214 protein-coding genes, 2 tRNA genes and 1 pseudogene (1 of these 217 cut by a window edge) are annotated in these 230,686 nt (G+C 45.4%); 84 read left to right on the forward strand and 133 right to left on the reverse strand.

The genetic code is table 11. The annotated features are described in order from the left end of the window. The 4 genes and pseudogenes from FOT42_RS08895 to FOT42_RS08910 form a co-directional block, all read left to right on the forward strand. Positions 1–700, forward strand: a pseudogene (locus FOT42_RS08895) (gfo/Idh/MocA family oxidoreductase); the annotation flags it as partial. Between the two features lie 23 nt (positions 701–723). Next, complete coding sequence (locus FOT42_RS08900; protein ID WP_151890222.1) at positions 724–1,164, forward strand: YybH family protein; 441 nt, start codon at positions 724–726, stop codon at positions 1,162–1,164. 111 nt (positions 1,165–1,275) lie between these two features. Beyond that, positions 1,276–2,415: an SPFH domain-containing protein gene (locus tag FOT42_RS08905; RefSeq protein ID WP_151890223.1), complete on the forward strand. Its 1,140-nt coding sequence runs from the start codon at positions 1,276–1,278 to the stop codon at positions 2,413–2,415. Between the two features lie 123 nt (positions 2,416–2,538). Beyond that, complete coding sequence (locus FOT42_RS08910; protein WP_151890224.1) at positions 2,539–3,648, forward strand: TFIIB-type zinc ribbon-containing protein; 1,110 nt, start codon at positions 2,539–2,541, stop codon at positions 3,646–3,648. Between the two features lie 112 nt (positions 3,649–3,760). On the opposite strand, the gene FOT42_RS08915 is transcribed toward FOT42_RS08910, so the two are convergent. The 4 genes from FOT42_RS08915 to hemH are packed head-to-tail and all read right to left on the reverse strand — an operon-like array spanning position 3,761 to position 8,201. Beyond that, positions 3,761–4,861 carry a lactonase family protein gene (locus FOT42_RS08915; RefSeq protein ID WP_151890225.1) on the reverse strand — a complete coding sequence of 367 codons (1,101 nt, stop codon included), beginning with the start codon at positions 4,859–4,861 and terminating at the stop codon, positions 3,761–3,763. A 50-nt stretch (positions 4,862–4,911) separates the two neighbouring features. Beyond that, complete coding sequence (locus FOT42_RS08920) at positions 4,912–6,288, reverse strand: MATE family efflux transporter (protein ID WP_151890226.1); 1,377 nt, start codon at positions 6,286–6,288, stop codon at positions 4,912–4,914. Positions 6,289–6,342: 54 nt separating this feature from the next. Then, on the reverse strand, positions 6,343–7,134 hold the full coding sequence (locus tag FOT42_RS08925; protein ID WP_226789835.1) for a DUF3050 domain-containing protein: 792 nt from the start codon (positions 7,132–7,134) through the stop codon (positions 6,343–6,345). A gap of 20 nt (positions 7,135–7,154) precedes the next feature. After that, a complete protein-coding gene (hemH, locus tag FOT42_RS08930; protein ID WP_151890227.1) occupies positions 7,155–8,201 on the reverse strand; it encodes a ferrochelatase in 1,047 nt (348 codons plus the stop codon). Between the two features lie 143 nt (positions 8,202–8,344). Here hemH and FOT42_RS08935 point away from each other — a divergent pair, with 143 nt between their 5' ends. The 3 genes from FOT42_RS08935 (at position 8,345) to FOT42_RS08945 (ending at position 11,690) form a co-directional block, all read left to right on the forward strand. Beyond that, positions 8,345–9,400 carry a mechanosensitive ion channel family protein gene (locus tag FOT42_RS08935; RefSeq protein WP_151890228.1) on the forward strand — a complete coding sequence of 352 codons (1,056 nt, stop codon included), beginning with the start codon at positions 8,345–8,347 and terminating at the stop codon, positions 9,398–9,400. Between the two features lie 285 nt (positions 9,401–9,685). Further along, a complete protein-coding gene (locus FOT42_RS08940; protein ID WP_151890229.1) occupies positions 9,686–10,828 on the forward strand; it encodes a hypothetical protein in 1,143 nt (380 codons plus the stop codon). A 58-nt stretch (positions 10,829–10,886) separates the two neighbouring features. Continuing rightward, a complete protein-coding gene (locus FOT42_RS08945; RefSeq protein WP_192938354.1) occupies positions 10,887–11,690 on the forward strand; it encodes an N-acetylmuramoyl-L-alanine amidase-like domain-containing protein in 804 nt (267 codons plus the stop codon). On the opposite strand, the gene FOT42_RS08950 is transcribed toward FOT42_RS08945, so the two are convergent. Together FOT42_RS08950 and FOT42_RS08955 are read right to left on the reverse strand one after the other, a co-directional pair. Continuing rightward, positions 11,676–12,425: a ThuA domain-containing protein gene (locus FOT42_RS08950; RefSeq protein WP_151890231.1), complete on the reverse strand. Its 750-nt coding sequence runs from the start codon at positions 12,423–12,425 to the stop codon at positions 11,676–11,678. The genes FOT42_RS08945 and FOT42_RS08950 overlap by 15 nt on opposite strands. Positions 12,426–12,434: 9 nt before the next feature. Further along, entirely contained in the window at positions 12,435–13,313 is an 879-nt protein-coding gene (locus FOT42_RS08955) for an AraC family transcriptional regulator (protein WP_151890232.1), read from the reverse strand. A gap of 209 nt (positions 13,314–13,522) precedes the next feature. Here FOT42_RS08955 and hemA point away from each other — a divergent pair, with 209 nt between their 5' ends. From hemA to FOT42_RS09010, 11 genes are read left to right on the forward strand one after another with little or no spacing between them, the layout of a single operon-like run. Beyond that, complete coding sequence (hemA, locus tag FOT42_RS08960) at positions 13,523–14,779, forward strand: glutamyl-tRNA reductase (RefSeq protein WP_151890233.1); 1,257 nt, start codon at positions 13,523–13,525, stop codon at positions 14,777–14,779. Beyond that, the gene (gene hemC / locus FOT42_RS08965; RefSeq protein ID WP_151890234.1) at positions 14,776–15,702 is read left to right on the forward strand and encodes a hydroxymethylbilane synthase; all 927 of its coding nucleotides are present in this window, start codon (positions 14,776–14,778) and stop codon (positions 15,700–15,702) included. Before hemA ends, hemC begins: the two co-directional genes overlap by 4 nt. Further along, positions 15,680–16,339, forward strand: a complete 660-nt coding sequence (locus tag FOT42_RS08970) for a uroporphyrinogen-III synthase (RefSeq protein WP_151890235.1) — start codon at positions 15,680–15,682, stop codon at positions 16,337–16,339. Before hemC ends, FOT42_RS08970 begins: the two co-directional genes overlap by 23 nt. Next, positions 16,336–17,361 (forward strand): uroporphyrinogen decarboxylase, encoded by a 1,026-nt coding sequence (hemE, locus tag FOT42_RS08975; RefSeq protein WP_151890236.1) that lies wholly within the window; start codon positions 16,336–16,338, stop codon positions 17,359–17,361. Before FOT42_RS08970 ends, hemE begins: the two co-directional genes overlap by 4 nt. After that, the gene (locus FOT42_RS08980) at positions 17,358–17,849 is read left to right on the forward strand and encodes a DUF6973 domain-containing protein (protein ID WP_151890237.1); all 492 of its coding nucleotides are present in this window, start codon (positions 17,358–17,360) and stop codon (positions 17,847–17,849) included. The genes hemE and FOT42_RS08980 overlap by 4 nt, the downstream gene beginning before the upstream one ends. Beyond that, complete coding sequence (gene hemF / locus FOT42_RS08985; RefSeq protein WP_151890238.1) at positions 17,846–18,748, forward strand: oxygen-dependent coproporphyrinogen oxidase; 903 nt, start codon at positions 17,846–17,848, stop codon at positions 18,746–18,748. The genes FOT42_RS08980 and hemF overlap by 4 nt, the downstream gene beginning before the upstream one ends. Before the next feature lie 46 nt (positions 18,749–18,794). Beyond that, positions 18,795–19,784: a porphobilinogen synthase gene (gene hemB, locus FOT42_RS08990; RefSeq protein WP_151890239.1), complete on the forward strand. Its 990-nt coding sequence runs from the start codon at positions 18,795–18,797 to the stop codon at positions 19,782–19,784. 3 nt (positions 19,785–19,787) lie between these two features. After that, complete coding sequence (locus tag FOT42_RS08995) at positions 19,788–21,092, forward strand: serine hydrolase domain-containing protein (protein WP_151890240.1); 1,305 nt, start codon at positions 19,788–19,790, stop codon at positions 21,090–21,092. Between the two features lie 39 nt (positions 21,093–21,131). Next, entirely contained in the window at positions 21,132–22,250 is a 1,119-nt protein-coding gene (locus FOT42_RS09000; protein ID WP_151890241.1) for a CNNM domain-containing protein, read from the forward strand. Beyond that, positions 22,250–22,720, forward strand: coding sequence for a methylated-DNA--[protein]-cysteine S-methyltransferase (locus FOT42_RS09005; RefSeq protein ID WP_151890242.1), 471 nt, complete (start codon positions 22,250–22,252; stop codon positions 22,718–22,720). Before FOT42_RS09000 ends, FOT42_RS09005 begins: the two co-directional genes overlap by 1 nt. Positions 22,721–22,729: 9 nt before the next feature. Continuing rightward, positions 22,730–23,443: a 3'-5' exonuclease gene (locus FOT42_RS09010; RefSeq protein ID WP_151890243.1), complete on the forward strand. Its 714-nt coding sequence runs from the start codon at positions 22,730–22,732 to the stop codon at positions 23,441–23,443. A gap of 207 nt (positions 23,444–23,650) precedes the next feature. Here FOT42_RS09010 and FOT42_RS09015 read toward each other — a convergent pair whose 3' ends face one another. Continuing rightward, complete coding sequence (locus tag FOT42_RS09015) at positions 23,651–25,711, reverse strand: S8 family serine peptidase (protein WP_226789836.1); 2,061 nt, start codon at positions 25,709–25,711, stop codon at positions 23,651–23,653. A 282-nt stretch (positions 25,712–25,993) separates the two neighbouring features. Continuing rightward, a complete protein-coding gene (locus tag FOT42_RS09020; protein WP_226789837.1) occupies positions 25,994–26,977 on the reverse strand; it encodes an endonuclease/exonuclease/phosphatase family protein in 984 nt (327 codons plus the stop codon). A gap of 66 nt (positions 26,978–27,043) precedes the next feature. On the opposite strand from FOT42_RS09020, the gene hflX reads away from it, so the two are divergent. Continuing rightward, positions 27,044–28,255: a GTPase HflX gene (hflX, locus tag FOT42_RS09025; protein WP_151890245.1), complete on the forward strand. Its 1,212-nt coding sequence runs from the start codon at positions 27,044–27,046 to the stop codon at positions 28,253–28,255. A 268-nt stretch (positions 28,256–28,523) separates the two neighbouring features. Here hflX and FOT42_RS09030 read toward each other — a convergent pair whose 3' ends face one another. The 9 genes from FOT42_RS09030 to FOT42_RS09070 form a co-directional block, all read right to left on the reverse strand. Next, on the reverse strand, positions 28,524–29,456 hold the full coding sequence (locus FOT42_RS09030; protein WP_151890246.1) for a DUF3078 domain-containing protein: 933 nt from the start codon (positions 29,454–29,456) through the stop codon (positions 28,524–28,526). A 57-nt stretch (positions 29,457–29,513) separates the two neighbouring features. Then, positions 29,514–30,017 carry a DUF2480 family protein gene (locus FOT42_RS09035; RefSeq protein ID WP_151890247.1) on the reverse strand — a complete coding sequence of 168 codons (504 nt, stop codon included), beginning with the start codon at positions 30,015–30,017 and terminating at the stop codon, positions 29,514–29,516. A 69-nt stretch (positions 30,018–30,086) separates the two neighbouring features. Next, the gene (locus FOT42_RS09040) at positions 30,087–30,416 is read right to left on the reverse strand and encodes a DUF59 domain-containing protein (RefSeq protein ID WP_151890248.1); all 330 of its coding nucleotides are present in this window, start codon (positions 30,414–30,416) and stop codon (positions 30,087–30,089) included. A gap of 5 nt (positions 30,417–30,421) precedes the next feature. After that, positions 30,422–30,844, reverse strand: a complete 423-nt coding sequence (locus FOT42_RS09045; protein ID WP_151890249.1) for a SufE family protein — start codon at positions 30,842–30,844, stop codon at positions 30,422–30,424. A gap of 73 nt (positions 30,845–30,917) precedes the next feature. After that, positions 30,918–32,144 (reverse strand): aminotransferase class V-fold PLP-dependent enzyme, encoded by a 1,227-nt coding sequence (locus tag FOT42_RS09050; RefSeq protein ID WP_151890250.1) that lies wholly within the window; start codon positions 32,142–32,144, stop codon positions 30,918–30,920. Between the two features lie 23 nt (positions 32,145–32,167). After that, positions 32,168–33,484, reverse strand: a complete 1,317-nt coding sequence (gene sufD, locus FOT42_RS09055) for a Fe-S cluster assembly protein SufD (protein ID WP_151890251.1) — start codon at positions 33,482–33,484, stop codon at positions 32,168–32,170. 11 nt (positions 33,485–33,495) lie between these two features. Then, positions 33,496–34,248, reverse strand: a complete 753-nt coding sequence (sufC, locus tag FOT42_RS09060) for a Fe-S cluster assembly ATPase SufC (RefSeq protein WP_151890252.1) — start codon at positions 34,246–34,248, stop codon at positions 33,496–33,498. Positions 34,249–34,285: 37 nt separating this feature from the next. Further along, positions 34,286–35,731: a Fe-S cluster assembly protein SufB gene (gene sufB / locus FOT42_RS09065; protein WP_151890253.1), complete on the reverse strand. Its 1,446-nt coding sequence runs from the start codon at positions 35,729–35,731 to the stop codon at positions 34,286–34,288. Between the two features lie 39 nt (positions 35,732–35,770). Then, positions 35,771–36,100, reverse strand: a complete 330-nt coding sequence (locus tag FOT42_RS09070) for a HesB/IscA family protein (protein ID WP_072876713.1) — start codon at positions 36,098–36,100, stop codon at positions 35,771–35,773. 214 nt (positions 36,101–36,314) lie between these two features. On the opposite strand from FOT42_RS09070, the gene thiL reads away from it, so the two are divergent. After that, positions 36,315–37,367, forward strand: coding sequence for a thiamine-phosphate kinase (gene thiL, locus FOT42_RS09075; protein WP_151890254.1), 1,053 nt, complete (start codon positions 36,315–36,317; stop codon positions 37,365–37,367). 120 nt (positions 37,368–37,487) lie between these two features. Here thiL and FOT42_RS09080 read toward each other — a convergent pair whose 3' ends face one another. Next, a complete protein-coding gene (locus FOT42_RS09080; protein ID WP_151890255.1) occupies positions 37,488–37,754 on the reverse strand; it encodes a hypothetical protein in 267 nt (88 codons plus the stop codon). Positions 37,755–38,017: 263 nt separating this feature from the next. Between FOT42_RS09080 and brnQ the strand changes: the two genes are divergently transcribed. Next, positions 38,018–39,295, forward strand: a complete 1,278-nt coding sequence (gene brnQ / locus FOT42_RS09085) for a branched-chain amino acid transport system II carrier protein (protein WP_151890256.1) — start codon at positions 38,018–38,020, stop codon at positions 39,293–39,295. Here brnQ and FOT42_RS09090 read toward each other — a convergent pair. The 4 genes from FOT42_RS09090 to FOT42_RS09100 form a co-directional block, all read right to left on the reverse strand. Further along, positions 39,292–40,560: an alpha/beta fold hydrolase gene (locus FOT42_RS09090; protein ID WP_226789838.1), complete on the reverse strand. Its 1,269-nt coding sequence runs from the start codon at positions 40,558–40,560 to the stop codon at positions 39,292–39,294. The genes brnQ and FOT42_RS09090 overlap by 4 nt on opposite strands. 69 nt (positions 40,561–40,629) lie before the next feature. Next, entirely contained in the window at positions 40,630–41,259 is a 630-nt protein-coding gene (locus FOT42_RS09095; protein ID WP_151890257.1) for a cation efflux transmembrane domain-containing protein, read from the reverse strand. A gap of 178 nt (positions 41,260–41,437) precedes the next feature. Further along, positions 41,438–41,611, reverse strand: a complete 174-nt coding sequence (locus tag FOT42_RS18065; RefSeq protein WP_192938355.1) for a hypothetical protein — start codon at positions 41,609–41,611, stop codon at positions 41,438–41,440. Positions 41,612–41,711: 100 nt separating this feature from the next. Continuing rightward, on the reverse strand, positions 41,712–43,004 hold the full coding sequence (locus FOT42_RS09100) for an aminopeptidase P family protein (protein ID WP_151890258.1): 1,293 nt from the start codon (positions 43,002–43,004) through the stop codon (positions 41,712–41,714). A 79-nt stretch (positions 43,005–43,083) separates the two neighbouring features. On the opposite strand from FOT42_RS09100, the gene FOT42_RS09105 reads away from it, so the two are divergent. The 3 genes from FOT42_RS09105 (at position 43,084) to FOT42_RS18295 (ending at position 44,106) form a co-directional block, all read left to right on the forward strand. Beyond that, a complete protein-coding gene (locus FOT42_RS09105; RefSeq protein ID WP_151890259.1) occupies positions 43,084–43,473 on the forward strand; it encodes a DUF2721 domain-containing protein in 390 nt (129 codons plus the stop codon). 202 nt (positions 43,474–43,675) lie between these two features. Then, positions 43,676–43,918 carry a hypothetical protein gene (locus FOT42_RS18290; protein ID WP_226789839.1) on the forward strand — a complete coding sequence of 81 codons (243 nt, stop codon included), beginning with the start codon at positions 43,676–43,678 and terminating at the stop codon, positions 43,916–43,918. Further along, entirely contained in the window at positions 43,900–44,106 is a 207-nt protein-coding gene (locus FOT42_RS18295) for a hypothetical protein (protein WP_226789840.1), read from the forward strand. The genes FOT42_RS18290 and FOT42_RS18295 overlap by 19 nt, the downstream gene beginning before the upstream one ends. A 41-nt stretch (positions 44,107–44,147) precedes the next feature. Here FOT42_RS18295 and FOT42_RS09115 read toward each other — a convergent pair whose 3' ends face one another. The 3 genes from FOT42_RS09115 to FOT42_RS09125 form a co-directional block, all read right to left on the reverse strand. After that, on the reverse strand, positions 44,148–45,035 hold the full coding sequence (locus FOT42_RS09115; protein ID WP_151890260.1) for a RimK family alpha-L-glutamate ligase: 888 nt from the start codon (positions 45,033–45,035) through the stop codon (positions 44,148–44,150). A gap of 79 nt (positions 45,036–45,114) precedes the next feature. Continuing rightward, the gene (locus FOT42_RS09120) at positions 45,115–46,653 is read right to left on the reverse strand and encodes a sensor histidine kinase (protein WP_151890261.1); all 1,539 of its coding nucleotides are present in this window, start codon (positions 46,651–46,653) and stop codon (positions 45,115–45,117) included. A 9-nt stretch (positions 46,654–46,662) separates the two neighbouring features. Further along, on the reverse strand, positions 46,663–47,400 hold the full coding sequence (locus FOT42_RS09125; protein ID WP_151890262.1) for a LytR/AlgR family response regulator transcription factor: 738 nt from the start codon (positions 47,398–47,400) through the stop codon (positions 46,663–46,665). A gap of 259 nt (positions 47,401–47,659) precedes the next feature. Here FOT42_RS09125 and FOT42_RS18070 point away from each other — a divergent pair, with 259 nt between their 5' ends. The 9 genes from FOT42_RS18070 to FOT42_RS09175 all read left to right on the forward strand — a co-directional run bounded on the left by FOT42_RS18070 (position 47,660) and on the right by FOT42_RS09175 (position 55,213). Then, a complete protein-coding gene (locus FOT42_RS18070; RefSeq protein ID WP_192938356.1) occupies positions 47,660–48,271 on the forward strand; it encodes a collagen-like protein in 612 nt (203 codons plus the stop codon). Positions 48,272–48,323: 52 nt separating this feature from the next. Then, positions 48,324–48,887, forward strand: a complete 564-nt coding sequence (locus tag FOT42_RS18300) for a collagen-like protein (protein ID WP_151890265.1) — start codon at positions 48,324–48,326, stop codon at positions 48,885–48,887. A gap of 48 nt (positions 48,888–48,935) precedes the next feature. After that, positions 48,936–49,553, forward strand: coding sequence for an SIMPL domain-containing protein (locus FOT42_RS09145; protein ID WP_151890266.1), 618 nt, complete (start codon positions 48,936–48,938; stop codon positions 49,551–49,553). A gap of 212 nt (positions 49,554–49,765) precedes the next feature. After that, positions 49,766–50,374, forward strand: a complete 609-nt coding sequence (locus tag FOT42_RS09150; RefSeq protein WP_151890267.1) for a hypothetical protein — start codon at positions 49,766–49,768, stop codon at positions 50,372–50,374. Between the two features lie 7 nt (positions 50,375–50,381). Continuing rightward, positions 50,382–51,071 carry a hypothetical protein gene (locus FOT42_RS09155; RefSeq protein ID WP_151890268.1) on the forward strand — a complete coding sequence of 230 codons (690 nt, stop codon included), beginning with the start codon at positions 50,382–50,384 and terminating at the stop codon, positions 51,069–51,071. Positions 51,072–51,233: 162 nt separating this feature from the next. Beyond that, positions 51,234–51,902: a succinate dehydrogenase cytochrome b subunit gene (locus tag FOT42_RS09160; protein WP_151890269.1), complete on the forward strand. Its 669-nt coding sequence runs from the start codon at positions 51,234–51,236 to the stop codon at positions 51,900–51,902. 2 nt (positions 51,903–51,904) lie between these two features. Continuing rightward, positions 51,905–53,908, forward strand: coding sequence for a fumarate reductase/succinate dehydrogenase flavoprotein subunit (locus tag FOT42_RS09165; protein ID WP_151890270.1), 2,004 nt, complete (start codon positions 51,905–51,907; stop codon positions 53,906–53,908). A 7-nt stretch (positions 53,909–53,915) separates the two neighbouring features. Then, positions 53,916–54,662 (forward strand): succinate dehydrogenase/fumarate reductase iron-sulfur subunit, encoded by a 747-nt coding sequence (locus FOT42_RS09170; protein ID WP_151890271.1) that lies wholly within the window; start codon positions 53,916–53,918, stop codon positions 54,660–54,662. Positions 54,663–54,730: 68 nt separating this feature from the next. Beyond that, positions 54,731–55,213 carry a very short patch repair endonuclease gene (locus FOT42_RS09175; protein ID WP_151890272.1) on the forward strand — a complete coding sequence of 161 codons (483 nt, stop codon included), beginning with the start codon at positions 54,731–54,733 and terminating at the stop codon, positions 55,211–55,213. Here FOT42_RS09175 and FOT42_RS09180 read toward each other — a convergent pair. Further along, on the reverse strand, positions 55,194–55,898 hold the full coding sequence (locus FOT42_RS09180) for an XRE family transcriptional regulator (RefSeq protein ID WP_151890273.1): 705 nt from the start codon (positions 55,896–55,898) through the stop codon (positions 55,194–55,196). The two genes, FOT42_RS09175 and FOT42_RS09180, sit on opposite strands and share 20 nt — an antisense overlap. Before the next feature lie 144 nt (positions 55,899–56,042). Here FOT42_RS09180 and FOT42_RS09185 point away from each other — a divergent pair, with 144 nt between their 5' ends. Beyond that, positions 56,043–56,363 carry a hypothetical protein gene (locus tag FOT42_RS09185; protein ID WP_151890274.1) on the forward strand — a complete coding sequence of 107 codons (321 nt, stop codon included), beginning with the start codon at positions 56,043–56,045 and terminating at the stop codon, positions 56,361–56,363. Here the strand turns inward: FOT42_RS09185 and FOT42_RS09190 are convergent. The 8 genes from FOT42_RS09190 to trhO all read right to left on the reverse strand — a co-directional run bounded on the left by FOT42_RS09190 (position 56,349) and on the right by trhO (position 64,323). Beyond that, complete coding sequence (locus FOT42_RS09190; protein WP_151890275.1) at positions 56,349–56,867, reverse strand: GNAT family N-acetyltransferase; 519 nt, start codon at positions 56,865–56,867, stop codon at positions 56,349–56,351. The genes FOT42_RS09185 and FOT42_RS09190 overlap by 15 nt on opposite strands. 378 nt (positions 56,868–57,245) lie before the next feature. Further along, entirely contained in the window at positions 57,246–57,899 is a 654-nt protein-coding gene (locus FOT42_RS09195) for a 3-oxoacid CoA-transferase subunit B (protein ID WP_151890276.1), read from the reverse strand. Positions 57,900–57,916: 17 nt separating this feature from the next. After that, entirely contained in the window at positions 57,917–58,294 is a 378-nt protein-coding gene (locus tag FOT42_RS09200) for a hypothetical protein (RefSeq protein ID WP_151890277.1), read from the reverse strand. A 2-nt stretch (positions 58,295–58,296) separates the two neighbouring features. After that, a complete protein-coding gene (locus tag FOT42_RS09205) occupies positions 58,297–58,995 on the reverse strand; it encodes a CoA transferase subunit A (RefSeq protein WP_151890278.1) in 699 nt (232 codons plus the stop codon). 101 nt (positions 58,996–59,096) lie between these two features. After that, positions 59,097–61,421 carry a penicillin-binding protein 1A gene (locus tag FOT42_RS09210; RefSeq protein WP_151890279.1) on the reverse strand — a complete coding sequence of 775 codons (2,325 nt, stop codon included), beginning with the start codon at positions 61,419–61,421 and terminating at the stop codon, positions 59,097–59,099. Between the two features lie 2 nt (positions 61,422–61,423). Next, positions 61,424–61,915 (reverse strand): gliding motility lipoprotein GldH, encoded by a 492-nt coding sequence (locus FOT42_RS09215; RefSeq protein WP_151890280.1) that lies wholly within the window; start codon positions 61,913–61,915, stop codon positions 61,424–61,426. Beyond that, on the reverse strand, positions 61,905–63,071 hold the full coding sequence (locus FOT42_RS09220) for a PSP1 domain-containing protein (RefSeq protein WP_151890281.1): 1,167 nt from the start codon (positions 63,069–63,071) through the stop codon (positions 61,905–61,907). The genes FOT42_RS09215 and FOT42_RS09220 overlap by 11 nt, the downstream gene beginning before the upstream one ends. A gap of 220 nt (positions 63,072–63,291) precedes the next feature. Further along, positions 63,292–64,323, reverse strand: coding sequence for an oxygen-dependent tRNA uridine(34) hydroxylase TrhO (gene trhO / locus FOT42_RS09225; RefSeq protein ID WP_151890282.1), 1,032 nt, complete (start codon positions 64,321–64,323; stop codon positions 63,292–63,294). Positions 64,324–64,631: 308 nt separating this feature from the next. Here trhO and recA point away from each other — a divergent pair, with 308 nt between their 5' ends. The 5 genes from recA to FOT42_RS09250 all read left to right on the forward strand — a co-directional run bounded on the left by recA (position 64,632) and on the right by FOT42_RS09250 (position 69,565). Next, complete coding sequence (gene recA, locus FOT42_RS09230; RefSeq protein WP_151890283.1) at positions 64,632–65,639, forward strand: recombinase RecA; 1,008 nt, start codon at positions 64,632–64,634, stop codon at positions 65,637–65,639. 106 nt (positions 65,640–65,745) lie between these two features. Next, the gene (locus tag FOT42_RS09235) at positions 65,746–66,183 is read left to right on the forward strand and encodes a hypothetical protein (protein WP_151890284.1); all 438 of its coding nucleotides are present in this window, start codon (positions 65,746–65,748) and stop codon (positions 66,181–66,183) included. Between the two features lie 28 nt (positions 66,184–66,211). After that, entirely contained in the window at positions 66,212–66,742 is a 531-nt protein-coding gene (locus tag FOT42_RS09240) for an RNA polymerase sigma factor (protein ID WP_151890285.1), read from the forward strand. An 11-nt stretch (positions 66,743–66,753) separates the two neighbouring features. Further along, positions 66,754–68,277: an outer membrane beta-barrel protein gene (locus FOT42_RS09245; RefSeq protein ID WP_151890286.1), complete on the forward strand. Its 1,524-nt coding sequence runs from the start codon at positions 66,754–66,756 to the stop codon at positions 68,275–68,277. A gap of 139 nt (positions 68,278–68,416) precedes the next feature. Then, positions 68,417–69,565, forward strand: a complete 1,149-nt coding sequence (locus FOT42_RS09250; protein WP_226789841.1) for a histidine kinase — start codon at positions 68,417–68,419, stop codon at positions 69,563–69,565. A 9-nt stretch (positions 69,566–69,574) separates the two neighbouring features. Here the strand turns inward: FOT42_RS09250 and FOT42_RS09255 are convergent, their stop codons facing one another. Further along, positions 69,575–70,312, reverse strand: coding sequence for a lysophospholipid acyltransferase family protein (locus tag FOT42_RS09255; protein WP_151890287.1), 738 nt, complete (start codon positions 70,310–70,312; stop codon positions 69,575–69,577). A gap of 153 nt (positions 70,313–70,465) precedes the next feature. Here FOT42_RS09255 and trpS point away from each other — a divergent pair, with 153 nt between their 5' ends. Continuing rightward, the gene (gene trpS / locus FOT42_RS09260) at positions 70,466–71,434 is read left to right on the forward strand and encodes a tryptophan--tRNA ligase (RefSeq protein WP_151890288.1); all 969 of its coding nucleotides are present in this window, start codon (positions 70,466–70,468) and stop codon (positions 71,432–71,434) included. 463 nt (positions 71,435–71,897) lie between these two features. Here trpS and dprA read toward each other — a convergent pair whose 3' ends face one another. Further along, positions 71,898–73,004 (reverse strand): DNA-processing protein DprA, encoded by a 1,107-nt coding sequence (dprA, locus tag FOT42_RS09265; protein WP_151890289.1) that lies wholly within the window; start codon positions 73,002–73,004, stop codon positions 71,898–71,900. Between the two features lie 105 nt (positions 73,005–73,109). On the opposite strand from dprA, the gene FOT42_RS09270 reads away from it, so the two are divergent. Together FOT42_RS09270 and FOT42_RS09275 are read left to right on the forward strand one after the other, a co-directional pair. After that, complete coding sequence (locus FOT42_RS09270; protein ID WP_151890290.1) at positions 73,110–74,054, forward strand: HU domain-containing protein; 945 nt, start codon at positions 73,110–73,112, stop codon at positions 74,052–74,054. Positions 74,055–74,110: 56 nt separating this feature from the next. Further along, entirely contained in the window at positions 74,111–74,623 is a 513-nt protein-coding gene (locus tag FOT42_RS09275; protein WP_151890291.1) for an acyl-CoA thioesterase, read from the forward strand. Here the strand turns inward: FOT42_RS09275 and FOT42_RS09280 are convergent. The 21 genes from FOT42_RS09280 to FOT42_RS09380 form a co-directional block, all read right to left on the reverse strand. Continuing rightward, positions 74,620–75,456 carry an aldo/keto reductase gene (locus FOT42_RS09280; RefSeq protein WP_151890292.1) on the reverse strand — a complete coding sequence of 279 codons (837 nt, stop codon included), beginning with the start codon at positions 75,454–75,456 and terminating at the stop codon, positions 74,620–74,622. The genes FOT42_RS09275 and FOT42_RS09280 overlap by 4 nt on opposite strands. A 3-nt stretch (positions 75,457–75,459) precedes the next feature. Continuing rightward, positions 75,460–76,686 (reverse strand): murein hydrolase activator EnvC family protein, encoded by a 1,227-nt coding sequence (locus tag FOT42_RS09285; protein ID WP_151890293.1) that lies wholly within the window; start codon positions 76,684–76,686, stop codon positions 75,460–75,462. A gap of 1 nt (position 76,687) precedes the next feature. Continuing rightward, entirely contained in the window at positions 76,688–77,467 is a 780-nt protein-coding gene (gene lolB1, locus FOT42_RS09290) for a lipoprotein insertase outer membrane protein LolB1 (RefSeq protein WP_192938357.1), read from the reverse strand. Continuing rightward, on the reverse strand, positions 77,467–78,384 hold the full coding sequence (locus FOT42_RS09295; RefSeq protein WP_151890295.1) for a tetratricopeptide repeat protein: 918 nt from the start codon (positions 78,382–78,384) through the stop codon (positions 77,467–77,469). Before FOT42_RS09295 ends, lolB1 begins: the two co-directional genes overlap by 1 nt. Positions 78,385–78,428: 44 nt before the next feature. After that, positions 78,429–79,445 carry a sugar phosphate nucleotidyltransferase gene (locus FOT42_RS09300; protein ID WP_151890296.1) on the reverse strand — a complete coding sequence of 339 codons (1,017 nt, stop codon included), beginning with the start codon at positions 79,443–79,445 and terminating at the stop codon, positions 78,429–78,431. Between the two features lie 76 nt (positions 79,446–79,521). Then, the gene (locus tag FOT42_RS09305) at positions 79,522–79,809 is read right to left on the reverse strand and encodes a GIY-YIG nuclease family protein (RefSeq protein WP_151890297.1); all 288 of its coding nucleotides are present in this window, start codon (positions 79,807–79,809) and stop codon (positions 79,522–79,524) included. 92 nt (positions 79,810–79,901) lie between these two features. Then, a complete protein-coding gene (gene dut, locus FOT42_RS09310; protein ID WP_151890298.1) occupies positions 79,902–80,336 on the reverse strand; it encodes a dUTP diphosphatase in 435 nt (144 codons plus the stop codon). Beyond that, a complete protein-coding gene (locus FOT42_RS09315; protein ID WP_151890299.1) occupies positions 80,326–81,795 on the reverse strand; it encodes a lipopolysaccharide biosynthesis protein in 1,470 nt (489 codons plus the stop codon). Before FOT42_RS09315 ends, dut begins: the two co-directional genes overlap by 11 nt. A gap of 181 nt (positions 81,796–81,976) precedes the next feature. Next, positions 81,977–82,837: an ATP synthase F1 subunit gamma gene (gene atpG / locus FOT42_RS09320; RefSeq protein WP_151890300.1), complete on the reverse strand. Its 861-nt coding sequence runs from the start codon at positions 82,835–82,837 to the stop codon at positions 81,977–81,979. Between the two features lie 31 nt (positions 82,838–82,868). Next, positions 82,869–83,207 (reverse strand): four helix bundle protein, encoded by a 339-nt coding sequence (locus FOT42_RS09325; RefSeq protein WP_151890301.1) that lies wholly within the window; start codon positions 83,205–83,207, stop codon positions 82,869–82,871. 19 nt (positions 83,208–83,226) lie between these two features. Then, positions 83,227–84,807 (reverse strand): F0F1 ATP synthase subunit alpha, encoded by a 1,581-nt coding sequence (gene atpA / locus FOT42_RS09330; RefSeq protein ID WP_151890302.1) that lies wholly within the window; start codon positions 84,805–84,807, stop codon positions 83,227–83,229. A 2-nt stretch (positions 84,808–84,809) separates the two neighbouring features. Continuing rightward, a complete protein-coding gene (gene atpH / locus FOT42_RS09335) occupies positions 84,810–85,349 on the reverse strand; it encodes an ATP synthase F1 subunit delta (RefSeq protein ID WP_151890303.1) in 540 nt (179 codons plus the stop codon). A gap of 4 nt (positions 85,350–85,353) precedes the next feature. Then, positions 85,354–85,854, reverse strand: coding sequence for a F0F1 ATP synthase subunit B (locus FOT42_RS09340; RefSeq protein WP_151890304.1), 501 nt, complete (start codon positions 85,852–85,854; stop codon positions 85,354–85,356). Positions 85,855–85,927: 73 nt separating this feature from the next. Continuing rightward, on the reverse strand, positions 85,928–86,122 hold the full coding sequence (gene atpE / locus FOT42_RS09345) for an ATP synthase F0 subunit C (protein WP_014032715.1): 195 nt from the start codon (positions 86,120–86,122) through the stop codon (positions 85,928–85,930). A 35-nt stretch (positions 86,123–86,157) separates the two neighbouring features. Then, positions 86,158–87,339, reverse strand: coding sequence for a F0F1 ATP synthase subunit A (atpB, locus tag FOT42_RS09350; protein ID WP_192938358.1), 1,182 nt, complete (start codon positions 87,337–87,339; stop codon positions 86,158–86,160). A gap of 81 nt (positions 87,340–87,420) precedes the next feature. After that, complete coding sequence (locus FOT42_RS09355) at positions 87,421–87,813, reverse strand: DUF6168 family protein (protein WP_151890306.1); 393 nt, start codon at positions 87,811–87,813, stop codon at positions 87,421–87,423. Further along, on the reverse strand, positions 87,810–88,037 hold the full coding sequence (locus tag FOT42_RS09360) for an AtpZ/AtpI family protein (protein WP_151890307.1): 228 nt from the start codon (positions 88,035–88,037) through the stop codon (positions 87,810–87,812). Before FOT42_RS09360 ends, FOT42_RS09355 begins: the two co-directional genes overlap by 4 nt. Further along, entirely contained in the window at positions 88,015–88,443 is a 429-nt protein-coding gene (locus FOT42_RS09365) for a bactofilin family protein (RefSeq protein WP_151890308.1), read from the reverse strand. Before FOT42_RS09365 ends, FOT42_RS09360 begins: the two co-directional genes overlap by 23 nt. Before the next feature lie 20 nt (positions 88,444–88,463). Further along, positions 88,464–91,001: a type IX secretion system periplasmic lipoprotein PorW/SprE gene (porW, locus tag FOT42_RS09370; protein WP_151890309.1), complete on the reverse strand. Its 2,538-nt coding sequence runs from the start codon at positions 90,999–91,001 to the stop codon at positions 88,464–88,466. A 101-nt stretch (positions 91,002–91,102) separates the two neighbouring features. Further along, the gene (locus FOT42_RS09375; protein ID WP_151890310.1) at positions 91,103–91,816 is read right to left on the reverse strand and encodes an ABC transporter ATP-binding protein; all 714 of its coding nucleotides are present in this window, start codon (positions 91,814–91,816) and stop codon (positions 91,103–91,105) included. 22 nt (positions 91,817–91,838) lie between these two features. Then, positions 91,839–93,308 (reverse strand): DUF5687 family protein, encoded by a 1,470-nt coding sequence (locus tag FOT42_RS09380; RefSeq protein WP_151890311.1) that lies wholly within the window; start codon positions 93,306–93,308, stop codon positions 91,839–91,841. A 120-nt stretch (positions 93,309–93,428) separates the two neighbouring features. Here FOT42_RS09380 and FOT42_RS09385 point away from each other — a divergent pair, with 120 nt between their 5' ends. Then, positions 93,429–94,475, forward strand: coding sequence for a ferredoxin--NADP reductase (locus tag FOT42_RS09385; protein ID WP_151890312.1), 1,047 nt, complete (start codon positions 93,429–93,431; stop codon positions 94,473–94,475). Here FOT42_RS09385 and FOT42_RS09390 read toward each other — a convergent pair. Continuing rightward, the gene (locus FOT42_RS09390) at positions 94,460–95,242 is read right to left on the reverse strand and encodes a patatin-like phospholipase family protein (protein ID WP_151890313.1); all 783 of its coding nucleotides are present in this window, start codon (positions 95,240–95,242) and stop codon (positions 94,460–94,462) included. The two genes, FOT42_RS09385 and FOT42_RS09390, sit on opposite strands and share 16 nt — an antisense overlap. Before the next feature lie 160 nt (positions 95,243–95,402). Here FOT42_RS09390 and FOT42_RS09395 point away from each other — a divergent pair, with 160 nt between their 5' ends. The 3 genes from FOT42_RS09395 (at position 95,403) to arsS (ending at position 97,828) form a co-directional block, all read left to right on the forward strand. Then, positions 95,403–95,963, forward strand: coding sequence for a fasciclin domain-containing protein (locus FOT42_RS09395; RefSeq protein ID WP_151890314.1), 561 nt, complete (start codon positions 95,403–95,405; stop codon positions 95,961–95,963). Positions 95,964–96,281: 318 nt separating this feature from the next. Beyond that, positions 96,282–96,617, forward strand: coding sequence for an arsenosugar biosynthesis-associated peroxidase-like protein (locus FOT42_RS09400; protein ID WP_151890315.1), 336 nt, complete (start codon positions 96,282–96,284; stop codon positions 96,615–96,617). A gap of 122 nt (positions 96,618–96,739) precedes the next feature. Continuing rightward, positions 96,740–97,828: an arsenosugar biosynthesis radical SAM (seleno)protein ArsS gene (gene arsS, locus FOT42_RS09405; RefSeq protein ID WP_151890316.1), complete on the forward strand. Its 1,089-nt coding sequence runs from the start codon at positions 96,740–96,742 to the stop codon at positions 97,826–97,828. A 1-nt stretch (position 97,829) separates the two neighbouring features. Here the strand turns inward: arsS and FOT42_RS09410 are convergent, their stop codons facing one another. From FOT42_RS09410 to FOT42_RS09420, 3 genes are all read right to left on the reverse strand, one after another. Then, complete coding sequence (locus tag FOT42_RS09410) at positions 97,830–98,324, reverse strand: SRPBCC family protein (protein ID WP_151890317.1); 495 nt, start codon at positions 98,322–98,324, stop codon at positions 97,830–97,832. Further along, positions 98,321–98,641 carry an ArsR/SmtB family transcription factor gene (locus FOT42_RS09415; RefSeq protein ID WP_151890318.1) on the reverse strand — a complete coding sequence of 107 codons (321 nt, stop codon included), beginning with the start codon at positions 98,639–98,641 and terminating at the stop codon, positions 98,321–98,323. The genes FOT42_RS09410 and FOT42_RS09415 overlap by 4 nt, the downstream gene beginning before the upstream one ends. A 216-nt stretch (positions 98,642–98,857) precedes the next feature. Continuing rightward, a complete protein-coding gene (locus FOT42_RS09420) occupies positions 98,858–99,796 on the reverse strand; it encodes a hypothetical protein (protein ID WP_151890319.1) in 939 nt (312 codons plus the stop codon). A 369-nt stretch (positions 99,797–100,165) separates the two neighbouring features. Between FOT42_RS09420 and FOT42_RS09425 the strand changes: the two genes are divergently transcribed. Next, positions 100,166–100,783, forward strand: a complete 618-nt coding sequence (locus FOT42_RS09425; protein WP_151890320.1) for a TetR/AcrR family transcriptional regulator — start codon at positions 100,166–100,168, stop codon at positions 100,781–100,783. Here FOT42_RS09425 and FOT42_RS09430 read toward each other — a convergent pair. From FOT42_RS09430 to FOT42_RS09440, 3 genes are read right to left on the reverse strand one after another with little or no spacing between them, the layout of a single operon-like run. Then, entirely contained in the window at positions 100,780–101,829 is a 1,050-nt protein-coding gene (locus tag FOT42_RS09430; RefSeq protein WP_226789843.1) for a glycosyltransferase family 9 protein, read from the reverse strand. The two genes, FOT42_RS09425 and FOT42_RS09430, sit on opposite strands and share 4 nt — an antisense overlap. Continuing rightward, entirely contained in the window at positions 101,813–102,418 is a 606-nt protein-coding gene (locus FOT42_RS09435) for a DUF4254 domain-containing protein (RefSeq protein WP_151890321.1), read from the reverse strand. Before FOT42_RS09435 ends, FOT42_RS09430 begins: the two co-directional genes overlap by 17 nt. Positions 102,419–102,454: 36 nt before the next feature. Continuing rightward, complete coding sequence (locus tag FOT42_RS09440) at positions 102,455–103,387, reverse strand: DUF6427 family protein (RefSeq protein WP_151890322.1); 933 nt, start codon at positions 103,385–103,387, stop codon at positions 102,455–102,457. 39 nt (positions 103,388–103,426) lie between these two features. Here FOT42_RS09440 and FOT42_RS09445 point away from each other — a divergent pair, with 39 nt between their 5' ends. After that, positions 103,427–103,648: a DUF6341 family protein gene (locus tag FOT42_RS09445; RefSeq protein WP_151890323.1), complete on the forward strand. Its 222-nt coding sequence runs from the start codon at positions 103,427–103,429 to the stop codon at positions 103,646–103,648. Here the strand turns inward: FOT42_RS09445 and purD are convergent. From purD to FOT42_RS09500, 11 genes are all read right to left on the reverse strand, one after another. Then, positions 103,643–104,914: a phosphoribosylamine--glycine ligase gene (purD, locus tag FOT42_RS09450; protein WP_151890324.1), complete on the reverse strand. Its 1,272-nt coding sequence runs from the start codon at positions 104,912–104,914 to the stop codon at positions 103,643–103,645. The genes FOT42_RS09445 and purD overlap by 6 nt on opposite strands. A gap of 146 nt (positions 104,915–105,060) precedes the next feature. Next, positions 105,061–106,032, reverse strand: a complete 972-nt coding sequence (locus tag FOT42_RS09455; protein ID WP_151890325.1) for a UDP-glucuronic acid decarboxylase family protein — start codon at positions 106,030–106,032, stop codon at positions 105,061–105,063. Further along, positions 106,032–107,402, reverse strand: coding sequence for a sugar transferase (locus tag FOT42_RS09460; RefSeq protein ID WP_151890326.1), 1,371 nt, complete (start codon positions 107,400–107,402; stop codon positions 106,032–106,034). Before FOT42_RS09460 ends, FOT42_RS09455 begins: the two co-directional genes overlap by 1 nt. A 25-nt stretch (positions 107,403–107,427) precedes the next feature. Beyond that, positions 107,428–108,702: a glycosyltransferase family 4 protein gene (locus FOT42_RS09465; RefSeq protein ID WP_151890327.1), complete on the reverse strand. Its 1,275-nt coding sequence runs from the start codon at positions 108,700–108,702 to the stop codon at positions 107,428–107,430. Beyond that, entirely contained in the window at positions 108,675–109,868 is a 1,194-nt protein-coding gene (lhgO, locus tag FOT42_RS09470) for an L-2-hydroxyglutarate oxidase (RefSeq protein WP_151890328.1), read from the reverse strand. The genes FOT42_RS09465 and lhgO overlap by 28 nt, the downstream gene beginning before the upstream one ends. Beyond that, entirely contained in the window at positions 109,868–110,965 is a 1,098-nt protein-coding gene (locus FOT42_RS09475; RefSeq protein ID WP_151890329.1) for a DegT/DnrJ/EryC1/StrS family aminotransferase, read from the reverse strand. The genes lhgO and FOT42_RS09475 overlap by 1 nt, the downstream gene beginning before the upstream one ends. 2 nt (positions 110,966–110,967) lie before the next feature. Continuing rightward, a complete protein-coding gene (locus FOT42_RS09480; protein ID WP_151890330.1) occupies positions 110,968–111,426 on the reverse strand; it encodes an acyltransferase in 459 nt (152 codons plus the stop codon). Next, complete coding sequence (locus FOT42_RS09485) at positions 111,413–112,435, reverse strand: Gfo/Idh/MocA family protein (protein WP_151890331.1); 1,023 nt, start codon at positions 112,433–112,435, stop codon at positions 111,413–111,415. Before FOT42_RS09485 ends, FOT42_RS09480 begins: the two co-directional genes overlap by 14 nt. A 371-nt stretch (positions 112,436–112,806) precedes the next feature. After that, positions 112,807–114,192, reverse strand: coding sequence for a phenylacetate--CoA ligase family protein (locus FOT42_RS09490; protein ID WP_151890332.1), 1,386 nt, complete (start codon positions 114,190–114,192; stop codon positions 112,807–112,809). 108 nt (positions 114,193–114,300) lie between these two features. After that, the gene (locus FOT42_RS09495) at positions 114,301–115,416 is read right to left on the reverse strand and encodes a glycosyltransferase family 4 protein (protein WP_151890333.1); all 1,116 of its coding nucleotides are present in this window, start codon (positions 115,414–115,416) and stop codon (positions 114,301–114,303) included. Continuing rightward, positions 115,416–116,459, reverse strand: a complete 1,044-nt coding sequence (locus FOT42_RS09500) for an O-antigen ligase family protein (RefSeq protein ID WP_192938359.1) — start codon at positions 116,457–116,459, stop codon at positions 115,416–115,418. The genes FOT42_RS09495 and FOT42_RS09500 overlap by 1 nt, the downstream gene beginning before the upstream one ends. Before the next feature lie 494 nt (positions 116,460–116,953). Between FOT42_RS09500 and FOT42_RS09505 the strand changes: the two genes are divergently transcribed. After that, entirely contained in the window at positions 116,954–117,817 is an 864-nt protein-coding gene (locus FOT42_RS09505; protein ID WP_151890335.1) for an O-antigen ligase family protein, read from the forward strand. 26 nt (positions 117,818–117,843) lie between these two features. On the opposite strand, the gene FOT42_RS09510 is transcribed toward FOT42_RS09505, so the two are convergent. From FOT42_RS09510 to FOT42_RS09580, 15 genes are all read right to left on the reverse strand, one after another. Beyond that, positions 117,844–118,959, reverse strand: coding sequence for an N-acetyl sugar amidotransferase (locus FOT42_RS09510; RefSeq protein WP_151890336.1), 1,116 nt, complete (start codon positions 118,957–118,959; stop codon positions 117,844–117,846). Between the two features lie 16 nt (positions 118,960–118,975). Beyond that, a complete protein-coding gene (locus FOT42_RS09515; RefSeq protein ID WP_151890337.1) occupies positions 118,976–119,731 on the reverse strand; it encodes an AglZ/HisF2 family acetamidino modification protein in 756 nt (251 codons plus the stop codon). Next, positions 119,732–120,340 carry an imidazole glycerol phosphate synthase subunit HisH gene (hisH, locus tag FOT42_RS09520; RefSeq protein WP_151890338.1) on the reverse strand — a complete coding sequence of 203 codons (609 nt, stop codon included), beginning with the start codon at positions 120,338–120,340 and terminating at the stop codon, positions 119,732–119,734. A gap of 5 nt (positions 120,341–120,345) precedes the next feature. Then, positions 120,346–121,620: a lipopolysaccharide biosynthesis protein gene (locus FOT42_RS09525; RefSeq protein WP_151890339.1), complete on the reverse strand. Its 1,275-nt coding sequence runs from the start codon at positions 121,618–121,620 to the stop codon at positions 120,346–120,348. A 149-nt stretch (positions 121,621–121,769) separates the two neighbouring features. Next, complete coding sequence (locus FOT42_RS09530) at positions 121,770–122,714, reverse strand: Gfo/Idh/MocA family protein (protein WP_151890340.1); 945 nt, start codon at positions 122,712–122,714, stop codon at positions 121,770–121,772. Next, positions 122,711–123,805 carry a DegT/DnrJ/EryC1/StrS family aminotransferase gene (locus tag FOT42_RS09535; RefSeq protein WP_151890341.1) on the reverse strand — a complete coding sequence of 365 codons (1,095 nt, stop codon included), beginning with the start codon at positions 123,803–123,805 and terminating at the stop codon, positions 122,711–122,713. Before FOT42_RS09535 ends, FOT42_RS09530 begins: the two co-directional genes overlap by 4 nt. After that, entirely contained in the window at positions 123,802–124,383 is a 582-nt protein-coding gene (locus FOT42_RS09540) for an acyltransferase (RefSeq protein ID WP_226789844.1), read from the reverse strand. The genes FOT42_RS09535 and FOT42_RS09540 overlap by 4 nt, the downstream gene beginning before the upstream one ends. Before the next feature lie 65 nt (positions 124,384–124,448). Continuing rightward, positions 124,449–124,982, reverse strand: coding sequence for a dTDP-4-dehydrorhamnose 3,5-epimerase (gene rfbC, locus FOT42_RS09545; RefSeq protein ID WP_151890343.1), 534 nt, complete (start codon positions 124,980–124,982; stop codon positions 124,449–124,451). Then, positions 124,982–125,851: a glucose-1-phosphate thymidylyltransferase RfbA gene (gene rfbA / locus FOT42_RS09550; RefSeq protein WP_151890344.1), complete on the reverse strand. Its 870-nt coding sequence runs from the start codon at positions 125,849–125,851 to the stop codon at positions 124,982–124,984. The genes rfbC and rfbA overlap by 1 nt, the downstream gene beginning before the upstream one ends. 6 nt (positions 125,852–125,857) lie before the next feature. Further along, positions 125,858–126,919 (reverse strand): dTDP-glucose 4,6-dehydratase, encoded by a 1,062-nt coding sequence (rfbB, locus tag FOT42_RS09555; protein WP_151890345.1) that lies wholly within the window; start codon positions 126,917–126,919, stop codon positions 125,858–125,860. Between the two features lie 49 nt (positions 126,920–126,968). Beyond that, on the reverse strand, positions 126,969–127,745 hold the full coding sequence (rfbD, locus tag FOT42_RS09560; RefSeq protein WP_151890346.1) for a dTDP-4-dehydrorhamnose reductase: 777 nt from the start codon (positions 127,743–127,745) through the stop codon (positions 126,969–126,971). 55 nt (positions 127,746–127,800) lie between these two features. Beyond that, complete coding sequence (locus tag FOT42_RS09565) at positions 127,801–128,850, reverse strand: hypothetical protein (RefSeq protein WP_151890347.1); 1,050 nt, start codon at positions 128,848–128,850, stop codon at positions 127,801–127,803. Positions 128,851–128,854: 4 nt separating this feature from the next. After that, the gene (locus FOT42_RS09570; RefSeq protein WP_151890348.1) at positions 128,855–130,543 is read right to left on the reverse strand and encodes a DUF6909 family protein; all 1,689 of its coding nucleotides are present in this window, start codon (positions 130,541–130,543) and stop codon (positions 128,855–128,857) included. 51 nt (positions 130,544–130,594) lie between these two features. After that, positions 130,595–132,094, reverse strand: coding sequence for a GH3 auxin-responsive promoter family protein (locus FOT42_RS09575; RefSeq protein ID WP_151890349.1), 1,500 nt, complete (start codon positions 132,092–132,094; stop codon positions 130,595–130,597). After that, a complete protein-coding gene (locus tag FOT42_RS09580) occupies positions 132,095–132,964 on the reverse strand; it encodes a M23 family metallopeptidase (protein WP_151890350.1) in 870 nt (289 codons plus the stop codon). It lies immediately after the preceding gene. 161 nt (positions 132,965–133,125) lie between these two features. Here FOT42_RS09580 and tatA point away from each other — a divergent pair, with 161 nt between their 5' ends. The 3 genes from tatA to FOT42_RS18080 all read left to right on the forward strand — a co-directional run bounded on the left by tatA (position 133,126) and on the right by FOT42_RS18080 (position 135,889). Further along, positions 133,126–133,323, forward strand: coding sequence for a twin-arginine translocase TatA/TatE family subunit (gene tatA / locus FOT42_RS09585; RefSeq protein WP_151890351.1), 198 nt, complete (start codon positions 133,126–133,128; stop codon positions 133,321–133,323). Between the two features lie 228 nt (positions 133,324–133,551). Further along, a complete protein-coding gene (locus FOT42_RS18445) occupies positions 133,552–135,471 on the forward strand; it encodes an OmpA family protein (RefSeq protein WP_151890352.1) in 1,920 nt (639 codons plus the stop codon). Positions 135,472–135,718: 247 nt separating this feature from the next. Continuing rightward, entirely contained in the window at positions 135,719–135,889 is a 171-nt protein-coding gene (locus tag FOT42_RS18080) for a DUF6747 family protein (RefSeq protein ID WP_177190005.1), read from the forward strand. A 79-nt stretch (positions 135,890–135,968) separates the two neighbouring features. Here the strand turns inward: FOT42_RS18080 and FOT42_RS09595 are convergent, their stop codons facing one another. From FOT42_RS09595 to FOT42_RS09605, 3 genes are all read right to left on the reverse strand, one after another. After that, entirely contained in the window at positions 135,969–136,967 is a 999-nt protein-coding gene (locus FOT42_RS09595; protein WP_151890353.1) for a DUF4837 family protein, read from the reverse strand. Between the two features lie 12 nt (positions 136,968–136,979). Beyond that, positions 136,980–138,572 (reverse strand): lytic transglycosylase domain-containing protein, encoded by a 1,593-nt coding sequence (locus FOT42_RS09600; protein ID WP_151890354.1) that lies wholly within the window; start codon positions 138,570–138,572, stop codon positions 136,980–136,982. A gap of 119 nt (positions 138,573–138,691) precedes the next feature. Next, a complete protein-coding gene (locus tag FOT42_RS09605) occupies positions 138,692–139,882 on the reverse strand; it encodes a phosphoglycerate kinase (protein ID WP_151890355.1) in 1,191 nt (396 codons plus the stop codon). Between the two features lie 201 nt (positions 139,883–140,083). On the opposite strand from FOT42_RS09605, the gene FOT42_RS09610 reads away from it, so the two are divergent. The 5 genes from FOT42_RS09610 to FOT42_RS09630 all read left to right on the forward strand — a co-directional run bounded on the left by FOT42_RS09610 (position 140,084) and on the right by FOT42_RS09630 (position 144,113). Then, complete coding sequence (locus FOT42_RS09610) at positions 140,084–141,235, forward strand: DNA polymerase III subunit (protein ID WP_151890356.1); 1,152 nt, start codon at positions 140,084–140,086, stop codon at positions 141,233–141,235. Positions 141,236–141,247: 12 nt separating this feature from the next. Continuing rightward, positions 141,248–141,646, forward strand: a complete 399-nt coding sequence (locus FOT42_RS09615; protein ID WP_151890357.1) for a DoxX family protein — start codon at positions 141,248–141,250, stop codon at positions 141,644–141,646. Positions 141,647–141,688: 42 nt separating this feature from the next. Further along, positions 141,689–142,684 carry a bile acid:sodium symporter family protein gene (locus FOT42_RS09620; RefSeq protein WP_151890358.1) on the forward strand — a complete coding sequence of 332 codons (996 nt, stop codon included), beginning with the start codon at positions 141,689–141,691 and terminating at the stop codon, positions 142,682–142,684. 111 nt (positions 142,685–142,795) lie between these two features. After that, positions 142,796–143,173: a hypothetical protein gene (locus FOT42_RS09625; RefSeq protein WP_226789845.1), complete on the forward strand. Its 378-nt coding sequence runs from the start codon at positions 142,796–142,798 to the stop codon at positions 143,171–143,173. 82 nt (positions 143,174–143,255) lie between these two features. Continuing rightward, positions 143,256–144,113, forward strand: coding sequence for an HAEPLYID family protein (locus FOT42_RS09630; protein WP_151890360.1), 858 nt, complete (start codon positions 143,256–143,258; stop codon positions 144,111–144,113). Between the two features lie 91 nt (positions 144,114–144,204). Here FOT42_RS09630 and FOT42_RS09635 read toward each other — a convergent pair whose 3' ends face one another. The 7 genes from FOT42_RS09635 to FOT42_RS18315 form a co-directional block, all read right to left on the reverse strand. Then, entirely contained in the window at positions 144,205–144,711 is a 507-nt protein-coding gene (locus FOT42_RS09635; RefSeq protein ID WP_151890361.1) for an OmpH/Skp family outer membrane protein, read from the reverse strand. A gap of 239 nt (positions 144,712–144,950) precedes the next feature. Then, entirely contained in the window at positions 144,951–145,781 is an 831-nt protein-coding gene (locus FOT42_RS09640) for a class I SAM-dependent methyltransferase (protein ID WP_151890362.1), read from the reverse strand. Continuing rightward, positions 145,759–146,304, reverse strand: coding sequence for a hypothetical protein (locus FOT42_RS09645; RefSeq protein ID WP_151890363.1), 546 nt, complete (start codon positions 146,302–146,304; stop codon positions 145,759–145,761). Before FOT42_RS09645 ends, FOT42_RS09640 begins: the two co-directional genes overlap by 23 nt. Positions 146,305–146,402: 98 nt before the next feature. Further along, positions 146,403–148,271 carry a tRNA uridine-5-carboxymethylaminomethyl(34) synthesis enzyme MnmG gene (gene mnmG, locus FOT42_RS09650; protein ID WP_151890364.1) on the reverse strand — a complete coding sequence of 623 codons (1,869 nt, stop codon included), beginning with the start codon at positions 148,269–148,271 and terminating at the stop codon, positions 146,403–146,405. A gap of 2 nt (positions 148,272–148,273) precedes the next feature. Then, the gene (gene ybeY / locus FOT42_RS09655) at positions 148,274–148,693 is read right to left on the reverse strand and encodes an rRNA maturation RNase YbeY (protein ID WP_151890365.1); all 420 of its coding nucleotides are present in this window, start codon (positions 148,691–148,693) and stop codon (positions 148,274–148,276) included. Beyond that, complete coding sequence (locus tag FOT42_RS09660; RefSeq protein ID WP_226789846.1) at positions 148,674–151,964, reverse strand: hypothetical protein; 3,291 nt, start codon at positions 151,962–151,964, stop codon at positions 148,674–148,676. Before FOT42_RS09660 ends, ybeY begins: the two co-directional genes overlap by 20 nt. Next, a complete protein-coding gene (locus tag FOT42_RS18315) occupies positions 151,873–152,154 on the reverse strand; it encodes a hypothetical protein (RefSeq protein WP_226789847.1) in 282 nt (93 codons plus the stop codon). Before FOT42_RS18315 ends, FOT42_RS09660 begins: the two co-directional genes overlap by 92 nt. 95 nt (positions 152,155–152,249) lie before the next feature. Here FOT42_RS18315 and gltX point away from each other — a divergent pair, with 95 nt between their 5' ends. Continuing rightward, positions 152,250–153,764 carry a glutamate--tRNA ligase gene (gltX, locus tag FOT42_RS09665; RefSeq protein ID WP_151890367.1) on the forward strand — a complete coding sequence of 505 codons (1,515 nt, stop codon included), beginning with the start codon at positions 152,250–152,252 and terminating at the stop codon, positions 153,762–153,764. 86 nt (positions 153,765–153,850) lie between these two features. Further along, entirely contained in the window at positions 153,851–154,777 is a 927-nt protein-coding gene (locus FOT42_RS09670; RefSeq protein WP_151890368.1) for an SPFH domain-containing protein, read from the forward strand. A 68-nt stretch (positions 154,778–154,845) separates the two neighbouring features. Here the strand turns inward: FOT42_RS09670 and FOT42_RS09675 are convergent, their stop codons facing one another. The 4 genes from FOT42_RS09675 to FOT42_RS09690 form a co-directional block, all read right to left on the reverse strand. Beyond that, complete coding sequence (locus FOT42_RS09675; protein ID WP_151890442.1) at positions 154,846–155,061, reverse strand: DUF6327 family protein; 216 nt, start codon at positions 155,059–155,061, stop codon at positions 154,846–154,848. 2 nt (positions 155,062–155,063) lie between these two features. Further along, a complete protein-coding gene (locus FOT42_RS09680; RefSeq protein ID WP_151890369.1) occupies positions 155,064–155,408 on the reverse strand; it encodes a hypothetical protein in 345 nt (114 codons plus the stop codon). 3 nt (positions 155,409–155,411) lie between these two features. Next, positions 155,412–155,741: a YtxH domain-containing protein gene (locus tag FOT42_RS09685; protein ID WP_151890370.1), complete on the reverse strand. Its 330-nt coding sequence runs from the start codon at positions 155,739–155,741 to the stop codon at positions 155,412–155,414. Between the two features lie 295 nt (positions 155,742–156,036). Beyond that, the gene (locus FOT42_RS09690) at positions 156,037–157,722 is read right to left on the reverse strand and encodes a glutamine--tRNA ligase/YqeY domain fusion protein (protein ID WP_151890371.1); all 1,686 of its coding nucleotides are present in this window, start codon (positions 157,720–157,722) and stop codon (positions 156,037–156,039) included. A gap of 262 nt (positions 157,723–157,984) precedes the next feature. Between FOT42_RS09690 and FOT42_RS09695 the strand changes: the two genes are divergently transcribed. From FOT42_RS09695 to FOT42_RS09720, 6 genes are all read left to right on the forward strand, one after another. After that, positions 157,985–160,246, forward strand: a complete 2,262-nt coding sequence (locus FOT42_RS09695; RefSeq protein ID WP_151890372.1) for a T9SS type B sorting domain-containing protein — start codon at positions 157,985–157,987, stop codon at positions 160,244–160,246. Between the two features lie 6 nt (positions 160,247–160,252). Next, complete coding sequence (locus tag FOT42_RS09700) at positions 160,253–162,331, forward strand: PorP/SprF family type IX secretion system membrane protein (protein ID WP_151890373.1); 2,079 nt, start codon at positions 160,253–160,255, stop codon at positions 162,329–162,331. A 9-nt stretch (positions 162,332–162,340) separates the two neighbouring features. Next, positions 162,341–175,990 carry a T9SS type B sorting domain-containing protein gene (locus FOT42_RS09705; RefSeq protein ID WP_151890374.1) on the forward strand — a complete coding sequence of 4,550 codons (13,650 nt, stop codon included), beginning with the start codon at positions 162,341–162,343 and terminating at the stop codon, positions 175,988–175,990. Between the two features lie 23 nt (positions 175,991–176,013). Beyond that, positions 176,014–176,964 (forward strand): PorP/SprF family type IX secretion system membrane protein, encoded by a 951-nt coding sequence (locus FOT42_RS09710; protein ID WP_151890375.1) that lies wholly within the window; start codon positions 176,014–176,016, stop codon positions 176,962–176,964. 43 nt (positions 176,965–177,007) lie between these two features. Beyond that, on the forward strand, positions 177,008–177,367 hold the full coding sequence (folB, locus tag FOT42_RS09715) for a dihydroneopterin aldolase (protein ID WP_151890376.1): 360 nt from the start codon (positions 177,008–177,010) through the stop codon (positions 177,365–177,367). A gap of 47 nt (positions 177,368–177,414) precedes the next feature. Next, a tRNA-Cys gene (locus FOT42_RS09720) sits at positions 177,415–177,485 on the forward strand. Positions 177,486–177,526: 41 nt separating this feature from the next. On the opposite strand, the gene FOT42_RS09725 is transcribed toward FOT42_RS09720, so the two are convergent. Genes FOT42_RS09725 through rnr form a run of 3 tightly spaced genes read right to left on the reverse strand, consistent with a single transcriptional unit; the run spans position 177,527 to position 181,107 of the window. Then, positions 177,527–178,183, reverse strand: a complete 657-nt coding sequence (locus FOT42_RS09725; RefSeq protein ID WP_108425105.1) for a LysE family translocator — start codon at positions 178,181–178,183, stop codon at positions 177,527–177,529. Positions 178,184–178,189: 6 nt separating this feature from the next. Next, positions 178,190–178,870 carry a head GIN domain-containing protein gene (locus tag FOT42_RS09730; protein WP_151890377.1) on the reverse strand — a complete coding sequence of 227 codons (681 nt, stop codon included), beginning with the start codon at positions 178,868–178,870 and terminating at the stop codon, positions 178,190–178,192. Positions 178,871–178,923: 53 nt separating this feature from the next. Then, positions 178,924–181,107, reverse strand: a complete 2,184-nt coding sequence (gene rnr, locus FOT42_RS09735; RefSeq protein WP_151890378.1) for a ribonuclease R — start codon at positions 181,105–181,107, stop codon at positions 178,924–178,926. Positions 181,108–181,703: 596 nt separating this feature from the next. Between rnr and rpiB the strand changes: the two genes are divergently transcribed. From rpiB to FOT42_RS09750, 3 genes are read left to right on the forward strand one after another with little or no spacing between them, the layout of a single operon-like run. Next, positions 181,704–182,135: a ribose 5-phosphate isomerase B gene (gene rpiB, locus FOT42_RS09740; protein ID WP_151890379.1), complete on the forward strand. Its 432-nt coding sequence runs from the start codon at positions 181,704–181,706 to the stop codon at positions 182,133–182,135. Position 182,136: 1 nt separating this feature from the next. Then, positions 182,137–183,054 carry a cation diffusion facilitator family transporter gene (locus FOT42_RS09745; protein ID WP_151890380.1) on the forward strand — a complete coding sequence of 306 codons (918 nt, stop codon included), beginning with the start codon at positions 182,137–182,139 and terminating at the stop codon, positions 183,052–183,054. Then, positions 183,054–183,497, forward strand: a complete 444-nt coding sequence (locus FOT42_RS09750) for a GNAT family N-acetyltransferase (RefSeq protein WP_151890381.1) — start codon at positions 183,054–183,056, stop codon at positions 183,495–183,497. The genes FOT42_RS09745 and FOT42_RS09750 overlap by 1 nt, the downstream gene beginning before the upstream one ends. Positions 183,498–183,500: 3 nt before the next feature. Here the strand turns inward: FOT42_RS09750 and FOT42_RS09755 are convergent, their stop codons facing one another. The 5 genes from FOT42_RS09755 to FOT42_RS09775 are packed head-to-tail and all read right to left on the reverse strand — an operon-like array spanning position 183,501 to position 187,836. Then, entirely contained in the window at positions 183,501–184,109 is a 609-nt protein-coding gene (locus tag FOT42_RS09755) for a hypothetical protein (RefSeq protein WP_151890382.1), read from the reverse strand. Further along, entirely contained in the window at positions 184,099–185,334 is a 1,236-nt protein-coding gene (locus FOT42_RS09760; protein WP_151890383.1) for a DNA cytosine methyltransferase, read from the reverse strand. Before FOT42_RS09760 ends, FOT42_RS09755 begins: the two co-directional genes overlap by 11 nt. Positions 185,335–185,349: 15 nt before the next feature. Continuing rightward, entirely contained in the window at positions 185,350–185,838 is a 489-nt protein-coding gene (locus FOT42_RS09765; RefSeq protein WP_151890384.1) for a GDYXXLXY domain-containing protein, read from the reverse strand. Next, positions 185,825–186,889, reverse strand: a complete 1,065-nt coding sequence (locus FOT42_RS09770; protein WP_226789848.1) for a DUF4401 domain-containing protein — start codon at positions 186,887–186,889, stop codon at positions 185,825–185,827. Before FOT42_RS09770 ends, FOT42_RS09765 begins: the two co-directional genes overlap by 14 nt. After that, on the reverse strand, positions 186,886–187,836 hold the full coding sequence (locus tag FOT42_RS09775) for a DUF2157 domain-containing protein (protein WP_151890386.1): 951 nt from the start codon (positions 187,834–187,836) through the stop codon (positions 186,886–186,888). The genes FOT42_RS09770 and FOT42_RS09775 overlap by 4 nt, the downstream gene beginning before the upstream one ends. A 192-nt stretch (positions 187,837–188,028) precedes the next feature. Here FOT42_RS09775 and FOT42_RS09780 point away from each other — a divergent pair, with 192 nt between their 5' ends. Then, positions 188,029–188,622, forward strand: coding sequence for a hypothetical protein (locus FOT42_RS09780; RefSeq protein ID WP_151890387.1), 594 nt, complete (start codon positions 188,029–188,031; stop codon positions 188,620–188,622). Between the two features lie 15 nt (positions 188,623–188,637). On the opposite strand, the gene FOT42_RS09785 is transcribed toward FOT42_RS09780, so the two are convergent. The 7 genes from FOT42_RS09785 to FOT42_RS09810 all read right to left on the reverse strand — a co-directional run bounded on the left by FOT42_RS09785 (position 188,638) and on the right by FOT42_RS09810 (position 196,709). Then, complete coding sequence (locus tag FOT42_RS09785; RefSeq protein ID WP_151890388.1) at positions 188,638–189,516, reverse strand: hypothetical protein; 879 nt, start codon at positions 189,514–189,516, stop codon at positions 188,638–188,640. Positions 189,517–189,718: 202 nt separating this feature from the next. After that, on the reverse strand, positions 189,719–191,350 hold the full coding sequence (locus FOT42_RS09790; protein WP_151890389.1) for a S41 family peptidase: 1,632 nt from the start codon (positions 191,348–191,350) through the stop codon (positions 189,719–189,721). After that, positions 191,334–191,786 (reverse strand): ribonuclease P protein component, encoded by a 453-nt coding sequence (rnpA, locus tag FOT42_RS18085; protein ID WP_226789853.1) that lies wholly within the window; start codon positions 191,784–191,786, stop codon positions 191,334–191,336. The genes FOT42_RS09790 and rnpA overlap by 17 nt, the downstream gene beginning before the upstream one ends. Before the next feature lies 1 nt (position 191,787). After that, positions 191,788–192,129: an endonuclease domain-containing protein gene (locus FOT42_RS18090; RefSeq protein ID WP_192938361.1), complete on the reverse strand. Its 342-nt coding sequence runs from the start codon at positions 192,127–192,129 to the stop codon at positions 191,788–191,790. 185 nt (positions 192,130–192,314) lie between these two features. Further along, the gene (locus tag FOT42_RS09800) at positions 192,315–194,165 is read right to left on the reverse strand and encodes a M1 family metallopeptidase (protein WP_151890390.1); all 1,851 of its coding nucleotides are present in this window, start codon (positions 194,163–194,165) and stop codon (positions 192,315–192,317) included. A 2-nt stretch (positions 194,166–194,167) separates the two neighbouring features. After that, positions 194,168–195,817: a S8 family peptidase gene (locus tag FOT42_RS09805; RefSeq protein ID WP_151890391.1), complete on the reverse strand. Its 1,650-nt coding sequence runs from the start codon at positions 195,815–195,817 to the stop codon at positions 194,168–194,170. Between the two features lie 25 nt (positions 195,818–195,842). After that, a complete protein-coding gene (locus FOT42_RS09810) occupies positions 195,843–196,709 on the reverse strand; it encodes an MBL fold metallo-hydrolase (RefSeq protein WP_151890392.1) in 867 nt (288 codons plus the stop codon). Positions 196,710–196,895: 186 nt separating this feature from the next. Between FOT42_RS09810 and FOT42_RS09815 the strand changes: the two genes are divergently transcribed. Beyond that, a complete protein-coding gene (locus tag FOT42_RS09815) occupies positions 196,896–198,749 on the forward strand; it encodes a cation:proton antiporter (RefSeq protein ID WP_151890393.1) in 1,854 nt (617 codons plus the stop codon). 111 nt (positions 198,750–198,860) lie between these two features. Further along, complete coding sequence (locus tag FOT42_RS09820) at positions 198,861–200,630, forward strand: SLC13 family permease (protein WP_151890394.1); 1,770 nt, start codon at positions 198,861–198,863, stop codon at positions 200,628–200,630. Here the strand turns inward: FOT42_RS09820 and FOT42_RS18400 are convergent. Further along, positions 200,623–200,757 carry a hypothetical protein gene (locus tag FOT42_RS18400; protein WP_262884007.1) on the reverse strand — a complete coding sequence of 45 codons (135 nt, stop codon included), beginning with the start codon at positions 200,755–200,757 and terminating at the stop codon, positions 200,623–200,625. The genes FOT42_RS09820 and FOT42_RS18400 overlap by 8 nt on opposite strands. A gap of 21 nt (positions 200,758–200,778) precedes the next feature. Between FOT42_RS18400 and FOT42_RS09825 the strand changes: the two genes are divergently transcribed. Beyond that, positions 200,779–201,030, forward strand: a complete 252-nt coding sequence (locus FOT42_RS09825) for a hypothetical protein (protein WP_151890395.1) — start codon at positions 200,779–200,781, stop codon at positions 201,028–201,030. 31 nt (positions 201,031–201,061) lie between these two features. On the opposite strand, the gene lepA is transcribed toward FOT42_RS09825, so the two are convergent. After that, entirely contained in the window at positions 201,062–202,858 is a 1,797-nt protein-coding gene (gene lepA, locus FOT42_RS09830) for a translation elongation factor 4 (protein WP_151890396.1), read from the reverse strand. A 149-nt stretch (positions 202,859–203,007) separates the two neighbouring features. On the opposite strand from lepA, the gene FOT42_RS09835 reads away from it, so the two are divergent. Next, positions 203,008–205,428, forward strand: a complete 2,421-nt coding sequence (locus FOT42_RS09835; protein ID WP_151890397.1) for an outer membrane beta-barrel family protein — start codon at positions 203,008–203,010, stop codon at positions 205,426–205,428. Between the two features lie 49 nt (positions 205,429–205,477). Next, positions 205,478–206,470 carry a tRNA dihydrouridine synthase DusB gene (gene dusB, locus FOT42_RS09840; protein ID WP_151890398.1) on the forward strand — a complete coding sequence of 331 codons (993 nt, stop codon included), beginning with the start codon at positions 205,478–205,480 and terminating at the stop codon, positions 206,468–206,470. Here the strand turns inward: dusB and FOT42_RS09845 are convergent. Beyond that, positions 206,467–207,675 carry an ABC transporter permease gene (locus FOT42_RS09845; RefSeq protein WP_151890399.1) on the reverse strand — a complete coding sequence of 403 codons (1,209 nt, stop codon included), beginning with the start codon at positions 207,673–207,675 and terminating at the stop codon, positions 206,467–206,469. The genes dusB and FOT42_RS09845 overlap by 4 nt on opposite strands. 2 nt (positions 207,676–207,677) lie before the next feature. Further along, the gene (rbfA, locus tag FOT42_RS09850; RefSeq protein ID WP_151890400.1) at positions 207,678–208,073 is read right to left on the reverse strand and encodes a 30S ribosome-binding factor RbfA; all 396 of its coding nucleotides are present in this window, start codon (positions 208,071–208,073) and stop codon (positions 207,678–207,680) included. A 105-nt stretch (positions 208,074–208,178) separates the two neighbouring features. Between rbfA and mce the strand changes: the two genes are divergently transcribed. The 5 genes from mce (at position 208,179) to FOT42_RS09875 (ending at position 213,647) form a co-directional block, all read left to right on the forward strand. Then, positions 208,179–208,595, forward strand: coding sequence for a methylmalonyl-CoA epimerase (mce, locus tag FOT42_RS09855; RefSeq protein ID WP_151890401.1), 417 nt, complete (start codon positions 208,179–208,181; stop codon positions 208,593–208,595). 50 nt (positions 208,596–208,645) lie between these two features. Continuing rightward, a tRNA-Ile gene (locus tag FOT42_RS09860) sits at positions 208,646–208,719 on the forward strand. 146 nt (positions 208,720–208,865) lie between these two features. Continuing rightward, complete coding sequence (locus FOT42_RS09865; RefSeq protein WP_151890402.1) at positions 208,866–209,699, forward strand: AbiJ-NTD4 domain-containing protein; 834 nt, start codon at positions 208,866–208,868, stop codon at positions 209,697–209,699. Further along, positions 209,700–212,861, forward strand: a complete 3,162-nt coding sequence (locus tag FOT42_RS09870; protein ID WP_151890403.1) for a type ISP restriction/modification enzyme — start codon at positions 209,700–209,702, stop codon at positions 212,859–212,861. Between the two features lie 78 nt (positions 212,862–212,939). Next, positions 212,940–213,647: a hypothetical protein gene (locus FOT42_RS09875; RefSeq protein WP_192938362.1), complete on the forward strand. Its 708-nt coding sequence runs from the start codon at positions 212,940–212,942 to the stop codon at positions 213,645–213,647. A gap of 44 nt (positions 213,648–213,691) precedes the next feature. On the opposite strand, the gene FOT42_RS09880 is transcribed toward FOT42_RS09875, so the two are convergent. Next, the gene (locus FOT42_RS09880) at positions 213,692–214,537 is read right to left on the reverse strand and encodes a rolling circle replication-associated protein (RefSeq protein WP_151890405.1); all 846 of its coding nucleotides are present in this window, start codon (positions 214,535–214,537) and stop codon (positions 213,692–213,694) included. A 324-nt stretch (positions 214,538–214,861) separates the two neighbouring features. After that, complete coding sequence (locus FOT42_RS18405) at positions 214,862–215,044, reverse strand: helix-turn-helix domain-containing protein (protein WP_262884008.1); 183 nt, start codon at positions 215,042–215,044, stop codon at positions 214,862–214,864. Between the two features lie 414 nt (positions 215,045–215,458). Between FOT42_RS18405 and FOT42_RS09890 the strand changes: the two genes are divergently transcribed. Then, complete coding sequence (locus FOT42_RS09890) at positions 215,459–216,655, forward strand: IS256 family transposase (RefSeq protein ID WP_151890407.1); 1,197 nt, start codon at positions 215,459–215,461, stop codon at positions 216,653–216,655. Between the two features lie 380 nt (positions 216,656–217,035). Here FOT42_RS09890 and FOT42_RS09895 read toward each other — a convergent pair whose 3' ends face one another. The 7 genes from FOT42_RS09895 to FOT42_RS09925 all read right to left on the reverse strand — a co-directional run bounded on the left by FOT42_RS09895 (position 217,036) and on the right by FOT42_RS09925 (position 221,373). After that, entirely contained in the window at positions 217,036–217,416 is a 381-nt protein-coding gene (locus tag FOT42_RS09895; RefSeq protein ID WP_151890408.1) for a RidA family protein, read from the reverse strand. Beyond that, positions 217,413–217,943, reverse strand: coding sequence for a cupin domain-containing protein (locus FOT42_RS09900; protein WP_151890409.1), 531 nt, complete (start codon positions 217,941–217,943; stop codon positions 217,413–217,415). Before FOT42_RS09900 ends, FOT42_RS09895 begins: the two co-directional genes overlap by 4 nt. 114 nt (positions 217,944–218,057) lie before the next feature. Continuing rightward, positions 218,058–218,513, reverse strand: a complete 456-nt coding sequence (locus tag FOT42_RS09905; RefSeq protein WP_151890410.1) for a DoxX family protein — start codon at positions 218,511–218,513, stop codon at positions 218,058–218,060. Between the two features lie 18 nt (positions 218,514–218,531). Next, the gene (locus FOT42_RS09910; RefSeq protein WP_151890411.1) at positions 218,532–219,269 is read right to left on the reverse strand and encodes an SDR family oxidoreductase; all 738 of its coding nucleotides are present in this window, start codon (positions 219,267–219,269) and stop codon (positions 218,532–218,534) included. Between the two features lie 8 nt (positions 219,270–219,277). Beyond that, complete coding sequence (locus FOT42_RS09915) at positions 219,278–219,685, reverse strand: darcynin family protein (protein WP_151890412.1); 408 nt, start codon at positions 219,683–219,685, stop codon at positions 219,278–219,280. Positions 219,686–219,755: 70 nt separating this feature from the next. Beyond that, on the reverse strand, positions 219,756–220,331 hold the full coding sequence (locus FOT42_RS09920; RefSeq protein ID WP_151890413.1) for a Crp/Fnr family transcriptional regulator: 576 nt from the start codon (positions 220,329–220,331) through the stop codon (positions 219,756–219,758). 127 nt (positions 220,332–220,458) lie between these two features. Further along, a complete protein-coding gene (locus FOT42_RS09925) occupies positions 220,459–221,373 on the reverse strand; it encodes a LysR family transcriptional regulator (RefSeq protein WP_151890414.1) in 915 nt (304 codons plus the stop codon). Positions 221,374–221,454: 81 nt separating this feature from the next. Between FOT42_RS09925 and FOT42_RS09930 the strand changes: the two genes are divergently transcribed. After that, positions 221,455–222,075: an NAD(P)H-dependent oxidoreductase gene (locus FOT42_RS09930; RefSeq protein WP_151890415.1), complete on the forward strand. Its 621-nt coding sequence runs from the start codon at positions 221,455–221,457 to the stop codon at positions 222,073–222,075. A gap of 515 nt (positions 222,076–222,590) precedes the next feature. Here FOT42_RS09930 and FOT42_RS09935 read toward each other — a convergent pair. Continuing rightward, positions 222,591–222,962: a hypothetical protein gene (locus tag FOT42_RS09935; protein ID WP_151890416.1), complete on the reverse strand. Its 372-nt coding sequence runs from the start codon at positions 222,960–222,962 to the stop codon at positions 222,591–222,593. 906 nt (positions 222,963–223,868) lie between these two features. Here FOT42_RS09935 and FOT42_RS09940 point away from each other — a divergent pair. From FOT42_RS09940 to FOT42_RS09950, 3 genes are all read left to right on the forward strand, one after another. Further along, complete coding sequence (locus FOT42_RS09940; RefSeq protein WP_226789849.1) at positions 223,869–226,805, forward strand: SusC/RagA family TonB-linked outer membrane protein; 2,937 nt, start codon at positions 223,869–223,871, stop codon at positions 226,803–226,805. Positions 226,806–226,822: 17 nt separating this feature from the next. Then, positions 226,823–228,211 carry a RagB/SusD family nutrient uptake outer membrane protein gene (locus FOT42_RS09945; RefSeq protein ID WP_151890418.1) on the forward strand — a complete coding sequence of 463 codons (1,389 nt, stop codon included), beginning with the start codon at positions 226,823–226,825 and terminating at the stop codon, positions 228,209–228,211. A gap of 97 nt (positions 228,212–228,308) precedes the next feature. Next, positions 228,309–230,686: the 5' portion of an alpha/beta hydrolase family protein gene (locus FOT42_RS09950; protein WP_192938363.1), read on the forward strand. 217 nt of this gene lie beyond the right edge of the window; the window shows 2,378 of its 2,595 coding nt (coding positions 1–2,378); the start codon lies at positions 228,309–228,311; its stop codon lies off the right edge, out of view.

Here is a 230,686-nt window from a genome sequence, read left to right on the forward strand (position 1 = left end):
TATGGGCGTGCATATTTTTGACACCCCTTACAACGCATTGGAACTGGACGTGCCAAGGACCATTATGACACAGTGCCGACCCTCCAACGGGTTTGGCTACCCAGAAAAGAACACCGTCACCTATGAGTTTCCCGGCACCAAATACACCGGAAAATCCCTAAAATGGGTCTGGTATGATGGACCAGGTGCTCCTGAAATGCATGAAGACCTTTTGCTGCCCGGCATGGAAATGAAAAAGGACAAAAAATCGGACGATAAGAGCGTGAAGGATAAAATTTCACTGGATGCAGGCGTAGCTGCCGAAAACGAATTGCCGGAACAGGGTGCCATGTTTGTTGGGGAAAAAGGTCGATTGTTGTTGCCCCATTTTATGCAATTGCCCCGAAAGATCGTGAAGGGCAAATATGTGGACATCTCCAAGGAGATTGCCAAGGTATCGGCGGCCAACAACATGGGCGAGCCCATCCGAAACTATGAGTCCGAAGGCCCGAAACACTACCACCAGTTTGTGGACGCCTGTTTGGGCAAAGGTGAAACCACCGCTCCTTTTGATTATGCGGCCCGGTTGACCGAAACCATTCTTTTAGGAACCATTGCCGGGCGTTTCCCTGGGGAGACCTTGCACTGGGATGCCGAAACCGCACAGTTCAAAGAAGAAAAGGCGAACCAATATTTAGCTGGGGATTACCGCAATTTTTAGTTGGATTCTAAAAAATATCGTACATGAAAAAAGTGTTGTGCCTGCTCTTTGTTCTGCCCTTGTTCTGTGTTGCGCAGACGATGGCCGAGCAAGAGGATAAGGCTGCCATTCAGCAAGTACTTTCCATTCAGCAATCGGCTTGGAACAATTATGACATCGAACAGTTCATGGAAACCTATTGGAAGTCGGATGAACTTACTTTTTATGGAAGTGCTGGCGTTGTAAAGGGTTGGCAAAGCACCATGGACCGATACAAGAAAAGCTATCCGTCCAAAGACCATTTTGGCCATTTGGAATTCGTACTTAATGACATTTCCAAAATCAATGAGGATGCCTATACGGTGATGGGCGAGTACCATTTGACCCGGCCCGTGGGCAATTTACACGGTATTTTTATGTTGGTGCTGAAAAGAATCGATGGGGAATGGAAAATCATTGCGGATACTTCGTGTAAGGTGGAGTAGACACACCCATCTTTTCCTATTGTAACAAATCACTTCCATTTCACACTAACCTAACGGAAACAATCCGCTTTTTTCATAAATTAAGCATTGAAATAAACTAAAAACACGACCATGGATATTTTTGGAAAGATCAAGGAAAAACTCAGCAACGAATTCATTGATATTGTCGAGTGGCTCGACTATACCGATGACACCATTGCGCACCGCTTTGAGCGTTATCAGAACGAAATAAAGAACGGAGCCAAACTGATTGTCAGGGAAGGGCAGACCGCCGTTTTCATCAACGAGGGCCAATTGGCCGATGTGTTCGGACCGGGAACTTACGACCTTACCACACAGAACCTGCCCATTTTATCTACCCTGAAAGGTTGGAAATATGGGTTCAATTCCCCATTTAAAGCGGAGGTTTACTTTGTAAACACCCACTTGTTCACCGATGAAAAATGGGGCACCAAAAGTCCCATCACCTTGAGCGATGACCGTTTTGGTTTGGTGGAGATCAGGGCATTCGGAACCTACGCCTTTAAAATTTCCGATGCTGGAAAGTTCATCAAGGACATTGTGGGCACGGACAGCAACTTCACCAATTTTGAGATCAACGAGCACTTAAAAAGTTTGATCGCCACCCGATTCACAAATACGGTGGGCCAGGCCAATCTGCCCATCGAGCTCTACGCGGCCAATACCACCGAGCTTTCGGACACTTGCCGCGAGGTAATGTCCCCCGAATTTGAAAGTGTGGGTATTTCTTTGGTGAAATTCTATATCGAGAATGTCTCCATGCCCGAAGACCTCAAAAAGGAAATCTTCGAATACAGCCGCATCGACAAACTGGATCTGGACAAATTGACCAAATTCAAAACGGCCAAAGCCATTGAAGCCGCTGCCCAGAACGAGGGCGGAACCGCTGGGGCGGGCATGGGCATGGGGATGGGTTTTGTACTGGCCCAACAAATGGGCGGCATGATGGGCGGAAACACCCAGGCCGCTCCACAGCAAGCTGCGCAACCTTCGGCCGGGGCCGTTCCTCCACCGATGCCAGCACAAACGTTGTACTATTACGCCGTGAACGGTGCACAACAAGGACCTGCAACTTTTGAACAACTGCAGTCCCTTTTTGCCAACCGGACCATCAATCGGGACAGTTTGGTATGGAAGCAGGGCATGTCCGCATGGACGGCATTGAAAGAGGTAGAGGAATTGAAATCGTTCTTGGGTGGCAATACCCCACCGCCATTGCCAGGGCAATAATTTTTGTGCTGTCATTCTGAATCCACCTTTGGTGGGTTCAGAATCTCATGGAGTCAACCCTAATCCTTAAGATTCTTCGCTTAGCTCAGAATGATACCAGCAACCACTCCTTGAAAGGGACTCATGAATGACAAAAGGCCATTGGAAGAAACCGTAAAAAAATCTGAACTCAAAAAAGCCTGCACCAATTGTGGGGCAGAGCTCAAGTACAAACCCGGCACCACCAACATCAGTTGTGAGTACTGTGGTCATGAAGAAACCATATCCATTGCCGAGAGTGGGTTTGAGGAATTGGAGCTGTACCCTTTTTTACAGGAAATGGGTTCACAAAAACACAGTGAGGAGATTTCCATGCTGCATTGCAAAAATTGTGGGGCCGACCAACATGTGGAGGAAAACTATAAATCGCTCCATTGTGTGTATTGTGGCCAACCTTTGGTCATTGCCGATGCCTATAAGGAAAATTGGATCTTGCCCGGTGCGGTACTGCCTTTTCAAATTGATAAAAAACAATCTTTTGCCATTTTTAAGAAGTGGGTAAACAGTTTATGGTTCGCTCCGAACAATCTAAAAAAGGCTTCCTTAGACCCCCAATTCACCAAAGGGTTGTATTTGCCGTATTGGACCTTTGATGCGCAACTTTATGCCTCTTACACGGGCCAACGAGGCGAATATTACTATGAAACCAAGAGGGTCCGCAATGCCAATGGCAAAATGGTGACCCAACAGGTCCGTAAAACCAGATGGTACCCGGCATCGGGGCAAGTTTCGGGCTTTGTTGACGACACTTTGATCAAAGCTTCCCATCAAAAAGCAGGCAGGATCCCGGGAAAGATCGCCTTTTGGGACTTGAAAAAACTCCAACCGTTCAACAGTGGTTTTCTCTCTGGGTTTGTCACGGAAAAATATACCATCCCACTAAAAGATGGCCATCTCCATTCCAAGGAAGTGGCCCGTGATATTGCCACTCGCTGGTGTATGCAGGATATTGGCGGCGATACCCAAAGGGTGACCTCCATGGACATGAAGCTGTCCGAAGAAACTTTTAAGCATATTTTATTGCCCGTTTATGTAAGTGCCTATCGCTACAATGGAAAGGAGTACAACTTTTTCATCAATGGGGAAAATGGAAATATTTCGGGTACCCGGCCTTATAGCTTCTGGAAGATTTTCTTTGCGGTACTCTTGGGCTTGATGGTGATAGGCACCATCATACTGCTCTCCAAAAAGTAGTTTTAGTAGCTTTTTCCCAAGGGAATGGTACCGGCTGGCAGGTCGAGGTCCCTATACATCTCGGTACAAAATCGCCATGCGATTCCACTCGATGTGACAAATTGGGCAATTTTCAATCCTGAAACACCAAACAAACCGGGTTGGGATGTTCGGCTTCGTTCAAAAAGGTCAGTGTTCCCTTGTCCGCATCCCTTTTGAAAACAGAAATATTGCTTGATTTTTGATTGGCCACCAATAAAAATTCTCCCGTGGGATCCAGGGAAAAATTTCTGGGCCAATCCCCATGCACCGATTCCCTGCCCACCAATTCCAATTTTCCAGAAGTGGTATCCACGGAAAAGATCACGATGGTGTTTTCGCCACGGTTGGAACCGTACAAAAATTTCCCGTCTGGGGATAAATGAAGGTCCGCACAGGCATTTTTGCCTTTGTAGGCAGGATCGAGGGTTTCCACGACCTGGATTTCTTGGTAATTCCCTTCGGGATTCTTTTCAAAGACGGAAATGGTGCTGTTCAGTTCATTGATCACATACAATAGCTGGCCCTTCTTACCAAAGGTAAAATGGCGTGGGCCCGCCCCATCCTTAAAGGGCAATGAAGATTGTACGGCTGGTACGAATGCCCCATCTTCTTGCCGGTATCTTTTGATGGCGTCCAAGCCCAAATCGGTCACAAAAAGCCCGTCAGCAGTGAATTGGGTCATGTGTGCATGCGATGTTTTTACGGAATCCAAAGGTTTATGGTCGATCAGCTGTGGATCTTCGGCCAAAGAACCGTCATCATTTAGGGAGAAAACCGAAACATTGCCCCCCGTATAGTTGGCCACAGCCAAATGCCCATCCCCCGAAAGGGAAACATGACAAGGATTGGCCCCCTGGGTACCCAAGCTGTTCTGGATTTCCAATACTCCATCATTTAGGGCAAAAGCAGTTACGCCTCCTCCCAAACTATCAAAATCGGCTGTTTCCTGTACGGCATATAGGTTCGTATGGTTTTTGGAAAGGGCCAAATAGGACGGATTGGTCAGTTTTGCGGCCAGTTTTTGGTTGGACAGTTTTCCTGTGTTTGCGTCAAAAGTGTAGGTGTAGATGCCTTCACTATCACCATCGGTATAGGTGCCAACAAAAAGGGTGTACATGAGTTTTTCTTCTGGTTTTTCTTTACAGGCCGATGCGAAAAGAATCATCAGACTGGCAAAAATTATTTTTTTCATGTTTGTTCAGTTAGGCAACCAAATTACGCATTCTTGTGGCAAGAATTCCGTTATGACAAATCCTTCTTTATTTCCTTGGCCAAATAAATGCCCGTGACCACTGTGGCCAATGCATCCGCAATCGGGAATGAAATCCACACTCCGGTTTCCTCAAAAAACTCTGGGAGTAAAAGAATGAGCGGTATAAAGAAGAACCCCTGCCGGGTCAAAGTCAGCAATAAGGCCGGGATGGCTTTTCCCACCGCTTGAAAATAAGCTGCGCCGATCAATTGGAGGGCAATGATGGGTGTGGCGGCAAACACCAAACGCATGGCGAAGGGAGTATGTTCCAGTACAAATTGGTTGGTCGCCAATTCTTCAGCTGACAGCCCTGGACGATTGCTCAAGAACAAAGAGGCCAATTCGCCCGGGAAAAGCATCAAAACCACAAAAACAAGGGTCGCTACCAATGCGGCATATTTGATGGCCGTGTAAATGGACTCCTTGACCCGATCGAAATAACTCGCCCCATAGTTATAGCCCGCAATGGGCAAAAAACCCTGAGTGACGCCAAAAACAGGAAAAAGGGCAAACATCAGCATCCGCCCGATAATGGCATAGACCGCCACCATGGCCTCCCCTCCCAAACTGAACAATATATTGTTCATGAGCAGGTAGGTGATACTGGTAACCGCTTGCCTTGCCAATGTGACAAAGCCCAAAGAACTGATCTCACGAAGTATGGCCGGGTCCAACCCAAAATGGGGCAGACTGATTTTCAATTCCGAATTTTTGGACAGAAAGAAGTAAAGAATATAGCCAAAACATAATAGGTAACCCACCGTGGTGGCCCATGCGGCACCTTCCATTCCCCAATCAAAAATGTAGATGAAAACGTAATCCATCAACAGGTTGCCCACGGAAGGAATAATCATGGCGATCATGGCAAACTTGGGTTTCCCTTCGGCTCGGATAACGGTATTTCCCATCATGCAAAGGGCCAAAAAGGGCACTCCGTACAATATGATGGTATAGTAGATTTTTGCAGGCTCAAAAATGGAACCTTTTCCTCCAAAAGCAGGTATCAGATTATCCACATAAAATAACCCAAGAGCCACCATGGTCACGGTTACCAAAAGGGTAAGTGTAATCTGGTTCCCGAAGGTTTTTAGGGCCTTTTCGTGGTTGTTGGCCCCCAAGGCACGGGAAATGATACTGGACCCACCAATACCGATGGCCATTCCCAAGGCGGCAATAAAAAAGGAAACGGGCAACACTACGTTGATGGCAGCAATGGCGATGGACCCAATCCAATTGCCCACAAAAATGGAATCGACCAGTACGTTCAGTGACATCACCAATATACCGATGGATGCCGGAACGGCCTGTTTGATCAATAATTTTCCAATGGGTTCCTTCCCGAGTTCGTCTGCGGTTACTTTGGCCATGCCAAGGATGTTCTATTGTGAAAGATTCGTGTGAGCTGAATGGTTCGCTCAAATCTACAACGCATCCACTAAACTATCCTTGTTCTCGATGAGTTTTTTGGCGATGCTGTCCCAAAGTGCGATCCTGTGCTCCAAAGCTTTTTTGCTGTAATGGAAAACCTCTTCCCATTTCTGCTCATCGGAACCACAGAGGGCCTTGATCATTTTAACCGCCAGGGGTCCATGTTCGTCACCGTCAAGCTCAATATGTCTTTTGAGGTAATAGGAAAGTTTGGCGTATTTGTTTGGGCCGTTTTCTCCGGATTGCTCAATGATGCCCAAAAACATATCAGGAATCAAATCCTCCCTTCCAAAGGTAAAGGCTGCGGCTATGATATGGGGTTGTTGGGTGTTGATGGCTTCAAAGGTGAATTGAAGAAAATCCTTTTCCGCTTGGTCCAAGTCAGCGTTTTCAATTTGCTGGGATATGTACCCCAAATCGGTAAACGAAGAAATGACTTGTAACACTTTGGACGTATCGGCCTCCACTTCTTCCATGGCATCGAGGTACATTTCAAAATGGCTTTTGGCCTCCCCTAACTCATTGAAATCGCTTTCCTCTTCCAACACGATCTCATTGATGAACCGGGCCACGGATGCATCCGAAGCTGGTTTCCAAGGAAGGGCGGTACAGGTCAAATGTTGTTGTAACGCCTTCAACAAGGACATAAAATCCCAAACGGCATACACATGGCTTTCCATAAAGGTCTTGATGTCCTCCACCGATTCCAATTGGGCATATAAGGGATGGTTTTTGAGTTGGTCGCGTACCGCTTGCAGGTGATGCTCCAAGTGTTCCATTTTCATAGCACTATTTTATTGTGGTCTTATTGAATGTGATATTCGGGCAAGGCACCGTTTTTTTCCCATGTGTTGATCCATTCGGCCATCAATTCGGCCCAATCGTCACGGTCGTTCAAACAGGAAATGTGGATATAATCCCCTCCACCTGCTTCTTGGAACTGGTGCTTGCCTTCCATGGCGATTTCTTCCAACGTTTCCAGACAATCACTCACAAAAGCTGGGGTGATTACGGCCAATTTCTTGATCCCTTCTTTGGGCAATCGTTCAAATTCCTTATCGGTAAAGGGCTGTAACCATGGATCACTGCCCAATCGGGATTGGAAAGAGGAACTGACCTTTTCCTCGGGAAGTCCCAATTCTTTTTTCACCAGTTCGGTGGTGTCCAAACATTGGTGCTTGTAACAGGTATGATGGGCCACGGAGTTGGTCTGGCAGCATTTGCCGTCCAATTTGCAGTGCGACTTGGTCGGGTCCGACTTCTTGATGTGGCGTTCCGGGATACCGTGATATGAAAAAAGGATATGGTCGTAATCAAAACCCTTCAGCCCCTCGGCGATACTTTTTGATAAAATCTTGATGTAATCGGGGTTGCTGTAAAAAGCGGGCAGGGTGGTCAATTGCATCTCGGGGAAAAATTCGGCCTGGACCTCCATGGCTTTTACCACCACCGTTTCGTAGGATGACATGGCGTAGTGCGGATAGAGGGGCACCAAAAACACCTCGTCCACCCCTTTTTCCTTCAATTCTTGCAAACCTTCCTTGATGGACATGGAACCGTATCGCATTCCCAAGGCAACGGGTAGGTCTACCTTCTGCTTCACCTTGGCCATAAACCGTTTGGAAATCACGATCAAGGGCGAGCCTTCTTCCCACCAAATTTTGGAATACGCTTCCGCGGAACGCTTGGGGCGCGTGTTCAATATGATGCCCCGAACGATGATGTTCCTCAAAACGGGGTTCACATCGATGACCCGCTCATCCATCAAAAATTCATCCAAGTACGGTTTTACATCTTTAGCGGTGGGACTGTCAGGTGAACCCAAGTTGACCAATAAAACTCCTTTTTGCACGGCTTTCCATTTTGAGCAGCAAAAATACAACACGGTTGCGACTTGGACCTTGGCCTTCCAAAATAGTTTTTAATGATGGGATAACGAATCTCGATTTTGTTCAAGCCCATGGTCTGTGGACATTTCTCCTTATTTTTGTGGATATGGAGTATTTTTACGATACGGTTTCCAAAGAGTCCTTGATTTACTTGGGCACTGCCCTGCTCCTTCTGGTGCTTTTATATTGGACAGCTTCCATAGCCCTCAAAAGAATGGGCAAAAGTCCCAAATACCTATTACCTTCGGGCTCTTTCCGTAAACTGGCCATCCCCTTGCTTTTGATTTTTCTGTCCGTACTGCTAAGGATAAAGGCATTGCGCGATGTCCTCAGCTTGGAAGATGCAGGTTTTTGGTTCCGAAAGGCGAGTACACTGTTGTTCATCTTTGCGATGAGTTGGTTGATGATCGCCCTGCTAAAAATCGTTAAACAAATTGTGATCCGTAATTATGATGTTGGGGTTGCGGACAATCTGAAAGCACGAAAGGTCTATACCCAATTCACTATTTTGGAACGGATTTTCATTTTCATCATCATCCTTTTGGCCGTTGGTTTTGCGTTGATGAGTTTTCAGGAGATACGGGAAGTGGGGATCAGCATCTTTGCATCGGCCGGGGTGGCTGGCATCATTATTGGTTTTTCGGCCCAGAAATTCATTGGTACCATCTTGGCGGGCATCCAAATAGCCATTGCACAGCCCATCAAACTGGACGATGTGGTGATCGTGGAGGGCGAATGGGGCCGAATTGAGGAAATCACCCTGACTTATGTGGTCGTTGCCATTTGGGACAAACGGCGATTGATCGTGCCCACACCCTATTTTATCGATACACCTTTCCAGAATTGGACCAAGACTTCCGCCGACATCTTGGGCACCGTGTTCCTGTATGTGGATTATGATGTGCCTTTTGATAAACTTCGCGAAGAACTCACTCGCATATTGGAAAACACCGATCTTTGGGATGGAAAGGTGAACGTTTTGCAGGTGACGGATTCCAAACCTACCTGTGTGGAGGTCCGCGCCTTGATGAGTGCCAAGGACTCGCCCACAGCCTGGGACCTTCGCGTGCACGTGCGTGAGCATTTGATCAATTATGTGCAGAAAAATTATCCGGAAAGCATTGTGCGGACACGGGTGTTGCTGGACAACCAAAATGACTAAGCTCCTTCATTTTTCAACACTTTATATTACCGTTCATCAAAAAAAATGGGGGTAACCTGATTGGTTTTTTATCTTTAGTGGGGCTAAACCTTGCACATGAAATATCTCTCATCCTTTCTTTTGACCACCATCCTTGTTTTTACCTCATGTTCTGGGGACAGTTCACCCGATTCCATCGTTGATGAAGATCCGATCGTCGAAGACCCTAAGGAGGAGGAACCCCAAATGGTCACTTACTTTACTTTTGAAGTTTTAGATAGCACCGCTGATACAGATGATTGGATCATGATCCACGATGAAAATGGTAACCTATTGGATTTTAAGCAATTTGAATTCGATGACACTTTTGATTTCGAAGTTATGGAAGGAGAAATACAACCCAACAATTTCACCATAACTTTATTCAGTTACACAAATTCTATTGAAGGAGAAATGTTGCATACCATAAAATCGTATCCAAACATATCCTCAGGGTCACACTGGAAATATACCTTGGGTCCTGGAGCAAACGATTATGTTCCGAGAAACCCGTCCACAGGCAGTTTCAATGTTACCGTGGCGAATGTAGTATCTCCAAAATACCAATGGATTTCGGATAAACAAGGGATTCTTGTTGCAACCAGTGGTCCTGACCTACCAGGTTTTACCAGTACCGAATCCCATGAAAATATTCAGCTCTATGACAACCCCGACTTCTTCTATACCATATACGATTCAAGCAATGATCTAAAATACTATGTCATTGAAAATCCCACTGATGGTGAGGAAATAACCTTGGATTATTCAGACTTTAAATCTTTTGAAAGTTATTTGGAAGTTGAATTGCCCAGCACAACTTCAACCTATAGTCTATCATCCATTTCAGCTGTTTTTGATGATGACCAACCAATCAGTCTGAGTGGTGGAAAATTTACTTCCTATTTTTTTGGAGATACTAATCCCCCTGCCCCGCTCAAACTTGGATACTTAAATTCTTACTCAAAATATTTGAGCATTATAAGTTATAATACGGATGGGTTTATATACGCCTACACAAAATTTGGTGATAAGCCCAATGAAATTGTTATCCCAGAAAACAAATGGATTAATGTCCTAAACGAATCCATTTACAATCATGAATTTGAAACCAATCTGGATTTTCAATTGAAAGATGTCTTGTGGGAAATTAAGGAGGGTGAACCCTTTGTGGATTTGGTCCAAACAACTTGGAACGTATATTCTTCCCCAGATTTTTCAGGAACAATCGGTCAAATCCCCGAAGAAATACAAGAAGCCTACCCTAACTTGAGGATCGAAGACCTGGATTTGACCTCAACATCACTACATTTGGACTTTATCACCTACCCTGACTTAATACAGGTTGAGTTCATTGATCCAGAATTAAAAACATATTATAAACCCCATGAATATTTCAAGTTTAAACATTAGAGGAGCACATCACATCACTTTATGCCTACTTGTGGTTTGGGTGTTTTCACCAAATGTCATGGCCCAACAAATCACCTGTTCCCCAAAGGACAAAACCCTTTTCGAGTCGAAAATGACTGCGTTGGGGAAGACCCAATCCAGTAGTTTGGGCGATACCATCATGGTCGTGGGAAAATCTTTTTTAGGCACCCCTTACGTTGAAAAAACACTGGAGATTGGCGACGCCGAAACCTTGGTCGTGAATTTCAGCGGGTTGGATTGCACCACTTTTGTTGAAAATGTGATGGCCTTCAGCCTGATGTTGAAGAATCAGGAAACGGATTTCGACGCTTTTGTCAAAAACCTTGAAACCATTCGGTATAGAAACGGGGAACTGAATGGTTATCCTTCACGTTTACACTATTTTACGGAGTGGATTCGAAACAATCAGAAGAAGGGTTTGGTGAAGGATATCACGGCAGAATTGGGCGGTGTGGAGCTTGAAAAGCCCCTTGATTTTATGGGAACGCACCGAAATCTGTACCCGTTTTTGGCCAGTGACGAGAACTTTCAGGCCATGCAACAAGTGGAAAAGGACCTGGCCAAGGAAACATTGTGCTATCTACCCAAAGAAGACATCCAAAGCAAGGAACATCTCATCCAATCCGGGGACATTTTGGCCCTGACCACTTCCATCAAAGGGTTGGATGTGACCCATACCGGAATTGCCATCCACCAGCCCGATGGGCGGTTACATCTACTACATGCCTCCAGTAAAAATGGCGAGGTGGAAATCAGTGAACTGCCTTTGGCAGATTACCTCAAGAACATCAAAAGCAACATTGGAATCATTGTGGCAAGGCCCACCTTACTTTCGCTTTAAACACCATTCGATGGCCCCCAAAAGGTGCTGGCGGAACTCCGGTTCATCATAGGCCGCCTCGGGGTGCCCCAAACCGGTGTAAAAAACCCTGCCCCCATCGTATTCGTGATACCAGGCAATGGGATGGTTATCCCCATTCGTGCCACCTTTGTAACTGGATTCGTCCAATTTTAACAGCACATGCACATCGGGATTCAAGTCCTTGAAGTTGTACCATTCATCAAAATGGATCCAGACGTCTTGCAAATGTGCCGTGGAAGGATGGGATTTATCGACCACTTCAATTTTGGCCTTTTGTTGTTCGGGGTGGCTCACAAAATAGCCCCCCACCAATTTTCCATACCAGGGCCAATCGTATTCGGTATCTGACGCACCATGCACGCCCAGATAACTGCCTCCATTCTTGATGTAGGATTCAAAGGCCTTTTGCTGGGCATCGTTCAGCACATCCATAGTGGTGTTCAAGAAAACGACCAGCTTGTAATTTTTGAGGTTCTGCGGTGTAAAATCGTCACTGCTTTCGGTTTGCAGGGCGATAAAACCATTTTTTCGGCCCAGTTCCCTAAAGGTCTGCACCCCTTTTTCTATGGATTGATGCCGATAGCCCGCCGTTTTGGTGAAAACCAGCACCAATTCCGGCATTTTGGCTTCTTTGGTCTCTTCGGATGGGTCGTCTTGGGCCGACACTTGGGTCATCAGTGCAATGCCCAATAAGGCAAATAGGATTTGTTTCATGATACTTTTTTACACGTTTGAAGTTACATATTTTTTGGGTGTGGTGCCGAACTTCTTTTTGAACGAGGCAATAAAATGGCTTGCCGTGCTGTACCCGACCTTGAGTCCCACATCATTTACATTGTGCTTGCCGGATTCCAACATTTTTCGGGCATATTCCATCTTGTAATCGAACAAAAAGCCATACACGGAATCGCCATAGATCTGTTTGAACCCTTCCTTCAATTTTTTGAGGCCCAACCCTACTTCTTCGGATAGTTCGGCCAAGGTAGGCGGTTCAGCCATTCGCGAAATGATGATTTCCTTGGCCATTTTGATACGGCGTACATTGTCCTCATCCGCCAAATAAGGGCATTGTTCCAGATCGGCATCCTCAGTTTTGTTGAAATAGAGGGAAATCAACTCGAATACCTTGCCCTTCAGATACAATTTTTTGATGGATGGATGCAGGTTGTAGTTCATCAACTGGCTCAATACCACGGCAATGGCCGGAGAGACCATTTCCTGCGAATAGTATTTCTTTTCCTTGTTGTCCTCGCTCAAAAAGGGGATGTAGTCCGCTTCACTGGAAAACAACGAATGGAACTTTCGAATCGTCATCACTACCGATAACAACCAAGAATTGGGCGAAACCACCAGATCCAGCGGAAGGTCTTTTTGGGTGTTGTACAGCAGGAGGGAGTTTTCCTCGTTCACTTCCAAAAAATAGTTCCCCTCATTGAAATTGAAACGGGAGCGGCCCTTCAAACAAAAATGGAACTGGATGTAGGAACTGTCAATATCCCTTGCGATGATTTTTGGTTCTTTGGTGTCGTTCTGGATTTTAAGGATAAAAATCCCATCTTCCACCAAAACTTCATCATAGGAACCTTCAGCGATATTTTTCATACGGATTCTTTGTATTGATTTGCGGAAACATTAATTTAGAATGGCTCTAAATTAAATCACCATTCATCAAATTTATCAATAAAATCAATGCATTCACTGATTTTAAGCAAATTTTAATCTTTGAATATCGACACAATCCCGATAGAGTTCCGCTAGCGTTATTTTATACGAATGAACACTGTTAATTTTGTGCTGCGATTATATCCTTTATGAGGAACTACCATATTTCAAAACATAATTCTTTCTACGCCGTCGGGTTGAGTTACAAGAAGGCAGATGCAGAGGTGAGAGGAAAGTTCAGTCTGGATGTTCCTGCCATTGACCAAATATTGGTGAAGGCGAAAGAATTGGGAGTGGATGGCCTTCTGGCGATATCCACCTGTAATCGGACCGAACTGTACGGTTTTGCCCAACACCCCTACCAACTCATTAAATTGCTTTGCGACGAGACCCAAGGTACCGTGGAAGAATTCCAGGAAGTGGCCTATGTGTACAAGAACCATGATGCCATTTCCCACATGTTCAGGGTAGGAACGGGTCTGGACAGCCAGATTTTGGGTGATTTCGAAATTATCAGCCAAATCAAGCAAGGTTTTTATAGGGCCCGGAAATATGATATGGCCAACCCTTTTTTGGAGCGTTTGTGCAATGCCGTGATCCAAGCAAGCAAGCGCATCAAGAACGAGACCGAGCTCTCTTCCGGTGCCACATCGGTGGCCTTTGCCTCGGTAAAATATATTCTGGACAACGTTCCCAACATTTCCGAAAAGAACATTCTTTTGTTCGGAACAGGAAAAATCGGAAGGAACACTTGTGAAAACCTGATCAAGCATTCCAACAACTCCCACATTACCCTCATCAATAGGACCCGGGAAAAAGCGGAGGACATAGCCGGAAAGTTCCATTTGACCGTTAAGGATTATGGCGACCTACAGACCGAAATCCGAAAAGCGGATATTTTGGTGGTGGCCACGGGGGCCCAATTGCCCACAGTGTCCAAGGCCCTGATCCATCCCAAAAAACCTTTGTTGGTGTTGGACCTTTCGGTTCCCAAGAACGTTTCCGACGATGTACTTGAACTGGACAATGTTTCCTTGGTGCACCTGGACCAACTCTCACAGATCACAGACGATACGCTGGCCAAACGAAAGGCATATGTCCCCAAGGCAGAGGCCATCATCGATCATGTGAAAAAGGATTTTCTCAAATGGTTGGAAACAAGAAAATTTGCCCCGGTCATCAATGCCCTGAAGGAAAAACTTAGGACCATGAAGGCCGAAGAAATCGATTTTCATTCCAAAAAATTGACCGATTTCAACCAAGATCAAGCCGAAATGATCTCCGATCGAATCATCCAAAAGATCACCAAGCAGTTCGCCAACCACTTGAAGAGCGCCGAAGTCGATACCGAGGACAGTCTTGAACTCATTCAAAAGGTGTTCCAGTTAGAACTCGATTCGAAATGAGCAAGATCATACGAATAGGCACCCGCGACAGCGAACTGGCACTGTGGCAAGCTACCACTGTACAGGAAAAACTTGAAAAATTGGGATACGATACCACTTTGGTGCCCACCAAATCCATGGGTGATCAAGTGCTGGACAAACCCTTGTACGAACTTGGCGTGACCGGAATTTTCACCAAGGCTTTGGATGTGGCCATGTTGCAAGGTCAAATCGATATCGCCGTGCATTCCATGAAAGATGTACCCACCCAATTGCCCAAGGGCATTGTACAAGCTGCCGTTTTGGAACGCGCCATTACCTACGATGTTTTGGTGCACAAGGGTTCCTCTTTTTTGGAATCGGATGCTCCGGCGACGATTGCCACAGGAAGTTTAAGAAGGAAGGCCCAATGGCTGAACCGGTTTCCCAACCATCACGTGGTGGATTTAAGGGGAAATGTGAATACACGATTGATCAAACTCATCGAAAACGATTGGCAAGGTGCCATTTTTGCCCAAGCCGGGCTAGAACGTATCAAATTGCTGCCCAAGGACGCCATTTATCTGGATTGGATGATTCCTGCACCGGCTCAGGGCGCTATGTTGGTGGTAGCCATGGAAACCGACAAGTATTCGCATGATGCGCTTGCCAAGTTGAACGACCCCGATTCGGAACTGGCCACCAAAATAGAACGCGACTTTTTACGGACGTTGGAAGGTGGATGCACTGCCCCAATAGGTGCGTTGGCGCAGATTAAAGACCAAAAGGTATTTTTTGAGGGTGTTGTATTTTCTTTGGATGGAAAAAAGAAGGCCGAGATCAAAAAAGAGGTGAAACTGTCCGAAGCCAAAGGCTTTGGAGAAGTATGCGCCAAGGAGGTTTTGGCCAATGGCGGGGACAAATTGATGCAGGAAATCAGAAATGAAAACAGTGCTCTCCACTAAAATACTCACCCCGTCCCAAAAAGAACTGTTCCTGAATTCTGGCCTGGCTCTGGTGGAATATGATGCCCTCAAAATTGAATTTCTTGATGTGAAAATACCTTTGGATCATCAGAACTATGTCTTTACCAGCCAAAATTCGGTTAAGGTATTTCTTGATCAGAGCAAAGGGATTGACCGCTCCGGCTTCCGTATTTTTTGTGTGGGAGAAAAGACCAAATCACTTTTGGAATCCAATGGGTTGGAAGTCGTGAAAATGACAGATTATGCTTCGGACCTGGGAGATTCCATTGTAAAAAACCATCGAACCGAAAAATTTGTGCTCGTTTGTGGGCAGCAACGAAGGGACGATTTGCCGCTGATATTTTCGAAAAATAACATCCGGTATAAAGAAGTTGTCGTTTACCGTTCCATCCTCAATCCTAAAACTTTTCAAAGAGATTTTGACGGGATACTGTTCTTCAGTCCAAGGGGCATCCAAAGCTTTCTTTTGGAAAATACCGTGAAAAACAGCACCTTGTTCTGCATTGGGGAAACCACGGCATCCGAAGCCAAAAAACATTCGGAAAAAATTGTAATAGCCAACAAACCAACCGTGGAAAACGTGTTGGTCCAAGCCATAAAAGAATTGAAAGTATGATCAAAAACGATTTATTCCTTAGGGCATTGAAAGGTGAGAGTGTGGACAGACCTCCCGTTTGGATGATGCGCCAAGCCGGTCGCTATTTGCCAGAGTTCATGGAGCTCCGCAAAAAATATGACTTCTTCACGCGATGCCAGACCCCGGAATTGGCTTCCGAAATCACCGTGCAGCCCATCCGAAGATACGGTATGGATGCCGCCATTTTGTTCAGCGATATTTTGGTGATTCCGCAGGCCATGGACATCGAGGTGCAGATGAAACCCAATTTTGGGCCTTATCTGCCCAATCCCATCCGCACCAAGGAAGACCTCGAAAAGGTCGTTGTTCCCAATATCCAGGACACGTTGGGCTACGTCATGGATGCCATAACCATGACCAAGGAAAAATTGAACGATGAGATTCCGTTGATCGGCTTTGCCGGATCCCCGTGGACCATTTTGTGTTATTGTGTGGAAGGCCAAGGAAGCAAAAGCTTTGACAAGGCCCGTGGATTCTGTTTCACCCAACCCGAACTGGCACACCAACTCCTCCAAAAAATCACCGACACCACCATTGCTTATTTAAAAGCGAAGGTAAAAGCGGGAGTGAACTCCGTTCAGGTGTTCGACTCTTGGGGTGGTATGCTTTCCCCAACCGACTATCAAGAATTTTCATGGCCATACATCCAACAGATTGTGGATGCGCTGAAAGATGAAACGCCAGTCATCGTTTTCGGAAAAGGATGTTGGTTTGCCCTCAAAGAGATGGCCACATCGGGAGCTTCCGCTGTGGGCGTGGATTGGACCTGCTCTGCCAAAAATGCAAGGTATCTGTCAGGTGGCAACATTACCCTGCAAGGAAATTTTGATCCTGCCCGATTGCTGTCCCCTCCAGAGAAAATCAAAACAATGGTCCATCAAATGATCCGTGAGTTTGGAAAGGACAAATATGTAGTGAACCTGGGTCACGGCATATTGCCCAACATACCCTTGGAAAATACGAAGGCGTTCATTGATGCTGTAAAAGAATACAAGGAGTGAACCCATTTGCAATAGTAAAACGGGTCAACTTTAAGCACATACTGAAAGGTATTTTATTGGGCATGGGCAGGCCACTGTTCATTGTGCCAACGATAAAGGCCACCAAAGATTGCATCAAAATATCCACTACGCATTATGGTAAGCTGCACCATAAAAATGGCCCTGCCAATGCTTTCCGACATGCGCTTTGGAATTATTTGATTGCCAAAAGATGTCTGAAATGGAACAAAAAAGAATCCATGGTTTCTGACTGGGCCAAAAAGGTCACCGATTGGCATGAGGAAGCTTTTCCAAACAAGGCACTGGCCAAGGCGATGGATTTGCACAATAATGCAGTGGGGCGGTTCATTTTTGAAACTAATTCCGAAAAATCAGAAGAGGAAGTCATTTCCATCCTTCAAAAAATGACCTTGGAATCTGTTAAACTTGAAGAGAATACCAATTTATCACCATTAAAAGACCAATTGGTACATATTTTAGACACATGAAAGAGAAATTTTACGATTATATCCAAAAACTTCAAGATACCATCACATCCACATTGGAAGAAGTGGACGGAAAGGCCAAGTTCCAGCAAAATCTGTGGGAACGTCCGGAAGGTGGTGGCGGGAGGACTCGTGTCATAGAAAATGGTGCCGTTTTTGAAAAAGGCGGTGTGAACATCTCCAAGGTTTTTGGGGAACTGCCCAAAAGCATGCAAACGTATTTCGGGGTCGAGGATGCCGATTTCTTTGCCTGTGGCCTGAGTTTGGTCCTTCACCCCAAAAATCCTATGGTTCCAACGGTGCATGCCAACTGGCGCTATTTTGAAATGTATGACAAGGACGGAAAAATCGTGGACCAGTGGTTTGGCGGCGGACAGGACCTTACCCCTTATTATTTGTTCGGGGAGGATGCAGCACATTTTCACCAGACCTGCAAAAAGGCCTGTGATGCTCACCATCCCGAATTTTATCCAAAGTACAAAAAGAAATGTGACGACTATTTCTGGAATGCACACCGTAACGAGGCCAGGGGCGTGGGCGGGTTGTTCTTTGACTATTGCAAAGCAACCGAAACCATGGGCATGGAAGACTGGTACAACTTTGTCACCGAAGTAGGTGAAAGTTTTCTGGAAGCCTATATACCAATTGTTACAAAAAGAAAGCAACTTCTTTATTCACAGGAAAATAGGGATTGGCAAGAGATACGTCGAGGGCGCTATGTCGAGTTCAATTTGGTACACGATAAAGGAACCCTTTTTGGCCTGCGCACCAATGGTCGCATCGAGAGCATTTTGATGAGCTTACCACCGCATGTTCAATGGCGCTATGACCATCACCCAGAAAAAGGAAGTGAAGAGGAAAAATTGATCCAAGTGCTGCAAAACCCGAAAGATTGGGTTTAATACGTAGTTTTGTTCAAACGACCATAGTATTCAAAAAAACCGAAATATGTACCCACTCATACGCACCCGAAGACTCCGCGTCTCAGCATCCATCCGAAGATTGGTTCGCGAGACCATTGTGACCCCAGATGATTTTTTGGTCCCCCTTTTTGTGACCGAAGGCAAAGGCATTAGAGAAGAAATCCCCTCCATGCCCAACTATTTTCGGTTGAGCTTGGACAACCTTGAAAAAGAGGTCAAGGAACTCTGGAAAATGGGACTGTGCTCCGTATTGCTTTTTGTAAAGGTCGATGACAAACTGAAAGATAATAAGGGCACTGAGGCCCTCAACCCCAACGGATTGATGCAACGTGCCATAAAAACAGTGAAAAATGCCTGTCCACAAATGTTGGTGATGACGGATGTGGCCCTAGATCCCTTTTCCTCATATGGCCATGACGGTATTGTGGCCGAAGGACAGATTCTCAATGACGAAACCGCCGAGGTTTTGGCCGAGATGAGCGTGTCCCATGCGCAAGCTGGAGCCGATTTTGTCGCCCCCAGCGATATGATGGATGGCAGGATCCTGACCATCCGTGAGGCTTTGGAGGACGAAGGGTTTGTCAACACAGGAATCATGGCCTATTCCGCCAAATATGCCAGCGCCTTTTACGGTCCGTTCCGGGATGCCTTGGATTCCTCACCAGTGGATATGGCCCATGTCCCCAAGGACAAGAAAACATATCAAATGGATTATGCCAATCGGTATGAAGCCATTCGGGAGACCCAATTGGACATCGATGAAGGGGCCGACATCGTCATGGTAAAACCCGGACTGTGCTATCTCGATATCGTCCGTGAAATCCGTAACGAAGTGGATGTTCCTGTTGCCGTTTATCAGGTTTCAGGGGAATATGCCATGGTAAAGGCGGCCGCCGAAAAAGGGTGGTTGGACCACGATGCAGTGGTGTTGGAACAATTGACCGCCATCAAAAGGGCCGGGGCCAACATCATTGCCAGTTATTTTGCCAAAGACTTTGTTCGCACACTAGGATAGCCCATGAAGAAAATCATAGTATCGTTTCTGTTTTTTGTTCTTTGTTTCCATTTGGGAACGGCCCAATATGAACTCATCCACGCCCTTCCTTCAAAATTAGGACTCAACGAGGCCTATATCGACCAAAAAGTGGATTCCATCATGGAAATGGGCATCAAAAACGAAGCCTTTCCTGGGGCTCAGGTCCTAGTGGCCAAAAACGATACGATCATTTTTCATAAGGCTTATGGATTCCACACCTATGACAGCATCCATCCCGTGGCCCTCAACGACCTGTATGACCTGGCCTCGGTGACCAAGATCACCGGCCCGTTGCCCGCCTTGATGAAGTTGGTGGACGAGGGCAAGCTCAACTTGGATGTCCCGTTCAGCACCTATTGGAAACCCTGGAGAAAACAAAAGGACAAAAAAGACCTCACCCTCCGTGAAATATTGGCCCATCAGGCCGGATTGGAACCCTACATTGTCTTCCTTCAGAAAGTAATGCGAAAGGGAAAGCTGAAATCCCGTTTTGTGCAGCAGTCGCCCAGCAAAAAATACACTGGGCAAGTGTATGATACCCTTTACATCAACCATCGCTTCGTGCGGAAAATGGACCGCATTATCAATCGCTCCGAGGTTTCCGATGAAAAAAAATATGTGTACTCCGGACTTACTTTTCTCATCTTTCCCCGATTGATCGAACAAATCACCGGAACAGACTATCAGACCTATCTCCAAGATACTTTTTATGGGCCATTGGCCTGTCACACTTTGGGCTATTTGCCCAGTACCGAGCACTACACGAACGCCATTGTCCCCACCGAGGTCGATACCCTTTTCCGGAAAAGCTTGGTGAGAGGATGGGTCCATGATGAGAATGCGTCTTTGATGGGAGGCGTTTCGGGCAATGCGGGCCTCTTCGGAACAGCCGATGACCTCGCCAAGATCATGCTGTTCTATCAAAACTATGGTGCAGCGAATGGTCAGCAGCTCATTTCCGAAGCCACGGTCAAAGAATTCACTAGGGTCCAATATCCTGAAAATGAAAATTATAGAGGACTGGGATTCGACAAACCATTGTTGAACAATGCCGAACTTCCGTTGGAGGAAGCCTACCCTTCCCCTTTGGCATCGCCGGAGAGTTTTGGCCATTCTGGGTTTACTGGAACCTTTGTTTGGGCAGATCCCGTTAAAAAATTGACCTTTATTTTTCTGTCCAATCGCGTTTATCCCAATAGAGACCACAGAAAATTGTACAGTTTGGACATTAGGCAGGCACTCCAGGGTGTTTTTTATAAAGCGGAGGCGATCCAGTCTAAAAATTGATTCCTATTCGCTATCTTGGTACTCAAGCTATAACAATCCATGGGACTACTGCTTTTTTACGCCCTAATTTCTATCTTTTTTTCCTTTTTGTGCTCCATTTTGGAGGCGGTGCTGCTCAGTATCACCCCAACGTTCATCAATGTGAAAAAGCAGGAAGGTAAAGAGTATGCCGCCACTTTGGAATCCCTTAAAAAGGATGTGGACAAACCCTTGATCGCCATCCTCACCCTGAACACCGTCGCCCATACCGTGGGTGCCATCTTGGTAGGTGTACAGGCCAAGGCTGCCTATGCAGAGCTGTACGGGACCACCGAACGAACCATCTTGGGGTTCCGATTTACTGAAGACCTTATGGTGGGGCTTGTTTCCACCGTCATGACGATTTTGATTTTGGTCACTTCCGAGATCATTCCCAAGACCATTGGGGCCACTTTTTGGAAGCAATTGGCCAACTTTACGGCAAAATCCCTCACTATCATGGTCTTCATCATGAAATGGACCGGCCTTTTGTGGGTACTCCAGTTGTTCACCAAACTTATCGGAAAAGGCCACCATGGCAGTGTGCTGAGTCGGGAAGATTTTACGGCCATGACAGAGATTGCCCATGAAGAAGGTGTCTTTCAGGAATCGGAATCCAAGGTCATCAAAAACCTGCTCCGGTTCGAACAGATCAAGGCCAAGGATGTGATGACCCCGAGGACAGTGCTCAAAATTGCCTCGGAGGACATGACCATCAAGGAATTTTTTGAGGCGAACCGACCTTTGCGCTTCTCTAGGATCCCCCTCTACAAAGACCGTATGGACAACATCACGGGCTTTTTCCTGAAAGATGAACTCTTGGAGGCCATCATCAACAAAAAAGGCAATGAAAGCCTCTCCACCATCCGAAGGGATATTTTGGTGACCATCCGGTCCAAACCCATTCCAGAACTATTCGAGAAGCTCGTGGAGAACAGGGAACACGTTTCCCTTATTGTGGACGAATATGGTTCCGTGAGCGGTCTGGTGACCATGGAAGATGTGATCGAGACCCTGCTCGGATTGGAGATCATGGACGAAAGCGACAATGTGGAAGACCTCCAAGTGCTCGCGAGAAGGAACTGGGAGACCCGAGCGAAGCGTTTGGGAATCATTGAAGGAAAAAATAAAGTGGACTGATGGAAATCGCTTATTTACAAACTCCTGTGGGAATTGCAGAGTTTCAGGGCGATGAAGAAGGGCTTGCTTCCATATCCATTTTGGATGAAAATAAACCGATTGGAATAATTCCTGAGATCTTGGAAGATGCCGTCTACCAGCTCAAGGAATATTTTGAAGGTTCCCGCCAGCAATTCGACCTCAAACTGAACCCTTCGGGCACCGATTTTCAAAAAAAAGTGTGGGAGGCCCTGCTTGAAATTCCTTTTGGAAAAACCATTTCTTATTTGGAACTTTCCAAAAAGTTGGGAGACGTAAAAGCCATTCGTGCAGCAGCCTCGGCCAATGGCAAAAATCCACTTTGGATCGTGGTGCCCTGTCACCGCATCATCGGAACCAACGGAGACCTCATTGGCTATGCAGGTGGATTGCATAGAAAAAAATGGTTGTTGGAACACGAGAGCCCTGCCAAGCAGATTGCTCTTTTTTAAATTTTTACCATGCTTTACAAACTTAACCTGGACCATATCCTCTTTTTGGATATCGAGACCGTACCCCAAAGTCGACTCTTTAGTGATCTTGACGAGACTACACAAATCCTCTGGGAACAAAAAACGCAGTACCAGCGAAAAGAGGAAATCAGTGCCGAGGATTTCTATGAACGCGCTGGCATTTGGGCCGAATTTGGCAAAATCGTGTGTATTTCCGTTGGGTATTTCACCTTCAAAGGCGATTCCCGGAGCTTTAGGGTCACTTCCTTTCATGGGGAAGAGGTACAGATCTTAAAACAGTTCAAACAGCTTTTAAAGGACCATTTCAGCCAGACCAAGCACCTACTGTGCGCCCACAATGGCAAGGAATTCGATTTTCCCTATATCGCCCGCCGGATGGTCATCAACGGAATCCATCTGCCCTACAAACTGGACCTCTTCGGAAAAAAGCCGTGGGAAGTTCCCCATTTGGATACGCTTGAGCTATGGAAATTTGGGGACTACAAACACTATACATCGCTCAAGCTCTTGGCCCATGTGCTGGGCATTCCTTCACCCAAAGAAGACATGGACGGCAGCATGGTGAAGGATGTGTTCTATGAGGAAAATGGGTTAGATCGGATCATCACCTACTGTGAATTGGACGTGGTGACCACCGCCCAGATATTTCTGCGCATGCGAAATGAGGAACTTCTGTCCGACGATGAGATCAAAAAAATATGATGGGATTATCGTCATGCTGGACTCGTTTCAACATCTCACATATTGCATAATGTTAAGGATAAGTATGAGACCCTGAAATAAATTCAGGGTGACGGAAAGGAAACGTCTAAAAAAGAATGACCGGAAGGAAGATCAACTTCACGAGCTTTTCCAACCTTCGGGTTTCCCCATTAAAATGGGGATTGATTTTAAAGGATTCCATAACAATCAGTTTTTGTAGAATTTGGTGCTTTTGATTCCAGAGTAATCCTGTACCACCAGCACATACAGCCCAGTAGATAAGGAAGACACATTGATGGAACCCTGCGTCTTACCCTTTTTTATCGTGTTTCCAGAAGTGGTGACAATGGAGAACTCTGCATCTTGGGAAAGTTCAGCCTCCACGTTCAGATAGTCCACAGCGGGATTGGGGAACACGGAAATGTTCAGCTCTTGGGGGTAGCTCAATATCCCTTGCTCCATCACCTGGGTCTCTTCTCCCTGAAATTCAAAGGTGATGGTCTCGGAAAATTCAGAAACGGCGTTCTCGGCACAGATAGAGCGGACACGGGCCTCATAGACCTTGCCCTGTTCCAAGTTGCCAAGTCCAATCTGGTTCTCCCACACCAACCCGGTCATCCAAGAATCTTGATCTATACTTTTATATTGTACCTCGAAAAGGGTCTCTTCGGCTTCTCCCCAAGAAAGGGTCGCTCCTTCATCAGTGGATGATGCCAAAGCAAAATCTGAGGGTTGCTCAATGGAACATTTGGAAATTTGGGCCCCGGAAACGATAAGTGAAAAATCCTGAAATCCGTTCTTTAGGTTGCCTTTGTGGGTAATGGTGATGGTATATGTTCCTGAAGCATTGGCAATCTCCACCCTTTCGTAAGGATCCACTTTGTTGTCCCCTTGGGTGGCAGCATCGTTTGCTTTGGCGGGATTTAATTTCCAGGGCAAATGCGTTTCATTGCTTTTGGTGATCCTGATATCTAAATCGTTTGTCAAGGCAGCAATCGTACTGTTCAAGTCGCCCTTGTTCACATATTCGCTTTCGGGGTCTGTCCAAGAAATGGAAGCCATCAACGGTTCGTTCCCGTTTGCCGACACGGTGATGGAAAAGCTTTCACCATCGGCCAAGGTCTCTTCGTTCATCAATGTAGTATATTCTTTGTGCTGTAGTACCTCAGCGGCCGTTTTGGCATTGATGACACCCCAACCCATTTTGTAATCCGGTCCCTTGGCATCCACATCATCTGCCGTATGGAGGGCAAGACCTTTGAGCGTGGCCGCTTTCATATAGGTCCCAAAAAGTTCTTCGTGGTATTGCTGCAAGAGCAAAAGGGATCCTGTGACCCCGGGAGCGGCCATGGACGTACCCGAAGATACTTGATAGCTGCTATTGGTGGACGAGCTTGTGGAAAGGATATTGGACCCATCCCCGGCAAGATCAGGCTTCACCCGACCGTCATCCATTGGCCCAAAACTGCTATATCCTGCCACGGTGGCCTTGACCAACTCTCCTTTGCTGCCAATTTCCGTATTGGCCCCAGCAATCGTCAACCCATTTTTGGTGGTCGTAAATCCAAGCAACAGATCAAAACCATCTGCGGTCTTCTCAAAATTTGGGCTTGCATTGTCATTGGAGTTTTGAGCATTACCAGCTGCAGTGACCATAAGGTAATAGGGGGCATTGTACATGATCTTGTCCCAATCTTGGGCCACCTTGATATAGGCACCAAAATACCAATCAGGGACACTTTTGGAAAGTATGCCATAGGAATGGTTGCTCAACAGCAGTCCATTCACCGCTGCTTCGGCCACTTCAATTTTGTCACGGTTCCAATCGTGGGTGATGGCTCTGGCCCCATAGGCAACTCCCTTGGCATTGGGTTCCACGCCGGAGGATATGAGGTTTCCTGTCACCAATGTGGCGTGCAGACTGATCTCGTTGGATCCATCGGCATTGTTTGCCCTGGCATCAAACTCTTGGTGAGAGGTCAGTGCCACACCGGAGTCCCAAACACCTACTTCCATTCCGCCACCGTTCAATCCAAGGTTCAAAAGTCCTTCATTGTAGAGGGTGTGCGCCCGGGAAGTTTGCGAAGCTGGGTCGTTCAGGGTCGTATAAAAAAGAGGTGTGCCATCGGTTCCGATATCCCTTAACTCGATTTGGGAACCATCGTTTGCCTTTTCAGTCGGTCTGTATGCCTTTGAAGCAATGAGTTGACCGATCATCGTTTTCTTTGATTGATGTTCCGCTTCCCATTCAGCTATGATGGAAGCCATATTTTGTTGCTTATATGTGGCTCGAATTTGATCTTTGGCCTTTGGGGATTGACCAAAAGAGGAGATAATGCCCAAAAATGAAACCAAAATGAGTAGGAGTACTCTTATTGTTTTAGTGGGTAATCCGTAGCACATAGTTAAGTTTAGGTAAGGTTTGGACTACGAATATAGTTGACATTTGTCAATATCATCGATAAGATACGGAGTTATTCGATGAAATGCCCTGCTGTTTTCTTAAAGTTGTTGTGAAAATTGGCTTTTATGATGTGTGCTACTTTTCCTTCATTTATCGTGAGTCTGTTCCAAAACCACATAAACCGGAAAATGGTCGCTGTATCCTCCCAAATATGTCTCCCCAGCAAAGGTCCTAAATGGGTTTCCCTTGTATCTGCCCTTCCATTCCTTCAGAAATCTGGGGGAGAAAATCGCTGCTTTGACAAAGCTGTGATTGTTGGGTAGATGATCCAAGAAGGTATGGGAAAGAAGGATCTGATCAAAAAGGCTCCATGTCCTTTTATAGTTGGCACTGCCCGATGCCGGTGAGAGCAGTTTCTTCATGGGGTTGATGAAGCGGCCAGTGTTCATCAATGTCCGAATACTTTCTGAATTGGGATCGTCATTAAAGTCCCCCATGATGATGCAATTGGGGACATCCCCTTCGAGGGATTCAATTTTGGCAAGAATGGTCTCCGCAGCCTTCACCCTTTTATAGCTCGTGATCTCAGCACCTTCCCTACGCGATGGCCAATGGTTCACGAACACATGCACCTCTTCTTGGTTCAGCTTTCCAAGCACATAGAGAATGTCGCGGGTAAAATCCCGAACCCCGTTCACATTGTCCACCAGCAATGGGAGCGTCTCCGCATTCAATACCTTAAAATGTCTCTGCTGATAGATCAAGGCCGTGTCAATGCCACGCTCGTCCGGGGAGTTGAAATGCACAAAATCGTAATCGATTCCTTGGAGTTCCTTCTGCTCCAGAACGGACTTGATAACCACCTTGTTCTCCACTTCAGCAATGCCGATCAGTACGGGAGGCCTACCGCTCTCCTCCCTTCCTATTTCCGATAGGGCCATGGCAATCTTGCGGGCCTTGTTCCGAAACTTGGATTCGTTCCACTTGCGAAAACCTTCTGGCGTAAAATCATCATCAAGACTGTGCGGATCATCCTTGGTATCGAAAAAATTCTCAAGATTGTAAAATGCGATGGTGTATTTATTCTCTAGATTATACAATTTGATGTATTCTTTTTCGGATTGGGTCAATATTAGTCCAAAGTACAAAAATCAGCTTCCAAAACATTGTGTAGATTTGCACTTTAATCCCTTTTGATGCTAGAAAAGAAGTCGATAGATTATGAAAAGGCCGTGCTGGTCGGTGTCATCAACCAAGCACAGGATGAGGTCAAGGTAACGGAATATCTGGACGAACTCGAATTTTTGACCTACACCGCCGGGGGCGAGGTCGAAAAAAGGTTTGTGCAGCGCGTGGAGGTGCCCAACCCCAAGACCTACATTGGAGCTGGAAAAATGGAAGAGGTGGAGCGATATGTCACTGAAAATGAGATAGGTGCTGTCATATTTGATGACGAACTCAGCCCTGCACAGCAGAAGAACATTGAAAAGATACTTCGCTGCAAGATCTTGGACCGTACCGGTCTCATCCTCGATATTTTTGCCCAACGGGCCCAGACCAGCTATGCCCGAACGCAGGTGGAACTGGCCCAATACGAATACCTTTTACCCCGGTTGACAGGGCTTTGGACCCACTTGGAAAGGCAGCGTGGGGGTATCGGGATGCGTGGTCCGGGTGAAACGGAGATCGAAACGGATAGACGGATCGTGCGGGATCGCATTGCCCTGCTCAAAAAGAAACTGGCCAAGATAGACCGCCAGATGGAAACCCAAAGGGGCAACCGTGGGGCCTTGGTGCGTGCGGCCCTGGTGGGCTATACCAATGTGGGCAAATCCACCTTGATGAACGTCATCAGCAAGAGCGATGTGTTCGCGGAGAACAAGCTTTTCGCCACGCTGGACACCACGGTGCGCAAAGTGGTCATTGGCAACCTTCCCTTTTTGTTGAGCGATACCGTAGGTTTTATCCGAAAACTGCCCACCCAGTTGGTGGAAAGTTTCAAAAGTACTTTGGATGAGGTACGGGAAGCCGACCTCTTGTTGCACGTGGTGGATATCTCGCATCCCAATTTTGAGGAACATATTGCCTCTGTGAACCAAATTTTGGGCGAAATAGACAGTATGGACAAGGAGACCATCATGGTCTTCAACAAAATAGACCAGTACACCCCTGAGACCATTGATGAGGACGACTTGGTGACGGAACGGACTTCGGCCCACTTCACCCTGGAGGAATGGAAGAACACCTGGTTCAACAAAATTGGCGACCGGGCGCTTTTTATTTCGGCACTGAACAAGGAAAATCTGGACGAGTTCAGGAAGCGGGTATATGATGAAGTCAGGAAAATCCACGTGACCCGTTTTCCCTATAACAACTTTTTGTACCCCGAACAGTTGGACGAATACTAAAACCGTTCGGGACAAAGTGTCCCCCTTCTACGATTAAATGTTCCCTCAGGTCGTTCCCACCACAGTTTTTGGACAGTTCACAACAAAAATTTAGGGGTTAGCCATGTGCGGACTACTTTCACATTGTTTTTAAGTCATTTAGTGTCGAACCTTGATCTATATGATCTTAACCTACTTAGACCATGGTCTTAAAAACTTGAAAAATCATATTTCACCCCACAAAAAAAGCCCTCTAAAAGAGGGCTTTTTTAGTATCCGGAATTAGGTTTTAGAACTTATAGCTCAAGCCCAAGGTCCAATACGTTTGCAGTTCGTTGTCAATCGTATCAAACGTGGCGGCAGGGTCGGGGGTCGGGGCATTGTTCACAATATAGTTAAGGGTTTCTTGCTTGTTGCTCCTCAATCCAAAATCAAATCCTACCCCAATCATCTTCCAAAGGGAATAACTGAAGGAATTGGTCCACGTCCAGTTGCTCAGATTACTGCTCTTATAGCTTTGGAACAGGGAAAGGTTGCTCTTGAAGCTCACGGCACCCAATTGTTTGGTGTAGTCGGCCACGATCTTGGCACCCATGGACGATTCAAAAATGTTGTCCTCGCTGCTGAACACAAAGTTGTAGTTGAGGGGATGGATCACCACGACAAGGTCGGATATGGGTGTCCAAGTGGCACCGACACCGAGATCCAGATAACCGGGATCGTTAAAATTGCTCAAAATGGTGGTGCGGTACTCTGCCAAAGCGGAAATGGCAAATTTCTCGCTCAGTTTCCTTCCGTAGAGGGAAGAAATGTTGAAGACATCCGTGGCCTGTCTGAAGCTGTCATCATCGGTCGGGTCGTCCTTATCGTCCAATTTTACCCAAGTGAGGTTCACATTGGCCGCATTTCTCCAAAAAAACTTTTCTTCCTGAAGATTGGCAAAGGCATTCACGGTAAAACCAATGTTCCCCGATGAGTTGTTGGGAATGCCTTGGGCAAACCAATTGTTGAACTGGGAAAGGCTGCCACCTATGGTGCCAAAGGCACCTATTTTCCATCCGGGCAGGGCATCCAATTGTTTTTGAAGCGCGTTCACACGGGACTGGATAGCGGCAATGGAATCCTTTTTGGGGGTGATCTGGGCTTTCAGCTCTTCTTCGGTCTGCGCAAAGGTCACTGTCAGCACAAAGAAGGCCATAGCGGTCAAAAGCGATTTTTTCATAGTATGGAGTTTTCTGTTTAGACCGCAAAAGTAAGAAATGTCACCTTAGGGGCATAGTTACTTCCGCTTATAAAGCGGCACAGAAGAACAGGCCTCCCCATACATCACACTTTTGGCCACCTGTTGGATTTTGGTCGTGGCCATGATATAGGCATTCGCAGGGACGGGCTTGTGGGAACATCCTTTTATGATGACGGGTTTATCTATAAAATCCGAAACATCCAGGTTCTCCAAAATGGACTGGTAGAGTGCCGTTTCCAAATCTTCTAGACTACCAACCACCACTTTTTTGGCAAAGGGCGCTAATTTAGAGGAAACCAACATAAAGGCCCATCCGGGAACAATGGCATCGGTGGAGCATTGCAATGCGACATACGCATCTTGATAAATGGTCCAATCGTGGGCATCCACATGATCCCTGAACTCCTTTTCCCGCAATATGATGCCCTCGTACAGCCAGTCTTTGATGTCCAGTACCTTTCTTTCCCCTTTTGGATAATAGTCCTCAAGGTCAAAAGTGACCAACTTGCTCTGGGCTACCCTATTTATGATTTCGTCCATTAGATTTGAGTATTGAGATTTTAGTAGTTAGACCGTCTAGGTTCTCAATTCTAGTTTCTAACATCTGATTTACAGAAGCCCGAGTTCCAATTTGGCCTCCTCGCTCATCAACTCTTGTGTCCATGGGGGATCAAAAGTGATCTCCACTTCCACATCCTTGAGCTCATCAATGGACTTGACCTTTTCTTCTACCTCAACCGGCAAACTTTCGGCCACTGGGCAGTTCGGTGAGGTAAGTGTCATCAAGATCTTGACATCATAATCCTCGTTCACGAACACATCGTAGATCAATCCCAGTTCATAGATGTCCACTGGAATTTCAGGGTCATAAATGGTCTTAAGGACCCTTACTATTTTTTCGCCCAGGTCTTGGGTATCTATATTGGTTTCTTCGCTCATCTTGTCTAATTTAACTGTGTTTGATAGGCCACCGCATACAGTTTCAACTGTTTGATCATACTGACCAGACCGTTGGCCCTTGTGGGGGACAAATGTTCCTTCAACCCGATCTCATCTATAAATGCGGTGTCGGCATCTATGATGTCCTGCGGTTTTTGGTTGCTGAACGCCCGGATCAGTATGGCAATGATGCCCTTGGTGATGATGGCATCACTGTCTGCGGTAAATACCAGTTTGTCACCGTCCAGCTCTGCATGGACCCATACCTTGCTCTGGCATCCTTTGATCAGGTTGTCTTCCGTTTTATATTGTCCATCTATCAAGGGAAGGGATTTGCCCAGCTCTATCATGTATTCGTACCGTTGCATCCAGTCATCGAACATGGAAAACTCATCGACTATCTCTTCCTGTATTTCTTGTATGCTCATGCTGTGGTTTTATTCAAAATTACAACTCGATGGGTTGCCTTTCAAGTATTTATGACTAAAGATAACTTGTTGGTCAAAGGAGCATCTTTTTGGCCCGCTTGACACCTTCCACCAGCTTGTCCACTTCCTCTTGGGTATTGTAAAAGCTGAAACTTGCACGCACTGTTCCCGGAATCTTATAAAAATCCATGATGGGCTGCGCACAATGGTGGCCGGTCCTGACCGCTATTCCCAATTTGTCGAGAATGGTGCCGATATCATACGGATGGATTCCCTCTATATTGAAGGAAATCACCGAAGTCTTGTGTTTTGCCGTTCCGTAGATCCGCAATCCTTCTATGGTAAGCAACTGCTTCGTGGCATACTGTAGCAATTCGTCCTCATATTGGGCAATGGCATCGAACCCAATGTTCTCCATATAGTCCAAAGCAGCCCCAAAGGCAATTCCACCACAAATGTTGGGTGTTCCGGCTTCAAATTTATGGGGCAGGTCGGCATAGGTGGTCTTTTCAAAAGTGACCTCCGCAATCATTTCCCCTCCACCTTGGTAGGGTGGCAATTTTTTGAGCCATTCCTCTTTTCCGTAGAGCATTCCAACCCCCGTGGGTCCACACATTTTATGGGCCGAAACCGTATAGAAATCCACATCAAGGGCCTGCAAATCGGCTTTAATGTGTGCTGCGGCCTGTGCACCGTCTATCAAAACGGCTGCCCCGACTTTGTGTGCGGCATCAATAATTTCTTCAATCGGGTTGATAGTGCCCAGTGCATTGGACACATGATTACAGAATACCAATTTTGTCTTGTCATTCAGTAGCCTATGGTACTCTTCCATAATCAATTCCCCGTCCAAATTCATGGGAATCACCTTCAATGTGGCACCGGTGCGCTCACAGAGCATTTGCCAGGGCACAATGTTGGAATGGTGCTCCATGGCAGACACCATGATTTCGTCCCCTTTCTTTAGAAAGGAAGTAAAACCAGTAGCCACCAAGTTGATGCCATGCGTGGTCCCTGACGTAAAGATCACCTCATGGGTCTTGCCAATATTGAAATGTTTCTGGATCTTTTGGCGGGCCAACTCGTAGGCATCCGTTGCCTCTTGGGAAAGCGAGTGCACACCACGGTGGATGTTGGCATTATAGCGATGATAGTAGTCCACGATCGCATCGATGACCTGTTGAGGGGTCTGCGAGGTAGCGGCATTGTCCAAATACACCAAAGGCTGTCCATTCACCTCTCGGTTGAGGATGGGAAAGTCCTTGCGGATGGTCTGTATGTCCAAAGCGGTCTGCAACATCGTATGCCTTTGTTTTTAGTTGTTTACAGGTCAAATCCGACCCGTACACCCAGTTTATTGGCGATGATCTTGTTCACCCTTGCCTTGAGTTCAGGAATGCGGACACTCTCCAGCACGTTGTTGGCAAAAGCGTACATCAACAAAGCGGTGGCCTCTTTTTTCGGGATGCCCCTAGATCTTAGGTAGAACAGGGCCTCGTCGTCCAATTGACCAATGGTGCATCCATGGGAACACTTCACATCGTCCGCAAAGATCTCCAATTGCGGTTTTGAGTTGATGGTGGCCCTATCGCTCAACAAAATATTGTTGTTCTGCTGGAAGGCATCTGTTTTTTGGGCAATCTTGTCCACAATGATCTTTCCGTTGAAGACGCCTGTGGATTGATCCCCGAAAATCCCTTTGTAATCTTGATGGCTCTCACAATTGGGCTGCCTATGGTGCACCAAGGTATGGTGGTCCACATGCTGTTTGTCTCCCAGAATGGTCACGCCTTTCAAGGTAGAATCGATACGTTCACCGTTTTGGTAGAAGTTCAGGTTGTTGCGGATCAATTTTCCTCCAAAGGAAAAGGTATGCACCCGAACCACGCTGCTATCTTTTTGGGAAATATAGGTGTTGTCCACCAAGGAAGCTGTCGCGGCATCGTTCTGCACTTTATAATAATCCACAATGGCATCCTTGCCCGCAAAGATTTCGGTCACGGAATTGGTGAACACCTCATTGCCCGTCAAACTTTGGTGGCGCTCAATGATCTGGACCTCTGCATTGTCTTCCGCGACAACCAAGTTACGGGGTTGGAGCATCAAAGCGGCCTCGTTGCCCGTGGCCAAATGCAAGATCTGGATCGGTTTCTTGGGCATTTTGTTCTTTGGGATATAGATGTAAGCCCCTTCCTTGCAAAAAGCAGTGTTCAAAGAGGTAAGCGATTCATCTTTGTTTGCCACCTTGTTGAAATAAACCTCGATTACCTGGCGGAACATTGGCTTGCTAAAAGCGGAACTCATCAAGCAGACATCCACTCCATCGTGTGTCGTTTCCGATAGGTAGGAACTATAGACCCCATCCACGAACACAATTTTGTAAGTGTCGATCTCGTGGAGGAAATATTTTTTTACATCCTTGTATTCCAGTGTGGTCTCTTCCTTTGGAAAGATGCTGAAATCCACCTTTTGCAGGCTGTTGAGCGATGTGTATTTCCAAGCTTCCTCCTTTTTGGACGGAAACCCTTTGGCCTCAAAGTTCTTTATGGCCTCTGAGCGGACTTCGTGTACCGGATGATCGAGATCCACACTGTCCTCAAAAGCCAAAAAAGACGAGACTAATTTTTCTTTCAAATCCATGTTTTCCATTCTTAAACGGCGGCTTCTTGTTTCAACCAATCGTATCCTTTTTCTTCCAGTTCCAAGGCGAGTTCCTTGGTACCGGATTTCACGATTTTTCCATCGTACAGCACATGCACAAAATCAGGGACAATGTATTCCAACAATCGCTGGTAGTGCGTGATCACAATGATGGCGTTGTCCTTGCCACGGAGTTTGTTCACTCCATTGGCCACAATACGCAAGGCATCAATGTCCAGTCCGGAATCGGTCTCGTCCAAAATGGCCAGTTTGGGCTCCATCATCGCCATTTGGAAAATCTCGTTCCGCTTCTTCTCACCTCCGGAGAACCCTTCGTTCAGGGAACGGGACAAAAATTTGCGGTCGATTTCCAACAGTTCGGACTTTTCACGGATCTTTTTCAACATCTCATTGGCGGGCATGTCTTCCAATCCCTGTGCTTTTCTGGATTCGTTGATGGCGGTCTTCATAAAGTTGGTCACCGAAACCCCAGGGATTTCAACTGGATACTGAAATGAGAGAAAAACACCTTTGTGGGCCCTTTCTTCCGGTGAAAGTTCTTCCAAATCCTCACCATCCAAAAGGATGGTTCCTTCTCCTACTTCAAATTCTTCCTGACCTGCAATCACTTCGGCCAAGGTACTTTTCCCGGAACCGTTTGGCCCCATAATGGCATGTACCTCCCCGGCGTTCACCTTTAGGTTGATGCCCTTAAGGATTTCCTTATCTTCTACGCTTGCGTGTAAATTCTTGATTTCTAGCATGCTACTTTTCTTCAAATATAATTTATAGTGATGTTTGTTATCCTACGGAGCCTTCCAAACTGATTTCCAATAGTTTTTGGGCCTCTACGGCAAATTCCATGGGCAGTTTGTTCAACACTTCCTTACTAAAACCGTTCACGATGAGGGCAATGGCCTTTTCGGTGTCGATGCCCCGTTGGTTACAGTAGAAAATTTGGTCTTCGCCAATTTTACTTGTGGTGGCTTCATGTTCTATCTGGGCCGATTTGTTCTTCACCTCAATGTAGGGGAAGGTATGTGCCCCACATCTGTTGCCCATCAACAGGGAATCGCATTGGGAAAAGTTCCGTGCATTCTCTGCTCGGCTGCTCACCTGAACCAATCCTCGATAGCTGTTCTGTGACTGGCCAGCGGAAATTCCTTTGGAAATGATGGTGCTCTTGGTGTTCTTGCCCAAGTGGATCATCTTGGTCCCGGTATCGGCTTGCTGAAAATTATTGGTCACAGCGATGGAATAGAACTCCCCGATGGAATTGTCCCCCTTCAAAACGCAGGAAGGATATTTCCAGGTCACTGCGGAACCGGTCTCCACTTGTGTCCAAGATATTTTGGCGTTCTTTTCGCAAAGTCCACGCTTGGTCACAAAGTTGAACACACCTCCTTTTCCTTCCTTGTTTCCTGGGAACCAGTTCTGTACGGTGGAATATTTGATTTCGGCATTGTCCAATGCAATCAATTCCACCACGGCAGCATGTAATTGGTTCTCGTCACGGGAGGGTGCCGTACATCCTTCCAGGTAGCTCACGTAGCTTCCTTCATCGGCAACCACCAAAGTTCTTTCGAACTGACCTGTGCCTGCTTGATTGATACGGAAATAGGTGGAAAGCTCCATCGGACATCTGACCCCTTTTGGGATATAGCAGAAAGAACCGTCCGAGAATACGGCCGAGTTCAAGGCAGCATAAAAATTGTCCTTTTTGGGCACCACCGTTCCGATGTACTTTTTCACCAGTTCCGGGTGTTCTTTTATGGCTTCGGAAATGGAACAGAAAATAATGCCTTTTTCCGCCAATGTCTTTTTAAAGGTGGTGGCCACGGAAACGGAATCCATGACGATGTCCACCGCAACACCTGCCAATTTCTTTTGCTCATCAATGGAAATACCCAACTTTTTGAAGGTGTCCAACAGTTCTGGATCTACCTCGTCCAAACTGTCGTACTTGGGCTTCTTGTTCGGGGCGGAATAATAGGAAATATCCTGAAAGTCAGGTTTTTTATAGGTCACGTTGGCCCATTCCGGTTCCTTCATTTCCTTCCAGGCACGAAAAGCTTCCAAGCGCCATAGGGTCATCCAATCGGGTTCTTCCTTTTTCTTGGAAATGGCGATGACAATGTCCTCGTTCAATCCCTTAGGAAAGGTGTCCGATTCTATATCCGTATAGAAACCATACTCGTATTCCTTGGTCTCCAGTTCTTTTTTTAATTCTTCCTCTGTATAAGCCATATCTTATAAGTTAGCCAATTGAAGGCTTTTAGTCAATGTTTATAGTGAAAAACTTTCCCCGCACCCGCAGGTTCGCTGAGCATTGGGGTTATTGAAGACAAAACCCTTGCCATTCAATCCTCCCGAGTATTCCAATGTGGTGCCCACCAGGTACAAAAAGCTCTTTTTGTCCACGATGATGCGTACGGCATTATCTTCAAAAATCTTATCTGTGTCTTCTACGGACTTATCAAATTTAAGTTCGTAAGACAATCCGCTGCAGCCACCACTCTTCACTCCCACACGGACATAATCGGTAGTTGCATCAAAGCCTTCCTCGGCCATGAGCGACACTACTTTTAGCTTTGCTGTTTCCGATACTTTAATCATCTTACTTGAATTTAATCTAAATAGCCTACAAATATACTGTTTAAGTAGGGTTTTACCATACATACTAACATTATAATAACGAATGATTCCATAGGGGTTTTCTATGTTGGGCATTGTGTTTTTGCCATAATGCCCTTTATGGTGCCCTTGCGGGTTTTTCACCTTTCTCCGTATCGCTTTGCCAAGTTCCACCGATCCTGTTTACTTTTGCAAAATGCTAGAAGACAAGAATCCACAACGTACCTCATTGGGAGAGCTCGGCGAGTTTGGGCTCATTGACCATCTCACCCAGAACTTTGAACTAAAACAGCCTTCGTCCCTTGTCGGTATTGGTGACGATGCCGCTGTGATGGATTTCAAGGACAAAAAAGTGATCGTCTCTACCGATATGTTGGTGGAGGGGGTACATTTTGACCTCAGCTATATGCCCCTCAAGCATTTGGGCTACAAGTCGGTGATGGTGAACCTTTCCGACATCTGTGCCATGAATGCCCTACCGACCCAAGTGACGGTTTCCATTGCTGTTTCCAATAGATTTCCCCTTGAGGCCTTGGAAGAGTTTTATGAAGGGGTGGCCCTGGCCTGCAAACTGTACCATGTAGACTTGGTGGGAGGCGACACCACGTCGTCCAACAAAGGGATGATCATCAGCGTTACGGCCATCGGGGCTGCCAACGCAGATGAGATCGTTTACCGAAAAGGTAGCAAACCGAACGATCTTTTGGTGGTGACCGGGGATTTGGGCGGTGCCTATCTGGGGCTACAGGTGTTGGAACGTGAAAAAGAGGTCTTCAAGGTGAACCCGAACAGCCAGCCAGATCTGGAGGCCTATTCCTATCTTGTGGAACGACAGTTGAAACCGGAGGCCCGCAAGGATATGGTGGAACTTTTGAAAAAATTGGAAGTAAAACCTACCTCTATGATCGATATCAGTGATGGCCTCTCTTCCGAAATACTCCACCTCTGTAAGCATGGGGACGTGGGCTGCAATCTTTTTGAGGACAAGATTCCCTTAGACCCATCGGCCATTGCCACTTGTGAGGAATTCAAAATGGACAGCACCATGGTCGCCCTTGGTGGTGGTGAGGATTATGAGCTCCTGTTCACCATAGACCAGGCCGATTTTCCCAAGATCAAGGGAAATCCCAACTTAACGGTGATAGGACATATGACGGAAAAAAGTGAAGGGGCACACCTTATCACCCGAGCGGAGACCAAAATTCCCATCACAGCACAAGGATGGAACTCATTCAACGAAACAAAATAAAAAACCCCGAAAATCAAGAATTTCCAACTCCATGGTTTTGGGGCACGCAACCAATAGCAGTAGGTACTCGTTTGAGTTTCCGGGATTAAGATTTGGGCTTTTTGTAAAAAAAAGAAAGGGTTAGGCCACTTGGTGCACTACCCTGCTTCTTCTTTTTCGGTACATATCTTCCAATGCACTGTTGATTTCTTGCATCTGCGGTGTCAAGGCGGAAAGCTTTCCGCTGACATCCGTGGTTACCTCTTTGTGGCAATGGGTACATTTATACTCCTTGATGTGTTCCGTTACTTTTTTGGAAACCACATAATGGTGTCCGAACAGGTTGCAGAAAAAAGAGGAAAATTTGTTGCCTTGGTGGTGATGGTGGTGAGAAGTAGAAATTTTCATAGGCCGGTCGTTGTTTAAGTAAGCATGGATACGATTTGGGGAATCGAAAAATGCCGTAATTTGGTTACTAGTAGTTTTTTGTTATATCAATTTTTTTTGATTGAACTTTCTATAGCAACGGATGTTGATAACTTTTTATTTTATGAACGAACGCACAAAGTCTCTTTTTCGATGAAATGCATGCTATTCGACAAAAAGTCAGATAATTCCGCTGAATTACGTTTTCGAAATATACTACATTGAAAATAATTTATCAACACCCCATGAATAAAAAATCGTTAACGATCACCTCTTTTGCTCTTTTTTCCCTCTTTTTTGGCGCCGGGAATCTCATCCTACCCCCTCTTTTGGGTTTCAAGGCCGGAAATCTCTGGTTGTTGGTAGTGTTGGGATTCTGTATTTCGGGTGTCGTAGTGCCTTTGTTGGGTATTTTTGCCCATGCCAAATTGCAGGGTACCATGTTCGATTTTGCCAAAAAGGTATCTCCCCTCTTCAGTTTGGTGTATTGCTATGTGGTCTATTTCATTTGCATTGCCCTTCCGTCACCCAGAACGGCTTCGGTTACGCATGAAATGGCCATACAACCTTTTTGGGATACTCCTTACCTACTCACGAGCTTCGTTTATTTTCTTTTGGTCTTTCTGTTCGTGATCAATCGTTCCAAAGTATTGGACCTTTTGGGCAAGCTGTTAACTCCAGGAATACTTATCATTCTGCTATTGATGATTGCCACGGCCCTGTTTACCATGGATTTCGATTTCACTTCTTCAGAAATCAAACATCCCTTCAGTCATGGGGTTTTGGAAGGATACCAAACTTTTGATGCCATAGCTGCCATTGTTGTCGGTGCCGTGATCATCATTTCCATCAACCTGAAAGAAAAGGAAGCTTCCTTCGAGGAGAAAAGGAAACTGATCCGAAAAGCCGGTTTTTGGGCCGGTGTGGGATTATTTTCAGTCTATGCAGGACTTATTCTTACCGGTGCATTGTTCAGCGATCAATTTGAAGGCGGCATCTCCCGCACATCGCTTTTAAGTGAGTTGAGCATAAAGATTTTGGGAGGCACAGGTAGTATATTGTTGAGCATTTTAGTAAGCTTGGCTTGTTTCACAACAGCGGTGGGGGTCATTACAGGTACCGCGGATTTCATCAAGGGCCGATTCAATAATTCCGACCTTGCCTATAAAATCACCGCATTGGTGTCTTGTGTATTCGGTGTTTTGATGGGCCAGTTCAATGTTGACTACATCATTGCGGTGGCCATACCCTCGCTGATGTTCATTTACCCCATTACCATCATCCTGATCCTATTGAATGTACTTCCGGACAGACTTACCACTCCGACCGTGTTCAAGACCGTGGTCTGGACCACCATTTTGTTCAGCGTCCCTGATTTTTTGGGAAGCATGGGTCTGGGAGAAACCATCACGCCTTACATTTCATGGATTCCTTTTAGCGCACATCAATTGGGATGGGTATTGCCCGCACTTCTGGCCCTGGTCCTATCAAATGTTATCCAGCAAAAAACAAAAATCGCCTAGTAGAAAACGGAATCGAAGAAAGATTTCATTTCTGCGGCATAGGGCACTCCGTATTTGGCAAAAGTGGCACGGGTCTGCGCGTCTGGCTTCCAATCAAAAAAAGCATGCCCGGCACCTTCCACCACCAAATATTCGACCGTTTGTCCGTTTTGCTTCAAAAGGTCGACGTAGGGCTGTACCAGTGCATCGTTGATCAAGCCATCTTCCGAACCCCTCACAATAAAATGGGGGATGGCCCTATCCGCCACATTGGGCACATGTTGAAAAGGGGAAACGGCACCCAGATAGGCTTGGTCCTTCTGTTGGATGAAATTGCTGAAATCCTTGGCGTCAAATGGTCCATAACTGGGTGCGGCCACTTTAATGGCATCCGTGATTTCATTTTTAACGGTCTCGACCGTTTTCCCTTGAGGCATATAGGAGGGCATAAATTCGTAAATGCCATTTGTCCCCTCAAAACCTCTATCGCCTATCATCGGAGAAAGTATTGCCGCCGCTGCGGAAAGGTGCCCTCCTGCACTGTCGCCGGTAACCGCTATCTTGGTTGGGTCACCCCCATAGGCCCTCGCATGTTCCTGAATGTGGGCAATGCCCCCAAAAACATCCTCTATCAAATTATGCATGTAGTTCGGGTTTTCGTCCCCGTCCAAATTGTTCACCCAGCGGTAGTCCAAGCTGAATACCACATATTGGTCTCCTTTGGTAAGTTCTCTTGCCAGGCCTCGCATAATGTCCTCATTATTGGAGGACCACCCCCCACCATGGATAATGACCACGCACGGTAGGTCCTTTGCCCCTTTAGGGGCATACACATCATATTTCAATGGTTTTACGCCCGGTTGGGCATACACCACATCGTGGGTCACGTTCAAGTTTTCCACCAGGTTGTTCTCCACAAAAGTGGCCCCGATGGACATGTCCTTGTCCACAACAATTTTGAGGGTCGGAACAAAAGTCTCCACACTGGTAGTTCCCCACATGCCTCCTTTAAAGGTATAATAGACAGCATCCAAACTATAGCCTTCGGATGGTGTGGCAGTGACGGTCAGTTCAGTGCCCGAAGCCACTTTTCCGTCTGCAGGAATTTCCGGGGAAACCGTGTAGGATCCATTTTCCGGGGAAACCAAGGTCACCAAAAAGGTATCTTGTGCCTGTAATGTTCTTGTTGAAGTTGATGCCATGGCATTGCCAAAAATGAAAAATGAAAACAGGGGCAATATGCTCATGACCACCCTTTTATGCGTTGAGTTGAAAATCGTGTTCATTGCAGTTTGTTTAGATTCAACTACAATATATCCATTAAAATGTTCCCTTGTTGATCTTGGAAGAATTTTTTACGTACAACAACACTGTTTATCGCTATTGGCCTTTTCAAAACATTCCTTGCCCTCCTTAAACGCAAAATAGGCCAACCCCAATGTTCCCAAGCTATCCATATAAGGTATGCTGAAAAGTTGGTACACCCCACTGCTAATCAACAGGATGATGGACATGTACACACAGACCAAGGTACAATTGGCATCGGCCAAAATAGGGGTTGAATTGAGTTGGTTGCCTACTTTCCTTTTCCACCATACCAAGATCCACATGATCAAAATGGAGATCAAAGAGATGACCACGCCCCAAAACGTGGTCAATGGCCGATGCCCTATCCAGATATTATAGAGACTGGTGGCCACAAGCCCTGCCACCAAGAGGTAAAAAGCAGTTCCAGTGATGCGAAGGGCAGTACGTTCAAAATTGTCCCGATTGCTCTCTGGATTTTTCCTGATGCGCAGGATCATGTGTGCAATGCCCAAACCCGAGATTACCTCAATAAAACTATCAGTCCCGAAACCGAACAGGGCCAAACTTTCATCTTCAAACCCGAGATAGGTGGAAACGATACCTTCCACCACATTGTAAAAAATGGTGAACAGGGCCAACCCGAAAGCTGTTCTGTATAATTGTTGTTGTTTTTCCATGGGACAATGAATTTCGGGGGTTTTGGAACAAAAATCAAAATGTCCTTAATCCATTTGGTTGTTATTCAGTAGAAATTTTGCTGTCTCCCGGGTCACCTCGTAGGCGATTTACAGTCACAGTTGCTCAAATGGACTTGAACCTGAAAATGGAGCCACTACTCCTACTTGCCGAAATGTTCTATTCCTTCTCACTTCTTTTTTTGTTGTAGTGATAAATGGCATAGGCGATTCCTGCCAAGACCACGAAGGGCAGGTAGCTCCCGATTACGACCCCGATTCCATAGGAACCGTCGGGAGCTTCCTGCATTTTCTTTTCAATATCGACCTGAAAAAGTAAAAAAAAGAGGTTCATATGATGCATTTACCTTCTAAAAATCAAACTGAATGGAGTTAAACATCCAAAGCAATCAAAATGAGATACTTCGCTTCGCCCTGTATGACAGTACCAACCCTTATTTGTTCATCAACTCCTCGATCTCCCCAATCTCGATGGGGATGTTCCGCATCAAATTGAAGGGTTCGCCCTTTTCTTGGATCACCACATCATCTTCCAAACGAACGCCCATTCCTTCAGCGGGGATGTAAATGCCCGGTTCCACGGTAAAGACCATGTTGGCCTTCATGGGAGTCTTCAATTCGCCGTAATCGTGTGTATTCAGCCCGATATGGTGGCTGGTGCCGTGCATGAAATATTTTTTGTAGGCGGGCCAATCAGGGTTTTCGTTCTGTACATCGGCCTTGTCCAAAAGTCCCAAACCTATCAATTCCGAGGTCATGACCTTGCCCACTTCTTTGTGGAACTCGGCCCATATCACCCCTGGCACCAACATTTTGGTGGCTTCGTTCTTTACGCGCAACACGGCACTGTACACTTGCTTTTGTCTATCGGTAAACCGCCCGTTTGCGGGAATGGTACGGGTCATGTCACTGGAGTAGTTGGCATATTCTGCAGCCAGATCCAACAAGATCATATCGCCATCCTTCACTTGGCGGTTGTTTTCCAGGTAATGGAGCACATTCGCGTTGTTCCCCGCTGCAATGATGGGGCTATAGGCATACCCTTTGGAACGGTTGCGGACAAACTCGTGCAGAAATTCGGCTTCTATCTCATATTCCCAAACACCGGGTTTGACAAATTCCAAAATCCGTCGGAAGCCTTTCTCCGTAATATCGCAGGCGGTCTGCATCAAAGCGATCTCTTCGGGCTCCTTTATGCCACGAATCTGTTGCAAAATGGGGTTGCTCTTTGCCCATTGGTGCGCAGGAAAGTCCTTTTTGCATTTTTCGATAAAACGGTCTTCCCGGGTCTGGGTCTCCACCGCTTGGCGGTAGTGTTCATTGGTGTTGAAATAAATGGTGTCGGCCTCGGTCATGAGGTCAAAAAAGATCTTGTCGAATTCCTTCAGCCAACAGACCGTTTCTATTCCGGATACTTCTGTGGCCTGTTCCTTGGTCAATTTGGCCCCTTCCCATACCGCAATGTGGTCATTGGTCTCCCTTACAAATAGGATTTCCCTTTTCTTTGGATCCATCGCATCGGGAAAGAGCAGCAGGATGGTCTCCTCCTGATCGGCCCCGCTCAGATAGAAAATGTCACGGGACTGCTCAAAGGGCAGGGTGCTGTCCGCCCCAATGGGATAAATATCGTTGGAATTGAACACCGCAATGCTTTTTGGCTTCATCTGTGCCATGAATTTCTTGCGGTTCTTCACAAAAAGATTGCTGTCTATGGGAAAATATTTCATCTGTATAAATTGGTTTGCCCAAATGTAGGTAATTGCAATACCGAAGACAAATTGTTACCTTCCATTTCAAAACCAGAACATGCAGCTCACCCTCAGCATTCCCGCCCTCCTTTTTCCTGCCATCTCCCTGACCATGCTGGCCTATAATGCCCGATATCTGGCCATTGCCGCCTTGATCCGACAACTGCACAAACAGTTTGAGGAAACCTCGGCCCATCCGTTGAAACAACAGATCCATCAACTCAGAAAAAGATTGGGCATCATCAAGAACATGCAGGCCACGGCCATCATCAGTTTTTTGCTGGCTGCAGTGACCATGTTCCTGGTCTATGTGGAACTGAACGTCTGGGCCAACATTGTTTTTGGAGTGAGCCTGGTTTTCCTGATGGTTTCCTTATTGCTTTCCCTTGTTGAGGTGCAGGTATCCACCAAAGCCTTGGGCATCCAGCTGAAAAATATGGAAAATTGATCCCCTTTTCCATTCCCTTCGTAGGAATGTGTGCTGAAATAAAGAGGGAAAATCCTATGGCATTTTTCGCCGATCTGTCAACTATCAATTGAAAACGGGCTTGTACCAAATGAACGGTAACATCCATAAAAACAACACTTTCGAAGCCTTCCTGTTCCCCTATCTTTGTTGTCTATCATCAACAAAATCATCTTGACAGAGCATGAAAAGTGTAAAAGAGCTGGATTTTTTCAAGAACATTCGGGAAATCAGGGAATACGAGTTCGGTATTTTTTATTTCTTCGATGGGTTGATCATTTCCGAAATGAATGAAGGGGAAACCTTTGATTGGTCCATTGCTGAAAAAATCATTGATGCCGCCTATGAAATCTTGGGTGAGGAAAAGCCCATTGCCTATATCTCCAACCGTTCAACAACTATTCCGTGGTGCCTACGGATTGGTTGAAATTTTACAAGAACAGGCACAAACTCGAATTGTATTCCATCGTGGCCTACAACAAAAATGGCCTGGCCAGCATTATCTTGGAAAAAATGTTCTTTAAGGACAGTATCCGACAATTCACGGACCTGGAAAGTGCCATTTCATGGAGCTTGTCCAAAATAAGTGATAAGAACGACAGTCTATCTGCCTAGATGATACAGGGTATTCCCCTCAAATCAAGCTTTCACCTTTTTTATCGTTTTCTCTGCCCGTTCCTTTCCACAAATTGGATGATCTGTTTTGCCACGTTGATCCCTGTTGCCTCTTCAATGCCTCTGAGTCCCGGCGATGCGTTGACCTCGATCAACAATGGCCCTTTCTTGGACCGGATAAGGTCCACTCCGGCAATTCCCAGACCCAAATGCTTGGTCGCGTCCAGGGCCATGGTTTTTTCCTTGGGGGTCAGTTGGACCGCTTCGGTGTCCGCCCCCCGGTGCACATTGGACCGGAAATCATCCAACCCACTGGTCCGTTTCATGCTCGCCACGACCTTGTTCCCCACCACAATCACCCGAAGGTCTTCCCCATTGGCCTCCTCAATGTACTGTTGCAACAGGATGCTGGTATTCATATTATACAAAGTATCGATCATGGATTTTGCCGATTTTTTGCTCTCGGCCAAGATCACTCCTTTTCCTTGTGTGCCCTCTTGGAGTTTGATGATCACAGGCCCCCCTCCCAGCAGGTCTATCTGTGCCTCTACATTGTCGGGGTTGATGGAGAAAACGGTTTCTGGGATGGGGATTCCCTTTTTGGCCATGATCTGCAAGGTCCTCACTTTGTTCCTGGCCCTGATGATTCCCGTTGACCGGGCCGTGCTGAAGACCCCGTTCATTTCAAACTGCTTCACGATGGCAGCGCCATGTCGGGTGACCGTGGTGCCGATCCTGGGGATGATGGCATCAAAACCTTCGGTGATGTTGTCCTCCCCAAAATAGATCTGGGGTATGCCCTGGCCCAATTTCACCGAGCACTTGGTGTGGTCAATCAGCTCCACATAGTGTCCCGCCTTTTGCGCTTCCACAGCTATTCTTCTGGTGGAATACACATTGAGGCTCACGGATAGGATGGCGATATCCATTGTAGTGTTCAGGTTTTGCCTGTTCAAATTCGGATAAATCTTTTGGATTTCGGTGCCGTTTTGAAAATTTCTTTCAGCTTTAGTGGTTTTCCAATAGCAATCGGGGCAGGGTAACGACCACTTTTGTGCCCAATGCCTTTCCCGATGCATCCACAAGATCCTCGACCAAAAAATGGAAATCCCCTGCATATTTTTTGGAGTAGAAGTCCAACCTGTCGTTCACAATGGAGAGCCCCAGCGATTGGCTCTTCAGTGGGTTCTGACTGTTCCTTACCTGGGAGGCCCGTCTCCCTATGCCATTGTCCTCTATGGTGATCTGCAAATCGTTCGAAGGTTGCAACAGTTCCACCTTTAGGCAGAGCTTCTTTTTCCCTTTTCGGGTGGACAATCCATGCCAAATGGCATTTTCAACAAAGGGCTGCAACAAAAGGGAAGGCACAAGAAGTTCCTGGGCCTCTATGGAATCATCCAACTCAAAAGTGTACTCCATGCCGTTCTTGAAGCGATCGCTCTCTATCTCCACATACATTTTGATGATGCCCAATTCCTCTTCGAGCGTGATAAGATCCTTTCGGGAACTCTCCAATATGCCCCGGATCAGTTTGGAGAACCTTCCCAGATAATAAATGGCCTTTTCCTGGTTGTTCTCAATGAAATAGGATTTGATCGAATTCAGGGCATTGAAGATAAAATGGGGGTTCATCTGACTGCGAAGCGCATCCAAACGCAGCTGGGCAAACTTGTTCTCCACTTTGATTGCCAATTTCTCCGTGCGCTCCTTCTGCGCCTCGGAACTCAAGCCCTCTATCTCTGCCTTTGTCTGCACCAGCTCATCCGACAAGGCCCTGTTGATGCTTTCCTTGATGGTATGGTTTTCCTCGAGCTGGTCGATGTACTTTTTCTGGACATGGGCCTTTTCCTTGTAGACCATTTTTTGTTCCAACCCTATGGCGAGGGCAAACAACAGACTTTCGAACAGCACCCCCAAATAAAAGATGTACAGCGTTTCCGTGTTCGCGGTCTTGGTCTTGATGGAGTATAATGAAATGATGAGATAGGAAACAAAAAGCGAGGTCATCCCCAATAGGATGTACCATTTGATGATCCTGTTCTGCTTCAGCACGAGACAAAATCCCCAAACAAAGGCGATGAGGTTCATCGGCAACAGTACAAAAACCTCACAATAATCGATGAGGTACGATCTGGGGTTGATCAGGTACATCGCCCAAAACGTAAAATAAAAAGGGGCCAGACCCAAATAGCCCCAATGCACAAATTTCACAAACCTCGGATGGTCCTTTTTGAAGCCCATAATCTCCGAGATGAACAGGATGAACAGGATGGAGGCCATCCATTGGGAAGGATAGTGGAACCATCTCACAAAGGTCCTCCCTGCGGATGAGTGGGCAAAATCACTAAAAAACACCCCATCCACATATTTTATGAGAGTGAGCCCCGTGACCAGGGCATAAAGGGCATAAAAAAGGTAAAACCGTTTTTTATGCTGGAAAAACTGAATAAGAAAAAAGACGAAGAGGTAAAAAAGAACGGACACCACAAAGAACCCAAACCCATTTTGGTTGCTTTCCTTGAAGAAGTCCATCAAGCCTTTGAGCATAGTTGATCTTTATTGGGCCATTCGGTGTAGAAAAGCCTCTCTCTTGTTTCTGGATACCGGGATCTTTCGGTCGTTGGAAAGTACCAGATACCCATCGGTTCGTATATATTCGTCTACTTTGAGCAGGTGCACGATGAAAGAATTGTGTATCCTGAAAAATATCCGGTTGGGCAAAAGGTCCTCCAACTCTTTGAGCTTCTTGGAGACCAAGACCTGTTCGCCCGACTCCAAGAACACCTTGGAATAATTCCCGTCCGACTCGCAATACACAATATCGGCCACCCTCAAAAACAAGATCTTCCCACTTACAGGAATCTGGACCACTTGGGGGGCACTGGCCCGCGATAGGGCCTCGAAAGTCTGCTCGAACTGATGTTGAAAGCTCTGTTGTCCGTTCAGTTTCTTCAATTTTTCCACTACCCCGGCAATATCGTCCTGGTCCACAGGTTTGAGGAGATAATCCACGGCACTTTCCTTGATGGCTTGGATCGCATACTGGTTGTAGGCCGTGGTGATCACAATGGCGAAGTTCCGATATTCCAGTTTGTCCAATAAGGAGAACCCGCTCATTTCCGGCATCTCGATATCCAGGAAGACACAGTCCGGTTTCAAATAGTTGATCCCCGAGATGGCCTCCTTCGGGGAAGTGAACGTTTCAATGATGGAAATGAAATCGGGGTATTTCCGCAATTCCCATGAAAGGCTGTTTATTGCCGCAACCTCATCGTCAACTATGATTGCCCTCATAACTCTGGTGTTCTTTGTCCCAAATTAAAAATAGAAGCAAGATCCTTTCCCCCATTAGTGATACTTGGTCTAAAAAGGTGTACGTACGACAGTTATACCGTATGGATGGGAAATTTCTTAAAAATAGGAAGAAATGGTGTTCCGTACACAAAAAAGGGTTGCCGACGAATCCAATTGGGCCCACGATAATAATTGAAAGTTTCCGTGCCGCGATAGATCCTAGATTTGGCTTCATGAAACCCAAAAAATTTTGAAAATCATGAAAACAAATGTTTTATCCATCAAAACTATTTTGATTATGGCCCTGTCCATGGCATTGGTCACCTCCTGCTCTTCGGAAGATGGTGAGGATGGTGCAACCGGCCCACAAGGAGCGCAAGGTCCCGCAGGTCCCGCAGGTCCACAAGGTGACCCGGGCGCACAGGGAGAGCAAGGAGATCCCGGCACCGCCAATGTAATGTATTCCGATTGGGTAGATACCGGATTGGGGAACAGTATCGTCGCCTCATCGGCCTCTTTTGACATCGAAGCTCCTGAAATCGGTCCGGACATGTTGAACCTTGGAACCATTCTGGTATATGGTCGAAGAATAGAGCTTCCTGGGGATGGCAATGTTGTTTATCCGCTTCCCATTGTATTTGGTGCTGCCAGACAACAATCTTACTTCTTTGTGGCAACAAGCGACAATATTAGGATTACGGTCCATGCCAACGAAGAAGGCGAAAGTGTAGGGGATGGCTCCTATTTGGAACAATACAGATATGTGCTCATTCCAGGTGGGGTTTCCACTTCTGGAAAATTGGTATCCAACATGGACCTTACCAAGATGAGCTATGAAGAGGTGATTGAATTGTTCAGTATTCCTGAATAACATCCTAGATAGCCCAAGTTCCCCCAACTATCAACACTTAAAATTGAAACACATGAAAAGTCAAATCTTCTTATTGGGCTTGTTGGCAACCATCTTCCTGGCCTGCTCTGGCGATGATGGGGAGGACGGTGCCATTGGCCCCCAGGGCATTCAAGGGGAGCAAGGACCTGAAGGTCCGCAAGGGGAAACGGGGGAAACCGGAACCGCCAACGTGATCTATTCGGATTGGATTCCTTCCGGTTTTGAATCCCCAATTACGGACATCAATGCCGCCTTCAGCATTCCGAATGTGGAAGCTCTGACGGATGAAGTGAAGGCAAATGGCTTCATTGCGGTGTATGGCAGATATACTTCTATCTCTACCACTATCCATCCATTGCCCAAATCGCTTTATGGCCTACGCATGCAACATTATGATTTTTCAATCAGTGACTTGAACCAAAACATTGTCATTAGGATCTCTTCCATTGATGGTTCGGATATTGAGATTCCTCTTTATGATGATTACCGTTACATCATCATTCCCGGTGGGATCCCTGCTGCAGGTAAGATGGCTACTGATTATTCCCAAATGAGCTACGAAGAGATCGTGGCCCATTTCAACATTCCAGAATAAAACCCATTGCCCCGATAATTCCACGAAGGGGTTTTTAACACCACGATCATGAAATCGATAGTATACATCCTATTGGCTTTTTTACCATTGATGGGTATGGCCCAAGAGAAAAGCACCACCATCAAAGTAAGTGCAAAGGCCGTCCATATAGACCCGTCCCCCATTTACAAGGCCACTGTTTCCCTAAGTTCGGCCTTTGCCAGCTACGCCACCGATGGCATAGACCTGGAGCAGTTAAAATCAAACTACAAAAAGGCCTTGGAATCACATGGATTCGCTTGGAACGAGATCAAAGAGACCCCCTACGAATTTGGTTTTGAGACCATGGGATATGACAAGGAAGGTGCCGTGTATGAGTTCACCACGACCTCAGCAGAAAAAATGAGGACCTTTCTGGGGATAAAATCGTTGGGCATACAACGCTTGAACGCCATTGCCATTTTGGAAATCGACCCCGATGAGGCAAGATCTCTCAGTGAAATGGCACTAAAGGATGCCACCGCCAAGGCCACCGCCATTGCATTGGCCCTAGGGAAGCAACTTGGACCTATTGAAGTTGTGGAGGACAACCAGTTTACAGGAAAACAGATAGAGACCTCCATCTACTACGACCGTCCTGTCGGTGAATATGTGTACACCCTTCAGGTGGTCTTTGCGACCAAATAGCACTTCATTCCATATCAAAAAGTCCCATGAAACCTTTTGCAAATACGCTATTTATAACTTCGGCACTACTATTGCTTCTTTCGTGTTCTAAAGATTCCGATGGCGAATCGAATCAAAAAGCATATTTCCCCAAAACCATTTCCTTGGCTTACGGTTCCGGTGAAACTGTTCTATACCAGTTATCATACAATTCAAAAAATCAGCTGGCCCAAATGACCATAGAGCGAAATTCTTTGGATGAAACCACCCAACTTATATCCAATTTCGACTATAATGATACGGGTAAGTTGGTGAATATATCATCGGAAGATGTACAGAGCGGTTCACTGTACAACTTTACTTTTGACCATGGCGTGAACGGGACCGTTACCAATGTGGGTTTTATGATTGACGACGTGGAATACGACTTGTCCACAACTTATAACGAAAGTGATGAAATCCATTATCTAATCGAAGGAGATTTGGCGAACTTGCCAACCGAATGGAATTTGGACCCCGATGGGCAACTCATAAAAATAGCCATTTCAGAAAATAACTATACCCTTCAGTTTTCTGAGGGCGACAAGGGTGTTTTCCATTATCTGAAACCACAGAATGCCCTAGTAATTTGGCATGGATTGATGTTTTATCTGTCCCCTTTTGAGCTGTTCTTTTTTAGTCAGCACGACATCGCTTTGATACACACAGGAGATGCTGGTTATCTCTTTCAAAACAAAATATGGGACGGCAATGGAAATCTGGTCTCGTTCCAAGTAAAGCCCAATGTCCTTTTCGGGCTAACCATCAACTATGTTGTGGAGTATGAAACCAAGAACCTTTAACAACATCATGAAAAAATATTCGATTATAGGCATTTGTATGTTCATCATACTGGCTTGCAGTAATGACGATGATACAAAATCCGTTGATTTCCATTATGCATCAGAAAATTTTGAGGTAGCCTTTCGTTCACAGGGAACCATTCCCCAACCCTCCATAGAGTGGCCACAAGAAAACGGGACTTTTTCGTTAAAAGAGCCTATAGAGGGGTTGACCATTGACGAAAACACTGGTGCCCTATCCATAGAAAGAAGCTTGCAAGTGGGAGAGCACGAGGTGACGGTCATTGCCCAAAGCGGCTCCCAAAACTGGGAAACCCGTTTTTTATTGACCAGCATATTGAAATACACTTTCTGGGTCGGTGGAAGAAACAACGATCCCGATTCAGAAGAAGTGGAATATAATTCCATACTCCAACTTTACGAGGATGGGACCTTGGACATTGAACTGATCGACGAAGTGGGGTCGGAAGGTGTAGGGGTATGGTCCATCGATGGTAATGCCATTCAAATGTGGTTGTGCACCTATTGCAGTGACATGAATCCCCAGGATGTTCCCCAAACCGATGAGCATTCCTATTTTGAAGGTACTTTGGACAACGATATGCCCACTGCAGAAATAAGCGGCACGTGGTTTGTGGTCCGGTTTGATCCCGATTCCACCACCTTACGTGGCAATTTTGTCTTCGAATGGGATTGATCCAATCTTATCTCCCCAAAGCTCCTTAAGGAGTTTTATTGGTGCTAAGCAGTATCAAATATCCGGCTTTTTCTTATAACCTTTCTAAATAAGAGGTTTCGTGCAGTTTATTACTTGTTAAAAACTCGATCGTGCCGTAAATTTGTCTCAAAACCAGCACTAATGAGTGGATTGATAAAATCTTCAATTGCCCGCAAAGTGGTAATGGCACTTTCGGGTCTTTTTTTGGTTGTTTTTCTTACACAACATTTTACCATTAACATCACCTCGGTCATTGACCCTGACACTTTCAATTCTTGGTCGCACTTTATGGGGTACAACCCCTTGGTCCAATTTGTACTACAGCCCATTTTGATTGCTGGGGTGATCGTGCACTTTGCCATGGGCTTTGCCTTGGAGATCAAGAACAAAAAGGCAAGGGGCGGCAGTTATGTGAAGTACAAGGGCAGTGCCAATGCCCCTTGGGTATCCAGGAACATGATCTATTCCGGATTGGTGGTCCTTGCCTTCTTGGTTCTTCACTTCTATGATTTTTGGGTGCACGAGATGGCCTACAAGTACATCGAGGCGTCCCCCGAAGACCCCACACGCTACTACCATGAAACCGTGGAAAAGTTTGCCCCGGCCTGGAGAACGATTCTGTACATTATAGCATTTGTTTTATTGAGCCTTCACCTGTGGCACGGTTTTGCTTCTTCCTTTCAGAGTATGGGGGTGAACAACAAGTACACCCCGGCCATTAAGACATTCACAAAACTATTTTCTGTGGTCATTCCATTGGGCTTTGCTTTCATCGCCCTATATCACCACCTTAACCCAATAACACATTAAGTATGGGCATATTGGATTCAAAAGTTCCGTCTGGGCCACTGGCCGACAAATGGACCAAACATAAAAACGATATCAACCTGGTAAACCCCGCCAACAAAAGGAACATCGATATCATTGTTGTGGGTACAGGATTGGCCGGAGGTGCGGCTGCGGCCACCTTGGCCGAGTTGGGCTACAACGTAAAGACCTTCTGCTACCAGGACTCTCCCCGAAGGGCGCACTCCATTGCCGCACAGGGGGGGATCAATGCAGCAAAAAACTATCAAGGGGATGGTGACAGTAACTATCGCCTTTTCTACGATACCATAAAGGGAGGGGATTACCGTTCCCGTGAGGCCAACGTCTACCGCTTGGCCGAGGTTTCAGGAAACATCATCGACCAATGTGTGGCCCAAGGAGTCCCTTTTGCCCGTGAATATGGAGGGCTTTTGGACAACCGCTCCTTTGGAGGAGTTTTGGTTTCCAGGACTTTTTATGCCAAGGGACAGACAGGCCAGCAATTGTTGTTGGGGGCCTACTCTGCCATGAACCGACAGATCAACCGGGGCAAGATCAAATCCTATACCCGTCATGAGATGATGGATTTGGTTTTGGTGGACGGTAAGGCCAGGGGGATCATTGCCCGTGACTTGGTTAGCGGAGAAATTGAACGGCACAGTGCACACGCCGTGGTCTTGGCCACGGGAGGGTACGGAAACGTGTTCTTCCTTTCCACCAATGCCATGGGAAGCAATGTGATGGCTGCCTGGAGGGCACACCGCAAAGGGGCCTTTTTTGCCAATCCTTGCTACACCCAGATCCACCCCACCTGTATTCCGGTCTCCGGGGAACATCAATCCAAATTGACCTTGATGTCCGAATCGCTCCGTAACGATGGACGAATCTGGGTGCCCAAGAAAATGGAAGATGCCGTGGCCATCCGCGAAGGGAAATTGAAACCCACGCAGATTGCCGAGGAAGACCGTGATTATTATCTCGAAAGAAGATACCCTGCCTTTGGTAACCTAGTGCCCCGCGATGTGGCCTCAAGGGCCGCCAAGGAGCGTTGCGATGCTGGATTTGGCGTGAACAAGACCGGGGAAGCGGTATTTTTGGATTTCGCATCGGCCATCAAAAGGTACGGAAAGGAAAAGGCGTTGACTTCGGGTATCAAAGATCCTGATGAGGCCACCATCATCAAATTGGGTGAGGAAGTCGTCGAGGCCAAATACGGAAACCTCTTCCAGATGTACGAGAAAATCGTGGATGAAGATCCATATAAGACCCCAATGAAAATCTATCCCGCGGTGCACTACACCATGGGCGGACTCTGGGTAGATTACAACCTACAGACCACCATCCCCGGTTGCTATGCTGCCGGAGAGGCCAACTTTAGCGATCACGGGGCCAACCGTTTGGGAGCTTCCGCGCTGATGCAAGGTTTGGCCGACGGATATTTTGTACTGCCCTACACCATTGGGGATTATCTGTCCAAGGACATTAGGACCGGCAAAATACCGACCGACTCCAAGGAATTTGAAGAGGCTGAAAAACAAGTCCGGGACCGTATGGCGAAATTGATGGGAGGTACCGGTATCCACTCTGTGGACTATTACCACAAAAAACTCGGCAAGATCATGTGGAACAAATGTGGTATGGCCCGTAATGCCAAAGGACTGGAAGAAGCCATCAAGGAGATTGCCGAACTGCGCAAGGATTTCTGGCAAAACGTAAAGGTCACCGGAACCATCGAGAGCAAAAACCAAGAATTGGAAAAAGCCGGAAGGGTTGCCGATTTCTTGGAACTGGGCGAGCTTTTTGCCAAGGATGCCCTGCATCGGAATGAATCGTGTGGAGGCCACTTCCGCGAAGAGTACCAGACCGAAGAGGGTGAAGCGCTCCGTGATGACGAGAACTTTAAATATGTGGCTGCTTGGGAATACGTGGGCGAGCCCAAAGATGCCAAATTGCACAAAGAGGATTTGGTGTATGAAAATATTGAATTGAAGACAAGGAGTTATAAATAGCGAAGCAATGAAGCTACATTTAAAAATATGGCGTCAGAAAGACGCATCCTCAGCAGGAAAAATAGTGGATTATACCCTTGACGGTGTTGAAGGGGACATGTCTTTCCTCGAAATGCTGGACATCCTGAACGAAGAACTCGTTTCCAAAGGAGAGGAGCCCGTTGAATTTGACCATGATTGTAGAGAAGGTATCTGCGGAACTTGCTCCCTTCAAATTAATGGAGAGCCACACGGTCCCGATAGATTGGTGACCACGTGCCAGTTGCACATGCGCAAGTTCAACGATGGGGACACCATTGTGATAGAGCCGTTCCGTGCAAAGGCATTTCCAGTGATCAAGGACTTGATCGTGGACCGAAGTGCTTTTGACCGTATCCAACAGGCCGGTGGTTACATATCCGTGAACACTTCGGGGAACACGGTGGATGCAAATGCCATCCCGATCAACAAACATGCTGCGGACGAAGCCATGGATGCTGCTACCTGTATCGGTTGTGGTGCCTGTGTGGCCGCTTGCAAGAATGCCAGTGCCATGCTCTTTACCTCTGCCAAGGTTTCCCAGTTCGCCCTGTTGCCCCAAGGCCAGATAGAAGCCGTGGAACGTGTGCAGAACATGGTGCGCCAAATGGACCTCGAAGGCTTTGGAAACTGTACCAACACCGGTGCTTGCGAAGTGGAATGTCCCAAAGGCATTTCCTTGACCAACATTGCCCGTATGAACCGCGAATACCTATCCGCTTCCTTGAAGGGATAAGCGTTCAACATATCAAATTACAAAGCCCAAATTCCAGATGGAGTTTGGGTTTTTTGTTATCTTACGGTATGCCCAAAAAATATTCACAAGAACGTATCAAAGTGCCTCGGTTCAATGAAGAATCGGGCTTCTACACCACGCCGGAGCGTTCCAAGATCATGGGGAAGATACGCGGCAAGAACACGAAGCCAGAACTCGCTTTTAGAAAAGCGTTGTGGCAAGCCGGTTATCGTTATCGTATCGATTATAAAAAACTTGTTGGGAAGCCCGATATCGCCCTAAAAAAGTACAAGACCGTGATTTTTATCGATGGGGAATTCTGGCACGGCTACAATTGGGAGGAACGCAAGCATAAGATCAAGACCAATCGGGAGTTTTGGATCGCGAAAATAGAGCGTAACATCCAACGGGACGAGGAAGTGAACGATGCTCTGGATGAAAAGGGCTATAAAGTGTTCCGCTTTTGGGAAACCGAAGTGAAGAAGGACCTGGACCGTTGTTTAGAAGAAGTGCTCACCCACTTGGAGCGGGTCAAATCTGCTTTTTCATGACCCGGAACACCTGGAGCACATCATCCATGGAAACCTCAAAATCCTGATATTCGGGGGATGTGTTCAGGTTGTGGCACTGCAATGCATTCGCCTGCCTGTTGAAACCCATAAGTTGCTTGCAAATGATCCTATCCGAACAGACCACAATGTAGGACCGGTTCCATAGGTTTTCATCGTTCTTGGTCAGGGTTTCCCTTTTGATTTCCAGTGCCAGCACAAAGGCCTTATTGGGGATGGCATCTGCAGTGGAGTCGTTCATGGAATCGCCGGACACCTCAAACACCCGATGGGGTTCATCATTTAAAAAATCAACAATGAAGCCTGCCTGGAACGGGTTCTTCACACTGTCCTCCTTGAGGTTTTCGATGTATTTTTTGTGCCATTCCACGAGCACCAAGGGCGCCATGACCAAATATTTTCCGTGGCTCAAAGGGTAGAACACACTCCCATGTTTGGTAAAGGGTTGCTTTTTGGTATAGGCCTCACCCATGTCGTTCACTTCGTGGAGGTAGAGTTCGGCAATGGTAAGATCAAAAAATTCGGCAATCTTGGTGAGGTTTTTTATGGGAATATTGGCATCTTTCCTTTCGTAGAGCTGTATGGTACGCAGGCTTACGCCAATTTCTTCTGCCAATTGGGATTGGCTCATATCTTTTTTTCGCCTTAACTGCTTTATTGTGTACATATAATTATTATATTGTGCAATATTGTGACGCAATATGATATAGCTGCAGCAATTTCACTACTCTCTGTAATTGGGTTACAAGCCAAATATAGAAAATAGGATCTGACCCCGACATATTTATTGACGAACTACAAAACCTTTGGAATGGGTCCAATCAAAAATGCAGGCTTTGTCATCAAGAGTGATGACATCTTTTCACCAGAAGATTATGGAAAACCGATCAGCGAGCGGCTTTCAGAAATCCTTCGCAGGAATGTTTCCAAAAACGACTATGCCAATATCGCCATCCGCAGCAATGTGAGCTTCTCCACCATTCGCGATGTGGTATATCGCACCAACAGTTTGACCAAGACGAACGCCCAGGCCATTGCATTGCTCATCCATGCGGCGTTTGAAAATGCGATTGCCCATAAATTCCTTGCGGAAGGGGACTCCCTGTTTTTGGGCACGCTAATGAAGGTCTAAGCGGAGAAGCCAATCCGTCTGTTTATCGTTCCCAATGTAGTAGGGATGTTCGCCAAACTTCTGGAAATGGTTCCTTTGGTAGAAACGTATCGCCTTGGGATTGTGTTCCCAGACACCCAGCCAAATGTAGCTTTTGTCCAATCTCTTGGCCAGATTGATGATTTCCTGCAACATTAAGGTGCCAATACGCTTGCCTTGATGGCTTTCCAGAACATAGATGCGTTCAATTTCCATGGAATCCATATCGTGCACATCGGTTTGGGCCCGGCCAATGTTCAGTTTGAAGTATCCCAACAAAACTCCCTCCTCTTCCAAAAAATAAAAATAGGTGTCTTCATCGGAAAGTTCGGAAGCCAATTTTTGTGGGTCGAACGCTTTTTGGATATATGCCTTGAAATCATCGGGGTCATTGTCCTTTTCAAAAGCGGCGACAAAGGTTTCCTTGGATATTTTCACCAAGGCGTGCAGATCGTCCTCTGTACAGATCCTAAAAATTATCGCCATGGATTGGTTGTTTAAGGTTTAGGGCTGAAGGCTTTCATCAAAACAGCAGATCTTCCGACTTCCGACTTCTGACCAAAATTATCGCAAAAAAAAAGAGCCGTACAAATGTCGGCTCCAAAATTTTCAGGGGGATACTGAACTACAGCATAAAAAGCTTTTTGATCAAAAGCATGAATCCTGTAAAAAAATCGTTTCTGTAGACTTGGACATTCTCGTCCATTGCTCTGTGGGTAATTTTGAATGCCATGGTTGTTTGGTTTTAATGGTTTAATTTGGGTCAAATAATCGATATAACCAAATATAAATCCGATAAACGGCAATTTAAAACTATTGTTGCGTAATGGTTTTAATATGTTGTAAAAAAACAGAAGATAATTGTTAAATATTCATTTCGGGGATTTCGCCTTCCACAATAAGGTTCCCCTCGGTGGCCGCCACGATTTCTTCAACGGTTATTCCGGGAGCCCTTTCAAGCAGCTTGAAACCTTCCGGAACGACTTCCAAAACGGCCAGGTTGGTCACGATCTTCTTTACGCAGCCTACACCCGTCAGAGGCAGTGTGCACCGTTTTAGGAGTTTGGACTCTCCTTCCCTATTGGTGTGCATCATGGCCACGATGATGTTTTCGGCAGAGGCCACAAGGTCCATGGCACCACCCATGCCCTTGACCATCTTACCGGGAATCTTCCAATTGGCAATGTCCCCGTTCTCGGCCACTTCCATGGCCCCCAGAATGGTGAGATGCACATGCTTGCCACGGATCATGCCAAAGCTAAGGGCGGAATCAAAAAAGGAGGCCCCGGGAAGGGTGGTAATGGTCTGTTTTCCCGCATTGATGATATCGGCATCCTCTTCGCCCTCAAACGGGAACGGACCCATGCCCAATACCCCGTTTTCGCTCTGGAACTCCACACTGATGTCGTCCCTTACAAAATTGGCCACCAAGGTGGGAATGCCTATGCCTAAGTTCACATAATAGCCGTCCTTGACTTCTTTTGCGATTCGCTTTGCTATTCCTTTTTTATCTAGCATTTGTATTGATTAAATAATTAATCTTTCCTGATTGCGTATCTGTTGAAATTGCCAACCGCCTTATTTTCCATATTCCATAGATAAACAGGAATGCCTGAAAGCGTGCCTCCAGCTAAAGCAAAAAATTTCCAATATGCCAATGGCCTATCGAAAATGAAAGTGTAACTCCCAATTAAAATTAAAACACATAACCCGATTATAAACCCGCCAACAACAATTCGATTGTCCACAACAGCACTAATTTTATTTATGTGCTTTTTTTCCAATTTTCCACAGTTCACACAATTTACTTTTACTTCATTTCCAAATTTAATTTGTAAATCTGCCCTTGAACTCGACTTTGGCTTAAAATAATTCTGCGCTTTGCAAACTGAGCATGTATAAACCAATCTCATATTTATCTTGATCTCACCGTTCGTTGTTCAATTCGTTTCTCATAGTTTTTCCCTTGGAAAATGCGCTGTACAAATATGCCAGGGATATGGATTTGATTGGGGTCCAAACTGCCTGCCGGGAGGAGTTCCTCGACTTCGGCTACTGTGATGGTGGCCGCTCCGCACATACAGGGGTTAAAATTGCGCGCCGTGCCCTTAAAGATGAGATTGCCCGCCTCATCCCCCTTCCAAGCCTTTACGAACGAGAAATCGGCCTTAAAAGCGGGCTCCAATACATACATTTTTCCATCGAACTCCCGGGTCTCTTTTCCCTCGGCCACTTCGGTACCAAATCCTGCGGGGGTATAAAAGGCAGGAAATCCGGCTTGGGCGGCACGGCATTTCTCGGCCAGGGTGCCCTGGGGCGTAAGTTCCACCTCCAGTTCTCCGCTCAGCATCTGCCGTTCAAACTCGTCGTTCTCCCCCACATAGGAGGATATCATTTTCTTGATCTGTCGCTTCTGCAAGAGTAGTCCCAGGCCAAAATCGTCCACGCCGGCATTGTTGGAGATGCAGGTAATGTCCTTTATCCCCAAACGGACCAGCTCTGCTATGGCGTTCTCAGGGATGCCACAGAGGCCAAACCCTCCCAACATGAAGGTCATGCCGTCCGCAACCCCGTGCAAGGCTTCTTCCACATGGGCAACTGTTTTCTTGATCATTCCATTCGAATTTTGGATTGCTTGAAATTACGATATTAATAAAAAAGCCCCAAGCAAATTGCAATTTGCTTGGGGCAAAGTTTTTTGAACAGATGTCCTATTTAGAAATCAAGATCGTCCAGATCGTCGTCGGTATCCAAATCGTCCTGATTGTCCTGCGATTCTTTGCTACAATCAATATTGATGGACATTTCCTCGGGCACCTCAAAGGCATCCCTGGAAACACCGATTTCCTCGTTGGCATAGTTCTTTTTCATATAAAGAGCCCAAATGGGCAATGCCATGGAGGCTCCTTGTCCGTACGCTAAACGGCTGAAGTGGATGGAACGTTCCTCACCACCTACCCAAACCCCTGTGACCAAATTGGGCACCATGCCCATGAACCAGCCATCACTTTGGTTCTGGGTAGTTCCCGTTTTTCCTGCTATGGGGTTCGTGAGTTCATAGGGATATCCGGTAATGATTTCCTTATACATGGCCTGGTTTTTGCCATAGGTGTGCCGTAGCCTTCCCCCTGATCCGTATTGGGTGACGCCTTCCATCAAATTGACCATGGCGTAGGCCACATCCTTGCTCAACACGTCTTTGGTCTCCGGGGTATATTCGTAGAGTACTGTCCCGTTTTTGTCCTCGATTCGGGTGACCATCACAGGTTTTACATAGACCCCCTGGTTGGCAAAGGTCCCGTATGCCCCTACCATTTCATATACGTTGAACTCCGGTGTTCCCAAAGCAATGGCAGGCACTTCCAAAATATCACGGTCAAGTCCCATGTTCTTGGCCATGGACACCACCGATCCCGGCCCTACACGATCGATCAATTGGGCGGTAATGGTGTTCACCGAGTTGGCCAATGCACTTTTCAGGGTCATGTTCTCCCCCGAGTATTTGCCATCGGAGTTTTTGGGACACCATGCCTCAAGGTTTCCATGTTTTCCGGGTTCAATGCAATACTGGTTGTCCGGCAGGGTATAGCATGGCGAATAGCGCAACTGGTCTATCGCCGCAGCATATACAAAGGGCTTGAAGGTAGAACCTGCCTGTCTGGCCCCTTGGATCACATTGTCATATTGGAAGTGTTTGTAGTCGATTCCCCCTACCCATGCCTTGACGTGTCCTGTTTGAGGTTCCATGGACATCATGGCCGTCCGTAAGAATGTTTTATAATACCGGATAGAATCCATCGGTGTCATTATGGTGTCTTTTTCAAAGGAATCACTGTTCCAGTCAAAGACAGTCATCTCTGCCTTTTGTTTGAAAGAGGCCCGAATTTCTTTTTCGGATTTTCCTTCACGGCTCATGGCCCGCCATCTTGGGGAGGTCTTCATGGCCCGCTCCATAATATTGTCTATCTCGAAGGTTTCCAGATCCAAGAAAGGTGCGGTTGGGTTCCTATCGGGCGTGTTCTGGTGGAAAAACTCGGCCTGAAGGTTTTTCATATGCTCCTGCACGGCCTCTTCGGCATTGCGCTGCATTCGGGAATCCACCGTGGTATACACCTTCAGACCATCCAGATAAATGTTCCACTTTTCACCATCGGGTTTGGGGTTCTGGTCCACCCAAACGTTCAGGAACTTTTGCATGTACATCCTAAAATAGGTGGCCAACCCTTCGCGGTGCGACTCTGGGTTGAAGTTGATCTTCATCTCCAAGGCCTGAAGGGAGTCCTTCTCCGTTTCGGTGATGTACCCATATTTGGCCATCTGTCCCAAAACAGTATTCCTTCTGTTGAGGACCAGCTCTTCCCTTCTCATCGGATTATACAGTGAAGAATTTTTCAGCATCCCTACCAAAACAGCGGACTCCTCTGTTCGCAGTTCCGCTGGCTCCTTTCCAAAATAAATCCGGGCCGCAGAGCGGATACCGTCAGCATTGTACCCAAAATCATAGATGTTGAGGTACATGGCTATGATCTCTTCCTTGGTATAGTTGCGTTCCAAACGGGTGGCAATGACCCACTCTTTGATCTTTTGGGTGTACTTGGTCCAGTTTTTCGCCCTAATCCCCACGAAAAGTTGTCGGGCCAACTGCTGGGAAATGGTACTTGCCCCTCCCTTGCTCCCTAAAAAAACCAATGCCCTCAAGGTTCCCCTGGCGTCAATTCCAGAGTGGTCATAGTATCTGGCATCTTCGGTGGCCACTAGGGCGTTCACCAAATTTTCAGGAAGATTTTCATAGGCGATCGGGGTACGGTTGTCATCCAAATAGAGTTTGCCCAAGGTCTCCCCATCCGAAGAGATAAACTCGGTGGCCAAATTGGTCTCCGGGTTTTCCAATCGTTCAAAAGTGGGCATTTCCCCGAACGCTCCCCACGACGCCAATAAAAAAACCAATATGACCGCGAGAACGCCGGCCCCAAAGAGGATCCAAAACCATTTTATGTACCTAAAGTAGCCTTGCTGTTTCTTTTGACTTGTCTTTGCCATTATCAATTATTGGGTGCTTTTTCTATTTCCAAACCAATATCCGTGATGCCTTCCAGCACAGAGAGGCCTTCAACGTCGCCGTTTTTACGCATAGCATGCGAAATATTCACCTTATATACGCCAGCCCATGGAAAAACGACGTTTTCACGGTACCAAAGTCTATTTTCCATGACACCACCCATTCCTTTTCCTAGCCATTCCCCGCTCGGTTCTGCCATACGGTACTCCAATGTATCCTTAACGGTGTTTCCGCTCGGATGTTCCAGTTCGGTGATCAAAAAAAGATTGCTGAAAGGATAGGTATTGTCGTTCCTGACATTGATGAACATATTGTAAGTCTGTGTGCTGTCCAACCCGGAAACCTGAAAGTGTACGGTGTCATCCATTTCCCATTTCCCATCCTTTATGGGTGTGTATTCGGAAAAGACGAGTGCATCGTTGCATGAGGCCAGTGCAAGGACCACTGTCAGAAGAAACAAAGTGCTACTTCGCATTGGGCTTTGCTTTGGATTTGTTGTTTCTGCGTTTTTTGTTCCTGCGCTTATTGTTCCTCTTTGGCTTGTCAAAACGGGTAAGGCTGTCCTCTGCCACGACACTTTCGTATGCCGTTTTTTCCACGCTCACTGTGTTCTCTTCTGCATATTCTTCAAGAGTGGGGGCCTTTTCGTTCTTTTTGTTCAGCTCCAAGATTTCCAGCACCTGCTGTTTGGTCAACGGATGCCAGTTGGCTGGTTCGTCCTTGTACGAAAACCAAAGGGTTTCCTTGAAGATGTCCGCCTTTTGGCAGAAGGCCAGACCTTTTTTGGTCATGAGCTTGCTGTCTTGCGGGGGGAAATCCTTGAGGGCTTCCAGGTACACGTCCAACTCGTAATTGAGGCAGCATTTGAGCTTTCCACATTGTCCGGCCAGTTTTTGGGGGTTCAATGCCAGTTGCTGATACCTTGCGGATGCCGTGCTGACCGACCGGAAATCGTGTAGCCATGTGGAACAGCAAAGCTCGCGTCCACAGGAGCCGATGCCCCCCAAGCGTTGGGCCTCTTGCCTATAGCCTATCTGGCGCATCTCGATGCGAATCTGGAAGGCCTTGGCCATATCCTTGATAAGCTGCCGGAAATCGACCCGATCCTCGGCCGTGTAGTAAAAAGTCGCCTTTGAGCCATCTCCCTGAAATTCCACATCGCTGAGTTTCATTTCCAGTTTGAGGGCTATGGCTATTTCGCGCGATCGTTTTTTGATCTCTTCTTCCCGATCGCGGCATTTTTGCCAAATATCGATGTCCCTTTGGGTGGCCTTTCTATAGATCTTGGGAAGGGTCTTGTCATCAGGAGCGGTTTTTTTTCGCTTCATCTGTACCCGCACCAGTTCCCCGGTAAGGGTCACCACGCCCACATCATGACCGGATTTGGCCTGGGTGGCCACCACATCGCCAATGGATAGGGGAAGGTTTTCCTCGTTCCTGAAAAACTCCTTTCTACTGTTCTTGAAACGTACCTCAACGCAATCAAAAGGTTTTTGACCGTTGGGCAACGACATATTGGAAAGCCAGTCAAAGACCGTTAGCTTGTTACAACCATCAGTGCCGCAAGTTCCATTGTTCTTGCAACCACGCGGTTGTCCATCCTTGCCGGTTGAACAACTGCTACACGCCATACTCTGTATCTTGATCAAGGTCCTTAAAAAGATTGTTGTCTGCTCGATCACTGTCGAGAACAACTGGACTTTATGTACATCTACACTGCTCCTTCAACTCGCTCAGGATAACAGCTCAATGTGATATTTAACTGTCCTTATCTTTTTCGAACAACCTCAAAAGGGTTCATAAATAATTCCTATGGTAAAGATAGCATAATTTTGTTGCAGTGGTGAAATGCTACTTCTTGTATTTCAATACAGGGGAGCGTCCTTTTTTAAAAATCTTATTGCTGGCCCCCTTGCCCTTGCGCAGTTTTTTTTGTTCTTCATAGGGCAACCCGTGCACTTCCTGGCATTCCACCGAGCAACAATTGTCCATGGCTACTGCACATTCCTCGCACTGTATAAAGAGCAAATGGCAGGCTTCATTGGCACAGTTGACATGGGTGTCGCAGGGTTTTCCGCATTGGTGGCAATGTGCGATCACGTCTTCGGAAATGCGTTCGCCCCTTCTGTGGTCAAAAACAAAGTTTTTACCGAGAAATTTATTCTCCAGATTTTTTGCCTTCACTTGGCGGGTATATTCGATGATCCCACCCTCCAACTGGAACACATTCTTGAAGCCTTTGTGCTTATAGTAGGCACTTGCCTTTTCGCAGCGGATGCCGCCCGTGCAGTACATCACCAGTTTTTTGTCCTCCTTGTGCTCGGCCAGGTCCCTTTCGATGATGTCCAATGAATCCCGGAACGTATCCACATCGGGGGTGATGGCATTCTTGAAATGGCCTATTTCGCTTTCATAGTGGTTGCGCATGTCCACCAACACGGTGTCCGGGTCCTCGATGAGCTCGTTGAACTGCTCGGCCCCCACATGGATCCCTTTGTTGGTCACGTCAAAAGTGCTATCGTTCAGCCCATCCGCAACGATTTTTTTTCTGACCTTCACCTTCAGTTTCAAAAAAGATTTGTTGTCCTGTTCGATGGCGATGTTCAACCTCACATTTTCCAAAAAGGTGATACTGTCCAAGTGCGCTTTAAAGGTTTCAAAGTTTTCCGCGGGCACCGAAAGTTGTGCATTAATGCCCTCATGGGCCACATAGATCCGGCCCAGTACGTCCATTTCGTTCCAAGCAATGAAAAGATGGTTCCTCAAGATCTGTGGATTGCCAATGTTTGCGTATTTGTAGAAAGAGATAGTGAGCCGATCCTTGCCGGCCTCTTCAATGAGCTGTTCCCTTTCCCTTGCGCTTAACGTATTGTACAGTTGCATGCTATACCAATAATTTAAGCCTGCCTGTCGGCAGACAGGTTAAAGAATGTTTTTTCAATAAAAATGGCCACAAAGATAGGGATTCTTCCTTGTGGCAACGAAAAAGGACCCACAAATGGGCCCTTTTTTAAGCGTATTCCTTTCTTTTTCAAAGCGTAATTTTTCTCCCTCCTTGCCATTTCGGGCCCAAAACGGCCCTATTGATATGAGTTAGTACCCCATAGATTAGATAAGATCAAAAAGGTTGCGTGGCTTTTGTCGTATGAAGAAAGAAATGGTATTTTAGCCTTCCTAATTATTTTAAAACCATGAGCAACGAGAAAGAAGCAAAACTGAAAGCCCTTAAACTGACCTTGGACAAACTGGACAAGACCTATGGCAAAGGTGCCGTGATGAAAATGGGCGATAGTGTGGTGGAAGATGTGGAGGTAATCCCTTCCGGATCGTTGGGATTGGACATTGCCCTTGGGGTGGGCGGTTATCCCCGGGGACGGGTCATCGAAATCTATGGTCCCGAATCATCCGGGAAGACGACCCTGACCCTTCATGCCATTGCCGAAGCACAAAAAGCAGGGGGCATCGCAGCCTTTATTGATGCGGAACACGCCTTTGACCGTTTTTATGCCAAGAAATTGGGTGTCGATATCGACAACCTCATCATATCGCAGCCCGACCACGGGGAACAGGCACTTGAAATCGCCGAAAACCTCATCAGGTCCGGGGCCATCGACATTGTGATCGTGGATTCCGTTGCCGCGCTTACCCCAAAAAGTGAGATCGAGGGCGAAATGGGCGACTCAAAAATGGGTCTTCATGCCCGTTTGATGTCCCAGGCGCTCCGAAAATTGACCTCGACCATCAGCAAGACCAAATGTACCGTGATCTTCATCAACCAGTTGCGGGAAAAAATAGGGGTGATGTTCGGAAACCCCGAGACCACCACGGGTGGAAACGCCCTTAAGTTCTATGCCTCTGTCCGTTTGGACATTCGACGCTCCACACAGATAAAGGACACCGACGGCGAAGTACAGGGGAACAAGACCCGTGTGAAGGTGGTGAAGAACAAGGTGGCCCCTCCTTTCAAGACCGCCGAGTTCGACATCATGTACGGTGAAGGTATTTCCAAGATCGGTGAGATTTTGGATTTGGGCGTGGCCTACGAGATCATCAAGAAAAGTGGTTCCTGGTTCAGCTATGGCGACACCAAGCTCGGGCAGGGACGTGATGCCGTAAAGGCCCTGCTCATCGACAATCCCGAACTTTCCGAAGAACTTGAGAGCAAAATAAAGGAGGCCATAGCCGCCGTTAGCAAATAATCCTGCACACTTTATCCGGTTATCCGGGCAAATTAACTTTTGGTTGTGAAAATCCTACGCAACCCTTGTGTATATAGCACATCTAGGGAATAAAAAAAGGATTTGTATGAAAAAAGTGCTTGTGCCCATTTTATTGTTTGTGGCATGCTCATGGTTCAGTTCGTGTGACCTGGACGATGATTCCCCAAATTTTTACTTTGCTGCCCTTACTGCAGTGGAGGCAGATGTTCCCGAATCTTTTGAACTCGGAAAGACCTACGATATTGAAGTAACCTACGAAAGACCCAACGGTTGCACCTTCTTTGAAGGGTTTGATGTGACCAAGACCGATCAGACGGACCGTGATGTAGTAGTGATCGGCTCCGTGCTCACAGATGAGGAAAATGCCTGCCCCCAAGAAGCGACAGAGGTTGTGGCCACCCTGAAGTTCCACGTGATCTATACCGGCGAATATCATTTCAGGTTCTATGCCGGAGAAGACGAAAACGAAGAGCCCATTTATTTGGAATACACGGTCCCGGTAGATCCGGAACCCACAAACTGAGTAGCAACAATCCAAAATTGACCAACATTTGGATCTTGAAGAGCTGATACATAATTGTAAAAAAGGGAAACGTCAGGCACAGTCCGAACTATACCAGAGATATTCGGGCGTACTTTTCGGCATGTGCCTGAAATACTCAAGGAACAAGACCGAGGCGGAAGACAATCTGCACGATAGTTTCATGACCATTTTCAGCAAGATAGACCAATACGGCTTTCAAGGTTCATTTGAAGGATGGATCAAGCGAATTACGGTGAACACCGTGCTGCAGAAATACAGAAAGGAAAACCATCTCAACCTTGTTTCCGAAGAAATAGGGGACGAGGCCGAGGTGGAAACCGATCAAGCGGACATCAGCCTGTCCACCCTTTTGGGATACATACAGGAATTGCCGCACAAATATAGACTGACGTTCAACCTTTATGTCTTGGACGGATACAGTCATAAGGAAATCAGTGAGATGTTGGGGACATCCACTGGGACCTCAAAGTCCAACTTGGCGAGGGCCAAGACCATTTTGAGGGAGAAAATAGAAAAAGAGAAAATAAACATTGCTTAAAGAACTTAACAATGGGGAAAAAGAATGTAGAGCAATTGTTTAGGGACACCTTCCGGGATTATCAAGAGACCCCGGACGAAAAGGTGTGGAGGTCCATAGAGGCGTCCCTGGACAGGAAGCAAAAGAAACGCATGGTTCCGATATGGTGGCAGCTTGGGGGAGTTGCCGCAGCTTTGGTCGTACTATTCTATGTGATGGACCCTTTCGGCACGGACGTGAAACAAGATGTGGAGCAGACCGTTACCGATACGGAAAATGATACCGATCCAACAGCCGACAAGAAAGCGAATCCAGAAGATTTCAACAAGCCTTCCAGCGTTGCGGCAACAGAAAAATTGGCGGATTCTGATAAAAATGATGTTTCCAAAACCCAAGACGGACAAAATTCAAAAAGTGGAGATTTCCGTTCAATTTCTGAAGACCAAGTGGCCCGAACCGACAAAAAAACAGCTCCCAATGAACGGATAACTACTCCCAACATCCAAAACCCGGACGAAAAAGAGGCCTTGACGGTCGCGGACCATGTCCAAGAAAGAAATAACATCGAACAGGACAAGGTTTCCAAACAAGACGTGCTGTTGGACAAGACATCCAATGACAAGGACGCCATCGCGCTCAACAATGCCAAGAACCAATCCTTGGAAAAACAGACTGGGTCCGATATGCAGGCCAAAAAAGAAGGGCAGGCCATTGCCATGACCGAGGAGCAAGAGCAGCAAAAGGAAGAGTCCGGCAAAAAATCCATCTATGATGCCATCAAGGAGCAAGAGGGTGAAGAAGAGCTCATTGCTGCACGGGACAATTCCGGGAAATGGTCCGTTGGGCCATCCGTTGCCCCGGTCTATTTTGGTGCATCGGGCAATGGGTCACCGATTCATTCCGATTTCTCATCCAACTCCAAATCGGGGAACTTCAACCTGAGCTATGGCCTCACTGTGGCCTACGAAGTGGGGAAAAAGGTGAAAATCCGGTCAGGGGTACACAAAGTGAACTATGGTTATGACACCAATGATGTTGTGTTTTCCTCAACATTGCGGTCTTCCTCGAACGAGATGTTCGCCAACATTGATTACCGCCAGACTTCGGAGAGCCTTGTGGTCCAAAGTGCCAACAAATCCTATAGCAGCCCTATTACTTCGGATGGCAAAGAGGTGCTGAACGCGACGGCGGCCCTAGACGGAAAAATGGTACAGCAACTAGGGTATATCGAAGTCCCAGTGGAAATCAACTATGCCCTGGTGGACAAAAAATTTGGGGTGGACCTCATCGGAGGGGTCAGTTCCCTGTTCCTCGTGGACAATTCCGTATTGTTGGAGTCGCAGGACCTTGTCACCGAAGTGGGCGAGGCGAACAATGCAAATTCAGTGAATTTCAGTGCCAACGTGGGTATGGGCCTCAACTATGAGTTCTCCCCAAAGGTACAATTGAATATAGAACCTGTGTTCAAATACCAATTGAACACCTTTTCCAATACTGCTGGCGTGTTCCAACCCTTTTCCATTGGGGTGTATAGCGGCGTCAGCTTCAAGTTTTAGGAAACAAAAGGTTGGTTAGGACGATTGCACCTTTATGCAATCAACCAAGTGCCCTGCTTTTTTGGCGGGGCACTTTTTTTGTGCTGTAATCGTACACAAATTTTTAGTACTTTGACTACCAAATACTAACCTCCATATTGTGGAACACGATCCATTTGAAGATGTTCTCATTTATTTTTCAAAATCGCTTTTGGGCAAAAAGGGCGAAGAGGATATTCTTTGGGACATGGCCAAGAACTGTATCTCCAAGCTGGGCTTCGAAGACTGTGTCATCTACCTTGTAAACCATAACGATATTTTGGTGCCCAAAGCGGCACATGGTCCCAAGAGCACCCACAACACTGAAGACGGTCCCATCGAAATCCCTTTGGGACAGGGCATTTGCGGGCATGTGGCCAAAACTGCCAAAGCAGAGATCGTAAACGACACCTCAAAAGACCCACGGTACATCACGGATGGCGCAGCAGGGCTTTCGGAAATCTGTGTGCCGATCACTTGTGACGGTGTACTGTATGGCGTCATCGACTGTGAACATCCCGAACTAGATTTTTTTACGGACAGACATCTTAAGATGCTTTCGGCAATCGCCTCCATTTCTGCCATAAAGATCAAAAGTGCCCGTGATTGCAAGGCCCTCATGGAAGAACGGGAACGGCTCATACAGATGAAGGAAGAGATGGTGGAACTGAAATTCAGGACATTGAGCTCACAGCTCAATCCCCATTTCGTCTTCAATGCACTGAATTCCATCCAATATTTTGTCACTTCCGAGAAAAAGAAGCTGGCCATGGAATATTTGTCCATGTTCAGCAAGCTCATCCGGTTCTATTTGGGACAATTGGGACAGGAAAGCGTCAGTTTGAAGGACGAGATCGAGATGTTGCACTCCTATCTGACCCTCCAAAAACTTCGATATGATGGCCTCTTCGATTTTGACATCGCTGTCCAGGAAGACCCAAAAAAAATCGAAGAGGCCATCATTCCCTCCCTTGTAGTGCAGACCCTCTTTGAGAACATTATTGAGAGTGTCATGTCCCACCAACAAAAGGGGCAACATTTTGAGGTATTGCTAAAGGTGGGCTCCACATCAGTGACCTTGGAGGTGGTCCACAACTCACTCAACATGAAATCTGCCAACAATCTATCCGGATATAGGGAAGGTATCCTGCAATGGGAGGAACAGATCAACCTGTTGAATACCGTGAAGGGCTATAACATCACAAACTCCATCAGCACCCTATCGGACCAAAAACGATTGATCACCATAGAGCTTCCCCGACTTTTGTAGCAATCCCCTTCATCCCCCGACAAGTTCTTTCAAAATCAGATCCCTTACTTCCTCCCTCAATGTGGAAGTGTCCTCTATACTCAGGATCCCCGTTTCAAAAAAGTGGTGCACCTTTGCCCGTATCCGTCCAGGGCCACCATGGTTCAAGGTGAAAGGGAACCGTTTTTTATTGTCATGGAATGTCATGGGGACCACAGGGATTTTATGGGCAATCGCCATTTTGAAGGCCCCGTCCTTGAACTCGTCCAGCACAATCTCTTCCTCCGGCACTCCGCCTTCGGGAAATATACAGATGCTGAGCCCTTGGTCCAACCTACGCTGCGCTCGACGATACACCCCGGTACGGCTGCGTATGTCATCCCTGTCCACCATAATGCAGACCCTTTTATAGAAAAAACCGAAAATGGGAATCTTTACCAGTTCCTTCTTGCCCACAAAAACAAAGGGATTTCTGCTCACCACCAACATCAGCATAATGTCCAGCATACTGGCATGGTTGGCCACCAACATATAACTCTTGCCCCGTTCCATCTGCTGCTCCCTTGTTATTTTGGGAACACACCCCATTCCGATGAGGATTGGCCTCGCCCAGAGGTTACGTGCCATCCAGAAGAATTGCGGATAGGTCCGTTCCGATAGGGTCGCCAACAACAAAAGGGGGAAGAAGAGGAAAATGGGCACCGCCACCAGCAGATAAAACCATACCCGGTAAAGGAACTGCCCCATGTGTCTAATTGTGCTAAGCATACGCTAATGTAAAGTTTTTGGGTCTCTTTATTACACATAGATTACCTTCCTTTTCACTTAATAGGGGTTTCTGAAAAAACAATATGGCCGCACCGACCTTGATCGCTTTTTTTATACCTAGGCGATGCGTACTTTTATGGCCAAAATTAGAACATGGCCCGAATCCTCACAGGAATACAGAGCACAGGCACACCCCATTTGGGGAATATTTTGGGGGCGATAGCACCCGCCATAGAAATGGCAAGGGATCCCAAAAACGATTCCTTTCTTTTCATCGCCGATATGCACTCTCTCACCCAGATCAAAGATGGAGCGCTCTTGCGAAGCAACACCTATGCCATTGCCTCTGCTTGGTTGGCCTTTGGCCTGGATATCGAAAAGACGGTTTTTTATAGGCAGAGCGACATTCCGCAAACTGCCGAGTTGGCCTGGTACCTGAGCTGCTTTTTTCCCTATCAGAGGTTGACCTTGGCCCATTCCTTCAAGGACAAGGCCGATCGTTTGGAAGATGTGAACGCCGGACTGTTCACCTATCCCATGCTGATGGCCGCCGATATATTGCTCTACGATGCCGATATCGTTCCCGTGGGCAAGGACCAGCTCCAACACTTGGAAATGACCCGTGATGTCGCTTCGCGCTTCCACGCCCAAATGGGCGAGACCTTTGTGATGCCCGAGGCCAGGGTGCATGAACAGACCATGTATGTTCCCGGAACGGACGGCGAAAAAATGAGCAAGAGCCGTGGCAACCTCATCAACCTGTTCCAGCCGGACAAAAAGCTCCGAAAGGAAATCATGGGAATCGTGACCGACAGCACCCCCATGGAAGACCCAAAGGACCCCACGAAGGACAACGTTTTTGCCCTCTACAAGCTCTTGGCCTCCCCAGAACAAGTGGAAGAGATGAGCGCCAACTACTTGGCAGGAAATTACGGTTACGGCCATGCCAAACAGGCCCTGTACGAACTTATCCTCCAAAAGTTTGAAGAGCCCCGTGAAAAATTTGAGTACTACATGAACCACACCGAGGAAGTGGACGAAGCACTGGCCATTGGAGCCGAAAAGGCCCGAAAAGTGGCGAATAGGGTGTTGGAAAGGGTACGGGAGAAATTGGGGTACTAAAAGCTATACGTTCAGGAGTCAAGTTCAAGTGCAATCCCATCTTATGAATTCGTGGAATTTGTGTCATTCTGATACAATCCTTCCTTGTTTTGATGGTTCTATTGTACCAAATATTGAACCATTTCAAGGCATTTTGAGACATTGGTCGGATCTTTCCCATCATTTCCTTGGACAAAAACACTGGGCAAATGTTGAAAACTCTCTGGGTATTCCCCCAAAACCAAGATGAGCTGTGGTTCTTTCCCGTTCAACTACAGCCTAAAATAGATTGACTGTTCTGTGGTATCCCTCTTCGATGAACGGCAACAGGAAGTCTATATGATTGCGAAATATTCTATGCAAAACAGGGTGAATGTCCTAATTTGAACGACCAAAGGACAAGGTTTTGGCCCCTTTTCTGTACCTCATCCCTCAGTTGAAAATTGAACATATTTCGCCGTCCAAAATTGGAAAATAGCCCCCCTTAGATCGCCTCGAACAGTTTTCCGGGCAATGGTCGGATCACCCCCTTCATTTCCATGCCCAAAAGTGTGGACGAAGTTTTGAAAATGGGCAGATTGCATTCCAAGGCCACGGTATCCAGCAACTGTTTCCCGTTCAACTGCAGGTAGGAGTAGATAGACTGTTCTGTTGCATCCAACTCGATGAACAGCTGTTTTTGCACAGTTTCACCCTCCTTTTTTTCGTCCAAATCCCACCCCAAAAGATAGATCAGGTCGGCCGCAGAGGTGAGCATGTGGGCCTTTTGGCCCTTGATCAGGTCGTTACAGCCCTTGCTCAGCTTGTCCGTGCTTCTTCCGGGAACGGCAAATACCTCCCTGTTGTAACCGTTCGCCAGATCGGCCGTGACCAGACTTCCCCCTTTTTCCGCAGACTCCACGACAATCGTGGCCTCACTCATCCCGGCAATAATGCGGTTCCGTCGTAAAAAATTCTCCCGATCAGGCCTGCTGGTGCTCCAGAACTCGGTCACAAAACCGCCGTTTTCCTCCATCTTCCTTTGGTATTTCTTGTGGGCCTTCGGATAGATCTGGTTCAAGCCGTGGGCGAGACAGGCAATGGTCTGCAATCCCTTTTCCATGGCCGCCCGTTGCACCGCAATGTCCACACCATAGGCAAACCCACTGACGATGACGGGGTCCATCGGGGCAATCTCCTCAATAAAGGTTTCGCAGAAGGAAGCACCATAATTGGTCACGTTCCTAGTGCCCACCACACTGATCAATCGTTGTTTTACCAAATTGATGTTTCCCCGTTGAAAAAGTAGGATAGGGCCGTCCACACAATGTTTCAGGTAAGCGGGGTAATCCTCTTCCATGAAATAGGACACCTTAATCTTTTCTTTGGAAAGAAAGTTGTATTCGGATTCGGCTTCTTTGAGGTGTTCGGGGTCGTGAAGGGCCTTTAGGGTCAGCTTCCCAATACCGTCGATTTTTAGAAGGTGGTGCAGTTTGTCCTCAAAAACTGCGGTTGGACTTCCGCAGTGTGCAATCAGTTTCTTGGCCGTCACATCCCCGATGTTGGGAATGGCCTGCAGGCGTAGGGCCGCAATAATTTCAGGTTCAGTCATTTGATTTGGGTGTCAAAGTTGTTCACAAAATACGGTTTTTCAAATGTTGAAAAAAAGTGGGGCCGCCTGTTTTGTACTCTTTCTTTTTTTACAATATTTGTTCCCATGCGGATTGATGCCTACATAGAAAAATTATTGTTCGAGTACAATTGTGTCGTGGTTCCCGGATTCGGGGCCTTTTTGGCGCATAGCACTTCCGCAAAGATCGATGCTTCCACAAGTACGTTGATCCCTCCTTCCAAAACGCTTTCCTTTAATGCCCAACTTTCCAAAAATGATGGTCTTTTGGTCTCTTACATTGCCAAGGAAAAAAAACTGGGTTATGAGGAAATGTTGGGAGAAGTGGAAGAAGTGGCCAAAAATTGGAACTCAAAACTGGAAAAAGGGGAGAGCATCGAGGTTTTTGGCATTGGAAAACTTTGGCACAACAAGGAACGTAGAATCCAGTTCCAGCCGGAGAACACGACCAATTTCCTGACTTCGTCCTTTGGCCTGTCCACATTTGTGGCAACACCCATACAGCGAGAAGTGCTGAAGGTAGAAGTGGAGGAACTCGAAGAGCGTATCCCGTTCATCATCACTCCGGAAAAACGCGAAGCATCGCCCTTCCGTCCTTGGTTGAAATATGCCGCCATTCTATTATTGGCCGTTTCCCTGGGAGTTACCTCTTATCGCACCTATGGTGATTTCCAACAAAAGGAGGTTGCCGCACAACAGGATGCCCAACAAGAGGTTTCCCGTTTGATCCAAGAGGCCACATTCTTTGAAAGTGCCCCATTGGAACTTCCTGCCATCAACATCGAGGTCACCAAAAGGCAATTGGGCAAGCATCATGTGATTGCAGGTGCCTTCCGCGAGGCCGCAAATGCCGAAAAAAGGGTGGACGAGCTCAAGGAAAAGGGGTACAATGCCTTCTACTTGGGCGAAAACCGATATGGTCTCCATCAAGTGGCCTATGACAGTTTCGAAGACCCCAAAGAAGCTTTGACCTTTTTGAAGCAGGTAAAAGCCACGGAATCAAAGGATGCCTGGTTGCTTTCGGAGAAATAACCTTCCTTTCTTTAAAACCATTCCACACTTCAATATCTTTGCGCAAAATTTAAAGTATGCGCGCTAAAACCCCAAGTGAATCACGCACCGTGATGACCGATTTGGTATTGCCCAGTGAAACCAATCCCCTGAACAATCTTTTTGGCGGGGAACTCTTGGCCCGTATGGACAGGGCGGCCAGTATTGCTGCCCGCCGACATAGTCGTAGGATCACGGTGACCGCTTCTGTGAACCATGTGGCCTTTAACCGGGCTGTGCCATTGGGCAGTGTGGTGACGGTGGAGGCGGCGGTTTCCAGGGCCTTTACCACTTCCATGGAAATCTTTATCGATGTGTGGATCGAGGATCGTTTTACCGGCGAGCGCACCAAGGCCAATGAGGCCATTTATACCTTTGTGGCGGTCGATGATACCGGAAAACCTACCGAAGTTCCTCCTTTGGAGCCGGAGACCGCTCTGGAAAAAGAACGCTTTGCGGCTGCCTTGAGAAGAAAACAGTTGAGTCTGGTGTTAGCAGGTAAATTGAAGCCATCAGATGCCACGGAACTGAAGGCACTGTTCGTTTCCTAGAAGTCGAAATTGTCCGGATCGGGCCCAAACCGCTTGCCCCGGTCCAGTTTGTCCAAGGCTTGGATATCTTCTTCTGTCAATTCAAAGTCAAAAATGTTGGCGTTGGCGACAATGCGTTCCTTTTTGGATGATTTTGGGATGGTGACCACTCCTTTTTGAAGGTCCCACCGCAATACCACTTGGGCAATGGTCTTGTTGTATTTGGCTGCCATCTTCTTCATAATATCCAAATCAAAGATATTTCCCTGCATCAACGGGGACCATGCTTCGTATTGGATACGCTGCGCTTTGCAGAAATCGACCAGATCCTGTTGCACCAAGTAGGGATGGAACTCCATCTGGTTGACCATGGGAACGATTTCCGCCGAGGTCAACAAATCTTCCAAGTGATGCTTCAAGAAATTGCTCACACCAATGGCACGAACGTGTTTTTCTTTATACAAGCGTTCCAAAGCCTTCCAGGTTTCCTTGGACAGCTCCCCTTTGGGCCAATGGATCAAGTACAGGTCCAGATAATCGGTCCCCAAGCGCTCCAAACTGGCATCGAATGCTTTCAGCGTAGAATCGTAGCCTTGGTCAGTGTTCCAGACCTTACTGACCAGGAAAATGTCCCTACGGTCCACATTGCTTTCCTTGATGCCTGTACCAACGCCTTCTTCGTTATGGTAAATAGCGGCCGTATCGATGTGCCTGTAACCGTGGTTCAGAGCCGCTTGTACTGCATTGATGACTTCGCTCCCGTCTTTGGACTGATATACCCCCAATCCAAAATAGGGCATGTGGACCCCATTGTGCAGTTCAAAGGAGCCTTGTAAATCGGTGATTTTTTTCATGGGTTATAGTTGATAGATCCAATCTTCCGGATTGAGGCGACTGGAATCCTTATAAAGATAAAACTTCAATTTGGTAGTGCCATCAAACCGGTCGGTATTAATATCCCCCAAGACATCTTTGGCCACCACTTTGTCCCCTTTTTTCACATACAAAGTGGAGAGGTTATAGTAGGTGCTGATGTAATTCCCGTGTTTGATGGTCACGCCCTTGCTCCCTCCCGGAACGGATATGATGGCAATGACCTCCCCCTCAAAAATGGCCCTGGCCTTGCTGCCTTTGTCCGTGGTTATGGTCACCCCGTTGTTTTGGTGCTTTATGCCCGGGTAGAGCTTGTCCGCATAGACCCCATATCCTTGGCTTTTGATCCCTTTTTCTACAGGCCAGATCAGCCTTCCTTTGTTAGAGGAGAAATTGTCGGCCACCAACTTGGCCTCTGGGGTCAATGCAAAAGTGGTGGTGCTGGTGGATTTGCCCGAACTCTTGTTGGAACTTGCAATGGCACTCTTGATCAATCGTTCTATCTCACGGTCGATCCTGCGGGCCTCTTTTTGCTTTTCGGCAATGGCAGCGGTATATTTTGCCTCATTCTGTTTTACGCTTCTTAAAAGATCCCGCTGTGCTTCCACTTCTTTGGAAAGTTCGTTCTTCGCCTTCGTGTTTTCGGCCAGGAGTTGTTCCTTTTCCTTTCGCTGTACTACCAGGTCTTGATTGAGCTTGGCCAACTCCTCAGTTTTCGTGATGATGTTCTCCCCTTGCTTTTTTCGATGCTTGGCATATTGCTGCATGTATTGGAGTCGTTTGAAGGCCTGATAAAAGTTTTCTGCCGATAAAAGGAACATCAAACGGTTGCTTTGGGATTTGTTCTGATACGTCTTCTGGATGAGTTCCGCATAATCTTCCTTGAGCACATCCAGGTCTTCCCTGAGCTTACTGATACTCCTGATGTTCACATTGATTTGCCTGTTCAGTAGATTGGATTGTTGGTTGGTGACCCTGATGAGCTCTTGACGCACATTGATTTTGTTGTCCAAGGCTTCCATTTGGTCCAAAATAGTACCCTTTTCCTTGCGTTCGGCAAAGAGCAACCTATTGATTTCCTTGATTTCCTGTTGCAATCGTTCCCGTTTGGCCTCCAATGCCTTCTGCTCGCTGGTCTGGGCAAATGAGGGCAGTGATACAAAAAATATAAGTATCAGATAATAAAAACAATACGAAGTTTTAACTTTCATATTACTTTAATGTAATTTTATCAAACCCGCTGGGCACTTTATACGGAAAACTCATGGGTTTGTTCAACTCAAGGTTACGGAAACTCAAATCAATCGTGGTCAATTCCCCTTCATCCTCTGCCAATATCTTGATGTCCTCCGGTAAAGCATTTCCCAAAACATCCTGATAGGTATATTTTGCCTGCAACTGTCTGGATTTTTCGGGTTGGGCTATTTGCTGGGTCGAAATTTTAAAGTTTTTGGGCTCCAATTGGAACAAGATCTTAACTAACTGCTCGACCTTTTTAGGTTTCAGTTGATAGCCCTCTCCATAGATTTCAGAGTCGTATTTGTCCTTTCTCAAATCCAGAACGGCATTGCCCAGCAATAGGTTCTGTACTTTTTCAAAATCCAGGTCCGTGCCCAAAAGTTGGCTCAGGTAGCTGAAATCGCCATCGAAATATTCGTTCTGCAGTTTGTTATAAAAAGACACTTTCTCGGGTGTGATATGGGCCTTGACCACACCAAGTGGCGCACTGATCCAAATCACCTTGTCCTTCTCCATCCTAAGGGTCACGTTCACGCCCTGCGATTCATCTCCATTGGAATAATCAATCTTTATGCGACCGCTCAAGGTCTTGAAATTGGGTTGGTTGGAATAGTGGCTGTTGATGATGTTCCTTGCCGATAAACTTGGATCTACTTCCCCTCCTGTGACGGTCTTGGTGCCCTTACATGCCCCTATTGTGAGCACTAAAAGCATCACTCCCATTATTCTTATGCCAATATTCTTGTGTCGCATTATAATCCTGAATTGATCTTGTTCAAATATTCATTGGCTTTCTGCGTGTTGCCAATTTTTGTGTATGCTTTGGAAAGCTCCCTAAATATGCTGCTTTCCAAGGGTCCATCGTCCAAAAGGTAATCCAAACCACTCTCCAAGACCTCAATGGCCTTGTTGGAATCCCCGGTATTGTTGAGTGCCGTTCCGTAGGCGAAATAAAAATAGGGTTGCAGCGGATAGCTGTCCAGAGCTTCTTTTGAAACGGCGAGCATACCCTCGTAATCTGACCGGGAAAGCAGTTCCTCAATTTGGGTGCGCAATGCGGTCACCGGGTCGTTCCTGTCCGCAATGTGCTTCTCTTCAATCGGCGTGGTTGGCTCTTGGGTGCTTTTTTGAAGCGAATCGTTGATTTTTCGAGTTAGTTCACTGGTCAGCGGGGCATTATCTATTTCCTTCAACACCGCAAGGGCTTCCTCATATTTTTTCATCTTGAAAAAGGAAACCGCCATGTTCTCCCTCAATTTGTTGTTCCCATAAGGTATTTGTTCCTTGATGGAGGTCCATGGACTGCCCTGTTTGTCCAAAATGGTGAGCAGATTGTCCAAATACCAATAATCCGTAGGTTCGGACAACAAGGCCTCAACAGCATACTGTTGCGCTTGGATGTATTTTTTGTCCTGCAAATAGGCTTTGGCCAGTTCATAGTCCACCACGCTATTGTCGGGCTCCAATTGCTTGCATTTGAGGAACAGGTCTATGGCACGATCGTAGTTTTGGATGCCTTTTTGTTTGAGTCCTTCGAAGAAATTTTCCTGAAACTCATCGGTATATTCTTCAAGATAGACCTCGGCACTTTCTTCTTCTTGGGCATAGGTCGAATAGGACATCAGTGCAGATGCTCCCAAAACCATCCCAACAAGAAGTTTCTTTTTCATATTGACATCCTAAGTCCCCATCAAACTAAAAATCTATTTCAAGATCATTCCAAAACGGAATAGTCCCCAATGCTAATGGATTCAAAATTACCATTAAAAACAACATGGTTGCCGATCATGGCATTGTCCAGGTTGGCATTGTATATTTTGCTGTCACTTTGGATCAGGCTATTTTTTATGGTGGAGTTCTCCAAAACCGTATTTGCCCCTATCGACACATAAGGGCCGACCGTAGTGTTTTTGAGCACCACATTCTCCCCGATAAAACAGGGTTCAATGATGTTGGCATTTTCCTGCTTCACCGAACTGGCGATCATTTGTTCGCCCTCCTTTTCCAAAAAGCCCAGCATCCGTTGGTTGGTTTCCACGGTGACATCCTTGTTGCCACAATCCATCCATTCGTCCACTTTACCGGGAACAAATTTCATGCCTTTCTCCATCATTCGTTTGATTCCGTCATTGATCTGGTATTCGCCTCCATTGGTGATGTTGTTTTCCAAGACGTGCTGTAGCTCATTTTTGAGCACGCCTACATCCTTGAAATAATAAATGCCGATCACGGCAAGGTCAGAGATAAACTGTTTGGGCTTTTCCACCAGTTCCACAATATGGTTGTCGGTGTTCAACTTTACCACTCCGTAGGCTTCGGGTCGATCTACTTGTTTTACCCATATCACACTGTCCGCGGACTTATCGAGGTCAAAATCGGCCCGGATCAAGGTGTCCGCATAAGCGATCACGGCGGGTCCGCTCAACGATTCCTTGGCACTCATAATGGCATGCCCGGTACCCAATGGCTGGTCCTGTCGGTAAATGGAGCCTTTGGCACCCAATTCTTCGGCCAGTTGCATGAGACTTTCCACCACATCGTCGCCAAAAAAGGCAGGGTCGCCCAAAATGAAGGCCACTTCCTCAATGGGTTCGCCCAACACTTTGGCAATGTCGCTCACCAATCGGTGTACAATGGGTTTGCCCGCCACCGGAATGAGCGGTTTCGGAACTGTCAAGGTGTGTGGTCTCAAACGGGAACCTCTTCCCGCCATTGGAACGATTATTTTCATACTTTACCACCTGCGAAAGCAGGTGTCTCATTTTTGTTGTTAAACTTTTTCTACTCTCACCTTGATGTAGCAAGGTTTATCGCAACTTATTATAGTTCAATTTCCAGTTAAGACTAATGTCAACCCAGTTAGGATTAAAACTCTCAATTAAATTGACTTTCCAGTCTCTCTTCCACTTTTTCATTTGTCTTTCGCGCTTTACCGCCTCTCCACCAGCTATAAACTCTTCAAAATAGACCAATTTATCACAATTGTATTTGGCGGTAAATGACCTTGGATAGACTTTCAACTTATGTTCTTTCACTCTTTCTTCAAGATTATCCGTAACACCTATGTAAAGCACTTCGTTTGCTTTGTTGGTCATTATATAACATTCCAAAGTTTCATGGCTACGATGGGTGTTTAAACTACTCGCTTCGTATCAGTCCCCTATGAGATTCCTGCCTACGCAGGAATTTATTTGACACCGGTACTCCCAAATCCACCTGCGCCTCTATCGGTATCCGAAAGTGTTTTCACTTCGACCCATTCTGACCTTTCATGCTTGGCAATGACCATTTGGGCCACACGCTCGCCATTTTCCACCGTAAAATCCTCATTGGAAAGATTGACCAGGATCACCCCTACCTCTCCCCGATAATCGGCATCAATGGTACCTGGCGCATTGAGTACGGTGACCCCTTTCTTGGCCGCAAGTCCACTGCGGGGTCTTACCTGTGCCTCATAGCCTACAGGAAGTTCCATAAAAATCCCTGTGGGCACAATTGCTCGCCCCAAAGGTTTCAGGACAATAGGGGCCTCCAAATTGGCCCTAAGGTCCATTCCTGCCGATGCCAAGGTTTCGTAATGGGGCAATGCGTGCCCCGACTTGTTGATGATCTTAATCTCCACGCTTTAAAAAAATGTTTTTTAAATGATCTCCTTCCATCTTATACACTAACCCCAAAAATAGCAAAAACAGTATGCTGCCCCCTATTAAATTTCTATTAAAAACATAGAAGGAAAGGACTGAAAACACAATGGAAACCGAAAGATAGAACACGATTTTCCGCATATTGTAGGGGACTGGGTAATATTTTTTTCCGAAATAATAGGACAACAGCATCATGCTGCCGTAGGCCGCCAAGGTGGCCAGTGCCGAGGCCATGTATCCTATTTTGGGTATAAAGGCAATGTTGATGACCAAGGTGATGAGTGCCCCAATGGATGAAATATAGGCCCCGAACTTGGTCTGATCGGTCACCTTGTACCAAACGGAGAGGTTATGGTAAATGCCCAAACAAAAACTCCCCAACAGGATGATGGGCACCACGTCCAGGGCTTCCCAATATACTGGGTTGTTCAACAACAGTTTGCCCAAGGGGTCGATGAACGCAATGACCCCCAAGAGGATGATACTTCCCAACACCACAAAATAATTGGCGATCTGGGCATAGGTCCGCTGTGGTTTTTCGGTCTTGGCATGGCTGAAGAAAAAAGGTTCGACGCCCATTCGGAACGCGGTCCCGAACAAGGTCATGAACAAGGCCAATTTATAGCATGCCCCATATTTTCCCACTTCGGACTCTGCTATGCCCTGCGGTAATATTTCGGTCAGCAGAATCTTGTCCAACACCTCATTGATGGTGAAGGCGATACCGGCCACCATGACAGGCCCAGCATATTTCATCATCTGTTTCCACAGTGGTAGATCGAAGATATATTTAGTCCTAAAATACTTGGGCAGTAATATCAATAAGGTAAAACCGCTGGCAATCACGTTGGAGATCAAAACATAGTGAATCTCCCAATCCGTTTTATAGATCGATGTGAAGAGCCCTGTTTCGTCCTCCAGGACCAGTTTGGGCAGCCATAGCAAAAAGAACACATTAAATGCTAGGTTTATGGCTACGTTGACGGTCTTCAACACCGCATAGAGCATCGGTTTTTCATTGGCCCTGAGCAAAGCAAAGGGAACTATCACCAAAGCGTCCAACACCAATATATAGGTCGTGAACTCAATATAATCCGCATTGATGTTGGTCATGTCCGCCAGCCATTGTTTTACGGAGAGCGCAAAAATCAAAAACAACAAAGAGGTGGTTAATAGGGATACCAACGAAGTGGAAACGACCTTGCCCTTGTCATCACTTTTGTGATAAAAACGAAAAAAAGCGGTTTCCATGCCATAGGCCAGAAAAACATTGAAAATGGCGATCCACGCATAGATGTTGGTGTACTGCCCATAGCCCGCCGCATTTTCAAAAACAGCAGTGTACAAGGGAAGCAGAAAGAAAGAAATGACCCTCGGCATCACAGTGGCCAAGCCATAGATAAACGTCTGCTTAAAAAGCCTTTTTAGCGGGTTCAATAGGTGCGTGTTCTTTAAAAACCTTGATTAGGTGCCACAAGTTACACAAAAGCCGTTAGTCACCATGTCAAGAAAAACAAAAAGGCCACCCTTTCGGTGGCCTTTCATTATCAGTAATATAATAATCTTAGTTGTTCAATGCCTCGCTGCTGCGAGAAATTTGACCTCGCTTTGACTCGGTCTAATTGTTCAGTGCCTCTGCACCTCCCACAATCTCGAGGATTTCATTGGTGATGGCGGCCTGTCTAGCCTTGTTGTAGGTCAGCTTCAACTGGTTCCTTAGGTCCTTGGCGTTATCGGTCGCTTTGTGCATGGCGGTCATACGGGCACCGTGCTCGCTGGCAAAGGAATCCCTGATGGCCTTGTACAATTGGGTCTTGAGCGATTTTGGGATCAGTTCTTTTACGATTTCCACTTTGGATGGCTCAAAAATGTAGTCTGCCGCCTTGGATGCATCCCCTTCCATGCTTACAATGGGAAGGAACTGTTCCGTCATCACCAACTGGGTAGCGGCGTTCTTGAACTTGTTATAGACCAACTCGATCTTGTCGTAATTGCCCTTGGTGAACTGGTCCATCAAAAACTCAGCAATCTCAGCCACATTATCAAAGGTCAGATTATCATAGATGCTGCTGTGGTTGGCCACTATGGTGTTTTTCTTGCGGAGAATATCGTTTCCTTTCTTGCCGATGGTCACAAAATCGACCTGCTTGCCTGCGTATTTGCCGGAAACCAAGTTATTGCTCTGTTTGATGATGTTGGAATTGAACGCGCCACACAGTCCACGGTTGGAGGTGATTGCCACAACCAATACCTTGTTCACGGGTCTGTTGTCCGCAAATTGACTTCCTCCATCACCGTCCAAGCTGGCACTCAAACTTTGCAAAAGCTCGGTAAGCTTGTCCGAATAAGGGCGCATGGCCGTGATGGCATCCTGGGCCTTTTTCAATTTTGCAGCAGACACCATTTTCATGGCGCTGGTAATCTGCATCGTTGAGCCGATGGATGATATCCTGTTCCGTATTTCCTTTAGATTCGCCATATTATCTCAATTCTGGGTTATGAGTGATGAGTTAAGAGTTCTTGACAATTGCCACAATGATTCGCATCAACTCTTCACACTTATCCATCAAATCTATGGGAACTTCTCTGCCGGTTGCTTCTAAAATCTCAAGCCAGTACTTGGTTTCATCAGCTTCCTTCAAAGCTATCCCAAACTTATTCTTAAAGTCCTTTGTGCTAACCCCTCTCTGTGCTTCCCTGACATTGGCCCCTATGCTGGTGCCGCTCCTCAGAAGCTGAGAGGCTATCTCAAAATCCTTTTTGTTTTTCAATTCATCACAGTAATGGACAATCTTGCAAGCAAACTCGAAACTTTTGATTCTAATTGGGCTGTTTTCCAGTTTGCTCATAACCCATCACTCTGAACTCTTAACCTTTATATTTTTCAGAAAGATCTTTGCAAACAGCAGTCAAGGTATCTGTTACCTCATCGGTCAATTTACCTGCTTTAAGGGCATCCAAAACATCCCTATGCTTCGCATTCAAGAACTCCAAATACTCTTTTTCAAATTCTTTTACCTTGTCCACAGGCACATTACGCAACAAGTTCTTGGAACCTGCAAAGATAATGGCCACCTGATCTTCCACAGTAAATGGATCGTTCTGACCTTGCTTCAAGATTTCCACGTTCCTACGTCCTTTTTCGATCACATTCAAGGTAGCGGCATCCAAATCGGAACCGAACTTGGCAAAAGCTTCCAATTCACGGAACTGGGCTTGGTCCAATTTCAAGGTACCTGCTACTTTTTTCATAGACTTGATCTGTGCCGAACCACCCACACGGGATACGGAGATACCCACGTTGATCGCTGGACGTACACCTTGGTTGAACAAATCCTGCTCCAAGAATATCTGACCATCGGTGATGGAGATCACGTTGGTTGGGATATAGGCAGAAACGTCTCCTGCTTGTGTCTCGATGATGGGAAGTGCGGTCAATGAACCCCCTCCTTTTACGATGGACTTCAAGGACTCGGGAAGGTCGTTCATGTTCTTCGCGATCTCATCATCCGCGATCACTTTTGCAGCACGCTCCAACAATCTGGAGTGCAAGTAGAAAACGTCCCCAGGGTATGCTTCACGTCCTGGTGGTCTTCTCAACAACAGGGATACTTCACGGTAGGCAACCGCTTGCTTTGAAAGGTCATCATAGATGATCAAGGCAGGACGCCCAGTGTCCCTAAAATATTCCCCAATGGCCGCACCGGCGAAAGGAGCATATACCTGCATTGGCGCAGGATCCGAAGCGTTGGCGGCAACGATGGTGGTATAGGCCAAAGCACCTTTGTCCTCCAAGGTCTTGGCAATGGCGGCCACAGTGGATGCTTTCTGACCTACGGCCACATAGATACAGTAAACGGGTTTACCTGCATCGTAAAATTCTTTCTGGTTCAAGATGGTATCGATACAAACCGTGGTCTTTCCGGTCTGTTTGTCACCGATCACCAACTCCCTTTGTCCCCTTCCCACAGGAATCATGGCATCGATGGCCTTGATACCGGTCTGCAAAGGTTCGTTTACAGGTTGTCTAAAAATAACTCCAGGGGCCTTGCGCTCCAAGGGCATTTCGTAAGTTTCGCCAGAGATGGGCCCTTTTCCGTCGATAGGCTTCCCCAAAGTGTCTATAACACGGCCAACGATACCCTCCCCCACATTGATGGATGCAATACGTTCGGTCCTCTTCACGGTAGTGCCTTCCATAATTTCTTTGGATGGGCCCAACAGTACCACACCGACGTTGTCCTCTTCCAGGTTCAAAACGATTCCCTGCATGCCTCCGTCAAACTCCACCAACTCCCCGTACTGGGCATTGGAAAGTCCATACACACGGGCAATACCGTCACCTACCTGTAGTACGGTGCCCACTTCGTTCAAGGAAGCCGTAGCTTCGAAACCTGATAACTGTTTTTTCAAAATTGCTGAAACCTCAGCGGCTTTTACTCCTGCCATTTTTATAGACTATTTGTAAATTCTCTTTTTAAACCGTTCAATTTGTTGGCGATGCTGGCGTCATATTGGGTATCGCCCATCCGAAGGACAAAACCTCCTATGATGCTCTCGTCGATCTTGTTCTGGATGGTGACCTTGTTGCCTGTTGCCTTGGTGACCGCGGCAAGGATCTTTTTTTCCAGTTCCGGGGTTAAAGGAACGGCCGTTGTAACGTATGCCACTTCCTCACCTTTCCTTTTCTCGTTGAGGATGATGTATTTAAACGCCACTTCCTGCAACATTGCTATCCTTTTGTTGTCCAGCAAGGTTTGGATCAACCCTTTGGTGATCTCATTGGAATCCTTGAAGATTTCCAACAAGGCATTTTTCTTGACCTCGGATTTCACTACGGGGCTTTCCAGAACCTGCTGTAGCTCCCCGCTCTCGGATATCACGGCAGCAATGTCACGCATGTCCTTTTCCACGGCATCTGCCGCATTTTTCTCGACTGCGAAATCCAAAGTTGCCTTGGCGTAACGTATGGCTGCCCTGTTCTGGTCCATAGTCCTAGTTCAGTTTGATATCGCCCAACATGTCGTCAACCAACTTAAGTTGCTTGTCTTTGTTGGATAGTTCTTCTTTGATGACTTTTTCGGCGATTTCCAAGGAAAGATTGGCCACTTGTGCCTTGATTTCGGCAACTGCAGCTTTCTTTTCACTTTCGATGGCAGCCTGTGCCTGCTTGATGATCTTGTCACCTTCGGCATTGGCCTGCTCCTTGGCTTCGGAAATAATGCTTTCCTTGATCTCCCTGGCCTCTTTCAAAAGGACATCCCTTTCCGCTCTTGCTTCTTTCAACAGTTTTTCGCTGTCGGCGGTCACATTCTGCATTTCCTTTTTGGCGGCCTCGGCGGCGTCAAGGGCATCTTGTATGCCTTGCTCTCTTTCGTTGAGGGAATTCAAGATGGGCTTCCATGCAAATTTTACCAAGATAAAAATGAGCACAAGAAGAATAAGGGTCTGCATAAAAAACAGCCCTGGCGAAAAATCATTTAGTAATTGTTCCATAACTATAAATTTTTAAATACCGCCGACATATGACCAACCGTCATATATCGGCGGACAATGTTTTGCAATTTGATTATTTTCCTAGGAAAAGTGCACCAAACGCCAAACCTTCCAATAGTGCTGCGATAATGATCATCGCGGTCTGGATCTTTCCAGTAGCTTCTGGCTGACGTGCAATACCTTCCATTGCACTACCACCGATCTTACCTAATCCGATACCGGCACCGATCACAATCAATCCTGCACCTACTAAATTTGGAACTGTCATACAATTAAATTTATATAGTTAAAAATAAACTCAGGTTAAATATAGTTACCCCTTACATCCTCAGCATCCACCTTGTCATGGCCATGTTCGTCATGCTCATGGTGATGGTCATGTTCCGCGACCGCCATACCTATGAACAAAGCGGACAGCATAGTGAAAATATATGCCTGAAGGAAGGCAACCAATACTTCTATCAATGTAATGAACAACGAAAGCACAAAGGAAAGAAGGGACGATCCCACAACCCCCATTTCGGCTTTCATGGTTATAAGAATGGCTATCAAGCTCATTACCACAATGTGTCCTGCGGATATGTTCGCGAACAATCGGACCAAAAGGGAAAAGGGCTTGATCAAAAATGCCCCGGCCAGTTCAATAACGGCAAGAACAGGACGGATCAAAACCGGAACGCCCGGCATCCACAGCATGTGCTGCCAGTAATCCTTATTTCCTTTCACGGTATAGATGATCAACGTGAAAATGGCAAGAGCGGCGGTCACGGCCAACTGTCCTGTCACGTTGAACCCTAGCGGCGTCAATCCCAATAGATTGAGTATCCATATAAAAAAGAACACTGTCAACAAGTAACCTGTGAACTGACGGTATTTTTTATCTCCAATATTGGGTTTCGCTATCTCATCACGGACATAAATGACCAAAGGCTCCAGTACACGACCAAAACCAGTCGGTACTTTTTTGCTCTTGTACTGCTTTGCCAACGAGCCGAACAGCAAAAGCATCAACAATCCCACCAGCACGATTCCCAAAACACTTTTAGTGATTGAAAAATCCAACACTTTGGTGGCGTTGGTGGCATGGTGTTCTTCATCAAAGGTGATGCTTTCCGCTCCTGGCTGGAGTTCATATATCTTACCGTGGAGTTTTGCAAATCGTGTTCCGCTGGCTTCTACGATGTGGTGCCCAGAATCATCGTGGTGGAATTTGGACGACATGAAGGTAACAAGCCCTTCACTTGACCATACGATCACTGGAAGCGGGAACCCGATGTGTTTCCTCTCTCCTTCCGAGTTTGTATAGGAAAACAGGTGGAAGTCATGTGAGTCCTTGATGTGGTGAAGGATGTACTCCTCCACTTCTTCCTTGGTGTTCACGGCACCTTCTTTTTTGTCCTCTTGGGATTTTGCGTTTATCCCATTGGAAAACAACAAAATAAATAATGTAGTCGCTAAAACAAAAGGCGTTTTTAGTACCCGCATTGCCATGTAGAAATTATCCGTTCGTCAAATTCGGCGCAAAGGTAGTACTAAATTGCTAAAAAACGACTTTTTTTCAATTTTTCATTCCATGTGCTTCAAAGTTTTGGCCAAAAAGGTCACTTCGCATGCCAGGCCCAAAAATACGGGCACCAAAAAATTACCATGGGAAACTGTAGTTGTGGTACTCTCGCCAAAAAAATAACTGGAAAACACTACCATGAACAACGCCAGTTTGGCCGCCATCACTGCCAAATAGATAAACCCCAGTTGATCTTTTGCTTTCTTTCTGGCTGACAGCAATTGAAAGGCAATGATCACCACCAGACTGAACACTAAATGGAATGTATAAACAGAAAACAGAATGTCTTTTTTGGGGTGGAATCCATCCGCAATTGTCACTGTATGAATAACGTAGGCCAATATAAAGGCTGCCACAGTAATCATGGCGTGCCACACCACTACTTTTCCTTTCATTTATTGGATTGAATGGCCTGTCTTATCATTAAGTATATGGCCACGATTATGGCAGCAAAGGTAACAAGTTCCTCTGCTGCGGAAAAGTTATATTTTTTTTCGAGCCATGAACCCAAAAGGTTGCCCAGATAGATGGTAGCGCCCATTTGTATGGCAAGTCCGGACAAACGGGCGGCGGTATGTAAAGCTTCTCTTTTCTTGTTAGGAGGCTTTTGCTGGTTCATTGCTCTTTGCGGTCTCCAGTTTGGGCGATGCCGTGGTCACCGGTGCCCCTTTGCCCATTACACAGGACGCATTAAAAGTAGCTCCCGGTTCCACGGACAGTTTGGCCACACTCACCGTGCCCTCTATGATGGCTGATGCTTTCAGGGAAAGCAGGTCCTTTACCAAAAGTTCACCGTTGAACTTCCCTTCGATATCGGCATTCACGCATTCCACTTTTCCGTTGATATAGCCATCCTTTCCGATAACCACTTTTCCTGAGGTCTTTACGTTGCCTTCGAGTTTGCCATCGATTCGGAAATCGGCCTCGGAGGTAATATCGCCCTTGATCTTCGTGTTCTTTTCAATTCGGTTGGGCTGTCCGCCAAATTCAGTCATAGGCCTTGGTTTTTTGTTGTCAGAAAACATTGTGTTCTAGGTTTTGGGGTTTAAAATTGTGCTTTGTATGATTCTAAGTTCTTATGGACCTGTATAATTTTATAGTTGTCCGATAAAACTACGAAATTCTCATCTTTAATGCGGTAGTCCTTATTGTTTTTTATGAGTTCCGCAAAGCCCAGGGCAAAGTCCTTCGACCTAAAACCATGCACCACCACAAACTCACCTTCCAGATTATAGATGTCCTTGGAAACCACGTTCTTGTAGTTGAGTTCCTTGATAGCTTCCTCCAAACGGTTTTTTAGGGCCAGTGCCTTTTCGTTGTCCCTGATCTTGAAAGGGAACACCACTTTCCAGTTTCCTGTTCCCGTTGACCCGGTTTCGGGCGAAAACTCCTTGGTCTCCAGCTTGGGCAACTGCTCTTCCACCATTTGTTCCGCCTTTTTCCCTTCGGGATTGTTGGGATAGGTGAGTGCGACATAGTTCAATGCTTCCTTGAAGGGTTCAAAACCTTGGAGACGTCCAATGGCGTTGGCCTTCAACATTTCGAACTTGGGCACGATGGGGTCTCCCGTGAATTGGCCAATATAGCCCTCAGACTGGGTAATCACTTGAAGAAACTCTTGGTCCTCATACAGTTTGTACAAAGCGGCATAGCGGGCATCTGGGCTGTCGGTATTACCTTCAAGAACGGCTTGTGGGTTCAAAAGAATCTCGGCATAACGGGTGTCAGGATGGTTCGTGATGATGTCCTGCTTCATGTTCTGGGCCAACGGGCTCCCTGATTCCTCATAGATCTTGTAGAGGTTGTATTTTGATGGTAAAATCAACCGCTCTTCGGGATTTGAGGCCAGCACACGCTCCAGCTTGGCCGCTGCGAGCAGATTGTCCCTGAACTTTTCCTTGTAGATCAGCCCCAGTTGATAGTTGGCGAAGTTGCGCTCGGTCTTCAGGCTGTCGATCACGGTGATGTCGGTCGGGATTTGGGACAGGTAGTACTCCACAGAAAACTTTTGGTCCCCATCCATAGTATTGGCCGCACCGTTCTGAACAATCTCTTCCCCAGTGGCCTCGGAAACCAAGGTCCTGGATTTGTTGCTCCATCGCCAGTCGTCTTCCAAGGTACGTTCGCCCCAACGGGTCTTGAAGTCGTTTTTGCCATACCCCAAACTGGTGATGTTGTAGAAATAGAACTTGCCTTGGTTCTCCCTTCCTCCCTTGCTCTTCGCAAACGTGGCAAAGCCGGCCTCGGTACGCTTCAATTCTTTCTCGGCAGCTTCTTCTTCTTTTCGTTTGAGCTCGGCAATATGTTCCTCAAAATAGGTCTTGCGCTTGGCCTCGGGCATTTGATAGAGGGTTATGACACTGTCGGCATGCTGAACGATGTCCTCGTACTTGATCACATCCTCGAGGTTGTCCAATTTCTTTTTGATATTACGGTGCTGTCTGGTGTTTTCGGCCAGGTTGGTCAAGGTACTGTCATAGTATGCTCCGGAAACCTTGTACTCATCTTGGTCAAAATAATAGTCCGCCAAACTTTGATAGTTCATGGCATTCAGTTTGCGCTCGCCCTGTGTGGCCCGCAACGATTTGTTGTAATAGGCCAAGGCCAAGCTGTCGGAGCCGTTCGCCAAGTGATATTGGGCCACTTCCCGGTAGATCTTGTCCAAAAATGGTCGGTTTTCCCGGTTTTCTTCCAAATCGGTCAGGTATTCCAGCAGTGCTTCGCTATTGGTATCGGTAAGCTCCGTGTTCTGTATTTTTTTGAGGTGGGCATTGATCATATAGACCCTTGGCGATTTCCTGTTCAGGGCAATGACCTTGTCATAGGCGTAGTTGGCACTGTCCCGATATCCCAATTGGTCGTAAAGTTGTCCAATGATGAAGAGGTACCTCCCTTTTTCTGGGTTCTTTTTGGTATAGGCCTGTGATATTTTCAATTTTTGGATGGCCGTGTCCGGAGCATTCAGGTTGATGTAGCATTGGGCCAGCACGGCATTGGCATCGGCATATTCCTGATCTTTCAGTTCCTCGTACTTGAACAACCGCTTCAAATTCTTGATGGCCACTTCGGGATTGTCCAGACGCATGTTGGTCTTTTCGCGCCAAATGGTGGCCTCGTTGAGCTTGTCACTCTCCGTGTATTTTCTCAAAATATAGTTGAACGCTTCCAAGGCCGGGATGTACCGCTGGTCAAAGTAGCGGGATTTGCCCAAAAGAAGGAAAGCCTCGTCGGTTTGAGGGTTCCGCTCCTCATCCTTGATGTCCATGCTATGCTTTTGGATGGCCTTGGTGGCCTTTTCCTCCGCAATGATGAAGTTGGGATTGTTGTCCTCGGAATCCAGCTTGATCTCCTCGGTCACTTGCAGGCGTTCCACGGGAAGGATCTCCCAATAATCGTCCCGGTAACTGGCATTGAGTTCCTCCCGCCCTTTTTCAAAGGCGATATTGCCATTGTACAAGGTGTTGTACTTGGTGTTCAGCGCATGCCAATTTCGGTTGACAAACTTGTCCTTTTGGGTGGAACAGGCACTAAAAGTGAGTCCCCCCGCAATTGTGGCAATGATAAGTGTGTGACGAAGATTCAAAATTATCGCTGGTCTTGTGATAACCTTAACTCAAAAAAGCGTGGATTATTATAAGGCTCATCGATAAAATGCCGGAATTCTTCTACGGGTCTTTTAGCGGCTTATTGCGGTTGGTACGATGACCCCGCAAAGAAGGCTTCCAGTTCCTTCAAGGTCTCGGCGGAGGTGTGGATGTCCTTCACCACCTCACCCTTGTTGAGCACCACAATGCGCTCGCACACTTCGGTAACATGGATCAGATCATGACTGGACACCAGCACCGTTACCCCTTCCTTGGCCGCAAGATCCTTGATGATCCCTTTCAATCGAATCTGTGTAGTGGGGTCCAAGTTGGCAAAGGGCTCGTCCAAGATCACCACCTCTGGGTTGCCGATAAAGCTGGCCACAATGCCCACTTTTTTCTGGTTTCCTTTGGAAAGGTCCCGCAAATATTTCTTTTGCCCCAAGATCTCGCCGTGGAAAAAATCCGCATAATTGGCCAGGAGGGCATCCACATCGGCCTTGTTCCGTCCGCGGAGTTCCCCGATAAAGTAAAAATATTCCTCCGGAGTTAGGTAACCGATTAAAAAGGATTCGTCGATAAAAGCGGAAGTGAACGGTTTCCATTCCTCGCTCTGGTCCACCTGCACTTCATTGTTGATGATATGTCCCGAACTGGGCTGGATCAAATCCAACAACAGGCTGAACAGTGTGGTCTTCCCTGCCCCGTTGTTCCCTACCAGACCAAAACTTTGTCCTTTTGGGATTTCCAAATGACCGATGTTCAAAACGGTGTTCGAGTTGTATGCCTTTGTCAAATTATGTACTGTGATCATGAGATTTCTTTATAGTGATTGGTTATTTCTGTTTGTATGCCAACAATGTCTTGTATTTCTCCTTTTTATAGATGCCCTCTATCATTTTGAACGCCCGTTCCTTGAACACAAATCCCATCAGTCCAAAAGCGGCCACAAAGAGATAGCCTGCCAAGGGGCTGATCAAGAAATGGCCGATGGCGTAGATCACCATGGGCAGCAAGAGTTTGGGCAAGGTCAGCAAAAGGGTCTTGGCATTGAAGGCCTGTTTGTCCCCGAATGCCTTTTTATTGGAGGTGAGCTCGATGGGTGTCTTCACATAGGCCCCGCCCCAAAGCACCAAATAGCTGTTGATCCCGATATTATAAATGGCTCCTACCAGAACCGCCGCATAGGCCTCCCATCCAAAATACACATAAAATGTGGCCAAAATGGTGGAAATGACCGTGGCTATGATGATCAGGTACCATTTGGAAGAAAGATATTCCCTGTACTTGATGTTCTGGCTCATCATCAAAGGGTAGTAGCTGCTGTCCCAACTGGGCACATATTGGCCAAAGCTGAACAGAAACCCGCCCGTGACAAAAATGCCGGCGAAGATCTTCCAGAAAGGACCGTCATAGGCCTCAATGGCCCCGGTGAAAAAGAGCAGTCCGTAAAAAATAAAGAAGAAGCCGGTAAGTACGGCCGTCCTGGACCGCTTGTTCCTTTTGATGAGCTTGATGTCGTTCTTCAAAAAAGTGCCCAGATTGCCGAATCGGTTCAGCCAATCCAGGTTTTCGGTACGGACCTCTGTATGTTTTTTGGCAAGGCCCCCATCCAAATACATGTGTTTTTTGAAATAGCCAAAGGCCAAAAAATAGAGGCCCAACAACAAGACCCAAGGAACGATCGCCGTCCACGGCATATCGTAGAAATAATCAAAAATGGGCTGGGCATACAGCGTAATGTCGAACCATTCGTAATATTGGGAAACCCCTGCCAATATGATCACTCCGGCAAAGATGTAGAATACCGTATCCTTGTTGTTCACCATCACATTGATGAAATTGTTGCAGTAGATGATTGCCATCATTGCCAAATGCCACCCCACGACCTGGGCAAATGGATAGTCCTTGGTGAGCAGCACCACGCTGAACGGGATAAAAAAGAACGCATGGGACCAGTTGAAGAACGATACCACTGTTTTTCCCAATGAAAAGTTCACCACCTGGCTTTTCTTGAAGGGCAGATAAAGCAAGGGCTTGATGTTGGTGACCGGCATTTTTTGGAGCATATACCTAAAGACGAGGTCAAAGGTGAGGTAATACACCATAAAACGGTTCACCACCCGAAGCGGATCGCCCCAGCCGGCCTCTTCGATCATAAAATAGGCACCAAAACCCAGTCCCAAAAAGACAACGATAAAATAAAGGGCTCCGAGGGCCATCAAAATCTTGAACCAGATCTCGGTCTTAAAACTTGCCGAGCGGTAAAAGGATTTCCATTGGAGACCCATAAAGTGTTTGAACATGGTCAGTCATTTTTTTAGTAAGTATCTAAATTATTGGATTTGTTACAAAACCCATCCTTTTTCTAAAATTTAAGGTCAAAAAGAGGTTGAATGCTTAATTTTGCACCAAATTTTGTGTAGATGAGCGATTTTCATGCTTTAAAATTGGCCTCGGTGGATAAGTTGACCCCAAATGCCGTGGCCCTTACTTTCGAAATTCCAGAACAACTGAAAAGTGCCTATGCCTTCAAAGCAGGGCAATACATCACCATCAAACATACGGTGGGCGGGCAGGAACTGCGCAGGGCCTATTCCATTTCGTCCTCGCCTTCTTCGGGAAAAATGACCGTGGGTATCAAAAAAATGCCGGGCGGTACATTTTCTGTGTTCGCCAATGAAAAATTGAAGGCCGGTGACACCTTGGAAGTCATGCTGCCAGATGGAAGGTTCCTTTTTGAACCGAACGGCCCCAAAAACATTGCGGCCTTTGCTGCCGGAAGTGGCATAACCCCCATCATGAGCATCGCCCAGACCTTGTTGGGCAGCGATCCGGCAAGCCTCTTTGTGCTCGTCTTTGGCAACCAGTCGCCAGAAGAGACCATGTATTTCAAAGAAATACAGGAACTTAAAAACAAATATACCAATCGATTTTTTGTGCAGTATGTCTACAGTAGATCCCATGAAGACGACGCCCTTTTTGGTCGGATAGAAAAGTCCACGGTCAATTTTGTGCTGAAAAATAAGTTCAAGGAAACCTCATTTGATGGCTTTTACCTTTGCGGACCGGAGGATATGATCCATTTGGTCTCCGATACCCTAAAAGGCAATGGCATTGCTGAGGACAAGATCCATTTTGAACTCTTCACCAGCGACGACAGCGAAGATACCCTTGCCGAAGTCCTCGAGGGCATGACCAAGGTGGAAGTGGTATTGGACGATGAGACCTTCTCCTTTATCATGGATAGGAAACACCGGGTATTGGACGTTGTGCTCAAGGAAGATATAGATGCCCCCTACTCTTGTCAGGGCGGGGTCTGTAGCAGTTGCATCGCCAGGATCAAGGAAGGCAAGGCCGAAATGGCCAAAAACCAGATCTTGACCGATAGTGAAATAGCGGAAGGGCTTATTTTGACCTGCCAGGCGCATCCCCTGACCCCCACCTTAAAGGTGGATTATGACGATGTCTGACTTTTGAGCATTTTTTCAATGGCCCTACTACCGTGCTCATACCCGATGCGGTAGGCATTCTCGATTCCTTTTTTGTCCAATACACCGATTTTTTCCAGTTCCGCTGGCTCAATGAAGAGATTGCACTCGTGCAGTTTTTCCTTGTTCGATGCATGGATCATCAAACTGGTGACCCTGCTCGCCAATTGTAAGGAGTTCTTCAGGTCCTTCTTCTGCAAGGGCACGGTGATAGACACATTGCTCCCAATGATGAACTCCATGCGGTCCTCCAGATATTCCTTTGGAAAATTGTTCATGATGCCTCCATCGGCATAAAGGATGCCCCCAATGTCCACTGGGCTAAAAACAGGTGGCAATGCTGCAGAGGCCAATAGGGGTCTGATCAACTCCCCTTCGTGAAAGACCTTCTCATATCCGCTCAACAGATCTGTGGCCACTACAAACAAGGGTTTTTTCAATCCCTCAAAGGCATCCTGTGGAAAGAACACCTTGAAAATGTTGATATAGCGCTCCGTGTCGATAAAACCCGGTTTGTTGATGGCAAAAAAACTGTACTGGAACAATGGGGTCTCCCGAAAAAAATTGAGCATGCTCTCCGCAGAGTTGCCGTTGGCGTAGAGCGCCCCCACAAGGGCCCCGATACTTGTGCCCGCAACCATTCCGGCCTCTATGCCATGCTCCCGCATGGCCTTGATGAGCCCAATGTGTGCCATGCCCCGGATACCTCCCCCGGACAGGACCAACCCTATGGTTTTGCCTTGAAGCATTTTAGGTTTTCAAAATTAATCATCAAAGTTAAGTCATTGCGCCCTTGCCGAGGTTGTCCCTCAAAGGTATTTCGATTAAATAATCATCAATCTTTCCCAATTACCAAACCCCTCCCGCAAAAACTCCGTAAGTGTTGGTATAAACTAAAAATAGAATCACATGAAATCTTTAAAAACTTTGACACTTGTATCTTCATTGATGGCCTTTATGGTTTCCGCAACGGGAATCTCACAGACCAAAATGGTCGGGGGAGCCGCAATGTACCCCAATAAGGACATTGTTTCCAATGCCGTGAACTCCAAGGACCACACCACTTTGGTCGCAGCTGTAAAAGCTGCTGATTTGGTGGAAACCCTACAGGGCGAGGGGCCTTTTACCGTGTTCGCCCCCACCAACGATGCTTTTGCCAAACTGCCCGAAGGAACAGTGGAAACGCTGTTGAAGCCAGAGAACAAAGCAATGTTGCAAGGTGTGCTCACCTATCACGTAGTGGCCGGGAAATACGGCTCCAAAGATTTGAAACGTTGGATCAAAAAAGGAAAGGGAATGACCAAACTTACCACCGTAAACGGGGACACCCTTACTGCTATGATGGATGGCAACTCCATTAAAATAAAAGATGGTGCCGGAAATGTTGCATCGGTGACCATTGCCGATGTGAACCAATCCAATGGGGTCATCCATGTGATCGATACCGTTGTGCTACCTTCTGCAAAGTAGTTTTTTTGGTTTTTGGTTAGAACGGAAAGGGTGGCAACTGCTGCCCTTTCCTTTTTCTGGGAAACCATTTACCGACCCTCGGGTCTGCTTTTTGGGGTTCCGATTATTTTTTGGGCCTGTTGCCGAAAATTTCTTCATCTCATCTGCCTTTTTCTAACCTTCTCATTTTCAAAACCGACTCGGTGGTCTGAATGTTAAATCTTGGTTTCGGTGCCCAAAACTGTAATCTGGCTTGTCCCATTTCGACCAAAATCGATAGTGATAATTGTTGTATGTTTAGGTTCATCAATAAAATATAACCGTTTAAATAGAAAAATCATGGCCGATTCTTATTACGACCCCGCCGATCTGCGAAAATTTGGGAACATTACGGAATGGAGCGAAGAGCTCGGAACAAAATTCTTTGACTACTACGGAAAGGTGTTTGAGGAAGGGGCCTTGAGTGCCCGTGAAAAATCCTTGATCGCCCTGGCTGTGGCCCACGTGGTGAAATGTCCGTATTGCATTGATGCCTATACCAAGGACGGATTGCAACGGGGCATCACCAAGGAAGAAATGATGGAGGCCGTGCATGCCGGGGCTGCCATAGAAAGTGGGGCCACTTTGGTACATGGGGTGATGATGATGAACAAGTACAATAAGCTTTCCATGTAACTTTAGACCACTTTGCTGTTAGATACTAGACCGCTGCGCTATTAGATATTGGACAGTAGATATATAAAACCATACGTTAGGTGAAAAATCAAAGCTTTCACTGCGATTATAGAGATTAAGGAATGGGACAAAGCATATTGACCGACATAAAGAACGCTGCAAAAAAATCCTTGAAGGCACGCCATAATGAATTGGCGGACACCCAAAGGCAAATGGATATCCTGAACGGGGGGCTCTTTGCCGATGGGGAACTCCCCTATTTCAAGGATAAAATTGCCCAAACAGGCCAGTTTCCGTTAAAGCCAAAGAAATTGGAGGTCCTGCAGATCAATGTCGGGTATATGTGCAACCAGGTCTGTGAGCACTGCCATGTGGATGCCGGTCCAGACCGGAAGGAGATCATGACCCGGGACACCATGGAGCTCTGTTTGGAGGTCATCCGAAATACAGGGGCACACACCTTGGACCTCACCGGTGGCGCACCCGAAATGAACCCCGACTTCAGGTGGTTCGTGGAAGAAGCTTCCAAAGCAGGGATCAAGGATTTCATCGTCCGTTCCAACCTGACCATCATCTTGGCGAACAAAAAATACCACGATTTGCCCGAGTTTTTCAAAAAACACAATGTACACGTGGTTTCCTCCATGCCACATTACACCAAGGGCAAGACCGACAAGCAACGGGGCGATGGGGTCTTTGACAAGTCCATTCAGGCATTGCAAAAGCTGAACGAGGTGGGCTATGGAATGCCGGACAGCGACCTGCGCCTGGATCTGGTCTACAACCCTTCGGGGGCGTTTTTGCCTTCGGACCAGTCGGCCATGGAACGTGATTTCAAAAAAGCGTTGAAAGCCGATTTCGGCATCGAGTTCCACAACCTTTTTGCCATCACCAACCTGCCCATTTCCCGCTTTTTGGACTATCTCATCGCGTCGGACAACTATGAGGACTATATGTATGCCCTGGTGGAGGCCTATAACCCCGCTGCGGTGGAAAAAGTGATGTGCACCAATACCATTTCCGTGAGTTGGGACGGTTGGCTGTACGATTGCGACTTCAACCAGATGCTCGACCTAAAGGTCGCCAGTAAGGTGAAGCACATCAAGGATTACAATGAGGATGTCCTCAACGACCGAAACATTGTGATTTCCCAACACTGCTATGGCTGTACGGCCGGTGCAGGGAGTAGTTGTCAGGGGACGGTGGCCTAGTTTATTTCATTGTGCTCAATAGCTGTTCCAAATTCTTCACGGTAGCCTTATATCCTTCAATGAAGCCCATTTCGATCATTTTCTCCATTCGCTCCAGCGATTCATTATATATGGCGATGCTTACCGTGGTGATCCCTTCTTCTTCACTGAAGGTATAATCCCAATCTGAGCCGGTGGGAGCAGGATTTTCATCCTTGTCCGCAAAGACATTGTACAGTTTGAAATTGGTTTTTGGGGTGATGGACCTGTACTCTTGAAGTATCCAACCCTCATGCCCCTCTGGGCTTACCATGGCATAAAACCTTTTTCCGCCTACTTCAAAATCCATGTATTTGGTCCTTGCCTTGAACGGGGCCGGCGCCACCCATTGGTCCAACAATTCGGCCTTGGTAAAGGCATCCCAGACCAAATCCAGTCCTGCGTCGAATTCCCTTGTGATATAAACCGTTTTTGCTGCTTTGTCCACGGTAAAATCAAATTTCAATTTATTGCTCATTTTTTATCTTTTTTCATGGTTAACAATACTTGGTCTAGCTGATTGAACTTGGTTTCCCAAATCTTTCTAAACTGCTCCAGCCATAGATCCACCTCCCTCATTTTTTCAATTTCAAGCGAGTAATAAATTTCCCGGCCTTGCTGTTCCTGCTTCACCAGTTCACATTCGGACAAGATGCGCAAGTGTTTGGAAACTGCTTGTCTAGTGATATTGAAATTTTCCGCCAGGGCATTGGGCGTCATGGCATGCACCGCGATCAACGTAATTATGGAGCGTCTTGTGGGGTCAGCAATAGCCTGAAAAATGTCTCTCCTCATCCTAATCTTTTAAATACGAAACTAATCGGTTGCTAATTTATGCGCAACCATTCAGTTTCGCAAATTTATTTTGAAAAAAATCAAAGGAAAATAAGTATTTAATTGATTTACAACGAACTAATAAAACGATTCTTCAACGAATCCTACCTTTCATTTGACCAACCCAGAAATCGATTTGTTTTTGGAATTGGACAATAGTTGCCAGGGAACGGTGACTTAGTCCACCTCGGAAGGGAAGACCCCTCTTGTGCCCATGTCCACGACAGTTTCGCCCAATAACGGTTCAAATTTGCCGTTGCCATTGCCATCTTCCCATTCAAAACTGTTGTTGATGGAAATGACCACTTCAATATTGATGTCCTCGGTTGCATTGGCAGGTATCACCAAAGCCGATGGAAATTGTCCCGTGACCACGCACGAACCTTCAGGGACCGGAGAGGTGTCGCTGATCGGGTTGGGCACTGTGGTTTGAGGGGCGTTTCCTTGGGTCAATTGGATAAACGCAAACCCTTGAATGTTTCCTTTGGTCTCCAATCCAAAATACCCTTGGGCCTTGTTCCCGTTCACCGAAACGGTCTGGTCCTCGATAACGTAGCTGCCGATGTAGGTATTGTACCCCAAAAAGGAGGCCACAAAACCGTCCACATCAATATTATCGTCCACCCCTTCCGGCCAATCGGGAATCTCGGTCTCCGCTCCTTCCAAATTATATACAATCTTGTACTTCTGATAGCCAACCGAAGCCCTAAAGTATTCATAGGTGCCTGCGGTAACATGGCTCAAAGGAACGCTTAGGGTATTGATCTCTTCGTTGAAAAACACCTCGCTATCAAAATCAATCGCCAGTGCTCCACCGCTTCCCGTTGTTGCTGTGGAAACAATGGTGACGCCTTCATCATAAGGTGTAAATTGATCGGCATATAAGCCAATGAAGTGCAATCCCAAAACGTTAAAATCGGGGCTTTGGGCAGCATTTCCTTCGGGAACGGAGGCTGGATTGCCCAAATTGTCCAGACGCCCTGCATCGGCGTCCATGATAAACGTGATGTTCAACCTTGGCACTTCAGTCCCTGGGTTTTCGGTTGATGGATCATCGGAACAGGAAAAAAGGGAAATGCCCATCAACACGGAAAATAGCAAGCTTGTTCTTTTCATAGTTTGTTTTTTATGTGATCTGGGTTTGTATCATCCAAAACGGATATGGGAAGTTAAGATATTTGACATAACCCGCAATGTGCAAAGTGTTTAGAATTTTATCATGCCCTCCCCTGTTGGCCTATTACCTTACCATTGTTGGTTGTGAAAATAATTTCTCTTTCGTATAAATGCATTTTGCGCATCTTTTTGACCAAGAAAACATCCCTTGAACCGACCCACAAGTCGGTTTGTTTTTGGGGTTGGGTGGTAATTGGTCGATCTTCCAACATTTTACCGATTTTTCGTGCCGCTACGTCCTTAATTCTTTGGGTTGGTCGTTTTCCTTGGAATCTTTGTTACAGATCCAACCGTCCAAACCCAAGTCTTATGGAAATGACCCTCAAACGAAGAGAAACCATGCACCGCCTCTGTGGAAAAGGCCTTGAAATCTTCCACGCCAAAGGCTATTACAACACCAGTCTGGACGATATTCTGAACGAGCTCTCCCTCTCCAAGGGCGCTTTTTACCATCACTTCAAGTCGAAGGAAGACTATTTCATCAATATTGTACAGAACCTCATCGTGCAAAAGGTATATGCCTTGCTGATAGAGCCCCTCAACACCAACGAAAACCCATTGCCGGTCATCATCGAGAGTTTGGAGAACGCCCTCGACCCTGGAAAGAAGAACGAAATGGCCTATGGGTTCATGCTGAACGATTTTTTGACCGAGTTCAACAAGCGGAACGAAGAGATCAGCAGTCAGCTTAAGGAAATCATCAATGTTTGGGAGGTCAATCTGGTCTCTTTATTGAAAAAAGGGAAATTGGACGGCCATATTGCCCGCCATGTGGACTGTGAAGGGGTCGCCACTTATATCATCGCTTCCTATCTGGGCATGCGTTCGCTGCTGATGGACAGTTCCAACAAGCAGTTGAGGTACCAGTACATCCAACAGTTGAAGCAATACTTTAACTCCATTGCCGCACATCACGTTGCGGCCTAAGCCTCTAAAATCGTCAACAGTTTGTCCACAACTTGTTGTGGCGGAATAGTTTCCATGACCGACTCGTAGCCTTTGGGCATTTTGTTCCCATATACCGAGGTGGGAATCAATGGATATTTCTCCCTGTCGGCCAACAATGCATTTTCCATGGGTTGGGCAAAGGGATAGAAACCTGCAAAAGGGTGTGTGACCCCCCAGAGCGTGACCACAGGGATGCCATAATTGGCCGCCAAATGGGCATTGCCACTGTCCATGGAGAGCATAACATCTAAATTGGATATCAATTCCAATTCCTCCGATAAATTCAGTTTGCCTGCCATGCAGAGCGCATTTTGGTAGGATTTGGAGAGACGCTCCAGCATTTCTACTTCTTTCACGCCGCCTCCAAAAAGCAATATTTTATACTTATTGGTATTGTTGAGTTCCGTGATGACCTTTTCCATCAGTGACAAAGGGTACATTTTGCCCTCATGGGCCGCAAAGGGTGCCACGCCGACCCATTTTTTGGTGTCCTGAGCGACCAACCCCAATACTTTTTCTGAAAGTGGCAATCGCGGTAAGGGTTTGATCTCGGAAAGGTGGATGGGAAAACCCAATTGGGCCAAAACATTGGCATAGCGTTCGTGGGTTGTTTTTAGTTGTTGGAAAATCTTGTTCCGGTTTCGGGTCAAGGCCTTTTTTTCCCTCCTGCCCTTGTCGATCTGCACAAAAGGGATCCCTTCCAAGGCGAAGTACTTTTTCAGTATCCTGCTCCGTAACACATTGTGAAGGTCGGCCACGGCATCGAACTGCAACGGTTTCAATTCTTGGTGCAGCCGCCAGAGTCCTATCAGCCCCTTATGGCGTTTTTTTACATCGGCCTCCAGCACATTGACCCTTTCCAAACCCTCAAAAATGGGCATGAAGGGTTTTTTGGTGAGCAAGGTGATGTGGAGGTGGGGGTATTTTTGGGTCAGACCATTGATGATTGGGGCCGTCATGGCCACGTCGCCCATGGCCGACAAGCGAATCAACAAAATCCGGGTGATGTTACCCTTTTTGTCCACGGAGCACTGGGTTGAGTTCTTCGTCGTTGTACATTTTCATCTGTTTATAGACCTTCATGTACTTGTTTCCCGTTTCGATATCGGCCAATAATTGGTCAATGGCAGCTGAAAGGTCCTTTTTCTGTTCCAACAGTATGGCCAATTTATCCGCACATTTTTGGATGTGTTCAGGTGAGGCATCGGTGCGGTTCACCTCTTCTTGCATGTGATAGATCTTCAGGGCCAAAATGGAAAGCCTATCAATGGCCCAAGCGGGGCTTTCGGTATTGATGGTGGCTGTTTCTTTGGGTTGTACCGATTGGTATTTGTTCAAAAAGTAGCTGTCGATGTATTCTACAAGATCGGTCCGGTCCTGATTGCTGGCGTCTATTTTGCGTTTCAGGTCCAATGCATCCACAGGATCGATTTCCGGGTCACGGATGATGTCCTCATAATGCCACTGTACGGTGTCTATCCAGTTTTTTCGGTACAGCAGGTGTTCTATCTTATCCTTTGGATAAGGGTTCGTGAATTCCTGGTACACGTCGTCCTTGATGTGGTAGGTGTCAATACTTTTCTGGAAGATCCCAAAGGCAAAATCACTGAACATGATGCATCATTTTGGGCAAAGATATTGCTTTATGGATTAATGATTCATCTGGAGCACAAAAAGCAAGAGTGACAAAACCGTGCAGATGATGAGTATGGCCTCTCGGTGTTTGGCCTTCTTGATTGCCTCAAAATAATTGGCCATAAAGACGGAGGCGGGAAAAAAGGTGATCAGCACGGGCGATTCGTCCGCTGGGGTAAGCAGCGTTATGAACACGCCCAAGACAAAGGCCAAAAAAATGACACGCAGTTGCAACAGCTTGCCCCCTCCCACGTTCCGCAACCTCAGGAAGACCACAAAAGCCACCGCCAAAGCAAAAAGGATATAGATCAGGGCCTTGACGTTCAGTACCTCTGAAAAGGAATCCGTTTTGAAAATCCCCAATGAAAACTTATAGTGTTCCCGGAAAAAATCCAAGGAACCGTTCACCTTCAAAATGGTGAAAGTCAGGATAAAGATGGTGGCCACCCCCACCATGGGCACTAGCCAATTCTTGAACGTTTTCCGGTCATATAAATTGATGACCACAAAGACCAAGAGCAAAAAAACAAGGGCCCAATCGTAAAAAAGGCTCGCCACGGCTATCAAAAGTGATGCATCAAAAATCTTGTGCTTTACATTCCTTATGGATTTGATGGACAACAGACGCCAAAGGGCCAACAGCAAGAAAAAATTGGTGAAAATGGCATTTTTCAACTGCAGGTTCTCCGAAAAAGCGGTCACCAAGAGTACAAAAAAGAGGATGGTGTAGGAGTTGAAATCCGTGATCTTTTCGGTCCTCACCATCTGATTGATGATGAAAATGCCCAAAAGCAGCACCACGAAAGTAAGTAGCTCAAAGGGAATTACATCGTTGATCTTTTGCTCGCGCAGCCCCAGAAAAACATTGCTGAAATAAAAAAGAAACAAAAAGATGGCAAGGACAATGTAGTTTATGGGCTTTGTTTTTCCGAAAAAGCTTGAAATCATCCTTTCTTTTGCTACTTTTGTAGCGTAAATATAGCCAAGATGAGCAAGTTTTTTTACGGTATTGAGGACTTATTTGTAAACTACCTTTTTGCCCCTTTGGATTTCTTCCGTTTCATGCATAGTTGGTGGGGCTCCAACACCATCAACTGGATTTTTTTCATCATCGGCTTTGTGGCCATGGTCTATTGGATGAAACAGTTGAAGATTTTTAACGACAACAACGAGGAGGATAAGAGCATCAGCTCACACTCTTATCTATAGGTCGAACCCTAGGTCTTTTCTGAAGTACATCCCATCAAAATGGATTTTTTCCATGTTTTGATAGGATTTCTGCAACGCCTCCTTAAAATCCTTTCCAAAGGAAGTGACCGCAATGACGCGCCCTCCGTTGGTGACCACTTTTCCATCGGATAGCTTGGTGCCCGCATGGAAAACGAGGGAGTCTTCCACGTTTTCAGTTCCCGTAATCTGTTTTCCCTTTTCGTAGGCTTCTGGATATCCGCCCGAAACGGCCATTACCGTTGTCGCGGCCCTTTCATCTATTTGTAGGTCTATCTGGTCCAACGAGCCATTGGCCATGGCCAAAAGTACCTCGACCAAGTCGCTCTTTAACCTTGGAATCACCACTTCGGTCTCAGGATCGCCCATCCGTACGTTGTATTCGATCACTTTGGGTTCGTTGCCCACCTTGATCAAACCGATGAAGATAAACCCGACATAGGGCAAATCATCCTTTTTAAGGCCCTCTACCGTCGGTTTTACGATTCTGGCCTCCACTGTGTCCATGAAAGCGGAATCGGCAAAAGGAACCGGGGAAATGGCCCCCATTCCGCCCGTGTTGAGTCCGGTGTCCCCTTCCCCAATGCGTTTATAGTCTTTCGCGGTGGGCAAGATTTTATAGTTGGAACCGTCCGTCAACACAAAACAGCTCAATTCGATACCGTCCAAGAACTCCTCAATCACCACAGTGGCACTGGCGGACCCGAATTTGGAATCCAACAGCATCGACTTCAATTCGGTCTTTGCTTCGTCCAAATCTTGAAGAATCAGCACGCCCTTACCCGCAGCCAATCCATCTGCTTTTAAAACATACGGTGGATTTAAGGTTTCCAAAAAGGCATATCCTTTCTCCAAAGATCCACTGGTAAAACTTTCATAGGCAGCCGTGGGAATCTGGTGTCGCATCATGAACTCCTTGGCAAATTCCTTACTGCCCTCCAAGGCTGCGGCTGCTTTCTGTGGTCCGATGACAGGAATATTTTTTAGTTCGACATCATTCAGGAAAAAATCGTGCACACCGTTCACCAATGGGTCTTCTGGTCCCACTACCACCAAATCGATGGCTTCTTTCAGCACTATTTGTTTGATGGCCGGAAAATCGTTCACCCCCACCTCAACATTGGTGGCGATTTCGGATGTGCCCGCATTTCCAGGGGCTACAAAAAGTTTTGCTGTTTTGGGACTCTGTGAGATTTTAAGGGCCAAGGCGTGTTCTCTTCCGCCAGATCCCAGGACCAGAATGTTCATGAATCGATGTTTTGGCAAAAATAACCCAATTCAAATTTAATTTGGGAGTAAAGTGACTTTTTAAGCCCTATCAAATCCTTTGCTGAGGCTTCAGACACCAATTGCACGAATTGGCACTAATAAATCATAAAGCTGATGGGCTGCCTTTAGGGCAAAAAATCCCTGTGTGCTTCCCACAGTTGGTCGTGTGGAAGGGATTTGAAGTAATCATATACTTTTTTAAGTCCTTCGGAGCGATGCACCTTGGGTTCCCATCCCAAAATTTCCTTCGCCCGCGTGATGTCGGGCTGTCGTTGCAAGGGGTCATCTTGGGGCAAGGGTTTGAATACTATTTTTTGGTCCGTTCCCGTAAGCTTGATGATTTCCTCAGCAAATTCGAGAATAGTGGTCTCATCCGGGTTGCCAATGTTGATGGGTTCCACATAATCACTCATCAACAAGCGATAAATCCCCTCGACCTGATCATCGATATAAGTAAAGGAACGGGTTTGAGAGCCGTCTCCAAAAACCGTCAGATCTTCGCCTCGCAAGGCCTGACCCATGAAGGCGGGCACCACACGACCATCGTTCAACCGCATCCGGGACCCGTAGGTGTTGAAAATCCGGACAATGCGGGTGTCCAGCCCATGGTGCCTGTGGTAGGCCATGGTGATGGATTCCATAAATCGTTTGGCCTCATCATACACTCCCCTGGGTCCGATCGGACTCACGTTCCCATAATAGTCCTCGTTCTGGGGATGCACCAAGGGATCACCGTACACCTCAGAAGTGGAAGCCACCAAGATACGGGCCTTATGGTCCCGTGCCAACCCCAAAAGGTTCAGGGTGCCCAAGGAACCTACCTTGAGGGTTTCAATGGGAATCTTCAAATAATCGATGGGACTTGCGGGTGAGGCAAAGTGGAGGATATAGTCCATTTTTCCGGGCACGTGCACGAACTTGGACACGTCGTGGTGGTAGAAATCGAACCGATCCATGTGGAACAAATGCTCTATGTTCCTGAGGTCGCCCGTGATGAGGTTGTCCATCCCGATGACGTGGTGGCCTTCGGCAATGAAGCGGTCACAAAGGTGCGATCCCAAAAATCCTGCTGCTCCGGTGATGAGTGTTTTTTTCATTAAATTCCTCTTGAGAAAAGAACAGTTGTCATTGTTTTAAATATAATGCGCAAGTCCAGAGTAATGGATTTGTTTTTTATGTAGTATAAGTCATATTCCAGCTTTCTTATGGAATCCTCCAAATCTTCCCCATACTTGTACTTTACTTGGGCCCAACCTGTTATCCCAGGTTTAAACAAGTGCCTAATACCGTAAAAAGGCAGCATTTTATTGAGTTGGTCCACAAAAACCTTACGTTCAGGTCTAGGTCCGATAAATGTCATTTTTCCTTGAATGACTGATATGATTTGTGGCAATTCATCTATTCTAAACGTTCGTAGTATTTTCCCAAAGGGTGTTATCCTTGTGTCATTCTTAGTGGCCATTTTTGCTCCGCTTTTTTCTGCATCAATCACCATGGACCTGAACTTGTATATCTTGAACTCCTTGCCGTATTGGCCAACTCTTTCTTGCGTATAAAACAGGGGCCCCTTATTAAAAAAGAGATTGAAAAACCACACAAAAGGACAAACCAAAAAGAAAACAATGCCAACAGAGCACGAAAGTGTGAAGTTTACAATAAAACTGAAAAGCACTTGTAAATATCTGATCTTTTTGTTTTTGAGTTGCAATAATTCATAAAAACTATGATGTTGTGATTTTATGGGCATTGCTTCATATGTGTTTTCGTAAAAAGACGTATATGAAATCACTTCTTTTTTCTTCAGTATCGAATCTAACAACAATTCTTCCAAAGGCTTGGTCAAATCATCATAATTTCTGACGTTCAAAATCCAAGTGTCAATTTTTTCAATGGCTTCCAAAAACTTCTTCTTCTGAAGGAATGGGGCCTTATTGTTAATTTCATATGTGAGCTTGACTTTATAGAACGTATTTGTTCCATCCCCATTGATATAGGCTATTTGCTCTTTAAGGTTCTCCTCTACATTCCCATCGTATATGTATAAAACCTTTTTGGTAGTGGGTATGATCTTAAAAACATTGCTGAAAAAAAGCCTCCAGAGACCTATTTCAATTGGGGTCAACAATAAAAATGAAAGAAGTGGAATTCTCCAAAAACTCACATCATATGTAAAGACAGTGAATATGAACACTAAAAAAACATATAGTGATGATATGTACACAGATTGGGATACTACATATCTTCTTCTTGCAATTTTTTCCAAGTTGTAAAAATCCAGGATATAGGATAATGAGAAATATGAAAAAACACCAAAAACAAAGACAAATGTCTTGAGTTCAATTGATATATATTCTTTGTCTATTGCGTGATTTACCAGCAGGTTAAGTGAGGTCAGTATAATCAAAAAATCCCCTAACAAAAGAATAGATTTTCTTTCAATGGAATTTAAGACAGATACCTTTGGCATAACACTACTTTTTTAAACCTTTATGTTAAGGTTGGCCCACTAATTTAACAATAACTTCATAGTATCTTTTATTAATACTTTCATAGGTACATTTTTCAATTAGGTATTTATATCCCTTTGTCCCATACTCATTAAGCTTTGCTTCTTCAAGTCCCATGAAATATTCTATTTTCTTTTCTAATTGTTTTTTGTTATTCGGTTCTATGACATACCCTGCGCCGGAATATGTAACAGGGTTCTCCAAAGAGTCCAATGCTTGTATGATAGGCTTTTTTGCGTTGAAATAATCGAAGGTTTTAAGCTGTGATGTTCCATATTGGTATACTTTTGAGGCCTTACCTCCTTTCCCCATAAAAAGGAGATCCATTTTTTTTAGGAATTGGGAGACATATCCTTTCGGGATTTTATCAATAAAAATGACATTTGGATAGGCTTCCGCCAGTTTCAGAAGTCTTTCTTTTTCGGGCCCTCCACCCAAAATATATAGCTTTAGGCATTGATTGCCATAGTTGCCGACCACGTTGATTATAGTGTCTAATGGATTGGCAACGACCAAAGTCCCTGCATAGCCAATTTTGAAATCTTCTTTCTTAAAGTCGATTTCAATTATGTCCTTGAGATTTAGGTGAGGATTGTCTTCACTCAGAGAGTAACCGTTTGTAATCCATTCATATTTGAAATCGGAATGCCCCAGTACTTCTTGGATGTACAGGTCAGCTCTTGGAATGACGGATATAATTAAATCACAGTTGGAGTACGCCCACTTTTCCAATAAACCAATGAACCTGATAAGGACGTTATCCTTTTTATATCCTCCAAACTCAATTGCCGATAAAGGCCACAAATCCCTAATTTCAAAAACCAATTTGGCCTTAGGGTATATCAATTTAAAAAAAACAAGGTTGATTACAGGTAGTATTGGAAGCGAAGACAAAACAATCACATCTGGCTTAGGAGCCTTTTTTTTGGAGAGAATGGGCAAAACAAAAAGGTTTAGCATAAAAAAAAACCAATTCATGATTCTTCCTGCACCTCCTGACTGTTTATACTTGTTTGTTTTTAATATTATTGTGGGAACACCTTTGTCCACATACTTATATAGCCCTAAAAATTTGTTATGTCTTTTTGGTGCATGTGAAAAGGACCCTGTAATCAATAACGGTCTGAAACTGGTCTCGTCGTTTAGATATTTCCCTATATAATAATGTCTATATCCTTCACCCCCAATTTCGGGAGTAGTTATGTATTGGTTTATGAACCAAACACTCTTCATCAAATCCGGCTGATTAACTTGTTGCATATTGTCTTTCCAATTTGTAATGATGATGTTGCTGCTGGCGATGGCGCATTAACAACATGAACAGCATTAGCTGAGTATTGAATGAGAAAGTCGTCGGCAAGTTTACCATTCTCATAACAGATTTGTGCCCTAATGCCAGAATTCCCAACTTTTAAATCTTCTTCCCTGATCTCTGGGACAAGTTTCTGTAAGGATTTAACAAACGCTTTTTTGGAAAACGACCTATGCATCTCATAGATTCCTACTTTCCAATATCTTAAGGCCATCCTTAAAAACCCTTTGAAAAAAACACTTTCAATCAATTCCTTAAAATTGATTTCAAATTTATGGTACCCTTCACGTCCGAGTGCCAGTACAGCATTGGGTCCTGCATCTATCTCTCCATTGATTCTGCGGGTAAAATGAACGCCAAGAAATGGAAACTTTGGGTCTGGTACTGGATAAACCAAGTTCTTGATTAAATACCTTTTGTTCTCTTTTATAAGAAAGTATTCTCCTTTGAAAGGAATAATCTTTGCTTTTAGTTTAACCCCATTCATTTTTGCTATTTTATCTGAATAAAGCCCCGCACAATTGACCATATACTTGCTTACTATTTTGTTGTTCCCAAAGCTAAGTATGAGCTTTTCCTTTCCTGAAATCTCTTTAAGTGCGTTGCCAAAGAAAAAATGAGCTCCCATTTCTTCAAGGTTCTCCTTTAACTTTTTAGCAACTTGACTATAGTCCACAATGCCTGCTTGAGGCACCAAAATGCCCTTTGTTCCCCTTACATAGGGTTCAATGGCCATAATTTCCTCGGAATTTAGTGTTTTAAGACCCTTAAGGCCATTTTCCACCCCTCTTTCATATATAGTGTCCAAAGCCTTTTCTTCATTGGCATCGGTAGCTACGATCAGTTTTCCGCATATTTCAAAATGTATCTCCTGTTCCTTACAAAACTGAACAAGTAAATCATATCCTTGTTTACAGTTCCTTGCTTTTGCACTTCCAGGTTTGTAGTATATCCCCGAGTGGATTACCCCGCTATTCCTTCCTGTTTGGTGCTTTGCAATGTCTTTTTCCTTTTCAATAAAAGCCAGTTGAAGTCCGGGCCGCTCTTTTTTTAGATGATACCCAACAGAAAGTCCTACAATTCCACAGCCAATGATGGTAACATCATACTCCATTATTTGAAATAAGATTTGATGGTCTCAACCACTTTCTGCGCATCATTCTTGGTTAAGTGCTCTCCCATTGGTAAACTTAAAAGTTCAATATCATTTTTATAAGCAGAGTAAGTTTCGCAGTTTTGTTGCAAGTAATTATAGGCTTCAAGTTTTGGAAGTGCAATGGGGTAATGTATTCCCGTTTGGATTCCTTGGTCTTTTAGGTATTTGGCCAACTGATCCCTCTCCTTGGATCTTATTACAAAAACATGATATACTTGTCTTGCCCATTTTTCTCTCTTGGGCAAAACAATTTGCTGTATTTCAGATAGTTCACGAAGATAGAAATCAGCAATCTCTATTCTTCTATTGGTCCATCTCTCCAAATGCCTCAATTTTACATTGAGCACTGCGGCCTGCAAATTATCAAGTCTACTGTTTCTGCCTTCAAAAAGGTGATTATATTTTTCAATTCTTCCGTGATTGGCTATCATTCTAGCTTTATTGGCTAGTTCCTCGTTGTTTGTAACCACTGCCCCTGCATCTCCATATGCCCCCATGTTCTTGCCTGGGTAAAAGCTAAAAGCCCCTATATTGCCAATTGCGCCAACCTTAACATTTTTGTATTCCGCCCCATGTGCCTGGGCACAATCTTCAATGATAAACAGGCCGTGGTCTTGGGCAATCTTCTTTAATCCGTCCATATCGCATGGGTGGCCGTAAAGGTGCACCGCTATTATCGCCTTTGTTTTTTGGGTCAACACACTCTTCAAACTCATTAAATCTATAGTGTAATTATTGGGGTCGCAATCACAGAAAACCACTTTATGGCCAGACCTTGTTACAGCTTCTGAACTAGCCACAAAACTGTTTGCTGGCACAATGATTTCTGAATTACTTGGAAGATTCAAGGCTTCAATGGCAATCTCAAGAGCATCCGTCCCATTGGCGACTCCAATACAATAACTGGAATCCTGATAGACCGCAAAGTCTTTCTCAAGTTGTTTTATTTGATCTCCTCCGATAAAAGCTGCTTTTTCAACAACATCCTTTATGGCGGCATCCACCTCATCTTTGATTTGGGAATATTGACTTTGAAGATCTAGAAACTTTATCATGGCTATTTAATTTTTACTGCAGGATTTCCGACATAAGTTCCACTTTCTATTATATCCTTTGTCACAACTGATCCCGCTCCAATAACTACATTATTACAAATTTCTACGGGCAAGATTGTGGAATTGGAACCAATAGAGACTTTATTGCCTATTTTGGTTGTTCTCCATTTGCTTTGATCACCATTTGCCGGACCACCATCACTAAACAAATCATTAATGAACATCACCCCATGGCCAATAAAACAATCTTTGCCAATGTCGACCAACTCACAAATAAAAGTGTGTGATTGGATTTTTGTGCGGTCTCCTATATTGACTCTTTTCTGAATCTCAACAAAAGGACCAACAAAACAGTCGTTTCCTATAAAACATCCATATAGGTTTACAGGCTCTACTATTTTTACGTTTTCTCCGAAATTGACATCTTTGATTCCGGAACTATATACATTATATGGCTTCAAAGCGTCCTTTCATTTTATTATAAATTTTATCTATGATCTCAACTGTTTTAAGTCCTTCAAAACCATTTGCGGAAATAACCCCGTCGTTGGTAAGCACCTCTACCACATTTTCGTAGACCCTGTCATGGTTGGACATGGATCCTTGATATTGTCCATAGTTGTTTGCCGTGTTCCCTTCCGGCAGGTCGCCAATTACCTCTCCATCAATATTCTGATACTCCAACTCATTTAAATACTGCCCCCCTATCTTAACAGTCCCTTTTTCACCAAAAATGGTGAGCGAGCCCTCCATGTTTTTCCCAAAGCTATTAACGGTATAATTAATCGTTCCAATGGCCCCGTTATAAAATTTCAATGCGATAACACCATTGTCGTCAAACTCGGCAATATCTTGGTGATTGAAGTTTCCACCAAAAGCTTCTACGTTCTTCACATCGCCAATCATCCAATATAATAAATCTATAAAATGACTGAACTGAGTATAGAGTGTGCCTCCGTCCAAATCCAAGCTGCCTTTCCATGAATTATGGTAATAATCTTCATTTCTGTTCCAAAAACAGCTCAACTGGACAGAAAATATTCTTCCCAATTTTCCTGAGTCGATCAATCTTTTTACTGCTTCAACAGGTGGGTTGAATCGGTTTTGCTTTACAATCATCAATCGTTTATTCGCGCTTTCCGCAGTTTTGATCATCTCACCACAGTCATATACGCTTGTAGCCATTGGTTTTTCACAAAGTACGTGTATTCCGCTCTTTAAAACCTTAATGGAATGCGCCGCATGTAATCCGTTCGGTGAACATATTGCTACCAGATCTATATCTTTTTCATTTGCGAGCATATCCTCGATGGATGGGTAGGCGGAGGCACCATACTCTTTTGCAAGCGTATCCGCTCTGCCAAAATCAACATCGCAAACAGCTTTAAGGATTCCATTATTTGCAATGTGCTTGGCATGTCTGTTTCCAATCCGGCCACACCCTACTATGGCAAATTTTAGTGGTTTCATAATTTGATTTAAGTTAGGCAAAGGTACTTTTATTTATAAAAATAAACTTACAATGTGTAAATCACATATTACTTTCAAAAATAAACTGTTACGCCACCTTTAAGAAGGCCTATAAGGGGTCAGACCTAAAAACCATTAGTCTTAAGAGAATTAGGATGTTTATGTCTGCCAAAACCCCCGTATTGGTATCTGGAGATGCTAAAATACCGGATTGGTTGCTAAAAACAGGAGCAAACATCAGTGCTAAGGACAAAAAAAAGCTTCTTTGACCGTTATGGACTATGTAAAGCAACAAAATGCCCTTTGGTTGGAAAAATGGCTAAGAGAAAATGGGGCGAAGTTGGCAAGCGAACTTGAATAATCCAATACGCCTAAGGAACTTTTGATATCACCGCCCTGAACTTGCCATTTTTGTTTCTAGGGATTTCCATTAATTGATTGAACTGTACCGATACCTCACCCACCTGACTGCGGAGTCTTTTTTTCATCTCCTCTTCTTCTTGTTTTGAAAAGCCGTTCTCCACTACAATGTTTATGGTGTAATCCTCCATGGTATTTTGTACCAACTGGGCCACCACAAGGTTGGGAATATCAACAAATAGGCCATGAAAGCGCACCATTTTTCGGCCATCCTTAGCTGTTACAACATCTTCTGTTCTACCTTCTATTTCATCAATTTTGGGCATATGGAGACCAGAGGCAGTCTCTTGGTTCTTTGATAACTTTACCCTGTCTCCAATCCTGTAGCGGATTAGAGGTTGGTCAAAATTTAATAATCCGGTTGAAATGACTTCTCCTGCTTCCCCATGGGCAACATCCTTTCCTTCATCATCTACCACTTCCATAATCCCCGTGTCTGGGCTAAAAAGCAATTCACCATGGCTGTTCTCAGATATCAACCCGCAAGACTCCACTCCGCTATAAGCATCGTATACTTTACAGTTGTAAACTCTTTCCATTGTTGACCGCATTTCCTGAGTCAGTTTTTCACTTGATGTCAAAACCGCTTTGAGTTTCGGTGCTTGAAGTCCTTTTTTTTCGATAAACTCGGCCAATAGGTAGTTGCTCATGGCATACCCCACCATGTAGTCCAATTGGTTGTCCTTGATTCCTTTCAAATAATTGGACGCAGTTTCTGGTGATAGGTGGTATGCCGAAAAATACACTTGTTTTTCCGCATAATTTTTACGGAAATACGGGGGTTTTGCATTTGCTTCTGGGAGAATTCTTCTTCCGCCTATCATCCCTCTCCTCATTTTATAATCTACTCCCGCCCAATTCCTTACACGGGCCTCATAAGCTGCACTCCATATTTGTTGGGCCTCTTTGGTAAAAAACGCTTTGATAGGTGTTCCAGTACTTCCACTGCTGGACAAAAAAGCTCCTTTTTTGCGCTTTGTGGAGAGCAATGTAGTAGTACCGTATTTCCTTAGTTCATCCTTTTCAAGGAACGGCAGTTTTTTTAAATCCTCTATTTCGAACTTTTCAAAGTCCTTGTGACCAAACCCATGCTCTGAATAATGTTTGTTGTAAAAAGGAACTGTATCGAAAGCATGAATCAAGAGCTTTCTTAATTCTTTGGTCTGGTACTCCCTCCATTGTTCTTGGGTATATTTTTCCCTTTTTTTAAACTCACTTACATGCCCTTTAAACTCTCCCCCCAGCCTTCTTCTTTTCCAATAAAGCCCATAAGCGGAAATGAGAAGGTTTTGAATAATTACTGGGGAATTTTTGTATGTGTTTAATATCTGCTTCATATAGCGCGCTCTAAACAAAAAGGGACTGTGTTTTTTTACGATTATATTTTTGAAGCATTACCTTAAACTTCTAATCGACATCAATAAAAATCGAATTTGTTGTCCTGACTATTCTTTCATGAGTTTTAAGTACATATTGGATAGTTTATAGGCTTCTTTATCCCAACTATATATTTGTTCAACAGCAAGCTTTCCGTTCTTGCCCATATTTTCAGCTTCATCTGGATTTTCAATGATGTAACGTATTGCTTTCGCAATTTCATCAGGGTTTTTGGGATCAACACAAAGACCACAGTTGTTTCCCTCAACAATTTCCTTAAACAATGGGAAATTGGATGCTATGATTGGGATGGACGCTGCCATATATTCAAACATTTTAACCGGGTAACTATGAATAAAATTCGAATGAGGTAAAAGGGTAACCAATCCAGCAACCGATTTGCTCAATTCCTCCGCGACTTTTTCCCTATCTACATACCCATGATATTTTACTTTATTCCACCCTGATAGTTGTTCCACTCCTTCTTTCAGACCCGGATCAGAGAAGCGACCACAAATACTCAACTCAACATCTATGTTCTCCACCGCACGAACCATTTCATAAACCCCTCGCTCCAATATCAAGTCACCAACGTAGGACACCTTGTTGCTTTTTTCGGACCATTTTACTTGATCGGATTCAAATTCGGATAGAACTGGGAAATTGCATAGTGTGTTAAGATTCTTGTTGACTCCTTCAAATCTTTTGTTTATAAATGGGGTCGACGTAAATACAGCACTGAATTTGCTTACTGCATATTTTTCAACACGTTCAAGTATGATTTCTAAAGGTTTCCGAAATAATACCGTTCCAAATTTTTTTACGAATCGCTGTCTTGGCAAATCTTCATGAACATCATAAACAACTTTCTTGCCTTTACGCATCAATTTAAGTCCAACAGGAATCAACTCTGGATCATGAAAATGAAAAATTTGAGCGTCGACCTCTAACGCTTTTTTATAAATATGCTTAGTTGTAAATAGTAATCTGGAGATTTTATTGTTCGGCTTGGGTACCCCAATTATATTTACACCAAACCTAACCTCGTTCGATTTTCCATCGGCAACTATTAAAGAAACATCATAACCTTCGGCGGCCAATGAAACACATTCTTTATAAAATATTCTTGTGTCATATCTTGGATGAGGTGAAGTTAAATGACAGATTTTGGATTTTGGATTCATTATTCTAGTTGGATGTTGTTTTTTAAAGGACAAAAATATAAAAGAGAAAAGTAAAAGATAATAAACAGAACTCCTCTCTGTAAACTGAACACATTCTCAAAAAGACTTAAAATAATTATCATATAAAGTAAGTTTCTTAGCAACCCATTATTTTTTGATCTTAAAAAGATCAAAAAATAAAATACTGGTAACCATAGCGCAAATATTCCATAATCAAGAAGTTCATTTAAATATTGGTTGTGTGTGCTTATAGCATTTGATTCGACACATGCATTCAAACTTTTCATAATAGTGGCTTCATCGGTTCCCAGAATTGGATTTTCAAAGAAAAGCCTCATGGAACAAGTCCAAGAATTTATTCTATTGGAAAAACTAAAGGCAATAGTGTCAAAAAGCTTATTCATATTTAAAAAAATGACCATAACAGTCATAAGAACGATAGAAGCACCAACTGCCCACAATTTTAGCTTAGACTTCCAAAAATAAGGTTTAAGGGCTGAAAGCGCAATGAAAATCAGAGCCAACATCAAGGTTAACTTGCCAGCCATAAAAATCATATGTACAAAAATTATTGCAACTAAAAATCTTGAAACTTCTTTCCTGATTTTTTTACTTGTAATACTGTTGTCAAGTAAAATCATTATTGAAAAAAGCATATAAAGCCCTTGGTAACTGTGGTGGTAGGCCCCTGGAATATTTGTATAGTTGTACTTTAAGAAATGGTCCAAGGCAAATTCAACATTTGCAACTTGATTGTAAAAATATATTAAATAGATATCGGCATATGCAATATAGATTAGAATCCCAAAAACGGTTGATAATAGGACTAAATCCCTGATTTTAGCAAGTTTATTTTTGGTCAAAAAAATTATTGGGGGCAACAATATAAAAGCTAGCCTAACCTCTTTGTAAACAAACTTTAGCCTTCCCTCAACAATGAGCATTATAACGAGATCCAAAAAGAAAACACCCGCCAATAAAATGATTAATTTGTTTTGAAAAATTTTTTGTCCATTAGTGGTTAATTCTTCCTTTGTTGACAATGTTATCAAGTTAATACAAAGTAGGACCAAACTTACGGTGCTGAATTGCAAGGGCAAGGGTAAGACAAGAATAATTGGAAACAGTAGTATGAAGAAATACTTTTGAATATTTTTGTCCATCTTGATTTATTGACTTAATAATAATTTATTTGGTTATCAAATTCACTACAAAACCTAAGCTAAAATATTCAACCGTTCAAAATATCCTTTTTGGATTCTTATTGGCTGCGGGTACAATAAAACCATTCATCAACACGTACCTTACTGACCTTGATGTTACGTTGATTGTGTTTGTGTTGGTCTTTTTTGACATGTTGCTTCAATTTGGAGGTAAATTAACCACAAAAAAACATTCACTCTTCTACATTTTGCTCTTTGTTGTTTTTCATTTGTTGATGTTTATAAGCCTGATCTACTCCAAAGGCTTCAATTTGGGTTTGAACAAAACCTTTCTGTTTTTTATTAATTATATCTTCTTGCTCTATCCTTTATTCATGCAGAAAATTAATGCTAGAATAATATTTTCCACTATTTTTTGGATTATCATTCCTTTGTCAATTTGGTTTATTTTTCAGCGGCTATTTTTATGGGCTCCCGGGAGTGATGTCTTGAAAAACCCGTTTTATGAATTAAGAATATTTTATTTAAATCTTGGTGCCCTGGTTGGCTTACTTGTATTATGGTTTTTTCATCAAAGAAAATGGGAGTTGTTTATTTTTAGCTTAATTGTCCTTCTGGGACTTTCGGCCAGAGGTCCTCTCATTTTTTCTTTATTGATAATCCTATCTATATCAGCGAAAATGTTCTTGTCAAATGTGAAAAAAGTAAAAATCAGTTCTAATAGACTCATAATCTTTGGCAGTTCATTGGTTTGTGTTTTCTCCTTAATGTTTTATTATTCCAATTTTTTCTACAATCTGTTATATGAGAACCTTATTTTAAAACTGCAGGGCTTGTTCTCCTCATTTGATGGTTCAATAATGGGGAGGTTTAAAAGACTGGATTTTGCATTTGAGAACATATTTGAGTCATTTTCTTCTTTTTTCTTTGGTCATGGAATCGGTAGTTTCGGAAAAATGTATAACCAAGAAGAAATTATGGATTATCCCCATAACTTATTTGTCGAATCATGGTTTGAGCTTGGAATTTTTGGATTACTGCTAAGTCTTATAATTTTCTTTTATCCCTTTTTAATAAAAGGAAATCATGTATTCAAAATAATGGCATTGTTTTTCCTTTTGCAGGGAATGAAATCTTATTCATTGGTTTCCATATGGCCAATATTTGGGTTTTACGGGATACTGTTATTCAATAGTCGAACTATTAATTTAACCAGTAATTATCCTCGGAAAACTTAATTACCCTATCGGAAACCCATTGCCTTTCAAGAAAAAAGTTTATCCCTTATTTTAAAACCTAGTTTAAAAAGGCCCTCCACGTTGGGGTAGTCTTTATAGGATTTGTTGGGCATAGCCACAATGTCTTGAAATTCCGTTAAAGAAATCCCCAGTTTTTTTGCCACATATTCCATGTCTTCCAAATGGGAATCACTTGGATAAATCTCTTCTTGCATCTCAGCCAAAGCTTGGTCCCTATCCATCTGTCCAGAGACAATTAAACTGGACAAGTGGGCCCTTCTTTTATCATAACCAAACTTATGTGGCAAATAATATGCCTGAAAAAATTTGGTGAACCTTGATTCATGGTGCTTGCCACCATAGTATTGCCAATCCAGCTTTTCTTTCATGGTTTCCATAGCCCTTTCTTTATCGTATTCAATCATGTTCAGTAATCTCACAACCTTCATTTTCCAGATAAACGGGTAAAAAATGTAATACTTGAAAAAAGAAACAATTGGAAACCTTTTAAGCTTTCTTGTTCCAAACTTTTTATGAATCGATTTTAGGTTTTTCGAATCCATGTTATTGTACCCCCAAGCTTTGGGCAGTATGCTTTCTGTGGCAAAATTTCCTCCACTAAAAACATATTTAATGTTATTCCTAACCGCATAACTGTATAGTGCCGCAAATATGGCGTGATCCTGGGGAACATCTTGATTGGCCACATTGGCCTTAAAATAGGCCAACTGTAGATCCTTCATTTCTTGCCAGTCCACAACATGGGTATGAAGGTCAAGGTTGAGTTTTTTTACAATGTTCTCCACATTCTTAACGGCCATCTCGGAGTTCCAGCCACAATCTATGTGGACCACCAAGGGCCTCAACCCCAACTCTACGACTTTATAGGCCAGGTAAGAACTGTCCACCCCACCACTTAGCCCAATGATACAATCGTATTCTTTTTTCCTTTGGGATGTCTTTATTTGATCAACAATGGCAAGAAGTTTTCTTTCTCCCTCTTTATTTGGAAACCATGTGGTCTTTGCCCTCTCAAACGCATCTGTACAATGGTTACAAATTCCTTTTTCATCAAAGGTAATGTTGGGGTCTGTAGTGTCCATTATGCATCTATTGCATATTTGGTATGATCTTTCTGACATATTGCTTGTTTTGGCTCTATGTTAAACTTTTAATTTCAGATGGATCCAAGTATGATATAAGAACCCCTCTTTTCTTACCCTGAAAAACAAATTTGCTCCCGGCGGCAGCTGAAACACCTTCTATTTGAAGTACTTTCTTAAAATCTTGAAGGTCGTTGGCCCCTCCACAAGCAATTACTGGTATCGTTACTGCATCAGCAATCCTCTGTACCATTTCAACATCATAACCTTCCATGGTACCATCCCTTTCTATACAATTGAGAAACAGTTCTCCTGCACCTAACTCCTCCATCTGTATGGCATAAGAAACTGGGTCTATTTTGGTGCTCTTTCGTCCCCCTTCCACAAAAACCATCTGTTTGCCGAAGAGGTTCTTTTTATAATCCACGGATACTACAATTGTGGAACTACCAAAGAGGTTCGCTGCATCCGAAATTAGTTTTGGATTGTGAAAAGCTGCACTGTTGATAGCTACCTTCTCGGCCCCGGAAGCTATTAATCTCCTTATCTGTTCTACATTTTTGACCCCCCCCCCATAACAGAAGGGCATAAAGCACTCGGACGCAATATCCTGAATCAATTGATAAGAAGGTTCTTGCTTGTTCCGTGTTGCGTCTATATCCAAAAAAACCAACTCGTCCACTTCCTTCTCATTAAAAATCTTGACCGCATTGATGGGGTCTCCTATATATGTAGACTTTTTGAACTTTATCGTTTTTACAAGTCCATTGTTCCTAAGCAACAAACAGGGAATAATTCTTTTTAGTGCCATCTAATAATTTTCAATGAAGTTTTTTAGCAGCTTCATTCCAAATTTATGGCTTTTTTCAGGATGAAATTGAGTGCCCAAAATATTGTCCTTTTCCAAAACAGAATCAAACGTGACATCATAGATGGTCTTCGCAATGCTACTAGCATCATTGGCCAAGGCATAGAAAGAGTGTACAAAGTAGAATTTTGGATCAGGGTACATATCTTTGAAAAGCAGGCTGTCCGATACTGCCTTAGTGTAGTTCCAACCCATATGCGGGGTTTTAAATTTTTTTTCTGAAGGCCTAAAACGCACCACATCGGCATCAATCCAACCAAGCCCTTTTTCTTTCCCTTCCTCACTTCGATTGCATAAAAGTTGCATTCCTAGGCAAATTCCCAAAACGGGGGTTCGGTCGTTCAGCACCCTATCGTTTAACACGTCCCATAATCCATGCTCTTTTAGGCTATTAACACCGGAATCATATGCCCCTACGCCTGGGAGAATTATTTTTTGGGCAGTTTTAATTTGTTTGGGGTCCGAAGTCACCATGGATGGCACCCCAATTTTTTTCAACATATTTTGAATAGAGCCAAGATTTCCAACTTTATAATCTACGATTGTAACCATAAAAGTTATTTTCCCTTTGCAAATTGATAGGACAAATACAGATTAATCACATACAAAAAAGAATATGATCCTGTAAAACAAATTAAAGCCAATCTTATATTATCATAAGACACCCCCACCGCAAACGAAGTTACGGTTACCGTAAACAGGCCAATTTGCCATATTAAATCTATATGCTGCTTTTCTGCAATATTAAACATATAACTCAGGGGACTTGCAATAAACTTGAAGAAAAAGAGCACGGCCATTATTTGGGCAAACTCGCCTGCAATGGACCATTCATTCCCGAAGATAAAACCAAACAGAAAGGGGCCGAACAAAAACAAAACCAAACACGGCAATATGGCAAGAGCAGCCAATGTCTTAAAGGTCTTGACAAATATTTCCCTGCAATTCCCTTGCGTAATATAGTCTTCACTGGCTTTCTGTTTAAACACATCCAAAACCGACCTTCCCAACAGGCTTATCGGCGCGTTGAGTGCACGCTCCATCAAGGAATAGTTGCCAAGGATTCCTGCATTAAAATAATTGCCCAACAAAAAAACTGGTAGTTGGTTTGAAATAACATTCACAAACTCTCCAGGTAAAGTAAATATGGGAAATCTCTTATACCTGTTGGCCATTTTGCTCATGCTTTCTTTATTATAATGAAATAAAAAATTAGCATTGCCGTTTCGTACCCGTTTCATCAAATAAAATACGGAGAGAGCTCTTCCAAAGATAAACCCACTTATCAGTCCATGGGCCGTATTGGTTGTTGTCCCTATTAGAAGTTGAGTCCCGGTCATTGAGCCACTATTCACAACTTTGCTCTTGGCCATTGTCTTGTAGTCACTATTCCTATTGAGCCAAAAACTTAGTGCATTAAAAACTCCCATTAAAAAAACAGATAGTGGTGTAAAATATAACCACTTTGCCACTTCTTTCTTTTGTTCGGGTTCAGATGTTAGCATTGCTGCTATTTCAACATTTAAAAACAAAACCAATAACAGCAGAATAAAGCTTGTCAACGCTGCAATAAACAATGCTAACAGAGCTATGTTTCCGGCCTCTTTATCTTCTGTTGGCAATATAATGGCCAAATCATATTTCATGGAAACCAAAACCGTTCCAACAGCTACCACAGACATATAAATGGCAAACACAGCAAAATCATTGGGGCTATAAATTCTAGTCAAAACTGGGGAGAGCCCCAAAGGAATTGCTTGGGCGACCGCAGTGCCCGAAACCAAGGTCAATACATTTCTCGAGAATTTTGATTTAAGAAATTTAAAGTCCATTTTTGGCTTCTGATAGAAAAATTTAGTTTTCTGTCCTTTTTTAGTGTTAATTTATCTCGATGTCTTTATTGCACTGATTAATCGCATCTATTGTTCTATTCGGACTTTAATCAAAACCCAAACGTTGGCAATATCGTTGACATTATAGTTTAAGTGTTTCGTAACATATTATGATAGCTTCCTTGAATGCCTTTTGGAGTAGTTGTCCTGATTTCATGCACTATTTCAATAGCAGTCCTGGCAGCTTCCAACCCGTAACCCTTCCCATCCAAAATGTCCTTATAAACCATGGTATGCAAGTCCGTAAACCCTCCGCTGAACTCCAATTCTTCACCATTAATGGTAATTGACCTAAATGTCGTTTGCCCTTTTTCTTTCACTTCTTTTGGAAGATACTCCGAGTTTATGGACAGAAACCATCTCACCCTGGCATTGTCAAACTCCAAATAGCCTGCTGCCCTATCCTTTTCATGGACATGCACTATATTTTCTTGGACATCACCAAAAATCCATGATAGCATGTCATAAAAGTGCACGCCTATGTTGGTCGCTATCCCTCCTGATTTGCTCACATCCCCTTTCCAAGACGTCTGGTACCAGTGCCCCCTAGAGGTCAAGTAAGTGAGATCCACTTCAAATTTGGTGTCTTTTTTTGCTTGGGCCACTTTCTCGCGTAAGGCAATGATGCTAGGATGCACCCTTAGCTGAAGTATATTATAGACCTTCTTCCCCGTGTTTTCTTCAACTTTCTTGAGCTTATCTATGTTCCACGGGTTGAGCACCAACGGTTTTTCACAAATGGCATCTGCTCCACTACGGAGTGCGAAGCGTATATGCGCATCGTGCAGATAGTTCGGGGAGCAAATGCTCACATAGTCCAAGAAAACATCCTTGTCGTATTTCAGTTTCTCTATATGGCGGTCAAACCGCTCAAACTCAACAAAAAAATCGGCATCAGGGAAATAGGAGTCGATGATGCCCACACTATCCCCTTTGTCATAGGCGGCAAGCAGGTTGTTCCCTGTATCCTTTATCGCCTTCATGTGTCTGGGAGCTATATAGCCCGCCGCACCTATAAGTGCAAATTTCTTCATAGTAGTGTATTGAGTTTTGATGTTATATGGTCTATTTCTGCTTCATCCAAATATGGGTTCATGGGAAGGCTCATGACTTCTTGGGCACACAATTCTGAAATGGGAAAATCTCCTGTTTTATAACCTAAATAAACAAAGCATTTTTGGAGGTGCATCGGAATGGGGTAATGGACCGCTGTCGGAATTCCCGACTCCTTCAATTCTTTTTGTATCCTGTCCCTGTTCTTTACCCTGACCGTATATTGGGCCCATACCGATGTCCTGTCCGCTTTTATAGTTGGTTTTATGATATTGTCGGAAAGTTTGTCGGAATACTTCTTTGCGACCGCCTGTCTTCTTGAAATATCATTTTCATAGGTCTTCAACTTTACATTCAAAATTGCAGCTTGGAGATTGTCCAATCTACCTCCCATCCCAATATAATGATGTGTATATCTTTCCACTTGGCCATGTACCCGCATGGCCTTTATTTTTTGATAGTCCTCCTCATTGGATGCAAAGATCGCCCCGCCATCACCGAAGCAGCCCAAGGGTTTTGCAGGGAAAAAACTGGTACACCCAAATGTGGATACATTACAACTTCTTTTGCCCTTATAGGTTGCTCCAAAGCTTTGGGCCGCGTCTTCTATCACGGCCAGGTTGTGCTTTTTGGCTATGGCATTGATTTCATCCATGTCTGCCACTTGTCCATAAAGCGATACCGGCATGATCGCCTTGGTTTTTTTTGTGATGGCTTCTTCTATCTTGGATACATCAATATTGTACGTTTCTTCATCAATGTCAACAAAAACAGGTTTGGCCCCCAGACAAGCTATGGTCTCCGCTGTGGCAATAAAAGTAAAAGGTGTGGTTATCACCTCATCCCCCGATTTCAACCCCATGGCCATCATAGCCAAAAGAAGAGCATCGGTCCCAGAGGAACAGCCCAGTGCAAAATCATTGCCGACAAACTTTCCCAAGTTGTGCTCAAACTCATCGGTTTCCTTTCCTAAAATATAGTTTGCCGAGGACATCACCTCCAAAGAGACTTTCTGGAATTCTTCCTCATGTTCTTTATATGCCTGCGTTAAATTGGCAAAATCGATGTTCATATAGCTTTTTTGACCTCGTTGTTTTTTAGAATATATTTTTCCCTGCTTTCTGGGCAGATGGCTTCTCCGTTCTTGTCAAAATGTAGTCGGTGTCCATATTCACTCACCCAACCCATCTGTTTTGCGGGATTTCCTACCACTAGGGCATAGGGGGCCACTTCTTTTGTGATTACCGCCCCGGCCCCGATCAATGCATATTCTCCAATGTCATTGCCACACACAATGGTTGCGTTTGCTCCAATCGTTGCCCCTTTTTTGACAACCGTTCTCATATATTCCCCCCTTCTGTTGATGGCACTTCTCGGATTGATCACATTGGTGAACACCATCGATGGACCCAAGAACACATCATCTTCACATATCACCCCGGTATAAATGGACACATTGTTCTGGACCTTAACATTTTTTCCAAGAACGACATCCGGTGAAACGACAACATTCTGGCCAATATTACATGATTCTCCTATCTCACAACCTGACATGATATGGGAGAAATGCCAAATTTTTGTGCCTTTCCCAATAGTACAGCCATCATCAACTATTGCCGATTCATGGGAGAAAAAAAGGGGTTCATCCACCATTATACTTTTCGTTATATTATTGCTTCTATCTTAATTAATTACATTGTCCCTCTTGAAATCATCTAATTTAGGAGGGGCAGTTCTTTGTCTTTTTCCAAAAGAACCAGGTCTTCAAAATTCAGCTCCCATCCAATAGCTAGTGTGTTATCATCATATCTAATACCCCCTTCAGCCTCTTTTTTATAATAATTATCACACTTATAAAAAACATTCGCCGTTTCACTCAGGGTCAAAAAACCATGGGCAAAACCTCTTGGTATAAATAACTGCTTTTTGTTCTCATCGCTCAATTCAATGGACAAATGCTGACCAAATGTGGGAGAATCTTTACGCAAATCTACCACAACATCTTGGATTTTGCCCTGCAACACCGAAACCAATTTGGCTTGGGCGTGCTCTCCCTTTTGAAAATGGAGGCCGCGAAGCACTCCTTTCTTTGAAAAAGATTGGTTGTCCTGTACAAAATGTACCTCTCCTCCAATGGCTTTACAGAAATCCCTTTGGTTATAGCTTTCAAAGAAATACCCCCTTTCGTCCTCAAATATCGTGGGCTCTATGATAAAGCACCCTTTTAATTTGGTTTCAATAGCCTTCATCAGATCTCTTTGTTCAAAATGCCCAACAATCGGTTGCCATATCCACTTTTTAGCAGTGGTTGGGCCAATTCCTTAAATTGATTTTTATTGATATAGCCCATCTCATAGGCTGCTACTTCTATGGCCCCTATGACCACTCCTTGACGTTCCTCGATCACCTCAACAAACTGTGAAGCCTGCATCAGGGCCTGGAAAGTGCCCGTGTCCAACCAAGCCGTTCCCTGATCTAGAATACTCACGTTGAGCTTGCCCCTTTTCAAGTATTCCTTATTGACATCCGTTATTTCCAACTCTCCTCTTGCACTTGGTTGTATCCTTTTGGCTATGGAAACTACCTCGTTGTCATAAAAATAGATACCGGGCACCACATAATTGCTCTTGGGGCTTTCGGGCTTTTCCTCTATGCTGATGGCCTTTCCTTCACCGTCAAACTCCACCACACCATATCGCTTGGGATCATTCACCCTGTAGGCATAGATAATCCCTCCCTGGGGGTCATTGTTGGATTGTAACAACTTGGACAGTCCTGTTCCATAAAAGATATTGTCTCCCAAAATCAAGGCCACTTTGTCTTGCCCGATAAATTGCTCCCCAATGATAAAGGCCTCTGCCAATCCGTTCGGTTCTTCTTGGACCGCATAGGAAAACGAGCAGCCATATTTTTTTCCATCCCCCAACAATTCTTGGAACAACGGGAGGTCCTTCGGGGTGGAAATGATGAGTATTTCCTGGATTCCCGCATACATAAGGGTGGATAGCGGGTAATAGATCATGGGCTTGTCATAAATGGGCATCAACTGTTTGCTCACCGAAAGGGTCAATGGATGCAGTCTGCTGCCGGTCCCTCCTGCCAAAATGATTCCTTTCATACTGCTCTACGGTTGATATTGTTTTTGATAGTACAATTTGTAATCCCCAGAAGTGACATGGTCCAGCCATTCTTGGTTGTCCAAATACCAATCAATGGTACGTTCCAAGCCTTCCTCAAAGGTCACGGACGGTTTCCAGCCCAATTCCCTGTTGATCTTGGAAGCATCTATGGCATATCGCAGATCATGCCCAGGACGATCTTTTACAAAAGTGATCAGTTTTTCCGATGTTCCTTCCAATCTATTCAGCTTTTTGTCCATCAATTGGCACAATAGTTTTGTGAGGTCAATGTTCTTCCACTCATTGAACCCGCCAATGTTGTACGTTTCTCCATCCCTTCCTTCATGGAAAACCAAATCAATGGCCGCGGCATGATCTTCCACATACAACCAATCTCGGGTATAGTTTCCATCACCATATACGGGCAACGGTTTCTTCTGGATGATGTTGTTGATGAACAGTGGAATCAGCTTCTCGGGAAAATGGTTGGGTCCGTAATTGTTCGAGGAGTTGGAAATCACAAAGGGCAGACCGTACGTTTCACCATAGGCCCTTACAAAATGATCTGAACTTGCCTTGGAGGCAGAGTAAGGTGAATTTGGGCTATAAGGGGTCGTTTCCGTAAAAAGCCCTGTCTCACCAAGAGTACCATAGACTTCGTCCGTGCTGATGTGGTAAAACCTGAAATTGGGATTTTCCTTCACAGCCTCCAATGAAGCATTCAGGAGATTTACGGTGCCAAACACATTTGTCCTCACAAAGGACAAGGGGTCGGAAATGGACCGGTCCACATGGGATTCTGCGGCCAAATGGATCACGCCATCAAACTTGGCTTTGGAAAAAAGATCATTGGTAAAACCTGCATCCACAATATCCCCTTTGGCAAAGGAATAGTTTTGAGCGTTTTCAACATCTTTTAGATTTTCCAAATTGCCTGCATAGGTCAGGACATCAAGGTTATAAATATGATAATGTGGATAGCTGTTCACAAAATGCCTGACCACATGGGACCCTATGAAGCCTGCTCCACCTGTGATTAAAATATGCTTGGGGGTGTTTTTTTCCATTTGCACCTCTATGTAAAATGGCCAAAAGTGTTCCCTGTCTTATGTTTGTTCAAGAAAGGATGCTGTTCTTTGGCCTTTTTGCGAAAGTACGATAATTCGTGGCCAAAACAAGGTTCACCTTGTCCGTCAATCCCTTTTCATCCAGAATTTGCTTGGCGAAATCATACCAGGTCATAGGCTTGCCATCGGTTACATGATAGGTGCCGAAAGGTTTGTTCTCCATCAAAATGTTTTCCAGAATAAACTTGACCAGGGTTTCGGTGTTCGTGGGGCATCCCTTTTGTTCGTCGGTTATGCACAGTTCCTCCCCTTCTGAAACTTTCTTTAAAATGGTCCTGTAAAAGTTGTGTCCGTACTTTTTACTATACAGCCAAGAGGTTCTTATTATGTAATGCTTGTCCAATAACTCCCTGATATACTGTTCTCCTTTCAGTTTGGACTTTCCATATTCGTTTATGGGGTTGGTTGCATCTTCAACGGTATATGGCCCTTCTTTTGTGCCATCAAAGACATAATCGGTTGAGATGTGAATCAAAGTAACTCCATGATCCTTACACGCCTTTGCCAAATTTTTGGCCCCTTCGGCATTTACTGCAAAAGCAGGTTCCGGGGTCTTTTCCGCTTGTTCCACATTGGTGTAGGCGGCACAATTGATGCAATAATCGTAATTCCCCTGTTGAAAGATCTTTTTTAATGTTTCTTGGTCCGTAATGTTCGCATCGGATGAATCCCTAAAATCAAAAAACATCTCCTTTACAAAAGGTGTAAGCTCCTTGAGGGTCTGGCCCATTTGGCCGGCCGATCCGCTTACAAGAATCCTTTTCATATAGCAGTGATTTCGATAGTTGAACCAAACTATTCTGGTTCGAACAATTCATGGACTATTCCTTGTTGTACGTCTTCAAAAATCGATTCAACTCAAGGAGACCGAGGATTCCTATTGCCAACGCCAACAACAAAAGAGGCATTTTGAACTTATAACTTTTCCAGATTCCTTTTTGCTGTACGCCCCTTGTGGGAAAATCGCTGATTACATTGATAATCGTTGATTTGTTGGCCCGCTCTTCGTTCAATTCCACCAATTTCTCCTTCAGGATGTCCTTTTCCTGCACCAAGGCAAGCTCCCTATTGGTGTTTTTTCCACTCTCCCCCATATTGATGCTGGTTCCCTGCATGGGCTTGTCCGCTTCCTTTACCAGGACCGTTTTGTACAAACTTTGAAGGGAGTCAATTTCCTTCAATTGATTCCTGTAGATGGTGTCTTGCAGCGCAAGGTTTTCATCGTTGATCCTCTTCTGTAGCTTGAAATAATCGTTTACCGAAATGGAACCTATAATGGCGGGTTGCATTTTTTTGGCCACCCTGTTATCCGTGCTGATGACCGATATTTGATGGAACCTCGCATCCAATGAATTGAAGTTCTTCAGATAGTTTTCAAAATCTATCGTTTTCTGTGTGGTAGTGTCCAATTCACGGACAAATTCATCGAACAGTTTTATCTTTTGGTTTTCGTCCGAATAGGAATCAACAAAAATTTCCTTTATACTGGCCGCCTCATGCTCCGTAATGTTCAATGCCGTGGCCAATGCTACAGAATCCTTGGCCATGGCCAGATCGTTGTAAAACGAAATGTTGTTGTACAATTGCTGTACACTGTTGAAGTTGGGCTCGACCACCATTTTGGAAACATACCTGTCAGGAGTGATCATATCGAGCAAATATCCACCAATACCGCCTACTACAACAGCGATGCCAAGGACAATGATATTCTTTTGGATAAATAACAGGAAGAGCAGAACCACATGGAAAATACCCTTGAAAATACTCGCAATAAAATTGAAGAACTTCTGAAAGCCCCTGCCTATCATCTGAAACAATTGTCCCAAATCTATTTCGTCCGATGTGTTCTGATTTGTGGGTTGGTTTGCCATATAGCTATGAATTGAATATCTGTTTTAAAATCCTGTCCGTGATCAAATATGTGGGTTTTACCCCTGTTGTTCCCAAGCCTCCCGAGGCCAAGGTACTTCCTGTTTCCAAAGGGTTGTCCGAAGCATAATACGCATACCTAACCTTCACTCCTTCCTTGATGCTCTTGCGTATCTGCGATGCCGACTGTACTGCTTTTTGGTAGTGCACCCCTTCCATTTCCAAACCTATTACGTTCCAGGTGGATTCGTAAAAGAACCTAAGTACGTCCTTATTCTGCAACGAGGTCCCCAAAACGGTGACCATGGTCCCTTCCATCACCTTGAGGCCTTGGCCCTCAAAATCGGCGGCACTGAGCTCATTGTTGAACGGATAATTGTCCGCCGTACCTTCAAAAATATGTGCCGAAGGTATCATCAAATCCCCCTTGCCCCCTTCCAAAATGCCCGCCTTACCCATGATGGATACCGAGTCCACGTTCAAGAAATACTTTTCCTCATCTTCCTCAAGGGGTTTCAACAGTTCATCTATGGTCTCATAGGCCTGCTCCCCAAAGGCATAATCCATGACAAATATAACGGGTTTTTCTTCCTCTTGCATTCCTTTGGGCAGTTCATAACAGCAGCTTCCTTTCCCGAATTTTGCCGTGTCGAATATCTGTACATCGATGTTGGTCCCAGATTGGTCGTTCAAGAAAATCATTCCGTTTTTCTCGGCCATATCCTTCACCTTCTTGTTGAGGTTTTTGTTCTTTTCCGAACTCAGGGCCTCATAGATCTTTAATGAATCGGCATCTGGGAATTCCTTGGCCAATGTCTTTTTAGCAAAAAGGGAGTTCATCACACTGTGCATGTTCGCACTAATGATATGTAGCGGTCTGTGCAGCAGATTGTTGTCCTTCAGCGTTTGCTTTATCTTATCGGCCCAGCGTTCGCCGTGGATATGATGCCCCAATCGCTCCCGCAATAACGGACTGAACGTAATGGTCCGCTTGTTGCCCGTGGTCTCTTCTTCTATGGCCAGTTTGCCCAGCCAATAGACCACGTTCAAAAAACGATCGGGATCTTCTGGGGTCTTCAGCTTTTCTTGGATCTCGCCAACCTCATCAAAGGTCCTACCCAAAATGTTCGCCACATGGATCATGGCCACTTCCCTTTGGTCATCACCTTTTTCCTCCTTCAACACAAACTCTGTCAACTTGTCCCAGTCCCGTATGGTGGCGTTGCCGTCCTCAACCAATACCCTTCGGCATATTTTTTCGGATTCGATGAACAAAAAGGTGAGGTGGGTGAGGATGTCGTAAATATCGCTCCTGCCCCGGGTTATCTCAATGTTCATCTGCTCATTGTCGATACGGTAGCAGTTTCTTCTCCGTTTGGGCGGAACAATGGGCTTTAAATGTGATTTGGAAAAACCTTCATCCGAAGTAAGGTTGATAAAACGGCACTCCTCTATGCCCTCGGGCAAACGTTCCAATACATAGACCAACCCGTTCAGTTCGGCCTTATCCTCGGCAACAGTGCCATAAATCTCTGGTCGTAAAAGGAGCAGGGCGGTCCTCAGTGCATTTCCGGAAACCCCCGAAGGTTTGTAGAACCCACGGTTGAGCAAATGGCGCATGGTAATGTACAAGCGCTCTATGGCGTTGGTGGACTCTTGTGCCCTTGTGGTCTGTTTTACTTGTGTTGCCATCATTAGTTCTTGGCAAAAATACACGAATTCCCCTAATAGTAAGTCAATTCCTAACTATCTCATTTTAAATGGCTGTAATCCATCCGCCAGCTTACGGTCGTTGGAGAGGCGCTGCACCTTGTTCTGACCTCCCAATTTGCCCACTGCCTTCATGTATTCCTGAAAACCACCAGGCTTGATGACTGTGACCTTCAAGGGTTGGAGAATGTTTCCCGCAATAAGGTCATAATAGTAGCTGTTCTGCTTTTTCATGCTTTCCTCCATAATGCTGGAAAACTTGGAAATGTCCGAAGGTGGCCTTTCAAATTCGATAAACCATTCATGATAGGGCAGTTCGCCTTTTTCGGGATTGGTCTGCGGGGCAACAGTGAATTCGTTGACCAAGGCATCGGTCTGGTCCACGGCCAATTTCAAGGCTTCTTCCACTTCTTTGGCTATGACATGCTCCCCAAAGGCCGAAATAAAATGCTTTATCCTTCCAGAGACAATGATACGATAAGGGTCCTTAGAAACAAACCGAACGGTATCCCCGATGTCGTAGGCCCAAAGTCCCGCGTTGGTGGAAATGACCATGGCGTAGTCCACATCGAGCTCCACATCGGCAATGGTGATCCTTTTGGGGTTTTCGGAAAAAAATTCATCCGCTTTGATGAACTCATAGAAGATGCCCGAGTCCAAAAGCAGAAGCATGCCCTTTTCTTTTTGCGAATCCTGATAGGCAAAAAACCCTTCACTTGCGGGGAACAACTCTATACTGTCCACTTTTCTCCCGATCAGGTTTTCAAATTTGGCGCGGTAGGGCTCGTAGTTGACCCCTCCGTAAATGAACAACTGGAACTCTTGGAACAGTTCGCCCACCTTTTTTCCAGTCTTGGCGTGGAGTTTTTCAAAATACATCTGGACCCAAGAGGGGATACCAGCAATGACCGTCATGTTCTGCTGCTCGGTCTCTTCCACGATTTTGTCCACTTTCGTTTCCCAATCCTCTATGCAATTGGTCTCCCAGCTGGGCAATCGGTTCTTTTGCAGATAGTTGGGAACGTAATGGGCGGATATTCCGGAAAGCCTGCCCAGTTTGATACCCCCTTTTTCCTCCAATACCGGGCTGCCTTGTAGAAAGATCATCTTGCCGTCCACAAAATCAGCATTGCCCGTCTCATGGATGTAACTCAAAATGGCATTTCTGGACGCCTGCACTTGGTACTTTATGGATTCCTTGGTGATCGGGATGTACTTGGCTCCCGAAGTGGTACCCGAGGTCTTGCCAAAATAGATGGGCTTGCCTGGCCATAGCACATCATTTTTCCCGTCAATGATGTTCTGGACATACCCTTTTAATTCCTCATAGTCCCTGATGGGCACTTTTTCCACAAAATCATTGTGGGATCGGATGTGGTCAAAACCATGATCTTTTCCAAATTGGGTCTGTTTGGCCTTGGTGATCAAGTCGTAAAATACTTTCTGTTGGGCTTGGACGGGTCTATTGACCCATTTTGCGGTCCTTCGAGCCACCCTCCTGGCAAAAATCTTTGCGGCTAGAGCTTTTAATGACATTTAATCAAAGTCGATATAGTTCTGGGGATCTACTGGTTTTCCCTTTCTCCAAAGTTCAAAATGTAGGTGGGGGCCCGTAGTGAGCTCTCCCGTGTTCCCAATGGATGCAATGACCTCCCCGGCCTTGACCAGGTCTCCCTGCGATTTGGTCAAGGATCCGTTGTGCTTGTACACCGAGGTAAAACCGTCTTGGTGTTCAATGATGATGACATAGCCCGTTTCCGAGGTCCATTCGGCAAAAAGCACCGTGCCATCGGCGATGGATTTTACGGGCGTGTCCTTGGGGGCCACAATGTCCACGGCAAAGTGTTTGGACTTTATGTCAAAGCCCTGTGACATGGTGCCGGTGATCGGGGAGAACATCAGCGTGCCCAAATTCTCGATGTTCCGCTCAAAAAGGTTGTACTTGTCCTCCAGTTCCACTTCTTCGCGTAGGAGCAAATCTTGCCGTATGGGAGTAAGGTCCACAGTGGAAGGGTCGAGTTTGTATTGTTCAAAAAGAGAGTCGCGGTTCACTTGGTTGTTCTCAATATCCCCACGCAAAACCATACGGATATTATCCAAATACCTATTGGTATAGTTTAGAACGGTTACCAAGGAATCGGTTTTATAGGTAAGCTCGGTGGCCTGACGTTTCAATTTGGTGGAAGAATACCCGGGAATGTATTCCCTGAGTGGGGTAAAGGCAATGATCAAGGTGGTGAGCCCTATCAGTACGATAATGAACAGGGTTCCGGTGACAAAAACGTTGAGCCTGCTCAGCTTGAACGAGATTTTTTCCTCAAAGGTGCTCTCGTTGAGGATCACCAAGCGGTACTTGTGCAGCAGCTTGCGCTTTATTTCCTTTCTTTTCTTTTTGTCCTTTGCCATAAGAACAAAGATAATCTTAGATTTTAATATTGGTGTTAAGCTTTTTAAAAAGCCTTATATCAAACTTCTAGACAAATCCTGAATTGCTAATTTTCGTTAATCCGGTGCGCTCTTCCACTTCTTTTTAGTAATTTTACCTTTCATTTAAAGGTTTTGACGTTATGATTGCTCAAACTATGTTTTTAGGTATGCTCGGCCCATGGCAGATCGTACTCATTGTCGTTGTGGTTCTTTTGCTCTTCGGGGGCAAGAAAATCCCTGAACTGATGAGAGGTCTTGGAAGTGGCATAAAGGAATTTAAGGATGCTTCCAAGGAAGAGGAAAAATTGGAAGGCGGAAGCAAAGAATCAAAGTCCTAATTCAATTTTTGACTTATCGGGTTTTTACATCAATAAAGCCCTCATTTTTTGGGGGCTTGTCGATGAAGAACCACATTATATGGGATTACACGCCAAAATTCCATCCATTCACAACAAAAAGTTACTCTCCCCCTCTTCTTGCTCTACTTTAGTGGTCTGAAACAAACGTTAGGCCCACTTGTTTAACCTCCAAACGGCACCAATGCCGTTTGTGCAGCTGGAGCGGTAATGAAAAGACATATCTTGCTTTTTCTTTTATTGGTTTCCCTTGGGGCAATGTCCCAAGAGGTATCCCTTTTGGCCTATGGGAAAGAAGGCCCGTACATGCCAGGCGAAAAGGATATCACAGAAAAACTGATAGCACAGGGCAATGCCCATTATTCAAAAATGTGGTATGCGGAAGCGGCCAGGATATACGACCTCGTGCTAGAACAGCATGATGCCGAACATAGCAAGGAACTGCTCTCCAAGGCCGGGGATTCCCATTACTTTAGTGGCAACTTTGAAAAATCCTACAAATGGTACCACGAACTGTACAACCGATATCCCGATAAGGTGCCTGGCGACATTCAGTTCCGATATAATGAAGTGTTGAAAGGTACTGGAAGGTCCCAAAACAACAAAGCTGCCACGCCCTTGGCTTGGAAGATTGGCTCATTGCCCAAAATCGAGAACTTGTCCATAAATTCTCCATATTCGGATTTTTCCCCCATGTTCCACAAAACCTCCGAGCTCGTTTTTGCCTCGGCAAGGGACACTTCTTTTCTGACCACCAGAAGATATAAATGGAACAACCAGCCCTTTCTAGATCTCTACGTGGCACAAAAGAAGAATGGGGATGGCCAACTCTTGACCCCAAAAAAGTTTTCGCGCAAGATAAACACCAAATACCACGAAGCTTCAGTGGCCTTTGCGCCGGACCAGAAAACCATTTATTTTACCCGAAACAACTATGGCAAAAGGTTGAAGCGTGGAAAAGAGGGCGTGAATCATCTCAAGATCTATCGCTCAACATGGGTCGATGGTGAATGGGCCGAGGCCGAGGAACTTCCGCTCAACAGTGAAAATTATTCCACAGGCCACCCGGCCATCAGCCCGGACGGCAAAAAAATGTATTTCGTTTCCGATAGACCGGGCGGTTTTGGAGAAACGGACATCTATGTGGTGGACATCCTCGAAAACGGTGGCTTTTCCGAACCAAAAAACTTGGGCAGGACTGTCAACACGGATGCGAAGGAGATGTTTCCTTATGTTGTGGAAGGAGCCCTTTATTTTTCATCGAACAGGGCTATGGGCCTAGGCGGACTGGACGTGTACCGATCTGATGTTTCCAACGGGATTTTTGGCGTGGCCATAAATTTGGGAGAGCCCATCAACAGCACTAGGGACGATTTTTCCTATATCATCGATGCCTCGGGACAGAGGGGATATTTTGCTTCCAACCGAAAAGGCGGCAAAGGGGACGATGACATCTATTCCTTTGTCCAAACGGAGAACCTCAACGCCATTTCCGGTGAGGTAAAGGATGTTCAGACCGGTGAGCTTCTTGAAAATGCGACCGTACAGTTATTGGACAGCGAAGGAAAACTGCTTGCAACATACAGCAGTAATGCAGATGGCGGCTACATTTTTCCAAATCTGCTCCCCAACACCAAGTACACCATCAAAACCTCTAAGGAGGGCTATTTTGACGATAGTACGGCCACTGGCACCAAGGCCAATGAGGGGATTGTGGTCAATCCGTCCCTCAAAGAGCTGAACGAGATCATTGATGCCGAAAAACGTATCGTCTCCTTGGACCCCGAGGCCATCCATTTTGATTTTGACAGCTTCAAGGTGAGGCAAAGGGCCGCACAGGAACTGGACAAATTGGTGGCCGTATTGAAGGAGCACAAAAATCTGGTGATCAAAATTGAGGCACACACCGATGCCATTGGCGATGCTGCCTACAATAAATACCTATCGGAGAAACGGGCCAATTCCACTAAGGATTATCTCATCTCGCAGGGAGTAGATTCTTCACAGATCGAAAGTGCCATGGGTTATGGGGAAGAGCGTTTGCTGAACAACTGTTCGGATGGAAAACGGTGTGCCCCTGAAGGACACAGCCTCAACCGCCGATCGGAGTTCATCATCGTGTCCCAGTAAATGCTTTTCAAAACCAAGTTTCCTCGTTTTTCCAACCGCTTTCCCCTTTTGCGCCATTCATCGGATGCTTCTCTCGCTAAACGGCATGGTCCGATTTTGCAGTATATCGATCAATAAGCGTGCTTTGCAGGATCTAGCCCTATCCTAATCACTTTGGTCTTTCTTTTTAGGTATTTCATCCCTTAGTTTTTCATCAAAGTCGTTGAATTTGAAACTTTGCCTTGTCTTTAAATCTTAAATCTGACTTATGAAAAAACTATTACTCGTTAAAGAAATTTATTTGGAAGGGTTCCGCAACTTGGGGCACATCGTTATAGAAAAATACTTTAAGGTATTTGCTTGGTTTAGCTTCGTCATGTTTTTCATCGTGCTATATGCCTTTGTTTACAGGATGGCCACAGGCTTTGCCTTTGATTGACCAACCTTAAGCATTTAAAGAACAAAAAGCCCGTACGCTATGCGTCGGGCTTTTTTGCTTTTATATCTTGATTGTTATCTTACTTGGAAACGGGTTTGGGGTCAAAGTCAACCGTTCTCAAAATGGCTTCCAGTTCAAACATATAGTCCCTCTTTTCGGTGGATGGGGCAAAGGTGAACCCTTCCAACACCATTTTACGCTGGTTTTTCTCATCATTGATGATATAGGTGAGGAAAGGACCCGCCATCGGGTATCCGTGGATTTCCCACATTCCCTTGACCTCTACGGCTTTCTTTGCACCTATTTCCGTGGGGAAAACATAGGGCGCAAAGGCCTTCTCCGTAATCATATACGTGTTTTCGTTAGGGCCTGGGACATATTTCTGCCCCATGGAGTCCCGCATTTTTACGATGTCCTCCACAAAAGTGGAATCGTTCCTGAAGCTGTTCCAGGGCATTTCATAGGCAATGATGTTCATGGTTCCCTTGGGGATCTGTATGTCCATCCAAACAAAATTCTTTTCCCGCTTGCCAACCTTGTAAAGGGATGGAACCTTCATGCGCAGACCAAATTCTTCTTCCAATGCCTTGTCCTCGCTCAAGGAACGTCCAAACCGTTTCTGCGCCTCTGCAATCTCCACTTGCTTGAATGCCTGTATGGCCTTTGGCGCCAACGAATCCAAGTTCTCGATCATAGTTTCTTCCGTTGGCCCAGTGACCACGGCCACTTTTTGGGGCTTTGCATAGGCATCATCCTTAATATGTGCCAAGGAAGTGGAATCCTGTTCCACATAAAGCACCGATCGGGAATAGGTGGTGGTCCCTTTGAAGACCTGTGGGGGCAATTGGGTGATGGTAAATATGGGCTCTATTTGGGGCAGGCCCAACACTTGGGCCGCAAACTCATCCCTGATCTTGTCGCCCACTGGCCCTTTCCAAAGCTCAGTTTCCATGACCACCATCAAACTGTTTACGCCCCCCGTGGATGGAGGTAGAAATCTTTCTTTTGGGCCTGAATCCTTACAGGCTCCAAATGCCAATAAAGCCATGGCGAAGCATAGTGTCCCTAATTTTTTCATCTTGTGTTAAATTTACGAAGAACAATCGCACAATTTAAGTTTTGTGCCTGGTTTTAGGTTATTGCCACTAATACCGTTCCATTCTCGTAAATTTTCAACGGAAACCCCAGGATATTTTTTTGAAATGGTCCAAAGAGAGTCCCCGGACTGTACCGTATGCACTTTTGACCCACTGGCCGCAGCACTTGTGGAAGAGGGTTTGGGAGTGCTACTGGCCACATAGGGCTTTCTGGGGAAGATGGTCAATCGCTGGCCTATCCTGAGATTGTTGCTGCGAAGTCCGTTCCAGCTTTTGATCTGGCTGACCCCGACACCATAGCGCTCGGCAATTTTGCCCAGATAATCCCCGCTTTTTACCTTGTAACGGATCTGATCCTGAGCCGTGACCATTTCGGGCATGCTTTCCTTTTGGGATTCCAATTCCTCTTTCACAAAGGCATATATCTGTTCCTCATTGCTCACGAACTTACCGATTTTGGATGTTGGTAATCGCAATGCATAATTTTTGCCCTCTACCTTTGGAATGACATTGAGCTTATAGGCCGGGTTCAACATTTCCAGTTCCTCGGTGCTGATATCCACCAGTTTGGAAATCTGATCAAAGGTGATGAGGTTTTTCACGTGAACGGTATCGGTCTCAAAATAGGGCCTATCCGCTTTTTTGTATTGGAGGCCATGGTCCTCGGCGTATTCAAAAATGTACATGGTGGCCAAGAACGCTGGAAGGTAGCCCGCCGTTTCACGTGGAAGGAACGGACGAATGTTCCAATAGTTCTCATACCCTCCAGATCTTCGAATGGCCTTGTTCACATTGCCGGGTCCGGAATTGTAGGCCGCAAGTGCCAAGTCCCAATCATTGAAAATATCATATAATTTGGAAAGATACTTGCTGGCCGCCTTGGTCGCCATTATGGGATCATGGCGTTCATCCACATAACTGCTCACATCCAACCCGTACATTTTTCCAGTGGCATACATAAATTGCCAAAGCCCCTTCGCCCCGACTCGGGATTGTGCCCTGGGATTAAGTGCGGATTCTATTATGGCCAAATATTTTATCTCCAGCGGAATGTTCTGGTTGTCCAGTTCCTGCTCAAACAACGGAAAGTAGAATTGACTTGCCGTCATCATGCGCTGCATAAGGTCTCTTTTTCGGGTCAAAAAGGATTTGATGACACTCTCCAAAGATGGATTGTAAGCTATGTTGAACGGGGTCTTCTCGTTCATTCGTGCCAAGCGGGCCTTTAGGGTGTCCGTTGGTAGGTCCACCACAAAAATGGAATCCTGTCCGGGGCCATTCTGTATCTCCAACAGCATGTCGCTGAACAGGTCCGCACTGCTGTGCAGTTCTTTCAGCCAAAGGCTGTCATACCTACGGGCCTCTTCGAGATCCTGCAATTGGAACTTTCCGTTTTCTTCTTTTTCCAAGGCCACAAATTCCCCATCGATCTTTTTGAGAACGGTCATTTTCACGGCGGGCACTTCCTCATCAAGAAGCAACGTGTCTATCAGTGCTGCTGGTATGGAATCCACCTCTTGGGCAAACAGATATGGGGTCGCGGAAAGCAACGCTGCGCATACAGCAATTTTGAATTTTTGGCTCATTTGGACAGGGTTTGATTTTCTTGGGACAAACGAAAATGGGCTTTTTTTCCGAAAAAATAAAATTCCGAACCAAAAAACCTGTTTTCCTTGGTCTGTCCCAATAAACCCTAACGAAAAATTTAGTCCAATATTGCAGCAATTCCTGGCAATGTTCTGCCCTCAAGGCTTTCCAACATCGCACCGCCCCCTGTGGACACATAGCTTACCTTGTCCTCAAACCCGAATTGCTTCACGGCCGCAACGGAGTCACCGCCTCCGACCAAGGAGAATGCCCCATTTTTGGTGGCCTCGTCTATGAAATTTCCAATGGCGATGGTTCCTTTGGCAAAGCTTTCCATTTCAAAAACGCCCACGGGACCGTTCCATAATATGGTCTTGGAGTTCAGGATCACCTGTTTGAAAATTTCGAGGGTCCTTGGTCCTGCATCCAGCCCTTGCCACCCATCAGGAATTTTGTCCACATCCACAAACTGGGTTTTGGCATTGTTGTCAAAGGCATCTGCGGCCAAAACATCAACGGGTAGGTATACTTTTACATTTTTTGCCTCGGCCTTTTTCAAGATGTCGAGGGCCAAATCCATTTTATCGTCCTCACAGATGGAGTCTCCCACTTTTCCGCCTTTTGCCTTTACGAAGGTATAGGTCATTCCCCCACCAATGATGAGGTTGTCCACCTTGTCCAGAATATTTTCGATGATGGTGATCTTGGAAGAGACCTTGGATCCCCCCAAAATGGCGGTCACTGGTTTTTCCCCGGTCTCCATTACCTTGTCGATTGCCTTTATCTCTTTGGCCAACAGGTATCCGAAGCATTTATGGTCCGGAAAAAACTGGGCCACAATGGTCGTGGAGGCATGGGCACGGTGAGCGGTACCAAAAGCATCGTTCACATAAATATCCCCCAATTGGGACAGCGCTTTGGAAAAAGCCTCGTCGCCAGCTTCTTCCTCATCGTGGAAACGAAGGTTTTCCAACAGAAGTACCTCCCCATCTTTAAGGTTTGCCACAGCTTCCTCGGCCACTTGGCCCACACAGTCCTTCGCGAACTTCACTTGGACACCGATGATTTCGGAAACCGTGTCAGCAATGTGGGAAAGGGACATGTCCGGGTTCACCTTGCCATTGGGGCGCCCCAAGTGGCTCATGAGCACTGCGGAACCCCCATCTTCCAATATCTTGACGATGGTTGGCTTTGCAGCCTCTATCCTACTGGTATCCGTGACATTGAAACTGCCGTCCAGCGGCACGTTGAAATCAACACGGATCAATGCTTTTTTTCCTTCAAAATTAAAATCATCAATAGTCTTCATGTAGTGTGTCTTTATGAGAGTCCCAAAAGTAAAGATTTCCTGCTTTTTGATCGGGAAGCTTTTGTTATATTTTCAGGGTTTGCTTTTATTATTGGGGTAATCGATCATTGAATTGTTCAGGGTTTCAGGTTTTTTGGTTTGAAGCTTCCGACTCCTGATTTCTGACTTCTGACACCCTTCTAAAAAATGTATCTTTGGGACATGCTTTTCAAAAACGTTTTAGGGCTTGAGCATATCAAGAACCATTTGGTGACCACGGCCGAGACTGGTCGGGTGGCCCATGCCCAGCTCTTTGTAGGGCCGGAGGGTTCTGGCGTCCTGCCCATGGCCCTTGCCTATGCCCAGTATCTGCTCTGTGGCAATACCGGGGGCGAAAACGAAGGCGGGAACATGGCCTGCAACACCAAGTGCCAGTCGCTGACACATCCCGACCTGCATTTTGCGTTCCCCGTTTCCAATTCGGACAAGGTGAAGTCCCATGCGGTGAGCGATCATTTTTTGGACGAATGGCGCCAGTTTGTAAAGGAACAGCCTTATGGCAACCTGTTTGATTGGTACCGATTGATCGGCATCGAAAAAAAACAGGGACAGATCGGCGTGGACGAGGCCCAGGATGTGGTAAAAAAGCTTTCGCTGAAATCGTACGAGGGCGGTTATAAGATCCTCATCGTGTGGATGGCCGAAAAAATGAACGTCTCCGCGGCCAATAAACTATTGAAACTTATTGAGGAACCTCCACAGAAAACGGTCCTTCTGTTGCTTGCCGAAGAAGAGGAGCAGATCATCAACACCATTCGGTCTCGCTGCCAGATATTGCACTTCCCGCCTTTGGCGGAACAGGTGGTCACCGATGAGCTTATCCGGCAAGGGGTGAACCAGACCGAGGCGTTCGCCATTGCCCAAGAGGCCAACGGCAATTTCAACAAGGCGCTGGACCTCATGAACAAGGATTCCGAAGATCTCATCTTTGAACGATGGTTTGTTCAGTGGGTCCGTAGCGCATTCAAGGCCAAGGGGAACAAAGGGGCCATACAGGAACTCATTTTGTGGAGCGATGAGGTGTCCAAAATGGGACGGGAGGTCCAAAAACAGTTCCTGAACTATTGCCTGAGCTTGATGCGGCAGGCCCTATTGCTCAACTATGGGGCGAAGGAGCTGGTACACACCAAGATCCATGTGGAGGGCTTTGACCTGAACAAGTTTGCCCCGTTTGTACACGAGAACAATATTTTGGATATTGTAAAGGAGTTGGAAACCGCCATTTTTCACGTGGAACGTAACGGAAACCCCAAACTGATCTTTACGGACCTGTCCATAAAACTTACGCGCCTCTTGCATGCCAAGACCGCATAAACATATTGACCCATGGAAAATTTGATTTCAAATGCGACAGAGATCCTGTTGTTGCTTTTTTTGACCATTACTTTTTTGCAGAGCGGTATTGACAAGATGCTGGATTGGAAGGGAAACCTAGGCTGGCTCACCGGTCATTTTTCCAAATCCATTTTCAAGGGAAGTGTCCCTGTGCTTTTGGGAACCATATTGGTACTGGAAATGCTCTCTGGTATCCTTTGCGGAGTGGGCGTCTTCCAGTTTGTGATAGACGGTGACAGCTCCATCGGATTTTTGGGTGCCGTGCTTTCTGCCATTACACTTTTGCTGCTGCTGCTGGGACAACGGGTGGCCAAGGATAATGCCGGGGCCCAGACCATTGTAGTCTACTTGATCCCCACCGTATTTTTGGTGTATTTGATGCAGGGATAGCATTTTCTGTTGATCTTTGCCGCTTTACCTTAAGTGTTCATTATGCTTCTAAAAAAGATCAACAAGATTAAATTGGATCGTTTTGTACTGGCCATCATTTTGGTAGTGGTGTTGGCCTATTTCTTCCCGGGATTGGGAAGTAGGGACAGCCAGGTTCCCTTAGATCCTATAGCCAGCGTGGGCATATCTTTGATTTTCTTTTTCTATGGTCTAAAACTCAGTCCGAAGAAAATCAGGACAGGATTAAAAAATTGGCGATTGCACCTATTGATACAGGTTTCGGTCTTTTTGATTTTCCCTTTGATTGTTTTGGCTTTCCATCCCTTCTTGGGTTCTGGAGAAAGCAGCAACATTTGGTTGGCCTTTTTGTTCATGGCGGCCCTGCCCTCAACGGTTTCCTCTTCGGTCGTGATGGTTTCCCTTGCCAAGGGGAATATCCCCGCTGCCATTTTCAATGCAAGTATCTCGGGACTTATCGGGATTGTGGTCACTCCCCTCTGGATGGGTGTTTTTTTGGAACAACAGGCGGGCGATTTTGACCTTCTGGATGTTTATGTAAAACTCCTGACTGAAATTTTGCTGCCACTGGTCTTGGGGTTGTTGTTGAACAGATATCTGGGCAAATATGCAGTCCGATATGGCTCCTATTTGACCTTGTTCGACAAATCGGTCATTTTGCTGATCATCTACAAGAGTTTCGTGCATTCCTTCGAAGATAAGGTCTTCAGCTCTGTAGCTCTTAAGGATTTCGCATTGATCTATATCGGGGTACTGGGACTGTTTTTTCTGGTCTATTATGTAATTGGGTTTGTTGCGAACAACCTCAATTTCACTACCGAGGACAAAATAACCGCCCAATTTTGCGGCACAAAAAAATCCTTGGTCCACGGAACGGTCTTTTCCAAGATCTTGTTCCCCGCTTCCATGCCGATGGGAATCATCTTGCTCCCGCTCATGCTGTTCCATGCTTCACAGATCCTTATCATTGGCGTTATTGCCGGACGGTCTGCTTCAAGGGTTTCCACGGACAAGATTTGAGTCCGGACCGATTGTGTTCGTGATTTATTTTGATGCAAGGATGAACCTTAATGTTAATGCTTTGTTGCCCTTGATGGTCCTGCGCGCAAAACGATTTACATTTGCCCTGTGATGATTCGCATCAGAAATAGCGTGTTCAGTAGGTTCTTTTGGGGGTTCATGGCCTTTTACCTCTTGAACATTAGCGTGGATGCTCCCGATCAATTGCCCGGTCATTTTCCTGAAGACCTTTCTTTCAACGACCAAGAGAGCATTGTTGAGCTCGTGGTCGAAAAGCTTCTTGGCTTTGAGAACGCTATTGCCGAATGTGATGACAACGATGCTGAGGAACATAACAGTCAAGGAAGCAAAAAAATCACCCTATATTTTGCTTTTGACAAAAGTGGCCCCCAACCCCTCTTGGGATCCAAAAAACAGCGACATCCGGACTTTGAACGCTTTTTGACCAACGGATTCCATCAACTGGATATTCCTCCGCCCAAAGCCTGATTTGTTTTTCCAAAGAACGGCCCCCAATGGTTCAAACTACCGCTGGGGCATCATTTCATTATTTAAAAACACATCATATACTATGAAGTTCAAAAAAATATTGCTGCCAATCCTACTTTTGGCTGCACCATCCTGTTTGATTGCACAAATCAGCAACATAGAAAAAGATAGTTTATACCTTGTAGAGGTTGAAGACCAGAAAGAGCCTGACAAAGTTTTGCATGCAGAACCCCTATACATTGACCTGATACGGGATCTTGGTGCCAGAAAAGGGGAAAAGGAATGGAACATAGGTCTTGGCCTGACCGATAATCTAAGTTTTGACTCCTATGAGGCCCTCATCGAATACGAATGGGCACCCATGGACAGGCTTGGTCTTGAAGTGGAATTGCCATTTACCTTCTATTCCTCTGTCAACGGCACCCCTAGGGAGACCATACCTTCCCATAAATTGAACAGCATCAAAGTTGCCTTTCAATGGTCCTTTTTTGTCAACGAGCCTATGGCCACGTCAATGGCATTTGGATATATCAATGAATTTGAGTTGTCGGGCTTTAAGGATTTTGGAAGGCCTCTCGTCACGGGAAATGTGTACAATCCCTTTTTTGTAGTTGCGAAACGCTGGGGCAACAATTTCCACTCCCTGATCTATACAGGTCCCATGTTCGAGCAGGTATTTGAAAACAATACGTTCCATACGGCTTATGACATCAACACCAGTTTCCACTACATGATTCCCGGGACCAGAAATTTTATCGGTGTTGAATTCAACAAGACCCTCCAAAAAAATGACTTTGACATGACCATGCGTCCACAAATGAGGCTTGGAATTGCGGACAATTTGATGGTGGGGATCGTTGCAGGAATACCCATTGACAGGGAAAATGAGCGTATCAGCTCTTTCTTACGGTTGATTTGGGAACCCAAACACCGTAATTGAAAAACAAAAAGCCCATCAGAAGATGGGCTTTATTCGTCTTTGGATTCTGGAGAAAGGTTTTTATGCAACGTAAAACCTCCCTATAAAAAATTTACTCTCCATACTTATCGTTCAATATCTTAAGGATGGCCGCGGTAAGGTCTTGGGTATCTTCGCCATAAAGCACGGCGCCACCGTCACCACCTCCCAAAATATAAGTGTAGCCATTGGCCTTTCCGTATTTTTGGATTTCCTTTTTCACTTTTTTCACCAAGGAATCCATTTGGGTCTGGCTGGTCTGCTGCAACTGTTGTTCTTCCTGTTGCAATTGCTGCCCCACAAACTGTCCGCGTTGTTGCAACTGGGCATATTCTTCTTGTGCGTTTTGTTGCGACATTTTCTGTGCCTTGGCCTGGAAATCCTGAAGCTCCATCTGGAAGGCTTGGGAAATACTGTCCCTTTTCTTGCCCATCGCATCGGCCTTGGTCTTGAACCTGGCCTCAAGATCGATCCGTTCCTGATAATCGTCCATCAGTTTCACGCTGTTCACAAAACCGATCTTGTTCTGTTGGCAGGCCATGGCAATCAAAGCAATGGCAAGTACTCCTAATTTTTTCATCTTTCACGTTTTAATGATGCGCAAAAATAGAAAAGCTTTTGGAATGCTTTCAACATCTTTCCAAGAACTGAAAAATTAGTTTTTGAACGCCATAAAGAAAACCTATGATTACTGCACTTTAAAATCGTCTATGATTATTGTTTTTGGGTCGCACAGAAGGGTTCTGTCGTTGTTTCTTTTGAAGGCGATGGTGTTGTGGGCGTTCGCCTTCAATCGTATAACAGTGGCCTTGAAAACACCTATTTCTTCCTTTTGAGGATATAGATCAGGGAAGAATGCTCTTTGTTGAAGATGGCCATCAGATTCGACCACAGACCAACAAAAAAAGCACTGGGCAAATACCATGTGTTGCCTTTGTATTTTTCGGATAGCATGGACACATAAAACGCATCGAACCACATGGGGCGGATGGATGCCACTTCCATTCCGTGCCGATCAAAAAGTTTGGTGATGGAAGTTTTTGAGAAATGCCAAAGGTGTCGGGGAACATCATAGCCCGCCCAATACGTTCCATAATGTTTGGCATCGAAAGATTTGAAATTGGGTACGGCGATGATCAAGGTTCCATCCTCTTCCAAAAGCGAAGTGATGTCGCTTATCTGTTCTTGAAGATTGGGAAGGTGTTCCAATACATGCCAAAGGGTAATGGTCTGGAACTTTGTTCCCAAAAAGCTGTCCAGTTTTGGTTCCAAGTTCACACTTTTTTGCAAGGCAAGCTGTCTAGCCCTTGTATTCGGTTCCACTCCGGCAACCTCGTACCCCTTGGATTGGGCCAAAACCAGAAAATCCCCGGTTCCTGCACCGATATCCAGCAGAGATTTTGACTTATTGTTTTGATTGTCAACAAGTTGAATCTTGTTTTGAAGGTTTTTTTGCTTGACAGCCTGATATAACTTGTCCGTAAATGATTTTTGGGAATCGGTATGGGAAATATAGTCTTCACTTTCGTAATAAGCATCCAAGTTTTCTGGTTGGGGACTTGTGACCAACATATCCAAAGCTTCATCCAAATGGAGTTCAAAGTCTTCTTTGGAAACCGAAAAATCTTTAGTTTTTAAAAACAACTTCATTGTAATTGTGCGTGGACAGATATTCATTTTTCAGGTCTCGAAGATAGGGCAAAACCAAATCCCTTGAAACAGATCCTTCCTTTAAGGCATCATCTTCCGAATGGCTGAAGACTTCCAGGGCAATATACCAATTTCCAGTTCGTGATGTGTGGACTTCTTCCAACATAGGTTCCATGTCCGCTGTTTGGGACAAAACCCCGTCAATGACCAATGGAATCAGATTGATGGTTTTGGTCGGGATCTCAACTTCATAGAAAGAAAAGAAAAAAGTGTTCCCCTCTATTTCAAAAGGAACCTCCACATCTACATAGTAATCATTTAGTTTAAATTTTGTGTTGATATACTGATAAAATTCGTTGGCGTCCTTTGGGTCTTCAAAAACAAAAACGGTTTTCTTGGGCAGTCCCCTTTTGAATTTTTTCCCTTTGGTAATCTTATAATCCTTTATGTTGGGAGCTATTCGCAAGGGAATGCACGAACTTACACAGAGGGCGGACATTAAGATGATCAAAAATCTTTTCATGACGGTTTGGCTTGAACCAACTTCCATCAAAAATTAAGCCATACAGTTCTTGGAAAACGAAGTCTAAAAACAGTTGTTCCACGTGGAACACCCCTCTTTTATCTCCCCAAAAAGACTAAAAGCACGCTAATGTCCGCAGGAGAAACACCACTGATTCTGGATGCCTGTGAAATGGTCACAGGACGAATGGACTCCAATTTTTCCCTGGCCTCGTAGGAAAGTGATTTCAGTTTGGAATAGTCAAAATTGTCAGGGATACGGACATTTTCCAAACGATGCAATTTGTCTGCATTGTTCTTTTCCTTTTCGATATAACCTGAATATTTTACTTCGATTTCAGCTTGCTCCAATACTTCGGTGTCCAGATCATTTTCTCTCACAAAACCGGAAACCGAATCGAGTTGAAGCATGTGGTCCATGGTCACCTTTGGCCTGGAAAACACCTTGAAGAGTTTATCGGATTGACGCACCGATGCAGAATCAAGTTCTTCCAAAATAGGATTCATCTCTTCAGGGTCAAAGCTGGTCTTCTTGAAAAAATCAACAAACAATTTGGACTTTTCTTGCTTCTCCTCCATCCGTTTCATGCGTTCTTCTTTCGCCAATCCAATCTCAAAACCCATCGGTGTAAGCCTCAAATCAGCATTGTCCTGCCTCAATAAGGTTCGATATTCTGCGCGGGAAGTGAACATTCGATATGGCTCCTCCGTTCCTTTGGTGATCAAATCATCGACCAAAACACCTATGTAAGCTTCGTCCCTTTTGAGTACAAACGGCTCTTTTTCATTGATCTTTAAGTGTGCATTTATACCCGCCATAAGTCCTTGTGAAGCGGCCTCTTCATAGCCCGTTGTACCATTGATCTGTCCCGCAAAATACAGATTGTTCACCAGCTTTGTCTCAAGGGTATGCTTCAATTGTGTGGGCGGAAAGTAATCGTATTCAATGGCGTAGCCCGGTCTGAAAAACTTCACGTTCTCGAAACCTTTTACAGATTTCAATGCGTTGTACTGGACATCTTCTGGCAGCGAAGTCGAGAACCCGTTGACGTATACCTCAACGGTGTTCCATCCTTCAGGCTCCACGAAAATCTGGTGGGCATCCTTGTCGGCAAAACGGTTGATCTTATCCTCAATGGAGGGGCAATATCGAGGGCCTATACTTTGTATCCTGCCATTGAACATAGGAGATCTATCAAACCCTTCGCGTAAAAGATCGTGGACCAAAGCACTGGTGTGCGTCATGTGGCAATCGCGCTGCACCTTTAAAACAGGTGTGTCCAAATAGGAAAATTTCTCTGGTTTTGAATCACCTGGTTGGGGTATCATTTTGTCATAATCCAAAGAACGTCCATCAACCCGTGGTGGGGTTCCGGTCTTCATTCTACCACTGTCAAAACCAAAATCCACTAGCTGTTCTGTAATTCCGGTTGCAGCCCTTTCCCCTGCTCTACCTCCGCCAAACTGTTTCTCTCCAATATGGATCAATCCATTCAAAAAAGTGCCATTGGTGAGTACAACGGCCTTGGATCTGATCTCTATTCCGAGGGATGTTCTCACACCAACAACCTTGTCCTTTTCAACCAAAAGACCTGTGACCATGTCCTGATAAAAATCGGCATTTGGTGTATTCTCCAACGCCATTCGCCACTCTTCAGCAAAGTGCATACGGTCATTCTGAGCCCTAGGACTCCACATGGCGGGTCCTTTGGACTTGTTGAGCATCTTAAATTGGATAGCGGACTTGTCCGTGATGATTCCACTATAACCGCCAAGCGCATCAATCTCACGAACAATCTGCCCCTTGGCAATCCCGCCCATGGCAGGGTTACAGGACATCTGACCTATCGTCTGTAGGTTCATGGTGACCAAAAGCGTTTTGGAGCCCATGTTTGCGGCAGCGGCCGTTGCTTCCGCTCCTGCGTGGCCTCCTCCAACTACTATGACGTCATATTCCTTCTCAAACATATCTATTGTTCCACGTGGAACATTTTAATTTTCTCTTCTTCCTTTCTTCGCATTTCAGCCTTTTCTTCAACAGTTTTATCTCCATACCCCATAAGGTGCAATAAGCCGTGTGACATCACCCTGTGCAATTCATTTTCGAAGGCAACGCCAAAAGCATCGGCATTCTCCTTCACTCTATCCGTTGAGATAAATATGTCGCCTGAAATGGTCTTTCCTTTCGTGTAATCAAAAGTGATAATATCCGTAAGCGTATCGTGGTTCAGGTACTGCTGATTGAGCTCCAACAAATAGTCATCCGTACAAAAAATATAGTCAATCTGGCCAGCAACAAAAGATTCAGATTCAAAAACTCTAGTTATCCAATCGGAATACTTGGTCTTATCAGCCAGAATAAAATCAGACTTAAAATGGAACTCGATCATTGTCAAAATACACTTTTACCTTCTTCTCAAAATTTTGCCGCAAAGGTAGTGCTTGTCTGTTTAATATCTCAATGTCGTTCTGCTTATCTTTAAGCAGTTCTGGCTTGGTGATGATGGGATTGGTATAGTCAATCTTGTTCCCGGTGCTCTCTCGCTGTTCTTTCATCCCCTGTTCCATGGCCGCATTTTCCAACTTCATCAATTGGTGCTGGATGTTGTTTACCTTCGTACGATTTCTTTCCGTGATACCATTCTCCAATAGATCGTTCTCGAAATCTTCCATCTGCAACAATAGCTTTTTGGCCAGATCTTGGTCTTCTTTGCGAATCATGTCCTGCAATTGTTCCTCCAGTTTTTGTCTGAGGTATTGTTGTTCTTTATAGATTTCATAGATCTCACTCATACCCATTTCATCGGAACCATTGCTGCGATTTCCTTCAGCTTCGCCATTCTCGTTTTCCTGTCCATTCTTTCCTTGTTGACCCTTCTCTTTTCCCTTGCCTTCATCGCTTTGTTCCTTTCCCTCTCCTTGGGAACCTTGCTGGTCACCCCCTTCTTTGGGTTTACTTCCCTGTTGTCCCTCACCTTCCATTTTATCTTGGATGCTTTGTTGGCCTTTGATGATGTCCGGCAATTGGAAATCTTGACCGTCACTGCCTCCCTGGCCAGAGCTCATGTTCTGTTGCATGTTGTCCAGAATGTTCACCAAAAAATCCGCCAACGCATTGGTCGCATTCACCACATACTGCTGATACGATGCCCCTTGATAGATTTGGTTCTCCGAAATGCTCTCCAATGATTTGTCAATATTGTAATACACCTCAGTGATCTGCTCATTAACAAACTCGGACAGTTCCACCCTTCGCAGGGACAAAGCGAACAAACTGTCGTCCACATGCTCAAACAGCCTCCTTAAATTCTGTTGGTCCTTGACCGTTTTGGAGAACTGGGAAATATCCACATCCGCACTTTGTAGATTATCAAAAAGGGCTTCTTGCTTGAATGAAAATGTGACCAGATTGTCCAGGATCTGTCGCAACATTTCGGCATCTACAGCGTCACTTGAACCACCACCGCCTCCAGCACTTTGTTGTAAAGCTTGGCTCATTTCCTTCATTTTTTGGGCTGCAGACTTCTGCTTTTTGGAGGCATTGTTCTGCGACTTCTGTTGCAGATTCTGCTGTGAGGATTGTTCCTGCCCTTGCTGTTTGTTGATTTCCTCCAGCGCATCCTTCTGGTCTTGCTTGATGGATTCTGTTTCCTTTTTGCTGGTATTGAGCCCTACGGGTTTTTTAAGTTCTTGGTTGTCCTTCTCCACTTCCCTGATTTCCTTTTCAAGCTGATTGAAATCCTCGTTCAACTTTTGCTGTTCCTTATCCGAAAAATCTTCTCCAAGTTTGAGTTCGGATAAGGTGTTTTGCTTTTCAGAAAGTTTATCTAGTTCTTTTGCAATTTGGGCCACTTTTTCAGTAACGTAATATCTTTTGGTAAGTTCCAAGATCTGTTCTAGGTTTCGGGTGTTCTTTCCTTGGTTCTTACCCAAATCTTCCAAGCGTTGTTGTAGCTCTTCCTTATTGATCTTATCGGCCAACTTATTGAGCTCATCCAACAACGCGGCATTCTTCTGTGCTTCCTTTTCTTGTCGCTCCAAACGCTCTTGAAGCAACTTCTTCATTTCGCTGTCCTCATTCTTGCCAATGCTTTCGTTGAGCTCATTGCTGAACTTCTTCATCAACTCCTCTTGTTGCTGCTGCTTTTGAAGAAAATCCTTGATTTGGTTCTTGTCCTCAAAATTTAATGTCCGTTCTTCCTTCTGCTCCTGGTTCAGTTTGGACAATGTCTGTTCCTGTTCCTTGAACCTCTCCAAAGAATTGCCCATTTTGGACAACGTGGAGTTTTGAAACTCCAACTCTTTGTTTTTCAGTTGGTTATCGTCCCAAAAGGTGGCTGAAAAAGTCTGGCTTTTGGTAACCTTCCCACCTCTAATACCATCATTATCAACAACTTCGAAGTAAATCTTATAATCTCTCCCTCGTTCCAACTCTAAACCTGAGGGAAAGGTGTAATAAAACTGATGGACATTGGTGCCAGGGCTTTCCAAAGTGACCCTCTGTACAGCTTCATTTTCATCACTGGGGAAACAGACCACTCTAATAGATCGGATGCCATAATCGTCCGCAGCTTGACCGGTATAAAATGATTGGTTTGGGCTCAGCGAATCCAAAACCTGCTCTACCCTGACCGTGGCACTTGCATCTTTGACAATATCCAATGAATACGCCAACCGCTCAAAATTGGAAACATGTTCATTGGCCGTAGTCAATTCGTAATCAAAATGATTGAAGAACCTATTGCTGAATGTAAACTTGTCTTCATCCTTATTGAACCCTTGGACGGTGTCCTTTGTGGCCATATCGATTCGACCTATATGTAAACCTTCAATCTGCCAACTCACCTTCGTTCCTTCGGGAATGGTAGCATTACCCGTTCCTGTGATGGTTTCCGATGGCCTGTTGAGATATTTTGGAAAATCCAATTGCATTACAAAATCCGTCAAGGCGGGTGTAGCATAACTTTTGATCGTATAGTTTTGGGAATCCCAGCCGTTCGCAGTGAGGTAAAAACTGGTTTCGGCAACAGGCGCCTCAAAGGTATAGGTGTAAATCCCGCCCTCTTGTTTCAACAACAATTCTTTACCCTCAACGACCATGAAAACCCTCTCCGGCCTCACATCCCCCTCGACACCAACTTTCACTGTCAGAGGTTCACTGTCCAACACTTCAAGTTTGTCATTCAATATGCTGAAAGCGAATGGTGCTGGACGCTCATAGGCCAAATCGTAGTTCACTACGCGATCGTAGGAGTTGAAAAAAGAAACAATATTGCCCGTCACCCAAATAAACCCAAGCAGGACCAATGGGATAATGATATACTTGGCATACCGATAGCTTTCCTTAAAATTGATGGCCTCAGAAAAAGGAACGGTACCGAGGTTCTTGGACCGTTGTTCGATGCTGGCCATCAAAAGATCCGATCTATTGGGGTTCTCTGAAAGCTCGAGCAGGTTATACAATTTATCATCGACTTGAGAAAAATGCTTTCCGATCAGTTGGGAGGCTTCCTTGTTTCCGATACCCTTCCGTATCTTGAACAAATACAGCAAGGGAACAGCGATGAACCTATAAAGCAAAAACAATTCCACCAACACGAAGAGCCAAAACAGCGCCAATCGCCATCCTTGGTTCAGCCACAAGAGAAATTCCAAAGACATGACTACAATCCAAAAAAGTAGTCCCAAACTCAAAAAAAGGAGTGTTCCCTTGATCAATTGCTTGGTATAAAACCTTTTGGTAAAGCTTTCCAGCTTGGTCAATATGTCCTGATAGCTGTTCAAAATCGATGTTATTTGCCACCAAATTACCTGATCCTGAATTAATCAGAAGAAATTTTTTGTTAAACATTGGACGGATTGGCCCCAAAACAAAAGCAAAGGCAACCTCAATCTACTTCCAAGATAGGCCATCACAATGTATCTTTGCAGCACAACTACTATAGCATGAGTGAAAAAGTAAGGGTTCGTTTTGCCCCTAGCCCCACCGGGCCATTGCATATCGGCGGTCTGCGCACCGCACTGTTCAATTACCTCTTTGCCAAAAAGAATGGCGGGGATTTCCTGCTTCGGATTGAGGACACGGATCAGAACCGTTATGTGGAAGGTGCAGAGGAATACATTGTTCAGGCCCTCAACTGGTGCGGCATCCCTTTCGATGAAGGGCCAGGCAAAGAAGGTGCTTATGGTCCCTATCGCCAGAGCGAACGCAAAAACCTGTACGAAGCCTATGCCTTGGAGCTTATCGAAAAGGGGAAAGCCTACTATGCTTTTGACTCTTCGGAAAGTCTGGACAACCACCGAAAAGACCATGAGGCCAAGGGAAAGACCTTTATCTATAATTGGCATAACCGATTGAAGTTGGTCAATTCCCTCTCACTTTCCAAGGAAGAGGTACAACAAAAACTGGATGCTGGGGATGAATATGTCATCCGTTTCAAATCGCCAGAGAATGAACAATTGTTGTTGAACGACATCATCCGGGGAGAGATCAAAATAGACACCAACATTTTGGACGACAAGGTCCTTTTCAAAAGTGATGGCATGCCCACCTACCACTTGGCCAATATCGTGGATGATCATTTGATGAAGATCACCCACGTGATCCGCGGTGAAGAATGGCTGCCCTCTTTGGCACTCCACCAACTGCTCTATGATGCCTTTGCATGGAAAGCTCCGCAGTTTGCCCATTTGCCCCTCATCATGAAGCCCGTCGGTAAGGGCAAGTTGAGCAAACGTGATGGGGAAAAGGGTGGATTTCCCGTTTTTCCTTTGTCATGGAACGAATCACAGGGTTATCGGGAGGCTGGATTTTTTCCGGAAGCGGTGGTCAACTTTTTGGCCCTATTGGGTTGGAATCCAGGCACGGAGCAGGAAATCTTCACTTTGGAAGAACTGGTGCAGAGCTTCAGCTTGGAGCGTGTAAACAAGTCCGGGGCCCGTTTCGACCCGGAAAAGAACAAGTGGTATAATCAGCAGTGGATGCAGCTGAAAAGCGATACTGAACTGGCTGAAATATTCTCCAAAGACCTTTATGAAAGATTGGGGGAAAGAGGCAAAAACTTCAATACCGATTATGTGACCAAAGTCGTTTCCCTCATCAAGGAACGGGCAAGTTTTGTGTCCGAACTATGGGAATTGGGGAATTACTTATTTGAATCCCCATCTTCTTACGATGAAAAAGCAGTGGGCAAACAATGGAAAGAAGACACCCCTGAAATCATGCAAGCCATTGTTGGTATCTTGGACGGCATTGAACTTTTTGATTCAGCATCCGTTGAAGCCAAAGTGAAGGAATGGATATCCGAAAAGGAACTTTCCTTTGGAAAAGTGATGCCGCCATTGCGATTGGTCATTGTGGGTGAAATGAAAGGACCGCACCTGTTCGATATTATGGAGCTCATTGGCAAGAAAGAAAGCATCCATCGAATCAAAACAGCGATTTTGAAGCTCTCAAATTGATGGATATGTAACAAAACTTGACGAATGGCTACTCATGATGTACCAGAGTTTTGTAATTTCCATTCCTAACATAAAATCTAAACACTATGGGCAACTATTTATTCTTACCGATATTATTTTTTGCGCTTGTCATCCTGTTCAAGTTCTTTTTTATCGTAAAGCAACAGACCGCTGTGACCATTGAACGCTTCGGTAGGTTCCACAGTATCCGTAACTCCGGTTTACAAATGAAGATTCCGCTCGTTGACCGTATCGCAGGACGTTTGAGCTTAAAAATCCAACAACTTGATGTGATTGTAGAAACGAAGACCCGCGACGATGTTTTCGTAAAACTGAAGATTTCCGTCCAATATGTAGTGATAAAGGATAAGGTCTATGATGCCTTCTATAAATTGGAATATCCACATGATCAGATCACTTCATACGTATTTGATGTAGTGCGTGCCGAGGTGCCCAAGATGAAACTGGATGATGTATTCGTGAAAAAAGACGATATCGCCATTGCGGTAAAGGCCGAACTTCAAGATGCAATGTTGGATTATGGGTATGACATCATCAAGACCCTTGTGACCGATATTGACCCGGACGCCCAAGTAAAGGCAGCCATGAACCGAATCAATGCTTCGGAACGTGAAAAAATCGCTGCGCAGTTTGAAGGGGACGCCGCAAGAATCCTCATCGTAGAAAAGGCAAAGGCCGAAGCAGAGAGCAAAAGGCTCCAGGGACAGGGTATTGCCGATCAGCGTCGTGAAATAGCGCGTGGTCTGGAAGAATCCGTTGAGGTGCTGAACAAGGTGGGCATCAATTCCCAGGAAGCCTCTGCACTCATCGTGGTGACCCAACACTACGACACACTGCAGGCCATTGGTGAGGAGACCAACACCAACCTCATCCTGTTGCCGAACTCCCCACAAGCGGGCAGCGACATGCTCAACAACATGGTAGCCTCCTTCACGGCGAGCAACCAAATCGGTGAGGCCATGAAAAAACAGAACAAAAAGAAAGAGGAATAATATTTTTTCAACAAGAACAAAAAAGGCACCGAAATCGGTGCCTTTTCCATTTAAAGCATAAGAGTGGACTATTTAAAACTCTTTAGAATCTTGCTCGTCACAAACGATAGGGCCAGTTTTTTGGCTATTCCACTGAACCCTCCCAACAAATTGGTAGGATAGAGTTCCTCCTTGGTGCTCTGAAAGGCATACTTCAGTTTCTCCTCATCAATCTCACGCTGTAGCTGCAGGATTCTCATGTCCTGTTCTATTTCCTCAAACGAACTGTATTTTTTTGCTTTCATCATCAATCAAAATAAAATTCAGAAAACTTTCTCAACAAAGGGGACTCCAATCGTCTTCTAAATAAGTAAATGAACAAACCAATCAGTATATAAAAACCTCCTACCACAAGGAAACCTTTGGCATTGCTATCCAATAGATCTCCGATCCAAAAAGAGGCCGCAATGGAGAGCAAGAGCAGGGCCATGACGGCCATGGTCCCGATCAAGAGTACCTTTGCGGTGACCGTGATCCCTTGCATCATCGACTTAAAGCTCTTCAACCTATAGTATTGGAGGCTGCTGTCCACATAGGATCGGGCGCTTTCCTCGGCTTCGGCGATGTGTTCCTTGATATCGAACAAAGACATAGATTATTTTTGAAGTTGTGCGTTCTTCTTCCTTAGGTCTTCCAATTTCTTTTCCAAAGCTACGATAATGTCATCGGCCTTATAGCTCATATTGGACAAGGTGTCCTCCAGTTTTGCCTCAAATTCCGCTTTCTTCGCATCGGCAGTTTTTGTCAGTTCATCCTTGACATTTGATATACTTGCTGAAATATCGTCTTTTGCCTTTATGGCGCTGTTCTTGATTTTTTTTCTGGTCTTCTGCCCCTTGTCGGGTGCATATAGGATTCCAACCCCGGCTCCAACTACGGCACCTGTCAACAGGGCCACCAATACATTTCCACTATTATTTGACATGATATAAATTTTAAGGTTAATAATTCGTTTTCCATTTTGCACCATGATGTACAAAATACTTATGTCACTAAATTAGGCCAAGAAGAAAACCTAGCTTGATGCTATCCATGTAAAGATTGACGCTGAAGCTGAAAAATTGTGAAAAAATGAAAATAAAGCTCAATAACGCGTCTTTTCAGGTGAGTTTGAGGAAATGGGTCGCCCAAAAATGTAAGTACATAAAAAAGGCCCTGAGCGGGCCTTTTTCAATAGTTAAATGTTATGGTTGAAGCAACCATTATAGTTGTTTTCGATGCTATTCTTTTTGGTCCAATTTCGCCCAAGTGTCCCGCAATGGAACTGTCCGGTTAAAGACCAAATGCTCTTTTGTGGAATCTTTGTCCACATTGAAATAACCCATACGCTGAAATTGGAATTGATCACCGATCTGTACTTCTTTTAAACTAGGTTCCAAATATCCGGTAACTTTCTCCAAGGAATCTGGATTGATGAATTCCATGAAATCCTTGTCCTTGTGCGCACCTGGTGTTGGATCCGTAAAAAGGCGATCGTACAATCTCACCTCGGCGGTTACCGCATGCGGAATAGAAACCCAATGTAGGGTGCCCTTCACCTTTCGAAGGCTTTCCTCCGTTCCGGAACCACTTTTGCTCTTGGGGTCATAGGTGCACTGCACTTCCATAACATTTCCATCTGCATCCTTGGTACAGCTTTCGGCCTTGATGATGTAACCGTTCTTCAACCTGACCTCACCGCCGAGCTTCAACCTGAAGAACTTCCGATTGCCCTCTTCCCTAAAGTCATCCTGTTCAATGTACAGTTCCTTGGAAAAAGGAACTTGTCGGTATCCAGCGGATTCGTCTTCCGGATTGTTCTCAGCTTCCAACCATTCTTCCTTGCCCTCTTCATAATTGGTTATGACCAGCTTTAATGGGTCCAGCACCGCCATCACCCGAGGTGCGATCTTGTTCAAATGCTCGCGCACATGGAATTCCAAAAGGGAAACATCCACCACATTGTCACGCTTGGCAATCCCAATGGTGTCCGCAAAATTCCGAATGGACTCCGGGGTATATCCCCTTCTTCTCAGACCGGAAATAGTGGGCATCCTGGGGTCGTCCCATCCCGCAACTACGCCACTTTCCACCAACTGCAGTAATTTACGCTTGCTCACAATGGTGTGACTCAGGTTCCTACGGGCAAACTCACGCTGCTTTGGACGCAATTTATCTTTAGATACCAATTGGTCCAAAAACCAATCATAGAGTTCCCTGTGTGGTAAAAACTCCAAGGTACACAAAGAATGTGACACTTGTTCTATGTAATCGCTCTCCCCATGTGTCCAGTCGTACATCGGATAAATACACCAATCGGTATTTGTTCTATGGTGGGGTTTATGGAGGATCCGATACATCACCGGATCGCGCATCAACATATTGGTGGAGGCCATGTTTATCTTTGCCCGCAACACATGCTGCCCTTCCTTGAATTCCCCGTTCTTCATTCCCTTAAAAAGCTTGAGGTTTTCTTCAACGGATCGGTTCCTGAAAGGGCTGTCCTTTCCAGGTTCGGTCGGTGTTCCCTTTTGGGAAGCCATATCTTCGGAAGATTGGCTGTCCACATAGGCTTTTCCCTGCTTGATGAGTTCAACGGCCCAATCGTACAATTGCTGGAAATAATCCGATGCATAGCATTCCGTATCCCACTCATAGCCCAGCCAGGCCACATCCTCTTTGATGGCCTCCACATATTCCTTTTCTTCCTTCGCGGGATTGGTGTCGTCGAACCGAAGGTTCACGGGTGCATTGTACCGTAGACCCAAACCAAAGTTCAGGCAAATGGAGCTTGCGTGGCCCACATGAAGGTACCCGTTTGGCTCCGGAGGAAAACGAAACCTAAGACTGTCCGGTGAATACCCGTTTCTTAGGTCTTCTTCTATGATGTGTTCGATGAAATTCAGCGATCTAACTTCTTCAGCCATATCAAAATTTTGAAGCGCAAATGTAGCAAATCCGCTCATCATGGCTATGATTCGCGCTATAGAGTATACAAAGAAAGCCATTTCACAACACTTTTGGAGCCCCCTACAACAATATCTTTCCTTTCGACGAAAATAAAAACATCTTTGTTATTAGAATACTATACGATTAAGGCAACCAAAAGCAGCCTTATGGACTAATTACATTAAGGGGCACAAACTAACTAGGGCATTAATGCCCATAACCTCTTAAACCCTAACGGAGATGAAAACAAATGGTTCAACGTATAGCATACTGGTTCTGGCCATAGCTTTTATGCTATTTGGTGCCAGCACAGTACAAGCCCAAGTGCTGAACAAACCTGTACCAGCACCAAACCCAAACATTGGTAGTGACGACCCTTGGGATGCCGCCTGTGCCTCGGTCGGATACAACGAATATTACGTGAAATTTACGTGGATGCCTCCTATGGTTAGCTCCAATAACGAATTCATCTTGGAGCTTTCCGATTCGGATGGCTACTTCGGATCTCCTAGGGAATTGGCACGTGTCAGTGACAAAAACACCATACTGGATTTTAAATTCAAGTTCTCTTTGCCTACAGATACCCGTGGCGAAAATTTCAAATTTAGGGTTAGAAGTACCAGCCCGGCCAAGACCAGTCCAGCATCGGACGCCTTTTCCATGTACTTCATTGATTACAAATCTCCGTTGTTGATCAGTGAAAATGGTAGCGGATCCATCCCTTCTGGTGGTGAGATCCAAATCTGCGGTGGCGGTTCTGTGACCCTTAAGCCTCACAACATCCCAAATGCGGGGACCTACCGCTACAATTGGTATAGAAGTGGGACTCCACTACCTGAAAAAACCGAAAGTATTACGGTTTCAGACCCAGGCATGTACTATGTGGAACTGGACTACGGCTCTGTCTGTTCAGGTTCCGCAAACACACTTTCCAATACCATAACCATCGGCACCGGAACCAGCGCTGGCATTGCCCTCAATGGCCCAAGCAACGTGACTGTTTGCCCTGGCGACACCCATATACTTGAAGCCAATATCTCTGGGGGAGGTTACACCTATACCTGGTATAAGGACGGAAATGTCATAAGCGGCCCCACGGTCAATGCCAATACCTATACCGTTAACACAAGTACTTCAGGTTTTGAAGGTGCTTATGCAGTTGAAATAGGCGGTTCCGGAATATGTAAAGAAAAATCAGCAGCTGTAACAATATCAGCTACAGGTTCTTATAGTGTAACCTTGGCAAATCAAGAAAACATTGTGTTGTTGCCTTCACAGACCAAAACCCTATCCGTGAACACGACAGCGACATCTCCCACCTATCAATGGTACAAAAATGGCTCGGCCATTTCAGGGGCTACAAACAGTTCTTTGAATATCAACTCGATAGGGGAGTATTATGTGCAGGTGAGCCAAAACGGTGGACCATGTACGGCGGCCCCCATTGCTTCTGCTAAGACCACTGTGGTTTCTCCAGATTCGTTTGAATTTGAAATCGATTTTGTAGGCACTTATACAGCTTGCGAAAATACGGATGCAACCCTAAGTCTGACCGCTATCCACGCAGTTAGCGACAGCGGAGCGAAAACAGATGTTACCGCCGACCTGCAATCCTCTTTTACCTACCAATGGAAAAGGAATGGAAACCTCGTCAATGGTGAAACTTCAAGAACCATCACGCTCTCCAATCATGAGAAAAACGGTTTCTATTCCTTGGATGGAACCATAGATGCCTTCAATGCGTCATCCAACAGCATGGAAGTGAAATTAAAGGTCAACGAATTCTTACAAATAACTACCAATGGCACAGTACTTTGCGAAGGAGGCGAAGCCATTGTCCTTACCAGTTCCATGGACCTTTCGGGCAAATCCTTTGAATGGAAAAAAGATGGTGTTGTCATTGACACTTCTTCTGAAAGCTTGACTGCAAGCGAAACAGGTGCTTATGAACTTATCCTCAAAGAATACGATTGTCCGCTAGCTTCCAACAAAGTCAACGTTAGTGCCTTTGACGAGTCATTGTTGGTGCTGGACAAGCCCAAGGACCTCATCATCATAGAAGGGGAGACCAAAACAATCACTGCGAGTGGTGCCGATTCCTACGAATGGTATGATACGGGCAACAATTTGTTATCATCACAAGACTCTTATAGCTTCCAAATGGAAGGGGAATACCTTTTGGTCGCCAGCTTCGGAACTTGCACCGTAAGCAGGGTCATCACGGTCACCTACAGGGATATGTTTTCCATACCCAACGTCATCACCGCCAATGGGGACGGTATCAACGACCTTTGGGTGCTGCCCAATACCTATTCCCGGGACCCCAATGTTCTCGTCACCATTTTCAATGAAAGGGGGGAACAGGTTTTCAGCCAAGCGGGCTATGAAAACAACTGGCCACAGTCCACCACCTCGTTCAACAAACAGAGCATGATCTTCTATTACAAGGTCACCAGGGGTGGAAAAAGCCTGAAACAAGGAACCATAACTGTTATTAAATAAGCAGAAATGCACACCAAAAAACCTCTACTACTACTTACATCCATCTTGCTACTTGTCTTTTCCGGAATGCGCGGACAGGAAGAGGACCCTTTTGTACCCTACAACGTCCCTTCCCAGAACCTTTTGAAATTCAATAGGTTCTTGATAAACCCAACGTTTTCCACCGTTCGAGAGGACAAGTCCTATATCAATTTGTTTCACAGAAACCAATCGGTATCTTTTGATGACAACAATCAGGTCTATTTCTTGAGCTATAGTGGTAGAGTTAGCGATAGAAGTGGTGTGGGTCTGAGCTTGTTCACCAACCGTGAAGGGCTATTCAACAACTTTGGTGTACATGCCAACTACGCTTATGGTGTGCGCTTGGGGCTCAAGAGTTCCTTTACCTTTGGGGCCAATATAAGCTACTATCAAAGTGCTTTCAACCAGGATAGGGCAAACTCCATAGAGGACGATCCCTTTTTGAACACGTTGGAAAGTAGCTCTTTGGTAAGTTTCCAACCCGGTTTCAACTTTTCCGTTGGTCGGTTTGATATTGGTGGTTTTGCAGAAAATCTATTCGATTATAACCTGAAAACCAGTGAATCCGTCACCGAATTCAACGAAAAAACATACTCCGGACACCTACAATATACCCATCCGTTTGAAAACGGTAGGGGTATCATGGAGAGCGCCCGTTTAATGCCCTTGGCAAGAGTGCGAAAAGTGGGGGAAAATAATCTCACACTGGGAGGAAACCTGATTCTCGATTTGCCAAAATTGGGTTGGTTACAAGCAGGTTATGACGACTTCTATGGAGCATCTGCAGGACTTGGTTTCAACCTGACCAAAAACATTTCGCTCGGATATACCGTTGAAAAGGGACTTTCCAACGAATTTGAAAACTTTGGGGTCACCCACGAAATTTCCTTGGCCTATTCCTTTACGCCCAACCTTACCGAAGACCGGGTCATGTTGGAAAAAGAGAACGAATCCCTTGTGGAAAACGAAAATGTGCCACAGGATAGCCTGAACCTTACCGAAAAGGACTTTGAAATTGCCGAGCTCAAGGAAAAACTGGCCGAAAACGATGCCATCCTTGATGAGCTCTTGATGCGCCAAGACTCCATCGAGACCAATAGAAGGCAAGACTTGGAAAGAAGGTTCGAGACTGTGATGAAAATGGTGAAACGGGAGACCAACGGCCAAAACCCCGCCCTTGAGGAAAAGGCAAAGCAGCTTTACTTTAACAATATGGACACTGCGGATATTGTGTCCAGAAAGACGCAGCCCCTTTCCAACCATGGCCTGACCAATACAACAGCGGCCAAAAAGGTCATCCGTTTGAACGACAAGAAGGACGATCCACAATCCGCTGTGGTGGCAAATTCACCGGTAAAACAAGATAATATCAACCGAGCCGTAGCCAGCAACGGCAAAAGGGCGCGTTTCAAATCGCACAGTGTTCCCAATGTACAAAGCGGACACTACCTGATTGCCAATGTGTTCAGGGATTCCGAAAATGTCAGTGCGTTCATTGAAGAACTGCGCGCTCAGGGTATTGAGGCCAACTATTTTGAAAACCCAAAGAACGGGCTCAACTACGTCTACATCGGCGATTTTGAGAACAAGACCGAAGCATTGGATGCCTATAGAACCAAAATGAACGGAGCCTACGGTGGCGATGCCTGGATCATGAACGTCAACGGAGGAGATTCCACCATTGGTGGCTATACCGCCGTGGAAAATGGACAAAATTCCAAGTATGGAAACAGTGTACTACATAAAAACCTGGCCAACAAAGGGACCAAAGTGGCTTCTGGGGTTTCATACAGTTCAGACGCCATAGATGGGCTTCCTTCCGGCTTTTACATCATTGCCAATGTCTTTGAAACTTCATCAAGCGCAACGCAATTTGTAAAAGAGCTGAATGCAAAGGGGCTGAATGCCAGTTACTTCATCAACCCAAATGACAAGTTGAGATACGTGTACCTTAAAAAGCACGAAACCTGGGGCAATGCACTTACCTCTTATTATACAAAGCTGAACGCTTCGTATGATGATGAGATGTGGATCTTGAGAATTAAACCTAACCGAACCGTATAGACCAAACATATGGTAAAACTTCTACTCAAATGGTGCTTTGTCACCTCTGTCTTGCTATGCTCATTTTCCGGTATCTCACAGGTTAAAAACAACTTCGATGTCCGTTACGAAAACAGGATCAAGGGAGACCTTACCTTTATCGCGAACAACATCGTCAACCGAGACACCAACGGCACAGATCCCGAAGACCCCTATAACACAACAGGTTCAAGCTCATCATATAATGATGACCTCAACATGCAATATATCGACATTGATGGGGATGCTTCGACATTCAGTTCGAGCAGTGCCACCTTGTCCATTCCCGACCCGACTTGTTCCAGGATACGCTATGCCGGTCTGTATTGGTCGGCAGTATATACGAGCAGTGCCCGTAGTGATTTCAACCAAGTAAAATTCAGGGTGCCAGGTGGGTCTTATCTGGACTTGACCGCTGATGAAATTCTCTTTGATGGCTACAATGATTCCGATTTTGGCTATTACGCCCCCTATGCCTGCTATAAAGATGTGACCTCCATACTTGCGGGGCTTGCCAATCCCGATGGTGACTACTTTGTGGCCAATGTAAGGGCCAGTTCCGGAAGTTCCATTCAAGGAGGTGTCTCTGGGGGATGGTCGTTGGTCGTGGTCTATGAAAACCCGACCCTTCCCGGTAAATTCATCACCACTTTTGATGGATATGCAGGTATCAAATCCGGAGAAACCGTTGATATCCCTGTTAGTGGTTTCACCACCTTGCCCGCACCTTTTCCGGTAAGGGCCAAATTAGGCGTGGCAACATTGGAAGGGGACAACAGAATTACTGGGGACCAATTGGCCATTAGGGCAGATAGTAACGCTTCATTCACCACGTTGTCCAACACGGCCAATCCCGCCACAAATTTCTTTAACAGTAACATTACCATTGAAGGCACTATCATCAACACTCGTAACCCAAATAGTGTCAACACATTAGGATGGGACGTTGACCTCTTTACCATACCCAACCCCAACCAAGCCGTCATTCCGAATGGAGAGACCGGGGCCACTCTGAGGGCCTCTTCTACCCAAGATAAATACGATATCTTCTTCACCTCGATGGATGTGGAGATCATTGAACCAAAGATCAACCTTGCCAAAACGGTAGAGGATATTGCTGGAAACGATATTACCGGGCAGGGTGTCCACCTTGGACAATACCTCGATTACGTGCTTTCCTTTGAGAATGTGGGGAACGATGACGCCATAAACTATACCATTAGGGACGTACTGCCCATCAACGTTACCTTGGATGAAAGCAGCATTGTGATGCCGACCGGTGCCACCTACACCTTTGATCCTGCCACAAGAACGGTAATTTTTAGCATCCCGGACAACCTTGTTGAAGAAGGGGACCCCTTAGCTGTGATCCGGATGCGGGTTCGGGTGGCGGAAAACTGTTTTGACTTTATCGATGCCTGTACGGACATCATCCAAAACCTCGCCTATTCCACCTACCAGGGAGAGATCAATACAGCGCCGATTACGGATGACCCCAGTGTCTATGACTTTGATGGTTGCGGCTTTGGATCTCCAGGGGCCACCAACTTTTTGTTGGACGACCTCAGCGCCTGTAACTTCAGCCGAACCGTACAGCTTTGTGGGGAAAATGTGCTTTTGGATGCCGGGGACAATTTTGACAATTATATCTGGTACAGGGATGTGAACGGAAACGGCCAAATAGACGTGGGCGTTGATACCGTCATCACCGATGCCGATTCTGATAACGACCCGAGCACCATGTTGGTGACCGAAGTGGGAACGTATATCGTTGACAAACAGGTGGCCGACCCTTGTAAGGATTTTGAGGAAACCATCGTAGTGGAACTGTTCGGGGCTACCCAGAGCAACCCCATTACTGCACTGATCAACGATACATCCAATTCCATAGACGGCGACATCCTTATCTGTCCCAATGACGGTAGTGAACTGCCTGAAATCTTCCTGTGCGGACTGAACGACACCGAACTCATCCAAGTGAACATACCCGATGCGCAGAGCATCGTTTGGGAACAATTGGACGAGACCAGCTGTGGTGCCGCAGTCGATGGGTGCGCCAACACAAATGCCACCTGTACCTGGAACAACGTGGATACCGGGAACGACTTCCTGGCCTCCAATGCCGGACAATACCGTTTGGTCATCAATTACCAAAATGGTTGTTTCAGCAGGTTCTATTTCAACATCTATAAAAACCCGCTCAACCCGCAGTACACTTCCAGGGACATCATTTGCGATACTGAAGGAAACATTACGGTGACCAATATGCCCTTAAACTATGAGTACCAATTGGTAAATCAGACCACGGGCACTATTTTGGTTCCTTACCAATCCAACCCAAGCTTTGATATTGCCAACAATGGTGCCTACAGGGTGGAAATGAGACAGCAAGGCGTGACCGATGGTTGTGTCTTTGTGCTGGACAATATCGGGATCTTGGAAAGGGACTTTCAAGTGGAGGTCACCACAGAGGATACGGACTGTAATGGATTGGGCGAAATTGCCATCTCCATTCTCAATGTAGAGCCACAGTACTATTATTCCATCTCCCAAGGAGGGGTGGAAGTGGACGATTTTGGTCCATCCACGGACAACAACTATACCTTTGAAAACCTCAATGCCGGAGTATATGACGTTGCCATTTCAACAGATGATGGTTGCGTTTACACAGAGCAGGTGACCATAAACGACGTGACCGACCTGGATGTAAATGCCCTGACCACAAAAAACATTGATTGTACCGATGGAATAATTACGGTGACCGCTACGGGAGGGTTTCCAAACCCAGATTATTCCTATGCCATTTGGAGTTATAACGGAACCGACCTTTATACGGACGTAGCCGATATTCCTGCAAGTGCTTTTCAGGTAACCAACGAATTTTACTTTACCAATGGCCAAGAAGGAGTTTATGAATTTGTAGTGATCGACGGTAACAACTGTCCTGCATTCTCCAATGCGGCAACCATCGAAGTTGCCCCTGCCGTTGCCTATACCACATCCCTTACCGATGAGACTTGCTTTGGTTCGAACAACGGTTCGTTTTCAGTACAGGTCACCAGTTCAAACGGCTACAGCCTGTCCTTCACCCTCACGCACCCCGACACTTCTACCACAACAAATACCTCCGGAACATTTACGGGGTTGTCACAAGGGGACTATTCATTGACAATCACACAGACCTCCGGGGCCGATTCCTGCGATTTTGAAGAAACCTTCACCATAAATGGTCCCACTGAAATTAGTGCAGAAGTTGAGCTGTACCAGCCCTACACCTGTTTGCAACTTGGTGCGGTCAGGGCGTTCAATGTCCAGGGAGGAACCGCCCCCTACCAATACAGTATTGATGGCGTGACCTTTGTTCCGGACAGTGCCACCTTGGGTGAGGAAATCTTTTCCAACCTTACCGATGGAACCTACACGGTGACCATAAGGGATGACAACGGATGTACCTTTGTTACGGATCCTGTGACCATAGCGCCGCTAGATCCTCCAACAGACATCAACTTTACGTCCACAGACCCCAATTGTCCATCCTTTACTTCGGATGTCACCTTGAGTGTTACGGGCGGAACTCCAAACTTTGTATATGAGATCATCGCTCCCGCAGGAAGCGTGGTGAACAATGGAAACAATGCCACCTTTGCCGGTTTGGCCCCCGACACCTATTTGTTCCGGGTAACGGACAGTACTGGGTGCGTCTATGAGGAAACCTATACCATTGCCCCTGTTTCTGAAATTTCAGTGAGCGGACAACTCATCCGAAACATTACTTGTATTGGTGAAGAAGATGGTGAAATCAGATACATCGTAAGCAATTTCAACACCGATTACAACTATACCGTAACAGGTCCTGATACGTTCTCTGGAACGGCACAGACCAATGGCACCATTCCGTTCACAGGTTTGGCCGAGGGAACATACACCATTACGGTGACCGACAACCTTACCAACTGTACCGATACGGCCTCTGTTACCGTTGCGGCACCACCAGCTGCCATTACAGCTCCCGCTACAGTGACCCAACCAACCTGTCTTGCCGATGGTTCAGTGACCATCGCGGCTTCGGGCGGATGGGGAAGTTATACCTATGAAATTACTGCTGGGCCAGTGGGATACACCCTTCCAGCAGCACAGAACAACGGCCTGTTCTCCAACTTGGATATTGCGGGAGATTATGACTATGCCGTGACCGATGCCAATGGATGCGAGTTCACGGGTAGCTTCACATTGATCGAGGCCGTTGCCCCAGAATTGGAAATCGTTCCCAACGATATTTGTTATGACGATGCCACAGGGTTGACCCTGACCGCCAATGTAATTGCAGGCGGTGATGGAAATTACGAATACAGCCTGAATGGCGGTCCCTTCGTGTCCAGCAATGTGTTCACCGGTCTAGGGCCAGGTTCCCATACCATCAATGTAAGGGATGGTAACGACTGTACAGATTCGGCCTCCATTACCATTGACCCTGAACTCAGTGTGGTCGCTTCTGCACCCAACATTACGGCTTGTGCCACCGATACCGACATTACCATTTCTGCCGCTGGTGGGGACGGCAACTATGTCTATGCCGTTGTTGCTGATGGAGTAACTCCCGGAGCGGGTGATTTCTCCACCACCAACCCTGTTACCGTTACCGGTGCGGGCAATTATGATGTTTATGTAAGGGACAATGGAGGCGCTTCCGGATTTTGTGAGGCTGTTTACGAGATCACTATTGTACAAGACCCCGCATTGGCCATCACGCCCAACGTCACCGACGTAACGTGTTTTGGCGGTTCTGATGGAAGCATCACTCTGACGGCAATGGGAGGTGAGGCTCCTTATGTTTACAGCATCGACAATGGGGCAACCTATCAGCCTTTGAACACCTTTGTGAACCTATCGGCCGGAACTTATGACATCAGCATAAGGGATGCCAACAACTGTGTCGCGTCATCACAGGTTACCATTGCGCAGCCCGACGAAATCATTGCCGAGGCGACCATTACACAAGATTATACCTGTAACCAACTGGGAGAGATCACCGTGGGTAGCATTACCCCAACTTCCGGTGGTTCAGGAGATTACCAATACAGCATCAATGGTGGGGCTTGGACCCCATCAACTACGGGAGGAGCTGTTTTCACCGACTTGATGGATGGTACCTATAGCATTCGTGTCCGTGATGCCAATCAAATCGATTGTTCCATCACCTTGCCGAATGTCATCATTCCGCCGCTGCCGGTAGAACCCACATTGTCAACTACTTTTGTTTACAATTGTGATGGAACGGCCGATCTTACCGTACTTCCCAACGACCCGGGATACACCTATTCATTGGATGGGTCAACCCCGCAGTCCGGCAACCTATTTGCGGACGTTGCTCCTGGACTTCATACCATTGAGGTCAACTATGGAAGCGATTGTACCGTTCAAACCACAGTAAACATTGAGGCCGGACATGTCTTCGATGCTGCCATCACCACACATACGGATATCAGTTGTTTTGGTGCCGCAGATGGTTCCATCACTTTTGAAGTTGAAAACTTTGATTCGGGAACTGGATTTACTTATCAAGTGAACGGTGGAACCGTTTCAGCGCCCCAAACCACCAGTCCAATTACCATTTCAGGACTTACAGCGGGTGATTACGAAATTGTCCTCGTTGATCTACGAGATCCTGCTTGTTCCGTTACATTGAACCAAACACTGACACAACCTGATGCAATCGATGTTACAGCATCGGTGACCACAGAGCTTACCTGTACCAACGGTGGCGGTGTCATAACCGCAACTGCAACTGGCGGAACCCCTGCATATCAATACCAATTGGAAGACACTGTTGGTGGCGTGATCGTTGCCTATCAATCTTCTGGTATGTTCTCTGGACTTCCTGCTGGCGATTATGTCGTAAGGGCAAGGGACATCAATCTTTGTGAGGATGTTACAACGACCTTGACCATAACTCCTCCGGCCGATATCGACTTTGAAACAATTCCAACGGCTTGCTATAGTGGCAACAACGACGGAAGCATCGTGGTGAACGTGACCGATGGCAATGGCAACTACCAATTCAGCCTGAACGGTGGCGCATGGATGACCCCAACACCAACAAGTGGAACAACATATACTTTTGGAAATCTGGCCGCTGGAAGCTATACCATCAATGTGAGGGACGGGTATGGTTGTACAGGTGTTGTGGAAACCGTTACCATAAACCCTGCTTTGACCGCATCAGCTTTCCTAAATAGCGATTTGACCTGTTTGGACGATGCTGAAATTACCATAAGTGCCTCTGGAGGTTCCGGAACCTATACCTATGAATGGTCCAATGATGGCGGAGCTACATATAACGCTACTGGATTTACCGGAAACGTGTTCAACACCGACACCGATGGAACCTACATGTTCCGTGTGACGGATACCACAGCCCCAACGGCATGTATCGCTACCACAAATGCAATCATAGTGACACCGGCCACACCTCCGGTCATCACCGGTGTTACACCGACAGATATTCTTTGTTTTGGAGAAATTACAGGAGCTTTGGATGTCGTGATCGACACCTCTGTGGGTGTTCCTCCCTATACCATCAACGTTTTTGAAACCATTACCGCTACCGATTATGGTTCACAGACCACAGGACTTCCTGCCGGTTCGTATGAGGTGACCGTTACCGACAGCAAGGGGTGTGAATCCAATCCATTCCCTGTTGTTATCGCTCAACCTGATGCCATTACCTATACCACTACAAACGATCCTATTACCTGTGATGATGTGTCTGGAGTTACCAATCCTGGTTCCATCACTGTTTCGGGAGTTTCTGGAGGTACTGCGGAATACACTTTTATTCTGACTGCCAATAATGGGCTTGCACCACAAACCTATACCACCACTTCCGGGGCCAGGGACCATACCTTTACCGTTTTGGAATTTGGTATCTATCAAGTTGATGTGGTGGATGCCAACGGATGTACCTCCTATACTACAGAGATCATTGCATCTCCGCCAGATGACCTTGATATTGACGTAAGCACGGCCACTGTTGATTGTACTTCTGGAGGAACCGCCATCGTTTCCGTAAGTACTGCTGTGGGCAGTGGCAATTATCAATTTGCCATTCTGGAGACCTATTCAGCGCCGTATTCCTCTAGTTATGTGGGGCCAGATACCCCTGGAGGTAGCACCGCAACCTTTAACAATCTAACCCCGGGCATTACCTATACTTTCGTGGTGTTTGACAATGTGACCAACTGCTATTACTTTGAAGAGGCGGCGGCCCCCATCAACACACCTTCTTTGATGACGGCTACCTTGGATGCCGTGAACAACGTAAGCTGTACGGGAATGGACGATGGGAACATCTCGTTCACCTTTACAGGCTTTGATGCCTTGGCAACTGGTGTCACCTATGAAATTTTCAACAGACAGTCCAATGTTTCAACAGGCTTTTCAGCAACGGAATCGGTAAATCCACCCTCTTCTGTATCTGTGACCAATGTAGGCGTTCTTCCTCCAGGTGAGTATTATTTGTTGCTTACCGAAGTAGGTGGTCCCAACAACGGTTGTTCCGTAAACGGAGGGGAATTTACCATTCGCCAATCTGCCAATCCATTGGATTTGGATGTGGCAAGCCCACAGAACGATAACTGTAACCCCAATGCAGGTATCATCACAGCCACTGGAAGATATGGTACCGCTCCTTATGAGTACCAATATATATTGGCCTCTTCAGGTATAGTGCCAACAGCGGCATCTGCTGGCTGGACCAGCAGTACTTCTGCCAATGTGGAAGGAGGCGATTACATCGTCTATATAATGGATGCTTATGGTTGTATCACCCAAAAACCCATTACGGTCGCGGAAGACCCAAGCCCAGATATTTCGGTAGTTATTATCGATGAATGTGTGGAAGAAGGCCAGTTCCAAGTATTGATTACATTGGAGAACCCCTTAGTGGCGATGTCCCCATTCCAAATAAGTTTGAATGGGTCTGCATATCAGAACTTTACGTTCAATGGAAGCAATCAATACACCATTTCCGGTCTTAGTTCCGGAACGGGTCAGACCGTATCTGTCAGGGACTTGAACGGCTGTATCGATACTGAAACCTTTGCTATTTATCCTCCGCTTGAATTCAATGTGATCCAAACCGTTGCCTTGGATTGTGAGCCTGGTACTGCCGCTTACGGAGAATTTGAAATCGAAGTGCTTTCAGGCTCAGGAAACTACGAATACGAAATCAATGGTCCAGACCCATACGACGAAACAAGAACCGCTTTGGTGCTCGATGCATCCAATAAATTCACATGGGCCGGAGCCGGGGCCGCTGGTAGCTATGTAGTGATGGTTTATGATATTGGCACTACTACTCCAAATTGCTTCAAAACAATCACGGTGGATGTTCCCGATGCGCCACAGCCTTCATTTACATCAACGTTTACGGATGTTACCTGTAACGGTGCCGATGATGGAACCATTTCTGTGAGTGCGGTGGACAATGGAATAGGCCCTTATTCCTTTGAGATCATTGCCGCTTCCGGTGGATCTGCGAGTTTGCCCATTTTGCCCACATCAAGTACGAACACCACGGCGAACTTTACAGGACTTGAAGGTTCTGCCGCTGGAATTACATACACCATAGAGGTCACTGCAGCAAACGGATGTACCCACATCGAAACGCAAATGATCACCGAGCCAGATGCTATAGTGGTTCCTGTTGTCGATGTCGTGGATTTTGCCTGCGTTGCCGGAAACAATATGAACAATGCCACCGTTACCGTGGACACCGGTTCCATTACCGGCGGCAGCGGAAACTATGTACGCTATGAGTTCCGTGACAATGTAGGCGGCACTGTCCTACAAAATGGTCCCAACAATGTCTATATAGAAACCGATACGAACGGCAGGGACATACGGGTGTATGTCTATGACGAAAATGGTTGTTCCGGATATATGGACATCATAGTGGCTCCATTCGATGAGATCACCGATGCTGTGGCCGCTATCACCAACCCATTGAGCTGTACCCCAGGGATGGATGGTGAAATCACCATTACCGTTACCTCAACGGCCGGGGATCCGTCCCGTTTTGAATACAGTATCGACAATGGTACCTCATGGCAATCCTCCAATGTGTTTGGCGGCCTGGATGCCGGCACCTACAATTTCTTGGTACGCCATATCGATACCGGTTGTACGGTAGCAACGTCCGAAACCATCACCGACCCCAACACCTTCACTATTGATGTGGATGTGGTGAGCAATGTGGTCTGCTATGGAACCGCTAGCGGAGAAGTGACCTTTGAACTCTTGGATGCTACCTACGCTGGAGGGTTCAACTGGACCATTTACAATACAAACGGAACGCCGGTGAACACGGCAGATGATATCTTCGTGACCAGTGGTACCTCAGCTACTACCGGACCTACAGCTCCTATCGCCCTGCCAGCCGGAAGCTACTTGGTGGAAATTTCCCAAGATGCCTTCCCTGGATGTTCAAATGTGGAGACCTTCACCATTGCAGGGCCCTCTGCGGCCATTTCTGCCGATGTTTTGGTGACCGATATTACCTGTGATCCCGGAAACGATGGTGTCATCGAAATCTTTAATGTACAAGGTGGATGGGGCGGATATGCTTACTATGTGAGCACTACACCAAACCCTGACCCCAACAACATAGCCAATTATGTGTCCACCCGAAGGTTTGAAAACTTGGTGGCTGGCACCTATGAAGTCTGGGTCATCGATCAATACGGTTGTGCTTTGCGATTGTCCGATGTACCCTTGGCCGACCCGCTGCCCATTCAGGCTGCTCTACAGGTCAACAATGAAAACTGTACCGACCTACAAGGCGAAATTGAAGTGGTGGGCATTCCTGCGACCGATCCTGTATCCGGTGGTCAAGGAAGCAACTATATGTATCAATTGGTCAGAAACGGGGTCGATGTAGGTTCACCACAAACGAGCACCATTTTCTCCAATCTGGGCGCAGGTTCTTACGAGGTGGAAATCCTAGATCAGTGGGGATGTGATGCCACTGTCGGGCCTGTGGTCTTGAACCCGGCCATGAGTGCCACTGCGGCCGTAGTGAAACCCATCGATTGTTCCCCCGACCCGGGAGGACATATCACCGTAACCGTAACAGGTGGTTCCACCAATTTGGAATACAGCGTTACCTTCCCTATTTCGGGAACCGTGGTGACCAATAACGATGGTATTTTCACCAACCTGACCGAGGCGGGCGAATATGTATTCGTCATCACTGATTTGGCCACTACGACCCCATGTACCTACACGGTTACCCAAGAGTTGGATGCGCCTGTGGATCCCATCTTGTTGGATGCGACCATTCAACATGTGAGCTGTTTTGGAGGAAGTGATGGAAGTATTTCGGCCGTCATTGACCCCGCAACTGCCGTGAATCCGATCTATCGATATGAATTGATCGGTTTGTTCGGCGCTCCAAGCAGACCGCTTCAGGACCATCCGCTTTTCGAAAACCTACCTGCTGGGCAATATGAAGTACGCGTGGTTTCCGATAGAGGTTGTGAAGTCACCAAACCAGAGACCGTTACAGAGCCAGCCGAATTGACGGCTTCTGCATCAGCTCCTGATTTTGTCTGTACAGCCAATAATGTGGATGAGACCACCATAACCGTTACCGCAACTGGTGGTACTGCGCCTTATTTCTATAGTTTTGATGGCAATGGTTTCTCCTCAAATGCTACCTATGCTGTTGAGGACAACGGTACCGTTCAGACCATCAACTATATGGTAAGGGATGCCAATGGTTGTGAATATGCTGACAGTATTGTGATACAACCCATCAACACGTTTACGGTCACTGTTTCCCAAACCACGGCCATCAGCTGTGTGGATGCCGAAGAAGTGCTGTTGACCGTTGCCGATAATGGTGATCCAACCAATACCTATACGTTTACATTACTGCCCGTAGGAAATCCGTATGGGTCGGCTCCGACCATCTTGAGCAATACCTCTGCAAGCTTCCTATTGACCCATCCTGGAACCTATACCTTCAGGATCACGGACGATGCGACAGGTTGTTATGTGGATACCACTCCCTATGTCATCGCACCATACGACACTATTGATGTCGTGGCCGTGGCCACAGCCCCTGCCGTCTGTTTTGATGATGCCGGAACCCTTGAAATTAATGTGAGCGGATATGTAGGGGCATACAATTATGAGGTGTTCCGTGCAGATGGCACAACAACTGGGGTAACCGGAAGTGGCCATACGAACACAAACCCATTTGAGATTCCTGATCCAACTTCGGCTTTGGTTGGTGGTAATTACCGTGTTGAAGTTGAAGCTACAGAAGCTCCTTACTGTACGGCTATATCTGGTTCTGTGACCATTGAATCACCGAGCGCGGAGTTGGAGGTTGTTCCCCAGCAAGTGGCCAGCGTTACCTGTACCAATGACCAAGGGGAGATCCTCATTGCTCCAACGGGAGGCTATGCTCCTTATGACATCATATTGACAAACAATACCACTACCCAAACCTACACCATGAACGATGTGCCCAGTTACATTTTCACTGGCCTATCAGCAGGTGCATACGAAGTAAGGGTGATCGATAGCCAGGGTTGTGAGATCGTGGACAATTCATTGACATTGATGGAACCAGACCCAATAACAGCTACCATAGATGTCGCTCCGATAGACCTAATGTGCTACGGGGACAACAGTGGTTCCGTTTGGGTATCCTCTGTTTCCGGTGGTGAAGGTGTGTACCAGTATCAATTGAACATCTACGAAGATGACACTCCAGGGGCCAGCATTGAATTCACTTCTGGTACCCAAGGAAGCAATACGTTCAACGGATTGGGTGCTGGAACCTACAGCATCACCGTTACCGATGGATGGAACTGTGGTGTGGAAACACCAAGAGTGACCATCAACGAACCTACAGAAGTAATGGCCTCCTTGGTGCAAGTAAGTGGAATGACCTGTATCGATGATGCAGAGATTCTATTGACCGCATTTGGAGGTACCGCACCTTACCAATACAGCGTCGATGGTATTACCTTCTTCAATATGGATGGGGGAGACACCCATATGTTCCCTGTTGGGGTTGGCGTATACCAGTACTATGTTATTGATGCCAACGGTTGTGAGGCCCTTATTTCCAACCAAGTGAGCATAGACCCTGTTCCAGAACTTACATTGACCATTGACGATTCCGCGGCCATGATCAATTGTATGGGTGAAGCGTCGGCTACCATTATTGCACGTGCAACAGGTGGTCTGGGCAATTACAGCTATGAACTGTTCAGCGATGCCGCATTGTCCAATTTGGTCGCCGGACCACAGCCAAACGGTACCTTTAACGGGCTTGTCGCCGGAAATTACTATGTAAGGGTCACCAGCGAAGATTGTGTTGAGGTATCACCGGTGATCAACATTATTGATCCGGCTCCGTTGCAGGTAGATCGTGCAGAATCTACCGATGTGACCTGTTCGGGCATGGAAGATGGTACCATCACCGTGGAAGTTTCTGGAGGAACAGGCGAGATCTTGTATGCGATTTCACCCAACTTGAACCAGTTTGATGCCGAAAACACCTTTACCGATCTTGCGCCAGGCATTTACGATGTCATTGCCCAAGACGTAAACGGATGTTTCATCACCTTCCAATTTGAAATAGGGCAGCCTGAACCCATTCAGGCAGAAGCCATCAACATCATGCACGAAGTGTGCTATAACAGTGCCGATGGTTCTTTCGAGCTTCAGGTTTCAGGAGGTATTGCCCCTTATAAAACAGCCTTGAACTCCAATGCCGATGCTGATTTTGTACAAGATCAGTTCTTGTTCCAAAACCTAACGGCCGGAACCCATGCGGTATTCATCCGGGATGCCCAAGGTTGCGATACGTATGTGATCGTGGAGATAGAGCCTGGTGTGAACCTAGCGGCCACGGTGACCCCGATGTATGAGTGTGTGGGCAATATCCCCAACAATTTCTTGGAGATTGTGTTCGAGGATCCATCCGTTTCAGCAGATGTCATGTATGCCCTGGACTCTACGGACCCCGCAGATATGCAATTGACTGCTGACTTTACCAACATGTTGCCCGGCGACCATTATGTCACCATTGCACATGCAAATGGATGTATGACCACCCATGATTTCACCATCGAGGGCTACGAACCGCTTACTTTGGTTTTGGAGAACAATACCATCAACCAGATCACAGCGATAGCCGAAGGGGGTGTTGAGGAATATACGTTCTATTTCAACGATATCAACAATGGATCGGATAATACCTTCTATATCAACAGAACAGGTATCTATACCGTAACTGTTGTCGATCAGAATGGTTGTGAGGCAATTGCTGAAATCTATATGGAGTTTATGGACATCGAGTTTCCCAACTTCTTTACCCCAGATGGCGACGGCCTCAATGATAAGTGGATTCCCGACAATATTGAAGGGTTCCCAGAAGTACTAATTAAGATTTACGATCGTTATGGTAGGGTAGTGGAAGAGATGACCCGTGATACCCAAGGATGGGATGGCGATTATGATAGCAAGCCATTGCCCACAGGAGATTACTGGTATGTGGTTCGCCTTAAAGGAGGGGCAGACCAAAGGGAATTCGTGGGCCACTTTACATTATATCGACAATAACATTTATAACCCAAACAGACCTCATGTTCAAAAAAGTATATTCAACTGCATTTCTGCTCCTATTGGCACTTTGTGCCAAGGGACAGGAGTTGACCATACCACAGCTTTCGCAATATATAGCAGACAACCCCTTTATCATGTCCCCTACCTATGCAGGTATCGGGGACCATATCAAGGTTCGCTTGAACGGACTTACCCAATGGGTAGGTATCAAAGACGCTCCAGATACGCAGACCTTGGCCGCGGATGCCCGAATCGGCAACCGATCTGGATTGGGTATGCTGTTGTACAATGACAGCAATGGGGAGACCAAGCAAAGAGGGGCCAGGGTCTCCTTTGCGCACCATCTTACCTTGGACCGTTATGATGATATTTTTCTTTCCTTCGGTATTTCCTACAACTTTAACCAGTTTAGGATAGATGTGGAAAATTTTAGGGAAAACAACGGACAGCTTCCTACGGATGACAGGGCCACCACCAACCATAACTTTGACCTGGGCGTGCTGTACCGGTACAACAAGTTCTTTTTCAGCTTGAACGCCTCCAACATCCTGAATAAAAACCTCGAAAGTTTCAATCCCACGTTTGAGCCAAATACCCTTAGGAACTATTACGCTTACACAGGTTATAGCATTTCCAAGAACAAGAACAGCAAATTGGAAATTGAGCCTTCCGTTTTCTTTCAATGGTTTGAAAGTGATGGACGTTCGGTAACGGACCTCAATGCCAAGTTCCGTTTCCATGATTTTGAGGATTACTACTATGTGGGCCTTACCTATCGTTTCCTGAACGATCAGTTGGGAGAACCCTTGTACATTGCCCCTATTGCCGGATTCAAGAAGAACAATTTCTATTTTGGGTATTCCTATCAGATCATCACCAACGAAATCTTGGGATATAGTTCTGGAACGCACGTGCTTACCGTAGGGATGGATCTCTTCCAAGGGATAAGCAACTGTAGATGTATGTATTGATTTAGCGGTTTTTGCCCTATTTTTACCCTTTTAATCCAATATCGTGGGTAAAATCAAACTAAGGAACATCAGGATACACTCCAACCATGGGTGTCTGAAGGAAGAAATGCTCATTGGTAGCGATTATAGGGTAGATCTTGAAATAAGCGCCAATCTCTCGCAGCCTTCCCTATCGGACAAGCTGGTGGAAACTGTGGACTATGTCCATCTCAACAACATTGTGAAGGAAGAAATGGGCGTCCGTTCCAATCTTCTGGAACATGTCGCCAAACGCATTATTGACCGCATTATCTCGGAAATAGACGAAGTGGACCATGTGATCGTGGAAGTTTCCAAAATAAATCCGCCCATTGGTGGCGATGTGGAAAGCGTGTCCGTTATCCTAGAGTTCGAAAGATCTTAGCAATAATTTGAAAAAGCCAAAAAAATAGTACATTTGCACACCTAAATGGCATCGTGGCCGAGTGGCTAGGCACAGCTCTGCAAAAGCTTGTACAGCGGTTCGAATCCGCTCGATGCCTCTGAAAAACCCAGCACTTTGTGTTGGGTTTTTATTTTTCAGCTAGCTTATCCTTTCTATTTCCTCTTTGAGATTAAACCGTTCTTTGGGAAGGAATCCCTTGGTGATGAGTACGATACCACAAATAATAAGTACAATACCCAGCCCTTTGGTGATGAGTACGATACGCTCTATGGTCAGATAACGCTTCAGTTGTTTGGCCAATATGATCTTCATCAAATCAGTACCAAAATAGACCAAAATGACCGTGCTGAAGAACACCAACATCCTTTCGGGATCATTTTCCAAACTCGGCCCAACCACTATGATCAAACCCAACCAAAATGCCAGAACGCCAATGTTGATGAAGTTCAATAAAAATCCTTTGATAAAAAGGGCAACATAACCTCCTTTGGATGGCCTTGCGGTAGTCTTCTTCTTTGCTTTTTTGGCAAACAGATAAATACCATAGACCAAAAGGATCATCCCTCCAAAAACGAAGAGCCCGGGCTCATTGCTCAGGTTTTCCAACAACTGGAAACTACTGAAATAGGCAATGACCAAAAAAACAATGTCCGCCACAACGACCCCGACATCAAAGCACACACCTGCCCTGAACCCCTTGGTGGCACTGGTTTCCAAAAGCACAAAAAAGACAGGCCCAATCATGAAGCTCAATAAAAGTCCCAAAGGAATTGCCGCCTGTATATCTTCAATCATAAAATGCTATTCCACTCTTTTTATCTTTCCACCGAACACGGTGCTCTCATCCATTTTTTTCGGGTCACCATAGACCAATACCTCACCCCCTGCCTTTACATTGGCCTTTACATAATCCGTTGCATACACTTCTGCATTTCCTCCAGCATTGACCGTGATCGTGGTGAACTTGGTCTTGAACGTTTTGCCTATATAGGAACCTCCGGTATTGATGATGATGTCTTGGTTATTGGAAAACCCCGCAGCAAATACTTCCCCTCCTGATACGGCCTTGATCAATAGCTGATCCACCTGACAGTTGATTTCCAGTTTGCCACCTTCCTGTGCCTTGAGTTCCAATATGTCCTGTACGTAGGTTTCATCGGATGATATGCGGGCATCCTCGTTCACATCGATCACCTTAAGGTCTTCCGTATGGTAAACATCCACATAGGTCCTATAGCCACTGAAAATTTTGTCTATTTCCATCCGTATCTTCAAGACTCCATCGTTGTTCACAATGGCCACCTTGTCCGTATTGGCGCCAGTGATGACGGCTTTGTTTTCCTTTCCCTTGATCAAACTGATGGAGAGACCATCAAAAGCCTTGATCTCGGTAAACTTTTGAAGATTTTTGGTAATGTCCCCTTTTTGGGCGCTCAGTACTTGGAGCGAAAGGGACAGTAATAAAATCAATATAGGTTTCATGTTATAAAAATTTGGTTCCCAAAAGAATAACAAATTTTATTCCAAAAAAAGCATCACTCCTTTTTTCCGATCAACGAAAAGTCGAGATGCCTCTTCACCAAATCGGTGTCCTTTACCATCACATAGACCTCATCGCCCAACTGGTACACCCGTTTTCTTCTTTCCCCAATAATGGCATATTGGCGTTCGTCAAACACATAATAATCGTCCTTGATGTCACGGATCCTCACCATTCCCTCACATTTGTTCTCAATGATCTCCACATAGATGCCCCATTCGGTCACCCCGGAAATGACCCCAAGGAACTCTTGGTCCTTATGGTCTTCCATGAACTTGATCTGCATGTATTTCACGGAATCCCGCTCGGCATTGGCCGCTAACATTTCCATATCTGAGGAATGCTTGCATTTTTCTTCGTACAGCACTGCGCTTGGTTGTTTTTCCCCATCCAGATAATGCTGTAGCAAACGGTGGACCATCACGTCCGGATATCTTCGGATGGGTGAGGTGAAATGGGTGTAATAATCAAACCCCAGCCCATAGTGTCCAATATTTTCCGTGGTATAAATGGCCTTGCTCATACTTCGAATGGCCAAGGTATCCACCAAATTCTGTTCTTTTTTCCCCTTAACGTCCTCCAGAAGCTGGTTCAGGGACTTGTTGATGGTCTTTCTATCCTTAAGGTCTATACTATGTCCAAAACGGGAAATAACGCCGTTCAGGGCCATTAATTTCTCATCATCGGGCTTGTCGTGTACCCGATAGACAAAGGTCTTTTTCTTTTTGCCAATATATTCGGCCACTTTTCGGTTGGCCAATAGCATAAATTCCTCTATAAGCTTGTTCGCTTCCTTCGCTTCCTTGAAGTAAACCCCCAAGGGCACGTTGTCTTCGGACAGGTTGAACTTTACCTCTATCTTGTCAAAAGAGATGGCTCCGGCATCCATACGGGCCTGCCGCATGATCTTCGCCAATCGGTCAAAAGTGAGGATGGCCTCCACAATATCGGCCGAAACCGAATACGCCTTTCCCCTGATGGAAATGGCTTCCGGTATGCTATCCTCCCCGGTCTCGATGATATGCTGCGCTTCCTCATAGGAAAAACGTTCGTTGGAATTGATGGCCGTCCGGCCAAACCATTGGTTCACCAGTCGGGCCTTATCATCCATTTCAAAAACGGCGGAGAAGGTATATTTTTCTTCGTTGGGTCTCAGCGAACAGGCCATATTGGAAAGTACCTCGGGCAACATGGGAACCACTCTGTCCACCAAATAAACGGACGTGGCCCTGTCATAGGCCTCATCTTCCAAAATGGTACCGGACTGTACATAATGCGAAACATCAGCAATATGTATCCCTATCCCATAGTTTCCGTTTTCCAATTTCTGAAAGGAAAGGGCATCATCAAAATCCTTGGCATCCTTTGGATCTATGGTAAAAGTGAGCACATCCCGCATGTCCCTTCTTTTGGCAATCTCGGATGCCTTGATGCTGGTATCCAAGGTTTTGGCAAACTGTTCCACTTCGTAGGGAAACTCGTAAGGCAGTCCATACTCCGCTAAAATGGAATGTATCTCCGTGTCGTGCTCCCCCGGTCTTCCCAAGACCTCTACCACTTCTCCGTAGGGTGAATCTGCATCGGATGGCCAATCGCCAAGGTTCACCAACACTTTGTCCCCATCGTTGGCCTTTTTGAGTTTATCCAACGGAATGAAGATGTCCGTGTACATTCTGGAATCCGAAGGCCTCACAAAGGCAAAGGTCTTCTGCTTGTCCACGATGCCCACATAGGAAGTCTTCTTGCGCTCCAGGATATTGGAAATCTCTCCTTCCTGTTTTTTCCCCTTACGTTTGGGCTTTATAAAAACTTCCACGGTATCTCCGTGCAAGGCCCGGTTCAGACCATTATGGGGCACAAAGATGTCATCCTCCATATCTTCCACCACAATATAGGCGTTGCCACTTGAGGTAAGGTCCACCTTTCCCGTAAAATAGGTGTGCAGTGAAGGCTTCTTTTTGTACTTGCCCTTTTCTTCCTCCACGATCCGGTCACTGGCCCTGAGCTCTCCCAGACGCTTGATGAGTTCGTTGCGGTCCTGTGTATCGGTAACACCTAGTTTTGCGGCTATCTGCTTGTAGTTAAAGCTTTTGGATGGTTCTTTTTCAAGTACGGTAAAAATGCCCTTGGTCAACTCGTTCTTCCTCTGACTCCTGGATCTCTTCTTCTTCTTCGACATTAAATGGACTTATTTTTTTGAAAAATACGAATTATAATCCTTGGACAGCAAGGAATGGTTTAAGTAATCGTAAAGACAACTTGTTTTATCAACAATAACCATTATTCCTCTTTTCTTATTTTTTTGAAATTTTAAAGAATGATGATGATGATGTATTGTTGAAATGTGGTATAATTTTTTCAGATAAATATTGCTCTGAACAGCAAAATGATTTTATCCACAATTTGTAAGAAGTAAATAATTTTAAAAATCAAAGGATTAGATTTTTTATCCACGGTTTTTGATAACCGTTTTCAACATCAATTTATTGAAAAGTAAATGTAATTTTAATGTTAATTACAGCCGATTTTTGTTTCATACCAGTTGATTAATTTTTAATGGAATTTGGACCGTTCCAAAAGAAAATAGTGTAATTGATCTATTTTCTGGAAAATCAAAATTTACTTACCGATAGTTTTCTTAAAAAGATCAACAAAAAGCACAAAATGATAAATAGCTGTTTTATAGCAAGATGAAAATATTCAATGATTTTTGTGAACATCTTCGAACAAAAAGATATTGTACCTTTGTATAGTAGCCTCAAATAAACAAAAATCATGAAAATAGCCATTGGAAACGATCACGCGGGAACCGATTATAAACTGGCCATTGTGGGCCTTCTCAAATCAAAGGGAATAGAGGTTGTCAATTATGGTACGGACGGAGTGGACAGCGTGGACTATCCAGATTTTACACATCCTGTGGCAACGGACGTGGAAGGAGGAAAAGTGGATATGGGCATCGTTATCTGCGGAAGTGGCAACGGGGCCTCGATGACCATCAACAAACACCAGAATATCAGGGGCGCCCTCTGCTGGAACAAAGAGATAGTACAGCTGGCCAGGGAACATAACGACGCCAATATTTTGAGCTTGCCCGCCAGGTTCATTTCACTTCCACAGGCTTTGGATATGGTAGAGACCTTTTTGAACACCAAGTTTGAAGGCGGAAGGCACGAAAGGAGAATAGAAAAAATACCCTGCAGATAACATGGGGCACCATCATCATCATGGGCACTCACATTCACATACGGACCTAAGGGGGAGGAATCTGCTCATTTCCATCCTGTTGAACATCCTGATCACTTTGGCACAGGTTGTTGGTGGACTTATTTCTGGAAGTTTGGCCCTGCTATCGGACGCATTGCACAATTTCAGCGATGTACTTTCCCTGATCATCAGTTATGTGGCCCAAAAGTTGGGAAAAAAACAAGCCAACAAGCACAAGACATTCGGATATAAACGCGCCGAGATCATGGCGGCCTTTGTCAATGCCGCAACCTTGGTGGTCGTGGCCATTTTTTTGATGAAAGAAGCCGTGGAACGCCTTTTTGATACACAGGAAATAGCGTCCAATCTCGTCATTTGGCTTTCCGTATTGGGCATAGTGGCCAATGGGTTCAGCGTACTTCTGCTGAAAAAGGACTCCAAGGAAAACATGAACATGAGGTCTGCCTACCTGCACCTGTTGACGGACATGATGGCCTCCGTGGCCGTTTTGATAGGGGGTATATTGATGAGCTTGTTCCAGCTCTATTGGGTGGATGCCGTCTTGACCATGATCATTGGCATCTATTTGATATATATGGGGTACGACCTCTTGAAGGAATCCACAAAAGTATTGATGCTATTCACCCCAAAATCCATTGTGATCCAAGATATTGTGGAATCCATTTGTACCATAGAGCCCGTGAAGAACGTACACCATGTCCATATTTGGCAGCTCAATGAAGATGAGGTACACATGGAGGCCCATGTCGATTTTAAAGAGGACATCAAACTTTCTGAGTTCGATACCATTTTGGAAGAAATAGAAGAACATGTCTACCACAAGCACGGTATCAACCACGTGAACATCCAGCCCGAATTTGACAAGTGCGACTCCAAGAGCATCATAGTGCAGGATTGATGGAAATAAAGGTCAACACATTTGATGGACTTACGAACACGGAACTGTACCAGATTTTGCGCCTCCGCAGCGAGGTCTTTGTCGTGGAACAGGACTGTGTGTACCAGGATATGGACAACAAGGACCAAAAAGCCCTTCATGTTTTAGGATCAAAAGAAGGTCAAATTGTGGCCTATACCCGAATTTTCAAGCCTGGGGACTATTTTGAAAATGCCAGCATAGGAAGGGTAGTGGTGGCGAAAGATCAGCGGCATTATGGCTATGGAAAAAGGATCATGGAAGCCTCTTTATCCACAATAGAGGAACGCTTTCCGGACACCGCCATTGAGATTTCGGCACAATCCTACCTTATCAAATTTTACACTGAGCTCGGTTTTGAGCGCCTTGGAGACGAATATTTGGAAGATGGGATCCCGCATGTACGAATGTTGAAAAAAGGGTAACAATCAGACCAACCGTTTCGCCACCCCGATTTTCTCCAGATACGACAGTCTCAATATCAAGTTTATCGGTTTTTCCGCCTTGTTTTGGGTGGAAAAATACAGAAGCCCCTCCTTTTTTGGGCAAAGTTTTTCCAGCACCAGTTTTCCATGAAGGTCGTAGTGCCCTTGTATCAGTTTTTCAAAGAATTCCCTTGTTAAACCTAAAGTGGATAAATGCAAGATGAGTTTTTCACGGTTCACAAAAGTGATGTTGCACGAAGTGAACACCTTGTCCACATCAGAAAAAATACTGGTCGCCAAGGCATAAAAATGGGTCTTTTTGGCAACATCGAACAGCCATCCTTGCTTCTTCTCACCCTCTTTTTCATAGAAGAGCTCAAAGGCAAATGTGGGCAAGCTCTCGTTCACATAATCCAATTGGGCCTTTTCGTCCACGTAATAAAAGGTATCTGAAAACTTGTCCTTTAGGACAAGGTCTATGCCCCGCAATTGCTGTCTTCTATCGGAAATCCGCTCAAAGGCATACTTTTTCAAGTGTTTTTGATAGTAGGAATCCAATAAAACGGCGAGTTGTTTTTCTTTGTAAAGATCGGCTTTGAAATTACTCTTCAATTTGGGATAGGTTCCGGAACAGGGCGGAACCTATCTGCTCCACAATGCCCACCACCAAGGCATTTCCCATAAAAAATGCGCGTTTGGCATCTGGGATTCCATCCAAGAGAGTGTGATTGTCCGGAAACATGTTCAACCGTTCCAATTCAACTGGGGAAAGTCTTCGCAGTCCCTTGGAGGTCTGGACCACGTGCTTGAACCGGGACGGCGACTTGCCGCCCTCACCGGTTATGATAGTTCTGGAAGGTTGATCGAGTGCATCGGGAAACACCATGCTTCCCTCGCTATAATGGTATTCAAAACCGGCCTTGGTCTGGCGGGTTTCTTTTTTGGAGCCTTTTAGGTACTCCCATTTGTGCAATTCTTCCTGCTCAATGAACAGCTCTGGACTGGCAGAACCATTTTCCAGGATATCCGAGAGCAGTGTCCGCTTTCCATTATAGGAAGGAGCGGTTTTTAGTGTGGAAACTTTTCCATTGATACAAATTCCGGTATTCAGGAATGGGGAAAGCCCTTTTTTGGCATTGAATTGTTCCGAAAGCTTCACCAAATCCGGATCCAAACTAAAGGACACGACTTTTTGGGTAGTGTTCCACACCGGAAAAGCGGAAGCAATGGTCCCTTTTTTCAAGATCCAATCCTTGGGCTTGGTTTTTTGGAGCGTTTTGAAAATCGGGGTCGATTTGTGGTACGCCAGAAAAAAAACGCGCCTTCGGCGCTGGGGCATTCCATACTCAGCCGCATTGATCACGCGCCATTCCACGGCATAGCCCAATTGGGAAAGGCTGCTCAGCATCACGGCAAAATCACGGCCCCGCTGGGTGGACGGAGATTTCAACAATCGGTCCACATTTTCAAGAAAAAGGTATTTGGGCTTGTTCTTTTTTTCGGAAAGAATTCGGTGAATGGACCACCAGAGCACTCCTTTTTTACCGATAAGCCCTTTGGAATTTTTCAGGGAGGTGGCCACGGAATAGTCCTGGCACGGAAAACCGCCCACCAAAATATCATGGTCGGGAATCAAGGACGGGGGAATCGACTCGATGTTGGCGTTGGTATGGTTCTCGGGACCAAAACGGGCCTCATACACCAATGAAGCGTGCTGCATTTTGGTGGAGGGCTCCCATTGGTTGCTCCACACTACTTTGTAGTGCCCTGTTTTTTCCAATCCCAGACGAAAACCGCCCACTCCGGCAAAAAGTTCACAGACCTTGAGTTTTTGCATGCCCAAAAATAGGATTTATTCCAACTTTTTTAAACGATCATCAAACAAACCGACGAGAAGACTGTTTCCTTCCCTATCTACCCGGATTCCACCATACTTGGCATTCCCATATTTTTCCGCATCCCCTTCCTGGAAAAAATAGGATTCCGCTCCGATATTTATGTTCCACCAATTCCCTTTGGTATATCTGATGGGAAGCTCGTTCGGTTTCGCCTTTTCTCCCTCGGCCAAGAATCGGATGTGCCGCACAACGCCCAAAGCATCAGGTTCAAGGGCACAATAGCCACGCTTGGGAATGCTGTCAAGGGTCATTTCGCTGGGCAGTTTGTAGCGTAGGTCCATATAGTCGCCCTGCATCAACGAACGGGGATCCACAGGGGCCAACTCCATAAAGACGAGGGTTCCCTCCTCCAACAGTTTTTCCTTCTGCACTACGGAATAGTTGAAATACCCCAAAAAGAGCAACAGGTTCGCCAGTATGATGATCCAGCTATACTTCTTCATCGGTCTTGGTCATTTGGGTGAAAAAAAAGTAAAAAACCAGAAACACCACGCCGGACGAAAACAGGATGATGGATTTGGTGAGCAAGGTCAGGGATAGGTCATAATAATATTGGATCACAAAGTAAATCAACGCAATGATTCCGATGGCAAAGCCCGTTTTGTAATTGATCAAAAAGCTCAATAGAACTATGAGCAAAGCTCCCGAAATGGCCGGGGCGAACAAGGTGGGCAATAGGGTGAAAACACACAGCACGAGCATCAGGACCTTCTTTTGGCCGACAATGCCAAATCTTTTCAACAATTTATCGGCCAAATACAGGATAAGACCAATCGATGCCACGGAGGATATCCAGATATAACTTCCAGAAATTGGGGCAAGCCCATTTTTTCCAACGGCCACAAGCCCAAAAAGCAGACAAAAAACCAAGCCGATGCGCAAAGGACCGTTCAATTGTGCCAGCTTTCGAGAGCTTGTCAACAGTTTGGCCTCATTCAAAAAGCAAAAGGCGAGAAGGACCGTATACAAAAGCAGGTAGCCATGGATGGCATCGGGAATGTTGTAGGACATGATCAAAAACAACATGGCCGCACCAATGGTGATGATGGAAATAAATGAAATGACATAATTTTGGGTGATGGTCAAACTGCCCAACGCCATCAGGATGACCAAGAGGGCAACAAAGTCCTCGTTGACCTCCAAAGAAGCCAATCCGAAGGCAAAAAGAATGACACCGAGGACATAAAAACACACGCTGAACGTATCCAGGATAAAGCTGTTGTATGTCCTGTCTATGACAACGGCCACCGCAGCAAGGGCAATTCCCAAAAGCAGCATTCCCCATTCGGAATCGTAAATGCCCAGGATAAAAAGGAATACCACAAAGGCCAAAGTGGTAAGCAGGCCCCCAAAAATGGAAAGAACCTTAATGACCACGCTCGAGTTTTTGCCTTTCTTTTCCCCATATTCGGAAAGGATGGCGGCTTCATCGTACTGAAATCCGTCCCCTTCAATGGTCCGAATGGCGTCCATTATTTGTTCCAACTGCTTCATGTGTTCCATTTCTTTTGAAGGCCCAACAAAGTCTTGATCAACAGCGTGATGCTTGCAATAATGAACACCCCAATGGCAAAGAGCATGCCTGCGTCATCAGAAATGTTCAGCAGGAAGGCACAGCAGATGATGATCAGGCCAAATGGAATGATGGATAGATAAAAGAGGCTTTTTGTTTTCAGGCCATACCCTATCCCAACCCCGAACAATACAATGGTGGAGAGCAACAGAAACACAAATGAAGCATTGGCTTTATCAAAAATCCCTCCTGATACGCCCACTGTGCCGATGGTCGCCACCGTCAAAGCCAACAAGGAGGTAAACCAAGAGGGGCGGCTCTTCAGTCGGGTGAATCTGGGAAGCATCAGAAAGGCCAAAAGGAACAAACTGTTGATGGCAAAAAGCAACAAAGAGAGCAATGCCCCGTTCCAGTCACGTGCCACCTGTTCTGTGTAGAGAATCAGTGTGATGTTGATAAGAGCAATAAAAACCACCCATTGTGGGGAAAAATTGGAAACAAAGCTCCAAATGGCAATGGAAAGGGTCCACACCAGAAAAAAATCATAGGCATTGGCCCCGGTTTGATAGACTTGTCCAAAAACGGCCCAAAGAACGCCCACCAAAACCGATGCGCCAACAAGCATTGTTTTTTTTACCAAAGGACGGGCCTTTATCAAAAAGAGGCACAAAAAGACGAGCACAACCAACCCCTCGATAAGTCCAAGCTTGGCAAAACGGTGCAGATGGGCCCAATTGTAGGCAAAGAAGAAAACAATGCCCGCCGTGCTGAACGAAATGCCGAGCCCCAAAAGCAACAACGATAGAAACTTGCGCCACATAGGTTTGTTGGAATAGACATGCTCCTCCAGGAACGTGGCGACCCCGCTTTCGGACCAATTGCTGTTCCGGATGATGATCTGTGTGTCCTCCCGACTGATTTTCGGCATTAGGAATCAATTAGTTGATGGAAATGTATGAAAACTGAACGAATTAAAAATGTAAAATTGACGGATGCTGGCTTTCGGTTGATCAAAATGGCCATTCCGTAAACCCAAACAGGGGCTCTGTCAATTGGTGGCCATACGATAGGCCAAATTGGGCTACTTTTCACAGAAACAATCCCAAATCAATAACCGACCATGAAAACCAACGTTCTTATCATCATTTTACTTTTGGCCTTCCCATCATGCCATAGCCCCAAAAATGGTTCAAAGAAAAGTGCAGAAGAAAAGAGGGCCACTATGGCACAATCCTCCCAAATTACCATTCCCAAAAACCAAGCGAAGGATACTAAACAGGGTCAGGAAGAGGAATACACGGAAACGGATGATGAGGGACGCATTTATAACCCCTATGACTTTCCTTTGGAAGTGGAGTCGATCAAAGCCCTTTTGGGCCATAACATCATCATTGACACCAAATATTTTGAAGACGAGTATTTTCCAGAGGGCTATACCTACACAAAAATCACCCACAAGGACACACAAATAGCTTTTTACGATGTCTTGCCCGGGAAGCATCGGGCACACATCACCACTCCAAAACTATCCGTGCTGGGCGGGATCAAAATCGGGACCCCGAAAGAGGAATTCATCAAGACCATGCATTTTCGTGATGACAAAGTCGAAAAGTTCAACACCTTCAATTTGATGGATGAATATGGCACGATGACCTTTTCCTTTAGGAAAGACACCTTGTTCCTTATAGATGGTTTTTATGATGAAGGTGACTAAAAATCCATGATGGGTCTATCCGAACAGGAGCTGGATAAAATTGGCAACCACTATCACGGAGAGCACAAACAGCGTGAAATGGAACAACAGGTTGATAAATTTGGTCATATCCTCATTTTCCACATTTTCCGTGAGTCGGGAGATGTTCGGGTTATTTGCGAGGTACATGATTTCCAATTTTTCAAGATCGGGCAGTGTTCCGATTTCCAATTTTCCCACTATTTTTTTGTCGCTACCCTCGAACAATTGTTTTGTGCTGTCCCTAAAAGTGTATTCAAAACCGACCACTGGGTTGTCGTTCACAAGGGAGCCGGTGTCCCAGTATCTTTTGATGGTTGCCGTTGCGCCAAGACCTTGGTAGAGCAAATCCCAGTTTTGGGACTGGTTTTTTCCTCTGATCATCAATCCAATTCGTTTGAATAGAAAATGAAGAAAGAGGGCCGTGCCCAAAAAGAGGACCCACATTTGCCATAATTCAGAGGCCCTAAAAAGGGATTCATATTTTTCTGGATCGGCATTGATCCTGGAAATGGCCTCCCCGATCAAAAAGTAGCACCCAAGGACATATAGAATGGTCATGGAGCAGCAAACGACCATATACGCAAAGGAAATGCGGCATGCTCCGGTAAAAAGGAGCACTGGCCCTTTGGGTCTTTTGGCCAAGTTCAACCCAATGGGGATCTTACCATCGGGCCGGAACCGGTTCAAGTGGGGCATACTGTCCCATATCCTGATTTTTCGATGTATGGGGTGGCCCGACAAATTTTCAAAGAGGACCAATAGCTCCAAAAGCGGTTTTTTTCCAGCCTTCAGAGTGGTCACCGATAGTATGGTTGCTTCTTTTTGGGTTATGGAACCGCTTTTTTGATTGTTCCAAATGCAAAACGATCTCACAAAGCATCTGGAAAGTAGTTTGTAAAACCAGAACAAGAGGACAAGGTGATCACGGTATGGGACATAAGCAAGTTTTCGGTTAAAGTAGCAAACAAAGATCACTTATGAACCGATGAATTGACCGTTGCCGCGTATGAGTTGACGGAAGTGCCTTTTGGGTTATCCTGTGAACGGTTTATCCAAAAAATATGGTGTTCTTGTTTTACTTCAGGAGGCTTTTGTATTTGGGGCCGTCGGCAAGAAGTTCTTGGGCGGTCAGTATGGCATCATCCTTTTGCAGATAATGTTTATAGAGGCCTTCCCTGTAGAAATATCGGGTAATGATTTCATCCTCCAGACTTTTCTGGATTTCGGTCCTGTAGGTGTCCAACGCAGAGATCTTGCCCCGGTTCACGGCCAAGAGCAGGTCTTTGTATTTTTCCTGTACCTCTGGGCCCAAAAGGGAATCGTCCGCATTGATGGACTGCTCCAACAATTCTTCGGTCTTGGTCTGGAAGGTGAAGTTCTGCTCGTTGACATATTTTTTGAACGCGGCATAATCTGCATCAGAAAAGGCAAAGCCATCGACCCCGGCAAAAGAATGGTCGTAATAGTAATTCGTGGCAAAATCAAAGATGATGTTGTTCGCGTGCAGCGCATCGATGAGAGAGTTGGTCCGCAGCGAATGGATGTCCACATCGGGCATAACGCCACCTCCGTCCCAGACCTTCCGGCCATTTCGGGTGGTAAACTCGTTAAAATTGGTGTTGCGGACGGCATTTCCGCCCTCGTCCCTGTTCCAGTAGTCCAGCGATTGGATGCAACGCCCCGAAGGGGTATAGTACCGGGAAATAGTGACTTTCAGTTGCGTGCCATAAGTGAGCTTAAGCGGCCGCTGTACGAGTCCTTTTCCAAAACTACGGGCACCCATGACCACAGCTCTGTCGAGATCCTGGAGGCTTCCCGAAACAATTTCACTGGCCGAGGCACTTTTGCCATCAACCAGGACCACCAACGGGATTTCCAGGTCTTCCGGCTGGTTTCGGGTCCTGTATTCCTGATTGAATTTTTTCACTTTGGATTTTGTGGTGACGATGAGCTCCCCTTTTGCCACAAATAGATTGGTCACGTTGATGGCCTCTGAGAGCAGGCCCCCGGGATTTCCCCGAAGGTCCAGCACCAACCTTTCGGCCCCACGACCCTTTAGATCCTGCATGGCCAATTTGGTCTGGCCAGACGCCTTTGCATTGAAACGTGAAAGTACAATGTACCCCGTTTTGTCATCGATCATATCGTAGAAAGGGACAGCATCCACTTCCACGCCCTCACGGGTTATGGTGGCGGTCTTCGTTTCCCCTTGCCGCACAAAGGTGACTTCGACCGCTGTGTTATTGGCCCCTTTTAGAAGTTCTCCCGCATCGTCATCAAAGTCCGAGACCTTGGTCTCCCCGATCTTGATGATCTCATCCCCGGCCTTTAGGCCTGCCTTGTCCGCAGCATAGTCCTTATAGGGCTCCACGATAAGGAGTTTGCTTTCATAGGAACGGATCAGTGCACCTATGCCCGAATATTCACCTGAGTTGTTGATCTTAAAGGACTCTACATCTTGTTCGTTCAGAAAACGGGTATAGGGGTCCAGTTCGTCCAGCATATTCTTGATGGCCGAATCCATGAGCTCTGCCGGATTGGTCTCGTCCACATAGTTCATGTTGAGTTCCTTGAAAAGTGTGGTGAAAATCTCTATCTGTTTGGCAATCTCGAAAAAATCGCTCTTGAAACTGAAACTGCTTGCCCCGATCAGGACAGCGACTGCCAAAAAGGGAACGACAAGCTTTTTTTTAAGGATTCTTCTCATGGGATTCTTTTTTTAGAAAGGCCACCAACAGTTGTTTCATGGCCTTTTCAACCTCGTCATAATCGGGCATCTTACGACCAAGGTATAAAAATATGAACGCAAAATTTCCTTCAATGTTGTTAAAAATAAGGGGTTTGTTCAGCCGGTAAGCCTCCCGTAACAACCGTTTGATGCGGTTACGGTCAACGGCGCGCTTGAACTTTTTCTTTGGGGCCACAACAGCGACCTTGACAGGGACATCCTGCTCGGCAGGGGTTTTGGCATAGATGAGTTTCAATGGGGGTTTGCGCAGGCTCTTTCCTTCGGCAAAAAGGCTCTCGAAGAGCTTTTTGCTCTTTAAACGCTCTTCTTTGGGAAAGATCAGTCTTTGGGTGTCCCCTTGAGGGGACCTTAGGGGTGTTTTCCCATTACTACTATCAGGGTTTTCATTTTGCATTTCAGAAACAATTTGCTGTAAGGTCAATAAAACACTGAACATATTGCTTTTTTACCTCACGATCCTGTAACCGAATCAAATGTACACCTACTTTTTCTAGATGGCGTTCCCTTTGTGCATCCTTATCATATTTAAATTCATGGGATGCCCCATCAATTTGTAGTTCATGACAATAAAAATCAACAATATAGTCCAATAAGGGGACTTGTCTGTGAAATTGAATGCTAAGAGCACGCTGTTTTATTTTTTGCCAAAGCAGAACTTCGGAAAGTGTGCTGTTTTTGTGTAGCTGTCTTGCAAGCCCTTTTAGTTTTGGATTGTATGGAATGGTTTTGTTTTTCAAAGAATGTCGCCTAAAAGGAATTTAATGACAACAAAATAATCAATCCAACCAAAATAATAGGGTAAAGAACATCCCTAAGGTCCCCTGCCTGCGGCAGACAGGCCTCAAGGGGACAATATATGGGGTTGACCAACAAAAAAAGGCGGCATTTGTGCCGCCTTGATATGTTTTGTGGAAAGAGGTGTTTATTCCTCCGTTTGATATACGTTGTTCTCGCCATCCACATCAGCCATAAGCTGTGATGGGTCTATGACAATGGCCTTTACGTTTTTCAACGGCATGTCCAGCGTGAACTCATAGGAAGGGTATGCCCAGGGCCAATCTTCCAATACGGTCCTTTTTAAATCGGGATAAGGGTTTTCCTTTTCTCCGAACATCATCCGCAAGGGAATGTAAAAGGTTTGTTGGGTGCCGTCTTCCCCGACCACCAAAATATCCAAGGGCATGGGCATTTCCCCAATGCGCTCCAAAGAGATCTTGGTCTTTTCGCCATCGGCCTCAACGCTTTTTATACCATAATCGATGGTATTGGTCGTTTGGGTCCAATCGGTCAGGTACCAGTTCAGTTCCATGCCAGAGACCTTTTCCGCGGTCCTTTTGATGTCGTTGGGCACAGGGTGCTTGAACTTGAAATCCTCATAATATTTTTTGATGGTCTCCATGAGCTTGTCCTGCCCAATGATGTAGCCTAATTGGGACAGAAAAATAGATCCTTTGCTATAGGCCGATATGCCGTAGGCAAAATTGGTGGTATAGCGGTCGGCATGGGTGCTCTGGGGCATTTCCAGACCTGAGTTCACCAAGGCATAATAGCCCCTGTATGAGCCCTCGAAGGGATTTTGCTTTTCCTGCTGCATGATCTCGTTCATGCAAAGGCTACTGATGAAGGAGGTGAAGCCTTCGTCCATCCACTCGTGCTCGGACTCGTTGGTGGCCAGTACATGTTGGAACCAGGAGTGCGCCATTTCGTGCACCATCACCCCGACGAGGCTTCCAAGTTCGCGTCCGCCGGTGACCAACGTGCTCATGGCATACTCCATTCCACCGTCACCGCCCTGTACCACGGAATATTGCTCGTAGGGATACTTTCCGATGTTCTTGCTGAAAAAAGCCATCGCTTCAGCAGTCTTGGGCTGGAGTTTTTTCCAGTTTTCAATGATTTCAGGGTTGTTCTTATAGTAAAAATGAAGCGTGGGCCCATCTTCCATCTCAAGGACGTCATGGATGTATTCCGGGTCGGCCGCCCACATGAAATCATGGACCTTAGGAGCCTTGAAGTGCCATGTCAGGGTCTTGCCCTTGGTCTTTACTTTGGTGCCGGGGGTTTCATAGCCGTGCCCGATTTCTTGGGGGTTTTGTAGGTACCCTGTTCCACCCACGGTATATTCCTTGTCCAAGGTGATCTTTACGTCAAAATCGCCCCATACACCATGGAACTCCCTGGCAATGTATGGATTGGGGTGCCACCCCTCGAAATCGTATTCCGAAAGTTTGGGATACCACTGGCTCATGGAAAGTGCCACGCCCTCACTGCTGTTCCTTCCGGCCCGTCTGATCTGAAGGGGAACCTGTCCTTTGAAAGTCATTTCCAAAGTGGTCTTTCCTCCCGGGGGAATGGGTTTGGCAAGGTTCACGACAAGAATAGTCCCCTCTTCTTTGAAAGAAACAGGTTGCCCGTCCTGGGTAAGGGTCTCTGCGTGCAGATAGCCAATTTCGCTTTCAGAAAGGGTAGAAATCCTGCTCTTGCCACCCTCCATCATCCTATTGTCAGGGTCTTTTATGTTCTGTAGCCTGATATCCATCTCGCTTCCGGGTTGGAAGGCATTGTAATACAGATGGTAGAATACACGGCCCAGTTCGTCTGGGGAATTGTTGGTATAGACCAGCTTTTGTGTTCCCGTATATTGATAGGTTTTTACATCCATGTCCACATCCATGGTGTAATCCACGTGCTGTTGCCATTGGCCACTTTCCTGTGCGGTCAATAGAGAGGCACTGGCCAATGCTGAAAAGAAGAAAAAGCGTAAACGTTTCATAGTTATTTGGTGTTACTGTCGAGGGTCATTTTACCTTTTGTGATGTTGTCCGCCAAAATTAGGGCATTGTAGGCATTGACCATTTTTCCTGATTTGGAGATTTTGTCAAAAGTGGTCGCCTTGGTTTCGTCTCCGGCCACAATGACGGAAGACTTTGAACTAAGCCCTGATTGCATGATGATGTTTTTGATCTGTGGCGCTGAAAGGTCAGGGTAGTGCGACCGGATCAGCGCTGCCACACCGGATACGGCGGGAGCTGCCATGGAAGTTCCGCCCTGAAACTCATATTCGTTGTTCGGCATGGTGGAGTAAATTTTATCGCCTGGGGCAAAAACATCCACATTTTGCTTGCCATAATTGGAAAAAGTCGCCACCATTTCAGAGCCATAGCTGCTGGTGAGCGCACCCACGGTGATCACGTTGTCCACAAACTCGGTGCTACCGAACCTGTGGTCGTTGGGGTAGTTCGGGTTTTCGGGATCGTCAAGGTCCTCGCCGTCGTTTCCGGCGGCATGCACGATGAGCACATCCCTTGAGGCCGCATATTTGATGGCGTCATATACCCATTCCGATTCTGGCGAAAAGGATTTGCCAAAACTGCAATTGATGATGGCCGCTCCATTGTCCACGGCATAGCGTATGCCGAGGGCGATGTCCTTGTCATATTCGTCCCCATTGGGAACGGCCCTTATGCTCATGATCTCCACATTGTTGGCCACACCATTGGCTCCTTTGCCGTTGTTTCTCGATGCGGCGATGATTCCGGCCACATGGGTCCCGTGGCTTTCGGTCTTGACCAGGTTTTTTGGGTTTCCGTTGCCATATGGTACATCGGCGATGTCGTAGGGGTCGTCACCAACGGGTGTGCGTCCGTTAAAATCCTTGTTGAGGTTATAGTTTACCTGATCGGTGAAATAGTTTATGCCCTCTGTAAGCTCGTCGATTACCATTGGGATGCTTTCACCATAGGTGAACATTTGTGTGAGCACGGCCACACTTTGCTCCATTTGGGCTGTTTTTGGCTCAATGGAAAGCAACTCTTCTTTCGTGTAGGAATCCTTGCCGAGCTCCTCTTTGACGGCAGCGTCCGCATTTTTCACCACTTGGAAAATCTGTTCGTACTGTTGCTTGTTCTGAAGGGCCTGTGGATATTCCTCATCCAGCAACAGCCTTGCCTTGGCCCTGTCCGATGCATCACCGATGTTCAAGCGTAGCATGCGCACGTATTCCAACTGCTCGTTGTAGGCATCGCCCAAAAAGTTGTATCCGTGGATGTCGTCCACATATCCATTGCCGTCATCGTCCTTGCCATTGTTGGGAATCTCGTCCTTGTTGGTCCAGAGTACGTCTTTCAAGTCCTCATGTTCCAGGTCCATTCCAGAGTCCAGAACGGCCACTACTACGGTCTTGCCCTTTTTGTTCTTGATGATTTCGGCGTAGGCCTTGTCCACGCTCATACCTGGAATGGTGTCCATGATAAGGTCGGCATGGCCCCAATTTTTTTCCTCAGCCTCGGTAAGCTCAGAAACTTTTAAGGGTACGGTATCGATGTTTTCAATAGGGGTAGATACCAATGAAGTGGCCCCACAGCCCATCAAAAAAAGGGAGGCGGAAGCGGATATGAATAATAGTTTGCGATATGTGCGGTTCATAAAATATGTTTGTAAAAGTAAATCTCTATGGTGTTTTAAACAGTTCATCAAAGGAAAACGATTCGTTCAGCCTTGCCCCTTTTTCGGTTTGTTGAAGGGTGCAGAGCTGGTTGTGGGCATCATGTTCAAAGAACAGTATCCAATCGTTTTCCGCGGCATTGTCCAAAAATTTGGCCTTTTCCTGAAGGGTCAGCAAGGGCCGGGTATCATATCCCATCACATAGGGAAGGGGAATATGGCCAACAGTGGGGATGAGGTCCGCAACGAAGACCACGGTCTTTCCTTTGTAGGAGATGTGGGGAAGCATTTGCTTGTCGGTATGTCCATCCACAAAGTGGATGCCAAAGCCCAGTTCGGAATTTTCCAAAAAAGGGGCTTCGCCCCGATCTATAAAATGGAGCTGGCCGCTTTCTTCCATCGGCAGCAGGTTTTCTTTCAAAAAAGAAGCCTTTTCACGGGCGTTGGGCTTGGTGGCCCATTCCCAGTGGTCTTTGTTGGTCCAAAATCGGGCGTTCTTGAAAGCCGGTTCATATCCCGTTCGGTCCTTGTTCCATTGGATGCTGCCACCACAATGGTCAAAATGGAGGTGGGTCAGGAAGACATCGGTGATGTCATCCCTGTGGAACCCTGCTTTTTCCAAGGAACGGTCCAGGGAGTGGTCTCCCCAGAGGTAATAGTAACTGAAGAATTTTTCCGATTGCTTGTTCCCGAGACCATTGTCTATCAAGATGAGCTTGTCCCCGTCCTCGACCAAAAGACATCGGGCCGCCAGGTCGATCATGTTGTTGTCATCAGCGGGGTTGGTCCTGTTCCAAATGGATTTGGGCACCACGCCGAACATGGCCCCTCCGTCCAATTTGAAATTACCGGTCTCTATGGGATAAATCGTCATTTAGAAAGCAAATGGCATGCAAAATAAGAAAAGCACCATCCAAAAGACACATAAAAACAATATTATTGGCCGTATTTTAACAAAATGCGTTAAGGAGCACAGCCTTGCCCCATAAAAAAGCCAAGGTTTTTGAAGGCTCAGCAGTTATATAAAAGAAAAGCAGTAAATTTCAAAAAAACTAAGACGATGCTGGAACTTGCGGGAATCATCATTCTTGGCATTATTGCACAATGGGTGGCATGGCGATTCAAATTGCCGGCCATTTTGCCTTTGATATTGATCGGGTTATTGGTGGGGCCGATCGCCACTTTGTACACAGACGACGGTTCAAAACTAATAGAGCCTATATGGAACGGGGAAAAAGGGCTTTTTCCCGGAGAGGGGCTGTATTATTTTGTTTCCCTCGCCATCAGCGTCATTCTTTTTGAAGGAGGCCTTACCTTAAAACGTGCCGAGATTTCGAATGTGGGCCCCGTGATCACCAAGTTGATCACCATTGGTTCCGTGGTCACCTTTTTTGGTGCAGGGGTGGCTGCACATTATATTTTCGGGCTTTCTTGGCAAATTTCCTTCTTGTTCTCCGCACTGATCATCGTGACGGGGCCAACGGTGATTACCCCTATTCTCAGGAACATTCCCTTGAAGAAAGATGTGTCCGCGATCCTAAAATGGGAAGGCATCCTCATTGACCCCATCGGCGCCCTTGTGGCCGTATTGGTGTTCGAGTTCATCAGTGTGGGAGGGGGTCAGGCCTTTACCGTGACGGCACTGGTGGAGTTTGGAAAGATCATTCTTTTTGGGACCACCTTCGGGTTCACTTTCGCCCATGCCCTAGGTTTTGCCATCAAAAAGAACTTTATCCCCCATTACCTATTGAATGTGGTTTCCCTGTCCACGGTATTGCTCGTTTTTGTGGAATCGGACATTTTTGCCCACGAATCGGGGCTGTTGGCCGTAGTGGTCATGGGGATGGTGCTGGGCAACATGAAACTGCCCAACTTAAAGGAACTGCTCTACTTTAAGGAATCGTTGAGCGTGTTGCTGATATCCATCCTTTTTATCCTCTTGGCGGCCAACATCAATATTTCAGATTTGGAGCTGATATACAACTGGAACACCGTGGCGTTATTTGCCGTGGTCGTTTTTTTGATCAGGCCGCTGGGCGTTTTTTTGAGTGCGCAGGGATCCTCCCTCAAACTCAATGAAAAGCTTTTTATAGGATGGGTGGGCCCAAGGGGTATCGTTGCCGCAGGTATCGCCTCCCTTTTCGGTTCCAAGTTGTTGGCCAATGGCGAACCGGGGGCGGAGTACATCACCCCGCTGGTGTTCATGATCGTGCTGGGAACGGTGCTGTTCAATGCCACCACGGCAAGGTTGTTTGCCAAATTGGTCGGGGTCTTTTTGAAGAAATCCGAAGGCATCATTATCATTGGTGCCTCCTTGCCCTCCAGATTGATCGGGAGCTATTTGCAAAAGAACAAACGACACGTGGTCTTGGTGGACAACAACAGGACCAATGTGGAAAAGGCCCAAAAACATGGTCTTGAGGCCATAGTCTCCAACATTTATTCGGACAACCTCACCGATTATATCGAATTGAGCGATGTGGGCTATTTGATGGCCCTCACAGGAAACTCGGACATCAACCAATATGCCATTGATTCCTTTAAGGACCAGTTCGGTGAGAACGGATCGTTCCGGTTGGTAAACTCCGAAGAGATGAGCGATCCCGAAAGCAACCCGAAGGAAGGGCTCTTTTCACATACGGATGATTATATCACATTGACCGAGGCTGCCAGAAAAAATCCGGTCGTACATGAGATTGCCTTAAAGGACAACGAGCATTATGAAGGGTTGATAGAGATCACGAAGGCCGATAGGGACATAGTGCCCATTTTTCTCAAAACTCCTGAGGGGGACCTGCAGATCATTTCATCAAACAGCTTGGATTTTACAGATATAAAAGAGGGGTACAAATTGGTCTATCTGGGCAAGGAGCTTGAGGTGGCGAAGGAAAATAAGTCCCCTGAAACTGCTTAACGTGTTCCCTATGGAAAGTCCAAATTCGCCAAATAACTGCCCGGGATTGCCCTTGCCCAAACTGAAAACAAATGGGTCGTTTAAAAATGGAACCGTAATGTAGTGGACTCTATGGGCAGCGATCTGATCATCACCATTGTCATTATCTGTATTGGTATCGTACTCTTTATAAAGGACTACTTTTCCATAGACACCACATCCATTATCATTATGGCTTTGTTCATAGTAGCCGGCGTCCTTAGCCCCAAAGAAGGTTTTTCGGGCTTTAACCATCCTGCCACCTTGACGCTGGGCTGTATGTTCGTGGTAAGTGCGGGCGTGTTCAATTCTGGTATTTTGAACGGTCTCAGCCAAAGGATCATCAAACTTGCGAAGATCCATTACAGCATTGCCCTGATCACATTTTGCCTGATTGCGGGCATGTTTTCAGCCTTTGTGAACGACTCCGCAGTGGTGGCCCTGCTTCTGCCCATTGCGCTTACCGTTTGTAGGGAAACCAAAATATCCCCAGGCATGTTGTTGATCCCCATTTCCTTTTCCGCACTTTTTGGCGGCACCTGCACCCTGATCGGTACTTCCACGAATATTTTGGTGAGCAGCTATGCCGAAGAATATGGGCTGGAAGGTTTTGGGATGTTCGAGTTCAGTTTGGCGGCGCTTTGTTTGGCCACGATCGGTTTTGCCTACATTTTTTTTATCGCCCCCCTTCTCTTGCCGAAGGCCCAAAAGGAACAGGACGTGCTCACCAAAGAGGCGGAAAAATACATTACGGAACTGTTGGTGGAAGAGGGTTGCCCAGACCTCAAAAAGCCCCTGTACAAATCCAAATTGGTCAATGACCACAATGTACAGGTCTTGGCCATACTGAGGGATGGTTCGCTCAAGAACAGTATTGGCCCCGAAACATTCATATTGGAAGGTGATGTGATGAAGGTGATGATGCCCCCAAAAACACTGAACAGCATCCGAGACCTAAAAGGGTATAGGATCAAGGGGAACAAGCAATTGGACGAGGTGGGGTCCGAAAGGCACATTTATGAAGTGATTGTGCCCTTCGGTTCACGATTGACAGAAGGATCGCTCCGCTCGCTGAATTTTAGGAGACAATACAACAGTTCCGTCCTGGCCATTAGGCAACGGGGGGAGATTTTGTACGAAAAACTCTCCGATGTGAAACTGATGGAAGGGGACATGTTGCTGATATTGGGTACAGAGGCAGACATGGACGTATTGGTGTCCCAGAACCTTGTGGTGGCCCTTTCTGAGCACAAACAGGGAAAGACCAATTACAAAAAGGCCATTCCTGCACTTATTATCGCTGTGGGGGTCGTACTGGCCGCTTCGTTAAATCTGACTTCCATTCTGATCAGCAGCATGGTGGGCGCATTATTGTTGGTCGCGACTTCCACTTTAAAGCCAAAAGAGGCCTACGAAGCGGTGGAATGGAAAGTGATCTTTATGATGGCCGGGGTACTTTCCATGGGTACCGCTCTCGAAAAAACTGGGGGAGCCGAGAAAATAGCCGCTTTCATACAACAGACTTTGGGAAGCTACGATGCCCAGATTACCCTCAGTATTCTGTACCTCATTACGTTTCTGAGCACCAATGTACTCTCCAGTAAGGCGACAGCGGCACTCATGTCCCCGATAGTTATCAGTCTTGCTGCCGCCATGGAGGTCAGCGAACGGCCTTTTTTGGTTGCGGTGATGTTTGCCTGTTCCCTTACGTTCATGACCCCGGTGAGCTATCCCACCAACACCATGGTCTATGCGCCGGGAAATTACAGGTTCAACGACTTTTTGAAGGTGGGTACCCCTTTGAACATCATCATTTGGATTGCCGCCACCTTTGTGATACCCTATTTCTTTCCGTTCAGATAGCTTTGATAACTTCCCGCACCATCAAAAATCCATCTATCAATTGATAATGGGCATCCGTCAATTGGTTTGGGGCATCCATCAATTCCTCTTCCAAGAAAAGAAGGGTTTCAGGTACTTTTAAGCCCATGAACAAATCAATTTTTTTAAAATGAAAAGTTTTTTATTCCCACTAGCATTGACCGCAAGTTTACTTTTTGGCTGTTCCAATGAAGACGATGGTCCCAAATGTGAGTCCTGCACCTCTGCTGCGGGCAATACTTTCAGAATTTGTGAAAGCAGCAATGGGAACTACAAATTAACAGGTGGCGACATATCGGTTACCATTACCAAAGAAGAAATGGAAAATGCTACCCCCAAGCAGTTTGTTCAAGGAGCTTGCGACGCAGATCTCCCATTATAAATTGTTCAGCGAAAAGCAGAAGGAGTATTGCCTAATCGTTCAATTTGAGCACGGCCATGAAGGCTTGCTGCGGAATCTCCACATTCCCCACTTGGCGCATACGTTTTTTCCCTTTTTTCTGCTTTTCCAACAGTTTTCGCTTACGGGAAATGTCCCCACCATAACATTTGGCGGTCACATCTTTCCGAAGGGCCTTTATGGTCTCCCGTGAAATGATCTTTGCCCCGATGGCCGCTTGGATAGGGATGTCGAACTGTTGCCTGGGGATAAGTTCCTTCAGTTTTTCGCACATTTTTTTACCGATGTTGTGCGCATTGTCGAAATGGATAAGGGCGGAAAGCGCATCCACAGGTTGGGCATTCAGCAGGATGTCCACCCGTACCAATTTGGATATCCGCATTCCGATCGGGGTATAATCGAACGAGGCATACCCTTTTGACACGGTCTTCAATCGGTCATAAAAATCAAATACGATTTCGGCCAATGGCATGTCAAAGATGAGCTCTACCCGCTCTGGGGTCAGATAGGTCTGGTTCTTGATCTGTCCGCGCTTTTCAATACAAAGGGACATCACGTTCCCCACAAAATCCGATTTGGTGATGATGGTCGCCTTGATATAAGGCTCTTCCACCCGATCCAAAGTGGACGGGTCGGGAAGGTCCGAAGGGTTGTTCACAATGACAGGGTTTTCCCTGTCCTTTGTGGTAAAGGCATGATAGCTTACGTTGGGCACGGTGGTGATCACGGTCATGTCGAATTCGCGTTCCAACCGTTCTTGGATGATCTCCATGTGGAGCATTCCCAAAAACCCGCAGCGGAAGCCAAAGCCCAAGGCCGCACTGCTCTCCGGCGTAAAGACCAAAGAAGCATCGTTCAACTGCAATTTTTCCATGGACGAACGGAGTTCCTCAAAATCTTCGGTGTCCACAGGATAAATGCCCGCAAAGACCATCGGTTTCACATCCTCAAAACCTTCAATGGCATTTTTGGTGGGGTTGACGGCATCGGTAATGGTATCCCCCACCTTTACTTCGCGCGCGTCCTTGATCCCAGTGATCAAATAGCCCACGTCACCTGCCGAAATTTTATTCTTGGGTACCTGTTTCAACTTCAGCGTACCGATCTCATCCGCCTCATAGGCCTTTCCAGTGGCCACAAACTTGATCCTCTGGCCTTTTTTGATTTCTCCGTTGATGACCCTGAAATAGGTTTCCACCCCTCTGAACGGGTTGTAAACGGAATCGAACACCAATGCCTGGAGTGGCTCGGAAACACTGCCCTTTGGAGCAGGAATCCGTTCAATAATGGCCGTCAAGATCTCTTGGATGCCGATACCGGTTTTGGCACTGGCCGGGATGACCTCCTCGGCCCTACAGCCCAAAAGGTCCACGATGTCATCCGTCACCTCTTCTGGGTTGGCACTGGGAAGGTCCACTTTGTTGAGCACGGGAATGATCTCCAGATCATTTTCGAGGGCCAGATATAGGTTGGAAATGGTCTGCGCTTGGATACTCTGTGCAGCATCCACAACCAAAAGGGCCCCTTCGCAGGCCGCGATAGATCGGGACACTTCGTATGAAAAATCCACGTGGCCGGGAGTGTCGATCAAGTTAAGGATATAGGTTTCCCCTTCATGCACATACTCCATTTGGATGGCATGGCTCTTAATGGTAATGCCGCGTTCGCGTTCCAAATCCATGCTGTCCAAGAGCTGGTCCTGTTTTTCGCGTTCGGTGACAGTACCCGTAAAGTCCAATAAACGGTCGGCCAAAGTGCTTTTACCATGATCTATATGCGCAATGATGCAAAAATTCCTAATCTTCTCCATATCAACAATAACCTACCAAAAAGGGTGATAAGCAACTGCAAATATAATTGTTTTAAATACCTGCCGAGGGTTTTTTGCGAATAAGAAAATAAAGGGCTTACATCGCTCAAAAATAATTTCTTAGATTTGAGGTCCAACCTTAGCCCCAAATGAAAAACCTCACCTTTGTTTTTGTATCGGTGTCTTTGATAAGCAGCTGTCTTTACGGACAGACCTTCAAGATCACTGGCAAGGTGGTGGATGGGCAAAACCAAATAATCCCTTATGCCAATATTCTGCTGTTACAGGCTTCCGATTCCACTTTTGTGAAAGGCACCTCCGCAGACGACAACGGGTTTTTTGAATTGATGGAAGTGGCCCCAGACCTTTATCTGTTGCAGGCAAGCTATGTGGGCAGGGGCTCGGAACCAAGGGCCTTGGACATTGCCAAGGATGTTTCCCTTGGGGCGCTCGTCATTCCTTTGGGAAACAATGAACTGGATGAGGTCGTGGTCACCGCACAACGCCCAAAGCTGCAAAAATTGCCAGACAGACTGGTCTTTACGGTGGAAAACACCGTGATTTCACAAGGGAATTCATGGGACATCCTTAAAGCTACACCGGGCGTGATTGTCGCTGAGGACAGATTGCTCATCAGGGGTCAAAATGCCACAGTCTATCTGAACGACAGGAAAGTTCAGTTGTCGGGCCAGGAAGTACAAGACCTTTTGCAGGGATTATCGGGAACGAACATCAAATCCGTTGAGGTGATCAGCAATCCGCCGGCAAGCTACGATGCAGGTGGCGGACCCATTTTGAACATTGTGACCTCGAAAAGCATTGTCCCGGGATACAAGGGAAGCATCAACGGGAGCTACACGCAGGCTGTTTTTCCAAAATATAGTGTAGGGACCAGCCATTACTATAAAACGGACAAGCTCCATTTGTTTGCCAATTATACCATCAACCCACAAAAGGAGCTGAAAAAAACGGATAAGGGCATCCATTTTATGGATGATACGAATTCAGTGTTTTCCCAATGGGACACCCACTACGAACAGACCAACAGTTCCCAATCACAGAACGCCAATCTCATCCTTGATTATGATTTTGATGACAGGAACAGTCTGGGCATCACTTCCAACCTCTTGTTCAACCTGGGCGAAGACCAAGAAACCCGTTTGACCAATACAATGAGGAATGGACTGGGGCAATTGGATTCCACATTTACCACACTGAACAATGCGGCACTGGACAATACCAATCTCGCATTTGACCTTACCTATGTGCACCGTTTGAAAAAAGAGGGCGCCAAGATAAGTGTGAACGGTCACTATACGCACTACAACGGACAGGCACTGCAAAACCTCTCCTCCGAATATTTCGATGCAAGCGGTACTTTTCTACGGGATTTTGGTTTCGATTCCGGTTCCGAACAAGATATTGACATTTTTACGGGACAAGTGGATTATGCCACTCCGATTGGGAACGCCTCTCTGGAAACCGGGGCAAAGATTTCCTCCATTGCTTCCGAGAACAATGTGGATTTTTTCAATTTCACAGGCTCCAGTGATACGGTGGATCCATCGCAATCAGATAGCTATACCTATGATGAAAAGGTATATGCCGCCTATTTCAGCCTGGTGAAGAACTGGGACAAATGGTCCACCAAACTTGGGGTAAGGGGCGAGCTCACCGAGGCCAGAGGAATTTCTGGGACCCTTGGCGAGACCAACACACAGGAATTTTTTGAACCCTTCCCGTCTTTGTACGTTTTATATTCCCCTTCGGAAAATCACAGTTTGTCATTTGACTATGGTAGGAACGTGAACCGCCCTAAATACAACGACCTCAATCCGTTCCGCTTTTTCTTTAATGAAAATGATTATGAGGAAGGCAACCCGACACTGGTCCCAAGCTTCAGCAACAATTTTAACCTGAACTATACCCTCAACAGTGAATATTTCTTTGATGTCTATTATCGGGACAATGGAAGGAATATTGCCTATTTGGTCTTTCAGGACAATGCGGACCAAACCTTGGTGGAATTCAAGCAGAATGTGCTGGAGAGCAAGTCCTACGGATTGGACTTCACCTTGAGCAAGTCCATCCTGTCCAATTGGTTCATCTATGCCTACACCTCTTTTTTCCACGAAGAGGAGACCTTTTTGGCCACGGAGAGTGGCAACGTGCCCTTTACCAATGAAGTGGATGGGGTGTATGGCTATTTGGCAAATTACCTGACGCTTACCAAGGACGGCACCTTTACTGGTGAGGTCACCGCTACCTATATCTCCAAATTTTTGTTTGGTTCCTATGTCTCGGACGAGCAGTTCAACCTGACCTTGGGACTGCGAAAGACGCTTTTCAACAACAAGATCATATTGTCGTTGGCGGCGGAGGACATTCTGGAAAAATATGTGCCCACCTACCGTTCGCAGTACCTCAACCAGGACAATTTTTACCGAAGGCGGCCGGAAACACAGTTCATCCGGTTTGGGTTCACCTATAATTTTGGCAATTTCCGATTGGAGGACAACCAGCGCGGAATTGACAAAAAGGAGCGGGACAGGCTACAATCACAAGACTAATGTGTTGATTCTGGGGTATTTTGTATTTTTGCAATCCAAAAAATAGGATTTGCCAAAAATAGGACACATAGAACTGCCCGATTTTCCGCTGCTTCTTGCGCCGATGGAAGACGTGAGCGACCCCCCTTTCCGCGCTTTGTGTAAGGAACAAGGGGCAGACGTGGTTTATACGGAGTTCATTTCTTCCGAAGGATTGATCAGGGATGCGGCCAAAAGTGTCCTCAAACTGGACATTTATGAAAAGGAACGCCCGGTGGGCATCCAGATTTTTGGCGCGGAACTGGATTCCATGCTCCAGGCCGTGGATATTGTGGAGCAATCCAATCCGGATATCATCGACATCAATTTTGGCTGTCCCGTAAAAAAAGTGGTCTGCAAAAATGCGGGAGCGGGGATTTTGCGAGACATTCCCCTTATGGTAAAACTCACCGAGGAAATCGTCAAGCGCACCAAACTTCCCGTTACCGTCAAGACCCGATTGGGCTGGGACTCCGATTCCATAAAGATTGTTGAGGTGGCGGAACGTTTGCAGGATGTGGGCATACAGGCCATCTCCATCCACGGGCGCACCCGTGTGCAGATGTACAAGGGCGAAGCGGACTGGAAGCCGATTGCCGAGGTGAAGAACAACCAACGGATGCAAATCCCTGTATTCGGAAATGGCGATGTGGACACCCCCGAGGCCGCAATGAGGATGCGTGACGATTTTGGCCTCGACGGAGCCATGATCGGTAGGGCCAGTATTGGATATCCCTGGTTTTTTAAGGAAGTAAAACATTTCTTCAGGACAGGGGAGCATATGCCGCCGCCATCCATGCAAGAACGTGTGGACGCTGCGCGCAGGCACTTACAGATGTCCATCGACTGGAAAGGTGAAAAATTGGGTGTGTTCGAGACCCGAAGGCACTACACCAACTATTTTAAGGGCATTCCCCACTTCAAGGAACACCGTATGAAAATGGTCACCAGTGACGATGCGGTCGATGTGTTTGCCGCGTTTGACGAAGTACTCGAGAAATTTGGGGATTTTCAGTTTGCCTAGGCAGCGATCATTTTTTTGGAAATCCGGCTGCTGGCAATTTTTGATGAAATAAAGCCCAAAACCACAATGGTGGCCATCACGATCAATAGGTTCATGGCATCGAACTCCACCGGATAGGCTAGGGAAGGCGTTATTTTTAACCAACCGAAGGCCAATTGCGAAACAATCAACAAGGTGCCGATCAACACCCCGATAAATCCTCCCAAAGAAGTCACCAAAAGCCCTTGGATAAAATAGATCTTTCGTAATTCTTTGATGGTGGTGCCCAGACTGAACAAGGTCTTGGAATTTTGCTGCTTGTCCAAGATCATCATGATAATGGCCCCGACCACATTGAAAAGCGCAATGATCAATACCAAGGTGAAGATGAGATAGGTGGCAAGGTTTTCCGTTTTCAGCATGCGGTGGAGCGTACTGTTCTGTTCCTGCCGGGTCAGCAACCGTACTTTGTCGCCCAAAACGACCTGAATGGAACGTTTCGCTTCATCAATTTTTGATAGGTCGTCCAGTTTAAAATTGATGCCCGAAACCATGGTGCTGTCCTTCTCCAATAGTTTCTGGATAAGGGGAAGTTGTGCGAACACATATTTTTTGTCCAGGCCCTCTTCCACGGCATACACGCCGCTGACCACCAACGGAAGTTCGTTGTAGGGTTTTGATGTGACGAGCCCCTGTTGTGTGAAAGAACCCTTGCCAGGCTTGGGAACCAGTACCGTCATGGGTGTTCGGTTGTTCGTGGGGACACCCAGCAGATTATAGATGCCAATGCCGATGACCCCATTGTACTCCATATTGCCCCAATTGCCAAATTGCAGGGTGCTGTCCACGCCCGTTACCGATCGGTATCGTTCATCCACTCCTTTTATATAGGCAATGGTGCTTTTCTCCCGATAGGTCAAATAGGCTCGTTCCTCGAGTTCCTTGGAAAAATTAGCCAAGTTGGGAACGTCTTGCAAAGCAGCTTCCTCGCTCGGTACCATGGAAAAATATTTTCCTGTTGCGGGCAAGGCCTTCAAGTCGGGATCAAAAGTGTTGGAAAAGGAAAGACTGAACGTTTTTAGCCCAGCAAAGGCCGAAAGCACAATGAAAAGTGCCGCGGAACCGATCACGATGACCAAAAAAGTGACAAAATTGATGATATTCACCGCATTTTGACTGCTTTTGGACCGTAGATAGCGCTTGGCGATATAAAACGGGAAGTTCAAGGTCAGGATTTCTTTCGTTTGGCTAGCAGGTCCCTGTTCTCAATGGGATTTTCCTCCCCTTTGAGCGATTGTTCAATTCTATCGATATATTCCAAGGAATCATCCAGATAAAAAACAAGCTCCGGCACCCTTCTCAACTGGTTTTTGGTGCGAAGGGCCAGTTCATGGCGAATGGTCACTTGGCTGGCCTTGATCCCGGCCAACAACTCTTTGGCGTCCTTGTTGGGGAAAATGCTCACATAGACCTTGGCCAATGACAGATCCACCGTTACCGATACTTTGGAAACAGAGATCAAAGTTCCCCTGAGCCCGCCATCGGTGGCTGCTCGTTGCAGGATGTCCGCCAGATCTTTTTGGATGATCCCTGCTATTTTCTTTTGCCGTTGTGTTTCCTCCATAGTGCAAAAATAAAGGAAATCCTGACTAACCCCGCACTTTGAATGGATTACAGTCCGTAATTTTGGAAAAACCGTGCAGCGCAGAACACAAAATCAGAGAAGTCCATGGATAAAATTGAACACATCGGCATTGCCGTAAAGGATTTGGAAGCGTCCAACCAGTTATTCGCCAAATTGCTGGGAGTACCCCACTATAAAATGGAAGAGGTGGCCTCGGAAGGCGTGAGGACCTCTTTTTTTGAATCAGGTCCCAACAAGGTGGAATTGTTGGAAGCCACGAGCGCGGACAGCCCAATTGCGAAGTTTTTGGAAAAAAAGGGAGAAGGCATCCACCACATCGCCTTTGCGGTGGAGGATATAGTTTCGGAGTTGGCCCGACTGAAGGAGGAAGGGTTCCAAATATTGAACGAAACGCCTAAAAAGGGCGCCGATAACAAACTGGTGGCTTTCCTGCACCCAAAAGGTACGAACGGTGTGTTGGTGGAGCTTTGCCAAGAAATAAAAGCCAACGAGGGGCGTTAAAACCTTGCGGTGTAGAAAAATAAACACTAATATTGCATCCGCAAATTGCGGGTCCTATAGCTCAGTTGGTTAGAGCACCTGACTCATAATCAGGTGGTCCCTGGTTCGAGCCCAGGTGGGACCACTTTTATTGCCTAAATAGCCCTGTAAATCAATGATTTATGGGGCTATTTTCATTTCAGGGGACGATTGAGGGGACGAATAATGGGTTTGAGGTAAACTTTAATGACTTGATAGGATATTGTTTACTTTTAGTGGAAAGTAAACTTTATGGGTTTTGCAGAACGATATGGTCATAAACTACCAAGGGAAAGCCTTCAATTGGATTCAATTGATAAAAAGCTAAGGATTAAAATTTGGAATGCGATTGATAGACATTTCTTTTCAATTTTAAAACCTGGGTTATACAATCGTTATTCATACTATTGGGAAATATGCCAATTGATTTGGACGGAGATTTTAGAACGGGACATAGATGACATTCATCCATTTGAATCTTCTTGGGGGGTGAACTTCTTTGAAGATGTCAAGAGTATTTATAATACAATGCAATGGTTTGAGGTATATGACTTTATAGAAAACTTATCAAGATTAGACCAACTTTATTTTGAAGGCAAGTTTGCCGAGAATATAAACTACATTCTTGAAGAAGAACATTCGGGCTATAGATTAGTTGATGACTGCATTCTGAAAATTACCAATGAAAAAGAAATTGATGCAATTGAAGAAGCCATAAAATCAGATGAGTCGGGTCAAATTTCAACACACCTGAGTTCAGCATTGAATTTATTGTCTATAAAAAACCCAGATTACAGAAATTCAATAAAAGAATCCATTTCTGCTGTTGAGGCAGCTTGTTCAATCATAGCGGGAAAACCTAAAGCCACACTTGGCGAAGCATTAAAAATCTTGGAAAGGGACTACAATTTACATCCAGCGTTGAAAAATTCTTTTAATGCACTATACGGATATACAAGTGATGCTGGCGGTATAAGACATAATTTAAAGGATGGAGAAGAAGAACTAGAGCATGGGGACGCCATATTTATGCTGGTTTCTTGTTCATCCTTTATAAATTACTTGCAATTCAAATTTAAGAACTGAATGACCACATCAGAATATTTAACTAGCCTTAACCACAGATATAAATTAGGCAATTCCACAGAACATACTTTCCGAGGGGATTTACAACAACTGATTGAAAGCCTTATTCCTGAAATTAAAGCGACCAATGAACCTAAAAGACAGCGTTGTGGTGCGCCAGACTATATTTTGACAAAAGGAGAGGTCCCCGTTGGTTTTATTGAAGCAAAGGACATTGGTGACAATGATTTGACAGGCAAGAAAAAATCGGGACACAAAGAACAGTTTGACCGATATAAAGCTTCTTTGGACAATCTGATTTTTACGGATTACATACGTTTTGTGCTATACCGAGAAGGAGAATTGGTCACTGAAATTGCCATTGGTATAATTGAGGATGGCTCTATTAAGCCGCTTCCCGTGAACTTTGCTTCCTTTGAGAACTTATTAAAAGACTTTGTTGTTCAAGTAGGGCAGACCATAAAAAGTCCCGAAAGATTGGCTAAAATGATGGCTGGAAAAGCCCGTTTACTGGCCGATGTAATCGAAAAAACGTTGAAACGTGATTTGGACGATGATTTAAACCCCAAGACCGCTTTAGAGCAACAGTTTGAAGCCTTTAAAGACTACTTAATACATGATGTAAGCACAAAAGGCTTTGCGGATATTTATGCACAAACTATTACCTATGGTTTATTTGCCGCTAGATTGCATGACCCAACCATACAATCATTCAGCCGACACGAGGCCGCTGAACTTATTCCAAAGTCAAATCCGTTTTTGCGCAAACTTTTTCAGTTTATAGCAGGGTATGACCTCGATGATAACTTGGTTTGGATAGTGGATAGTTTGGTAGAAATATTCTTGCATAGCAATGTTGAAGAAATTTTAAAAAACTATGGGAAATCCACCAAAATGGAAGACCCCATTATCCATTTTTATGAAACCTTCCTAAGTGAATACGACCCTAAATTGCGTAAGTCCCGTGGGGTTTGGTACACACCGCAGCCCGTTGTGAATTTTATTGTTCGGGCAGTTGACGACATTCTGAAAACTGAATTTGACTTACCACAAGGACTTGCCGATACCAGCAAGACCACCATAAAAGTAAACACCCAAATAGCGGACAAGCGTTCAACAACAGGCTATAAACAAGTAGAGCAAGAAGTACACAAAGTACAAATTCTTGACCCGGCAACAGGTACAGGAACATTTTTGGCAGAAGTGGTAAAGCACATTTACAAAAAGTTTCAGGGACAGCAAGGCATTTGGAGCAATTACGTCGAAACCCATTTATTGCCTCGTTTAAACGGCTTTGAGTTACTCATGGCCAGCTATGCTATGGCACATTTGAAGTTGGATTTGCTGTTGACCGAAACAGGATTTAAACCCACATCCAACCAACGGTTTAAAGTTTATTTGACCAATAGTTTAGAAGAAAGTCACCCAGATACAGGAACATTATTTGCCAATTGGTTGAGTACGGAAGCCAATGAAGCCAACCACATCAAACGGGATACGCCTGTAATGTGCGTTATTGGTAATCCACCTTATGCAGTAAGTAGTACAAACAAAGGAGAGTGGATTCAAAACTTAATTGTAGATTACAAAAAGAACTTAAATGAACGTAAAATAAATTTAGATGATGACTACATCAAATTCATTCGCTACGGACAACATTATATCGACAAAAATGAAAGTGGTATTTTGGCTTACATCTCTAATAACAGTTTTATTGATGGCATTACACATCGCCAAATGCGAAAGCACCTCTTAGAAACTTTTGATAAAATCTACATTTTAGATTTGCACGGAAATGCGAAGAAAAAGGAAGTATGCCCTGATGGGAGTCCTGACCAGAATGTTTTTGATATTATGCAAGGTGTTTCAATAAACATTTTTGTAAAAACAGGCAAAAAGAAGAAATCAGAATTAGGAGAAGTTTTCCATTTTGATTTGCAAGGAAAAAGGAACTACAAATACGAAACACTCAACAATTCAACGATTTCTAAAATTAATTGGGAAAGGCTAGTTTTTTCTGAACCATATTTCTTTTTCGTTCCAAAAGATTTTGAATTAGTCAAAAATTATGAAAAAGGGTTTAAAGTAAATGAAATCCTTAGTTTAAATTCTAATGGAATAGAAACAAAATGTGACGCTTTAGCTATTCAGTTTTCTAAACAAAAACTTCAAAACGTAATAAGTGATTTTGAAAATGAGCCTATCGAGCTTTTAAAAGCAAAGTACAATGAAAAACAAGATTCAAGTGGATGGACATTTGCACGAGCGAAAGAAAGTATTTTGAATGATACTTTTAAACAAGTCAAAATTAATTACAGACCTTTTGATGTTAGGGAAACAATAATTACTAAAAACTCAGGCGGTTTTATTGGTCGTTCTAGATTTGAAGTTATGCAACATTTACTACAACCTAATCTTGGTTTAATTATTCCAAGACAAACTACCCAAGATTACAGACATAGTTTTATTACCGACAAAATAATTGAGGGGAATTTTACTGCAAGTGCTAAATTATTCGGTACAGGTTGTCTTTTTCCATTGTACTTATATCCAGAAAATAATAGACAACAAACCATTGACCAACAACTAGCAAGAACACCAAATCTAAAAACTGAAATTGTAAATCAAATTGCGAAAAAATTGGGATTGGCTTTTACCAACGAAAAAGAAAGCACCGAAAACACTTTTGCCCCAATTGATATTTTAGATTACATCTATGCGGTGTTGCATTCGCCAACTTATCGTGAGAAATACAAAGAGTTCCTAAAAATTGACTTTCCGAGAGTTCCTTATCCAAAAGACCAAGATACATTTTGGCAACTCGTAAAATTGGGCGGAGAAATACGCCAAATTCATTTATTGGAAAGTCCAACGGTTGAGCAATATATTACCAAATATCCAATGGACGGCAATAATGTGGTTAGCACAGCCAAATACAAAGAAGGTAAGGTTTTCATCAACGACACGCAGTATTTTGACAATGTTCCGCAAGTCGCTTGGGAGTTTTATATTGGAGGCTACCAACCCGCACAAAAATGGCTCAAAGACCGAAAAGACCGCAAATTAGAGTTTGATGAAATTCTTCACTATCAGAAAATCATTGTGGCTTTGAGTGAAACAGATAGATTGATGAAGGAGATAGATAAAATTGAAATAAATTGACCTAAAAGAATGCCAAAATGTAAACTTTGCCTGAAAGCAGAAGCAGATAAAACAAAATCTCACATCATACCCAAATTTATGGGTAAAAGGCTATTTGAATCAAATCCAAGATACGGCATTCAAATTGACATAACAGGCAAGCATAGTAAAATACAAGACATCCCGAAAGAAGATTATATTTTTTGTTCAAACTGCGAAAATCGGTTTGCTAGGCTTGAACATTATTTTTCTTTAAAACTCAACAGTATTCATAATTACGCTAACGAAAAAGAAAAATTTAAAGTTTACTCTAATGGGGACAATAGCTTTTTGGAGTGTTTTAAGGTTTCCTATAACGCTTTAAAGCTTTTTAATTACACTTTGATTTGGAGAGCGAGTATATCGAATCATTTTTTATTTAAAAAATATAAACTTCCTAAATCTTATGAAGAAAAAATAAGGGAGGTTCTGGACATTAATTTATCAGTTTCGCAATCTGAGATATTGGAAAACCTAAATGAATTAAAAGATAGTACGGGATTGGACTCTTATTTTTTCAAGTGTAGGTTTAAAAATCAATATACCAGAGGATATTTTTCATGCTACCAAATAGGTGAAAATGCATTTGGACTTTTTTTGGTTGATTTTATAATTTACACATATACAGAAAAGGAAAGTATCCCAGAAGATTTTGAAATAATCTCAAAATTTCAAAAGGAGAACGCATTGATTGTAATGGCTAGTGTGGACAATTGGAGAAAAATAAATGACGCCTCAATAAAGAACTTTATGTTAAAGATAAAATAAGCACAGTATGATAGAGCAAGTTTTAATTGAAGGGTAAAAGCCAACTAAATTATTGCCCTGTTCTTCACATCCAACCTTTTGTACAAAGGCAACGTTTTCCTGTTCAAATCAATATTTTTAACCTTTAAAAAGGGCCGGTTCATGGTGTCCTTTACCTCAAATTCATTCCTGATGGCATTTAATTTTTCAAAATTTTCAACGTATTCATTGGTGGTGTAGAAATCGGTGTACAACTGGGAAACCCTTTTGGAGCAGTTCCAAACTTGACACTTAAATTTGGCCTTGTTCTTTGTCACATATTTGGTGATGTAAGATCCGATCCCTTTGATATTGTTGGTGTTTATCTGTTTAACGTCAAAGGCACTTGACGGCTTAAAATCCTTGTTCCGTGGGGTTATGCCGTTTTTCTTTTGCAGCGAAATCCAGTAGTTCCACCATTTTTCAATCTTCCAGTATTTATTGGTAATCAGGTGAAAATGGACATTGCCCTTAAACTCATCATTTTTGGTCTGGCGTTCGGCCACCCAGATATACTGAAAATCATCAAACCGCTTTTTGGCATTGTCCAGAAACTTCCTGAGCAGATCAACCGCTTGTTCATCGTCCACCTTGTTCAGAAAAGTAAGCGTGACAAAGCTGAACCGCTTGTAACACCTTGAAAAACAAGTTATTTTCTTTCTGATTTTTTGTTTGGAGTGCCTGGACAGTTGGCGCATTTTGGGTTGGCCGTTTTTCTTTTTGACGGTCTTTTCTTTGGCATCGGCTTTGTTTGGTTCTGGTTCTTTCTTTTTTCTTTGGAGCGAAGAACCCGAAAACTCTTCCTTGGGGACGACCCCGAACATTCTTACTGAAAATTCAACGCTTGTTCCGTATGTGTTTTTTACAATCATCTTGAAATCAAAAAATCTGAATCGTTGCGCATTTATTAAAACCATTTAAAGGTTATAGTATTAAAGGTTAATAGGAGTGCGCAAAAGGTTCTAAAGGTTAAAAAAAAGAAAATCAGGGTCGAGGTTTATTGGGGACGTATTGGCCACGCTTATAGCGTTTTAGGAAATCCCCAGAACGGCGTATATAGACGTTCATGTAAGCCCAATTTGGATGGCTCTTGTCCAAAAACTTTGCAAAGCTGTAAAGTCCGTGAACGTATGTCCATTTCTTGGGCTTTGTATCATTTTCAAAAAATACTACAACGGAGTAATCATTCTTGTTCTTTAACATGATGCCCCCCTTCCCGTTTTTAAGGTTCGGACTTCATTAAGGGCTTCCAAAACTTCCTGCTCTTTGTACAGCACCCTGTTCCCGATACGATGGGCTTTTACAATGCCTGTTTTAGTCCAGTCGTTCAGGGTAGGAAGTGAGATGCACAAAAGTTTTGCGGTCTCTTTTCTGGTCAAAAGGATATTTTGCGATTGAGGCGGATGGGAAGAAAGTTTTGAAAGTTTGGTTTCAAGAACTTCCTCAACGACTTGCCTTATGTCTGCAAGTTGTAGGGTTGTTAAAATCAATTTGTTCATTTTACGCTATTTTATTTGTTTGAATAGCGCAAATGTGAAGAGGGTGTTAGCGTGTGGTAACTATTGGGGTCGCCACAAGTTTATTTGAATTGGGATTCAATGTCTGTTTTTATCTTTTCAGAAATATCCGCAAGTTGTTGTGATTCAAACAGTTTTAAGACGGTCTGCATGTTTTTCTTTGTTCTGACCTCATTTTTACCCGCAGCAAGGACTATCTCATAAAGTGTGTAAATAGAAAATTAGCGGGGGCATGCCCCCGCTAATTTTTTGTCTAATTTTAAATATTTGCACATTATGAAGAAAGAAGAATTGTTCAACGACGATTTCCTGAAGCAGTTCAAATCGGGAGACGAGCTCAACGGTTTTCTCAAGGAACTCCAGAAACGCGGTATCGAGAAGATGCTGGAAGGGGAACTGGACGGCCACCTGGATTACGAGAGGCACCAGCGCTCGTCCAATGCCAATAAGCGCAACGGACACTCCAAAAAGAAAGTGAGGACCTCCTTCGGGGAGTCCGAGATATCCGTTCCCAGGGACAGGGATGCCAGTTTCAACCCCATGGTCGTCCCCAAACGGGGCAACATGGTGGACGGCATCGAGAACATCATCGTATCCCTGTACGCCAAGGGCATGTCGGTCAGCGACATAGAGGAGCAGATACGGGAGGCCTACGGCTTTGAGGTGTCCACTTCGACCATATCAAGGATCACCGAAAAAGTGGCGGACGACATTGTCGCATGGCAGAACCGCCCCTTGGAACCGGTCTATCTGATCGTATGGATGGACGGCATCGTCTTCAAGGTCAGGGAATCCTCCAAGGTGATCAACAAGACCGTCTACGTGGCCGTGGGCCTGCGAAGGGACGGTAAAAAAGAAGTGCTCGGCCTATGGCTGGGCAAGAACGAGTCGGCGGCCTTCTGGATGTCGGTGCTCACCGATATGAAGGCCCGTGGCACCGAGGACATCCTGATCACCGCCACCGACAACCTGAACGGGTTTACCGACACCATCAAAAACGTCTTCCCCGAGTCCAGGACCCAGATATGCGTGGTGCACCAGATACGCAATGCCTGTCGCTATGTGGTATGGAAGGACAGGAAGGCCTTCACCGCGGACATGAAGGGCATCTACAACGCACCCAACGAGAAAGCGGCAAAGGCCGCCCTGGGGGACTTCGCCAAAAAATGGGAGGGCAAGTACTCCTATGCCATAAAGAGCTGGAGGGACAACTGGGAGGACCTTACCGTGTTCTACGAGTTCCCCGTCGAGATAAGGAAGATCATATATACCACCAACCTTATAGAGAACCTGAACGGGAAGATCAGGAAGTACACCAAGAACAAACTCTCCTTCCCCACCGACGATGCGGTGATGAAATCCGTATATTTGGCCACAAGGGAGGCCACAAAGAAGTGGTCCATGCCCATCAGGAACTGGGGAATCATCCTGAACCAGTTCCTAACGATCTATGAAAAAAGGGTCAGACTCTAATAAAGTCCAACCCCCGTTATTTTCAACTTACACACTTATTGGGATAGTGTCCCGCAGCAACATAGGACAGGTATTTTCTTNAATCATCCTGAACCAGTTCCTAACGATCTATGAAAAAAGGGTCAGACTCTAATAAAGTCCAACCCCCGTTATTTTCAACTTACACACTTATTGGGATAGTGTCCCGCAGCAACATAGGACAGGTATTTTCTTGTATTTTCCTTATCCATTCCCAAAATCTCCCCCAGAACATTCCCAGACTTTGTGTTATCAAATTTGCTTAAATCCAACCCTAGATAATGTAAGGCAAGCATTTTTTCTTTGTGTGACAATAAACTTTTTGCTTTTGGTGTGGATTGCATAAACCACTACATGAAAAATTAATCCTTCAATGCGGTCATTTGAATTTCAATTTTCATTCGAGGGTCTGCCAAATTTGCAGAAATCATAGTTGCTGCAGGTCTTACCTTTCCTAAAAATTTTTGGAGTACCGGCCAGCATTTTTCAAAATCCGAAACTTTGGGCAGAATATAGGTTACCCTAACTACATCCTCCATTTTTGAGCCAGCTGCTTTTAAGGCCTCATCAATATTCATCATGCATTGCTCGGTCTGGAGCACGACGTCATCTTCAATTGTCATGGTCTTGTAATCAAAACCGGTCGTGCCTGAAACAAATACCCAATTTCCGGCTACCAACGCCCTTGAATAGCCTATTCTTTTCTCAAAGTCGGAACCTGAACTAATTAACGTTCTTTTCATATTACATCATTTTTTTCTTCAACAGGGATCATGTTCGATATATCTACAGGTAAACTATCGTATTTGTTATATAATTTTAAAAATTTATCCGGTTGTACAGGTTCTTCACTTAATGTTTCAAATAACCCCTTAAAAAAACCTTCCCGTTTTTGTGCCGGATTGAAAACCAAAGTCAATTTTGCGGTTTCCTCGGTATCGTTCCTAAAACCATGCGGTGTAAATCTGGGAACATAAGCAACCGTTCCAGGTTTTGCATGATGCTTTTTGTTTCCTATTTCCAAGGTTACCGTACCTTCATTGATTATAAAGGTTTCGTCCATGAATCGATGATAGTGCAATTTTGCGCCAATCGTTTCAGGAGATAAGGCGATTTCATAAACACCCAGCTGGTCATTGGACATTTCGCTGGTAACCTTGAACGCAACACTTATGTTGCCCATTTCATAGCGTTCTCCCCCATTGGGCTCTATTACTGTTGCCTCATCTTTCAACTTGTCTTCGAAATAACCTTCTCTATATGTTTTCATCGTTTTATTTTTATTTTAATCCTCTTTTGAATGAGGATATGCACTTAACAAAGAGTGCCGATTTCCAAGCTCTAACTGGTAAGCTTCGTTCACATAATGATTGGTTCCCACAATTCAATAAACTTTAATGGCTGACAAATAGGTCCAAACCATAAAAAGTAGTTGAAGGGGTATTCTGAACCAAAGGTAAGATGGTCCGTTTCCTTCAAATGTTCCATTTTGGTAGTCAATGTTATTGAATGCTGCATATATATTGGCCGGAAGAATCAGCAAGAAGAAAACAATCAATAACCACCCTATGATTACCCTGAAATTCGGAAGAAAAAGTCCAATGGCTCCTGCAATTTCAAGAATACCCGTTAGATAGACCATTTCAGTTTTGAAGGGTATAAAGCTGGGCAACATCATGGTCATACCTTTGGTAAATACAAAGTGGCCAAGAGCTGTAAATAGGAGCATTACAGACATTGCAATTCTACCCGACAAAGCGAATTCGTAATGTCCACGAAATATTTTAAAGGTCACAAACAAAACTACAAATACGCTGAGCAACACAAGCAATGGTTTCATAGGTCTCTGTTTTAAATTTTACAATCCGTTTTTCATTATTCTGTCCGAGAGTTTAGGGGAAAGTCTATTGATAAGTTTGAGCAATTTGGTTTTGCCTATATAGCTTTCAAGTTTATCAGACCTAAAGTTGTGCATAAATTCATCCACCAGTTGTTCTGGTGTCAGTTTCGATTTGCCACGCCCTTCGGTCATGGGTGTGTCGATCAAGGCAGGAATGATTTCGAAGACCTTGATATTGGTTTCTTCCAATTGATACCGTAAGGTCTTGCTGAAACTATGGATGGCCGATTTTGTCGCACAATAGACCGGTGCCGTTTTTTTGGGTGCAATAAAAAGACCACTGCCCACATTGATGACTGCACTGTTTTTGTTTCTCAGCAGTAAGGGCAACAACAAAGCCGTAAGTTTTATGGGCGCCGTTAGATTGGTGGAAATTTCGTAATCCACTTTGTACAACAGATTTTGTTCTTCGCTAAATTGATAGTTGTGCTGGACCGCCGCGTTGTTCACCAAAACATTGAGATCAAAATGGTTTTGTTCAATGAAAAACACCAGTTCATCCAAAGAATTCTTGTCCGTGAGGTCACCCGGAAAGCATTCAATAGTTGGGTAAAGTGCTTTTATCCGTTGTAACTTTTCTTTGTTACGTCCGGTGATTATCACCTTATTATCGAGATCCAAAAATCGCTTGGCCAAAGCAAAGCCTATCCCTGAAGACCCTCCCGTGATTAAAATGGTATTTCCTGTCGCTTTCATTTTGTTCCTTATTTCAATTTGTCGTTGAAATCTTCGAACAGGTTTTCCTGCCCCACAATTATGTCCTTGATCTCAAAATAGGGAGCACTATAAACTTTGGTGTCCCGTAGTAATTCGATCAACAGTTTGTATTCGTCCAAATTTGTGGTGGTTATCAGCATAAAATCCGAGACGGACGAATGGAAATATTCGCTGTCAAAAAAACGTACGTTCACCGTTTCGCCAACTCTTTGAACAATCGGCAACAGGTCCTTTTCAACAAAACTGCTCCGCTGATCTCTGGTCAATGAGAGCCAACAGGGTGTGGCGCTCATCAGCACCAAAATGGTGTAGGGTTTTTGTTCCATGGCATTTTTTGTGCGGGCATTTCCGGTAAGGGTCAAGGCCGCTAATAGAATTATAGTTAGTATCCTCATCCTGCAATATTTTCAGTGTTCAAAATTGCAATGCGGAAATAACAATTCCATTTACATAGGTTGATAAATGCTACTTACCTGTACGCCTTTTTCTGATGCGGCTTAATTGTGTGGGTGTGATTCCCAAATAAGAGGCGATGTGGTACTGCGGAATCTGTTGCTCTAATTGGGGGAAATCATTTTGGAAAATTTGATATCGTTTGTCCGCATCCAAGAGGACAATTTCAATTTCCCGTTGTTCTTTCTGCACAAAAAACTGTTCTGCCAATATTCTTGCGGCCCGTTCAATATCTGGACAGGTATCGTACAGTTTCTGTATTCCCGTAAAACTTGCCACCTGTAGTTTACAATCGGTGAGTGCCTGCTGTACAATTTGGTTGGGTCTACCCGTTATAAGAGAAGCGTAGCCGCCAATAAAGCAAGGCCCGATAAAAAAATGTTTGTTATATTCAATAGCTTCATCATTTCTGTAGAACCCCCGAAGTATACCATTTTCCAAAAACCCTATTTCCTTTGCCACCTGTCCGGCGTCAATAAAATTGTAGCCCTTTTTTAGCTCTTTCTGGATAAACAATGATTCCAATGTGTTCCAACTTTCCTTGGAAATGGGTGTAATGGAATTAAAAAATGCTTTTAAATTGCTCATTTTACCATTTTTTTGCTAGGTAATGTTGATATCGTTGAACCAATTTTATAAAACCCCAGGAGCACTGTTAAAGCAAACAAAATAGCAAATATGTAGCGAATATAAAATAGTGGAGGTTCTCAATAAACTACACTATTGGGGGTGATAAATTATTCTCGGGTTTCGTATGGTTTTTCATTTCATTGACGAACTGATCGATTTCCTGCAAGTTGCTGTTTTTTAGTTTATAGGAGTAGAAAAGTTCCTGTTCCACAGTTTTAGCCAATGCGATCGGCGCCTGAATCAAATTATTTTTCAATTCTTCGGTACAGAGGTGTTTGGGTACAATACTAAATCCCGAATTATTTTTCAGAACTTCTATGATGGCTTTATAAGAGGGTAAAATGTACCTTGGGATGATTTTAGGATTTGTACCAAAATTGATTTCCCAGAATTTCTTAAGGTCGGCTTGGTCATTGTCATAGGTAAACCATGTTTGCTTTTGTAACCATCCGATGCATTCTTTTGTATTCTTTTTAATTGTAGCTGGTATAGCAATGTCCGTGGAACTGATCAATTCAAGTGTTTCATTCTTTATATAATTAAATTGGTGGTCATAAACTCCATGCTTTTTAATACCGACCAACAACTGAATTTTATCTGCATCAAGAGCCTCAATAAGTTCCTTTTCACTTCCAAAGCATGCAACGATGTACATTTCAAAGGAATAGATTTTATCAATTAATTCTGTATTGAAAAAGTCCGTAGTGCAGCCTATGGTGATTGCGGAGCGCGCCTTCTTTGCGCGCTGACCGGAATAGTATTCTACCTTTTCCAATTGTTGCAACGGATTGTTGATTTGGGCATATAAAAATTTCCCATATTCCGTAGGGGCCAATTTTCGAGTGGTTCTTTCAAAAAGCTTTTTGCCAATATGGCCTTCCAGTGCGGTCAAATGTTTGCTGACCCCCGGTTGTGTCATATGTAATTTTTTTGAAGCTTCGGTAATGCTATTGCATTCATATATAGCACTGAATGTTCTCAACCACTCCAGATTAATCATAACTATAATTATTAATTAGTAAATAAAAATAATTAAAATTATTAATGCTCTGAATATATATTTGCTCAAAAGACGATAGTTATGACACAAACATTGGTACTTGGTTACACTCCAAGAAAAGGTTCTTACACAAAAATCCTAGTTGATGAATTTTTGGAACTGGCCAAGGCGAAAACAAAAATAAAATACTTGGATCTGGCGCAGAACCCCCCTGATCTTTTGCTGAAGGATAATCTGAATCTGATCATGGAATGGAATATGGGAAGAAGGGATTTTACGGATACTGAACTTTCAATCCTATCCAATCATCATAAACTCATTGCAGAAGTCCTGGATTCGGATAACATTGTATTGGCGTTTCCAATCTACAACTTTACCATGCCCGCAACGGTAAAGGCATGGATAGATGCCATTGTTGTGAGCGATAAGACTTTTTCCTTTAGCCCTGAAACAGGATTTAAAGGTCTGTGTACCGATAAAAAGGCTATGGCAATTGTGGTAAGTGGCTTTGATTATAAGTCCTCGGATGACATTAGGGAATATGCATCTTCTACCCTAAAACAAAACTTTGATTTCATTGGAATGGCTTCTGAACAGATTTCTGCCTTCGGGGTGGACCAAAATAGGGAACAATTGGATTCAATCCTGGAAAGCGCAAAATATGAAATAAAGCAAGTAATCGATAGTTGGTTTCAATTTTGAGGCCAACTTTTATATGTGGATAGTAAGGGACTAACACCACATTTAAATTTAGCACTTAAATAAAATATTGTTTAATGATTTTCATAAGGTTTTGTTGTCTTCAATTTTAATTATTCCTTTTAAGTTGAATGGATTTTAATGAGTTCATTGAATAATTTGTATCTTAATGGTGCTAAAGGAGAGCAAATTATCTCTCCGAAGTTCTTTCATGGTTTTGTTGTGCAATCAGGTGTGCAAAATTTGATAATTTCACGTAAAATGTTAAATAACAGTATGCTATGTGGGTTCAGCTAAGTCTGCCACCCCGAAGTGGCGACGCTAGACCCGAAGAGATTCTGAGTGAGGATTTAATATAAAGTTACTTGGCTGTCAGGATTCGTTCTTTAAGGGTGATGTCCATTACAATATTTAGTGTAATATTTTATATATATGACCTTTTTAAGAACCTCACCTGAAATGTTGAAAAGGAAATTGTATATCAATAAGTTAGGTCACAGTCTAAAAGGCTCCTTCTGCTATCTAGGAGCTTCCCCTTCCTTTGGCAGAAGTTTGGATATATCCCTTTTGGTGTGGTTCTTTATGGCCTCCCTTACCGCAACATTCATTACTGTTTCATATTCTGTACTTGTAATGTCAGCAGTGTTCAGTATATCTTCCAGTGTTAATTTCCTAGGGTCATGATAGCGAGTAATCATTGTTTCGTAACCCAATCCCAAAGCACTTCGAATACCTGTAACATATTCTTCGGGAATCTCCTTCATATGTTTTATATCCTTGGTTGCAAATCTGGATTTTAAGGTTCTTAATGCTTTTTCCAAGGTCCTTGGATTAACATTCAAATCTTCTTTTGCAACATTAGCTCCATGCTTTATCTTTTTCGATTTCATAACAGGGTTTATTTATTTAGCAAAAGTGATGCTACCTGTCTGAAAACCAACATAATATTACTAAATTGATAATAAATAATACTAAAATGATATTCAAATATTTGATTTATATATTTTATTTCGCTAGTATTGTGTTTTAAAATGCAACTAGTGTAGGGATTATTTTGTTTTTTATATTATAAATAGTCTCTGCCAACAACAAGGTATTGACAAAGAGTCTCGACTGCGAATTCCGACAATTTGTTTAACGGACGAGACGGTAGGTTAATGCCCGAGGTGATATTTTGTGTACATTCGTACCGCTATAGCACCGAGGGCCCTATCGTAATCCCGTTCCGTTGGCCGTCGGAAGCCCGCAGTGCGGTTGATAGGGCCTGCTATAGCATATTGCTCTATATACTGTGGAGGCTCGTTTTCAATTAATCGATATGAAAACGAGTTTTTTATTTTACAAAACCCTCTTAAGCAACATTTATGGATGTGGGTTCTTTTCACGTGGTCCATCGGTTGCTGAACGGCTGTACCCGATTAAACCTAAAAATCCAATCTAACCCTAAGACTATAGCTTTAGGACATACGCTCAATTTTTCAGGTTTACGATATCCATTGTCCCTTAGCTCACGCATACACTTTTGGGGTATCCGGCCCTAGTACATTTTCATAGTCTTTTTTAATTAAGGAACCCTATTTCCAACTGCATTTGGTACTTGGACGGGATGGTCTATGTCCGAACCTTGATGTCCCTCTCGGAGTTTTGGCTTTATGCTGACTTTTTGGACATTGAAATACAAACCAACGCTTTACTCAAACGAACTCTACATTATGAATAAATCACCAAAATGCATTTGCAGGACATCATGGTTCCTGCTACTATATATCTTTTTAGTGCCCTTTTTAACACACAAAATGCAGGCGGGCCATAGCTTGGAACCACCACAGGCCTCCGTTTCCGGCACCGTGACCGATACTTCGGGGAATCCCCTGGCCGGGGTGAACCTTGTGGTGGAGTCCAAGAATGTGGGCACCATATCCGCCTTGGACGGTTCCTTTTCTATCAATGCCGGTCCGGACGATGTGCTTGTCTTTTCCATGGTCGGCTTCAAGACCCTCTCCATGCCCATTTCGGGTAGGGACGAAATTACGGTCATGCTGGAGGAGGATGTGACCCAGTTGGGGGAAGTGGTGCTCAATGCGGGCTACTATACCGTTACCGAAAAGGAGCGCACGGGGAACATCAGTAAGGTGACAGCTTCCGAATTCGAAAAACAGCCTGTCTCCAATCCACTGGCCGCCCTACAGGGACGGATGCCAGGGGTAAGCGTCACCCAGACCTCTGGTCTCCCAGGGGCGGGTTTCAACATCCAGATCAGGGGACGGAACAGTATCGGTGCAGGAAACGACCCGCTCTATATTGTAGATGGGGTGCCCTTTGCATCCGATCCCATCAATTACTCCCAGACCTCGGGCATCCTTGGCGGGACCATCAGCCCGCTCAACGGTATCAACCCCGCGGATATAGAAAAGATCGAGGTGCTGAAGGATGCCGATGCCACCGCCATTTATGGATCCCGTGGCGCCAATGGGGTGGTACTGGTCACCACCAAAAATGGACGGTCGGGCAAGGCAGCGCTCAATATCCATCTCAATACCACTCTGGGCAGGGTCACCCGGTTCATGGACCTGTTGAGCACACCACAGTACTTGGAGATGAGAAGGGAGGCCTTTGCCAATGATGGCATTGGGGACTACCCCGCCAATGCCTATGATGTGAACGGGATTTGGGACCAGGACCGGTACACCGATTGGCAAAAGGAACTGATCGGGGGAACCGTGCACAGGACCATGGCACAGGCATCCGTATCGGGTGGCAGCAATGGCACCCGTTACCTGATGAGCGGGACTTACCAAAAGGAGAATACCGTATTTCCCAGTGAATCGGGATATCAAAAGGGAAGTGTATTGTTGAATCTCGACCATGCTTCGGAGGATGGACGTTTCAAACTCCACTTCTCTGGAAACTACGTTGTCGACCACAACAATCTCCCCGCAGCAGATCTTACCCGTATTTCAAGTAGCTTGGCACCCAATGCCCCTGCCCTTTATGACGAAGATGGGGAACTGAACTGGGCCGACAATACCTGGAACAATCCGCTTGCAGAGCTGGAGAGCCGTTTTTCCTCCAATTCCAAGACCCTGACCACAAATGGGACCGCTTCCTATGCTGTCCTCAAAGGAGTCACTGCCAAGTTGAACTTGGGGTACACTGATGCAAGGATGGATGACAGCAGGGTCCTGCCCTCAACAAGATACAACCCCGCCTTTGGTGCGGATAGCAGATATTCCTCGGTCTACAAGGGGACTTCGTCCCGTACCTCATGGATCGTGGAGCCCCAATTGCAATGGCAAGGGGATATGGGCCCGTTACAACTGGATGTATTGTTGGGAAGTACTTTCCAACAGCAAAATCAGCAGCAATTGGGGCTTTATGCCCAAGGGTTTCCAAGCAATGAACTCTTGGGCGACATATCAGCGGCCACCACCCTGAACGTCAATTTGGATTCTGGGACGGAGTACAGGTACCAGGCCATTTTTGGCAGGATCAACCTGAACTACCGAAAAAAATATATCCTTAACCTAACTGCCAGACGGGACGGTTCTTCCCGGTTTGGTCCAGGAAACCAGTTTGCCAACTTTGGGGCCATTGGGGCCGCCTGGCTGTTCTCGGAGGAGAATTTTATTAAAGAGGCCCTTCCGGTAATCAGCTATGGTAAATTGAGGGGAAGCTACGGCACCACGGGGAACGATCAGATAGGGGACTATCAATTTTGGGAGACCTATAGCTTGGGGGGCACCAATTATGATGGGGTCAGTGTCCTACGTCCTACCCGTCTGTTCAATCCCGATTTTGGATGGGAGCGCAATGATAAATTGGAGGTCGGTCTGGAATTCGGTCTATGGAAGGACCGCATCCTGCTGGCGGGCAATTATTATCGCAACCGATCCTCCAATCAACTGGTGGGCATTCCCATGCCGGGAACTACGGGATACACCAGTCTTCAGGCCAATTTGGATGCCATTGTCCAGAACAATGGAGTGGAGCTGGAAGTCACTTCCCGTTTGGTACATACCCCAAGGGTAAAGTGGCAGCTCTCCCTGAACCTGAGTCTTCCCGAGAACAAATTGATTTCCTTTCCGGGACTGGAGGCCTCTACCTACGCCAATAGTCTTGTGGTGGGAAAATCCCTTGGGATACGTAAACTGTATTACAGTACGGGTGTGGACCCCACCACAGGAGTGTATCAATTTAGGGACTATGATGGGGACGGTGTCATTTCATCGCCCAACGACCAACAATGGACAGTGGATATGGATCCTGATCTTTATGGGGGTTTGGCCAACAATATCAGCATTGGCCGATTTGAATTGGATTTTCTGTTCCAGTTCACCAAACAGCAGCAATGGAACTATCTCTACAATGGCGGTTTCCCTAGTTCGATGATGAACCAGCCAGTGGATGTTCTGGATCGATGGAGGCAGGCAGGAGAAAGTGCGACGTTACAACGGTATACCACGGGCAACAATGCTGATGCCGTATCTGCCTTTTACCGATACAGTAGCAGTAACAGGGCTGTGTCCGATGGTTCCTTTGTCCGATTGAAAACGGCCTCGATCAGTTATCAGGTCCCTTCCAAGTTGACCAAGGGCATGGACTGTAGGGTCTATCTCCAGGGACAGAACCTATGGACATGGACCTCCTATAGGTGGGGCGATCCCGAATTCATCGGGGTGGGCCGGTTGCCCCCGCTACGGCAGATCACATTGGGCGCACAACTTACTTTCTAACTCAAAATAGCATTCAGATGAAAATACAACGAACAATATATCACCTTTATCTTTTGGTGTGGTCATTGCTGATATCGGGCTGCACGGATTTTGTGGAAACGGACCTGCCACCCTCCCAATTGACGGGCGAGGCCGTATTTACCGATAGGGCAACGGCAACGGCTGCCTTGGCGAACATCTACGCCGGACTGCGAAGTCAGACCCTGATCACGGGTGGTTCCCGGGGCATTGGCAATCTTCTGGGACATTACGCGGACGAGCTGGATCATTATGGTGACGGCATTGGGACCATCTACAATTTCAACATCCATTCCGTATTGGCGACTGAACCGGAGCTGGCTACGTTATGGAATAACAGTTACAACCTGATCTATGCCTGCAATTCCATTTTGGAAGGCTTGGAAGATAGCACTGCGCTTACCGAATTGGATAGGCAACAACTACAGGGAGAAGCCCTTTTTCTAAGGGGTTTCATCCATTTTTACCTGTCCCAACTTTTTGGGGACATACCCTATGTGACCCGAACGGACTATCGCGGGAATGCCCAGGTCGGTAAATTGGGAAGCTCTGAGATCTACGAACTATTGGTGTCGGATCTGGAAAGGGCCATTGATCTGCTCCCTGAAACGTATGTGACACCGGATAGGGTCAGGGTGAACCGATATGCGGCCATGGCCTTTTTGGCCAGGGCGGCCCTATATTCTGGTGATTGGGAAAGGGCACTGACCCTTTCAAATGATGTACTGGACAGGACAGATCTTTATTCGTGGGAGGAAGACCTGGACCACGTTTTTTTGAAAGGCAGCAAGGGTACCTTATGGCAGCTGAAACCAGTATCGTCCGAAGGGAATACCCTGGAGGCCCAGACCTTTGTTTTTGAATCGGGACCCCCTATCAACCAAGGTGCCCTTACCCAATCCTTTATGGACGGGTTCGCTCCCGGAGACCAACGGGCCGTTCATTGGACCAGAGACATAGCAAATGGTACCACGGTTTGGCACCATCCCTATAAATACAAGGCCAATGCCCCTACTGGAAGCTCCGTGGAGTACTCAGTGGTATTGCGATTGGGGGAACTTTATTTGATCAGGGCGGAGGCCAGGATGCAATCGGGAGATCTCGATGGGGCCATGGCGGACCTGAACAAGGTCCGTGGCCGTGCAGTCCTTTCGGATCTGGAAGGTCTCGATAGGATGGGTGTGGAGGCTGCCCTTATTCAGGAAAGAAGATATGAGCTCTTTACGGAGTTCGGCCATCGTTGGTTCGATCTGAAACGCTTTCAAAAGGCCGGTGAGGTACTTGGACCGCTAAAGCCCAACTGGCGGGAGTACCATCTGCTGTTCCCCATGCCACAATCAGAGCTTTTGGCCAATCCAAACCTAAATCCCCAAAACGATGGTTACTAGAGTCCATGGAAAAAATAGGGAAGTCCCACTTTACTTGGAAAGGATACAGGGGATGACAAAGATAAACCGCGAGGTTTTGTTTTCATTTATTTTATTGATGTTAGCAACCTGCCCCTTATGGGGGCAGGTAACCTCGAAAAAGTCCCTGACCCCAAAAGACTACCACCGGTGGAGTACCCTTTTCCTACCACAAATTTCCGATGATGGCCAATGGGCCTCGTACACCAAGCAGTACGATTATGGGGAGGATACCCTTTTTATCCGATCTACGAAAGGAGATGCCCAGTATGTCCATCCGGGCGGGGGACAATTGGAATTTACACCGGATGGCATTAAAGCGGTCATATCCAAGGAAGGGGCATTACAATTACAGAATCTCGGCAATGGGGATGTAGAGGACATTGGCCCCATATTGGGCCATGAAATGGTATTGAATGGCACGTGGCTCCTGATAAAAAAAATGGGAGCAGAAAACAGCGGATATAACCTTGAATTCAGGTCTCTGAAAACAGGAATGACATTCAATCTAATGGGAGTGGATTCCCATTTGATTTCCCCTAAGGGAGACAAGCTCCTTTATATCACAAAGGAAAAAGGAACATATGCACTTCAACTTTTGGATTTGGGACCCAGTAAATGGGAACCCGTTGAATTACGGGAATCCGTATTTCCCTTTCAACGACTGGTTTGGGGGCCTTCGGGCAATAGTGTTGCATTCCTTCAGAAGGATGGTGAAACCAATGAAGGCCTGGGACTTTATTTCCTTATCATTGGTTCCAAAATGAATTGGTTCCGGTTGGATGGCGAGCAATCCTTCGGTAAGGTGGAACTGCAATTGGCCAATTACCGTTTGCTGGTTGCCCCCGACGATTCCAAGGTCTTGTTTGGTTTGGAACCCCAAAAGGGCACCCCGGAATCCAAAGTGCTAACCAATGGCGAAATAGTGGAACTCTGGCATGCCCAGGACCCATTGATTTATCCACGGAGACAACTGTTGAGGCTGTTCCAGGACAAAACTCGTGTCTGGGCATGGTGGCCTAGGACCCAGAAAACATCGCAACTATCGACACCGGAGCATCCCAACGCAATTCCCCTTCCAGGGTTTGACCATGCACTTGTCTATAACCCATGGGACAACGAGCCACAATTTAAACGGGATGCCGATATGGACTTTTACCTAAAGGAACTGGCCACTGGAAAACAACAACTGTTGCAAGAAAAGCTGCCCTATTGGGGCAAGTACGTGGGCATGTCCGAAGACGGGAACTACCTCAAGTATTTCAAGAATGGGGATTGGTGGGTATACCATGTTAAAAAGGGAATCCATGTCAACCTCACGGAAAACCTGCAAACGGATTGGTCTTTTTTGGATTATGGGCGGAAGGAGGATGAAGTGCCCTATGGCAGTCCAGGATGGGACAAGGAAGGGAACATGATTTTGGTCTATGACCGATATGACATTTGGCAGATTTCGCCTGATGGCAAACGACACAAACGGCTGACTCGGGGAAAGGAAAAAAGCATACAATATCGGATCGATAGGAATGCCTCCTTCGAACATGACAACACACATTATTTTTCCAATTTTATGGACGGTATTTTTGATGGAGGAGAAGGGTTGATCTTGAAAGGGTCTGGGGATGACCTGGGTTCCGGTTATTTTTTTTGGAACAAGAAAAAGGGTCTGCAGACCTTGGTATACAAACCAAAGCGGATATATGGATTGAAAAAGGCAAAGGATACCCAGGATTATATGTATTTGGAGGAGACCTTTGAAGAGCCGACCCGACTGGTTCACTTAAAAATGGGGCAAAACCCCAAGACCTTGGCAGACCCCAATGCCTTTCAATCGAAATATGAATGGGGCAGGTCTTCATTGATCGGTTATAAGAACAAGGAGGGTGAAGAAATCGAGGGGGTATTGGTGTATCCTGCAGGGTATGAACCAGGGAAAAAGTATCCGATGGTGGTACATATATATGAGCAACAAAGGTACAGGTTGCACAGATCAGTAATTCCTACAGAGTATATTAAGGCCGATTATTTAAATCCATCTGTCTTTGCGGCCGAGGGATATTTTGTTCTTTACCCAGATATAGATTATGAGATAGGAAAACCGGGGGAGAGTGCCTTGGCCTGTGTGCTGTCTTCGGTTAATAAGGTGGTTGATATGGGTCTCGCCGACCCTGAAAGGATTGGCTTGTATGGGGCATCTTTTGGAGGATTTGAGACCACCTATATCATTTCCCAAACGGACATTTTTGCAACGGCCATTGCGGGGGTTGCGATTACCGATCTGGTCAGTAGTTATCTTTCCATTGGTGAGGCGAGGGGACTTGATGAGGCATGGCGGTACGAGCACCATCAATTACGGATGGGCGATAGTTTTAAGGATAACTTTCAAAATTTTATCGAGAACTCGCCGGTTTACCAAGCTCATTCCATCAACACACCATTGTTGGGATGGGTAGGCAA

The organism is Flagellimonas hadalis, assembly GCF_007785775.2.
Classification (GTDB): Bacteria; Bacteroidota; Bacteroidia; order Flavobacteriales; family Flavobacteriaceae; genus Flagellimonas; species Flagellimonas hadalis.

Excerpts from the sequence above, each read along its gene's own strand:
- FOT42_RS08900 (WP_151890222.1), top strand. The coding sequence starts at position 724 with ATGAAAAAAGTGTTGTGCCTGCTCTTTGTTCTGCCCTTGTTCTGTGTT.
- FOT42_RS08905 (WP_151890223.1), top strand. The coding sequence starts at position 1,276 with ATGGATATTTTTGGAAAGATCAAGGAAAAACTCAGCAACGAATTCATT.
- FOT42_RS08910 (WP_151890224.1), top strand. The coding sequence starts at position 2,539 with ATGAATGACAAAAGGCCATTGGAAGAAACCGTAAAAAAATCTGAACTC.
- FOT42_RS08915 (WP_151890225.1), bottom strand. The coding sequence starts at position 4,861 with ATGAAAAAAATAATTTTTGCCAGTCTGATGATTCTTTTCGCATCGGCC.
- FOT42_RS08920 (WP_151890226.1), bottom strand. The coding sequence starts at position 6,288 with ATGGCCAAAGTAACCGCAGACGAACTCGGGAAGGAACCCATTGGAAAA.
- FOT42_RS08925 (WP_226789835.1), bottom strand. The coding sequence starts at position 7,134 with ATGAAAATGGAACACTTGGAGCATCACCTGCAAGCGGTACGCGACCAA.
- FOT42_RS08935 (WP_151890228.1), top strand. The coding sequence starts at position 8,345 with ATGGAGTATTTTTACGATACGGTTTCCAAAGAGTCCTTGATTTACTTG.
- FOT42_RS08940 (WP_151890229.1), top strand. The coding sequence starts at position 9,686 with ATGATCCACGATGAAAATGGTAACCTATTGGATTTTAAGCAATTTGAA.
- FOT42_RS08945 (WP_192938354.1), top strand. The coding sequence starts at position 10,887 with ATGGCCCAACAAATCACCTGTTCCCCAAAGGACAAAACCCTTTTCGAG.
- FOT42_RS08950 (WP_151890231.1), bottom strand. The coding sequence starts at position 12,425 with ATGAAACAAATCCTATTTGCCTTATTGGGCATTGCACTGATGACCCAA.
- FOT42_RS08955 (WP_151890232.1), bottom strand. The coding sequence starts at position 13,313 with ATGAAAAATATCGCTGAAGGTTCCTATGATGAAGTTTTGGTGGAAGAT.
- hemA (WP_151890233.1), top strand. The coding sequence starts at position 13,523 with ATGAGGAACTACCATATTTCAAAACATAATTCTTTCTACGCCGTCGGG.
- hemC (WP_151890234.1), top strand. The coding sequence starts at position 14,776 with ATGAGCAAGATCATACGAATAGGCACCCGCGACAGCGAACTGGCACTG.
- FOT42_RS08970 (WP_151890235.1), top strand. The coding sequence starts at position 15,680 with ATGAAAACAGTGCTCTCCACTAAAATACTCACCCCGTCCCAAAAAGAA.
- hemE (WP_151890236.1), top strand. The coding sequence starts at position 16,336 with ATGATCAAAAACGATTTATTCCTTAGGGCATTGAAAGGTGAGAGTGTG.
- hemF (WP_151890238.1), top strand. The coding sequence starts at position 17,846 with ATGAAAGAGAAATTTTACGATTATATCCAAAAACTTCAAGATACCATC.
- hemB (WP_151890239.1), top strand. The coding sequence starts at position 18,795 with ATGTACCCACTCATACGCACCCGAAGACTCCGCGTCTCAGCATCCATC.
- FOT42_RS08995 (WP_151890240.1), top strand. The coding sequence starts at position 19,788 with ATGAAGAAAATCATAGTATCGTTTCTGTTTTTTGTTCTTTGTTTCCAT.
- FOT42_RS09000 (WP_151890241.1), top strand. The coding sequence starts at position 21,132 with ATGGGACTACTGCTTTTTTACGCCCTAATTTCTATCTTTTTTTCCTTT.
- FOT42_RS09005 (WP_151890242.1), top strand. The coding sequence starts at position 22,250 with ATGGAAATCGCTTATTTACAAACTCCTGTGGGAATTGCAGAGTTTCAG.
- FOT42_RS09010 (WP_151890243.1), top strand. The coding sequence starts at position 22,730 with ATGCTTTACAAACTTAACCTGGACCATATCCTCTTTTTGGATATCGAG.
- FOT42_RS09015 (WP_226789836.1), bottom strand. The coding sequence starts at position 25,711 with ATGGCTTCCATCATAGCTGAATGGGAAGCGGAACATCAATCAAAGAAA.
- hflX (WP_151890245.1), top strand. The coding sequence starts at position 27,044 with ATGCTAGAAAAGAAGTCGATAGATTATGAAAAGGCCGTGCTGGTCGGT.
- FOT42_RS09030 (WP_151890246.1), bottom strand. The coding sequence starts at position 29,456 with ATGAAAAAATCGCTTTTGACCGCTATGGCCTTCTTTGTGCTGACAGTG.
- FOT42_RS09035 (WP_151890247.1), bottom strand. The coding sequence starts at position 30,017 with ATGGACGAAATCATAAATAGGGTAGCCCAGAGCAAGTTGGTCACTTTT.
- FOT42_RS09040 (WP_151890248.1), bottom strand. The coding sequence starts at position 30,416 with ATGAGCGAAGAAACCAATATAGATACCCAAGACCTGGGCGAAAAAATA.
- FOT42_RS09045 (WP_151890249.1), bottom strand. The coding sequence starts at position 30,844 with ATGAGCATACAAGAAATACAGGAAGAGATAGTCGATGAGTTTTCCATG.
- FOT42_RS09050 (WP_151890250.1), bottom strand. The coding sequence starts at position 32,144 with ATGTTGCAGACCGCTTTGGACATACAGACCATCCGCAAGGACTTTCCC.
- sufD (WP_151890251.1), bottom strand. The coding sequence starts at position 33,484 with ATGGATTTGAAAGAAAAATTAGTCTCGTCTTTTTTGGCTTTTGAGGAC.
- sufC (WP_151890252.1), bottom strand. The coding sequence starts at position 34,248 with ATGCTAGAAATCAAGAATTTACACGCAAGCGTAGAAGATAAGGAAATC.
- sufB (WP_151890253.1), bottom strand. The coding sequence starts at position 35,731 with ATGGCTTATACAGAGGAAGAATTAAAAAAAGAACTGGAGACCAAGGAA.
- FOT42_RS09070 (WP_072876713.1), bottom strand. The coding sequence starts at position 36,100 with ATGATTAAAGTATCGGAAACAGCAAAGCTAAAAGTAGTGTCGCTCATG.
- thiL (WP_151890254.1), top strand. The coding sequence starts at position 36,315 with ATGCTAGAAGACAAGAATCCACAACGTACCTCATTGGGAGAGCTCGGC.
- FOT42_RS09080 (WP_151890255.1), bottom strand. The coding sequence starts at position 37,754 with ATGAAAATTTCTACTTCTCACCACCATCACCACCAAGGCAACAAATTT.
- brnQ (WP_151890256.1), top strand. The coding sequence starts at position 38,018 with ATGAATAAAAAATCGTTAACGATCACCTCTTTTGCTCTTTTTTCCCTC.
- FOT42_RS09090 (WP_226789838.1), bottom strand. The coding sequence starts at position 40,560 with ATGAACACGATTTTCAACTCAACGCATAAAAGGGTGGTCATGAGCATA.
- FOT42_RS09095 (WP_151890257.1), bottom strand. The coding sequence starts at position 41,259 with ATGGAAAAACAACAACAATTATACAGAACAGCTTTCGGGTTGGCCCTG.
- FOT42_RS18065 (WP_192938355.1), bottom strand. The coding sequence starts at position 41,611 with ATGAACCTCTTTTTTTTACTTTTTCAGGTCGATATTGAAAAGAAAATG.
- FOT42_RS09100 (WP_151890258.1), bottom strand. The coding sequence starts at position 43,004 with ATGAAATATTTTCCCATAGACAGCAATCTTTTTGTGAAGAACCGCAAG.
- FOT42_RS09105 (WP_151890259.1), top strand. The coding sequence starts at position 43,084 with ATGCAGCTCACCCTCAGCATTCCCGCCCTCCTTTTTCCTGCCATCTCC.
- FOT42_RS18290 (WP_226789839.1), top strand. The coding sequence starts at position 43,676 with ATGAAAAGTGTAAAAGAGCTGGATTTTTTCAAGAACATTCGGGAAATC.
- FOT42_RS09115 (WP_151890260.1), bottom strand. The coding sequence starts at position 45,035 with ATGGATATCGCCATCCTATCCGTGAGCCTCAATGTGTATTCCACCAGA.
- FOT42_RS09120 (WP_151890261.1), bottom strand. The coding sequence starts at position 46,653 with ATGCTCAAAGGCTTGATGGACTTCTTCAAGGAAAGCAACCAAAATGGG.
- FOT42_RS09125 (WP_151890262.1), bottom strand. The coding sequence starts at position 47,400 with ATGAGGGCAATCATAGTTGACGATGAGGTTGCGGCAATAAACAGCCTT.
- FOT42_RS18070 (WP_192938356.1), top strand. The coding sequence starts at position 47,660 with ATGAAAACAAATGTTTTATCCATCAAAACTATTTTGATTATGGCCCTG.
- FOT42_RS18300 (WP_151890265.1), top strand. The coding sequence starts at position 48,324 with ATGAAAAGTCAAATCTTCTTATTGGGCTTGTTGGCAACCATCTTCCTG.
- FOT42_RS09145 (WP_151890266.1), top strand. The coding sequence starts at position 48,936 with ATGAAATCGATAGTATACATCCTATTGGCTTTTTTACCATTGATGGGT.
- FOT42_RS09150 (WP_151890267.1), top strand. The coding sequence starts at position 49,766 with ATGACCATAGAGCGAAATTCTTTGGATGAAACCACCCAACTTATATCC.
- FOT42_RS09155 (WP_151890268.1), top strand. The coding sequence starts at position 50,382 with ATGAAAAAATATTCGATTATAGGCATTTGTATGTTCATCATACTGGCT.
- FOT42_RS09160 (WP_151890269.1), top strand. The coding sequence starts at position 51,234 with ATGAGTGGATTGATAAAATCTTCAATTGCCCGCAAAGTGGTAATGGCA.
- FOT42_RS09165 (WP_151890270.1), top strand. The coding sequence starts at position 51,905 with ATGGGCATATTGGATTCAAAAGTTCCGTCTGGGCCACTGGCCGACAAA.
- FOT42_RS09170 (WP_151890271.1), top strand. The coding sequence starts at position 53,916 with ATGAAGCTACATTTAAAAATATGGCGTCAGAAAGACGCATCCTCAGCA.
- FOT42_RS09175 (WP_151890272.1), top strand. The coding sequence starts at position 54,731 with ATGCCCAAAAAATATTCACAAGAACGTATCAAAGTGCCTCGGTTCAAT.
- FOT42_RS09180 (WP_151890273.1), bottom strand. The coding sequence starts at position 55,898 with ATGTACACAATAAAGCAGTTAAGGCGAAAAAAAGATATGAGCCAATCC.
- FOT42_RS09185 (WP_151890274.1), top strand. The coding sequence starts at position 56,043 with ATGGGTCCAATCAAAAATGCAGGCTTTGTCATCAAGAGTGATGACATC.
- FOT42_RS09190 (WP_151890275.1), bottom strand. The coding sequence starts at position 56,867 with ATGGCGATAATTTTTAGGATCTGTACAGAGGACGATCTGCACGCCTTG.
- FOT42_RS09195 (WP_151890276.1), bottom strand. The coding sequence starts at position 57,899 with ATGCTAGATAAAAAAGGAATAGCAAAGCGAATCGCAAAAGAAGTCAAG.
- FOT42_RS09200 (WP_151890277.1), bottom strand. The coding sequence starts at position 58,294 with ATGAGATTGGTTTATACATGCTCAGTTTGCAAAGCGCAGAATTATTTT.
- FOT42_RS09205 (WP_151890278.1), bottom strand. The coding sequence starts at position 58,995 with ATGATCAAGAAAACAGTTGCCCATGTGGAAGAAGCCTTGCACGGGGTT.
- FOT42_RS09210 (WP_151890279.1), bottom strand. The coding sequence starts at position 61,421 with ATGGCAAAGACAAGTCAAAAGAAACAGCAAGGCTACTTTAGGTACATA.
- FOT42_RS09215 (WP_151890280.1), bottom strand. The coding sequence starts at position 61,915 with ATGCGAAGTAGCACTTTGTTTCTTCTGACAGTGGTCCTTGCACTGGCC.
- FOT42_RS09220 (WP_151890281.1), bottom strand. The coding sequence starts at position 63,071 with ATGGCGTGTAGCAGTTGTTCAACCGGCAAGGATGGACAACCGCGTGGT.
- trhO (WP_151890282.1), bottom strand. The coding sequence starts at position 64,323 with ATGCAACTGTACAATACGTTAAGCGCAAGGGAAAGGGAACAGCTCATT.
- recA (WP_151890283.1), top strand. The coding sequence starts at position 64,632 with ATGAGCAACGAGAAAGAAGCAAAACTGAAAGCCCTTAAACTGACCTTG.
- FOT42_RS09235 (WP_151890284.1), top strand. The coding sequence starts at position 65,746 with ATGAAAAAAGTGCTTGTGCCCATTTTATTGTTTGTGGCATGCTCATGG.
- FOT42_RS09245 (WP_151890286.1), top strand. The coding sequence starts at position 66,754 with ATGGGGAAAAAGAATGTAGAGCAATTGTTTAGGGACACCTTCCGGGAT.
- FOT42_RS09255 (WP_151890287.1), bottom strand. The coding sequence starts at position 70,312 with ATGCTTAGCACAATTAGACACATGGGGCAGTTCCTTTACCGGGTATGG.
- trpS (WP_151890288.1), top strand. The coding sequence starts at position 70,466 with ATGGCCCGAATCCTCACAGGAATACAGAGCACAGGCACACCCCATTTG.
- dprA (WP_151890289.1), bottom strand. The coding sequence starts at position 73,004 with ATGACTGAACCTGAAATTATTGCGGCCCTACGCCTGCAGGCCATTCCC.
- FOT42_RS09270 (WP_151890290.1), top strand. The coding sequence starts at position 73,110 with ATGCGGATTGATGCCTACATAGAAAAATTATTGTTCGAGTACAATTGT.
- FOT42_RS09275 (WP_151890291.1), top strand. The coding sequence starts at position 74,111 with ATGCGCGCTAAAACCCCAAGTGAATCACGCACCGTGATGACCGATTTG.
- FOT42_RS09280 (WP_151890292.1), bottom strand. The coding sequence starts at position 75,456 with ATGAAAAAAATCACCGATTTACAAGGCTCCTTTGAACTGCACAATGGG.
- FOT42_RS09285 (WP_151890293.1), bottom strand. The coding sequence starts at position 76,686 with ATGAAAGTTAAAACTTCGTATTGTTTTTATTATCTGATACTTATATTT.
- lolB1 (WP_192938357.1), bottom strand. The coding sequence starts at position 77,467 with ATGCGACACAAGAATATTGGCATAAGAATAATGGGAGTGATGCTTTTA.
- FOT42_RS09295 (WP_151890295.1), bottom strand. The coding sequence starts at position 78,384 with ATGAAAAAGAAACTTCTTGTTGGGATGGTTTTGGGAGCATCTGCACTG.
- FOT42_RS09300 (WP_151890296.1), bottom strand. The coding sequence starts at position 79,445 with ATGAAAATAATCGTTCCAATGGCGGGAAGAGGTTCCCGTTTGAGACCA.
- FOT42_RS09305 (WP_151890297.1), bottom strand. The coding sequence starts at position 79,809 with ATGACCAACAAAGCAAACGAAGTGCTTTACATAGGTGTTACGGATAAT.
- atpG (WP_151890300.1), bottom strand. The coding sequence starts at position 82,837 with ATGGCGAATCTAAAGGAAATACGGAACAGGATATCATCCATCGGCTCA.
- FOT42_RS09325 (WP_151890301.1), bottom strand. The coding sequence starts at position 83,207 with ATGAGCAAACTGGAAAACAGCCCAATTAGAATCAAAAGTTTCGAGTTT.
- atpA (WP_151890302.1), bottom strand. The coding sequence starts at position 84,807 with ATGGCAGGAGTAAAAGCCGCTGAGGTTTCAGCAATTTTGAAAAAACAG.
- atpH (WP_151890303.1), bottom strand. The coding sequence starts at position 85,349 with ATGGACCAGAACAGGGCAGCCATACGTTACGCCAAGGCAACTTTGGAT.
- FOT42_RS09340 (WP_151890304.1), bottom strand. The coding sequence starts at position 85,854 with ATGGAACAATTACTAAATGATTTTTCGCCAGGGCTGTTTTTTATGCAG.
- atpE (WP_014032715.1), bottom strand. The coding sequence starts at position 86,122 with ATGACAGTTCCAAATTTAGTAGGTGCAGGATTGATTGTGATCGGTGCC.
- atpB (WP_192938358.1), bottom strand. The coding sequence starts at position 87,339 with ATGCGGGTACTAAAAACGCCTTTTGTTTTAGCGACTACATTATTTATT.
- FOT42_RS09355 (WP_151890306.1), bottom strand. The coding sequence starts at position 87,813 with ATGAAAGGAAAAGTAGTGGTGTGGCACGCCATGATTACTGTGGCAGCC.
- FOT42_RS09360 (WP_151890307.1), bottom strand. The coding sequence starts at position 88,037 with ATGAACCAGCAAAAGCCTCCTAACAAGAAAAGAGAAGCTTTACATACC.
- FOT42_RS09365 (WP_151890308.1), bottom strand. The coding sequence starts at position 88,443 with ATGTTTTCTGACAACAAAAAACCAAGGCCTATGACTGAATTTGGCGGA.
- FOT42_RS09375 (WP_151890310.1), bottom strand. The coding sequence starts at position 91,816 with ATGATCACAGTACATAATTTGACAAAGGCATACAACTCGAACACCGTT.
- FOT42_RS09380 (WP_151890311.1), bottom strand. The coding sequence starts at position 93,308 with ATGTTCAAACACTTTATGGGTCTCCAATGGAAATCCTTTTACCGCTCG.
- FOT42_RS09385 (WP_151890312.1), top strand. The coding sequence starts at position 93,429 with ATGAGCGATTTTCATGCTTTAAAATTGGCCTCGGTGGATAAGTTGACC.
- FOT42_RS09390 (WP_151890313.1), bottom strand. The coding sequence starts at position 95,242 with ATGCTTCAAGGCAAAACCATAGGGTTGGTCCTGTCCGGGGGAGGTATC.
- FOT42_RS09395 (WP_151890314.1), top strand. The coding sequence starts at position 95,403 with ATGAAATCTTTAAAAACTTTGACACTTGTATCTTCATTGATGGCCTTT.
- FOT42_RS09400 (WP_151890315.1), top strand. The coding sequence starts at position 96,282 with ATGGCCGATTCTTATTACGACCCCGCCGATCTGCGAAAATTTGGGAAC.
- arsS (WP_151890316.1), top strand. The coding sequence starts at position 96,740 with ATGGGACAAAGCATATTGACCGACATAAAGAACGCTGCAAAAAAATCC.
- FOT42_RS09410 (WP_151890317.1), bottom strand. The coding sequence starts at position 98,324 with ATGAGCAATAAATTGAAATTTGATTTTACCGTGGACAAAGCAGCAAAA.
- FOT42_RS09415 (WP_151890318.1), bottom strand. The coding sequence starts at position 98,641 with ATGAGGAGAGACATTTTTCAGGCTATTGCTGACCCCACAAGACGCTCC.
- FOT42_RS09420 (WP_151890319.1), bottom strand. The coding sequence starts at position 99,796 with ATGAAAAGAACAAGCTTGCTATTTTCCGTGTTGATGGGCATTTCCCTT.
- FOT42_RS09425 (WP_151890320.1), top strand. The coding sequence starts at position 100,166 with ATGGAAATGACCCTCAAACGAAGAGAAACCATGCACCGCCTCTGTGGA.
- FOT42_RS09435 (WP_151890321.1), bottom strand. The coding sequence starts at position 102,418 with ATGTTCAGTGATTTTGCCTTTGGGATCTTCCAGAAAAGTATTGACACC.
- FOT42_RS09440 (WP_151890322.1), bottom strand. The coding sequence starts at position 103,387 with ATGATTTCAAGCTTTTTCGGAAAAACAAAGCCCATAAACTACATTGTC.
- FOT42_RS09445 (WP_151890323.1), top strand. The coding sequence starts at position 103,427 with ATGAGCAAGTTTTTTTACGGTATTGAGGACTTATTTGTAAACTACCTT.
- purD (WP_151890324.1), bottom strand. The coding sequence starts at position 104,914 with ATGAACATTCTGGTCCTGGGATCTGGCGGAAGAGAACACGCCTTGGCC.
- FOT42_RS09455 (WP_151890325.1), bottom strand. The coding sequence starts at position 106,032 with ATGAAAAAAACACTCATCACCGGAGCAGCAGGATTTTTGGGATCGCAC.
- FOT42_RS09460 (WP_151890326.1), bottom strand. The coding sequence starts at position 107,402 with ATGCCAAAGGTATCTGTCTTAAATTCCATTGAAAGAAAATCTATTCTT.
- FOT42_RS09465 (WP_151890327.1), bottom strand. The coding sequence starts at position 108,702 with ATGCAACAAGTTAATCAGCCGGATTTGATGAAGAGTGTTTGGTTCATA.
- lhgO (WP_151890328.1), bottom strand. The coding sequence starts at position 109,868 with ATGGAGTATGATGTTACCATCATTGGCTGTGGAATTGTAGGACTTTCT.
- FOT42_RS09475 (WP_151890329.1), bottom strand. The coding sequence starts at position 110,965 with ATGATAAAGTTTCTAGATCTTCAAAGTCAATATTCCCAAATCAAAGAT.
- FOT42_RS09485 (WP_151890331.1), bottom strand. The coding sequence starts at position 112,435 with ATGAAACCACTAAAATTTGCCATAGTAGGGTGTGGCCGGATTGGAAAC.
- FOT42_RS09490 (WP_151890332.1), bottom strand. The coding sequence starts at position 114,192 with ATGAAGCAGATATTAAACACATACAAAAATTCCCCAGTAATTATTCAA.
- FOT42_RS09495 (WP_151890333.1), bottom strand. The coding sequence starts at position 115,416 with ATGAATCCAAAATCCAAAATCTGTCATTTAACTTCACCTCATCCAAGA.
- FOT42_RS09505 (WP_151890335.1), top strand. The coding sequence starts at position 116,954 with ATGCAGAAAATTAATGCTAGAATAATATTTTCCACTATTTTTTGGATT.
- FOT42_RS09510 (WP_151890336.1), bottom strand. The coding sequence starts at position 118,959 with ATGTCAGAAAGATCATACCAAATATGCAATAGATGCATAATGGACACT.
- FOT42_RS09515 (WP_151890337.1), bottom strand. The coding sequence starts at position 119,731 with ATGGCACTAAAAAGAATTATTCCCTGTTTGTTGCTTAGGAACAATGGA.
- hisH (WP_151890338.1), bottom strand. The coding sequence starts at position 120,340 with ATGGTTACAATCGTAGATTATAAAGTTGGAAATCTTGGCTCTATTCAA.
- FOT42_RS09525 (WP_151890339.1), bottom strand. The coding sequence starts at position 121,620 with ATGGACTTTAAATTTCTTAAATCAAAATTCTCGAGAAATGTATTGACC.
- FOT42_RS09530 (WP_151890340.1), bottom strand. The coding sequence starts at position 122,714 with ATGAAGAAATTTGCACTTATAGGTGCGGCGGGCTATATAGCTCCCAGA.
- FOT42_RS09535 (WP_151890341.1), bottom strand. The coding sequence starts at position 123,805 with ATGAACATCGATTTTGCCAATTTAACGCAGGCATATAAAGAACATGAG.
- rfbC (WP_151890343.1), bottom strand. The coding sequence starts at position 124,982 with ATGAAGGCTATTGAAACCAAATTAAAAGGGTGCTTTATCATAGAGCCC.
- rfbA (WP_151890344.1), bottom strand. The coding sequence starts at position 125,851 with ATGAAAGGAATCATTTTGGCAGGAGGGACCGGCAGCAGACTGCATCCA.
- rfbB (WP_151890345.1), bottom strand. The coding sequence starts at position 126,919 with ATGGAAAAAAACACCCCCAAGCATATTTTAATCACAGGTGGAGCAGGC.
- rfbD (WP_151890346.1), bottom strand. The coding sequence starts at position 127,745 with ATGAAAAGGATTCTTGTAAGCGGATCGGCCGGCCAAATGGGCCAGACC.
- FOT42_RS09565 (WP_151890347.1), bottom strand. The coding sequence starts at position 128,850 with ATGGCAAACCAACCCACAAATCAGAACACATCGGACGAAATAGATTTG.
- FOT42_RS09570 (WP_151890348.1), bottom strand. The coding sequence starts at position 130,543 with ATGATGGCAACACAAGTAAAACAGACCACAAGGGCACAAGAGTCCACC.
- FOT42_RS09575 (WP_151890349.1), bottom strand. The coding sequence starts at position 132,094 with ATGTCATTAAAAGCTCTAGCCGCAAAGATTTTTGCCAGGAGGGTGGCT.
- FOT42_RS09580 (WP_151890350.1), bottom strand. The coding sequence starts at position 132,964 with ATGGCAAAGGACAAAAAGAAAAGAAAGGAAATAAAGCGCAAGCTGCTG.
- tatA (WP_151890351.1), top strand. The coding sequence starts at position 133,126 with ATGATTGCTCAAACTATGTTTTTAGGTATGCTCGGCCCATGGCAGATC.
- FOT42_RS18445 (WP_151890352.1), top strand. The coding sequence starts at position 133,552 with ATGAAAAGACATATCTTGCTTTTTCTTTTATTGGTTTCCCTTGGGGCA.
- FOT42_RS18080 (WP_177190005.1), top strand. The coding sequence starts at position 135,719 with ATGAAAAAACTATTACTCGTTAAAGAAATTTATTTGGAAGGGTTCCGC.
- FOT42_RS09595 (WP_151890353.1), bottom strand. The coding sequence starts at position 136,967 with ATGAAAAAATTAGGGACACTATGCTTCGCCATGGCTTTATTGGCATTT.
- FOT42_RS09600 (WP_151890354.1), bottom strand. The coding sequence starts at position 138,572 with ATGAGCCAAAAATTCAAAATTGCTGTATGCGCAGCGTTGCTTTCCGCG.
- FOT42_RS09605 (WP_151890355.1), bottom strand. The coding sequence starts at position 139,882 with ATGAAGACTATTGATGATTTTAATTTTGAAGGAAAAAAAGCATTGATC.
- FOT42_RS09610 (WP_151890356.1), top strand. The coding sequence starts at position 140,084 with ATGCTTTTCAAAAACGTTTTAGGGCTTGAGCATATCAAGAACCATTTG.
- FOT42_RS09615 (WP_151890357.1), top strand. The coding sequence starts at position 141,248 with ATGGAAAATTTGATTTCAAATGCGACAGAGATCCTGTTGTTGCTTTTT.
- FOT42_RS09620 (WP_151890358.1), top strand. The coding sequence starts at position 141,689 with ATGCTTCTAAAAAAGATCAACAAGATTAAATTGGATCGTTTTGTACTG.
- FOT42_RS09625 (WP_226789845.1), top strand. The coding sequence starts at position 142,796 with ATGATTCGCATCAGAAATAGCGTGTTCAGTAGGTTCTTTTGGGGGTTC.
- FOT42_RS09630 (WP_151890360.1), top strand. The coding sequence starts at position 143,256 with ATGAAGTTCAAAAAAATATTGCTGCCAATCCTACTTTTGGCTGCACCA.
- FOT42_RS09635 (WP_151890361.1), bottom strand. The coding sequence starts at position 144,711 with ATGAAAAAATTAGGAGTACTTGCCATTGCTTTGATTGCCATGGCCTGC.
- FOT42_RS09640 (WP_151890362.1), bottom strand. The coding sequence starts at position 145,781 with ATGAAGTTGTTTTTAAAAACTAAAGATTTTTCGGTTTCCAAAGAAGAC.
- FOT42_RS09645 (WP_151890363.1), bottom strand. The coding sequence starts at position 146,304 with ATGAAAAGATTTTTGATCATCTTAATGTCCGCCCTCTGTGTAAGTTCG.
- mnmG (WP_151890364.1), bottom strand. The coding sequence starts at position 148,271 with ATGTTTGAGAAGGAATATGACGTCATAGTAGTTGGAGGAGGCCACGCA.
- ybeY (WP_151890365.1), bottom strand. The coding sequence starts at position 148,693 with ATGATCGAGTTCCATTTTAAGTCTGATTTTATTCTGGCTGATAAGACC.
- FOT42_RS09660 (WP_226789846.1), bottom strand. The coding sequence starts at position 151,964 with ATGTCTTTGGAATTTCTCTTGTGGCTGAACCAAGGATGGCGATTGGCG.
- FOT42_RS18315 (WP_226789847.1), bottom strand. The coding sequence starts at position 152,154 with ATGTTTAACAAAAAATTTCTTCTGATTAATTCAGGATCAGGTAATTTG.
- gltX (WP_151890367.1), top strand. The coding sequence starts at position 152,250 with ATGAGTGAAAAAGTAAGGGTTCGTTTTGCCCCTAGCCCCACCGGGCCA.
- FOT42_RS09670 (WP_151890368.1), top strand. The coding sequence starts at position 153,851 with ATGGGCAACTATTTATTCTTACCGATATTATTTTTTGCGCTTGTCATC.
- FOT42_RS09675 (WP_151890442.1), bottom strand. The coding sequence starts at position 155,061 with ATGAAAGCAAAAAAATACAGTTCGTTTGAGGAAATAGAACAGGACATG.
- FOT42_RS09680 (WP_151890369.1), bottom strand. The coding sequence starts at position 155,408 with ATGTCTTTGTTCGATATCAAGGAACACATCGCCGAAGCCGAGGAAAGC.
- FOT42_RS09685 (WP_151890370.1), bottom strand. The coding sequence starts at position 155,741 with ATGTCAAATAATAGTGGAAATGTATTGGTGGCCCTGTTGACAGGTGCC.
- FOT42_RS09690 (WP_151890371.1), bottom strand. The coding sequence starts at position 157,722 with ATGGCTGAAGAAGTTAGATCGCTGAATTTCATCGAACACATCATAGAA.
- FOT42_RS09695 (WP_151890372.1), top strand. The coding sequence starts at position 157,985 with ATGAAAACAAATGGTTCAACGTATAGCATACTGGTTCTGGCCATAGCT.
- FOT42_RS09700 (WP_151890373.1), top strand. The coding sequence starts at position 160,253 with ATGCACACCAAAAAACCTCTACTACTACTTACATCCATCTTGCTACTT.
- FOT42_RS09705 (WP_151890374.1), top strand. The coding sequence starts at position 162,341 with ATGGTAAAACTTCTACTCAAATGGTGCTTTGTCACCTCTGTCTTGCTA.
- FOT42_RS09710 (WP_151890375.1), top strand. The coding sequence starts at position 176,014 with ATGTTCAAAAAAGTATATTCAACTGCATTTCTGCTCCTATTGGCACTT.
- FOT42_RS09725 (WP_108425105.1), bottom strand. The coding sequence starts at position 178,183 with ATGATTGAAGATATACAGGCGGCAATTCCTTTGGGACTTTTATTGAGC.
- FOT42_RS09730 (WP_151890377.1), bottom strand. The coding sequence starts at position 178,870 with ATGAAACCTATATTGATTTTATTACTGTCCCTTTCGCTCCAAGTACTG.
- rnr (WP_151890378.1), bottom strand. The coding sequence starts at position 181,107 with ATGTCGAAGAAGAAGAAGAGATCCAGGAGTCAGAGGAAGAACGAGTTG.
- rpiB (WP_151890379.1), top strand. The coding sequence starts at position 181,704 with ATGAAAATAGCCATTGGAAACGATCACGCGGGAACCGATTATAAACTG.
- FOT42_RS09745 (WP_151890380.1), top strand. The coding sequence starts at position 182,137 with ATGGGGCACCATCATCATCATGGGCACTCACATTCACATACGGACCTA.
- FOT42_RS09750 (WP_151890381.1), top strand. The coding sequence starts at position 183,054 with ATGGAAATAAAGGTCAACACATTTGATGGACTTACGAACACGGAACTG.
- FOT42_RS09760 (WP_151890383.1), bottom strand. The coding sequence starts at position 185,334 with ATGCAAAAACTCAAGGTCTGTGAACTTTTTGCCGGAGTGGGCGGTTTT.
- FOT42_RS09765 (WP_151890384.1), bottom strand. The coding sequence starts at position 185,838 with ATGAAGAAGTATAGCTGGATCATCATACTGGCGAACCTGTTGCTCTTT.
- FOT42_RS09770 (WP_226789848.1), bottom strand. The coding sequence starts at position 186,889 with ATGAAGCAGTTGGAACAAATAATGGACGCCATTCGGACCATTGAAGGG.
- FOT42_RS09775 (WP_151890386.1), bottom strand. The coding sequence starts at position 187,836 with ATGCCGAAAATCAGTCGGGAGGACACACAGATCATCATCCGGAACAGC.
- FOT42_RS09780 (WP_151890387.1), top strand. The coding sequence starts at position 188,029 with ATGAAAACCAACGTTCTTATCATCATTTTACTTTTGGCCTTCCCATCA.
- FOT42_RS09790 (WP_151890389.1), bottom strand. The coding sequence starts at position 191,350 with ATGAGAAGAATCCTTAAAAAAAAGCTTGTCGTTCCCTTTTTGGCAGTC.
- rnpA (WP_226789853.1), bottom strand. The coding sequence starts at position 191,786 with ATGCAAAATGAAAACCCTGATAGTAGTAATGGGAAAACACCCCTAAGG.
- FOT42_RS09800 (WP_151890390.1), bottom strand. The coding sequence starts at position 194,165 with ATGAAACGTTTACGCTTTTTCTTCTTTTCAGCATTGGCCAGTGCCTCT.
- FOT42_RS09805 (WP_151890391.1), bottom strand. The coding sequence starts at position 195,817 with ATGAACCGCACATATCGCAAACTATTATTCATATCCGCTTCCGCCTCC.
- FOT42_RS09810 (WP_151890392.1), bottom strand. The coding sequence starts at position 196,709 with ATGACGATTTATCCCATAGAGACCGGTAATTTCAAATTGGACGGAGGG.
- FOT42_RS09815 (WP_151890393.1), top strand. The coding sequence starts at position 196,896 with ATGCTGGAACTTGCGGGAATCATCATTCTTGGCATTATTGCACAATGG.
- FOT42_RS09820 (WP_151890394.1), top strand. The coding sequence starts at position 198,861 with ATGGGCAGCGATCTGATCATCACCATTGTCATTATCTGTATTGGTATC.
- FOT42_RS18400 (WP_262884007.1), bottom strand. The coding sequence starts at position 200,757 with ATGGGCTTAAAAGTACCTGAAACCCTTCTTTTCTTGGAAGAGGAATTG.
- FOT42_RS09825 (WP_151890395.1), top strand. The coding sequence starts at position 200,779 with ATGAAAAGTTTTTTATTCCCACTAGCATTGACCGCAAGTTTACTTTTT.
- lepA (WP_151890396.1), bottom strand. The coding sequence starts at position 202,858 with ATGGAGAAGATTAGGAATTTTTGCATCATTGCGCATATAGATCATGGT.
- FOT42_RS09835 (WP_151890397.1), top strand. The coding sequence starts at position 203,008 with ATGAAAAACCTCACCTTTGTTTTTGTATCGGTGTCTTTGATAAGCAGC.
- rbfA (WP_151890400.1), bottom strand. The coding sequence starts at position 208,073 with ATGGAGGAAACACAACGGCAAAAGAAAATAGCAGGGATCATCCAAAAA.
- mce (WP_151890401.1), top strand. The coding sequence starts at position 208,179 with ATGGATAAAATTGAACACATCGGCATTGCCGTAAAGGATTTGGAAGCG.
- FOT42_RS09865 (WP_151890402.1), top strand. The coding sequence starts at position 208,866 with ATGGGTTTTGCAGAACGATATGGTCATAAACTACCAAGGGAAAGCCTT.
- FOT42_RS09870 (WP_151890403.1), top strand. The coding sequence starts at position 209,700 with ATGACCACATCAGAATATTTAACTAGCCTTAACCACAGATATAAATTA.
- FOT42_RS09875 (WP_192938362.1), top strand. The coding sequence starts at position 212,940 with ATGGGTAAAAGGCTATTTGAATCAAATCCAAGATACGGCATTCAAATT.
- FOT42_RS09880 (WP_151890405.1), bottom strand. The coding sequence starts at position 214,537 with ATGATTGTAAAAAACACATACGGAACAAGCGTTGAATTTTCAGTAAGA.
- FOT42_RS09890 (WP_151890407.1), top strand. The coding sequence starts at position 215,459 with ATGAAGAAAGAAGAATTGTTCAACGACGATTTCCTGAAGCAGTTCAAA.
- FOT42_RS09895 (WP_151890408.1), bottom strand. The coding sequence starts at position 217,416 with ATGAAAAGAACGTTAATTAGTTCAGGTTCCGACTTTGAGAAAAGAATA.
- FOT42_RS09900 (WP_151890409.1), bottom strand. The coding sequence starts at position 217,943 with ATGAAAACATATAGAGAAGGTTATTTCGAAGACAAGTTGAAAGATGAG.
- FOT42_RS09905 (WP_151890410.1), bottom strand. The coding sequence starts at position 218,513 with ATGAAACCATTGCTTGTGTTGCTCAGCGTATTTGTAGTTTTGTTTGTG.
- FOT42_RS09910 (WP_151890411.1), bottom strand. The coding sequence starts at position 219,269 with ATGAAAGCGACAGGAAATACCATTTTAATCACGGGAGGGTCTTCAGGG.
- FOT42_RS09915 (WP_151890412.1), bottom strand. The coding sequence starts at position 219,685 with ATGAGGATACTAACTATAATTCTATTAGCGGCCTTGACCCTTACCGGA.
- FOT42_RS09920 (WP_151890413.1), bottom strand. The coding sequence starts at position 220,331 with ATGAGCAATTTAAAAGCATTTTTTAATTCCATTACACCCATTTCCAAG.
- FOT42_RS09925 (WP_151890414.1), bottom strand. The coding sequence starts at position 221,373 with ATGATTAATCTGGAGTGGTTGAGAACATTCAGTGCTATATATGAATGC.
- FOT42_RS09930 (WP_151890415.1), top strand. The coding sequence starts at position 221,455 with ATGACACAAACATTGGTACTTGGTTACACTCCAAGAAAAGGTTCTTAC.
- FOT42_RS09935 (WP_151890416.1), bottom strand. The coding sequence starts at position 222,962 with ATGAAATCGAAAAAGATAAAGCATGGAGCTAATGTTGCAAAAGAAGAT.
- FOT42_RS09940 (WP_226789849.1), top strand. The coding sequence starts at position 223,869 with ATGCAGGCGGGCCATAGCTTGGAACCACCACAGGCCTCCGTTTCCGGC.
- FOT42_RS09945 (WP_151890418.1), top strand. The coding sequence starts at position 226,823 with ATGAAAATACAACGAACAATATATCACCTTTATCTTTTGGTGTGGTCA.